Genomic DNA, 230,686 nt, shown 5'->3' on the forward strand with positions numbered 1-230,686 from the left:
ACAATGGCCGTTTTGTCGGCCCCTACCCCGCGCACTACCTCCAGCATCCGGCGGTACTTGTCCTCTGTGGCCAGCACCGAGTACGACAGATTGGGCCGGGCAAAGCTCTGTTGAAACACCCGGTAGCCCGGCCGGAAGTGCAGCTTCTCCACGATATCCTGCCGCACCTGCTCAGTAGCAGTGGCCGTGAGGGCAATAACCGGCGCATCGGGTACCAACTCACGCAGGGCGGCAATCTGGAGGTAGGGCGGCCGAAAATCGTAGCCCCACTGCGAGAGGCAGTGTGCCTCGTCGATGGCCAGCAGGCGCACGCGCATCTTCCCTACCCTGGCCCGAAACATATCCGTGAGCAGCCGCTCGGGCGACACGTACAGAAACTTCACCGGGCCGTACACGCAGTTGTCCAGCGTCTGGTCGATTTCCTGGTGGCTCATACCCGCATACACCGCCTCGGCCTTGATACCGCGTCTGCGCAGGTTTTCCACTTGGTCCTTCATCAGGGCAATAAGCGGCGACACCACTAGGCAAAGCCCATCACGCGCCAGCGCCGGCACCTGAAAGCAGATGCTTTTGCCGCCCCCCGTGGGTAGCAGGGCCAGCGTATCCTGCCCCGCCAGCACCGAGCGGATAATGTCTTCCTGCATGGGCCGGAACTGCTGGTGGCCCCAGGTTTGGCGGAGTACGTGCAGAATGTCGTCGGTGGCGGGCAGCATGGAACACAAAGGTAGGGAGGCAGGTAGGAAAGTAGTCAGATAGGTATTTCGTTCGCCTTTTTTCGAGCAGAAGTAACTTTTCCTTACACCACTTTGTCTATTTAGTAAAGTAACTTACGAAAGCTACTTACTATGTCTACTCCACCCGATACACTCCTACTTGCTACCGAACTACGCACCGTAGTTACCCGCTTGGTGAAAAAGCTACGCGCTCATTCTCCCTCTCGCGAGAAACTTTCCCTTACCGAACGGTCGGTGGTGCGCTTACTCGACCAGCACTCGCAGTTGCAACCCAGCGAGATGGCTGCGTTTGAGCAGGTTACTACCCAAGCCATGTCGCAGATTATCAACCGTCTGTCGGCCCGCGGCTACCTCACGCGCCAGCCCGACCTCTCCGATGGCCGCAAAGTGCTGATTTCTCTTTCGGAGGCTGGTCAGCAGCTACTCCACACCATCCGGCAAGAGCGCGACGAGTGGCTGCACCATGTGCTGGCCGCGCAGTGCTCAGCGGCCGAGGTAGAAGCACTACGGGAAGCGCTGCCCGTATTGAGCAAACTTGTTGACACTAAATAAGCTGCGCCGGTTAGCGCCCGTGCGCTTTCGCACAACGCATGAACTTCAGTACGTTCCGGGCTTTACGAAGCCGCAATTTTCGCCTCTATTTCATGGGGCAAGCCCTATCCTTGCTGGGCACCTGGATGCAGAAAACCGCCGTGAGCTGGGTGGTCTACTCCCTCACGCATTCTAAGCTGATGCTGGGGGTGAGTGTATTTGCTACCCTATTTCCGGCGGCCGTCTTCTCGCTGGTAGGCGGCGGCGTAGCCGACCGCTACAACCGCTACCGGGTGCTGCTTATCACCCAAGTGCTATCCATGGTGCAAGCGGCCCTGCTCACCCTCACGGTTTATTTACAGCCCAACGGCGTCTGGAGCATCATTGGCCTAAGCGTGCTGCTGGGCATCATCAACGGCTTCGATGTACCGGCACGTCAGTCGCTGGTGCACCAATTGGTGGAGGACAAGCGGGATCTACCCAACGCATTGGCGCTCAACTCGTCGATGGTTAATTTATCGAAATTACTGGGGCCGGCTGTGGCAGGCTTTGCGCTCGAACACATAGGTGCCACGGCTTGCTTCGGCGCCAACACTTTGAGTTTCATCGCCGTCATTGGTTCGTTGCTGGCGTTGCGTCTGCCGGCCTATATGGCAGTGCCCCATACGCAGCCTATTTTGCAAGAGCTACGTGCAGGTCTGCGCTACCTGCGCACTACGCCTCATATTCGTTTTGTGGTGCTGATGCTGGCGCTGGTAAGTCTGTTTGCGCTGCCTTTCACCACGCTCATGCCTGTGTACGCAAAAGACGTATTTGGCGGCACGGCCACCACTTTTGGGCTGCTTGATAGTGCCATTGGGGTAGGCGCCTTTGTAGGAGCGTTGTACTTGGCCTCGCGCCCTTTCGGTACCAACCTCAACCGCGTGCTTACGCTCAACACCTTCGTGTTTGGGATAGGGCTGATTTTGTTTTCACACGCTCCTACCTACTGGCTGGCCCTGCTGTGCATTGCAATAGGAGCCTTTGGCATGATGTCGCAGATAACGATTAGTAATACCCTACTGCAGACGACTGCTCGCCCCGATATGCGTGGGCGCGTCATTAGTTTCTATGTGCTGGCTTACACAGGTATGGTGCCGCTTGGCAGTCTGCTGGTAGGCTGGATCAGCCAGTACATTGGCGTACAAAATACGGTGCTGGTGCAGGGGCTGGCAGCTCTGGTGCTAGGCGCCATGCATTGGCGCGAGTTGCGCAAGCAGCCCCTGGCACCTACCGCACTCCCCCCACAAGCCAACGCCACGCAGGGCTTAGCTTTATCGAGCTAACAGTGACTTTTGAATTGCTTTCATCTTAACCAGATTTCTAGTCCAATTATGCGAATGACTAGAGGCTCGAACGCGCTGATTGATTGATTAGCGCGTTTTTATCTTTTTTACATAAATCAATCATTCACATCTCAGTCAGCAGAAACAGGCATAACCCTCTTTATCCATTATTTCATCATATAAATACCTATTTTATTGCACTATACCATTAAAAGTAACACTATATTTGTCTTCAAAATTAACTACACTTTTTAGCACATTATTAATCTACAACACTCCATGGAACATGAATTGATTCTTACAACTGGCAATGTAACGGCTTACTATGATCGGGTTAATAATTGGCTTTATTTAGATTGGCACGGTGAGGTAACGCTAGACTCAATTCGCTCTAACTGCTTGCAACTGGCGCGGTGCTTTTTGCTTAGGCGGTACAAGCGTATTCTGAATGATAACACCAACGTCACGAAAATTACACCGGAGGTAGCTCCGTGGCTGGCCAACGACTTTTTGCCCTACCTGCGCTTGCTAGGCATCGAGTATATAGCCTGGATATGTTCGTCCGACATGCAAATCCAGAACGATACCGAAGCGGTTTTGGAAAAGCTTACTTCTCCGGTAGTCGCGCTCTTCGATGATATGGCCACGGCGTACGAATGGCTCAGTACAGCCCGGTTTCAATCGCCCGTTATGCTGAACACCCCACGGAGCATCACACAGATTATAACTACTCTAAAGGAAAGGATATCCTCTATGAGCGGTCAGGCCTAGACGCCACATAAATGCAAAAGCCCGATTTCGAGTGAAACCGGGCTTTTTATATGCAATGCGTTCTACTACTTAAGCAGCGGCCGACTCGCCATTCTCACGGTCGTCGATGGCCTTCTTGAGCTTGGCAATGGCCTGCGTAGCACGCTCCTCATCAAGACGGTTGATATTCAAAAGCATCTTCGTCTTTTCCTGACGCGTAATCAGCGGGTGGTTCAGCAGACGGATGATCTCCTCCTTCTGCGAAGCAGAAGCGTACGTGACGGCTGGAGCAGGCTGCTCGGCAGGCACGGCCTTCATAGCAGGTGCCTCGGCGGCCACGGCCGGTGCGGGCACAGGAGCAGCCGGCTGAGCAGCTACTGGAGCCTTCACCTCAGGCGTGTTGTTGCCGTAGTCCATCTCCTCTGCAGGAGTAGGCTCGTACCCGGCAGCACGAATAATCCAAGCTAGAATATTACGGTAAGCTTTGCCAATGGCACGGGTCTGGGCCATGCTCATGATAGCAAACTCCTGGTAGAACTTCTTACCGTTCTCCTTATTCGAGCACACAGCGAAGCCAGCGCCTACCGTGTGGCCCGAACGCAGGTCAAACAGCGTCACCTTGGCCTGGTATTTCAGCTCAGTTTCAGTGCTGACGTTGATAACGTGGTCCACAATGGGCACAATGCCCAAGCGCGAGCCAGCATACTGCCAGCCTTCCACGTTCACAAACTCCTTGCCCTGCACAGTAGTCGAGAGTTTGTTGTCTTTGATAAACTTGGCCAAGTCAGTAGCCAAGTGCAACGTCTCATCCGAGCGCGCAATGTCGTAGCTTTCTACTTTGGCTTTGCGAGCGGTTTCTTTTGTAGTGTTGGTGGTCTTGGTTACTTCGCTCATGGCGTCTTCCCTTTAATACGTTATGTTGTTCTAATTACTAACGAATGCAGCGTGAAATAGGTGCAAAGAATCAAAGATTTTTCAACAAATTTTATCTTTGATTTTCAGACTATTACAAACTACATATCGCTTTGTATATCCTAACAAAATTAGCAATACTAAAATTCATTTGCAAGCACTATTTACTAAAAATATGAGATAAGCATAGTACCATACTCTGCTAGCAATTCTACCTAGTAGGTACAACCAAAAGCATACTGTAAGCACTGCTGACCACCCGCTTTAGGCCCATCACCACACAACGCAAAAAACCCGTCTCACTGTTCTAGAAACAATGAGACGGGTTACACAAACGGTCCGGGGCGGGTCGGACGCGTTGCCAGGTACAATAACAAGGCTATAGGAGAAAGGAAAGTTCCTAGCTTGGTGCGATATACGCTTTCGTTACAGTCAGGTTTACTCCGAGATGTAGCCGTCTTTCATTGTAATGGTGCGGTCGGCCATTTCGGCCAACTGGTCGTTGTGCGTCACAATCACGAACGTTTGGCCTAGCTCCTTGCGCAGCAGAAAGAAAATCTGGTGCAGTTCCTGCGCGTTCTGCGAGTCGAGGTTGCCGGAGGGCTCGTCGGCAAAAATGATTTCTGGGGAGTTGATGAGCGCACGAGCCACCGCCGTGCGCTGCTGCTCACCGCCGCTCATCTCTGAGGGCTTGTGGTCGGCGCGGCGCTCCAGGTTCAGCATGCCCAGCAACTCGCGGGCACGCACGCGCACTTCCTTCTCCGAGCGTCCGGCTAGGTAGGCGGGTAGGCACACGTTTTCGAGGGCCGTAAACTCGGGCAATAGGTTATGAAACTGAAAGATGAAGCCGATGTGCCGATTGCGAAAGCGCGCCAGGTCCGAGCGTTTCAGCGCACTCACCGATTCTCCGTCAAATAGTACCTCGCCCGTATCGGGGTTGTCGAGCGTGCCCAGGATGTGCAGCAACGTGCTCTTGCCAGCCCCCGACGAACCAACAATACTGACGATTTCGGACTTCTCGATTGTCAGGTCAATACCTTTCAGCACCTCCAGGGAACCGTATGTCTTGCGGACGTTGATGGCTTGCAGCACAGCAGATGAATATAGTCGGGGTAGGAAAACAAATCTACGGAGGAAAGCCGGAGTTTGTGGTCAGGCAAAGGTCCGTTTCCGCGAAAGGTAGGGCACATGCCAAAAACCGGCCAAAGGCCCAGGTTCCGTTTCCCCCGATTATTACCTACTTTCGCGCTTACTAATACGACCCGAATCCCATTTTCAACTGACCTCTATGAACATTCACGAGTATCAGGGTAAAGAAATACTCAAGCGCTACGGCGTGCGCGTGCAAGAAGGCATCACGGCCGATACGGCCGAAGAAGCAGTAGAAGCCGCCAAAAAGCTGAACGCAGAAACCGGTACCAGCTGGTACGTGGTGAAAGCCCAGATTCACGCCGGCGGGCGCGGCAAAGGGGGCGGGGTGAAACTCGCTAAGAACCTGGAGCAAGTGAAAGACATTGCCGACCAGATCATCGGTATGCAGCTCGTAACCAAGCAAACGGGCGCCGAAGGCCGCAAGGTGCACAAGGTGCTGATTGCCCAGGACGTGTACTACCCCGGCGAGTCGGAAACCAAGGAATACTACATGAGCGTGCTGCTGGACCGCGCGACCGGCAAAAACGTGATTATCTATACCACCGAAGGCGGAATGGATATTGAGGAGGTAGCCGAAGCGCACCCCGACAAGATCAATAAAGAGTACGTGGACCCCGCCGTAGGCCTGCGCCCCTTCCAGGCTAGCAAAATTGCCTTCAACCTGGGCCTCAGCGGCCCGGCCCAGAAGGAAATGGTGAAGTTTGTGACGGCCCTGTACAAGGCTTACGACGAAACGGATTCGGCTATGTTCGAAATCAACCCTGTGTTGAAAACTTCGGACAACAAAATCCTGGCCGTTGACGCCAAGGTTACCCTCGACGAAAACGCCCTATACCGCCACAAGGACTTTGCTGCCCTGCGCGACACCAACGAGGAAGATCCGCTGGAAGTGGAAGCGTCAGAATCGAACCTGAACTACGTGAAGCTCGACGGCAACGTGGGCTGCATGGTGAACGGTGCTGGTTTGGCCATGGCTACCATGGACATCATCAAGCTTTCGGGCGGTGAGCCTGCCAACTTCCTCGACGTAGGCGGTGGAGCTAATGCGCAAACCGTAGAAGCTGGTTTCCGCATTATCCTGAAGGACCCGAACGTGAAGGCCATCCTGATCAACATCTTCGGGGGTATCGTGCGTTGCGACCGGGTAGCAAACGGTGTGGTGGAAGCCTACAAAAACATTGGCGACATCAAAGTGCCAATTATTGTGCGCTTGCAGGGCACCAACGCCGAAGAGGGCGCCCGCATCATCGACGAGTCGGGCCTGAAAGTGTACTCAGCTGTACTCCTGAAGGATGCTGCTGAGAAGGTGAAAGAGGTACTGGCAATGCAAAACGCCTAACTCTCACCCCCAACCACAAGCAAAAGCCCGCCGGAGTATTCCGGCGGGCTTTTGCTTGTGGTTGGGGGTAGGAACCAGCTATTGCACGCCGCCTTTTTCGGCAACGCCCGCGTTTTCTTCGGCCTCTACCGGAATGGCTTCACCCTGCACGCGCAGTTCTACCTCCATGTTGCCACGGGTGCCCACCGAGTAGGGGCAAATTTTATGGGCCTGCCGCACCATATTAATGGTCTTGTCTTTGTCAAAAGCCTTCAGGTCTATATCCAGCACTGCCGAAAGGCCATAGCCTTCTCCTTCCTGAAACAGCGATACGGAGCATTTCACTTCCGTTTGCGGGTCGAGCTTGTCGCCGGCGCGCTGGGCAATTACCAACAGCGCCTGCTGAAAGCAGGAGGAATACCCGGCTGCAAACAGCTCTTCGGGGTTAGTAGCGCCTTTCTTGCCGCCCAGGCCTTCCGGCACCGACATATCCAGGTCGATAATACCGGTAGCGGAGCGTACGTGGCCGCTGCGGCCACCAATAGCCGTTGCATCGGCTGTATAGAGAGTCTTTTTTTCGGTGCTTGCCATAAAAAGAATGAGTCAAGGTAAACAGTTTTCTATGCTAACTGGACTGAGCCGCGGAAGGTTACTATAACCGAGTGTATGATTTTGCAGAAAAAGCCATTTGTGGTTTGGCAACGGCGCATTTTCTGTCTAGTTTTGCGCCTCACAAACCGGGTCGCGTAGTACAACGGATAGTATAGGAGTCTCCGAAGCTCTTGATCCAGGTTCGATTCCTGGCGCGACCACACAAAAGGCCTTTAGCAATGCGCTAAGGGCCTTTTTATTTTTCAGTGACCTAGTATGGTAAGACAGGCAACGAATAGCCTACTAGGCTACTACTCTATAGTAAAGTGTCATTGGTATTAACAAAAAGAGTATTCGTACTCGAAACAGGTTTTATTCTTGTGATAATCGCTCGTTTTTTAAGCGCTATTTTTAATCCTCTAATATCCCCCAGTATGCCGCGTATCAAGCAAGGCATTGGGGCACTCCTTGCGGTAGAGTTCGAGGGACTCGCGTATCAACCGAGACAGCAAAGGATGAGACGTCCGGTCCGGGGAATGCGCATATACTTTTTTTGGTGTTACCTGCTTACCCTGCACTGTGATAGAGAAGATTGTCCCATCTAATATGATACGATTGCGGTTCGCTTCTTTTCGCTCCAGTTGCGCTGCGCTGCTGGTAGAAACCGAATCAAATAGTTGCACCAGTGCGCGGTGACTGGCAGAAGCTATTTGCAGACTATCCCACGTATAAACTGAGTTCCGCTCATCAGCAGCCAAAACACGTTGGAATAGAGCGTCTCTCTCGGCTTCTGGTAACGTAAATAGTTTGCCGGCAGCATCCAATGCTTGCATGGCTTTCACATCTGGGTCGGCTGACATACGCGTAAGCCGCACACTGTCTAGCCGCCCATAGCGCAACTGTACCACTTTCTTGTTACGTGTAACTTCTATGCGGTAACGAGCTGGAGTATTCGCCTTGACCTCAATAGTGTAGTGTGTTGTGTTAGCTTGGCCATATACCGTTGCACTTCCTAGTAAGAAGGCAACGCAAAAGAAGTATTGGTACTTATCTATAATAAACATAGCGCTGTGTATAAACTCGATTACAACATACGTGCAACATAATAATTTGGCAGCTAACTGTATATTCCTAACCTGTATGCCTGCCAATGAAACCGCTAGCAGTTGCTCCAACAAGAATACTCTACAACAATAGCGGATTCTCGCTATTACCTGTTCAAGCATTACCCTTCGTTAGGTGTGCAACCAACTATTTCTCCCTACCCCCAACACTCCCTACCCGGATGCTGTAAAAGGCAAAGCACACCATGCTAGCGGTAAGTACAGCCTACGCAACCTACTCTCTACCTTCTCTTTTCCTCTGTCCAGCGTCCTGTGAAGCAAGTATTCTCTACTCCTTCTGTTACCATCTACCTGCATGAAGGCCTCCACCACACCATAGAAGTGCAATGGCTGGATTTCGTCAATAGCGAAACCTTACGCTCGTGCTTACTTGAGGCGTTGCGCTTAGTTCGCCAGCATAGGGTGCGCGCCTGGATAGCAGACAACCGTTTGCTGCGCGCCATCCGTACCAAGGATTTTGAGTGGATGGATAGCCACATCATGCAGCCGCTAGATCAGCTACAGGTCCATCGCCTTGCGGTTATTGACTCGCTGGATGGCATGAATCAGCTGGGCATCAAGCTTTTCTTATCCTCCATCATCCCCAACACCAACATCGTTACCCAGACCTTTACGTCTGCCGAGACAGCACGTGCCTGGGCTACCCTTCCGTACTGATTGCTCTTTCCTCTCCCCTCCCACCTATGCAAACGCTATTCTCTTTTCCTTTTCTCACAGTATACTTGCATACAGGTCCATTCCCGGCGTTAGAAACTCACTGGCGCTCATTTGCCACGAGTACCGAGTTTCGTGACAGCATAGAGCAAGCTGTACACTTAGGCATACAGCATCAGGTAAAAGGGTGGATAGCAGACGACCGGCAACTGGGCGCCGTACGTCCCCGCGATTTGGATTGGGTGTACAATGATGCGTTGCTACCCCTCGACCAGGCCGGCTTACTACGCTTTGCCTTGTTAGAATCACAGGACACTCTCAACCGGCACACCATTGCCAAGGTCTATACGCGTGCGGAGCCGGCCGTGTCCTTTGAAATCCGCACATTTCAGGATATCACCCTGGCCCGCGCCTGGGCCAAAGGAATCGACTAATACTTATAGCAATTATCCTATTTCACCCCTACTACTGGCGAGGTATTTGGAGAATAGCTCTGCGGCACTATATGGACTACGTAGCGTGCCAGCCATTGCAGAAATACTACTTCCTGATACATATGCACCGCAACGAAGCTCTACCACCTGCGCCTACCCGCCTACAAGACCGGGCTCTTGTACTGGCGTTTGTTCTTTCGCTTGCACTAGCCCTCTTCGAATTGCTGTATTTTTATCCGCAGCCTACGTCTACCCATCTGCCCCCGTTTGCCGTGCTATTTAATCCTCTTGCCACTGCGGCCCATGATACGCTCAGCGCACCTACCGAAGGCATGCGTACCGCGGTAGAACCTAGCATCTGAGTGCCTCGGGAGTGTTGCCGACCGCAATTGATTTTATTGCCGGACACCCCAGCGAAAGCTTTACATTGAAATAAGCTTGCTCCTTCTACCTTTGCCACATGAACAAACTTCTGCTCAGTGGTCTATGCTTGATTTTTGCTACCACCACCGCTACTGCCCAATCCTCGTCGATGCGCTGGCTGAACGCTCCTAAGAAAGCCACCATCAACGGCAAGAAGATAGAAGTGCAGGTAGAAGGTGGCACCGACTTCTGGCGGGTTACGCACTACGGCTTTATCCGCGACAACGGCCACTTCTACTACCAGGAGCAGACCGGCGACTTTCTGGCGAAAGTGAAAATTACCGGTCATTACCACGAGTTGTATGACCAGGCCGGGCTGATGATTCGCCTGGACGAGAAGAACTGGATCAAGACCGGTATCGAATTCGTGAAGGGCGTGCAAAACGTTAGCGCCGTAGTTACCCGCGAAGTATCGGACTGGTCGGTGGTGCCGCGCCAAGACAGCCCGCCGGCCGTGTGGCTGACGCTGCTGCGCAAAGGCGACTATGTGGAAATTCAATACTCCTTCGACAATAAGGAGTTCAAGATGCTGCGGCTGGCTTATTTCCCGCCCACGCCAGGTAAGAAAGTACAGATTGGCCTGATGTGCGCCGCCCCGGACGGAAAAGGCTTTCCCGTGGAGTTCGAAGATTTTTCGGTGACGCCCGTGACGGCAACCAGTCCGGGTAAATAGCCTGTCTCCTTCTCCATGTCGCTTCTGACAGCAACTACGTAGCAAGATTACTTCTCCCAAAGCGCTGCTTCACCTTTTGGCCGGAGTAGCGCTTTTTGTTGAGTTGCTTCCGGTATTGCAAGGAAGGCATAGGTACGCGCCGTGCTACTTTCCTTGCTAGCAGTATGAGAATGACGTAGCTCCGGAGTAGCAGCTAGTTGGGTAAGCCGACCAGCAATAGGTACCATTGAACCAGCAGAGCCCTTTACTCACCGAGTTTTCGGCCTTTTTCTTTTTGCTTGTCGTTCTTTACGCTCTTAAGTCTACCGAGCCCGTATACTAGCTCGTCCGAGACTACCCCGCAGCTTCCCTATCTACCCCCTACCTGCATTTATCCTTACAAAGGCGCTGGTTGCGCAGTATCATACCAATGGAGTTACAAAATGGGTTTGGTGAAGTATACCTTACCATTGCATTTGATGCAGCGAATAACTGGGTATATAATAATTGGATCGGCCGACAGACCTACGTAGGTATCATTGCCGGAGCCGATGCGTGCCTACATCCGTTGCGAAACCACGCCTGCGCTTACCTGCTCAACGATAATCGTCAGGTGATTGGCCCCTGGGACCACGCCGTGGACTGGCTGATAACCAGTTGGGCACCTCGGGCCATCAGTCAGGGTCTCACGCATTTTGCGCACATTATCAGCTCTGAGGAATTAGCAGCGCTTTCCGCCGAAGCGATGCACATTGGCATCAACGGGAAGCTGCAGATGCGCATGTTTGATGACAGCGACAAAGCTCAGGAATGGTTGCGAATGGCCCAGCAAGCCATTCGCACAGCCTAAAGCAGGTAGCTTGCTACCTACTTATACGATTATACGATGTAGATACTACGCAGCCAATGTACTGCCGGCTCTACCTCTGTAAAAAACTGAGCCGTGAGGGCTGCCGACGCATCGCAGTTGGCTACTTTGGCCATTTCTACTCTTGTCTGGCTGTTGTGGGCCGTGATGATGGCCCGGTGCGAATAATTAGTCTCGCGCACTACAGCGGGCGTCCATTCGTGCATAAGCCAGGCTACATCAGCCGGCGATGGAGGCAGCATTTCCCGGTGGTCGGTTAGCACCAGTGAAGCCTGCGTGATAACCAGCAGCGCCTTTATGTACCGGAACACGGCCCGAAACTCGGCACTGTTCATCGGTTGCCCGGTCCAGCGTACGTGTATATAGCTATCAGCCAGCCACTCTACTTGGGCTTGGCTGTTGTGAAAGCATAATGCGCAGGATTCAGCAGATGAGCTGAATGAATTGGCTGACGTCATACTCAAATGAGATTTAAAGGTCAGCAAGGGTGAGGGGGCAAGAGAGCGAAGAAGGGCGTGCATACAATCGTAACTTGCTGCCAAGGTTGCCACTTAAATCCCCAAAATCAAAGAACATCTTGCGTAAAATGTGACCATAATTATATCAATAAAATATATAACTTTAATCAAACACTATAACCATAAAGCATTTAATAACAGCTATTTGTATTTAGTCGCTGACAACATAAGAGGCACAATACAGCTCCTATGCTCTTTTTACACTTTTGATTATTTATACAATGAGTACAACTAATTATGTAGTTTAAGTGGAAAAGGCGCCGCACGCGCTACCTAAATTACTTACAATCAACCTCGTTTTATCCAGTTTACCTATACCTATTGCATGTTGCCTTGTCGGGCCAGATGCATTTTGAGAGCTGCCTACCCTCGAAATCCGCGCAGCCGCAACGAGTTGGTGAGCACCGAAACGGAGCTAAGCGCCATAGCTGCTGCCGCCAGCATGGGTGAAAGCAATACGCCAAAGAAAGGGTACAACACGCCCGCTGCGACAGGAATACCTAACGCGTTGTAAATGAAAGCGAAGAACAGGTTTTGACGAATAACACGCATGGTTTGCCGCGACAAATTCAGGGCCGTTACCACGCTCTGCAGGTCGGCACGCATGAGGGTGATGCCGGCTGCTTCCAAGGCTACATCGGTGCCGGTGCCCATGGCCAGCCCTACATCAGCCTGCGCCAAAGCGGGCGCGTCGTTGATGCCGTCTCCCACCATAGCCACTACTCTACCCTCTTGCTGTAGGGCCTGTACCTGAGCGGCTTTGTCCTGAGGCAGCACCTCGGCCACGTACCGCCGAATGCCTACCTGCGCCGCCACGGCCTGCGCCGTTTGCGGGTTGTCGCCGGTCATCATCACCACTTCCAAACCCAGTGCTTGTAGCTTGGCAATAGCGGCGGCGGAGGTAGGGCGCACCGTATCGGCTACGGCCAGCAAACCAGCTGCCTGCCCATCAAGGGCTATATAAAGCACGGTTTTGGCCTGATGCAACAGTGCGTCGGCGGCTTGGGCCAGCGTGGCGGATAGGATAATGCTGGCTTCCGCTAGTAGGCGTTGGTTGCCGATGACCACATGTTGCCCGTCCACCATTGCGCGGGCGCCGTGCCCGGCTACGGCTTCAAAATCAGTTACTTCCAACCCAAAATCCACCGACTGCTCGCCAGCATATGCTACTACTGCCGCCGCTAGCGGGTGCTCCGAGTGTCGCTCTACGGCGGCCGCCAGCGCTAGTAGGTGCGCTTTGGGGTAGCCGAGGGCAGCTACTATGTCGGTTACGGCGGGTTGGCCCTGGGTAATAGTACCGGTTTTGTCGAGCAGAATGGTGGTTACGGCGTGCGCTTTTTCCAGGGCTTCGGCGCTACGGACGAGCACGCCATGTTCGGCCCCCTTGCCGGTGCTGACCATAATGGCCGTGGGCGTGGCTAGCCCCAGCGCGCACGGACAAGCGATAATCAGCACGGCCACAAAGTTGATGAGCGCCAAAGGTAGGCGCATGCCAGCCGGAGCTAGCAAAAACCACACGATGAACGTGAGCACGGCAATGCCAATGACTGTGGGCACAAAGATGGAGCTGATGCGGTCGGCGAGGCGCTGAATGGGCGCCCGTGAGCCCTGGGCATCTTCTACCAGTTGCACAATGCGCGCCAGCATGGTTTGCTCGCCTATCTGCGTCACACGGAAGCGGAAAGCACCGGTTTTATTGAGCGTCGCGCCAAAGACGGCGTCACCGGCTGCTTTTTCTACGGGCAGACTCTCGCCGGTGAGCAGGCTTTCGTCGAGGGCAGAGCGGCCGTCGAGGATGACACCATCGGTGGCTACCTGCTCGCCGGGGCGCACCGTTACTATGTCGTCCACATCGAGTTGCTCTACGGGCAGGTCTACCTCCTTGCCGCCCCGTAGCACGCGGGCCGTTTTGGGTTGCAAGTGCAACAGGGCCCGCATGGCATCGGAGGTGCGGTTTTTGGCGCGGGCCTCCAGCACTTTGCCTAACAGAATGAGGGCAATAACGGTGGCTGTGGTATCGTAATAGGGCTCGGGCATCAGGCCCTGCGCCTGGAAGAAGCCGGGAGCCAGCGTCACGGCTAAGCTATACAGAAAGGCCGCGCCGGTGCCCACGGCAATCAGCGTGTCCATGTTGGCGGTGCGATGCCGCAGGCCTTTCCAGGCCGAGGCGTAGAACTCGCGGCCGCTATACAGCACCACGGGTAGCGTGAGCACTAGCAACAGGTAGTTGAGCCACTGCATGTTGATGCGAGCAGACAGCGCGGGCCACAGCATCAGCATGGAGAGCGGCATGATAACGGCCGTGAGGGCAGCCGCTACCCATAGGCGCCGCTTGAGGTGACAGTAGGCCTGAGCTTTTTGCTGATCGAGAGCAGCTTGGCGGTCGGCGGCGCTGGTATCGGGACGGCGGGCTGCCACATCGTAGCCGGCGCGGCGCACGGCTTCGCGCAGCACGCCTGGCGAGGCCATACCCGGTTCGTACTCTACGGTGGCCTTTTCGGTGGCGTAGTTCACCAGGGCCTGCGTGACGCCCGGCGTGCGGCGCAACGACCGTTCGACGGCCGACGCGCAGGCCGCACAGCTCATCCCTTCGATATCGAGGGTAGCCGACGCGGTGGGGCCAGATGCAGTGGGCTGGTCGGCGGCAGATTGCGTATCCATAGCGGGTAGGAAGTTCAGATTGAGTGGGAAGCCACGCGGAGGCTTCACATACTATCTACTAAACCAACAACCCCTACCCAATGGATGTGCGACATTCACTGGGCAACTGTACAGAATTTTGGCCTACCCTACCTTGCTATGCCAGCAAATCCTGGTACTCGGCGTGGTGGGCCTGCACAAATTTCTCCATGAACTCGCAGCTTGTGCGCACATGTAGCTTCTGCTCACGAGCGAAGTCGAGGGCCTGGCGGGCCAACGCATCGGCTACGCCCTGGCCCCGTAGGGCTTTATCTACAAAGGTGTGGGTGAAGTCGATAACGCCTTCGGTGGGGAAGCTATAGGCCAACTCGCCCTGGTGGCTGTCGATGTTGACGGTAAATTCCTGATCCTGGGCTTGGTGCTCGATAGGGAAAGACATAAGCGGAAGATGTTGAAAAAGAAAACAAAGCAAGATGCGGTGCTGGCCATGCAGGCAATTTTTGCCGTCAGAGGTAGCCACGCGTTGCCCGCTTTACGTAGTTCAGGGAGCGGGGGCGGTCATTCGCACCGTTTTTCCGCCGTTTCACTCTAAGTCTCTCTCCCATGCAAAAGCATCCCAACGACGGCAGCAACGATAATCCGGACGAGTTCAGCGAGTTTCGGAAGCCGCAAGAAAATCAGAACGTCTTCAACCTGAAAGAAGGCGAAGAAGCGTCCAAGCAGCCCATGCATCCCAATCCGCAGGCGGCGCAGCCCAATGCTGGTACGCCCGGCTATGGCGACTTTGGCAAGCAGCCAAACACCTCTACCAGCGGTACGGAGCATAAGCCGGCCGGCACCAACCCTGGCGGCTCTGCCGCGCCGGACACAGTAGACCCCTATCAGCGGGGTGGAGTGGCCCAGAACCAAGACCCGCAGGGGGTAGCCAAATCGATGCACGCCGATGCGCAGGAAGACGAAAGCCGCACTTCCTGGGCCGATGACGACCCTCGCTACGGTAGCGGTACTCGCAACTGGCCTACCAACGAGCCTGGCAACCCCACCACGGAAGGCCCCGACCCAAACAAGGATAATCTGTAATTCTGATTTTATGGCTGATTCAGCAAATAACACGCCCGACAACCAACCCATGTCGGAAGAGCAGCGCAAGCACCACGAGGAGCTGTACTCCTATAAGAAAGACGACGAAGGAACGCTCGATACTTCCGACATGCTGGACGAGGCCTCGAACGGCCTACCCGATACGCCCACCGCTGGCCCCGACCCCGATACCAGCAGCCAGACCGACGAGTTGCTGTCCCCTGGCTTCAACAACCCTATCGACGACAATAACCGCTAAGCGGCTGCTCGTACGGCGTAAGCCCGCTCTTCCACGCTGCTGGAAGGCGGGCTTTTGCATTGCTACCTAATCAGTTATATCAGTCTTATCACCCCTAAACGTAGTGCTCCATGCATCTGCTTGTACTAACCGATTTCTCGCCCGCAGCCGATCAAGCGCTGGCCTATGCCGATGCGCTGGCCGTGCAGCTACATGCCACGCTGGTGTTGCTGCACGTGCAGCGCACATCGATTCTTGATTCGGAGGCTCTTACGGGTAGCCTGTCGCCGCTGAGTGAGGGCGAAATTGCTGCGGCTTTGTTGCAGCGGCGCAACGGGTTGTCAGCACCGGTTGTGACGGAGGCCACCGTGGCCCGCGTGGCCGAAGCTGCTACCGCGGCAGTGCAGCGCTACCAGCCGGTGTTGCTGTTGCTGGGTAGGCCCGCCGCCACTGCCGACTCGCCGGAGGTGGTAGGGCACACCACAGCCCTCAAGCTGCTTGGGCACCTACCCTGCCCACTGCTGATCGTGCCCGAAAAGGCTTCTGCCCCTATGCCCCCGCAGTGCGTTGCCATTGCTGCCGACAACCAGCCTTTCACGCTTTTTCCGCAGGCCGAACCCGTAGTGGCTTGGCTGCACCGGCTACCTGCCCAGTATACTATTGTGCACGTAGCCGAGCCCGAAGACAACGACAGCGCCGTGGTAGCCTGCCGACAGGTAATGGCTAGCGGCTTACTGCCTGCCACTGCGCACCCTCGCCACCACGGCGTGCGCCACCTCTCGGTGGCCGATGGCATTGCGCAGGGCGTGCAGGAAACCGAAGCAGAGTTGCTGGTTGCGCAGGTGCACCGGCACACATGGCTGGGCGACTTGTTTCATCATAGCGTCACGGCTCGACTGGTGCAGCGGGCTACCCTGCCGGTGCTATTGCTACCCATCAATGGTTCATCGTCTATTATTGGCTGATTATCTAGAACATATGCTTCTTAATGAAATTAAAACCGCATTAAAACACAGCTAATCAAGCTAATAAGCAGAACCACGGCCAACGTAGCGCGTTCAGGGAAAGTCATTATTCCTTACATCCGAACGCATGCACGACCTAAAGCATACTACCTCACGCCGTCATTTCTTGCGCAGTGCGGGGCTGGGCACCACCGCCGCGCTGGCTGGTGCTGCCGGCCTCGCGCCCCTCACCACCGCCGCACGACCTATGCAAAACGCCGATAAGAAAAAGCTAGGCTTCGCCATCGTAGGGCTAGGCAAATTCTCGCAGGAGGAAATGATGCCGGCTTTCAAGGATTGCAAACACGCCGAGATTACGGCCCTGGTGAGCGGCTCGCCCGACAAGGCCCAGCGTCTGGCCAAAGAGTATGGCGTGGACTCCAAAAACATCTACAACTATCAGAACTTTGATAGCATTAAGGATAACCCGGCGGTGGATATTGTATACGTGGTGCTGCCGCCCAGCATGCACGCCGAGTATACCATTCGGGCGGCGCAGGCTGGCAAGCACGTGCTCTGCGAAAAGCCTATGGCACCTACCGTCGAGGAATGTCAGCGCATGATTGATGTCTGCAAAAAGGCCAACCGCAAACTGATGATTGCCTATCGGGCGCAGTTTGAGCCGTTCAACCTGGATGCCATTGAGCGTATTCGCAAGGGGGAACTGGGAAAAATTCAGGCTATTACGTCGGACCATGGCCGCATTGTAGACCCCAAGGGCGACAAGGCCGATGAGTGGCGCGTGGTACGCAAGCTGGCGGGCGGCGGCTCGCTGATGGATGTGGGCATCTACTCCCTGAATGCGACGCGCTACCTCACCGGCGAAGAACCCGTGGAGGTAACGGCCCAGGAATACAGCGACAAATCGGACCCGCGGTTTAAAGAAGTGGAGAACAACATTCACTTCACGTTGCGCTTCCCCAGCGGCATTCTAGCCACCTGCACCAGCTCCTACGACATCGAGCAGGTGAAGCGCTTCCGGGTGTTCGGCAACAAAGCCTGGCTCGACCTCGACCCCGCAACCGACTACTACGAGCACGAAATGACCATTGGCAAAAAAGACGGTCAAATGAAGCCCAGCATCAAGGAAGGCAATCAGTTTGCCGCCGAGCTGGACCACATGGCCGAGTCGGTGATGCAGAATAAAACGCCCAAAACACCCGGCGAAGAAGGCCTGCAAGACGTGAAGATCATTCTGGCTATCTACGAGGCCGCCAAAAAAGGCAAACCGGTGAAGGTGAATTGATAGCAGCCTCCGTTTTGGAAGGTACAGCTACATAGCTCAACGTCGTCTTTCTACACACGAAGGCCCTACCCCTCATCAGGGGTAGGGCCTTCGTGTGTATTCATTTTACTTTTACCAACGCCAACCAACCGTGGCGCCACCGTACCAGTTGCGGCCGTTGGCGGGCTGGAAATAGCGGCCACCAAATGCGTTCAGGTCGTTGCCGAGGCTATAGTTGCGGTCCGTAAGGTTGTTGACACCCGCAAACACGTCCAGTTCCAAGCGGTCCAGTAAGGTACGGCGCCAACCGGCGCGGCTGCCGAAAGTCCAATAACCGGCGGCGTATTCCGTATTGGCATCGTTGAGTGGTAGGCGGGCCTGGTGGTTGATGGTGGGGTAGAGATAGAGTCCCAACTGCGAGGTGGCATCTACGCCGGCCGTAAGCGTGTGCGGTGCGGTGCCCGTGAGGCGGTTGCCACTGAAATTATTGCCTCCCGACTCGTACGTGCCAAAGCGGTAGCGCTGGTAGGCATAGCTGGCCCAGGCGCGCACGCCGGTAGGTAGGGCGGTGGGTTGAGTACCAACGGCGGCACTACGCCATAGCCAGCCGCTTACGGTGGCTTCTACCCCACGTTGGCGGGTGGTGCCGGCATTGTAGAACACGCTCACGCCCTGGTCGGTGGTGCGCGTCACGATGGTTTGGCTGAGCCGGAAATCGTAGGCCGCCACATCAAACGTGAGGCGTTCTTGCAGGAAGGAGCCACGAGTCCCTACCTCGTAGTTGGTGCCGCGCTCGGCCTGCAAATCCTGGTTCAGGGAGCCATCGGAGGTGCGAATGTCGTCGGTAGTAGGGGGAGCGTAGCCAGTGCTCACACTTCCGTACACCGACCACTGCGGCGTCAGTTGCTTCAGCAGGGCCACCCGCGGTGATACCTCCGGCCGGAAGGTGCGCGTCAGTTCGTAGCCATCGGGGTTGGTGGTGGCGTCGGATACGCGTGCAATGCGGTAGCGCAGGCGGTTGTAGCTGGCCGCTACCGTTAGCAGAAAATCAGCAGGCAGCTCGTAGTCAGCCTGCGCGAAGCCGAAGCCCGTGAGTGTACGCACCTCGTCGTTGTAGCGCAGCGCCCCTACCCTACCCCTCTGGTTCTGGAAGCTGCGCCCATCTAGGAAGCCTGTTTGCAGCTCGCCGCCCGCCGTGAGGCGGAGCGTACGGCCAGCCAGTGCCGTGCGGTAGTTAAACGCCGTGCGCCCACCGCCGCCTAGCTGGGTATTGCGCTCATAGTCGGTAATAGAAGCGGTGCGAATAGCGCTGCCCGTGGTGTAGAGCGTAGTTTTGTTGGAAAAGCGCTCCGTGAAGCGGTACTCGTGGGATACACCTAGTAGCGCCGTGCGCGAAGCATAAAAAGTATTTTGCGCCACCGACCCCGCTACGGTAGCCGTGCTGGGTCGCGCCTGTCGCGGGTCTTGCGCAAACTGCGCCCGCGTGAGGCCACCAGGCAGTTCATAGTCAATATCGGTGTAGAGCACGTGCACGCCAATGGTCTGCTTGGCTGATGGCCGAAACTCGCCATCGAGGGTCACTACGTCGCGGCGCAGGCCACCTTGCTGGCGGTAGCCATCGAGGGTTTGGCGCACGTACTGGGCCCGGATGGCGCTGGTAGCCGTGCCGCTCTCGGCCACAGCCGCGTAGCGCCGCAGTCCGTAGCTGCCCGTAGTGAAACCTACCTGCGCCCGCGTAGTGCCCGCCTCGGGCTGGCGGGTGCTGAGCAGTGCCACGCCACCTGTACCGGCACCATACACACTGCCGGCCGGACCTTTTATGACCTCAATTCGCCCGATAGTGGCAGCATCGAGCAGATTGAGAGCTGTGCTGCCGGTGGCGTCAGTAAACGGAATATCGTTGTAGTACACCTTCACGTTTCGCACGCCATAGGGCGAGCGTAGCGAGCTACCGCGGATGTTGAGCCGGTAGCTGGCCGTGGCGCGCTCCTCCAGCCGCACACCAGGCAGCGTGTTCACGGCCTCGGCCAGGCTGGCCTCATTGAAGCGGCCAATAACGCGGGTATCTACTACCCCCACAGCGGCGGCCGTGCGGCGCAACGGCAGGTTTTGACCGTAGCCTACCACCGTAGCTTCGGGCAATACACGGGCGGCGGCGGTGTCGGGCGGCGCGGTCTGGGCATGTAGGGTAGCAGGCAGCAGCAAGAGCAGCAGGTAGCGGTAGGCCATCGAGAGGGAGCAAGGTGTGTTGTGCCCAACGGGAAGGGCTGGATGTTTGTTCGGGCAATTTTCTGCGTTGTGGCTCCTCACCTTCCCCACGTAGCAGATTTGTGGTAGCTTGGCTGCTCTTTGTCTGCGCTAACCCGATACCCCAGTAAGCCCCACGCCCCACTATGTCAGCAGTTCCATCATCCCCTACCCTCTCCACTACCAGGCCCCATTTAGAAGTACTGGACGGCCTCCGTGGGCTGGCGGCGGTGGCGGTGGTGGTGTTTCACTTCATGGAAATTATCATTCCTGATTCCAGCAAGAACTTCATCGGCCATGGCTATTTAGCCGTTGATTTCTTTTTCTGCTTATCGGGTTTTGTTATTGCCTACGCTTACGATAATCGAATTGCCGGAATGGGTTTCGGGCGCTTTATCGCGCTGCGTCTCATCCGTTTGCATCCCCTAATTCTTATCGGCACCGTTATCGGCTTGGTGGAATTTCTTTTTGACCCGCTGGTTGACCTACATGCCGTGTATGGATCCGGAAATGCTGTTTTACTGGTCTTATCATCCGCCCTGCTGATTCCCTACCCGCTGGTTAAGGAGCGGTACGCTAATATTTATCATTTGAATCCGCCTACCTGGTCCTTGTTGTGGGAATACGTAGCCAGCATTTTCTACGCACTGCTGCTTTTCAGACTGCGCAACAAAGTGTTATGGGCGCTGACAGTTGTTGCGGCCGTGGTACTTTTCTACGCAGCGTATCATTTTAAAAACCTGGCTGCTGGCTGGAGTGGCGAGACGTTTTGGGGCGGCGGCGCCAGGGTGTTTTTTTCGTTTCTGGCGGGCATGCTGGTGTACCGCTCGCAGTGGATCCTACCGTCGCGGCTTGGGCTGGGCGGCGTCAGCATTTTATTGCTGCTTGCCCTTCTCTCTCCGTTTTCTGATCAGTATAACTGGCTAACGGAGCCGCTTATCGCTATTTTCTACTTTCCGTTTCTGATTGCCTTGGGTGCCGGTACGCAGGTATCTGACCGGCTGGCGGCCGTATGCACGTTTTCCGGCGAGATTTCCTACCCCCTCTACATCATTCACTACCCCTTTATCTGGCTGTTTTATAGCTACTTTCAAATACAAAAGCCTGGCACCAACCAGCTGAGCGTACTTGTACCACTAGCAACCGGTGCGCTGCTACTGATGGCCTACCTAACGTTGATCTGGCTGGACATCCCTATCCGGCGACGCCTCAAACACTGGCTGGACAAAGCACGTTAAGCATTTATTTCAGAGCGATGTAGAGACGCAAGGATGCGTCTCTACGTCCGCGCCGTGTGGCCGATGTCGTTCAACGACGAGATGCAAGGATGCGTCTCGCCGTCGCTCACTGCACCGCAATTTTTTGTCTATTCCAGCCCTTTCAGCCCGTACCTGGCAAAGTTCAGCAAGTCGCGGTTGAACCGGTCTTTATCGGTTAGGAACAGGCCGTGGGGGGCGCCGTCGTACTCCACGTAGGCGGCCTGGGGCACGTATTGCCACATCCGGCGCCCGCCCGCGTCCGCGGCGGCCAGCTCGTCGTGGCCGCCATGAATGACCAGGGTAGGGATAGGCACGGCCAGACTCAAAAACGCCAAATCTGCCCGAAAATCGGTGGTGCCGAAAGCCGCAATGCACGCTTCGGTGGCCCAGGGTGCAGCACGGTTGCAAAGCTGCTGCATCCATTGCAGCGAGGCGCTGCCCACAGAAGCGTGCAGGAGGCCGCTGCTGTAAAACTGCCGGTTGTAATCGCGCAGAAATGCGAAACGGTCGGTGCGGACGCGGGTTGTTTCCGCTGTCCGGTCTTCCTCGCTCAACCCCGCCGGATTTGCCTCGTCCTGAAATAGGTAGGGCGTTACGGACGACGCAAAGACCACCTTGCTTACCCTAGCGCCCTGGTGACGACGCATGTAGCGGGCCACTTCGCCTCCACCCATCGAAAAGCCTACCAGCGTCACGTTTTGCAGGTCCAGCGTATCCAATACTGTCTTTAGGTCGTCGGCAAAGGTGTCGTAGTCGTAGCCGTGCCAGGGCTTGTCGGAATGGCCGAAGCCGCGCCGGGAAAAGGCCACTACCCGCACTCCGTAGCGCGGTAGCTCCAGTAGTTGCGGCTCCCACATTTCCAGGCTGGCGGGGTAACCATGTAGCAATACAATGGGGTCGCCCTCGCCCAAATCGACGTAGTGCAGGCGGATAGGCTGGTGCCGGTCGTCGTGACCGACGGTCAGAAAGTTCATGTAGGCAGAGCAGAAGGTGATTGGAGTTTGTGCGTACGGTCCAACGCAGGTGGCCGTTTCGTAGGCTTCGGTGGTTTTTGCGTAGTTTAGGCACTACCCTACCTTGTATATTTTATCTGTTTAGTGAAATAATTCATTCTACCTTTAATGAATTATTTTGTCATTTTTCTCAAAATCCCTGATTCTCTTACGTGCAAAAGACGCATCTAATCAGCAGAAAATCGATTAGTGGTAACACTAGTGTTATGCTAGATTCTCTGCGCATAGCAGCTGCCTTCATGGTATTAATATTCCATGGAGCAGTGCAATGGCTACCATCTTACCCTGACGCCGTGGCGCTGCTGAGCAATCTGGCGCACGCGGCTGTTGTGGTCTTTTTCGTACTCTCCGGCTATCTGATTTCTTATACTACCACTAGTAACAACCGCGGCGTCCGACAATACAGCGTCGCTCGCTTGAGTAGATTGTACTCTATTGTGTTACCGGCTTTGCTAATAACCATCGGCATTGAGTTGCTCGTTCGCTCGCTCAACCCGACCCTAGCGGCCGAATACTCCAGAGGCAACTCCCTGCCGCGTTATGTACTTTCTTTCTTCTTTTGCACCGAGGTCAACTTCTTCTCTACCTCCCCTCCCATTAACGGTCCCCTGTGGTCGTTGAGTTACGAGTTTTGGTACTATGTCCTTTTTGGCCTGTGGTTTTATCGTACCACGTATCGCAAATCGTCGCTTATCCTATGCCTAGTGGGCCTGTTTGTTGGGCCCAAGATTTTGCTGCTCATGCCCATTTGGCTACTAGGCTATCTGGCTTACCGACTACCTAAGCCCCCAATCCAGAGCGGGCTTTCATGGCTATATGTGCTGCTACTGCTAAGCACCGTTTGCCTACTCGCTATCTATTTACCCGACTTCCCCTATGCCCTCGGACACAAACCCCTCTTTTATAGTAATCGATTTGTAACAGATATAGTTATAGGTTTAGTTTTCGCAATAGCAGTATGGCTATTGCCACTGGATAGTCATACCAGTAGCAACAGATGGGTCCAAAATTTTAGGATTATATCCGATCTATCATTTCCACTATATATTCTACATTTTCCTTTATTAGTATTATGGAGAGCCTTATTCGGCTATAATGTCAATGATATAGGGCAATTATCTTTCGCTATTGTAGCAGTCACATTAATATCTTCATTGATTGGTTTTTTACTCGAAAAGCAGAGGGGCAAGTGGATACTTCTTTTTAAGTGGATATTTACTTATATAAAACCACCTGCCACACACCCATCACAACAAGTAGAACCTTTAGTACAATTAAAAAAATAAGTGTTCGTTAAGATCTAAAAATTATTTATCATAGTTGCGTACTGAACCGAGTGCGATATTATACTGTGACACTTATTTAGGGAAAATTATTCAATGTAAGCACCTCATTCCCAATTTTATTTACCCATAAGCAACACTCATTCCTAAGTACTTTCGACACTTATTACATTGATAGGAAAGAGCAAAGAGTAAAGAGTAAAGAGTAAAGAGTAAAACATTTTTTACTTAGCTAACCTGCGATGAAACAATACCTCACCCCCAAAGTGCTGGCCGCGCTACAGAGCCTGCCCACCTCCGACGCCCCTACCCCCACCTCGCTGGCCACCACGCCCGAGGAGCTGCACCAGCGCGCCATCCAGCTCGACCCTACCCTGGCCGAACAGCCGCTAGACGCTATCGAAGCCCAACTCGCCAGCATCTACGACGATGATACCTGGACGCAACAACAGCTGCCACAGGTACCCGAGGGGGTAGCACATCGGTACACGTATGTGTATGTGAACCAGGAATTATTAGGGTAAATAATGTATTTACCACGCCGCTACAGCCGTAAACTGTTTTTTCCGCCGGGTCTACTGGCGCTGGCGTTTCTGCTGTTGATGGGTTGTATGTGGGTGAGTGGAGACGCGCGGTTGCGACCAATCTTTGTAACGACAGCTTATTTTCCTACCCCCGAGTCGTCCGCTTATGATTGGACAAGGTTTTACAGAATAAAAGAGAAAAGTAATTGGAAAGAATATCATATCTCTGAACCAATAACCGATTCTACAATATGGAAATCATTATGCAATAGATTTATTTTTCTATCTAACAGTGCGGATTCTTCGCAACGTATAAAAGTATATTTCGATAGTAAAACTAAGTATGAGAGCATTGTTAGAATACTAAGCATTGCTGAATTAGCTAAATCAAAAAGTTATATCATTGATTTAGCTGATGAAACAACGAATTTTTATATCACAGAGGGAAACTTACTGGCTCCCATACATAAAGATCCATTTCCTCTTACTTGCGCCTCGGATTACTATTTTGTTCCATTGTATCCTTCAAAAAATCAATTTATAAATTTCAGTAAATATCTTCGTCTTGAAAATTTATTTATACTATCTGCATTTATATTATATACAGTTCTATTAATAATATCTTTCAGATTTCATTATATTCGTAACCCTACCCCTCCATACGCAGTTGAATAGCGCACAACCTTTTGCTATTCCGCTATGCGTTTGCTCACGCTTTCTGCCGCACTACTTGCCACGCTTTCGGCCACGGCCCAAAACGTACCACCCGAGGCGACGCCCTTCAAGATGACGGGCAATATTTACTTACCCAAGAAACTGCCCGCCACGCCCGAGCGCGTGAGCAGTCTGAAAGCCCCGCCCGGCTTCACCATCACGAAATACGCCGAGGGGCTGGATATGCCCCGCATGCTGGCCCAGGCCCCCAACGGCGACCTGTACGTGACCAACCGCGTGAAAGGCACCATAACGCTGCTGCGCGACGCCAATAAAGACGGGAAGGTGGATATGACGAAACAGGTTGCGCAGAAACCAAACCTGCACGGCCTGGCACTCAAAGGCAACAAGCTATACATCAGTGCCATTCGGGAGCTGTATGTGGCCGACGTGAAGGCTGATGGCACCTTGGGAGAGTTAAAGATGCTCTACAAAGACCTACCCGACGCTGGTCAGCACGCCAACCGCACCATGCAGTTTGGCCCCGATGGCAAGCTCTACCTATCGGTAGGTAGCACCTGCAACGCCTGCGACGAGGATAACAAAGAAAACGCAACGCTCATCCAGATTAATACCGATGGCTCGGGCCGCACAGTGTACGCGCACGGGCTACGCAATACCATCGGTTTCGACTGGCACCCTACCACGGGGCAGCTCTTTGGTATGGACCATGGCATCGACTGGCTCGGCGACGAGGACCAGCAGGAAGAGCTAAACCAGATCAAGCAGGGCGCGCACTACGGCTGGCCGTCCATCATTGCCGATGGCAAGCACTACCCCGCCAACAAGCCCAAAAGTGGCGAATCGTATGAGCAGTTTGATGCCAAAACTGTGCGGCCGCTGTTGCTCTATAAAGCCCATTCGGCACCGCTGGGACTGGTTTTCAACCGGGCCAAGCAGTTTCCGCAGGAGTATCAGAACGATGCCTTCGTGACCATGCACGGCTCCTGGAACCGCGCCGAGCCCTCAGGCTACAAAATTGTGCGCGTGCATTTCGACCAGCAGGGCAAGCCAGAGAAGTTTGAAGACTTCGTGACGGGCTGGCTGGTAGAAAACAACAAATCGGAGTTTGGCCGGCCTTGCGGTTTGATTCAGGCCAACGACGGCTCCCTACTGGTGTCAGACGACGACAACGGCGTGATTTACCGGGTGGCGTACACGAAGAAGTAAGCCCCTAGTTATCTGTCATCCTGAGCACAGCGAAGGACCTTATTATGTGAGCACGACCTATATCAGATGGTTGCTATCTAATGCAAGTTGTGCTCATGTGATAAGGTCCTTCGCTGTGCTCAGGATGATAGATAGTTTTGTTTTATCCTGTCACCCCGCTCTTTCGTAGCTTCACGCTGCATGAAAAAAATTTACCACAACCTCACATTTCAGGTTCTTACAGCCATTGCGCTGGGCATTTTGGTGGGTGCGCTCTTCCCGGAGGTAGGCGCGGCGCTGAAGCCCATTGGCGACACGTTTATCAACCTGATCAAAATGCTGATTGCCCCCATCATCTTCCTGACGGTGGTGCTAGGCATTGGCAACATGGGCGACCTGAAAAAGGTGGGGCGCGTGGGCGGCAAGGCCATCTTGTATTTCGAAATCATCACCACGTTTGCGCTGGTGATTGGGGTAGGCGCGGCCAACCTCACCCAGCCTGGCCGCGGCATCGATACCAGCAGCGTGGCTGCGCAGGCCAGCAAAACTGCCGAGTACGCCGAAAAGGGCGCCAACATGGACTGGGTGGCCTTCTTCACCCACATCGTACCCGACAGCTTTGTGGGAGCCTTTGCCGAAAGCGACGTGCTGCAAGTGCTGCTGATTGCGGTGCTATTTGGTCTAGCCCTGAGCAAAGTGAAAGCTGATATCAGCGCGCCGGTTATCAGCATGTTTGAGAAGCTGAGTCAGATCTTTTTTGCGGTGCTGGGCCTGGTGATGAAGCTGGCGCCGCTGGGTGCTTTCGGCGGCATGGCCTTCACCATCGGCAAGTATGGCCTCGACACGCTCCTACCCCTGGCCAAGCTCATGCTGACGGTGTATGGCACCATGGCCTTATTTATCTTCGGGGTGTTGGGGCTGGTGGCGTGGCGCTACAAATTCAGTGTCCTGACCCTGCTGGGCTTTATCAAGGAAGAGCTGTTGATTGTGCTGGGCACGTCGTCGTCGGAGTCGGCCCTACCCCTGCTCATCGACAAGCTTGAAACATTCGGCTGCTCGCGCTCCGTGGCCGGTCTGGTCATTCCCACGGGTTACTCGTTCAACCTCGATGGCACCACTATCTACCTGTCTATCTCGGCTATTTTCCTGGCCCAGGCCTTCGGCATCGACCTTTCTTTGACACAACAGCTCACCATCATCGGCATTCTGATGCTTACCAGCAAGGGCGCGGCGGGCGTCACGGGGTCGGGCTTTATCGTGCTGGCCTCTACCCTGGCCGCCACCAAGGTTATTCCGGTAGAGGGCATGGCCCTGCTGCTGGGCGTAGACCGATTTATGTCGGAGGCGAGGGCCATTACCAACATCATCGGCAACGCGGTGGCTACGGTGGTCATTGCCAAGAGCGAGAACGAGTTTGACGAGGAAAAGAACCGCCTTGCTTTGGCCGGTCGTATCAAACCTGAGGCGCAGGAAGTAGCAGAGGAGTAGCCGTAATATGCTGATTGATGATGGGTTGATGTGCTGATTGATGACGTTCTTTTTTGTCAATCAACTCATTATCGATCAGCACATCAACCTATCATCAATCAGCCCATCACCCTAATGCCCGCCCTACCCCCCGACCTGCGTAAAGCCCTGTTCAACCTCCCACAACGAGAAAAAGATCAACTGCTGGCCCGCCTTGTAGCCCAGGACAGCGTCCTGACGGAGCAGCTAAGCTACCGCCTGCTCGAAGGCCCCGATGCACTGGAGGAACGCCGCCACCGCCTACGCCAGCAGGTAGACGACCCCGTGCGCGGCTACCACCAAACCCCCAACGACCTGCTCGTGATTCTACGCCAGTTGCAAGCCCGCCTGGCTTACCACACCAAAATCACGGGTGATACTTACGGCGAGGTGGAGCTGAGCATTCGCTTGCTGCTGAACGTGTTTGCGCACCAGCCCGAAAGCGTAGCGCGTCTGCACGGCCCTACCCAGCCGCTGCTGCAACACCTGGCCCGCCGCACCCAAGATGTGCTCAAGCAAGCCCAAAAGCTCCACGAAGACTACCACCTAGAGCTGGCCGACAGCCTCAACCAGTTGCTGAAGCAGCTCTACCAATCGGCCGCCGCTCCGCTGGCGAGAGAGCTAGGCCTGCCGGTGGAGTGGTGAATTTGTGAAATGGTGAGTTTGTGAAGGCGCCTGTCATCCTGAGCTGGCGAAGGACCTCATGACCGCAGAACGAGTCGTTGGTACGCCTGATGTTCTCGCGTGATAAGGTCCTTCGCCAGCTCAGGATGACAGGCGCTTCTACATTCACTACTTCACTCTTCACAACTTCACTATTCTTTAATCAGTAGAAGCAAGAATGGCTGCCGATACCCGGTTCGCCTTTTTAGCTCTACCTCTATGTCGTCTGTTCCCACTCCCGAAAACGTGCGCGTGCCTCAACACCTTTCCGATGCCGACTTGCGGCAAGCCTTGGAGGAATTGGACGCCAAAATAAAAACGCTGCACAACCGTGCCCACGCCACCACCGCCGGCTCCCACGCCACCTACCACGAGCACGCGGCGGCGCTGGAAGCAAAACGGGCAAAGCTGGTGGCCCAGCTAGGCCCTACTCCCACCGGACCAGCAACGGGCGCTGCCCCCTCCGAACAGAATAAGAGCCTGTGGGAAGAAATTTCCCGCGGTATTGATAACCTGCGCAAGGACCTACGCGACATCGTTTAAACCACCACACACGCTGTATGAAATTATACGCCACGCTCGCCGCCGCGGCCCTGCTATTGGGCGCCTGCACTGCGCAGGAGAGCTACAAAAACGCCGTTAGCTGCGCCGAGGTAACGGTGGGCATGACGCAGGAACAGGTGCGCCACCTCATGGGCGAGCCCACCGGCGACGACGCCACCAGCAGCGGCCACACGTGGTCCTACCTCTTCGGCAGCGCCACCGACACGCAGCCTATTCGGGTTATGTTTGACGCCAGCGGCAAGGTAACGGGCAAGGAATGTGCCCCTGAGGCCTCGGGCAAAGAGCGCCCCACAGGCAACTAAGCAACGAGCGAAGCACACGCAAACAGGCGGGATTCTTGCACTGCGCGGGAGCTAAATGAATGCAGAAATCCGTGTTCCTTGGCAAACTCGTATGCAGTAGCTGATGGGCAGTGCTTTCTATCGTTTTCTTATCCGCTCCCGATGCTGCTACCGCTACGTGCTATTCGCTACTTTCTGTTGATTTGCTGGCTGCTACCTACCTTGCGGGTGGCAGCCCAAGGGCCCAACCCAGCTACTCCCTCGGCCCCAACCGTGCAGCCGGGCCGGTTGGTTTTTCGTCTGAAACCGGAACTCCGCCATCTGGCTACGGCCACTACCATTGCTGAGCCTACTCTGACAGCCGCGCTACAACGGCTCGGGGCCACGCAGCTGCACCAAAAATTCAGCAACACGCTTCTGCCCGACCCTGAGAAGCCTGAATCGGTCGATATCAGCCTGATTTACGAAATCCGGCTGCCTACCCCCACGGACCTCGACCGGGTACGGCACCTGCTGCAAACTACCGGCGCCGTTTTATACGCCGAGCCGCTGTACTACTACGCGCCCCTCTCCCAGCCCAACGACCCCCTGGCCGACTCTACCCGTGCCGATGGGCAGTACTACCTGCGCAACATCCGGGCGTACAGCGCCTGGAATATCACCAAGGGCGATACAACCGTTGTTATCGGCATTTCTGACACCGGCACCTATTTCGACCACGAAGACCTGGGGCAGGTGAAATACAACTATGCCGATCCGATTGATGGTATTGACAATGACAATGATGGCTACGTAGATAATTTCCGGGGCTGGGATTTGGCCGATAATGATAATAACCCGTACGTCGACGCGCAGCTTAGCCCGCAAAAGCACGGGGCATGGGTTACCGGAATAGCCGCCGGCACGCCCGATAATGCCCGGGGTATTGCTGGCGTGGGCTATAACTGTCGCTACCTACCCCTCAAAATATACCCCAGTACGGCACGGGGCGCTTTTGCCGGCTACGAGGCTATGGTATACGCCGCTGAGCACGGTTGCCGGGTGCTAAACCTGTCGTGGGGCGGGGTAGGCAATCGTTCTCAATTTGAGCAGGATGTCATCAGCTACGTTGCCGTAAACCGCGACGTAGTGATTGTGGCTGCGGCCGGCAACACGGATGCTGAGTTAGACTTTTACCCAGCCAGCTACGACCATGTGGTGTCGGTAACAGGCCTGGAGACGAACAATATAAAAGGCAGCCTGACGTATAGCCGCAACGTTGACCTATGCGCACCGGGGACAAGTATTGTGACCACAGCAGGCGACGCGCCGGGCGGATACGCAACATTGGGCGGGTCATCTTTTGCTTCGCCTATTGCAGCAGGCGTGGCGGCGCTGGTGCGTAGCCGGTTTCCTACCTATTCGGCCGCCCAGGTAGTTGCGCAGTTGCGCGCCACAGCTAACCCCGACATCTATACCCTACCCGGCAACGCAGCCTATGCGGGTAAGATGGGCACCGGCCGGCTGGACGCGTACCGGGCAGTGTTGACTACTGATGCGCGCGCCGTACGGGTAGTGCGCAGTCAATCTATACGCACCGCGGCAGGGGAGCAGGAGCTGGAAATAGAGGTGCAGAACCTTTTGCAGCCGGTGACCAACCTGCGAGTAGCCATTGCATCGCTCTCGCCCTACCTTACGACTACTGCCGATGTGTTTGGCGTGGCTGCCCTGCCTACCCTTGGCAGAGCCACCAACATCGATAAGCCTTTCCGGCTAACTGTTGCTGCCAATACACCGCCTAATACCAAAGTGCTCATCGAGTGCCGGTTGATAGCTGATAACGGCTATCAGGCAACACAGTATCTGACGGTGGTGGTGAACCCCGGCTATGTGGTGCTCGATGCCAACGACCTGCGGCTTACCCTAACCAGCCAGGGCACCTTAGGCTATGACAATCCCGCTTCCGGCATTGGCGAGGGCGTCACGTACCGCCAGGGCAGCTCGCTGCTGTACGAGGGGGGACTGGTAGTGGCTACTTCTCCCACACGGGTTTCCAACCAAGTGCGCGGCACCAAGGGTACCGACCACGATTTCTACATCCGTAGCCAGACACTGTTCAGCCGTCCTACGCGGGCTACGCAGGAAGTGCAGGGCGTTTTTCAGGACTCTCTACCCAGTGCCACGCGCACCTATACGGTGGGCGTGCGAGTGCGCCAGCACGCCTACGCTTGGGCTGCTGCCCCCGCCCGCAACTACGTATTGCTCCAGTATCGGCTTACCAATATGACCTCCGATACCTTGAAGCCGCTCTATGCGGGCTTGTTCATGGATTGGGACCTGCCACGCGATGCGGCCCGCAATGTAGCCCAGTGGGATGCTGGTCGTTCTCTGGGATACGTGTATAGCGTAGTCACGCCTGATTTGTACGCAGGGGTGCAAGTGCTTGAAGGCGGCGCACCTGCTTATTATGCCATTAATAATGCAGCTACTACCGGCTTAGTAGCCCCCGCTAGCGATGGATTCAGCCGTGCCGAGAAGTTTGCCGGCCTTAGCAACGGTACTACTCACGCCAGCGCGGGCTTACCCTATGGGGCTGATGTTTCGCAACTAATAGGCGCTAAGCTCCGTGCCCTGCCTCCCGGCGACTCTACTACCCTAACGCTGGCAGTACTTGGCGCCTCGTCTTTAGCGGAGTTGCAATCCGCTGCCGACGAGGCCCGACTGCGCTTTACTCAAGTGCTGCCTACCCGCACGCAAACGCCTGCGGTTGCCTGGCAGGCCTACCCAAATCCCACTGCTGAAAAGCTGTACGTAGAAATTCCAGCAGCCTTTGCTCCTGTCGACGTCCGTTTGTTTAACCAGACAGGTGCTATGGTGCTGCGGCAGGCCGGCGCAGCTCGTACTACCTTGGATGTGCACTCCTATCCGGCTGGGCTCTACTTGTTGCAGATACGTTCGGCTAGCGGTACTACGCTTTCTCAGAAGGTAATCATTCAGCCTTGAGCGCGTTTTTAATAGGAATTAATAACGTATTAGGTTATCGGTAAGACGTTGCAACTATCAATCAGCACAAAATGATGCACACTTAATATAGAACATTATGCAACTAATTATGTTAGCAAGTACAATAAAGTATATAGAATCATTAATTTAATTCATCACTTATAATAAGTACAATTTTTGTAATTTTAATTGGATTATTTCATCATTGAAATGGTCTTGAATTTAGAAAATTGATATACTAATTTGCTTAGTTTAGACAAAGTATTCGTATCTTTGGATATGTCGAAAGTCAAACTTCCCGTTCCGCCGCCCGTGCAGCACTTTGCCCGTTGCGTAGACGATTCGTGCCGCCCGGCTGACTACGTAGGCGAATGGCCCGAAGCGGGCCAGGTGTACCCCGTGCGCGTGCTAGCGCACGCTCGTACTGGCCAGCCACAGGTGCATATCCTGGGTTTCTATGCTGAAGCTCCATACGGGGCTTTTGCGGCCAGGCGCTTTGCGCCCGTTGCCAGCGTCTGGCTGAATTAGCCAGCCCTTTCTTCCACGCCAAAACGGCTGCCTCCGTCACGCTACACGGAAGCAGCCGTTTTTATTTGGCCCAGTGTTAGCGACTGCCTTCCACCTTACCCTCTTGTCCGATTTCTAACGCCTCAGTGCTTTTGCTACCATACAGCGTTTCTTCGCTTAGGTTATAGATATCCTGAATATCGTGCAGAATGTGCTCAAAGTCTAAGTTCAGGTCTTTCAACAGCCCCGATTTCAAATCGAACACCCAACCGTGTACGATAGGGTAGCCTTTTTTGAGGTAGGCTTGCTGCAGCACAGCCGTCTTAATTACGTTGACGCACTGCTCCTGCACGTTCAGTTCTACCAGCCGGTCGTAGCGAGCATCAGTGTCCTCGATGGCATCCAGCTCGGTGTGGTGCAGACGGTATACGTCGCGGATATTACGCAGCCAGGGATTCATAATGCCCAGATCTTTGGGTTGCATAGCTGCTTTCACGCCGCCGCAACCGTAGTGCCCACACACCACAATGTGCTTCACACCCAAGTGCAACACAGCGTACTCAATCACCGACATGACATTTAAGTCAATGTTAATTACCATGTTGGCAATGTTGCGGTGCACAAAAGCCTCACCGGGAGCCACGCCCATCAGCTCTTCGGCTGTCACGCGCGAGTCGCTGCACCCGATGTAGAGATAGTCAGGGCGCTGATCGGCAGCCAAGCGCTTCAGAAAGTCCGGAGCCGTTGCCTCATTATTGGCCACCCACTGGCGGTTGTTTTCAAAAATCTGTTCGTATGTAATCATGGTAGGTTTGGAAAAAGTGCAGACAGTTCTCGGCTATACTACGATTTTACTGGGGAATAGCTGCCTACAGCCGTGCTGCTTTTCCTGATTAGGCGGTCTTCCTACCTTTACTCAGCCTAACGCTTCGCCGCATGACTCCCCCCTCCGACCGCTTCGTGTATACTATTCCCGCGTCGTATCGGCGTATGGAAAACCTGCATATTCTTTTCTGGCTGCTGAAGGATATCGGGTGGTGCATGATCTGGAAGCCACTCGGCATCAGCATGATCCTTCCTACCCTCAGCATTGCGCTGCTCATCACCTGGCGTACCCGCAGCATCAAGGCTGAGCTAGCTCACAACCTGGCCATTGTGTTCTGGATTACGGCTAACTCCTACTGGACGATCAGCGAGTTTGTGGGGTTCGATACGGTGCAGCTGGGTTACGGCCTTACTGGCAAGCATCTGACGCTGGTACCGTTTCTGCTGGGCCTGGGCATTCTGACGTATTACTACCTCATCGAGAAGCCCCGCGAAACCCGGCTTGAGCAGGTGGCTACGCTGTAACTTTTACCGATACTGATAAAAAATACCCGAATCAAACGGTGTCCAGAGGGCGGCTTTTTGGTTCGCTACTTTCAGGCCGTCGTTTGCCCAGGTATTGCAGGTATAGAACAAGTTGTACACGCGCTTCGCCTCATAAAAGGCATCGTAGCGGCCGTAGCTGTGGCCGGCAATGTGCTGCACCCTACCCTGCGCATCGTAGCGGAAGCTGGTTTTGATGAACTGAATAAGGCGGGCGTAATCGGCGGGCGAAAGGTTGATGCGCACGCAGTCGGGGCCTTCGCTGGGGCGATGGTAGAAGGTGGTATGCATAGCCGAGGAGCTAAGCCAAAACATAGCTTCAAAGGCCGTGCTGACTTTCAAATCGGCCCAGGTAGGCGTATCGAGGTAAAAGCCCTTATCGCCCCAACCAAAGCCCACGTAATTCATGGTGGTATCGGAGGCCGGCGTATCGGTATAGGGGATTATTTCGCTCCAGTCGATTTGCGGAGTGCGCACGGGTAGCACAATGTCGGTATGCACACCGTTGGAAAGGATATAGGCGGTGATAGTATCCTGACTCGGTGGCGTGCGGCTACCCACCGGAATGCGCGACAATACAAAGGATGTACCCAGGTACAACGCTACTGCCCCTACGATACCGGCGCTTGTGTATGTAATTCCCTTTCCGATTTTTTGAAGCGTTGTCGCCATGCGTGCTGTTGAGGTTTTCTACTGATACGGCGACGGCCGAAAAGTAACCTGCTGCCCCTCCCCCATCAGCATAAAAAAAGGCCGTTTCTCTACGGGAGAGAAACGGCCTTTCTTATTTAGCAGGCAATGCTACTAGGTTGCTTACACCAAGTTACCAGCCGTATGGGTAGGCGCCTGGCCCGACTCTTGCAAGCGGATCAGGTTCAGGGCCGAGCCGGCTTTAAACCACTCAATCTGTCCCTCGTTGTAGGTGTGGTTGAGGGTGATGAGGTCGGTGTCGCCATCGGCGTGGTGCAGGCGGGCCTGCAGCGACTTACCGGGCTGGAAGTCCGTCAGACCGATGATGTCGATGGTGTCAGCCTCCTCAATCAGGTTGTAGTCGTTCTTATCGGCAAACGTGAGAGCCAGCATCCCCTGCTTTTTCAGGTTGGTTTCGTGGATGCGAGCAAACGACTTCACAATCACAGCGCGCACGCCTAGGTGGCGGGGCTCCATGGCAGCGTGCTCGCGCGAGCTGCCTTCGCCGTAGTTCTCGTCGCCTACTACCACCGTGCCGATGCCCATGCTCTTGTAGCTACGAGCAGCCTGCGGTACGGTGTTGTAGCCCTCACCTTGCACCACGAAGTCGCGCACTGAGTTGGTCTCATCGTTGAAGGCATTGGTAGCGCCGATGAGCATGTTGTTGGAGATGTTGTCCAAGTGACCACGGTATTTCAACCAGGGGCCGGCCATCGAGATGTGGTCGGTGGTGCACTTGCCTTTGGCTTTGATGAGCAAACGCAATCCTTTCAGATCGGTGCCTTCCCACGCCTTGAAGGGCTCCAGCAACTCCAGACGCTCGGACGCAGGATCTACTACTACCTGCACGCCCGAACCATCTTCGGCAGGCGCCTGGAAGCCAGCGTCTTCCACGGCAAAGCCTTGCGCAGGCAGCTCTACCCCCAGCGGCTCGTCCAGCTTCACCTGCTGGCCGTCTTTGGTGGGTAGGGTGTCGGTAAGGGGGTTGAAGGTCAAATCACCGGCAATGGCGAAAGCCGTTACGATTTCGGGCGAGGCCACAAACGCGTGCGTGTTGGGGTTGCCGTCGTTGCGCTTGGCAAAGTTGCGGTTGAACGAGGTGATGATGGAGTTCTTGCGCTTAGGGTCGTCGGTGTGACGGGCCCACTGGCCGATGCACGGACCGCAGGCGTTGGCCAGCACCACGCCGCCCATCTGGGCGAAGGTGTCGAGTAGACCGTCGCGGGCTACCGTGTAGCGCACCTGCTCCGAGCCGGGCGTTACGGTGAATTCGGCATTCACCGACAGGCCCTTTTGTACTGCCTGCTCGGCAATGCTGGCGGCGCGAGTGATGTCCTCGTACGAAGAGTTGGTGCAGGAGCCAATCAGGCCTACCTCCAGCTTTTCGGGCCAGCCGTGCTCTTTCACGGCAGCAGCAAACTGCGAAATCGGCCAGGCGGCGTCTGGTGTGAACGGACCGTTCACGTAAGGCTCCAGCTCCGACAGGTTGATTTCAATCAGCTGATCGAAGTATTTCTCCGAATCCTGGTACACTTCGTCGTCGGCGCGCAGGTGCTGACGGATGCCATTAGCCAGCTCGGCTACGTCGGCACGGTCGGTGGAGCGCAGGTAGTCGGCCATCTTATCATCGTAGCCAAACACCGAGGTAGTAGCCCCGATTTCAGCACCCATGTTGCAGATGGTCCCTTTGCCGGTGCAGCTCAGGTTGTCGGCACCCTCGCCGAAGTATTCTACGATAGCGCCGGTACCGCCTTTTACGGTCAGAATACCCGCTACTTTCAGAATCACGTCTTTAGCCGAAGCCCAGCCCGACAGCTTGCCGGTCAGCTTCACGCCAATTACTTTCGGGAACTTCAGTTCCCAAGCCATGCCGGCCATCACGTCTACCGCATCGGCACCGCCTACCCCAATGGCAATCATGCCGAGGCCGCCCGCGTTGGGCGTGTGCGAGTCCGTCCCGATCATCATGCCGCCGGGGAAAGCGTAGTTTTCCAGTACTACCTGGTGAATGATACCGGCGCCGGGCTTCCAGAAGCCGATGCCGTATTTATTGGACACCGACGCCAGGAAATCGTATACTTCCTTGTTTTCATCGTTGGCCGTAGCCAAGTCTTCCGAAGCGCCATCTTTGGCTTGGATCAGGTGGTCGCAGTGTACGGTGCTGGGCACGGCTACCTTGGGCTTACCAGCCTGCATAAACTGGAGCAGCGCCATTTGGGCGGTAGCATCCTGCATGGCCACGCGGTCGGGAGCGAAATCGACGTAGGAAACGCCCCGCTCGTAAGCCTGTTTTACGTCGCCGCCGTAGAGGTGAGCGTACAGGATTTTTTCGGTCAGTGTGAGCGGGCGGCCAACGGCGGCACGGGCGGCTTCGATGCGCTGGCCCATACCGGCGTACACGGCCTGAATCATTTCTAAGTCAAACGCCATAATGCAAAAAAGAGAAAAGGTGAACTAGGGTAAACTTCCTAATAGGTACGCAAATATAGTTGCCCGGCGTTGCGCTGCCCAAACTTTATCTTCGCCGGAAGTTAGTCTATAAACCAACCAACTAGCGTAGTAGTTTAGCTTTCACTCATTCCTTACCTTGTTTAGAATATGTCTGTATTTCAGAAGCTCCTTTTGGGGGTTGGCATTTCCCTCTCCATGACCGCCTGCAACTCTGGTTCCGGCGACCGTACACCCGCTGACACGGCTACCAGTAAGCCCACTGGTCCGCTACGGGTAGGACCGTGGCGCGGCGTGCTGACGGCCCAAGGCCAGCAAATTCCGTTTTTGTTTGAGGTAGAGCAAGACTCGGCCAACCGGCCTGTGGTGTATCTGCGCAACGGCGAGGAGCGCCTGAAGCTGGATGAAATCACGACGGCCGGCGATTCCACCACCATCCGGTTGGGCGTATTTGATGCTGCCCTAGTGGTACGCCCTGCCGGCGACGGCCAACTGACCGGCACCTGGGTGAAATACGATGGCAAAGAGCCTTACCGCGTGCCCTTCACGGCGCAGCTAGGCGGGCAACAGCTGTTTCTGAGCAAACAGCAAATAGATCCGGCTGATTTTAATGGAACCTGGAGCGTGACGTTTCGGGGGGAGAAACCCGAGGACTCCTACCCAGCGGTGGGCGTGTTCAAGCAAAAGGGCCACGATGTAACGGGTACCTTCCTGACTACCACCGGCGACTACCGCTACCTGGCCGGCCAGGCTAATGGCGACACATTGCGCCTCTCTACCTTCGATGGCAGCCACGGCTTCCTGTTCACAGCAGCCAAGCAAGCCGATGGCAAGCTGCAAGGCGACTTCTACGCCGGTAAATCTGGGCACGAAACCTGGGTAGCTAACCTCGACCCCAATGCTAAGCTACCCAACGCCGACTCGCTGGCCGGCATGAAGCCCGGGGAGAAAAAGCTGACGTTCAAGTTTCCTAGTGTGCTGGAAGGCGGTAGCATTTCGCCCTCCGATCCTAAGTACCAGGGCAAGGTAGTGGTGGTGCAGCTGCTGGGCTCGTGGTGCCCCAACTGCATGGACGAAACCAACTTCCTGGCCCCCTGGTATGAGAAAAACAAGCAGCGCGGGGTCGAAATCATCGGCTTAGGCTACGAGCGCACGCCCGACCAGAAAATTGCTGCTGAGAAGCTGCGCAAGATGAAGCAGCGCTTTAACGTAGGCTACGACGTGGCCGTGGCCGGCGTGGCCGACAAGGACGCCGCTGCTAAATCCCTACCCCAGGTAGAAAAAGTACTGGCCTTCCCAACCACTATTTTCCTGGACAAAAAGGGCGAAGTACGCAAGATTCACACGGGTTTCTCTGGCCCCGGCACCGGCAAATACTACGACCAGGAAGTGGCCGAGTTCAACAAGACCATTGACCAGCTGCTGGCCGAAAAGTAGGCGCCGGCGCAGCCAGTAGCACGCTAACGTAATACCCGCCTGAGCACAATTATTCTGCTCAGACGGGTATTTTTTTGTTGGTTGATGCAGTTGGTCTCTACCCTTGCCGTAGCCGCTCCAGCATCACAATGGTATCGCCGTGGTAGGTAGTGCGTGCAAACTCTCGAAACTCAAACTTGTGGGCAAGTCGGAGAGAGGGCACGTTTCCGGGGTCAATGATGCACGTGATGCGGTCTACAGGGATATGCGCATCGGCCCAGGCCAGGGCAGTTTCCAAGGCTTGCGAGGCGTAGCCGCGGCCGTGCGCGTGGGGCGCAATTACCCACCCGGCTTCGAGTACGCCTTTGAGCGAAGGGGTCAGGTCGCGCTGAAAATCGAAAAAGCCCACGGAGCCAAGGTAGCGCCCGGTGGCTTTTTCCTCAATGGTCCAGGAGCCATAGCCGAGCATAGCCCAATGCCCCAGTTGCCCGAGCAGCCGACGCCATACTTCTTCCTCAGAGCTTGGCTTATTGCCTAGAAAACGATAAAAAGCCGGGTCGGCGTGTATGGCAGTGGCTTCGGGCAGGTCGGTTGGCTGAGGAGCACGCAGACGCAAATCGGTCGTTTCGAGCAGCGGCACCAGCGGCGGCGTTTGTACCAGACTAAAGGGTAGTGTAGAGACAGACATAATACGCCAAAATAACAGCCAGGCAGGACTTCCACTCTATCTACATTCGCTTATCCTGTACCAACTGACCTTCCACTGGGGCAACTCAATAGGGCATTCTGCGCGTACACATAAAACACGGCTCTCAGCCACTGCCCTTTCTATACTCCAAAACCAACCCCTACTCCCATGTGGATTCAACAAAAAGCCGACGAGCGCGCTTCCCTCTCCGACCTGCAAGGCCGCGCCGTAGGTCTCAAATTTGAGTGTAACAAGTGCCACGCCGAGGTATTCACAGATCTCATTGGCGTGCCCGCTCCCGATGCCCCTACCCCCGGCCAACCCGAAACAGCCGCCGAAAACTACGAAATTGAAGAAATCCAGTGCCACAATTGCGGCATGCGCCACGAGCTGATGGTAGACAGCACCTTTGATGGCGTGCTATTCAACGTAAGCGAGGTAGCCCCCGATCAGGTAAGCTACCAAGTAGCCCAGCCTGAACAGGATCTGCGTTAAGTTGTCTGAACCACGGATTCGCTCGGATTTGTCGGATTACACGGATTTTGTGGACGACTCCGAATGTATATAAAAACAAGAAGCGCTTGCCAAATGGCAAGCGCTTTCTGTTTAAATCGTCCACAAAATCCGTATAATCCGATAAATCCGAGCGAATCCGTGGTTCAGACTACTTACTTCTCCCGCTCGATGGTGTAGTTGATCAGCTGCTCCAGCGAGGTGCGGGCCGGCGAAGCTGGGAACGTGTAAAGTAGTTGCAAGGCCTCATCGCGGTAGCGCTGCATGGTCTGGATGGCGTAGTCGAGGCCGCCGGATTTTTTCACGAAGTCGATAACGGCCTGGATGCGGTCTTTGCGGCCGTCATTGTTCTTCACGTTGTAGATCACGCGTCGTTTGGTGAGCCAGTCGGCTTGTTGTAAGGCGTAGATGAGCGGCAGCGTCATCTTTTTCTCCTTGATATCGATGCCCACCGGCTTGCCAATTTCGGCCGTACCGTAGTCGAACAGGTCGTCTTTAATTTGGAAGGCGATGCCTACCTTCTCGCCAAACAGACGCGCCTGCTCAATAGTAGTCGCATCAGCGCCGGCGGAGGACGCCCCCACGGCGCAGCAAGAGGCAATCAGCGAGGCCGTTTTCTGCCGGATAATGTCGAAATACACCTCCTCAGTGATGTCGAGGCGACGGGCTTTTTCGATTTGCAGCAGCTCGCCCTCGCTCAGCTCGCGCACGGCGTTGCTCACGATTTTGAGTAGGGCATAGTCGTCGTTTTCGAGGCTCAGTAGCAGGCCCTTGCTGAGCAGATAGTCGCCTACCAGCACGGCTATCTTGTTTTTCCAGAGGGCATTGATGGAAAAGAACCCGCGGCGGTAGTTCGACTCGTCCACCACGTCGTCGTGCACCAGAGTGGCTGTGTGCAGCAGCTCAATAAGCGCCGCCCCGCGGAAGGTGGCCTCAGGTAGTGGGTCGCCGCCGCAAATTTTAGCCGAGAAGAACACGAACATCGGCCGGATCTGCTTGCCCTTGCGCTTCACGATGTAGCCCATGATTTTGTCCAGCAGTAGGACGTTGGACTTCATGGACTGGCGGAATTTGTGTTCAAACTCCACCATTTCGCCCGCAATTGGGGCTTGTATTTCGTCCAGGGTTACTTTCATGCGGGCAAGTTGGGCGCTGCAATGATACGGTGAAAAACAATGAGATATTGCGCCTTTCTCTGCTACGCTTTCGTATGCGTGCTGCTGAGGTAGGCCACGCGCATATCTTGCTGCTATTTCACCCCTCTCTTCTTCCTGGCTTATGCGCGGTATTGCTTCTCTCGTGCTGCTCACCATCTCCAACCTGTTTATGACATTTGCGTGGTATGGCCACCTGCATTTGTTTAAGAAAATACCGTGGTTTGCCAAGCTGGGTCTGGTAGGCGTTATTCTGGTGAGCTGGGGACTGGCTTTGTTTGAATACATCTTTCAGGTGCCGGCCAACCGCCTGGGTTTTGTAGAAAACGGCGGCCCATTCAGCCTCTTTCAGCTCAAAGTGATACAGGAAGTGGTGACGCTTACAGTATTTACGCTGTGTGCGGTGTTCATTTTCAAAACCGATAAGCTTGGCTGGAATCACGTGGCGGGGTTTGCCCTGCTGGTGGCGGCTGTGTATGTCATTTTCAAAAAATGGTAGCCGGCAGCCTCGTTGACAGCTTGTAGTGTACCTTCGCTCCTATGGCTGCTTCTCCCCTGACTTCTGTCGACTTTCTACTTCGCAACCCTACCCATACACGCCCGTTTGCGGCCGATGCTTGCTACCTACCCACTGGGCAGGCCAAGCCGGTGGTGATATTTGTGCACGGCTTCAAAGGCTTCAAGGACTGGGGCCATTTCAATGCCTTAGCTGATTACTTTGCCCGGCAGGGCTTTGTGTTTATCAAGCTGAACCTGTCGCACAACGGCGTGGTGGTAGGCGGCAGCGGCGACTTAGAGGACATGGAAGCCTTCGGGCACAACAATTTCAGCCTGGAACTGGACGACCTGGGCGCCCTACTCGACGCGCTGCATACGCCCGGTACCACGCCCCTACCCCCCGCCGAGTTGGACCTGACGCGCCTGACCCTCGTCGGCCACAGTCGCGGGGGCGGCCTGGTACTGCTGAAAGCCGCCGAAGACACCCGCGTGACGTCCGTAGTCGGGTGGGCCGCCATCAACGACATCGACCAGCGCTGGAGCCCCGACCTCATGCAGCGCTGGCAGGCCGATGGCGTGCAGTACATCGATAATGCTCGCACCGGCCAGCGTATGCCGCTCTACTATCAGCTGGCCGAGGACTACCAGCGCAACAAGGCCCGCCTCGATATCCCTACCCTGGTGCGCACTCTGCGCCAGCCCTTGCTCCTGCTCCACGGCGACCAAGACGAAACCCTACCTGTGCAAATGGCCCACGACCTGCAAGCGTGGCAACCCCGTGCCAAGCTGGTGGTAGTGCCCGGTGCCAACCACGTATTCGGCGGCCGGCACCCGTGGGAGGAAACCGGCCTACCCGCCCACGCCCAGCACGTAGCCGACGAAACCATTGCCTTTCTACGGTAGGGGCGCCTCGCAGGCGCCCATCGTTGCACGATGGCGCCTACCGTTCACAACAGATGTATATTTAACAGTATAGCCACGGGACTACGGGCGCCTGCAAGGCGCCCCTACCTAAATCTATGCCTACCCTCGCCTACCTCCTACTCGGCAGTAACCTTGGTAATCGGCAGGAAACCTTGCGCACCGCCGTGGCGCAGCTGCACGCAACGGCCGGCCCCGTAGTAGCACAATCCAGCCTGTATGAAACCGCCGCCTGGGGCCTCACCGACCAACCCGCTTTTCTGAATCAAGCCGTAGCCGTAGCTACCTCTCTGCCACCCGATGCCCTACTTGCCGCCTGCCAGCGGGTAGAGCAGCAGGCCGGCCGCACCCGCGAAATCCGCTGGGGCGCCCGCACCCTGGATGTGGATATTCTACTTTACGGGCAGGAAATCATCGATACCCCTACCCTACAAGTGCCCCACCCACGCCTGTCGGAGCGCCGTTTCGCGCTGGTGCCGCTGGTGGAAATCGCGCCGGAGGTAGTGCATCCGGGGGTGGGTAGAACAGTAGCGGATTTGCTGGCGGTGTGTGAGGATGTGTTGGGGGTAGAGCGAAGAGTATCATAACAGACCTTCGTCAATATAGCTACAGTTAATTGTGTTGACGAAAATCCGTTGCAGACTAGAGACATATTGACGAAGTTTAGGCCTTTTATCAATATAGATGTTGGTTGAAATTATGCGCACTCTGATAAATTCAAAGGTTAATATTCAGATTATAGAAGTTCATGCGTATGGAGTAATCGGGCTCTATAAAAATTGTAGAATTTATGTGGATTTAGTAGAAATATCCTGGAAATCGCCAATCCCTGAAAGTATAATACCAAAAGCGGGCGAAGAAATTAGAGTTCTAATTAGCTCACGCTCTACAAGGCCTGATTCAGATTACTTAGGTTCTGTGAAGTATTTGAACCCAAAACAAAACCCATGGTATAATCCTTCAATATATAAAACAGGAGACTTCTTCATCGGCACAATAGATGAAGCTAACACTTTTGGCTGTTGGGCATTACATCCTAGTGGCGCTGATGTACGGATTATGATAAATGGAAAAAAAGAAGGTTTACGAGTTGGTGATAAAGTCAAGCTTAAAATCACAGGAGTACACCCTGATAGAAAATCAATGAATGCGGAGCTTGCCGATTAACCGCGTACAATATCAGCTTTTAAAACCAAGGTTTAGTAATATGAATCAGACAAAATATTTTTAACCAATGGAGAACAGAATTTTGTCTTCCTTAGCTTCGGAAAGCTGTCCTGCATTATGGTCAATCTTACGACACGAATATTCCTTTTAACTATATTTTTTTGCACTATCAGGTTGCAACTTTGGGAAGTTACCAGAAAAGGACTTGTCAGAGCAAAATATTTCTTATGTAGAACTTAATTTTCTAAACTCGAAGACTGAAACTGAATAGTACCCAATTCGATTAGATAATGCACAGCTATCAGCTTTTTCCAAAATAATCAGCAAAAGGAAGTTGAGTACGTCGAGCCTGAAAACTGCTATGATTTATCAATAAAATTGAAAGAAGGTGTAATCCTTAATTACCGTATCGATGGTGTAAAATTTCAAGGCTACGATGACTCCTCCAACTTATCATTCTCCTTTTCGACAGGAGAAAACATTTTAACTAAAGCTTTTAAATTGAAGGATTTAGAGCATTGTAATGAGGTAGAGCCATTAACACAAGCTTTATAAAATAGCGGCTAACGAATTATACTTAAACAACAAAACACATATTGACGACTGGAAGAAATTGAAGCAGTATCTTTTCAAATACCGCTACTTTACAAAACTTCAGTCCATTAGTAATACAAAATAGCCCGGCTCATCAGCATTACACTGGTGAGCCGGGCTGTTTCTTATAAGTAGTTATTATACCGAAGCTACTGCTACAGCCGGCGTAATCTTCTTCACCAAGCCTTGCAACACTTTACCAGGGCCGCATTCCACAAACTCAGTAGCACCATCCTGAGCCATGCGCTGCACGCTCTGGGTCCAGCGGACGGGGGCGGTGAGCTGGCGCACCAGGTTCTGGCGGATTTCGTCGGGGTTGGTGTGGGGGGCGGCGTCTACGTTTTGGTACACCGGGCAGATGCCGGGTGAGAAGGTCGTTTTCTCGATGGCTTCAGCCAGTGCCGCTTCGGCCGATTGCATCAACGGGGAATGGAAGGCTCCGCCTACTGGCAGGGGTAGGGCGCGCTTGGCGCCGGCAGCTTTCAGCTGCTCGCACGCCAACTCGATGCCGCGCACTGAGCCAGAAATCACCAGCTGGCCGGGGCAGTTGAAGTTGGCAGCTACGACCACGTTGCCGGCATCCGTGATTTCCTGGCAGATGCGCACGGTGGTATCATCGTCGAGACCGAGGATGGCGGCCATGGTGCCGGGCTGTTCCTGGCAGGCGGCCTGCATGGCCTGGGCGCGCTGGGCTACGAGGCGCAGGGCATCGGCAAACGTTAACACTTTGGCAGCCACCAAGGCCGAGAATTCGCCTAACGAGTGGCCCGCTACCATGTCGGGCTGGAGACAGGGAAGCACGGCCGCTTGCACCACAGAGTGCAGAAAGATGGCGGGCTGGGTAACATCGGTGCGGCGCAGGTCCTCATCGGAACCGGAAAACATGATGTCGGTGAGTGAGAAGCCCAGGATGTCGTTAGCCTGGGTCATGAGGGCTTTGGCCTCGTCGTGCTGCTCGTATAAGTCGCGGCCCATGCCGCTGAACTGGCTGCCTTGGCCAGGGAAAATAACTGCCTTCATCTTGGTAGAAAGGTGGGAGTAAAATGTTGAGTTGATTCTAGTTGTCAGTCTGAATCACGGATTCGCTCGAATTTTTCGGATTGGTCGGATTTTGTAGACGGTTCGTGCCAGAGGCCCTCTTCTCTGCCTGTTGTGCAGAATACCTGGAACAACAAGATGGCTCTACTTCACGGGCTGCACCGATACAACGCCGGTTTGCTTGTCCACGTTGAACGCGGCTTTGTTGGGCATGCGGCCGGCCCAGTCGGTGCGGGGTACCAGCACTTGAAACTGCGCGTCGGCATCCACTACACTTGCTGAGTCGAGTTGATACACGGCGCGGTTAGGCAGTTCCTGCACGTAGTTGCGAACAGCAATGTGGGCGTCAGCCTCGGTACTAACAGACGTATTCGGCGTGGAGGTAGTAGCGGGTGCTGCAGCCGAATCGGCAGTTATGGTGTCGGCGGTAGTGGTGGGCATATCGGTAGTCGTTTCGGTACGCTGACAACTGCCCAAAGCGCACGCAAACCCCAACAGAAGGGTCAGAAGTTTCTTCATCATACCGCAAAGAAAACTAAAAGGCGCAGACCAGTTTGGTCCGCGCCTTTTGCTATCCGATGGGTAGGCCACCCTACCGATTGATCTGCACCCAGCCTTTGTAGGTGCGCTTGGTGCGGTTGAGGTCGTTGAACTCCACCTCGGCCAGGTAGAAGTACATGCCATCCGAGAGTTGAGGACCGTTGCTGCGCTCCTCGCTACTACCGCCCCCATCCCAGTTGATGAAGGGGTCCTGGTCGCCCTCATACACCTTCACGCCCCAGCGGTTGAAGGCCGTGAAGTGCGTGCGACGCAGGCTGCTGGTTACTTTGGGCCGGAATGTGTCGTTCACGCCATCGTTGTTGGGCGTGAAGATGTTGGGTAGCAAAAACAGCTGGCATTCATCGTTGCAGGCCTCGTTGCTGAAGGCGCTCAGCTCCCCGTTGCTACCCACCGCTCGCACCTGGTAGCACCCGGATACGGTAGTAAGCCCCATGTGCACGTAGCTGGGCTCCATCGTAGTAGCCAGCAGCTGATACTCCGTAGCCTCGGGGCCGCGGTAATACACCTGGTACCCCGTTACTGCCAGATTACAATTGGGCGGCGAGTTGGCATCCAGCTGCCAGCGCAGATAGTTGGTGTAGCGCTGGTTGGGGCTGATAACCGTGGTGGGCAACGCGTACAGATTGGCCGCCAGACTGTCGCAATTTGTTGTTTGTAGCGTCAGGATGGGCCGGCACGGCACCGGCGCCACGCATATTTCCTGGCTGGCATTCAGCAGATTAGGCAGGTTGGGCGAGGCATAAGAGCCATTGGTCTGCACATAGTAGCAGTACGTTTCGCCGGCTATCAATGGGTTGGCCGCCGTGCCGCGGTCGGTGTAGGTACCGCTGGTGGCAGTGCCCGCCACGGTAGCCAGCAGCGTGAAGGTAGGGCTGCCCGGCGCCCGACGGTAGATGGTAGTAGGCTGCAGGGTATTGTCCCAGGGCACGTTGTAGGTCCAGGTCAGCACGTTGCCGGACGCGGCCTCATCGGCCCTACCCGACAGGCGCACGCTGGAGGCCGGAGCCGCCGTCTCCCGAATTTCGGCGGCGTTGGCACTGGTGTTGTCGCGGCTGAAAAACTCCAGTTTATAAGTGAAGGCGCTATCCACTGTGTTGCGGCCCGCATCCACGAAGGTTGTTTCGGTGAGAGAAGTGGTGGTGAGTACCTGCTTGAAGGTAGTGGACGCAGCTGCTACGTTCTGGCCCGGTGCCCGGTAGAGGCGGTAGCCAGCCGGCGCCGTAAAGCCCGTCTGGTTGAGAGGCGGCGTCCACTTCACGGTTACCTGGCCGTTGGTGGCGGTGCGGTCTACCGTCACGTTGGTGAGCAGGGCGCTGGTGCCATCGAGAGTCACGCAGGCTTCAGCCGAGGCAATACTCTCACCGCCTTTAGGCAGCGGAAACACCGCGTAGATGCGGTAGCAGTAGGTTTTGCCCCGCTCCAGGCCCCGCCCGTTGTTGTCATCCTGAAAGGAACTCAGCCCGGCATCAATAGCCCCAATCTGCGTGTAGCCCGCCGAGGCCGGAATGCCCGTCTGGCAGTCGACAGGCACAAATCCCGACGTATTTTCCTTCCGAAAAATCAGCATCTGACTGGCCTGCGTGCATTGATACCGGTCCCAGGTGAGCACCACCCGCGTGCTGCTACCCTGCCGCTGGGCCTGTAGGGTTTGGGGCGGCGGCCCAATCACACGCACTCGCCATATCTTCTCGTCAATCAAGGGCGGGTTGCCGCCGGTGGGTACGTCCTGGGCTTTGAAGGTGAACAGGTAGGGGTCACGGCGCACATCCTCGCAACTGGTCACCCACCGAAACGCGCCCCGCGCCGTGGGCGGCCCCGTAGCGGTTTGCTGAAACGTGATGGGCGGAAACGTGCCGTAGGCGAACAGCTGAACGGGGTTGCGGTCGGGGTCGGTGGCTGTCACGGCGCCGTTCACCGTGGTGCCTGCCACCACGCAAATGTCTTCCGGAATGGTTACCTCGGGCCGCAGGTTGGTGCTGGGCCCTACCACAATCTGCATATCCCGGATAACGGTGCCAATCAGCCGGGGCCGGGCGCCCGCCACGCGCCGCCACTCTTCTACTACAAAGGCAAAGTTGTACTCGCCGATGCTCTGGCTGCTCGGCGCATTCCACACAATCAACCCTGTGTTGATGTCCTGCCGGAAGTAAGAACGACCACTACCCGGACTACCCAAGTAGGCTACCTGCCGACCATTGGTATCATATATATCAGGATACTGAAAGCCGGGCACGGTGCTCGAATCTACTACCCCACCCCGCGTTCTAATTATCTCGGGGGAGAAGCCCGCTTACTTGGCCGCAGCTTAAAGGCCAGCGAGTCGCCATCCGCGTCGTACGCTGCTGGGCTGTGCAGGTACACCTGGTTCGCAGTGGCCTGGTCGATGGCCGGGGCTGTGAGCACGGGCGAGCGATTAATGCCCAACGCCGGATCAATGGTAATGCTGGTGCCCAAGTAGAACGCCTGCCTATCCGGAGTACTCAGATTTCGCACTTCCTTGTTGCGATACTCCCCTATAAAGCTAACTAAGTATTGTCCAGGCGCATTATAAATATGGTCGAAGTAGTACACGTTGACCTTGGTATTGGGTGCAGAAGGAATAACGGTTCCGTTTCCTACCCGTGCCACGTCTATACTAGTACCGTCGCCAAAGAAGAAAGTAGAAGTAGGCTGGTCTGCCGCCTGAGGGCCCGGTATTTTCGTGTACAACACCATCTTAAAGAAGATGCGGCGCGGGTTGCGAGCGGGCGTGGTATCGGACTTGGCCTGAATGTCGCCGGCGCGGATGTGCGAGGCATAGGTGACCAACGGTAGTAGCCACAAAATAAAAAGGGTTACCACTGTTAGTGGTAACCCTTTGCGCCAGGTAGGTAGGCTTACGCTCATGATAGGATGGCTGATAAAATTAACTAATAACCTGTTGGTTACAAGTTAATGATTTATCTGCACCCAACCCTTATAGGTTCGCTTAGTATTGTTGAAATCCAGGAACTCTACCTCGGCTTGATAGAAATACATGCCATCGGCCAGGCGGGGCGTGTTGCGGCCCTCGCCCACGTTGCTGCCTCCGCTCCAGTTGATGCGCGGGTCCTGGTCGCCTTCGTACACCTTCACACCCCAACGGTTGAAGGCCCGGAACACAATGCGCCGCACGGGGCTCGAAATCTTCGGCACGAAGGTGTCGTTTACACCGTCGCCGTTGGGCGTGAAGATGTTGGGTAGCAAGAAGAACAGGCAGTCTTCGGCGCAGGCCTGGTTGCTGAGGTTGCTGCGCTGCCCAATATTGTCTACGGCCTGCACCTGGTAGCAGCCGGCCGCCGAGGGCAGATTGCGGTGCACGTAGCTCATAGTCGTTACAGAGTCGATGAGTGCGAAGGGCGCATCGGCCGTGGGCTGGTAGAAGATGCGGTAGTACACGATGCCACTGGGGTTACAGCCCGCCGGGTTGTTGCTGTCGAGCGTCCAGGTGAGGCGATTTGTATAGGTGAAGCCCACCGGCGGGAACGCGCCATTTGAAGCCGAGCCCACTGAACTCAAACTGTCGCAGTTAAGCGAGCGAAGCGTAAGTACCGGCGTGCACGGCACCGCCCGAATGCATAACTCCTGACTCAGGTTGATAAGGTTGGTGGGTAGGCCCGCACCGCTGTACGAGCCTGTGGTCTGCACGTAGTAGCAATACGTCTGCCCCGAGGTCACGTTCCGGTCGGTGTAGGTGCCGCCGGTGGCCGTGCCCGTCACGGTAGCCAGTTGCGTGAAGGTAGGGCTGTTCTGCTCGCGTCGGAAAATGACGGTTGGTTGCAGCGCATTGTTCCAAGGCACATTGTACGTCCAACGCAATATATTCCCGGCCGCCGTCTGATCGGTGGAACCGGCCAGTAGGACGCTGCTGGCCGGCCCTACCACCTCGGGCGTAGTAGACGCCGCCGTAAAGAACTCCATCCGATAGTTGTAGCCTACCCCTACGGTATTCAAGCCAGTATCCACAAACACCGTATCGTTCAGATTAGTAGTCGTAAACACCTGTTGGGTAGGGTTGGCGCTCTGCCCCGTGGCCCGGAACAACCGGTAGCCGGCCGGCGTAGCAAAGCCTGCGCTACTGGTTGGCTTCGACCAGCGCACCGTTATTTGGCCGTTGGCATCGGTGCGGTCTACCGTCACGTTGCGCATCAGCGCCGAGCGGCCGGAGATAGTCACACAAGCTTCGGCTGAGGCAATACTCTCGCCACCTTTGGGCAGCGGAAACACGGCGTAGATGCGGTAACAGTAGGTTTTGCCACGCTCTAGGCCCCGGCCATTGTTGTCGTCCACAAACGAGCTGAGGTTGGCCCCCACTGCGCCTACCTGCACAAAACCCAGCCCGGCCGGGATGCCCGTAGTACAGGAGTCGGGATTAAAATTCGACGGTCCTTCCTTCCGGAAAATTAGGATCTGGCTGGCCTGCTGGCAGATGTACCGGTCCCAAGTAAGGGTAGTCCGCGCCCCGCCTCCATTGATAAGCTGTGCCTGCAAGTTCTGTGGCGGCGGCCCTACCACCCGCACGCTCCACACTTTCTCGTCAATCAGCGGAGTACTGCCACCTGCGGGCCGGTCTTGGGCTTTAAACGTTATGAGGTAGGGGTCACGGCGTACGTCGTTGCACTGGGTGCTCCATTGGAAGGTACCACTAGCCGTAGGTGGCCCGAGGAGCGTTTGGCGAAAGGTAGCCGGCGGGAAAATTCCTCCATAGGCAAACAAATCCACCGGGTTGCGGTCGGGGTCGGTGGCCGTCACGGTGCCGTTCACCACGGTGCCCGCCACCACGCAAATGTCGCGCGGAATGGTTATTTCGGGCCGCAGGTTGGTGCCAGGTACCACCTGAATCTGCATGTCGCGCACCACACGTCCAATCAGGCGCGGCCGCGCACCGGCCACGCGTCGCCATTCTTGTATTTCAATGGCCACGTTGTATTCGCCCAGGCCCGATGAGCTAGGGGCATTCCACACCAGCTGGCCTGTGTTGGAGTTGATTGTAAAAACAGCCCTGTCACCAACATTTGCACCCGTATACGACACCTGTACCCCCGCTGCATCCCGAACATTAGGATATTGAAAACCAGGAACATCGGTAGCCGACACTACGTTTCTGAATACATTGATCAGATCCTCTACCAGCGCCTGGGTGCGCTGGCTGGGCAACAGCCTGTACACCAAAGAGTCGCCATCGGCATCGAAGGCGGTTGGGTTGTGTAAGTACACTTGGTTAGCCGAGGCCTTGTCAATGGCCGGGGCCGTCAGCACAGGCGAGCGGTTGATACCCAGCGCCGGGTCGATGGTAATACGGGTCGTAATATAAAACGCATACGTGTCTGTGCGCCCCGCCATATTCAGAATGCCCGCGTTGCGGTACTCTCCTACGTAGCTGACATCATATTGCCCCAGCGCATTGTAGGTGTGCTCAAAATAGAATACGTTGATATCCGTATCAGCCGACACCTGCGCGAAGCCGGTCCGGGGTACATCTTTAACGCTCGTACCATCACCGAAGAAAAACGTGGCTGTTTCCGCCTTCACCGTTGACCCCCGGTTGGTGTACAGAATCATCTTGAAGAAGATGCGACGCGGGTTGCGGGCGGCCGTAGTATCGGACTTTGCCTGAATGTCGCCGGCCCGAATGTGCGACGCCTGAGCCTGCGGCCGCAGGCCCAGCAACAGCAGAAAAGTCAATATAAGCCCCAGAAATAGCCTGCGGCCCCAGCAGAGTAGCGGAAGGTTCATATAGTGAACAGCTTAGAGAGCGGGAAGAAGAGTAGGAGAATATCAGGAGAAATCTGGTAGAAAACCAACAAATGTAGGACTGCCGGTGTTCTGAACTGGTTTCACGGTTCTAACGGCAGTGGCTTCGGATAGATTCATGAACGACGAAAGCCCTATCTAGATTGTTTCCTAGTAGGTCGGGGTGTACCTTTGGCCGTTGCAATTGAATCACCTTCGCAAACCATTTCGCAGCTTCTAAATGAGTTGGATTAGTAAAACATTTTCCAGCAGCATCGGTCGCAAGATTATCGTGGCCATCACGGGCTTGTTCCTGTGCTCCTTCCTTGTTGTCCACCTGATTGGCAACCTGCAGCTATTCAAGAATGATGACGGCGTCGCCTTCAACATCTACTCCCACTTCATGGGAACCAACCCAATTATCCGCACCGTAGAGTGGGGACTGTTGCTGGGTTTTGGCTTCCATATTTATGAGTCGCTCACGCTGTGGCGCCGCAACCAGGCTGCACGCAGCGTAGGGTACGTGTCGAATCACTCGGAGCAAAACAGCAAGTGGCAGTCGCGCAACATGGCCTTTCTGGGCACCATCATCCTGTTTTTCTTGTTGGTGCACTTGTACAACTTCTTCTACCGCGCCCGCTTCGGCGAGTTGGATCCAGACATTAACAACAACGATGACTTGTATACACTGGTAGTGAGTTCGTTTCACCAGTGGTGGTACGTAGCTCTGTACGTGCTGGCTCAGGTAGCCCTATGCTACCACCTGCTGCACGGTTTCAAAAGCGCCTTCCAGACGCTGGGCCTCAATCACCGCAAGTATACTCCTGCTATTGAGGTTATTGGCTACGCCTTCTCCATTATCGTGTGCGCAGGTTTCGCCATCATGCCGCTGTATTTTTTCTTCTTCACCAACGAACAGGGTGACCCGCTTTCGGCGGTAGCACCCTTGGTTGATTCCATTAACCTAGCGCTGAAGTAATGTTTCCGGACTCGAAAATTCCCGAAGGCCCAATAGGCGAAAAGTGGGACAAGCATAAATTTGACGTTAAGCTGGTTAACCCGGCTAACAAGCGTAAATACGATATCATTGTGGTAGGTACCGGCTTGGCTGGTGCCTCGGCCGCAGCATCACTGGCAGAGCTCGGGTACAATGTGAAGGCCTTTTCCTTCCACGACTCGCCGCGCCGCGCGCACAGCATTGCTGCACAGGGTGGTATCAACGCTGCCAAAAACTACCAGAACGACGGTGACTCCGTGTTCCGTTTGTTCTATGACACAGTAAAAGGGGGCGATTACCGCTCTCGCGAAGCCAACGTGTACCGCCTGGCGCAGGTATCGGTGAACATCATCGACCAGTGCGTGGCACAGGGTGTACCGTTTGCCCGTGAGTATGGCGGCCTGCTGGCTAACCGTTCATTTGGGGGCGCGCAGGTGTCGCGCACGTTCTACGCACGTGGCCAGACCGGACAGCAGCTTCTACTTGGTGCCTACTCTGCTTTGTCGCGGCAAATTGCATACGGCAAGGTGAAGATGTATACGCGCACCGAAATGCTGGACCTAGTATTGGTAGATGGCAAGGCACGCGGTATTGTGACGCGTAACCTAATTACTGGTGAAATCGAAACTCACGCGGCACACGCTGTTATTCTGGCTACAGGTGGCTATGGTAATGTATTCTACCTGAGCACTAATGCCAAGTATTCGAATGCGACGGCAGCATGGCGAGCCCACAAGAAGGGAGCTTACTTTGCTAACCCCTGCTTCACCCAAATTCACCCTACCTGTATCCCCGTATCCGGTGACTACCAGTCGAAACTGACACTGATGTCGGAGTCGCTGCGTAATGATGGGCGCGTGTGGGTACCTAAAGAAAAGGCTACTGCTGAGCGCTTACGCAAAGGTGAAATTCGCGTGGCGGATATCAAAGAAGAAGACCGCGACTACTTCCTGGAGCGCAAATACCCTGCTTTTGGTAACCTCGTGCCTCGCGATGTAGCCTCGCGCAACGCTAAAATGATGTGCGACGAAGGTCGTGGGGTAGGCTCAACGGGCTTAGCTGTGTACCTAGACTTTGCAGACAGCATCAAGCGCAATGGCGCTGATTGGGTGGCTGCTAAGTACGGTAACCTGTTTGAGATGTATGAGAAGATTACGGGTGAGAATCCGTATGAACTACCCATGCGCATTTATCCGGCAGTGCACTACACCATGGGTGGCCTGTGGGTGGATTACAACCTGGAAACCACAGTCCCTGGCTTGTATGCAACAGGTGAGTGTAACTTCTCAGACCACGGCGCTAATCGCCTCGGCGCTTCGGCGCTGATGCAAGGCCTAGCCGATGGCTATTTTGTAATTCCTTATACCATTGGGGATTACCTGGCCAAGACGCCGCCTACCCCTGTTACCACACAAGATCCGGCTTTTGCCGAGACAGAAGCAAAGGTTCGTGCCGACATTCAGAAGCTGATGAGCATCAATGGCACGCGCACGCCTACCGAATTCCACAAGGCCCTTGGCCACATCATGTGGGAATACTGTGGAATGGCTCGTACCGCTGAGGGCCTACGTCATGCAAAGGCTGAGATTCAGAAGCTTAAGCGCGAGTTCTGGTCTGATCTGAAAGTAATCGGCGTGAACGAAGAGCTTAATCAAACGCTAGAAAGTGCCGGTCGCGTAGCCGATTTCATCGAATTGGGCGAGCTGATGGTGGATGATGCGCTACACCGCAATGAAAGCTGTGGCGGTCACTTCCGCGAAGAATATGCAACCGAAGAAGGCGAAGCTAAACGTAACGACGATGAGTATGCTTACGTGGCTGCATGGGAATATCAGGGTGAAAACCAGCCTGAGAAACTAAATAAAGAAGAGCTGCTGTTTGAAAATGTGAAACTCACGCAACGCAGCTACAAGTAAATTTCGAGTTGTTAGCCACTAGCTACTAGCTATTAGCAATATGCTGATAGTTTAACAGTCTAAGAAAGCTAACAGCCATCAGCTAACAGCTAATAGCCAACAATACAATGGCCGGAAGTAACCCCAACGCCAAGCCGATGAACCTCACGCTGAAAGTGTGGCGGCAAAAAAATCGTAATTCGGAGGGTAAGATTGTGGATTATCAGGTGAAGGATATTTCGCCGGATATGTCGTTTCTGGAGATGCTGGACGTGCTCAACGAAGACCTTCTGCACAGAGGGGAAGAGCCGGTAGCTTTCGACCACGACTGCCGCGAGGGCATTTGTGGGTCTTGCAACTTGTTCATCAACGGACGGGCGCACGGACCAGAAAAAGGCACCACTACCTGCCAGCTCCACATGCGCAAGTTCAACGATGGTGATACTATCACTATTGAACCCTGGCGCGCTAATTCTTTCCCCGTCAACAAAGACCTGAGCGTAGACCGCTCGGCCTTCGACCGCATCATTCAGGCCGGTGGCTACATCAGCATCAACACTGGTGGCACCCCTGACGCCAACGAAATTCCGATTCCGAAGGAAATTGCGGACCGGGCTTTTGAGGCTGCTACCTGCATTGGGTGTGGTGCCTGCGTGGCTGCGTGCAAAAACGCTTCGGCTATGCTGTTTGTATCAGCCAAGGTGTCGCAGCTGGCGCTGTTGCCGCAGGGCCACGTGGAGCGCAAAACCCGCGTGGAAAATATGGTGGCGCAAATGGATAAAGAAGGCTTTGGAGCCTGCACTAATATTGGCTCATGCGCAGCTGAGTGCCCAGTGGGCATTTCGCTAGAGAACATTGCCATCTTGAACCGCGAATTTTTGGCTGCAAAAGCTACTTCGAATAACCTATCGTAAGCAACGCGGTTATAGTCTACGGAAAGGCGAAGTGGAGTTCCACTTCGCCTTTTTGTTTATCCCTACCCCCTAGCGCGCATGATTACCATCATCGTAGGCACCAATCGGCCTAACTCTCGTGCCCGGTTGGTGGCTGACTTATATAGCCAGTTACTGACAGACCTCGGTGCAACTCACCAGCTACTAGATCTGGTAGAATTGCCCGCCGATTTTTTGGTAACAGCCCTGTACGGCCATACTGGCCAACACGCTGGATTCAACCGATTGGCTGAAAAAGCAGCGGCAGCCGACAAGCTGGTGTTTATCGTGCCTGAGTACAATGCCTCGTTGCCGGGGGCTCTGAAGGGCTTTATAGATGGCCTCCCCTACCCTGGTGGCATCCGCGGCAAAAAGGCGGCGGTGGTAGGCTTGGGCACCGGCGCGCAGGGTGGCGCCTTGGCTTTGTGCCACCTCACCGATATTCTGATGTATCTAGGCACATTGGTGCTGCCTACCCGCGTACGCTTACCTTTCATCGACCAGTACCTCACGCAAGACGGTACGCTCAGCCACGAGCTATACATGCAGCTGCTACGCGAGCAGGCAACGCAGCTGGTCGCGCTTTAAGGCGAAAGCGGACAGTCATTAGTGCTTTGTACATTGGTACAGGCACCGGTTTTCTTTACTTGTCCAACGACGTGCTTACCTTTACGAGCGTTTGGCCTGCTGTATCCGCTCGTATGACTCGCTGGTTTGCTGTTATTCTTACTGCCCTAGTGTTGCTCCAGACGTTCAGTCAGGAACTGCGGGTAGTGGATTATCAGCTGCATACAGAGCGGATTACGAAGCTCTTTTGCGTAAACAAAGCTCGGCCGCAACTACACTGTAATGGCAAGTGCCACTTGGCTAAGCAGCTCCGCAAAGCCGCCGATGCGGAAAGCAAAGCGCCCAATGATACTGAAGGCAAACTCGAGTTTGAGGCTTTGCCCCTGCTACGCTTCCGCGTGGCCCGGCTGGTTTCCTATCCTACTGCGCCGCGGCGCTTCATTGCTTTTCGGGCTGCACAGTACGCATTTTCGCCGGTACATGGCATTTTTCATCCACCAAGCTTCTGGGTCTAACAACTAAGTATTGCGTGCTGCCATACGGCGGACGCAGCCCGGCACGTTTCTACTAAGGAGAAATGCACCTGTACCTATCTGTTTGTTTTCCAGAAGTTTTCTTATGAAATTTTCCCTACCTACCTTTTGGGTAGCCGCTGTGGTTACCGTATTCTCTCTGGCCAGTTGCAACGATAAAGAAAAAGAAGCTCAGCCTACTGTGGGCACGCTGGATATTGAGATGGAGCACGTAGTGGGCAACAGAGCGCTGGCGCTCAACACCACTACCTACACCAATCCCGTGAGCAACGAGCAGTTTACTGTTTCCCGTTTCAACTACTACGTTTCCAACATCAGGCTGCAAAAGGCCGATGGTACGGAGTACCCTCAGCCCGAGAGCTACTACCTGGTGCAGGAGTCTGACACTGAATCGAAGCACCTGCATCTAAAGGATGTGCCTATCGGCGACTACACTGGTATATCCTTCGTGGTAGGCGTGGATAGCGCCCGCAACGTGGCCGGTGCCCAAACCGGCGCACTGGACGTGAATAATAATATGTTCTGGGACTGGAACTCAGGGTATATCTTCTTCAAGATGGAAGGTAATCTAGTGGCTTCCAGCGCCTACCCTGCCAAATCATTTTTGATGCACGTGGGTGGCTTCACCAAACCCTACAACGCCGTGCGCACCGTGAAGCTGACTTTCCCGAGCAGTAACTTGCTGGTAGGTGCCGACCACAGCCCCGAGCTGCACCTGAGAATAGACGCTTTGAAGGTACTGAACGGCCCGCAACCTATACAGCTCAGTACCTTTAGAGGAGCGCACATGCCGGGTGCTAATGCCGTGCAGGTAGCCAATAATTATGCGGCAGGCATGTTCTTAGTGGACCATATCAACGCTAATTAGCCGTGCGCGTGTTCACTTCGCGTACCCTGACGGCCCCGTTGCTGGGGTTGGCGGGGCTGCTGGTGACTAGTTGCCAGCCTGACGCGGATATACTGAAGCAGCAGGCTGTGCCGGGCGATACACTCCCCAGCAACTTCCCTACCCCTGCCTACGCGCTCGAAACCAACCCGCCCGACCGGGCCACTTTTGAGCTGGGCCGGACGCTATTTTACGACCCGCGCCTATCGCGCACGGGTGATGTCTCGTGCGGTTCGTGCCACCAGCAGTCTGTGGCCTTTGCTCATGCCGACCACCGGGTGAGCCAAGGCGTAGATGGCTTGCTGGGGCCGCGCAATACGCCGCCTTTGCAAAATCTACGCTGGCGCCGGGAGTTACTGTGGGATGGTGGGTCCAAAAACCTCGAAACCATGCCGTTGGCGCCCCTCACCAACCCGGTGGAAATGGACGAGACGCTCGGCAACGTGCTCAAAAAACTCAATGCCGACGCTGACTACCGGCGCCGGTTTGCGAAAATTTACGGCAGGTCGCCCATCGACTCGTACCAATTTCTGCGGGCGCTGGCGCAGTTTACAGCCGCGCTGACCTCGGCCAACTCGCGCTACGACCACTACGTGCGCGGCGAAGCCGGTAGGCAACTGAGCGCGCCAGAGCTGCGCGGCCGTGCCCTGCTGGCGCAAAAATGCACTCCCTGCCACAGCACCGATTTATTCACCGACGAAACCTACCGCAACAACGGTCTGGACCGGGAATTTTCGGCTGATTCGGGTAGAGCGCACATCACCAGTGTAGTGCAGGATCGGGGAAAGTTTAAGGTGCCTTCCTTGCGCAACGTGACCAAAACGGCACCTTACATGCACGACGGACGCTTTGCTACCCTAGCAGAGGTGCTAGCCCACTACGACCACGGCGTGCAGCCCTCCCCTACCCTCGACCCGCTGCTGCGCCGCCCCAATGGACAGCTAGGTATTCCGCTCACCGCTCAAGAGCAAGCCGATTTGCTGGCCTTTCTGGAAACGCTGACCGACACGGAGTTTTTGCAGGACCGCCGCCTGGCAGAGCGTCAGTAGACGCGTGTGTTCCCGCCCCACAGCGGCCTTGCATCTCTTTTTGCTTTCCCTTATGAAGAAAATAGTATTGCCTACTCTGGCTTTCTATTCCTGGCAGCGCCTGCCTAGGCCTGCGGGCCTGCGATATTTGCGGCTGCTTTATGGGCATCACGCCTTACGATAACCAGAGCAGCTTCTCGATTATGCACCGCTACCGCGTGTTCAATGGCTATCAGCTTTTGTGGCACCGGCACCGGCTATTCCCAGTGGGTGTGCAGCCGTTTTTTCCCATCGAACCCAAACTCTGACACCGGCTATAAGCACAGTCACCGGGGCGACCCAACTGATTACGAAGCCTACCGCGTGTTGGAGCTGCGCGGCAAGTATTTTCTAGCCAAGCGTCTGGAGTTGAACGCCTTTGTGCCCTATGCAATGAACACCAACCAAAGCAACGCCCAGCAGCTGAACATGGCCGGCGTGGGTGATGTAACGGTTTTTGCTGGTTACCACCTCATCCGCGCCATCGAAACGCTGGGCGTGCAGAGCCGCCTGATTGTGGGCGGCGGTGTGAAGCTACCCACCGGCGACTACCACCGTACCAATGCTGCCGGTCAGCGCTACGGTATACTCAACTAGGTAGGCACCGGCACCACCGATGGGTTTGTGTACGCCAACTACATCGGCAACCTGCACAACTTCGGGCTGAGCGTGAATGCCAGCTACCGCCGCACCACCCGCAACAGCTTCCAAAATAGTATTGCGCCCAGTGCCACCAATTTTGCTACCCTGCTTTATCGCCTACCTCTGGGACCCAACTGGCAGGTCTACCGCTCGGCGCAGTTATACTACGAGCGCACCAAAGGCGAAATGCTGTTCACCACTTCACAAATTCACTATCTCACAGCTCCCGCAGGTGCTTGCCTGTTTGCCTACCCCAGATTCCGTGTTTGCTTTCGCCTACTATCTGGGCACTGTAGATGCCCTGATGGCCTGAGAACAGGTAGCTTACCACGCAGGCCAAGCCGATATACAGTCCGCCTTCGGCCCCGAATAGCTCCAGCCCCATGAGGGTGCAAGCCAACGGCGTATTGGCCGCGCCCGCAAAAACCGCCACGAAGCCCATGCCTGCCAGCAGCGGCAACGGCAGTGGCAGCAGCAGCGCCAAGGCATTGCCAAGGGTAGCGCCTACAAAAAACAATGGCGTCACCTCGCCTCCTTTAAAGCTGGCGCCTAGGGTGAGGGCCGTGAGCAGGATTTTGAGCGCAAACGCATAGGCCGGCAACTGCACACTAAACGACTCGACGATTACCGGCACGCCCAGCCCGATGTAGCGCGTGGTACCCAAGGCCCACACCAACAATGCCACTACGGCCCCGCCTACCACCGGGCGCAGGGGCGGGTAGGCAATCAGCTTCTTATAAAAACCACTCACCAGATGAGTGGCCGAGGCAAACGCCCGGCCCGCCAGTCCGAAGGCAATACCCGCCGCCGCCGCACTCAGCAGGCCCAGCACACTGGCCGTAGGCGCTACCATATGGGGGTAGTGCGTGTGACCAAGCCCCTGTACATCGGGCAGATACAAGCCCCACCAGCGCGTCACGTAATCGGCGCTGATGGCGGCCAGGAGGCTGGGTAGGATGGCATCGTAGCGCAAACGGCCAATCAGAAGCACCTCCAGCCCGAATACCGCCCCGGCTAGTGGCGTGCCGAAAATAGAGGCAAAACCCGCGCTAATGCCCGCAATCAGCAGCAGCTTCCGCTCGCGCTGGTGCAGGCGTAGCGGGCGCATAAGCTGGTCGGCGAGGGTGCCACCCATTTGCACGGCCGTACCCTCGCGGCCCGCCGAGCCGCCAAACAAATGCGTGAGTATTGTACCCAGGAGCACCAGCGGCACCATGCGCAGCGGCAGCGTTTGCTGGGGTTGGTGGATTTCGTCGAGAATCAGGTTATTGCCCTTTTCGGCCCGACCCGCCAAGTAATGATACATTAGCCCAATGAGCAGACCGCCCGCCGGCAGCCACCAAATAATCCAGGGGTGCAGCTCGCGCCATTCTGTGGCCCAAGCCAGCGCCGCCAGAAATCCCGCCGATGCTGTGCCGGCCAGTAGCCCGATGAGGGCACTCAGCAACAACCAGCGCAACAAAAAGAATACCTGCGGCCGGTATTCGTGCAGAAAGGCAACGGGAAGGTAGCGCATATGTGCGCCCAAAATACGCAAATGCCAGGGGTAGGCGTTCTACAATCTCCACCGCATAAGTACCCCGAAACCATTTGCCCGGCGCGCAACGTTGCAGCCCTATCGTGTATCTTGCTTACTGGATGACCTTTTCTACCCCGCCCATGGCTTTTCTGCTTCGTTTCCTGCGTGCCCGCTTCTGGCTTGCTGTGCTGATACTGGCCGCGGCGTGTAGTCCGAAGGGTACCATGGACGAAGAAGAGGAAGACCCCATTGCCACGCCTACCCCCTACGCGCTTACGCTGCCGGCCACTTTTCCGCAGAACCCTACCATCCCTACCGACAACCCGCTTACCAACGAAGGCGTGCAGTTGGGCCGGATGCTATTCTACGAAACGCGTTTGTCCCGTGACAATACCTTATCGTGCGGCTCTTGCCACCAGCAAAGCAAGGCTTTCACCGATGGCCGGGCACGGTCGTTGGGCGTAGATGGGCGGCAGCACCCGCGCGGCGCTATGTCGCTCACCAACCTGCTCTGGGAAACGACGCTGAACTGGGACGGCGCTGCCACCACGCTCGAAACGCAGGCCCGCATTCCGATTGAAAACGAAGTGGAGCTGCACCAGTCGCTGGCCGTAGGCGTAGCCAAACTTCAGCAAACGGACCTCTACCCCCCTCTTTTCCTGAAAGCGTTTGGCTCGAAAACCATTACAGAAGAAAACACGCTGAAAGCACTGGCGCAGTTTGAGCGCACACTGATTTCAGCCAATTCGCGCTTCGACCGCTACTACGCAGGCGACCGGTCGGTGCTGACGCCTGACGAGGTGCAGGGGCTGCTGTTGTTCAACAACCACCCCGAGCCCAGCCACGGCATTGCGGGGGCCAACTGCTTCCACTGCCACGGCGGCACGCTGTTCACGGCCCGCGACTTTTTCAACAACGGCCTCGATCTTTCCTTTGCCGATAACGGCCGTGGCCAGGCCACCGGTCAGGCCTTCGACAACGGCAAGTTTCGGGCGCCTACTCTGCGCAACATTGCCCTCACGGCCCCCTACATGCACGATGGCCGCTTTGCTACCCTAGAGGAAGTGGTGGATCACTACAGTGACCATGTGCAGCGCCAAAGCCCCAACATCGACCCCAACATGCTGGATGCCAGCAATGTGCCGTTTGGAAGTCAGGTTAGCCTCTCGGCCACCCAAAAGCGGCAGCTTGTGGCCTTCCTGAAAACCCTAACGGACACCACGTTTGTGCATGACAAGCGCTTCGCGAATCCATTTACTCCCTGATTGGCAAGCCATAACCGTTGGCTTGCGGGCAAAATGCGTACTTTGTAAACATGAAACGCTGGTTTGCCTACGCGCTGCTCCTGCCGGGGCTTTTCCTGTTGATTAGCTGCTTTACCACGTCGAAGGAGCCGCATTCTCCGGCCGTTCGTCCGGCCCGTGCCCCCCGCACCCTTTCACCAGACCGAGAGGTAGCCGAGCCAGCGCAACCCGAAACGGAAACCCCGCGCAAGTCATAGCATGATTCGACTACCCTATCTATCTGTAGTCGCTGCCCTGGCGGCAAGTTTTCTACTTACCCAACTGCCTTCTGCCACCGAGCCTACCCTCTCTGCAATTGGCACAATGTCTACCAGACAGTCCGCTACGGCACTTCTGCCCCTTGATTCACTGAAGTTGGTATACATGGGGTCTTCTGTGCCCACTGGCGTGGGCGCCACCAACCAGCACGGCTACACGGCGCTGTACTCTGATTTGCTGGCGCAACGAGCTGCAGCTGGGGCAGGATTGCCCTGGCAAACGGCCAACATCAGCATTTCCGGCAACAACACTATTGCCGTGATGAAGCGCTTTGATGCCGACCTGCTACCCCAACGCGCTAAGTATGTAGTGTTTGCGCTGGCGCTTGGCAATGAAGGCATCAAGGAAAAAGGCCAGCCGGTTTTTGAGCAATTCAAGACCAATCTGGTGGCGCTCATCAACCGGGCGCGGGCGCACGGCATGGTGCCCATCATCACCAATGGCTACACTCGCAACGATTACGGCCCCGAGCAATACGCCTTCACCAAACAAATGAACCTGCTGATTCAGGGCTGGAATGTACCCAGTATCAATTTGCTTGGTGCCGTTGATGATGGACAGGGCCGCTGGACGACAGGCTATTGGTCTGATGCCCTACACCCCAACGACCGGGGCCACGCCGAAATGGCGCACACCATGGTTCCTTCGCTTTTTGATGCTCTGCACGTGGGTAAGCCGCTGCCCACGCGCCGCGTCAGCCAGGGTATCAGGCTCATTAATACGGCTAGCCGGCCTGCCCCTACCCTCCGTCTGGTACCCGAGGATGTGGTGCACCCGTTTACGACCATTATCCGCTTCAAAACCGGCACCGCGGGCCAGCTGCTGGCTATCCAAGACAGTGCTGGACTGATAACTGGTGCGTTGCGGGTGACACCAAGTGGCGTAGTAGCCTATACCTCAACCAAAGGACAGCGCATCACGGGCAAAGTACCTGTGGCCAACAACCGCTGGCACCAGCTGGCCCTTACGCATTACTACGCTCGCGGAACCACTCAACTTTATGTAGACAGCACCCAGGAAGGCAGCGTGGCGGAGCGCCTGCGTCCTACCCAATTCAATTTGGGCGGAGCCGCCACGCCACGCCGCGTGCAGCTACGCGACTGGTTTTTCTACCGCTCGGGCATGAACCAGGATGAAATCCTAGCCGTAGCGGCCGACTCCCTGCTCAAATCCAGCCTGGAGTTCTACGCTCCACTTCATGGTCACTCAGCCACTTCCGACTCGCTCCAAAATCTAGCTCAAAGTATGAATATGCTGCGCGTGGTGCAAGCTTCACAGAAGATGCAGAGAACGAAACGGTCCGGCACTGCTACTCGCTCGGCAACGTCGCCGCCTGCTATTACCCCCACTTCCACTAAGCGGCGCAAATAAAGCGGAAGGCAGCTATAATCAGCTATTAGATTAGGTTTAAAAGCCACCGGCCCACTGAAGATACGTCAGTGGGCCGGTGGCTTTGGGTTTATTTGTTTCCTTAATCCACGTTGTCGTGCAGGAAGCGGTTGTCGCCGAGCAGTTCGTTGTCGTCAGAAAGATTGAATCGGCTGATGTTTTGCTCGCTGGAAGGCGTTACATTTTCCAGCTTCACCTGGCGGCGCAGGTAAGCCGGTGTTTCCAGTTGGTCTTTGATGGCTTCGTTGGTGAGGCCATTGCTCAGACCTTGCAAGCGGCGGCGGCGTTCCTCGGCACGGGCGTCGTGCGCGGGCCGGGCCGATGGCTGGTAGGGCGTGGCGTGCATCGGCTGCTGCTGATACTGCTGCGGCTGGGGTTGCAACACCGGCTCCGGATTCGGCGTTGGCGACGGGTTAATGGGGGGCTCGTAGGTGTACGAAGACGTTTCCAGGTCGAAGGTCGTCACCTTAGGCGGTTCAGGAGCAACGGGGGGCGCCGGAATTGGCGCGCCAAACGTAGGCACGATTGAATTGTCTGAACGTGGCTCGGCAGGGGCAGCCGGAGCAACTGTTTCCGGTGTACTGGGCGCTTCCTTGTTCACCAGGCTATCGGTGATGGTATGCGCCTCGCGGGCAAAACCGGTAGCAATTACCGTTACTCGGATGCTTTGGCCCAGGGTAGAATCGATGCCGTGGCCGAAAATCACCTCGGCATTCTGGCCAGCTTTGTCCTGAATGCATTCCGTAATTTCAGTCAGCTCATCCATTTCTAGCTCTGCCTGGTCACCCGACATGATGCTGAGCAGGATGCGCTGGGCGCCGTGAATGTCAGTGTTGTTAAGCAGCGGCGAAGCCAAGGCCTCCTCCGCGGCACGACGGGCGCGGTTTTCACCCTCCGTGATAGAGCTACCCATTACGGCGGCACCCGAGTCCTTCATCACCGTTTTCACGTCTTCAAAGTCCACGTTCACATCGGCCGTCACCGTAATGATTTCGGCAATGGACTTTGCAGCGGTACTCAACACGTTATCAGCCTTGGCAAAGGCCGAGCGAATGGGTAGGTTGCCGTAAATCTCGCGGAGCTTGTCGTTGAGAATCACCAGCACCGTGTCGCAGTTCTCGCTCAGCTCCTTGATGCCCTGTTCGGCCTGCTGGCGCTTCTTCTTGCCCTCAAACATGAAGGGTGCCGTCACGATGCCCACCGTCAGGATGTCCAGCTCTTTGGCTACGCGGGCAATAACGGGGGCCGCACCGGTACCGGTACCGCCGCCCATGCCCGCCGTGATAAACACCATTTTGGTACCGTGGCTTAACAGCTCCCGGATTTGTTCTTTGCTTTCAATAGCAGCCTGCTTACCCCGCTCGGGGTTGGCGCCCGCACCCAGGCCTTCGGTCAGGTCCAACCCGATTTGCAGGCGGTTGGGCACCGTCGAGGAAGCCAGGGCCTGCTTGTCGGTGTTGCAGATTACAAACTCAACGTCCTTAATGCCCTGATTGAACATGTGGTTCACGGCGTTGGAGCCGCCCCCACCCACGCCAATCACCTTAATGATGGACGTGTTTTGCGCTGGTATATCGAAGGTAAAATTCATGTAGAAGGGTCTTAGGATCTTGGGGTCTTGGGGTCTTGGCTTTTAATAGAGGCGCTTGGAGTCAGGTTGATACAGTAATAGTAAAAACCAAGACCCCAAGACCCTAAGACCCCAACTACCTAATACTGCTTATCGTCGAAATCGTCGATGAGCAGGCCTTTGGTGCGGCTGATAATGTCCTGGAAGAACTTACTAGCGCCCGAGGGCTTCTTGGGTTTCTCCGGCTCTGGGGCAGGAGCAGGCTGAGGTGCTGCGGGCACTGGGGGCGTGTAACGTGGCTCGGGAGCCTGCGGCTGGTAGTACACCTGTGGCTGCTCCTCCTCGTAAACGCTCTGGTTGATTCGCTCGTCGAGGGGACGGTAGCCAGCCAGCACCAAGCCCACGGTAGTAGCATACATCGGCGACTTTACCGCCTCAATCTTACTCTTACCCAGGTGCTCGTTGGGGTAGCCGATGCGGGTGTCCATACCGGTTACATATTCCGTGAGCTGCACTAGGTTTTGCAACTGCGAGCCACCGCCCGTCAGCACAATACCGGCAGCCAGCTTGTCGGCGTAGCCAGTACGTTGAATTTCGGCATACACTAGTTCCACAATTTCCTCCATCCGGGCCTCTATGATATAGGCCAGGTTTTTCAGAGAAATTTCCTTGGGCGCCCGGTCGCGCAACCCTGGAATACTTACGATTTCGTACTCAGAAGCTTCTTCCGCAATGGCTTTACCAAACTTCACCTTCAGCTGCTCCGCTTGGTTCTGCATCACGGCGCAGCCCTGCTTGATGTCGCTGGTCAGGATGTTGCCGCCGAAGGGTAGTACCGCTGCATGGCGGATGATGCCATCTTTGAAGATAGCCAGGTCCGTGGTGCCGCCACCAATATCAATCAGCGCCACGCCCGCTTCCTTCTCTTCGTCCGACAGCACCGACATCGACGAGGACAATGGCTCCAGGATCAGGTTGTCGATTTCCAACCCGGCCTTGGTCACGCATTTGTTGATGTTGTTGATGGCCGTGCTCTGTGCTGTGATAATGTGGAAGTTCCCTTCCAAACGCACACCCGACATTCCCACAGGGTCCATAATTCCCTCCTCGTAATCCACCTTGTAGTCCTGGGGCATTACGTGGATGATTTCGGAGCCGGGTGGGGTCACCAGCCGATACATATCATTGGTCAGCCGGGTCACGTCTTCCACCGTAATTTCGCTGTCGGTAGAAGCCCGTGTGATGCTGCCGTTATGTTGCAGGCTTTTGATGTGCTGGCCGGCAATACCTACGTTCACCACGCCGATGTTGATGCCAGACTGCTCCTCCGCCTGCCGGATGGCCCGTTTGATAGCGTCTACTGTCTTGTCAATGTTCGACACGATACCCCGCACCACGCCTTCCGACACGGCTTTGCCCATGCCCAAGATTTCGAGCTTGCCGAATTCGTTTTTGCGCCCTACCAGCGCGCAGATTTTAGTGGTTCCAATGTCGAGACCGACTACAATTTTATCGTTTTGCATGAGACGGAGGCGTGAGGGTAGGGTGTTGCAGCTAGGTAAGCTAAGGAATATGACGCAAAAAACGCGTATTTCCGGCGTTTTTAAAAGAGACTATCGCTATTCGCAGATAATCTGATCTTTGAATTCCACGTTGACGCGGTGGTAGGTATTCCAACCTAGGGCTGGTGGAATCTGGCGGTAAAATACCATTAGTTTCGCAAATTTTTCCGATATATTCTTCGGAAAACCAAATTCTATGCGCTGGTCGCCTACCTGTTGGGTGAGAGCAACCTTGCCATTTGGGTCAATAAAAACTTCCGCTACCTGAGCTCGCCAAAAGGGGTGCTCATCGATGTAGCGCAGCAGCTCCAGGTAGTGCCGGCCGGTCGAATCCTGGAAGAAACCAGCCTGCAACGGAGCTCCCCCCTGCCGGGCCACGGGCACCACGCGGGCCGTAAACAGCGGCGAGAGTGGCAGTTGCCGGCCATCAGCGTCGAGGTAGGAATCCTGGCGAGTATCCGGGTGCGTGAGGCGAGCGATAGGCCGGCTCTGGCGCACATCGGCGTGCAGATTGCCCGCCAGGTCGCGGTACACCTGTGCGTCTTTCACGAAGCTATGCGCCTTCAGGCGTGCTTCCAGCGCCCGCAGGTTCAGGGCCTCAGGCGCGCTACCTTCTAGCCGGTCTCGGCCGTTTCTAGTCAGTAGCTGCGTCACTTCCCGTTCGCTGATAAAGTAGTTATTGAACTCATTACTAATCTTTACAATGACTTGGCCCACAGGCCGATGCGTTTGCCGAATACCGGCAAATATCAGTAGCCCAACCAGCAGCACCAGGCAGCCAGTGGCAAATAGTAGATTATTGGCTTTACGCTTCAGCTCCATTCCATCTAATATCTAGAATATTCCGCAAACGGGGTACTAGCTGGTCGATGTCACCGGCACCTACCGTGGCCAGCACGTCGAAGGAATCGTCGGTTTGGGCAGCGGCCAGCACCTGCTCTTTGGTCTGTAACGACTTTACGGGGGCCGTTATCAGCTCCAGGAGCAATGCCGAGGTGATACCAGGTAGGGGTAGCTCCCGCGCCGGATAGATATCGAGTAGCACCACCTCGTCGGCCAAGCTCAGGCTTTCAGCAAAGCCCGCCAAGAAGTCGCGAGTGCGGGTGAACAAATGGGGTTGAAACACTACCCGCAGCCGTTTGCCGGGGTAGAGCGCTCGTAAGGAACGCAGAAAGGCGTCGATTTCGCGTGGGTGGTGGGCATAATCGTCCACATATACCCTTGAACCGGTACCCGAAGTGGCCGTTACGATGAACTCGAACCGCCGCTTCACGCCCCGGTAGGCCGCTACTGCTGCTTGCAGCGCAGCAGCACCGATACCTTGCAACTGCGCTACGCAAGCAGCGGCCAACATGTTTTCCACATTGTGATAACCTGGCACGGCTAATTGCAGATCCGGCACGTTACCAAGCGGGCTATGTAGGTCGAAATGAAACTGATGGCCCTCTGCGGTGATGGTCGAGGAATATAATTCTGTCTCTTGCTTTTTTGTGAGCCCGTAGTGAATAACACGTACCTCCGGCCCTACCGCATCGGCCACGCTGGCATCGGCCGTATGGTTGAGCAACAGCGTGCCGCCAGGTTTGATCTGCCGCGCAAACTGCCGGAATGATTCCACTAGTGCATCCTTGTCGCCATAGATATCAAGGTGGTCGGCATCGGTGCTGGTAATAATGGCCACATCAGGATGCAGCGTCAGGAAGGACCGGTCGTACTCGTCGGCCTCTACTACGATAGGCGTCTGCTTGGCTGCTAGCTGATGGTCGTTAGCTGACATCTCTGCCTCAGCAGTTTCTGTAGCGCCTTTCTTTATTTCCTCAGGCAATAGCAGGTTAGAACCGAGGTTGACGCTGATACCACCCAGGAATGCTCCTACCGGCAGGCCGGCGTGGTGCAGCAAGTGCGCCAGCATACTACTGGTGGTGGTTTTGCCATGGGTGCCGGCTACGGCCAGGGTAGGGCGTCCTTCGGTAAGCACACCCAGCACCTGGCTGCGCTTGCGAATATCGTAGCCTTGGGCACGCAGCCACGCCCACTCCTGGTGGTCTTTCGGAATGGCCGGCGTGAGTACCACCAACGTCTGTTCGCGGTTGTCGCGCACCACTGCCGGAATACTCTCCACTGCATCGGTGTAGTGAATGGCAATACCTTCAGCCGTAAGTGCCTCTGTGAGGGGAGTAGCCGTTTTGTCGTAGCCGCTCACCTGATGGCCGTTGGCCTGAAACCACCGTGCCAGCGCCGACATCCCAATGCCACCAATACCCAAAAAATAAACGTAAGGCTTCAAGGTTTTGAATTAAGAATTGAGGGTATATGAGGCACAGAAAGACGTGTTCCGTTTAATCGATTTTTTGATTAGTAATTAATTTCTCCAGCTCGTCTACGATGGTGATTGTAGCTGCTGGGCGCGCCAGCGCTAGGGCGTTGCTTGCTACTTGTTGCCGGCGCTCGGGCTGATGCAGCAGGGCCAAGGCTTCGTCGTAGAGACGGGTGGCGGCCTGGCTATCCGTCACCAGCAGGGCGGCGTTGCGCTGCACCAGAGCCATGGCATTTTTGGTTTGGTGGTCTTCGGCCACGTTGGGCGAGGGCACCAAGATACTTGGCTTGCCCGTGAGGCACAGCTCCGACACTGACAACGCCCCGGCCCGACTCACTACTACATCAGCAACGGCGTAGGCCAAATCCATACGTTGGATGAACTCCAGGGCGTGCAAACCATTTGCCGCATAGGGCACAGCGGCTGGTGCAGCTTGGGGGTAGTAGGTTTTGCCGGTTTGCCAGAGCAACTGTATCCCTCCTTGCTGTAAGCGCGGTAGCGCGGCGGCTGTGGCCTCGTTGAGCGTACGAGCACCCAGGCTACCCCCTACTACCAAGAGCACTGGTCGGCTGGCATCGAGCCCGAAAAAGGCCAGCGCCTCGGCGCGGCTGCCGCTGGCAATTTCGGCGCGCACAGGGTTGCCTGTAAGTACCAGCTTATCAGCGGGGAAAAACTTTTCCATGCCTTCGTAGGCCACGCAAATGCGGTCGACGCGGCGGGCCAGGAGCTTGTTGACGAGGCCAGCGTACGAGTTTTGCTCCTGAATGAGGGACGGAATGCCGCGCGAGGTGGCAGCCAGCAGTACCGGTGCCGAGGCATATCCTCCTACCCCTACCACCGCATCGGGCTGGAACTCTTCGAGCAGCCGCCCCGCCTTGCGTACTGACCGGAACACGCGCACCGGAAACATCAGGTTCTGGGGTGTCAGGCGGCGCTGCAAGCCCGTCACGTCGAGGCCCACAATGCGGTAGCCCGCTTCGGGCACGCGCGTCATCTCCATGCGGCCGTTGGCGCCCACAAAAAGGATTTCCGCATCGGGGTGGCGACGGCGCAGCTCATTGGCAATAGCCACGGCCGGGAAGATGTGGCCGCCCGTACCGCCGCCGCTGATGATTACTTTCATTTGGTTTTAGATATTAACTCTAGTCTTCATGCTGAGCCAGTCGAAGCATCTCTACCGTGCGTAATCAATTACTATTGGGCGAAGCGGTAGAGATGCTTCGACTGGCTCAGCATGACAGTCTGTGCTGTTGACGTTCGGTAGGCGGACGGCTACAAGCCGCCCCTACTACCCTACCCCATGGCTACCCGCGGAATACGGGCGGTGTCGGCGGGCTCGCCCACCATCGGGCGCACCTCCCGCTCGCCCCGACTCACAGCCAGGATAATACCGATACTGATACCGGTGAAAATAAGCGAGGTACCACCCATACTCAGCAACGGTAAGGGTAGGCCCGTAATCGGCCCCAGGCCCACGGCTACACCCATATTTACCATAGCCTGCAACACCAGACTGAAGCTCAGGCCCGCTGACAGCAGCCCGCCAAAGGCGCCAGCGCTGTTCATCACGGTTTTCAGCCCTCGATACAGAAAAGCTAGGTATAGGAACAGCACGAATGTGCCGCCCACTAGGCCGTACTCCTCGATAATCACGGCATAAATGAAGTCGGAATACGGGTGCGGGAGGATGTTGCGCTCGGTGCTCTTGCCGGGGCCTTTGCCCGTGACACCGCCTGTAGCAATGGCTATGTAGCTGTGCTCCAGCTGAAACGGCACCGGCTTCGATTTATCGGTGAAACTCGACACGCGGCTCATTACCGTCTTGTAGCGCTGACCCGAAGCCAGCCCTACCCCGCCCACTACCAAGCCAATGGCCACCATCACGGCCATTTGTTTCAGCGGCACACGACCAATAAACATCAGCAACAGACACGTAATGAACAGCAACAACGCCGTAGAAGCATTACTCATGATGATGATGCCGCAGATCAGTCCTACCCACAGCATCACAGGAAGCAGCGTCGTTTTGAAATCCTGCACGTGCTGCTGGCGACGACTCAACATACTGGCTAAATGCGCAATAAGCGCCAGCTTGGCCAAATCAGAAGGCTGGAAGGTTTGGTTGATAACCGGAATGGTGAGCCAGCGGGAAGCATCATTGAGGGTAGTGCCGCCAAAAAAGAACGTGAACAGCAGCAGCGGCACCGATAACAGCAGCGCGTACAGCGACAGGCGCGAGTAGTAGCGGTAGTCGATGCGGTGGGCCAGCCACATGAAAAACAGTCCCACCAGAATTAGCCCAGTGTGCTTAATTAGAAAATACTCGGTATTGCCGCCCATCTTCTTGTAAGCCAGCGTACCCGTAGCCGAGTACACCACCGCAATACTGATCAGCGAAAACAAAATCACAATACCCCACAGGACCGGGTCGCCCTTGAGGTTGCGTTGCAGCCAGTTTTTAATGGGTTCCATGAGGTGAGATGGTGAGTTTGTCGTTTTGGCAGCGCGGATTGTGTGAGAAGTCAAGTATGTAATGAGCAGAGAGTTGATGTTCGGGTTGAACATCTCACTCACCATCTCACGATTTCACCATCTCACCAACTGCCGCTGCGAATTGTCTACCCCGGTCTTCGTAATTTTTGAACAGGTCGAAGGAGGCGCAGGCGGGCGAGAGCAGCACCACGTCGCCGGGACGAGCCAGGGCGGCGGCGCGCTCTACAGCATCGGTCATGCGCTGGGTTTCAACGAGGTAGGGTACCACGCCGGTGAAGGCGTTGCGCAGCTTATCGTTGTCGACGCCCAGGCAAATCAGCGCTTTCACGCGCTCCTGCGCTAGGGGCAACAGCGAGGTGTAATCGTTGCCTTTGTCCGTGCCGCCGGCAATCCAGATGATAGGTTTGGTGATACCGTCCAGGGCATACCAGGCAGCTTCCACGTTGGTGGCCTTGGAGTCGTTGATGAACGTAGCGCCGTTGATTTCGCCCACGGGTTGTAAGCGGTGGTCGGCGTTACGGAAAGTTGCCAGGGCACTCTCAATTTGCTCACGTTCTATCCCCGCCACGCGGGCGCAGAGCACGGCCGCCAATATGTTCTGCCGGTTATGCTGACCGATGAGCGGCGAATTGATGGTGCTGATTTCCTCAGTTTTGCTATAAAAGCCGGGCAGCAAGTCCAAACGTATTAGGCTTTCTTCTTCGTAGTAGCCTGCCAGGTGAAAATCGGAGCGATGATGCAGGCTGAAGGGCAACTGCCGCACCGGCCGAAATGCCCCTTGGAAGTAGCGCTGGATGTTCTCGTCGTCGGCGTTGTAGATGAAGTAGCCGTTGCTGTCCTGGCTGCGCATAATACGCAACTTGGACTCAGCATATTTTTCCAACGAATACTCGTAGCGGTCAAGATGGTCGGGGGTGATGTTGAGCAGCACCGATACCCAAGGCTGGAAGTCGTGCGTGTCGTCGAGCTGGAAGCTGCTCAGCTCCACCACGTAGTAGTCGTGCTGGTCTTCAATTACCTGCTCGGCCAAGGAGTAGCCCACGTTGCCGGCCAGCCCTACCTTCAGGCCAGCTTCTTTCAGCAAATGGTAGGTGAGCAGTGTGGTGGTGGTTTTGCCGTTGGTACCCGTGATGCAGATGCACTTAGCGTTGGTGTAGCGCCCGGCTAGCTCAATCTCAGAAATAATGGGGATTTGTTTTTCCCTTATCTGCTGAATAATAGGTGCTTTCTCTGGAATACCGGGACTTTTCACTACCTCGTCGGCAGCTAGAATTCGCTCTTCGGTATGCTGATTTTCCTCAAACTCAATGCCCACTGCCGTCAGCTTTTCCTTGTAGTGCGGCTGAATTGGGCTTTTATCGGATACAAATACGGTGTGTCCTTTGGCCTGCGCCAATAGCGCCGCCCCTACCCCACTTTCCGCAGCTCCTAAAATGACGATGTTCATAGTTCGTTTGATGAGTTTAGCCCGCAGAAGACGCAGACCTCAGCGCCCTCTGCGAAAACACTGCGTCCTTTGCGGGCTAAAGTCCATTACCTCAATTTTAAAGTAACCAGCGTCAGCACCGCCAACATGATACCCACAATCCAGAAACGCGACACGATTTTGGACTCGTGGTAGCCTAGCTTCTGGTAGTGGTGGTGCAGGGGCGACATGCGCAGCAAACGCCTACCCTCGCCGTACTTTTTACGGGTGTATTTGAAGTAGCTCACCTGCACAATCACCGACAGGTTCTCAATCAGAAACACCCCGCACAGCACCGGAATTAGCAATTCTTTACGGATGATAAGGGCCAGCACGGCAATGATGCCGCCAATGGCCAACGAGCCAGTGTCGCCCATAAACACCTGCGCGGGGTAGGAATTATACCACAAGAAACCCACGCACGCCCCCACAAACGCAGTACAGAACACTACCAACTCCCCGGAGTTTGGAATATACATAACATCCAGATAGTCAGCCAGTACCGAGTTACCACTCACAAAGGCGAAGATGGCAATGGTAGTCCCGATGATGGCCGAGGTGCCGGCCGCCAGCCCGTCGAGGCCGTCGGTGATGTTAGCGCCATTGCTGACGGCCGTGATAATGACGATGACGATGGGAATGTAGAGGAAGGCGTAGAGGCCGTTGAAATACGGCCCGGCGTAGCTGAACAGGTTGCCGTAGTTCAGCTCATTGTTTTTGGCGAAGGGGATGGTCGTAATCATCAGCTTCACGTCCTGGTATACGGTGCTGGCATCCACAGCCGAGAGCTGGCCGTCGGGCAGCAGGTACTGGCGCACGGTCACGTCGTTGGAAAAAAACAGCACCCACCCTACCGTGATGCCCAGCCCTACCTGGCCCAGCACCTTAAAGCGGCCGGCCAAGCCTTCTTTGTCCTTCTTCACTACCTTAATATAGTCGTCGAGAAAGCCAATCAGACCGAGCCATACCGTGCTCAGCAGCATCAGAATGGTATAGATGTTATCGAGACGGGCAAACAGCAGCACCGGTACCAGAATAGCCAGCAGGATGATCAGGCCACCCATGGTGGGGGTACCTTTTTTCTCCATTTGGCCCTGCAACCCCAGGTCGCGGATGCCCTCGCCAATCTGGCGGCGCTGCAACACGCGGATGAGACGCCCCCCAAATACCTGGGCAATCAGCAGGGAAGTGATGACGGCCATGGCCGCCCGAAATGTGGTATACTGAAACACCCCCGCGCCCGGTAGGTGGTAGGTTTTGTATAAAAACGTGAAGAGGTGGTAGAGCATGAGCGCAGGAAATCAGCGAAAAAAGACAGTCTGGACAATTCCAAACCGCAAAGGTTTGGCTTTTTGCCGAGGCGTCAGGTATTGCGTTTGTTCTGAATTTGATTAGTGCCGGTCACCGTCCACGGGCCGGGTAGGGCATCGTGGTAGGTGGTGTGCACGGTGCGCAGTTGCTGCACCAGCGCATCGGCCCGGATCAGCGTGGTAGACAGCGCCGGACTAACAGGGTGGTGCGACGTGCCATTTTTTTCGGTTTGCTGCATCCACCAAGTGGGGGTAGCAGAACTACTCGGGTTCTTCTTCATTTTTCCAACAGCTCAAACATCTCGCGCAGCACCTGCTTATCGTCGAACGGTGCGCGCACTCCCTTCATCTCTTGGTAGGTTTCGTGGCCTTTGCCGGCTACCAGCACAATATCGCCGGGCTGGGCTAGCGCCACCGCCGTTTTGATGGCCTCGCGCCGGTCGGCAATGGTCAGTACCTTGCCCATATCGGCTGGGGCCACGCCCGCCTGCATCTGATGCAGAATATCGTTGGGGTCCTCGAAACGCGGATTATCGGCGGTTAAGATTACGCGCTCAGAACCCTGGCAGGCCAGTTTCGCCATAATGGGACGCTTGGCCGCGTCGCGGTTTCCGCCGCAGCCTACCACCGTAATCACCTGCTGCCGCGGCTGGCGGATGTCGGCAATAGTATCAAGCACATTCTCGAGGGCGTCGGGTGTGTGAGCATAGTCCACGATGCCCGTCACGCGGGTGTGCGCCGATACCACCGGCTCAAACCGCCCTGGTGCCGACAGCAGGCCGGACAGGATGGTTAGCACCGCGTCGGCGTCTTCGCCCAGCAACACCGCCGCGCCATACACGGCCAGCAGGTTGTAGGCGTTGAACACGCCAATGAGGCGGAACTGCACTTCGCGGCCGTCTACTTCCAGGTGCAGACCGTGCACGGCGTTTTCGAGCAGCTTACCCCGGAACGTCCCTACCCCCCGCAGCCCGTACGATTCGCGCTGGGCCACCGTATTTTGCAGCATCACCGGGCCACGCTTGTCGTCGGCGTTGGTGAGGGCAAAGGCAGTTTTCGGGAGCTTGTCGAAGAAGCCTTTCTTGGCCTTCAGGTAGGCGTCGAAGGTGCCGTGGTAGTCGAGGTGGTCGTGAGTGAGGTTGGTGAAGATGCCTCCCGCGAAGTGCAGACCCGTAATGCGGTGCTGCACCACAGCATGCGAGCTAACCTCCATAAACACGTAGGCGCAGCCGGCCCGCACCATGCGCGCCAGCAGCTCGTTTAGCCGAATAGCGTCGGGCGTGGTATGGGTGGCCGGAATCACCTCCTCATCAATCTGATTCTGCACCGTGCTCAGCAGGCCCACATGGTAGCCCAACTCCCGGAACAGCTTGTGCAGCAAGGTAGCGCAGGTGGTTTTGCCGTTGGTACCCGTTACGCCTACCAGCTGTAGTTTCTGAGAAGGGTGGTCGTAGAACGTGGCAGCCATCAGGGCCATGGCGGCGGCACTGTCGGGCACCAGCACGTAACTCACGGCGTCAGCTCGCTCGTCGGGTAGGGTTTCGCACACCACCACAGCAGCGCCTTGCTCCACCGCTTTTGGTATGAACTGGTGACCATCAGCGGCCACTCCGCGCAGGGCGAAAAATACCGTGCCCGGCCCGACCTGACGCGAGTCGAGGGTAAGGCCCTGCACCTCTACTTCGGTAGGGCCCTGTTGGTCAAGCACCGGAATGCCGGTGAGGAGCGCAGAAAGAGAATGTGTTGTCAAGAGTAAGAAACGACGCGACGGGCGCCGGTTAAGCTTTTGGTTTGGTTTCGGTCCGGCGCGGCGCCTGTTGAGTCAGAGACGACGGTGCCGCACGTTTTTTGGCTGGCTCGGCAGGATAAGTCACGGCCGGCTTGGGTTCGGCAGCTACCGTGGGTAGTAGCACCGGCACCATCTGCCGGCCAATAGGTGCCAGCTCCAGCACCACGGTAGTACCTCTTTGTAGGGCACTACCCGCAGCCAAAGACTGACGCTGTACGCGGCCCGTGCCCACAGTTTTCACGCGCAAGCCTCGGTTTTCCAGCAAAAATAAGGCATCGCGCAGTGTCATGCCCTGCACGTTGGGCACCCGGTCGCGCGATACGGGCTGTGCCACCACCGCCAGCTTGGCCGAGTCGCGGGCCGGCGTCACGCGTACCCAGTCTTCGGCTACCGCCTGCGGCGCGTCCATTCCTATCGAGAGTTTTTCGCACACCAATTGCAGTTCATCCTGCATGCCAGCGCGCACATAAGGCACCCGCGAGCGGGGGCCACTACCCCGTGCCAGCAAGGGCCGCTGGCTGGCCGCGTCGCGGGCCATGGCCTTATCGGCCACTTCGCGGAACACTGGCGCGGCCACCGTGCCACCGTATATACGGCCGCGGCGGGGCGAGTCAATTACTACAATGCAGCTGTATTTGGGCTTATCGGCGGGGAAATAGCCGCAAAAGCTGGTGGAATACATGCGGGTGTAGCGGCCATTTTTGAACTTCCAGGCAGTGCCGGTTTTGCCGGCAATACTGTAGTCATCGGTTTTGATGCCGCGGGCCGAGCCATTCAGCACTACCCCTTTCAGCATGGATTGCAGCTTGGCAACGGTTTTATCCGAACAGATTTTTGGATTCAACACCCGCGCATCAAAGCTCTCCAGCACCTTGTCGGCCTGCTTGATTTCTTTTACGATGATGGGCTCAATCTTCACGCCGTCGTTGGCAATAGCATTGTAAAACGCCAGCGTTTGCAACGGGGCCAGCTTCAGCTCGTAGCCGATGCTCATGGTAGAGAGGGAAGTACGGCTCCAGCTCCGGTCATTGGGGTCTTTTATATAGGGCCGTGCCTCGCCGGCCATCTGAAAGCCCAGCGGCTTATCTAGCCCGAAGCTCTTGAGGTGGTCGGTGTACTTCTCGGGGTTGGCCGAAAAATGGTCGTTGATGAGCTTCGCTACCCCAATGTTCGACGACTGCTCAATGGCCTTCTGAATAGTCACGCGGCCGTTGGGGTGGGTATCAGTTTTGATGGCGCCGGCAATCTTCATGGAGCCCGAGGTACCGGTGTTCACCGTGTCGGTCAACTCGATATCGGGGTCGTCCTCAAACAAGGCCATCATCGAAGCCAGCTTGAAGGTAGAACCCGGCTCGGTGCGGCCCTGGTCGGCAATGGCGTAGTTATAATTCTCGGTATACACGCCGTCGCCAATCTTGCCCAGGTTGGCAATGGCCTTGATTTCGCCGGTTTTCACCTCCATCAGCACCACGCAGCCGTACTGTGCATCGTTGTCTACTAACGACTTATACAAGGCGTTTTCGGCTACGTCCTGTAAGTTGATGTCGAGAGTTGTTCGGATATCGTAGCCGGCCTGGGCCTTCACTTCCGAGCCATCGTAGATGGGCTTGTTACCACCGGGTAGGCGCTCAAACAAGGCCTCACCGTCTTTGCCGGCCAAGCTGCGGTTGTAAGTAAACTCCAGCCCCGCACCATTCTTGTCTTCATTCAGGAAACCAATGGTGCGCTGGGCCAGCCCGCCAAACGGCCGGAAACGCTTGTCGACCTTCTCGAAAATAACGCCGCCTTTGTTTTTACCCAGCCGAAAAATGGGCCACGTGGCCAGCTGCTTTTTCTCCTGAAAATTGATCTGCCGCGAGTTCAACCGGATATAGCGCACCACGGGCGAAGCGTTGCGAGCATTTTTGAGCTTGCGGGCATATTCCTGCGCCGACTTATCCCCGAAAAAGCGCGAGAGCAGCAGCCCCAGCGAGTCGGCCTTAAGGCGCAATAGGTCTTTATCAACCACGCTCGGGTCCCAGGCTACCCGGTAAAAGGGTAGCGAGGTAGCCATGATGCTTTTGCCGTCGCCAGCCAGAATGGTGCCCCGCGTGGCAAATACTGGCTGGTACACCACCCGGCGCTCCTGCTCTAGTGCGCGCCACTTTGCTCCTTCCTCTTCCGACTGAATGCGCGACACCTTCCACACGATGGCCGCCGAAAACAGGCATACCCCCAGAAAGGCCAGGCGTACCCGCGTAACAATAGCTTTTTTTACGTTTCCCTTCATTTCTTCGCAGGCTTAGGGGTACGCGCTTTCGGAGCTTCAATCATGCGGGGCGCGCGGGCAGGTGCGGCCACGGAGTCGGGCGGCAGTGCGCCGGCTTCTTCCTCGGCGGCTAGGCGGGCTAGCGAGTCTGCTACAATCCGCGCGGCCATCGAGTCGGCCGTGATGACGGGTAGGCGGTCCAGCTGCGCCTCGTCCAGTCGGCCGGCTGGCACCTTGATGCGGAACGGCGGCGAAGAACTTTCTACCAATCCATAAGCCGCTACTTTACGGGCTACCTCACTTTGCTTGCTAGCCTCCATATAATCAGAGGAAAGGGTAGTGAAGTCGGCGCGTAAGTCTTCGGTTTCCAGCTTCAGCTTCTGAATATTGCGATTCATGCGCGTGGCATAGTGCGTATTGCCGATGTAGAGCAGCGTCAGGAACATCACGAACAGTACGTGCGGCAGATAGCGCACCGGTAGCCCTTCGCGGAACAGTCCGTCCATCCGCATCACGCGGTCTACTACCGTGAATACGCTCCAAGTGCTGACCGACCGGCGCGGGGCGCGGTAGGGCTCTGGCTCTTCCTCGGGCTCCGGTTCGGGCACGTGGATAGGCTCGGGCACTACCTCCGGCACAGGCATGGGCGCCGCCACCTCGCGCGGCACATTGGCGCGGGGAGGTGTTTTTTGCGGTGGTCTGACGGTATTAACGGCCATGATTTTAATTACTAATTAAGAATTAGAAATTAATAATTGACGCATAGCATATAGTATCACCGACAATTCACTCGGCGCACATTTCATAATAAAAACTGATAAGTAATTCTTCATTTCTAATTATTCATTTTTAACTCGGCAACACGGAGTTTAGCGCTCCGGGCACGGCTGTTTTCGGCAATTTCGGCGGCGGTGGCTTCTATGGGTTTGCGCGTGAGCACAGTGAAAGGTTGGTGCGTGTTGCCGAACAAGTCTTTTTCAACTTCGCCGAAAAACTTGCCTTTAGCGAGGTAGTTTTTCACCAGCCGATCTTCCAACGAGTGGTAGCTCATCACCACCAAACGACCGCCTGGGCGTAATACTTGCGCCGTTTGCAGGAGCATTTCCTGGAGAGCTTCCATTTCCTCGTTCACCTCGATGCGCAGGGCCTGAAATACTTGGGCCAGGTACTTATTCTCTTTGCCGCGGGGCGTGCAGGGGGCAATAGCCTTCTTTAGCTCGGCAATGGTGGTAATGGCCCTACCCCGGCGGGCGGCCACTACGGTAGCAGCCAGCGTGCGTGCATTCGTTACCTCACCATACATCCCAAAAATGCGGTGCAGCTCGGCCTCGGAGTAGTCCTGCACGATGTCGGCAGCAGTTTGGGCGGCTTCGGGGTTCATGCGCATGTCCAGTGGCCCGTCGAAACGGGTAGAGAATCCGCGCTCCGGCGTATCAAATTGGTGCGACGACACACCCAGGTCAGCCAACAACCCATCAACGGGTAGGGCGTCGTGGCGAGCCAGCTCGGCATGCAGGTCGCGGAAGTTGGCGCGAATGAAGGTGAACTGCGGCCGGGCCAGGCGGGCGGCTTCGGCCTCCGCATCGGCATCTTGGTCGAAGCTGTAGAGGTGGCCGGTGGTGAGGTGCTCCAGAATGCGCGCCGAGTGTCCGCCGCCACCAAAGGTAACGTCCACGTAGCGGCCACCGGGGCGCAGGTCGAGAGCGTCGAGGCACTCGCGCAGCATCACGGGGCGGTGGTAGGCGGTATCGTTGGGGTAGGAAGTGCTCATGCAGCAAGCGGGTTGGTAGAGGCCGCGTCGGGAGTGGTCAGGAATTTTTGGGCCAGCTTGGAGAAGCTTTGCTGATCTTTGATGAGGAAGTTGTCGTAGCGCTCGGGGTCCCAGATTTCGCACCGGTTGCCGATGCCCACAATAATGGCTTCCTTCTCGATGCCGGCGTAGCGCAGCATGGTACGCGGCAGCATAAACCGGCCGATGCTGTCCAACTCTACCTCCGTCATGCCCCGTAAAAAGTTGCGCTGAAACTGGCGGTATTCCTCGTTGAACTCGTCCAACGCCATCACCTTCTCATGAATCACACGCCACGCCGAACGTGGGTAGAGCACCAGACACGGCTCGAAACCGCGCACCAGTATTAACTGGTTACCAGTTTCCTCCGGTAGGCTACCCTTCACCTTAGCCGGCAGCACCAGGCGCCCTTTCGGGTCCAGCTTGCATTCATATTCGCCGGAGAGAAGGTTCATGGCATTGCCTGGCGTCGTTTCAGGGATACTAGCAAAAGTACGGATTGCCTGGGAAAAGCCCACCACCATTTACCATTTTCTACCACCATAGTAAATAGGGCTTTTCAGCGCATTTAAGCAGTTTATCAACTTCCCTACCGCAAAAAGCAAAGCGGCGCTACTGATTGGTAGCGCCGCTTTGACAAAATGGCAGACGTTTATTATGCAGACTTATTTCGTGCGCCACAGGCGCCACCAGGGTAGGTAGGGCTGATCGTGGTGCTCGTAGTGGTAACCGAAGAAGTAGCAGCTTACAAAAGCCCACAAATGGTGGCGCAACTGCGTGCGCGACTTGTGTGGGTTATCGGGGGCGTGCTCGCCCCGGTGCGGCAGGTAGGTCCCAAAGAAGAACAATTGTAAGGTAGCCAGCACGGCCGGTATCATCCAGAACACAATAACGTTCTCCTGCGGAAACCACAGCTTCAGCACGTTATACGTCGCGGCCATCAGCACTACCTGCCACCAGGTCACGTAGTTCCATGCAAAGCGAACGAACCAGAACAGGAAGTCGGGATGCTCGCCGTCGTGGTAATCAGGGTCGTCGGGGGTAGCTACGTGGCGGTGGTGCTGATGGTGCTTGGGCAGCATCCTAGGAAACCAGTTGTAAGCAAACAGCAGCGCGGCGACGGTGCCAATGGCGTTGTTCAGGCGCGAGTCGGGGCTCACCACACCGTGCATGGCGTCGTGGGCCGTAATGAACAACCCGGTATAGAGGTGCATCTGCACCAGCGCCAGCAGGTAGGGCCAGGGCGTGCGCCAATCGGGTTGATAGTAGGCCAGCAGGTAGGTCAGTAAACCAGCCCACATCGCCATAATTAACAACGCAATGCTTACCCCCTTATACCCCACAGATGTAGGTTTCAGGCGCTTTTGGGTGGGTAGAGCAGCAGTTGTCGACATAAGGTTTTCGGCAGAGACACGCGAAAGTAACACCAGAGCGGCCGGCGGGCGTTCAGAAAATCACTCCTCTACTTCGTCGCTTCATCACTCGCTAGAGTCGCAGCAGCGTGTCGCGCACTTTTTCCATCAGCCACATGGGCGTGCTGGTAGCGCCGCAAATTCCAATCGACTGCCCCGGCCGGAACCACTCGGTTTGCAGTTCCTCTACTTTCGATACAAAGTGCGTGTTGGGGTTGGTTTCAAGGCACACGTGGTAGAGCACCTTGCCGTTGGAGCTTTTGGTACCCGACACAAAAATCACTTGGTCAAACTGCGCAGCAAACCGGCGCAGGTCTTTGTCGCGGTTGCTCACTTGCCGGCAAATTGTGTCGTTGGCATTCACCGTGTGGCCGCGCTGCTCCAGCTCACCCTTGATGCGGTAGAAGCTGTCGGTGCTCTTGGTGGTCTGGCTGTAGAGCGTGATGTTGTCGGGCAGCTCGTGGCGCAGTAGCTCGTCGAGGTTTTCAAACACCACCGCTTCGCCGCCGGTCTGGCCCAGCAGTCCGCGCACCTCGGCGTGGCCGTGCTTGCCGTAGATGAAGATTTTATCCTTCTTATCGAAGCTAGCCTTGATGCGGTTTTGCAGCTTCAGTACCACCGGGCACGAGGCGTCAATCAGCGTCAGGTTATTTTCCAGCGCCATCTGGTAGGTGGCGGGTGGTTCGCCATGGGCCCGGATGAGCACGGCCTCGCTACGTAGAGTAGCAAAGGTGTCGTAGTCGATGATGCGCAGGCCGCGCTGGCGCAGGCGCTCTACTTCTTCATCATTGTGCACAATGTCGCCCAGGCAATATAGATAGCCTTGCTCGTCAAGCAGGTCCTCGGCCATCTGAATGGCATAGATTACGCCGAAACAAAAGCCGGAATTGGGGTCGATACGGACGCTCAGGTGGTGCGGCATAGCTTTCGGAATAACCGCAAAAACCGACAGAAGGTTACAGTGCGGCACAGGATCCGGGAAAAGATACGCAAACTCATCCTTTCGAGCTGCAAAACCCGCGCATTTTCAGCGTTATAAGCGGCCGAACACCCGGCGCCCCTCAAAGGAGCGAATCACGCTTTCCTCCACTGGACTAGCCCGGATAATCTCGTTTTCCTGCCAGAACCGAGCATTATACGGCCGGTTTTGCAGGGTTTGCAGATCATCTGTGCTGTGCTTCACCCGGCCGTAGCTCTGGCCAGGTAGGCGTCCGGTGTATTGATACAATAGCAGGTAGGCCGATAGTGCAGACTGAACGGGCGGTTTGTTGCCGGCCTGCATCGTTACGGCCAGCTCGCCCCGGGTGCTGGTCAGGCGAGTAAGCGAATCGGCCACCGGCGCAAAGTCCGACACCAGCCGCAACGAGTCCGATAATGGCTGAAAACCCTTCGAAAACGTCAGCATAGAACCCAGGCGCAGGCGCAACTCCTGGCGGCGCAAGGCAGCCGTCTGCTGGTCGAGGTAGAGCGTGCCGGCGGGCGCGGGCTTGTCCAATCCTGGCCGCGGCTGAAAGTCGATAACGGCGGTTTCGCGTCCGTTTTCGGTCTGGATTTCGCGTAGCGCAAACGTGAACCGTTTGGCAGCATCTGCAGCCAACGGCAGGTACATGCTTCCCCGCTTAGGATGCCGAGTGAAGGTAGGTAGCCGCATCAGGGTAGAGAAGTTCTTCATGTGAAACGGCCCTGCCACCGCCGCGTAGCGCGACTCGCCCAGCTCCCACCCTACTATCTTCTGCGGCGTTAGCTCCACGTCATAAAAGGCATCCGACAGCTCATCGTAGGTGCCGTTGGTGCGGGTTTTCTGGCGGTAGAAAGCCTTGCCGTAATACGTATCGTTTTCATGGCGAGCTAGCTTGGCGTAGGCACGCTGCACCAGATCTTCGGCCACGCGCTGGGGGTTGCGCACCACTACCTCGGGCAGCTGCACGGTGCTGGGGGGTAGGGTGATGGTGAGCGGCGCGGCCGAAGCAGCCACCACCTCCGTGCGGGCGTAGCCAATGCTCAGCACTACCAGCCGCTGCGGCAGCACAGGCACGGTCAGGCTGAACTCCCCTACCTCATTGGTAGCAGTACCTGCTGCTCCATCGGGTAGGGCCACGCTGGCGTAGGGCACGGGCTGATGCTGGGCATCTTCCACCTTCCCCGTGAGGCGGATGCTCTGGCTGAAGGCAGTGTATGAAGCAAATAACAGGTAGCAGACTACAGACGCCCTACGCAGCATAGCAATAGCAAATTGAGAAGCAGATGAGAAGATTCTCGCTCTAAACAAAAGAAGCTCCAAACAGGAGCTTCCAGATACAGTACGGTGAGCGTTGAGCAGTAAACTGCGCTACAACGAGGTCAACCGCTCGGCATCGGGGCCGGATATATGGCCGCGTTCCACCATAAAGTCGCGCACCAGGGTAAACGACTCGTTATCCATGCCGGAGCTGGGGTGTTGCAGTAGGGTGCGTACCAGAAACTGCCGGTCATCGTCGACGTGCTGGCTGAGGCCGAGGAAGGCGGGCAAGTTGCTTTCCACACTCAGGCGCAAGAAGCGAATTTCGGCGTTATCGTCGTCGCGGCGCACGGCTTCGTCAAACAGCTTGGCAGCCTGCTGCACGTAGGTGAGCTTGTTGAACATAGACGCGTCGCGGGCGCGAATGGCTTCGGCAGCCGCCTTGTAGGCCAGCACTACAGCATCGTGCTGGGTGTAGGCGGCCATCAACTGATGAAACTTCTCGCCACCTTCTTTGCTAGCAGCGGCTTGCTGATACTGGCGGCGTAGGTTGGCAACGGAGTAAGGGTTAGCGTCGGACACGAGACTGGAAAGGGTAAGAAACAAAGTGAGACAGAGCGGCAGCAGAATCTTCACGTGGTGCAGAGTTGGTGACTAGATAGCCCGGAGGCGGTAGCGAAAGTACGAACCCAGCAGCAAAAGCATCTTAGTATTGTTAGGTACGCGCACTCGCTCACCCAAGATATGGGTGGCCGGCAGCTGCCTAATTTTGTAAAAAAGCTTCAGGTAGTAGACATACGCTAGGTATACGCCCAGCCGCGCCGCACGCGGCAGCTGCACAATGCCTGCGTAGCCGGCCTCGAAATCGGCCAGAATATCTTCCTCAATTTCACGCTTCACCTGGTCGTCGAACCGCTCGTATTGCACGCCGGGGAAGTACACGCGGCCCCGGTCTTCGTAGTCGGAACGAATATCACGCAGGAAGTTCACCTTCTGAAATGCCGACCCCAGCCGCCGCGCTGGTTCGCGCAGGCGCTCGAATAGCGCCTTGTCGCCCTCACAGAAAATGCGCAGGCACATCAGCCCTACTACCTCCGCCGAGCCATAGATATACTCTTGGTAGAGCGACTGGTTATAGCTCTGGTCTTCCAGGTCCATCTCCATACTGCGCAAGAACGCGTCGATAAACTCTTGGTCGATACCATAGCGGTGCACCATGAGCTGAAACGCGTGCAGAACTGGGTTCAGACTTAACCGCTCGCGCAGAGCCTCGTCGGTCTGCCGTTTAAAGTCCTGAAACAGCGCGGCTTTATCGTGCCTATGAAACGTGTCCACAATTTCATCGGCCCAGCGCACAAACCCATACACCGCGTACACAGGCAAATGGAAACGCTTGTCGAGCGTCCGGATGCCCAGCGTAAACGAGGTGCTGTAGCGCGTGGTAATCAGCTTACTACACGCCAGCGTGGTTTGATCAAAAAGGGCAACGTGGTTCACTTAAGGTACTTAAGAAGTATGAAGTAAAAAGTAGAACGTCATTTCTTTCGTTAGTCGAAATGACGTTCTGCGGAAAGAACGTTCGGCATTAAGGTCTTCCACCCTACCCGCCAAAATCCTTTTCAATCTCCCTGGCTACTACCTGGCCCGAGATGAGCGAGGGCGGCACGCCGGGGCCAGGCACGGTAAGTTGGCCTGTAAAATACAAATTGCTGACTTTCTTGCTTTTCAGAGCAGGTTTCAGAATGGCAGTCTGATCAAGTGTGTTGGCCAGACCGTAGGCGTTGCCCTTGTAGCTGTTGTAGTCCTGGATGAAGTCGCGGTGGGCGTAGCTGCGCCGGAACACTACCGCGTCGCGGATGCTTTGGCCGCAGTGCTTTTCCAGGCGCTCCATGATAAGGTGGTAGTACCGCTCGCGGGTTTCCTCGGTGTCGTCGAGGTTGGGGGCCACGGGAATCAGCAGGAACAGGTTTTCGCTACCCTCCGGTGCTACGCTGGGGTCGGTTTGGGACGGGGCCGAGGCGTAGAACAGCGGCCGGGTAGGCCATTGGGGCTGCTCGTAAATCTCGTGCGCGTGCCGGCCGAAGTCCTCATCAAAGAATAGGTTGTGGTGGCGCAGGTTGTCGAGGCGCTTGTTTACGCCCACATAAAACAGCAACGACGAGGGCGCCAGCGTGCGTTTGTTCCAGTACCGCTCGGTGTAATTGCGGTGGTCGAAGGCCAGCAGGTGCTGCTCGGCGTGGTGGTAGTCAGCGCCGGCTACTACCGCGTCGGCCGGCCGGAAATCGGTGGCGGTGCGCACGCCGGTGGCGCGGCCGTTTTCCACTACAATTTCCTCCACGGCTTGGCTGTACTCAAACTGCACGCCCAGCTCCTGCGCCAGTTGCACCATACCTTCCACAATCTTGTGCATGCCGCCCATGGGGTACCAGGTGCCCAGCGAGAGGTCGGCGTAGTTCATGAGGGAGTAGAGCGCAGGCGTATTTTGCGGGGTAGCGCCCAGAAACAACACCGGAAACTCTACCAACTCCAGCAGGCGCGGATCTTTGAAGAACTTGCGCACGTGCTTGTGCATACTTTGCAGCAAATCGAGGCGCAAGGCATCTACCAACAGGTGCGGCTTGGCAAACTCCAGCACCGAACGGCCGGGCATGTGCACAAATTTGTGCATCCCTACCTCGTATTTGTAGGCAGCCTGCCGCAAGAACTCGTCTAGCCGCGCGCCGCTACCCGGCTCAAACCGCTCAAACAACGCCCGCAACTCCTGCATAGCCGCCGGAATATCCACTGCCTCGCCCCCCCGAAACACTACCTGGTAAGAAGGGTCCAGCCGCACCAGCTCGTAGTAATCCGATACTTTTTTGCCGAAACGGCCAAAGTATTGCTCAAACACATCGGGCATCCAGTACCAACTAGGACCCATATCAAAGGTGAAGCCCGCCGACCGGAACTGGCGGGCACGGCCGCCAGGGCTTTCGTTTTTTTCCAGCACCGTGACCTGGTGGCCCTGTTGTGCCAAGGAGGTAGCAGCTGCCAGGCCAGCAAAGCCGGCTCCAATTACAAGTACATTCATTATCGCAGATTGTGCAGATTGAGCGGATTTTCGCAGATGCAGGCACGAGTCGCTCCGCTCCGTCTCGCTACTCCGATACGGAAGCCCGCCCAACTCGTTCCGCCCTACCCTGTTCAGCTTGCAACAAACATACGCCCTACCCTCCCAACTTCAGCTAAAAGCAATCCCTCCTACCCTACAACATCCCAAAGGCTGGGCTAAGAAGCGAAACAGGTATACGTAACGGCTGCAGCCGCGAAATCCTGTCCATTTGCAACAAAAAAACGGGCCGCGAACAACGTGACTTGCGTCAACACTGTTTGCGACCCGCTATACGCCCGGGGCAGTTGTACTCTCTCCCTATTCCCTACACGCCGGGAGCGTATACCTTTAATGCGTCCTTCAATTCCTTCCGGGCAATGTGAATCCGGTTTTTAACCGTGCCAATCGGAATCTGAAGCTTCTCGGCTATTTCCAAGTATTTATAGCCGATGTAATACATCATAAACGGGGTGCGGTAATCGGCAGGGAGGTTGCCGATGGCCTCGTTGATATCTGTTACTACGAAATCTGAGCTGGCGCCGTTGTGGGTAATGTAATTTTCGTCGGTGTTGAAATACTGAAAATACTCCGTGCTGTCAATATTGCTATTGCGCTTGGTAATCTTGTTGTAGTTGTTGATGAAGGTGTTGCGCATGATGGTGTACAACCATGCCTTCAGGTTGGTGCCCGCCTTGAACTTGTCCTTGTTCAGCAACGCTTTCAGCAAAGTTTCTTGCACAAGATCCTTCGCGTCGTCAGCGTCGCGGGTCAGGTTCATCGCCACGGGCTTTAGAGAGTAAGAAATCTTCTGTACTTGGTTGGTGAATTCCAAAGAGGTCATACTGTTTAGCTTTTCGTGGCAAAAAGTTAAACAAAGATACGGGAGAAATTAAAAGTTGTGCGCAATTGATCAAAAATAATTTTGATTACTTCCAAACAACGCGCCCAGCGGCATTCTAAGCGTACGAATCTGTTGATTTTCAGGCCATCATCTGAGCCCCTAAAAAGTACAGGCCCTTCTTCTGTCGCCAGAAAAAGGGCCTGTATGCGGTCAGGGGGAAGAAAAACGCCGTGTTAAAAAATTATGACTTCTGCGTAACTCGCTTAGTCAGCTTCTACTCAGCTCAGAACTTCCGTAGGCTCTGGGTGCAGACTTAAGGAATTTGCTAAGGCCAGAAAATCGGTCATGAGGCGGAGTTGTACCGCGTTGCCAGGTAGTTGCAGGCACTCGCGCTGCACCAGTGGCCCATACAAAAACAAGGGCGTGTGCGGACTGATGCGGGCCAGTTCCTCCACAAAGCTCTGCACCTGGTCGCGCTCCGGTACCGATGTGAGTACCGTGCATAAGGTATAAGGCTGGTAGGCCTCGCACACCGCTGCCAGCTCCTTCACGGGTAGGTTTTGGCCCAAGTACAATACATGATGCTGCCGCGCCCGCAAGGCGTAGCTCATAAACAATAACCCCAACTCGTGCAGCTCGCCCTGGGGCAAAAACAGCACCCAACGCCGGGCCGCTGTCGGTGCCACGTAGGGTAGGGCATCAATAGCGGCCACCATTTTTTGTCGTATCAGGTTGGCTACCAGATGCTCTTGCGCCGGATTGATGGTTCCTACCTGCCACATAATTCCTACCCGCCGCAGAAACGGATACAGTACATGCAGCATGGCCTCTTCGAAACCCAGTTGGTCGAGAGCAGCAGCTATTTGCCGTTGCAACTGGGGCTCGTCCATGGCTACGGCGGCGGCCAGCAGGGCATTCACCTGTGGTAGATAGTCCTGACCCTCCTCGCCGCACTGCATCACGGCCTGGCACAGCTCCTGCTCCGAGAGTTGGGCCACGCGCGAAATGCGGTGCCCGCGATTGCACAGCGTAGCCACATTCAACAGGCGGCGCAGGTCGCTCTCGCAATACGTCCGGATGTTGGTGGAAGTACGCACCGGTCGCAGGATACCATAGCGCTGCTCCCACATCCGAATGGTGTGTGCTTTTATACCGGAGAGATTCTCCAGGTCGCTGATTGAAAACTTCCCCACGACTGTTTCTAATTAATAATTACGAATTGATAATTATTAATTTTTATTCTATTATTTGTTCGTTCTGCAATGTATTAACCTTGTACACCAGCAAAGGTTTTAATTACTAATTATTCATTAATAATTACCTTCTTCCGTTGACGCGCCATCTCCAAGTATTTTGGCGACACCCACAATAGGCCAAATTCCACGGAGCCGTCGCGGCCGGTGGTTTTGTGATGCATTTTGTGAGCCATATTCAGCGCCCGCAAGTAGGTGTTTTGTGACTTGCGCCAAAACCGCAGGCGACCGTGAATCAGCACGTCGTGCACGAAAAAATACACGGTGCCGTAGACTGCAATGCCTACTCCTACCCAAAACCACCACCGCTGGCCGTTGTCGCCGGTGATGATGAGCGCCGCCGACAGGCCACCGTAGAGCAGAAAGAACAGGTCGTTGTGTTCAAAGGGGCGTGGGCTGGGCCGCACGTGGTGCGAGCGGTGCAAAAACCACAAGGGTCCGTGCTGCACAAATTTGTGCATGAACCACGCCCAAAACTCCATTCCCAAGAAAGTAGCTGTCGTTACGGCCACGGCTGCCAGCGTTGTCATAAGGGGGTAACTTGCTTCGTGAGCGTTTGTTTTGAGCAGTTTTGCTTACCCTGGCAAAAGTACAGTGCTTCGGCTAGTGTTCTGCTTGCTATTTTGCCTTGTCAAGAAAAAAGAGCCGCTTAGTTTTCCCAGTTTATTTTCTCCCGATTTAAAAAAGCTGCAATGCCCCGGCGGCAGTCTAGGGAGCCGCGGGCCTCGGCGTTGAGTTGCGCTACGTAGCGCAGGCTGTCCTCCAGCGGCATTTCGGGGAGGCGGGACAGCATCTCTTTGGTCATTTCCATGCTTTGCGCCGAATTCTCGACGCACAGGCGGCGAGCAAATTGCTCTACCTGCTCATCTAGCTCCTGTGCCGGGGCCAAAAAGCTGACCAGTCCTACCTCCTGCGCCCGCGCAGCAGAAATGGCATCCCCGGTCAGTAGCAGTTGCTTGGCGTGGCTCTCGCCTACCTTGCGCAATAGAAACACGCTCACAATGGCGGGCAGAAAGCCTATTTTCACCTCGGTGTAGCCAAACCGGGCTTCGGGCACGGCAAAGGCAAAGTCGCAGACGGTTACTAGGCCGCAGCCACCGGCCAGCGCGTGGCCCTGCACCTGCGCAATAACTACCTTATTAAGCGTATAGATCTGGTGAAACAGCTGCATGAGGTGGGTGCTGTCGGCTAGATTATCGGTGTAGCCGAAGCCTTGCAGCTCCTGGATGTAGGCCAAGTCGGCGCCGGCGCAAAACACGTTGCCCGCAGCCCGCAGTACAATCACTTTGCAGTTTTCGTCTTCCTCGGCGGTGTCAAACGCCAGCTTCAGCTCAGTTACCATCTCAGCACTGAGGGCGTTGCGCTTCTCCGGCCGGTTCAGGGTGATATAGCCGATGGCCTCGCGGCACTCGTACTGAATATAGCGCAAGGCTTCCAGCTCCTCGGTAAGTATAGTATCCATGGCAGGCGGGGCTAAGCTAGTGAAAGAGCGGCCGTCCACCTGACGCATTACAGGCTCGACTGCTCCGAAATTCGCAGGGCAGTAAAACCAAACGTAACGAAAAGAAGGCAACCGTGAAACTATATAGCGCAAGTCAGATAGCCTGGGTTGCGCGGTAGCTAGCCTACCCCTCTTTTCAAGGAAGCTGAACAGTATAGGCGCCCTGAGCCGTAACATCGTGTGGCCGGAAACCGGCGGCCCGCAGCACCGAGTCCTGCCGCGCTACGTACCATGACCGGCACGACGAATCGAACACCACCTGCGCTTGCCGGCCAAACACGGCGGCCAACACCTCGGGCGCTACGCGGGCATTACGGCGCAGCACCACCACGTCTACCGGTTGCGGCCGGGTAGCGCTGCTCAACTTGCCCGACACAAAAGCCAAGCGCACGCCCCGCCACACGCTCAGCACTAGATTTTTGTCGGCCGCTACGGCCGGTACTGGTGCCCCGCGCCAGCCGGGGTGGTAGGCAACCTGACGCGCCTCACGCTGGATGATGCCGGGCACGATGCGGTAGGTGCGCTCGGTTTCGGTGAGGGGCAGGGAATCAGAGGTGATGATGGTAGCCGCCGCGCCTTGCCAGAAACCTACCACCGAGCGGCGCGGAATACTGTAGATGATTAGACGCTCATCCGGGGCGAGTTCGTGAGCCGCCCACACGCGGTTGCCAGCAAATACGCCCAGCAAAGCACAGGCAATGCCCAGCCACGCCAGCCGCCGCGCGGCAAAAAAGATGAGTAACGTCAGAATCACCGCAAAAATCAGCCACGCTTGCAACGCCGTGATGTGAATGCCCGCGATGAGGGCGCCGGGTAGGGCACGGCCAATCCAGAAGATGTACTCGTTGAAGAACCAGATCATCCACTCAAACACCCACGCCACCGCGCGTGGCACCCAGTCCAGCGCCGGCGCGGCGGCGGGTAGGGCTAGTGCCAGCAAGGAAGTCAACCCCTTCACCACCAGCAGCACAATGCCCACGTACACCGCACCCGAGGAAATAGGCACCGCAATCAGGTTAGACAGCAGAAAGCTGAGCGGAAACTGATGAAAATAAAATAGCCCCAGCGGAAACGTAGCCACCTGCGCTGCCAGTGAAAGGGCCGTAGCCTGCCAGGTGGCGTCGAGTAATCGGCCTGCGCCACGCCACGCTTTTTGCTGCCACTGCGGCTGCCAGGGCCGCAGATGGCTCAGTGCCCAGTCGCGCAAATCGAACCACCCGGCAATGCGTGACTGCAAATACACAATGCTGAGCACAGCCAGAAACGACAGCTGAAAGCCTACATCCACCAGCAGGTAGGGATTGTAGCAGAGCAACACAAAGGCCGCCAACGCCAGCGTGTTATACATGCTGCTTTGCCGGTCCAATGCTCGCGCCACAATGATGAAGGAGAACATCACCGCCGCCCGCAGCACCGATGCCGATAGGCCCGTCAGGAAGGCGTAACTCCAGATAACAGCCAAGCCCAGCAGCGCCGATACCAGCCGAAAAAACGGCCCACGCCTACCCGGAACCAATGTCAGCAACCACGATACGGCCCCAAACAGCAACCCTACCTGCAACCCCGACACGGCCATGATGTGCGTGGTGCCCGTGTTGGCGTAGGCCTGTTGGGTTTGCTGATCCACGTCATCCTTGATACCCAGCACCAGCGCCGCCGCCAGGGCGTATTCGCGCTTACTGTGCACGTACTGTTTGAATACGCCTTCAATGGCGCGGGCGGCGCGCAAGCTCACAGCCACCAACGCATTAGGCGGCGCCACGTCCGTTTTCAGGTACTGATCGGTGTGCACGAACTGCTGATGATATACCTGATGGTAGGCTAGGTAGCGGCGGTAGTCAAACTCGCCAGGGTTGAGAGGAGCCTTGCTGGGCGAGGGCGCTCCGCGCACCAGCCACACGTCGCCGTAGCGCGGCAGGGCCACTTCCCTACCCTGCTCTGTGCGCGGAACCGAGACCCGAATACCGCCCGTGGCCGGCCGCCACTGCCCCGCCACCCGCACCGCCTGCACACGCACGGTAGTAGCATAGGTAGAGGGCCGCACCACAGCGGGCTCATCCACTACAGCCCGGTAAAACTCAATGTGGTTACCGAAGCGGTAGAGATGGTCAGCACGGCGCGACTCGGTGGCGTGCTGCGTGAGCGTGAGGCCGGCCACGTACAGCACCACCAGCGCTAGCAAACCCGCCGCATCGGTAGGGCCGGGGGTAGGCTGACGAGCCGCCCAAATCTGAAATACGATGTAACTGAAAACCAGCGCTAACAACAGCCACTGCAACGCCGGCAATGCGGCGCCCACATATAAGTACGTGAGAATACCAGCCGCCAACGCCAACGTTAGGCGCACGAAGGCAACAGGAGCCCAATGCAGCATATAACACGCAGGATAAAGTGAGTAGAAAATCGATTACATAATCCGATAGGACGCTAGCTATTGTATAAAAAATATGCCATTCAACAAGCAAACGAGGAATCTGAGGCAGCAATAGCCGCAACCTCAGATTCCTCGTCTTTGCCTATGCACAGCATAACGCGCGGTTATTTCCGCAATTCCATTTTGTAGTGCTCAATGTCGCATTCCGAGAACTGTTCGCCTACCTTCTCAAACCCGTGCCGCTCGTAGAAGCGTACGGCCGGCAGTTGGGAATGCAGGTACACCGTAGCGTTAGGATGAGCCGCTTGTACATCGTGCAGCACGGCGCGCAACAAGGTGGCACCGGCCTCTTGGTTGCGGTAGCTGGCCAACACGGCAAAGCGTTCCAGTTTCACGCCCTTATCTGTGGGGCGCCAGCGGGCGGCGCCGCAGGGCGTGCCGTCGGCCGATGTAGCTAGGTAGTGGGTAGCGTCGGAGCGGTCGTGCTCGTCGTACTCGGCATCGGGCGGTACGCCCTGGCCTTGCACAAACACAATTTCGCGGATGTTGAGTGCCGCGGCTATATCTTCGGGAGTAGTGACTTGTTGGGCGGTCATAGAGGGATGGGAAGGTGAAACGATAAACAGCAAATAAACGGGTTCTTGCAAAGAAAAAGCGGCCAGAACTAATCCGGCCGCTTTTCTCTGCAAAAGCATTCTTTACAACTGCTGTTCGTGGTTCACAGGTAAGTCCTGCATGCCGTCGTCCTCAGGGCGGGCGTCGGGGTGGCGGGCTGGGTCAGCGGTTTCCCGTGCGAAGCGGGGCTGGCCGTTGCGGGGCGTGTACTCGCGCGGTGGGCGGTTGGCCTGCTCGCGCTGCTGCTGCACGTCGAACTTGTCGTAGGCCTGCACGATTTCCTTCACCAGTTTGTGGCGCACTACGTCGTCGGCACTCATCTCCACAAAGCCGATGCCCTGCACACCTTTTAGGATATCCAAGGCCTGCATCAGCCCCGATTTCTGCTTGGTGGGTAGGTCAATCTGGCTCCGGTCGCCGTTCACCATTACCTTGGCCGAGGGCCCCATACGGGTCAGGAACATTTTCAGCTGCGAGGGCGTGGTGTTTTGGGCCTCGTCCAGCAGCACAAAGGCATTGTTGAGCGTACGGCCGCGCATGTAGGCCAGCGGGGCAATTTCGATGATTTTGTTTTCCTGGTAGAACTTCAGCTTTTCGGGCGCAATCATGTCCTCCAGGGCATCGTAGATCGGGCGCAGGTAGGGGTCTACCTTCTCCTTCATATCGCCGGGTAGAAAGCCCAGGCTTTCGCCGGCCTCCACCACAGGGCGCGAAATGATGATCTTCTTGACCTCTTTATTCTTGAGCGCCCGCACCGCCAGCGCCACCGATACATAAGTTTTGCCCGTACCGGCCGGCCCCAGCGCAAAGGTCAGGTCGTGCTTCATTACCGTATCCACCAGCTTCTGCTGGTTGGGCGTTTTGGCTTTGATAACACCTCCTTTAGCCCCAAACACAATCACGTCGGCAATGGGCGCCGTGGCCATGATGCGCTCCTGCTGCTCGTCGTCTACAGCCCCAATATATTCGGTCACGGTGCGGTCCGTAATCTGGCCGTATTGGTGGTAGTGCTCAATGAGTCCCGATAGGATTTCGTTGATGCGGGTAATCACGGGCGTTTGGCCCTGAATCTTAATTTCGTTGCCGCGGGAAATGATTTTACTACCCGGAAAGGCAGCCGCGAGTTGACGGATATTCTGGTTGTCGGGCCCCAAGAAATCAATCAGGGACACGTTTTCGAGCGTGATGACTTTCTCGACCAAATCAGGAATTTTTAAAGGGATGGGAATACATGAAAAGCAATATCGGCTGTCGGTTTCCACCGAAAAGGCCTACTTTTGCCGCCCCCGCAGGGGCTAAGCAATAGTACGAATAACTCAGGATTTAGGCATGGGGTTGATTACGTTTCTGTCTGACTTCGGCTACCGTGACCATTACGTGGCGGCGGTGAAGGCGCGGATGCTGCAGCTAGCCCCCACACAGGCGGTGCTCGACATCAGCCACGCCATTGAACCCTTTAACATCGCGCACGCCGTTCACGTTCTCCAATCGGTGTTTCGGGATTTCCCGACAGGCACGGTGCACCTCATCGGCGTCAACGATTTGGGTAGCGCACAGCCCGCCTGGCACGCTGCCAGCTATGAGGGACACTACTTTGTGGTAGCCGACAACGGCATTCTATCGCTGCTCACCGAAGGCCGCCCCGAGGAAGTGGTGCGCCTGCAAGCCATAACTCCTACCCCCTCCCCTACCCGCGACATCCTAGCGCCAGCGGCCGTGCACCTGGCACAGGGCGGGCAACTCGCCGACCTCGGGCAGGAAACCGCCACGTTCCGCTCGTTGGTAAACCGGCAGCTGCGCCTGCAAGATCACCGCATTACGGGGCACGTGGTACACGTCGACCACTACGGCAACCTGATTACCGACATCACACGCACAGCTGTGGAGGCCGTAGGACACGGCCGCGTGGGCACCGTCCGCTTTGCCCGCGAGAGCGTGCAAGAGTTGCACCTACATTACCAAGCAGCTCCGCCCGGCGATGTAGCGTGCATATTCAACAGTCAGGATCAGCTTTGCATTGGTATCAATCAGGGCAATGCGGCCGAGTTGCTAGGTCTGTATTTCGACTCACAAATAGAGGTTCACTTCCCATCGGAAGTTTCTATCCCGGAGCTAAAAGTCTAATTTCTGACTAGAAATGATCTTTTTTATTTATTTTTATATTATGTTAACTAGGAATGATTGACAAAAGGTTGACGCTCTAGCTTAAGAAATGAGACTATACCCTACCCCGTCGAAACCCGCAGCAGGTAGGCTTGTTACTTGTCTTCACCCTAATAACAGCTGCTGGCTTCCTTTTTTATGACCACAGACTATTTCGAGTTTTATCATCTCCCCGAGAGCTTCCTGCCTAGTGAAGCCGATATCAAGCGCCAGTATTACGCGCTCAGCCGCGAGTATCACCCCGATTTCCACGCCACCGCACCACCCGAGCGCCAACAGGAAATCCTGCGTCTGGCTACACTTAACACCAATGCCTACCGTACCCTCTCCGACCCTGACGCGCGCATGGCTTATATTTTAGGTCGTCACGGACTCTTAGAAGAGGGTAAACAGGAGCTACCACCAGATTTTTTGATGGAAGTGATGGAGCTAAATGAGCAGCTAATGGAGCTGGAATTTGACCCTGACCAAGCAGTGGTAGAGCGCGTAGAAAACGAGGTTAATAACTTGAATGACACGCTGGAAGCAGGTATTGAGCCCGTGCTGATTGGGTACGCTCAACTACCCGCCGATACCCGCCCGCAAGCCCTGCAGCAAATCCGCACGTATTATCTGAAACGACGCTACCTCTTGCGTATTCGAGAAAGTCTCGCTAAGTTTGCCACCCGTTCGTGAGTTACCGACCCGAACGGTTGTTCAGAAGCCCAGATGGCGGAATCGGTAGACGCGTTGGTCTCAAACACCAATACCGCAAGGTGTGCCGGTTCGACCCCGGCTCTGGGTACTTTTAGCTGTTAAATCAGCGCCTATTGGCCAGAAAGCGGCCTTTCCAGCTCATTGGAAGGGTCTCTTTCTGGCCTTTTCTGTTTTCGTCGCTTAGCAAATGAAATATTCGATAAAAGTGAAGAGTCTTTGGCCAACTCATCTTGATTAGGACTTACGCACTTGTCGGTACCTTGAGAGTTGCCTGGCAAACTCAGCAAACTACTTACCAGGCTCAGCAGCAATGGCGTCCTACCTGCGGCAAATTTTAGCCAAACACACTCATTCCTAACTTATTGCCCCCGATTTTGCGTATCGCCCTCCTAATTAATTTGGTGGTGGTTTAGAGAGTGGTCTTTATAGCATGTGGAATGATGCAGACGACTCTGTGTTGCGGCTAGTGCGGCAGCACGGCCATCCGTAAAAACGGGCACAGCAAGGGTAAAGCTAAATACTTATGCACGGCTTGTCGTCATCAGGCCGTGTCCGAGCCGGCCGCCCCCCCCCCGCAAAGCCGCGCAACACGCTTGAGGTGGAAAAACTACTTGTCGAGCGGGTCTCGCAACGCGCCATCATGCGCGCCACGGGCGTGAAGCGCATGACCGTGGCCAAGCTGGCAAAAAAAGCGCAGGCCCATCCCCACTAGCTGTCCGCTGCCGCCGCGGCTGAAGGAGTTAGAACTGGATGAGTTATGGACATTTGTGGGGCGCAAGCAGCGCAAAAAGTGGTTCTTACTGGCCGTCGAGCGCCTTCGCGGTGCATCGTAGCCTGGGTGCTGGGTGGGCGTGAGATAGCCACAGCCCGACGTCTGTAGCGGGCGCTACCAACTCCTTACCGCCGCGGCACCTAGTATCACACCAATGCGTGGGAAGCGTACGGGTGGGTGCTGCCGAAGGCGGCGCATCGGGCCCACCCGAAGGGGAGCGGGCAGAACAGCATCGTCGAGGCTATCAACCGTTCACTACGCCAGCGCTGGTGCGCAAGTCCTGCTCGTTCAGCCGCTCGCTGGCCATGCATGAGGCCCGCATTAAATGCTGCATTGATGAGCATAATCAACGCATCACCCTACTTTAGACCACCGCCATTTCTAATACATACATCATCGTTACTGTTGATAGTACATTTTTTTGGTGTTAGTAACGCCCCAATAATGTAACATCTCTGCAATTAGCTTAGAGTTGTTAGGGTTTGTTGTTGGCTCCCAACTTAAGACATTACAAGAGACATAAATATGAGGAATAGAATCTGCTGATTGCGATATTTGCTCCAGAGCCCACCGCTCACAATCATTGTTGACCGGCATCTGGAAAACAGCATCTGAGTAGAGGTAAAATACGCTAACTAGAGCTATTAGAACCAAATAACCTCTACGAATATGGCTACGCAGCTGAATAATTAAATAATAGGAGGATACTCCATAGGCAAAAAATAACCCAATGGTAACAGGAAGAATAGAATCGTTTCTTATAAGATAAGGGCGATAATTACGGTATCCACCAAATGGAATTAAAATGATAAATATTATAGCAAAAAAACCTATCCCACGTATAATATACAGCACACGTGTACGATCAAAAGAGGCTGGAACAACCCAGCGAACAAGCTGATAATTTAATACTATCAATCCGACAAGAAGAGGCAAGCCTAATTGTCCGCTAGTTTGCACATATAAGCCAAGCGGCAGCAATTGGTATAATTCCCAAAGTGTGTGCTGTGTATGAACTGTAGCCTCTGCTTCATTACGCCCAATGTATAAGGAATACAAACAGAGCAAGCATAACACCAACAGTAGTCCAATAGCTTGCCCTGATAGCCAACCAGCTGCCAGCGTACGCGAAGCCTCTGCGTTGAGCTTCAGATGCCACTGATACTGCAGCCAATAAACGCCAATACCTAAGAGCAGCACTGCAGTAGCTGCTACAGCAATAGGACCATTGAATGCTATAACAACCATCAGTAACACTAATAGTAGCGCTTGCCACGGCTGCACCCGAAATGGTTGCTGTTGGTAGGCTGCTTTGTAAAAGGGCCAAAATAATACAAGCAGTAGCATAATAGGGAAGGCGTAAAAGAAAGTATAAGTATTTGCATGATTTATAATAGCTATCTGTAAGTAATAACCGACCATTTGAAACAATGGCATAAGTATAGCGGCGGCGAACCATATTCCCCACCGATACCGGCCTCTACCTACTCCCAATTGTACATAAGAGGCTAACAAGAATAAAATTGCCGTTTGAGTAACTGTGTTAAATAACGCGTTAGAAATATAAAGGCTGTTTATCGGATTTGTGAAAGTCTGCAGAAAGTGGGGCACCTTTTTCCAATACAAACCCATAGTAGCATGCGCAAAAAAACGGTTGGGAGCTGTATACACCTCATTTTTAGTAATTACAGCCCAACCGAAAGGATCATGTAACACAGGCACACACCGATCTACAGGCAATACAATAGGAACAATGTCGCCATCTAGAGGCAACTGGTAGTTTTGCCAGAAAGTAAGAGCAACTTTCAAACTGATAAGGATTATCAAAAAACCAAGCCAGTAGCGCTTACTGATAGATTTGAACATCACTAAAACACAAGATTGAAAACAAGTACTACGACGAAAAAGATTTCGCTCGGTAGAAAGACGATGAACAGTTATCCGATAAGGCTATCAGCCATGAATCCTATCAACTGTGCTATCAAGAGGGTCATCTTCTACGTAATTTTCTTTCCTCAAAACTATATTTTTGAAAAGTCTTACCCGTTTGTTAAGAAGCAGCCGTTTCGGCAGCAGGGTGTGCGATGAGTAATTACTTATTCGACCCGTAATACCTTATTGTGATAATTACTCTTTAATACTCAGCTTCACATCGTCCACTAAGACTTGATCAATGGCATCAGCACGCCAAAGCGACAAACGAATGTGTTGTTCAGACGTAATATTGGCTGGCAAATCATAGTCTGCTTCAACTTTTTCCCATTTGCTATGCGATTTCACTTTTTCGGCAAGCCGAATACCTCTACTGTATACCTGCGTGTTGGTAGCAGGGTCCATTATTTGAAGACCGAGTATGCCAGTTGATTTATCACTAGGCAAAAAAGCCCAAGCTTCTAAGTGAACTGTTTTGATTCTTGTGGGTGATACGATACCCATCTTGGTATCAAACGTTAGACTAAATTCGTGGTCCTTGTCGACCTTAATAGCATAGTGACCAGAGTGCGCATTACCATGATATAAAATATCAGGATCAATGTTCCAGCCTGCAGCTGATTCGAAATCATTCTGTGTAATAATTTTATCGTCTGGGATCCTGCTAACCTTATCTTCCGAAGAACAAGCAGCAAGGAAGAGCAAGCTTACTAGTACGGTGATTATTCTCATCAACATGGAACAGAAAGGATGTATCTAGCAGTAAAGGTAAGGCTTCGACCTGATGAACTCATCAACAAAACGCACTTCTGGTTTAATACGCCTAACACAGCTGGTGTTCATATGAGGTTGCTATAGCAATACAACTGGTTACCGAAGAGATACCAGCAATGTTTGCATGTTGCTAGTGCATTTGGGTGATAAGTGGCTGAATCTGTAGAATTAGGCGTTATTAAAGATATTCTGCTCACATCACAAGTAAACTCTATAATCAATGTTGTCGCTACCAGTAAGATGATCTACTATTACCATTGTTGACGAAACTTACGCAACTGGGTGGTTAAATTAGGACGATTCGCCTAACATGGCCTCTAATGCAGTATTTGAGGCGCACCTCTGGCTGAATTAGCAGGTATTGTGCATCAGTACGCTGCAACAAGCAATTGATTGATTTAATGATGCTGGTCTGCCCTATGCTTTCTGAGCTCGACTAATGCGCATGATGGGCCAACAGTGGAGTACCATGTGCCGGTACTGTAGCAGACCAGTAAAGCCTAGGCGCTAGGATGTCGCCTTTCTTCTATCCAATATATACCTAAGCCGCAAGAAGCCGGCTCACATGCACCACGCCTGTGACCCGCACGATGGCGCGTTGCGAGACACTAAGAGCAACTTTTCTACTTGGACATATCAATTGACCTGTTTCAAAGCAGCAGGCTGGAAATAGCCTTGGTAATAAATCTCGTGCGTTAGTATTTCGCACGGCCATCACTATTACCATTTTTTTACAAACCTGAATACTGACACATTTGCTGCACAAACGTTGGGTTATAATCATGGGTTCTCAATGATATCACTATAATTTAGACTACCAACCTCAAATGAAAATCGGGGGCATAGCAATCTGCTACGCCCCCGATTTTGCGTATCGCCCTCCTAATTAATTTGGTGGTGGTTTAGAGAGTGGTCTTTATAGCATGTGGAATGATGCAGACGACTCTGTGTTGCGGCTAGTGCGGCAGCACGGCCATCCGTAAAAACGGGCACAGCAAGGGTAAAGCTAAATACTTATGCACGGCTTGTCGTCATCAGGCCGTGTCCGAGCCGGCCGCCCCCCCCCGCAAAGCCGCGCAACACGCTTGAGGTGGAAAAACTACTTGTCGAGCGGGTCTCGCAACGCGCCATCATGCGCGCCACGGGCGTGAAGCGCATGACCGTGGCCAAGCTGGCAAAAAAAGCGCAGGCCCATCCCCACTAGCTGTCCGCTGCCGCCGCGGCTGAAGGAGTTAGAACTGGATGAGTTATGGACATTTGTGGGGCGCAAGCAGCGCAAAAAGTGGTTCTTACTGGCCGTCGAGCGCCTTCGCGGTGCATCGTAGCCTGGGTGCTGGGTGGGCGTGTGGTACCTAGGTACCACACGCCCGCCTGGGAGGCCTACCGGGGCGTGTTACCACGTGCCGCGCACCGGGCCCACGCCAAAGGCAGCGGGCAGACCAGCATCGTCGAATCTATCAATTGCTGCTTGCTTACGTCAGCGCTGCGTCGTGCTCGTGCGTAAGTCCTGCTCGTTCAGCCACTCGCTGGCCATGCACCACATGCGCATCCAACTCGTCATTGACGAGCACAACCGACGATGCACTACCTAATAGACCACCGCCATTAATTTTATTCATTTCTAAGCGGTGGTTCAAAGCAAGGTAATGGTGTCTTCTTAGTCAAAGAGGAAGTGTCTCACTGCACCATTGGAGAGATGCTTTTTTAAAATAAAGCGAGGTTTAGCATCATCTCGCTTTAGACCACTGCTCATTTCTACTTAGCCATAGTATCCTTATCTAGAACAGACAGCACATATAGTTTAAGCTACTTCCGTGGGTTCAGGATGAAGGACTTCATCATTTCCAGCAGGAGCGAATCGGCAGCGTTTAGACCGGGAGCTTTCAAGTCTAATGCGTCTGGCTCTACGTAGCCTTGCAACTGGGCAAATTCTTCCGATGATACTGTTTTGAAGGCCATCGACCATTGGCTGAAGTTACGCTGCATGATTTCCTTATCAGCAAGCTTTACTACATTTTTATGCCGGGGGTCGTTCAGCAGCTTTGCATACAGCAGCACCAAATCATTTTCAGCCCCTTCGATGATCTGCATAAACTGATCGTCGCCATAAATTAGGGCACCTGTGATGCCCTTTGCTTCATTGGCGGCGCGGGCTTGCAGCAGCAGTTCCCGCAGTTGCTCCTCGCTCATGGGTTCTACGCCCCGGCTCATATATATTATCTGATGCATGCAGATGGTGTGTTTGGTATACGTCGAAAGATAAAGCCCTTTCCCGATACCGGCCCATCTGCTGCGCTATAAGCATTCTGCTAAGTACGTCTGTGCTGCTCTCAGGCTACTGAAGGTAGGCAGTATCTGAGCGCTAGGCGCTATCTCTTCCAGGAGCAACTTCACCGCTGTATCACCCCCCGATAAGTAAGCCGTGGAAAGCTGATTAGGGCGTGTTACATTATTTGGGTACCACTGCTCCCGCACCCAACGCTGCTCGTCCGAAGTCAGTGCCTGCATATGGCGTGCGTCGCAAAGAATACGCTGCCAGCCTTGGTCTATCAGGAAGCTGCCTAAGTACTCCAGCAGGTTTTGCAGGTCGTTGGAACGACGTGTAAGTGCATGATAGCGTACCAGAGCATACCCATCGGCATGTGCGGCAATAATGCCAGCTGTATTTTCAAAAACGATGGGCAAGGCAGCAATAGACATGGATAAATTCAAAAAACAAGTACAAAATATGGCAATGCAAATACATAGCCATTCTATTGTATTATATCTATAGTACTCTTATCAAAGTTTACAAAATCATATTATACATAGCATATTTTTTTTAAATAACTCAACAACAGCTAGCAACAAACATGAGCTATTTTCCTCAACAAAAGACAAATTATTCGTTCGTCTCTACTTATTATAGAAGTATGTCCATCTGCTCTTCAGTGTCTTCTTTTATGAAAACCCGTACAGCTGAGGCAGGTTTTTCTTGATAACATAGGCGAGATGGCCAAGACAAGCAACAACTCTTGTCGCCACGAGCAGCAGGAGTTTGTGTAGAAGATGCGCAGGTGCACCGGGTGGCTGCTATTACGGAAGCTTCCTAGCACGGCTCGGTCTGACGACTCGACAGAGCTAGGGCTCATTAGAAAGCTATTGTTGGCGGACGTGCGGGCCGATTGAGCGATGATGAACGCAAGCGCGTGCCCAGCACTATCAGAGGCGGTGAGGACGCCGGCGCACTTGGAAGCCTCTATGGAGGGCAGGAGCGTGCTCCGCGCCGGAAAATAGAAAAGCACGTCTAACAAGTCGAAGAATAGCGACTTTACACCCTAGCGGAGTTGCTCTTTGTTGGATTTAGCTTTTCGCAGATTTTACGCCGAAGCGCCAGAAACTGCACTTTCAGACGCGCAACGTGGCTACTAGGGCAGTAGAGCCCCCGGCATCATCATCAGTTACCAGCAGTAGCTCGTAGTGTCCGCGCCCAAGGCGCCGCCGCACTGCCACACCTTCCACTTTGCGCAGATAGGGCTGGCCGTTGGGCTGCACCAACGGCACCCAGCGTGGGTCTTTGCCCGCCTCGGCCATGCCTACCAGGCTACCCAGCACGGCACCATCGGCCACGGGGTCGAGCGTGTCTTCTGCCGAAGCCGTCACGAATAAGCGACCATCGTACCAAGTAGCGCCGGATAATCCGGCTGCGTGCCCAGCTACCGTGGGCAGCTGTAGCACCTGCTGATGGATGGCAGGCGGCTGCGCGGTGCGCAGGCGAATGAAATCTAGCGCCGGCCCCAATGGCAGTCGAAAGACCACGTTTTGTGCCCCTACCCCAATTCCCCGCTGAAACAGCCACAATTCGGCGGCGGTGGCAGCGGCAGCTTCTAGGTTCAGACTAGTATCTGCCGGCAGCCGGGCCCGTAGCAACTTATACAGCGGCCCCAACGCCAGGGGGTACACCGTGGCTGAGCCATGTAGCAACGGCACCCAGAAGCCGATTTCGCGGGTAGATGCGCTGCCTGACCCAAAGGCCAGCAAGCCGGATTCGCCGGTGGGTAGGGTTAGTGTGGTTAGGCACTCCAGGTCGGGTTTCTCGGCTTTGGGAATGCGGCCGGTGCTGAAGTGCGCCGTTTCGAACAGGGTGGTAGGCTGCCCCGCCACCAGCGACGTAGCGTTCAACTGATACAGCAACGGACTGTCATCGCCTATAATGTAGGCCTGCTCTCCTACCAGCTCTACCCCCGACGCCGAGGGTAGTGGCAATTCAAGTTCGCGCAGGATGGTGGCTTGCATAGGGTTACTAGGTCAGTGGGCAGTACAGTATTCCAGAACGTCCTGCTGAGCGGAGTCGAAGCATCTTTACTAATAGCAATCAGCCAACATAGCAACGAAGGGGTAGAGATGTTTCGACTCCGCTCAGCAGGACAACCCGCCCTCACTCCCCTACCCTCTCACAGGCGTTAATCCTTGGTAATGGTGAACTCTACGCGGCGGTTGAGGCGGCGGGTTTCTTCGCGGGCGTTGCTGGCGCGGGGCTTGGCGCCGCCGTAGCCCACGGTGGTGATGCGGTTGGCCGCCACGCCGCGGCTCACGAGGTAGCGCTTCACCTCCTGCACGCGTTCCAGGGAAAGCTGCACGTTTAGCTGCGGGTTGCCCACGTTGTCAGTATGGCCTTCCAGCTGAATGCTCACGGCGGGGTTGTCGGCCAGGGTACGGGCCAGGCGGTTTAATTCTTCGTAGGAAGCAGGCAGCAGGTCGAATTTACCCTGCGAGAAAATCAGGGTAGGTAGCTCTAGCTTGGAGCCCACGGCGGCGGGCACCAGCAGCAGGTCGCGGCGCATGGAGCCGGCCACCGTTACGGTGTCGGAGGCCGTGAGAAAGCCGGTGCTGGTGGCCGTGAGGCGGTACTGGCCGGGCGGCAGTGAAAACTGGTAGAAGCCAGTGCCCGCATCGGTACGGCCGGTAGCGTTGAACACAATATCAGAGCCCAGGCGCACAGCCCTCACCTCCGCCGATACGGCCTGACTGGTTTTGGTGTTCAGCACTTTGCCCGTGAGCATGGTGCGCGCCAGTACAGGTTTGGCGGTGGTATCGGGTGCGGGCGGCTCCTGCGTCACCCCGGTGATAGTCCGGAACAGGTCGGCGGGGGCATCGGGCTTGGGTGCGGAGGCAAAGTACGCTTGCTTGCCATCGCCCGAAAGCGACAGGTAGGCATCGAACCCTGCTCCGTTAATGGATCCGCCCAAGTTGCGCGGCACGCTCCACGAGCTCCAACCCAGCGTATCTAGGCGGGTACTGGCAAAGATATCGGCCCCACCAAAGCCAGCGTGGCCGTAGGAGGAGAAGTACAGCGTTTTTCCATCGGGCGACAGCCAGGGCGCAAAGTCGTAGCCCGGCGAGTTGATGACGTTGCCCAGCGTTTGCGGCTCGCTCCAAGTGCCATCGGCCAGAGAGTAGCTCACGTACAGGTCGTTGCTTCCCTGCGAGTCGCTACGCTCAATAGAGAGCAGCAGCACCTTCTCGTCGGGCGTCATGAAAAAGGTATTCGCCGGACTCAAGGAGTAGTAGTTGCGGATGGGTAGCGGCTCGGGTAGGCCGTTCTTTCCCTTAGCGCCGGGCACCACCCGCGACACCCCTTCGTCGCGGAAATTGTCACGGCTATAGGTGCCGCGCACCAACAGAGCTTTGCCATCGTTTAGTATCGACATCACGCCGTTGTTTTGGGCGGTGTTTAACCCTTCGAAGCGCGAGGCCGGCCCCCATGTTTCGCCGTTGTTGGTGGAGGTGCTCACCCAAATATCACCCGATTCGGTGTTGCCTTCTGTGTTGCCGGCATACTTAGTGCGGGCAAAATAGAGGCGCTTGCCATCGGGGGTAGGCACGGGTTGCAGTTCGTTGGCGGGTGTGTTTACAGCCGCGATGGGTCGCACAGGGCCAAAACCCGGCGCAGTGACATCAATGTTCAGCTGCAGCTTAAACAGGCGCCATTGCTGAGTAGCACGGTTTTGGGGCGCCTGTCCTACCACAGGCGTTGCGTTGAAGCGGTCGGCACCGGCCAGGGCCGCGCACTTGTCGTTGCCGCGGTTGACGAGCTGCAAGGTGCCTATCGGGCCAATGGGTACCAGCGCCCACTGCTGGTAGAAGCTACCCGTCCAGGGGCGCTGCACAATGGGCGCGCCCTCCTCGGGACGCTCCAGGGTAAGGCATAGGCTGCTGTTGCGCGACTCGATGCGGTAGTACTGGCTGCCGGCCATCACGGGCACAAAGCGCCACTGCTGGCTGCGAGCCTGATTGAACTCCCACTGCACGGCGGCAGCCCCAGCTTCGGCCGAGGAGTTGGCAATATCGAGGCTGCGGCCGCTACTGCGGGCAATAATACCATACCAGGCGCCTTCTTCGGGTACAATACCCGGCGCTTGCGCCCAGCCGGATTGACCTACTCCTACTACCAACAACAGCAGCCACAGGCTGCGAACTAGCAATGAATTCATGCGTGCACAACAGATGAAACAGTCTGCAAGTTAGCCCAAATCTGCAGCCAGTTGTTCATCAAATCTTCAATAGCCAATAAGCAAAGCCCTATTTGCTCTTGCTTAAATGCCGAAACGCCGCCTGCTACCTATGGGCAGCAAACGGCGTTTCAACTTGGTTAGCAACTCGCGCGCGGGCAGCGAGTCACTCTAGTAGGCGGTGTTTAGTTGGCGTTGTTGATGTACTTGAACCGAACAAACCGGTCGTTCTCGTAAATGGCCGTGAAGTGGCCGCCAGAGGTGTTCTGCACCTCTTTCTTAGGCTCAATCACCCGGCTGGGCGCGGTAATGGTAGGTACCGCGGGATAAGAGCCGGGAGCCAAGGTAGGAACATGGCAGATAAAGGAGAGGATTTTTGATGCCATACGCGTGTGCTATTAAATGATAAATGGATGTCTAGAGCAATTGTTGATTCAAATGTAATTATCTTCTTATTTTCTAGAATGATATAAAGGACAAATTTTTCTTAGCTAAGTTAAAAATACCTAGTAGCCCGTAGACGCTTCTCCGTACTGGCACGGAGGAAAATCGGGTTACCTCAACCCTAGCACAACCTCTACCAAACTATGCTTTTGCTTCCTGCTTGCTCTTCTAAGACAAGTCTTACGGGCGTTTCAGCGAGTACGCCGCTCCAACTGCACTGACGTCTAATGGGCATCTACGATTTTGCACACGCTTTGTTGCTTGCTCTCAGAAAAAGCCTAGCCCGGCCTTCTATGGTTGAGCTTTTGGTTACTTAATAAGTACAAATACTGACCGTATTTCACTTGCAGTAGCGTACCAGACTACATCTACTAATTTGGGTTAGGGAATCAACTTGTGCCGCAAGGCATATTGTATCAGCCCTACTACCGATTTGGAGTTGGTTTTCACCAGAATATTTTTGCGGTGCGTCTCCACCGTCCGCTCGCTGATAAAGAGCGTTTCGGCAATCAGGTTGTTGGAGTACTCGCGGGCAATGAGGCGCAAAATCTCGTGTTCCCGCGCTGTTAGGTTTACGGGTGTGGTACCCACCGCGGCAGAGTGCTGCAAGAGCGTATTGCCGATCTCCTGGCTGAAAAACGTGCGGCCTGCCGCAATAGTGCGAATGGCCGTGCTCAGTTCTTCACGTGTAGTGTTCTTCAGCAGGTAGCCCATACCGCCGGCATCCAGTACCTCACGTATCTGGGTGTACTCGTCGTCCATGCTCAGCACCAGCACGCGTATTTGAGGGTAGTGCGTGCGGAGCATGCGCGTCAGCTCCACCCCCGACATCAGGGGCATGTTCATGTCAATAATGGCTACCTGCACCTCTGGGTGCGCGGGAAGTTGCGCCAGCGCCTCGGGGCCACTGTTTGCCTGGCCCACCACGCAAATGTCAGCCTCTGGGTGTAACAGCGTTTTCACGCCCTCCAACACCAGCGGATGATCATCTACCAGATATACAGAAATCTGCGATTCACTCATTCCAATCTGACGCAATGCCGTGCGCGGCCTGATTCTACTATATCTTAGCTTCTACGAGAACGGCACGGGCAAAGGTAACATGAAATTCTATATAGGAATTCGTTACTTCTTGCGCAAGACTATGCACGCCAAAAGTGCTGAATACCAGCCCGTTTCAGCATCAAAAAACAGCCGCTCCCAAAAACCAGGGAGCGGCTGTTTAAACGAAGCAGTGGGGGCGCTACTGTACCCCGTACTTGGTTGTAAATTTATTTCCCAGGTAGGTTTGCTTGTTGTCGCGGTTGAACTCGCGGCCGTCGATGTAGGCGTGGGTCAGGTTGTTGGTGCGCATATCGAGCAGGTCGCCGCGGCTCACCACCAAGGTAGCGCTCTTACCGGCTTCCAAAGAGCCGTAATCTTTGTCGAGACCCATGATCTGGGCAGGACTGAGCGTCACGGCCGTGAGGGCCTGCTCCTTGGTGAGGCCAAAGCCAGCGGCCGTGCCCGCTACAAAGGCTAGATTGCGCGAGCCGGCGGTTTCCATGCTACCCTCGTAGTCGAGGCAGTAGCGGATGCCGGCTTTTTGCAGGGTAGCGGGCAGCTTGTAGGCCTGGTCATAGTCGTCGCCGTCGCGCAGGGGTAGGGCGTGGATGCGGGAGAGTACTACGGCTACATCGTTCTGCTTCAGGAAGTCGAGCATCATCCAAGCGTCGCGGGCGCCTACCACCGTCACCTTCTGCACCCCCAGGCGCTTGGCAAAGCGCACGGCTTCCAGGATTTCCTTGCCGTTGTCGGCGTGGATGTAAAGCGTTTTGGAACCGTCAAACAAGCCCGTGAGCGAAGCTAGGCGCAGGTTGGTGGCGTGAGCGGTAGACAGGTAGCGGTAGGCCGAGGCTTCCGAGAACAGCTGCTCCAACTCGTTGAGGCGCTGCTGCCGGGCCTGCTCCCGACGCTCGGCGGCGCGGGGGTCATTGGTGGCCCCTCCAAAGAAGCGGGGCGGCGCTGAGGTAGGCCATACTAGGTGTTGGCCTTCGTCGGGGCGCACGGCGGCATCCTCCCAGTTCCAGGCGTCGAGCTGCACCACGCTGCTTTGGCCGGAGAGCAGGCCGCCACGGGGTGTAATCTGGGCCAATAGCACGCCGTTGGTGCGCACGGTGGGTAGGATGTCGGAATCGGTGTTGTAGGCAATCAGGGACCGAACATTAGGGTTCAGCTCGCCTACCTCCCGCTCATCTACGGTAGCCCGCACAGATTCGGTTTCCGTCAGGCCCAAGGTGGTGTTCGGCAGAATCAGACCAGGGTAGATTTCCTGGCCTTTCACGTCTACTATTTCGGCATTTTCTGTAGAAAGTAAGCCGGTGCGAGGACCGGCATACAGAATACGTCCTGCGCCAAAGACTACAGCAGCATCGGGAATTACCGTACCATTACCAACATGTAGGGTGCCACCCATCAGCGCAATGGGCTTGCTTTGCGCTGGCGCTGGCATAGGCACCTGGGCGTGGGCGGCAGTAGCGCCGAGAAAAAGTAGGGAGAAAAGTAAGCTATGTTTCATGATGATGGTGCGTGTATGAATGAGAAGCTAAGGCTAGCTCCCCTCCTTTCGTAAGGAGGAATTGGGGGTGGTTCCAGCTAGAGTTAAAAATTAATTCTAGCATTGTTCTATCAACTTTTACCACCCCCTACCCCTCCTTAAAAAAGGAGGGGAGCTAGCTATAACGATAGTTTTAGCTTCTTTCTGTTTACTGATCCTCCTCCTTCTCCTCACCCAGCGTGTCGCAGGTGTAGTGGCTATTGGTGCGAGCGGCTACCTCCTGCGCCGGGGCGCCAGACTTGCGAGCACTAACCATCTTCTGGATGATGCGCAAACGCTCCCGCTGCATTTGGTCGCGCAGCTGCTGGTCTTCTTCCAGGCTGAACATCTGGCGGCCATCCACGAAGGTGCGCTCGGCTTTGGCATACACGCTCAGCGGGTGCTCGTTCCAGAGCACCACGTCGGCGTCTTTGCCTTCCTTGATGCTGCCCATGTGCGAATCAAGATGCAGCATCTTGGCCGGATTGATAGTAATGAGGCGTAGCGCCTGCTCTTCGCTCAGCTCGCCGTACTTCACGGTTTTGGCAGCTTCCTGGTTGAGGCGGCGGCTCATTTCGGCGTCGTCGGAGTTGATGGCCACGTTCACGCCTACCTTGGTCATGATGGCGGCGTTGTAGGGAATCGCGTCGCGCACCTCGTTTTTGTAGGCCCACCAATCGGAGAAGGTGCCGGCATTGATGCCGCGGGCCTTCATCTTATCGGCTACTTTATACCCTTCCAGAATGTGCGTAAAGGTGTTCACCTTGAAGCCCATGCGGTCGGCCACGTTCATCATCATATTGATTTCTGACTGCACGTAGCTGTGGCAGGTGATGTGGCGGTCGTCGCGCAGGATTTCCACCAGCGCTTCCAACTCTAGGTCACGGCGCGGGGGCTCAGTCTTGGCTTTCTTCGACTTTGAAAGGTTGTTGTACGAGGCCCATTCCTTCTCATACTCCTTGGCGCGAGTGAAAGCATCCACGAACACCTGCTCTACGCCCATACGCGACTGCGGGAAGCGCAGCACGTTCCGCTCGCCGGCGTTGCTCTGCTTCACGTTTTCGCCTAGGGCAAACTTGATGAAGCCCGGCGCATCCTTGATTTTCAATTCGTTGGCATCCATGCCCCAACGCATCTTGATAATGGCCGACTGCCCACCGATGGGGTTTGCCGAGCCGTGCAGCAGTTGCGAGGCCACCACGCCACCGGCCAGGTCGCGGTAGAGGCCCACGTCCTCGGGGTCGATAACGTCGCCTACCCGCACTTCACTGGTCACGGCCTGGGTGCCCTCATTCACGCCCTGCGAAATGCCGATGTGCGAGTGCTCGTCGATGATGCCGGGGGTGAGGTGCTTGCCAGTGCCATCTACGGTACGGGCGCCGCTAGGGGCCGTCAGGTTCTTACCTACCTTGGCAATTTTGCCGTTTTGCAGCAGCACATCGGTGTTTTCGAGCTTGCCAGCGGCTTCGCTGGTCCACACGGTGGCGTTCTTAATCAGCACGGCTTCCTGCTTCGGAATCTCGGTGCGGCCATAGGAAGCAAACGGAAACGTCAGTTGCCCGATTTCCACCGGCCGGGGCGTGCGAGCCGAGTCGCGGCGGGCAGCCTGAGTGGCGCCTTCCTGACGGCGGGCAGTCCACTTCAAATCCGTTCCTCCTAGCGATTGGCCGCTGATCTGCCCATCACCTTGAAATACTTTGCCTTCTTGCGTGTAATAGCCACTTAGTCGGGCTACTTCTGCTTGTTTACCTTTGCCTTTGTTAAAAACAAGTGTAGCCAAGTCGCCACTTACGCTGATGGTACCTTTGACTGTATCACCGGGCGCAGACACTACTTTCAGTTGCGGTGCTTCTGGCTTTCCTTGAATCAGCATGGTCATGTCAGCCCCAATCTTGAACTGATTGTCCTTCACCTTTTCAGCCGTCGTCAAGTTTAATTTATACACGCCACGGTAGTCGGCGGGTACTTGGGTGAGCTGGTACCGCTCGCCCTGCACCCAATTGTCGAGCATCACGTTGTCGTCGGCAAAAATGCGGTTGGAGCACACCAGGAAGTTGGCTACCATACCCGGCTTCAGACTACCTACTTGGTCCTGCGCTTTCAGCAAAGCCGCGGGCGTGGCGGTAAGAGCCTGAAGCGCCTGTTCCTCCGTTAGGCCGTATTGAATGGCCTTTTTGAGGTTGGGCATGAATTTCTTTTTGTCGCGCAGGTCGCTGGCCGATAGGGCGAAGGTCACGCCGGCCTTGGCAAGCATGGCGGCGTTGGCGGGCGCCATTTCCCAGTGCTTAAGGTCTTCCAGAGGCACGCGGGAGGCATCATACACATCGTCTACCTTATAGGCATCGGGGTAGTTGAGGGTGAGGACCAGCGGCGCTTTCGTGGCCTTCACCTCGGGTAGGCGCTGGTATTCGTCGCCGGCGCCTTTAATGATGTATTGCACCCCAAACTCGTCGCCTACCCGGTCGGCGCGCAGGGTGTTCAGCTTGTTGCTAGCCTCGAAGATGGCAGGCAGCCCGCGCTGGCCGTTAAAGGCTTGGAGCGACAGGTTTTCCTCGCGGCGCGGGTTGCGCTGGTTCCAGCTGGCATCGAGGTAGGTTTGGCGCAGTAGGGCAATGCTACCCATCAGAGAGCCGGGGTAGTCCTGGGTGGAGCTGCCTTTGTCGAAGGAGAAGCCGGTAGCGGCGCGGTCCACAAGAATCACTTCGTTTTCGCGGCGGTTGGTGTTCAGGGTCACCAGAGAGCCGGTGCCGCGGGCAATGCCGTCGGGTTGCAAGGTCATTACTGCCCCAAAGCCCAGCTTGCGGTAGGCGTCGGCCTGCTCGGCGTTGACCTTAAACATCTCGGCGGCGTTGGTTTCGGGCCGGATGGCTTGGTTCCAGTTGTAGGGGCCCTCCTTCTGGCTCTCAAACTGCGGCCCCGAGTCGCGCCTACCCCGGCGCTCGGGCATCTTTACGTCGGGCACGCCATAGCTCGTAAACATGTCCACGAAGCCAGGGTAGATGTACTTACCCTTCAGGTCTTTCACCACGGCGCCCTGCGGAATGGCCACCTTGTTGCCCACGGCCACTACCCTACCATCGCGAATGACGAGTGTAGCGTCGTCGAGCTTGGTTTTGTAATCAGTGTAGATGGTGGCGTGGGTAAAGGCGTAGAGCCCCGTGCGCTGGTCGTACACGCCGTTGCGCGGGTAGGTAAGGGGTTGCTGAGCCCAGGCAGGCAAACTGCCGGCCAATAGTCCCAGCAAGCCCAGCATGCGTAGTTTTTGGTGCATAGAAACGTGAAAGCGTGTGGTTTGGAAGAAGTGAGAATGGTAGTAAAAAGCACAGAGCAGTGCAGTGGTAAGCTACCCAAAGAAACCGGCTCCTCCAATGGGGTTGCGTCAGAAGCACGAATTCCGGAAGTCTGGCTGTCGAAGAAGAACCCTACCCCTGCTTTTGCGGTACAGCTTCTTAGTTGATTGTTCCACCCTATCCCCTACCCTCATGTTTCGCAAAGGCAGCAAAGTCAGCTGGAAATACGGCACCGGCACGGCCACCGGCAAAATTGAAGAAGTACACAAGGATTCTATTACCCGCAAAATCAAGGGCAGCGACATCACCCGCAACGGCACCGCCGATAATCCTGCCTACCTCATCACCCAAGAAAACGGTGACCAAGTGCTCAAGCTGAAAAGTGAGGTAGAGGCCGCAAAATGAGTTGTTGGTTTAGTAGCCATACAAAAGGCCCCGCGAACCAAGGTTCGCGGGGCCTTTTCGTAGAGTCCCTACCCTACTTTCCGGCGGCTTCTTCGGCACGCTCGCGGTTGAGCTTGCTGTTGTGGCGACCGTACAGGAAGTAGATAACCACCCCAATAGCCATCCAGATGATCAGACGCAGCCAGGTGTCCCAGGGCAGGTTGAACATCATGTAGCCGCAAATCAGGATGCCCATGCCAGGCACAAACGGCACCCACGGCGTGCGGAACGGCCGGTGCAGGTTAGGGTCGCGACGGCGCAGGGCAATAATGCCCCCACACACAATCACGAAGGCCAGCAACGTACCAATGCTTACCAACTCGCCCAGCAAGCCCACGGGTAGGATACCGGCTACAATGGCGCACACAACGCCCGTGAAGATAGTGGTGATATAAGGTGTCTGAAACTTGGGGTGCACCTTGCCAAAGATGGGCGGCAGCAGGCCGTCGCGGCTCATAGCAAAGAAGATGCGGGGCTGTCCCATCAGCATCACCAGTACCACCGAAGCCAAGCCAGCAATAGCGCCCAGACCAGTGAAATAATACAGCCAGCCAAGCGAAGGACCTGCAGCTTGCAGCGCTACCAGCACCGGATCAGGCACATTCAGGTTTTTGTACGAGGTAAGACCAGTAAGTACCAACGACATCAATACGTAGAGCAGCGTGCAGATACCCAACGATAGTAGCATGCCAACGGGCATGTCGCGCTGCGGATTTTTAGCTTCCTGCGCTGCCGTACTCACCGCATCGAACCCAATGTAGGAGAAAAATACGACGGCCGCGCCGCGCACAATGCCTTCCCAACCGTAGCGCGAGCCGCCGCCAGGCAAACTCTCTACGGGCGGAATGAATGGGCTCCAGTTGGCCGCATTCACATATTTGAAACCGAAGGCAATAACCAGCAGTACGATGGCCACCTTCACAAACACAATGATATTGTTGAAGCGGGCCGACTCCTGAATACCAACGACCAGCAGCACCGTCATGGCCCCAATCAGGAGCACAGCCGGTAGGTTAATAATGGCACCAGTAGTGGTAAAATGTGCGCCGTCGTAGGCAATAGGAGCCTGCGAAATAGCGGCAGGCACGTGCACCCCGGCTTTTTCCAGGATACTCACCAGGTTACCGCTCCAGCCCACAGCCACCGTGGCCGCGCCAAAGAGGTATTCCAGGATCAGGTCCCAGCCGATAATCCAGGCAATGAACTCGCCCAGGGTAGCGTAGCCGTAGGTGTAAGCCGAGCCGGCAATCGGAATCATGGAGGCAAACTCGGCATAGCATAAGCCCGCAAACAAGCAGCCCAGACCCGCAATAATAAACGAGATGACAATAGCCGGACCGGCGGCGTTGGCGGCCGCCGTACCCGTGAGCACGAAAATGCCGGCACCAATGATAGCGCCAATGCCCAGCATGGTGAGGTTGGTAGCCGTCAGGGTCCGCTTAAGGCCGCCGCCCTCGCCCTCGTCGGCTTCGTGCATCAGCTTATCGAGGGACTTTTTGGCGAAAATATCTGCCATAGAAGAGAAGGGAGAAAAAGGAAATGAAAAGTGTAAAAGGTGCGCCTATGCAGCGCTGAAAATGGTTCAGGTGGCCCGAATATAGCTTTTATCTGCTTAATGTGAGTGCAGCGGCAGCGCGCTAAAACATTTCTTTGACCTCATTAAACTTTGTTTTTGGGCCGCTGTCCAACGGCCAGTAATCACCCAAAAACAACGTAACAGTTGCTTTCAACCATGAAAAAATCACTCATTTTGTTTGCTGCTTTCATCCTTTCCGTTGGTGCGGCTTCGGCTCAGACTGCCCAAAACGAAACGGGACGAATGCAGCGCCCTATGCGCGGCCAGGGTATGCGCAACATGACGCCCGAGCAGCGCGCCGACCAGCAGGCCCAACGCCTCACCAAGCAGCTCGGTCTCTCGGCCGACCAGACGGCCAAAGTGAAAGCCCTGGCCTTGGCGCAGCAGCAAGAGCGACAGGAAATGCGTGGCCAGGCCAGCGCTTCTACCGACCGCCAGGCTATGATGCAGAACATGAAAGCCTCCCACGCCAAGTACGAAGAGCAGCTGAAAGGCGTTCTGACCAGCGACCAGTACACGAAGTACACCCAGATGCGCGACGAGCGCATGGATAAGATGCAAAGCAAATTGCAAGACCGCAAAGGCCACAAAGGCAAAATGAAAGCAAGCACAAACAGCTAATTGCAACCGCTTGCCTATCCCAAACGGCCCGCTTGTTTAGACAGGCGGGCCGTTTTCGTTCACAAGAACGGATAGCACCTACTATCCTACCCTACCACCCTGCTCTAGGGTAGGAAACCAAAACTAACTACACAGGCCTTAATTTTTATACGCTTGACGCCCAGCATATTGTAACGACATTTTTCACCCTTCTCTTTTTCCAACCTCCCGGCGCACGTTGCGTTTGCTTATATTTGAGAATATGCGTTGGCGGGCCAGACCCAGCCAATGTCGCGTCTGGCCCAGCTTGCCGCGCGGCGGCGCATTCACTATATGCTTCCACCATGAGTCCCCTGCCTAGTAGTCAATCTGTTCAGATTCAGCAGTTTTATGATAAAGGCCTGGCCCATGCCAGCTACGCTATCCGGTGCGGCCGCCACGTGGCGCTCATCGACCCTAGCCGCGACCCACAGCCCTACTATGATTTCGCCGATGAGCACGACGCCACCATCGAGGTCGTCATCGAAACCCACCCTCACGCCGATTTTGTTAGCTCCCACCTGGAAATAGCCGAGGAAACTGGCGCTGCTATTTATTGCAGCAAGCTCACGAAGGCAGCCTACCCCCATCAGCATTTTGATGATGGCGACCGGCTGACCTTGGGCACCGTTGAGCTGCATGCCCTGAGCACCCCCGGCCATTCTCCTGACAGCATTTCGGTGCTGCTGATTGATGAATTGGGCCAGACCCGCGCCGTGTTCACCGGCGACACGCTGTTTGTGGGCGACGTAGGCCGGCCCGATTTGCGCGAGAATGAGGCAGTGGGCGGCCACCAGCGCGAGCAGCTGGCGGCGCAGCTCTACCGCAGCCTCCACGAAAAGCTGCTAACCCTACCGCCGGCTACCAAAGTATACCCCGCCCACGGCCCTGGCTCGCTGTGCGGCAAAACCACCAGCACGGAGCTGGATAGCACCATTGGCAAGGAGGCGCGCTCCAATTACGCCTTGCAGCCTATGGAAGAAACAGAGTTTGTGCGGGTATTATTGGAAGATCAGCCATTTGTGCCGAAATACTTTGGGCATGATGTTCTTCTGAACAAGCAGGGCGCTTCGCCCTTCGAAAACAATGTGCGGTGCGTGCCACGCCTGCAGGCTGATGAGCCCCTGGAACCTGGCGTGCTCCTAATTGATACGCGACCAGCAGCACAGTTTAAAGCGGGCCACCTGCCTTCGGCCATCAACTTGCAGGATGGCGGTAAGTTTGAGACCTGGTTGGGCTCAGTGGTTGGCCCCGACGAGCCGTTCTATCTTATTGCCGACTCGCGCATTGCGCTGGATACTGTTATCCGCAAGACCGCTAAGATTGGCTACGAAACCAATATCAAGGGGGCCCTGCTTACCCCGCCTATCTTACCTGCTGTGAGCTTGCTGGCTAACGTGGAGGAAGTGCGGCAGCACCCCGAGAATTTCACGATAGTAGACATTCGCAACCGCTCCGAAGCCAAGCAGTCTCTGTTTCCGGGGGCGCTGCTGATCCCCCTACCCGAGCTGCGCGAGCGCGCAGGCGAGATTCCGCGCGACAAGCCCGTGCTGGTGCACTGCGCCGGCGGTTACCGCTCGGCAGCCGGAGCCAGCATTCTGGTGCCGCTACTCCCTGGCACTGCCGTATACGACTTGGGCGAAGCTGTGCAGGAGTTTCAGTAACTACGTGGCACGCGCTTGTTGCTTCTGCTGTTACCATAGGTAGGCAACCTTATTTTCTTTCCGTTGACGCTTGCGTGCTGCGCCGACGGATGCAGCACATTTCTTCTGTGAGAGTTCTACATACTGCCGACTGGCACCTGGGTCAGCGCTTTGTGGGTGGCCACGAGCGTACGGAGGAGCACCGCCATTTTCTGGAGTGGCTGGTGCAGACCGTGCGCGCGCAGCAGATAGAAGTGCTGGTAATGGCCGGCGACGTATTCGACACCGGCTCGCCTTCTAACCAGGCGCTGGAGTTGTACTACTCCTTCCTGCTGCAAATGCGTGATACGGACTGCCGAGACGTAGTGATGGTGGGTGGCAACCACGACTCGCCAGCTACTCTGAATGCGCCGGCCCGCTTACTGCGCCACTTACGCGTGCACGTGGTGGGCTGCGTGCCCGACTGCTTCGACGACCAGGTGTTGGTGCTCGACGATGCCCAGGGCCGCCCCGGCCTGGTGGTGTGCGCCGTGCCCTTCCTCCGCGACCGAGACGTGCGCCTCTCCGTACCTGGCGAAAGCGCCGAGGAGCGCGAGGCCCGTATCAAGCAGGGCATTGCCGACCACTACGCCCGCCTGGCCGAGTTGGAAACGGTGTGGCAGCTGAAAGCCGCCGGTCTACCTGTGCTGGCTACGGGCCACCTCTATGCCGCCGGTGGCGCTCCTTCCGATTCCGAGCGCACCATTCATGTGGGCAACCTGGGGCAGGTAACAGCCGAGCATTTTCCACCGGTCTTCGACTATGTAGCCTTGGGGCACCTGCACCGTCCGCAACGCGTGGGGGGGCACGAGCACATCCGATATTCAGGTGCCCCCATTGCGCTGTCGTTTTCCGAAATCGACTACCCTAAGGAAGTAGTAGTGCTGGATTTCACACCGACCGGTCTCACCATCGCCTCTCTACCCGTGCCGGGCGTGCGCCGGTTGGTACGCTTCCACGGGTCGTTGGATGAAGTGCTTACGCAGCTCAGCGCTTACGACAACGCCGATTATCCCCTACCTGCCTGGGCCGATGTGGAAATTCGCTCAGAGCTAAGCCAGCTGGAAGTGGCTGAGCAGTTGCTACATGCACTGGAAGCCCTGGACCGGCGACAACTGCAGGTGCTAAACCGACGCCATTTCCGCGTGGCGGCTCAGCGTCTGCTGGGGCAGGAGGAAGAGCCCCTCACCCGCAGCCTCCACGATTTCACGGAGCGGGAGGTATTTGTACAGCGCCTGGAAACGGAGCCGCTAGAAGACCGGCCAGAGCTGCTCCGCACGTTCGACGAGTTGCTAGAACGTATGTTATAAGTATACAATACTGACTTTCTACACGGTCTGAAAAGTCAGCTTTTGCGTTATTTCTTCTCATAGCTTCGACAAATGCGGGAGCATGAGCATTTGACGAAGTACAGCTACGCAGCCGTTAACATACTATAGATAACCGCCTTGCAACGATAATACACCTGTCTCTACAATCTACCTTTAGAGTAGGTTGAACGTTAGTCACAATGCTTGTAAATAGAGGCGAACAATGAACGACTGCGAGGCACAGACGACAGGTAATCAATTTGTTAGTTAATCAGTGCTATTCGCCAGCATCGTAAAGTCTTCGCGTCGAGTTACAGCGGTATAAACGTACTGGCATAAGCTGCCGAAGGCCATTTTTAAGACAAGCGAGCAGAGCACCGAACCGATGAGGTATGCTGCATTGCACCAAGATTGTGTCCTTTTGGTGCGCAGGTGCTGTGCTATCTCAGCGCGCACAACTACATATCATGGTAAGCATACTATCAATGTGCATAACCAAACTTCATTTCTCAGTTAGCAATACAACAAAATGCAATTCAGTAAAGGTACCTGATCTATTAAGTCGGATAGCTTGTTTTGAATTGTGATATTTCTATCACACACTCCATTTATCTGTTATCTTCAATCATGGGGGCTACACAATCTATTAAAAAGCCATTAAAACAGCTATTAAAGTATAAAAATACTTTGTTATGTCATTTAACAATGTTTACTTGTCTCTCTAAGGTCATCAGAAAAAAATCTAGTTCTTACCTTTTTTTCTTTTAAATGAAAAAAACTTTACTCATGAGTATCTTATTGATACTCTCATCCCTTCAGTTTGTCGCTGCACAGAGCCGAACCATCTCTGGACAAGTAGTTGACAGGCAGTCTAATGAAGGACTACCAGGGGTTACGGTGGTTGTTAAAGGCACTACCAATGGAATTTCCACTAACTCCAATGGCACTTATTCTCTAACGGTACCTGGTGATGGTGGCACGCTTGTGTTCAGCTCTATAGGCTACATTACAGTAGAAAAAGCCATAGGAGCCGAGAATACCGTTAATGTTAGCTTATCTGCTGATACCAAGCAACTAAATGAGGTTGTAGTAACAGCACTAGGTGTAGAGCAGCAACGCAAAAGCCTCGGTTACTCTGTTTCGGAGGTAAAAAACGAGGAGCTAACGCAAGCTCGGCAGACCAACGTTGTTAACTCTCTTACAGGTAAAGTAGCCGGTGTGCGGGTGCAGGGTTCGAATGGCATGGTAGGCTCATCAGCAGGTATATTCATTCGTGGCCAGACGACTTTCACAGGCAGCAACCAGCCCCTTTTCGTAGTTGACGGCATTCCGATTGATAACGGAGGAGGCGCTAATGCATTGCAAGGCGGAGTATCAAACTCCAACCGCGCCATTGATATCAATCAGGATGATATCGAATCAGTATCTATTCTAAAGGGCCCTGCTGCAGCTGTACTATATGGTTCACGCGCAGCAGCAGGTGCTGTAGTTATTACTACTAAAAAAGGTGCTGCTCTTGGTTCTAAAAAACAGACAGTTAATGTCCTGTCGAATTACAATATTGTAAAAGTAGGTCGCCTACCCGACTATCAGAATATCTACGGTCAGGGGGCCGGTGGCGCGTTCAGCACGACCAGCAACCTCTCCTGGGGCCCAGTTGTCACGGGACAAAACGTTACGAACTTCCGCGGCGAACAGGAAGCGTTATCAATTAATCCTGATAACGTGAAAGACTTATTTAAGACAGGTTCCAACTTCCAGAATAACGTATCACTCTCGGGGGCTACGGATAAGTCGCGCTATTATGTTTCGTATGGCAACCTACATGAAGTAGGTATTCTGGATAACAACGACTTGAAGCGCAACACCCTTACGTTTAATGGTAGCTCTAACCTGACAAACAAGCTACGCACTGGTATCAATATTACCTTCACAAACAGCGCATCTAAACGCACGCAGCAAGGCAACCAGTTGGCAAACCCGTTCTTCCGTACGTGGTTCCTACCCCGCTCGTACGATGTTAACCGGTATCCATTTGAGTTGCCCAATGGTGGTCAGCAGCTACCCGCTGAAATAACCGCTACCAATGGCTTATTACCTGCCAACAATACGTGGTATAGCACGGATGATAATCCACTTTGGACAATTAAGAACAACCGCTACAATGATGAGTTAAACCGCATCATTGGTAGTGTGAGCGTAGGATACGATTTCACAGATTGGCTCTCGCTTGACTACCGCATTGGTACCGACACCTATTCGCAAACCTTTAAGCGCATCAACGCTCGTGACAGCCGCGGAGGTTCAGCTGCCAACCAACTCGGTGCTATCGAAGACGAAACCTACGTTCGGCGTGAGTTGAGTTCGTATTTGACCATGACTGCCACACGGAAAATAGGAGAGAATTTTGGTGTGAGAGCCTTCATCGGTAACGAGATTAACCAGCGCCGCGATACTGATAATGGTGTTATAGGTACGAACATTCAGATTCGCAACTATGATAATATTACCAATACGCTGGTATACAATCCATATGGCAACCGTACAGAACGTCGTTTGGTTGGCTTATTTGGAGAGGTAGGGTTTGACTTCCGTAAGGCTGTTTTCCTTAACCTACGTGGTCGTAACGACTGGTCATCTACATTTGGTCGCGACAATCGCTCTTATTTCTATCCTAGCGCCTCTACTAGCATTGTTCTAACAGAGATTATTCCTGGCCTAAAAGACAACCGTTATTTGTCGGCAGCCTCTATCCGCGGTGCTGCTGCTCAGGTTGGCCGTGAGGCTGGCACATATCTCACCGATACATATTATGCTACGACTGGTCCTAGCGACGGCTCCGGTCCCGTTGTCAACTTCCCGTTCCGCGGACAGTTAGGGCAATCACTAAACAATACAGGTGGCAATCCTAATCTAGGTCCAGAATTTACAACAACATACGAAGCTGGTTTGGATCTGAGCTTCTTTAATGGACGCATTGGTTTTGAGGGTTCTGTATTTAAACAACGTAGCACCGATATCATTTTTGGGGTGCCTGTAGCAGGGGCGTCTGGCTTTACAAACATCAACCAGAACATCGGTAAATCGGAATCACGAGGTATTGAGCTAGCACTGAATTCCGTACCTGTGAAGGTAGGTAGCTTCACATACAGCAACTCTATCAACTGGACGCACATCAAGAATACGGTAATTTCGCTTGCACCTGGTGTTGAGCAAATTACCCTTGGCGGTTTCGTAACTCCTAGCACCCGCTTAATTGCCGGCCAGCCTTATGGCGTTATTTTCGGTAGCGTTTTTCAGAAAGCTCCTACCGGCGAAGTTCTTATCAATGCCAATGGCCGCACGAGTGTACAAGCAAACAATCAAGTCGTAGGCAATCCTAATCCACAATGGACGGGGGGTATGACTAACACGTTTGCCTGGAAGGGTCTAACTTTAAACACTCTCTTAGATTTCCGCTACGGTGGCGACATCTATGGGCGTAACATTACAGACTTGCGACGCTCGGGTGCTGTCGCTGAAACGAAGGACCGGAATCGTACCTATGTACATAACGGGGTAGTAGCCAACGGTGATGGCACGTACTCGCCCAATACTACTCAGATTACTGCCGAGCAGTATTTTACTGACCTGTATGGTTCCGGTGTAGCAGAGTATATCATTTTCGATGCTTCCTGGTTGCGTTTGCGTGAGGTTTCACTTACATATTCTCTACCTAAAGAACTGACCAACCGCACGTTTTTAGGAGCAGTAGAACTTGGCCTCAATGCACGCAACGTGTTTTTGTATGCACCCAACGTACCGCACATCGACCCAGAGGTTAACGCACAAGGCGTGAGCAACTCACAAGGTTTGGAATTCAATGCCCTACCCCAAGCTCGTACGTATGGCGCGTCTATCCGCCTGACTTTCTAACTCACAGCATTTCGTGCTCTACTTATATGCAATTTCTTCGTTTTACTAAATACATCGCATTCGCTGCAACGTTGGGTTTCTTTAGCTCTTGCAACGAGTTCTTGGATGTAAATGACAGCCCCAACGCAGTTCTAAACGCTCCTGCTACTACTGTGCTGGTATCAGCACAGACGCAATTGGGTTTCCTAATGGGGTCTGACCTGCACCGATTCACTTCGATTCTGGTGCAACAAAACGCAGGCCAGGGGGGACCTTCTATTCAAACCGTTTTGTATGACCGTTATGTCATTACAGAAACGGATATAAACAATGTGTGGCGCTTCAGTATTTACGGCGGTGCGCTAGCTGACATGCAAAGTCTGATTGCTCAGACAGCAGAGACCAGCCCTAAATATGCGGGCATTAGCCAGCTCATGCAGGCTTATCTTTTTTCTGTCACCACAGATGCATTTGGCGACATTCCCTACACTCAGGCCTTGCAGTTCGCTGGCAATGTGCAGCCGGCCTATGATCCGTCACAGCAGGTATACGAAAACCTTATCACGCTAATTAACACTGGCCTAGAAAACATAGACAAGCAATCGGTTTTAACCCCTGGAGCCGATGATCTTATCTATGCTGGTGATATGGCCAAATGGCGCCGCTTTGCAAATACGCTTAAGCTACGCCTTTACATTCACTATTTTCCAAAGCTTTCATCTAACGCTACTACTGCATTTGCTTCATTACTTCAGGCTGGTCCTAGTGCCTTTATGACGGGTACGGCAGACAACTTCCAGCTTGCATTTGAAGCACTGTCGCAACGTACTAATCCTATTCACCAATTCGAGACCAACCGAATAGGAAACTTCTTCCCAAGCTCTACCCTCGTGGATTTGATGAATGGTAAAGCTGACCCGCGCCGTGCATCTTATTTTACCCAGTATCCAACAGGCAGTGGTCAGTATTTAGGCGCGGGTAATGGTACCGGGGTAGGAGCGCCTAATACCAATTTCTCGCGCATTGGAACTTTTCTACGAGGTGCATCAACTGGTACGGGAGTGCAGGAATACGCGGGAGATGCGCCTATTCGGATGCTAACATTCGCGGAATACAATTTCATTCTAGCAGAATATTATGCTCGGACTGGTAATGTAGCAGCTGCACAAACCAGTTTCACGGCTGGCATCAACGCCTCTATGTCTATGGCAGGTGTGAGTACTGCTAATTCAACTGCATACATAGCTGCTCGTCCTGCACTAGCGACTTTAAGTGCTGCTGATCAGATACGAGTGATTATTGAGGAAAAGTTTGTAGCCAGCTATGGCGTAGCAGTAGAGCCCTGGACAGACTGGCGCCGCACAAAATTCCCAGCGTTGACACCACCGTCCAACGCGCAGGAAACTGTTATTCCGCGTATTCTGCCTTACTCTGATGTTGAGCGGGTATCCAATCCAGCTAATACCCCAGCTCGTCCTACCATTACGGCACCTAGTGTTTTCTGGGACCCAGGCGCTTAAATGTTGCTACCCATCATTTACATGGTGGCTTACATTCACCTCACAAAGACAGTACTCACTCATGAAACAACCGTTTTATACTATATTTTTCCTTCTTTTTGCAGCACTTACAATGCTCACCAGCTGCGAAAAAGATGACGTTTTGGATAACATGGTCATCCCACAGACGACTATCACATTTGATGACAACATCGATAAGATAACGGCTGACTACAAAGTGAATAGCACACTCACTTTAAAAATAAGCGGGTTGAATACTGCTACCAGCGTACAGGTCACGTCACGCTACACAGCAAGCGGCGCCACTAAGACCAAAGAAGTAGCAACACTTATTCCTACTAATGGGGTAGCAACGTTGAGTGTGCCAGTTAGCGCTCTTCGTAATACCGCGGATGGTGCCATAACGGGTGCCACTACTACAACTGCTTCTCGCACCAGCAATACATATAGTTTGATTGTGAAAGCAACACTACCAAATAATATAACAGAACAACGCATCTTTTCTGCGATTATCGTGCAGTAAAGTTCGTAACTGATATATAAACGAGGCCTCTACAAATACGTAGAGGCCTCTTTCGTTTTAAATAAGTCAGGTTACAAACCAGAAGAGTCATAATATACTTTCTTTCTATAAGGCGATATCTAAATCGCTATGTAGGATAATCACAAAAATGACAGTTGGCCACTATGTGTTCATTGAAACTTTGTGCCTACTATTTTATGAGCTCTCGTTTCGTAGAAAAACCAAAGACAATCATTGTTAATTCTACCTGGGAGTATTTGCACTTCATGATCTTTCGATACAACCTTCGGAGAAGGTAGGTGGTACTACCCTCATTGGTTGGAGCTGGTTCTTGAGGTACCAATCATCTACATTCCACTTTCCTCTGTGATGCCTACTAATCTGCAAGCCAATTCTACTGTCCCTTCCGCTACTATCGTGCTGGCTGGCGCTACCGGTGCTCTGGGTCTTCTTATTGCTCATCAGCTTCGCCAGCGAGGCGCTAATGTGCGAGCTTTAGTACGCTCTAGTAGTAATTTGTCGGCCGAGGCCGAGTCGCTGCGCTTGCAGGGAGCCGAGGTGCTGGAGGTTGATTACAACGACTCTACTGTCCTCATACAAGCCTGCCAGGGGGCCGATTGCGTAGTATCAGCGCTGTCGGGACTGCGAGCGGTGATTGTAGATGCTCAAACGCAATTGCTCAACGCGGCTGTGGCAGCTGGTGTACCGCGTTTTATCCCTTCTGATTATTCAGCCGATTTCACCCGCCTACCCGAAGGCTCAAACCGCAATTTCGACCTGCGTTGGGAGTTTCAGCACCGGCTCGATCAGGCACCTATCCAAGCTACCTCCATTCTCAGTGGCATGTTCATGGACCTGCTGACCGGACAGGCACCGCTCATTCAGCCCGGTATTCACCGCATCATCTATTGGGGCGACGCCGACCAGCCCCTGGACTTCACGACCATGCGTAACACGGCGGCCTACACGGCTGCTACCGCCCTTGACCCTACCACACCCCGCTACCTGCGCATTGCCGGCGAGGTAGCCACCCCGCGCGATTTGCAAATCATTGCCACTGCGGCTACCGGCCACCCCTATAAGTTGCTGCGGGTAGGCGGCCTAGGTGTGCTCGAAACCATGAGCAGGGTAACAAAAACACTCTTACCGGCTAAAAACGAGGTGTTTCCGCCATGGCAGGGCATGCAATATCTGCACAACATGCTCAGTGGCCAAGCCAAACTCTCAACGCTGGACAACAACCGTTATCCTGGCATTCGCTGGACGAAGGTGCAAGAGGTGCTGCAAAAGCCATAGTAGCTTTGCGGTGCCTATCAATCGGCATGCAATACGACGCTTATAACGTTACCCAACGTCCTGCACCCATGGTATTAATTTACAAATTGGGTAGTGTAGGCGCAGCGTGGCCGCTCCCACTAATTATTAGGCAAACCTGTGTACGTAGGCCATTACGACCTGCAGCGTAATCTGCTACTTGCCAGTACCCTGTATCATATAGTCCTACTCCTGTCTATGGATATACGCCCGCAGAACAACCCAATGCATTGGAAGCAACGTGCGTACCGTATCATCTTCGAGTCGGATACGCCAGCCGGGCAGGCCTTCGACACGGTGCTGCTCGTGGCCATTGTACTGAGCGTACTTACAGTAATGCTGGAAAGCGTGGCGCACATTGCAGCGCAACACGGCCAGTTTTTACGAGCAGTGGAGTGGGTATTCACCGGATTGTTTCTGGTAGAGTACATTATTCGGCTAGTGGTGGTACGCCGGCCCCTGGCCTACGCGCTGAGTTTGCTAGGCATTATTGACCTACTAGCGGTGTTACCCACGCTGGCCTCTTTAGCAATGATTGGCAGCCATTACTTAGTTGTCATTCGCACGTTGCGGCTGCTGCGCGTGTTTCGTATTTTCAAGCTGGGGCGCTTTGTGGGCGAAGGCGAGTTTATTGTGGATGCACTGAAAGCCAGTCGCTTCAAGATTCTAGTGTTTCTAACGGCCGTTTTGACGATTGTGATTGTCATTGGAACGTTCATGTACGTCGTAGAAGGCGGCAAGAACGGTTTTACCAGCATTCCTCAGAGTATCTACTGGGCCATCGTAACGTTGACGACCGTGGGTTACGGCGACATCTCACCGGTCACGGTGCTGGGCCGAACTATGGCCTCTATTCTGATGATTCTGGGCTATGCCATCATTGCTGTGCCCACAGGGATTGTATCAGCCCAAATGGCACGCCCTACCACCGATGCGCCTACCTTCAAGCAGGCAACTTGCCACATATGCCAAGCCAATGGCCACCGCGATGACGCCGAATTCTGTTGGAATTGCGGGGAGAAACTGTAGAAGCCGTTACATCCTGCGCTGTGCCGGATACAGCACTGGGTTTAGGCTGCCGCTAACCATGGCTGCATCATTCTTTTCAATTCCTCTCCGCTAAAGCTAAACTTGACACTGCTGGTGCCTACTAGAATACGAGTTGTGTAAGTAGTAGACCAAAGAAACTTTTGCTCCTCAAGCCGTTCGATACACGACCACGGAATGAGTAATGGAGGATGGCCCACACGAAAAAGAAATACGACGGACAACGATAAACCAGATGCCGACGCAGCTGCTTTGATTACGCCGTTGTACCTAGCGAAGCCCAGTTTCGCCTGGTGCAGCTGGAACTGCGAGTCCGCTATCTCCTCCTCTGCAACTTGAAATTGTGTGGACAGTTGATACCAACCAAAAAAGGAGATGAGTTTGCACACCACACACCAGAAACCTATGAACACAGTTATGAACGCCGGAATAACTAGAAGTAACGACGAATTATTCATGCAATAAATAACTACAATTCGTTGCTTATATCACGTACTCACATTCATTTCTACATTAAAAGATAAATCTGCCCCCTCGTTCTATACAGTTTCTTTCGGCGCAGTAACTTCGTGGTCCGCCCTGCTTCTTACGCCCCATGAAAATTCTCCGCGTCCGCTTTTTTAATCTCAACTCCCTGCGCGGGGAGCATTTCGTTGATTTCAGCACTGCGCCCCTAGCTGACGCGGGTTTGTTTGCCATTACTGGCCCCACTGGTGCCGGCAAAACCACCATTCTCGATGCCGTTACGCTGGCGCTCTATGGCCAAGTGCCCCGCCACGAGGGTAGCGGCCCGGAGCAGGTGATGAGCCACGGCACTGGCGAGAGTTGGGCCGAGGTAGAGTTTCAGGTGAACGGCAAAACCTACCGTTCGAAGTGGGGGCAGTACCGTGCCAGGCGCAAGCCCGGTGGCAACCTCCAAGACCCAAAAATGGAGCTGAGCGAGCAGCCCGAAACGCCCAATCCTGAAGCACCAGAGAAATGGCCGATTCTGGAAAGCTACAAGTCGCGGGTGCCCGTGCGCGTAGCCGAGCTAAGCGGGCTGGAATACCGACAGTTTCTGCGTTCGGTGCTACTGGCCCAGGGCGATTTTACGCGGTTTCTGAAATCGAGCCCCGGCGAGCGGGCGCAGTTGTTGGAGAAGATTACTGATACGCGTAAGTACTCCGATATTTCAGTGGCAGCGTTCCAACGGGCTAAGGAAGAAGCCCAGCGGGTAGAGCAACTGCAAACAGGCCTAGCCGGTGTAGCGCTGCTGTCGGCCGAGGAGGTAGGGGCGCTGGAAGCCGAAGCTCAGGAATTGACCATCCAGCTCGAAGCTACTACCGCCACCCAAGAACAGTTGCGTGAAGCTCGCCAGTGGCACCAGAAGCTGCATGACCTGCGCCAGCGCCAGCACACCACCCAGCAGCGCCAGCAGCAACTCATTGCCCAAGCCGCCTCGCTGGAACCACTACGGCAGCGTTTGACGCTGCATCAGCAAGCCGCGCCTTTTGCCACCGACTATGCTTTGCTTCGACAAGCCGAGCAGCAGCTAGGCCAGCTGCGCGGCGAGGTAGGCCAATTGCAAGAGCAGCTACCGCAGCTACAAGAGCGACGCGCTACCGCCGAAGACGCGTTGCATGCTGCCCGCGAGGCCCATACGCAGGCCACTGCCGCCCAAGCAGAGCAGGAACCCAAGCTGCGCGCCGCCGAATTGCTTGATCACCAACTACAGGAGAGTCAACAGCAGCTTGACAAAGGCAAAACAGAATACGAGGAAAAAAACGAGCAGTGCAAGCGCATAAAGACCACGGCTGAGCAGGCCACCAAGCAAGCAAACGCCCTCCGGGAGCAGGTGAAGGATGCTGAGAAGTGGCTTTTGATCAATAAGGTAGTGAGCGAGCTAGGGTCGGAGCTGCCAGAGTTAGCGGCCAATTTGCAGCAGTGGACCAGCCTGCGTACGGCACTTGGACAGCTAGAGCAGCGCCTACACGAAGCCCAACAGCGCCAGCGAAAAGCCGCTACCGAAGCCGCCACGCAACAGCACGCCACTGATACCGCCCGGCAGCAGCACGCCAGCCTGAGCAGCCGCTACGAAGCCGCTGGGGAGGCCCGCGCTACCTGGCTGCACCGCCTGCGCCACCACGTAAGAGGGTTGCAGCAGGAGCAAGAGCGCGAACAGCAGCACTGGGACGACTTGCGGCGCAGTCTGCAATTGCAACAGCTTGTCCTGTCGCATACCGATACGCGCTTGTTGCTGGAAGCTGGTCTACCGTGCCCGGTATGCGGCGCTACCGAGCATCCGTATGTAGCTGGTGTGCTAGGAGTAAGCGAAGACTCCTTCCAGCGTGACCGGCAACGAGAGGAAACGCTTAGCCAGCGGGTGCGGGCGCTGGGCACCCGCTTCAACCGCCTGAACACCTATGTAACAGTATTGGAGCAAGCCGGTCCGGAGCCGACTGCTGCCGAAGCTCCTACCCTGCAGTTGCTGCCCGAAACAGCCGAGAAGAGCGCCATCGAAGAAGTGAAAGCCTTGGTGGCCTCGCTTCAAGAGCTGCGCAATCAGCTGGTGACTGCCGACCAACGGGTGCATCAGGCATCTACCCAGTATACTGCGACCACTCGTCAGCAACAGGAATACGCCGATATAGCCAGCAGCCTGGCGCAGGAGCTGGCCGATGCAAAGGACCAGATAGGCCCCGTGCAGGCCATCATTCAGAGTCAGGCGGCATACTTCGGCTTGTCATTCGCCGCCCAGAATGGACCTACTCTGATGGAGCAGGCTCGTGGGCGCTTAGTGGAGTTTGACCAGAAGACGAAACAGCTCAACACAGCCAAGCAGGAACTTGGGGCCGTGGATGTGGCCGCCACCCGCGCCGCCGCCGACCAGCAGGAGCTACAAGCTTGGCTGAAAGCGCGCAAGCAAAGCCTGGTTGACCTACACGACGCCATCCAGCAACAGCGGCGGCAGCGCCACGAGCTGCTGCCCGAGCCTAATATAGCCCACGCCCGCCAGCAGCTCGAAACGGCCCTCCGCACCGCCGACCAGCATCGCCAGCAGGCCGAGCAACAGCTGCAACAGCACGCCACCACACTCACCTTGGCGACAGATAAGCTGCGCCAGCGCGAGCAAGATGTTGCGAAACAGCAGCAATTGCAAGTCGAGCGTCACGCTACCCTATCGGCGGCGCTGGGTGCGGCCGGCCTCGCGCCCGACCCGGGCATCCTCCCTACCCTGCTCCTACCTGATGCGGAGGCAGGCAACCTGCAAAGCCAGTTGCGCCGCCACGAGCAGGATGTGCACCTAGCTGAGCAAACCCTACAAGAAACCGCCGAGCAACTGCAGCAGGAGGAAACCCGCGCCCTTAGTATAGAGTCGCCGGAAACGATCAGCCAACAGCTCACCACCAACACCCAGCAACTGGCTACTCTCAATCAGCAGTTGGGCCAACGCCAGCAGCGCCTCGCCGACCACCGCGCGGGGGTAGCTAAGCACGCTTCGCTGGTGGTAGAAATTGAAAAGCAGCAGCAGGAAGCCCGGCGCTGGCGCCAGCTCACTGACCTCATCGGCTCAGCCGACGGCAAGAAGTTCAGCGAGTTTGCCCAGGGCCTGACGCTGGCCCGGCTGGTGGATCTGGCGAACCGCCACCTGCACCGCTTCACGGACCGCTACCGCATCAGCCGCAACCCGCAGGAGCACCTCGATCTACTCATCACCGACCACTACCAGGCCGACAACGTGCGCTCCATGAACTCGCTATCGGGTGGAGAAAGCTTCTTGGTGAGCTTGGCGCTGGCCCTGGGCCTCTCGGAACTGGCCGGCCGCAAAACGCAAATCGACACGCTCTTTATCGACGAAGGCTTCGGCACCCTCGACCCCGATACGCTCGACGTGGCCCTATCGGCGCTGGAGACGTTGCAGGGCACGGGCAAAACCATTGGCATCATCTCCCACGTGGAGGCCCTAAAGGAACGCGTGAGCACGCAAATCAACGTGCGCAAGGGCGCAGGCGGCGTAAGCTCGTTGCGGGTGGTAGGATTTGGGGAGGAAGTGTAGCGCAGACTCTCAAGCTTAAATCTACTGCGCGGCCGCCCGTATCTCCGTCCACGTCCAATAGCGGCGCGAGTTAATGCTGGCATAGCTCCGCCGAAAAAACGCTACGACTTCATTTTCTATTACCTCGGCGGGGATGGAAGATGCATACAGCGGGCGTTGGTCGGGGTCGGCGTAGCGCTGAGCTTTGGTGAGACCCTTGCCGGAAAGGCGCAGTAGCGGACCTGTATCTGTAACGCCATCGTGGGTCCAGCGACGGGTAGTTTGCTCCAACTTGTTCAAACGGTCAGCCAACGTATCAAGCGGTAGACGCGGTAAGGTAGGACGTGATTCGAGGTCAATCCACGTGGTGTATTTGTACTCGAATTCATAGCGCTGGCCGTCGTACAGGCTCAGCACCATATCGAAACCTGCTGTGGGGCCATACAGCGCGTAGTAAGGTAGCGGCTCCGGCGTGCGTACTACCATCAGCCCGATTTCAGGATAAGGCGCGTGTGTGGTAGCTGCGCTCTGCATGATAGCCGCGGCCTGCTTTATTCGCTCGTACTCAGGCAGCCACACAGCACACTCGCCCGCTGGGTTTTCCAGCACCGCCGCGAAGCGCGGTAGAAACCATTCAAACTTTTCGGCCGAAGCCTCGTCCTCACGCCGACGACGGGCAGGTGCGCCAAACGGCTCGTAAAATCGCGCCTTTTCCTCGGCGTTCAGCCAGCATACCAATTGCAAGGCGTGGTCGGCTTGCGGGTCGTGCCAGTCGATTTCGCGGAAGTCGCCGAGGGTAGCCACCAGGCGCAGCAGGTGCTCGTGGCGCAGCGCCAGCGCCGGATTCAGCAGACTCCACACGCCTACAAATCCATCTACATCAAAGTGGTTGGCTGATACGGCTTGTGCTTCCAGTCCCGGCGTGGCGGGCTGGTGCAAGGCGCGCAGCACCGAGCCAGCACTGGTATCGTCGCGCAGAGGCTCGGGTGTGGCCGCACCACGCCAGTGCGCTAGCGTGAGGGCAGCACCCAGGCCAGTGCTATCTACCAGAATGGTAGGCTGCCGCCGCAACTGCGCAAATGGGACAAAAAAGCGGGAGGAAATCATACAGGTAAAAGTAGTAGCCTACTGGTTATCGGTATGGAGGCAACAATTACAAATGTCTCTTTCACTCTTTATAATCCTATACAATATTTACACCCAACATAAATTTATTTATACTTTCCCCGCCTATTAGAAATTCGCTCTACCCGATTGTTCCGAATCCAGCCCAGGTACTTTTGCAACTCCTCGGCTTCCCGTAGAGCTTCGATGGTGCCATACTGCTGAGCCAAGGTTTTGTTGGGTAGCAACAGGTGCACGGTGCTGTGGCACGGCTGGCACAAATCGGCCACTGGCCCATACTTACCACCTTCTTCTCGCGGCACCAGGTGGTGGCGCGTCACCTGCCCTACCCGCCGCAAGCAAAGTGCGCACTGTGGCTCTTCCGGCACAGATTTAGCAATTATTCCTTTCCGACGACGTGCCATACTCTACAAATCTACCTTACTGGCATTATTCAAAGCCACCACATAAACATTTATATTTATTGTAAAATTCATAAATTTTACCGCTGCCATATTCTATTATATTTTATATTCGACTTCATTTTTTAAAATATTTTAATCTAGTCGCCTCATCAACACTCGTCACAAGCAGCGGCGAGGCGCGGGTTGGCTAATGAAAACAACACGAGCTAATTTTTCACTCCTTCTGTTCCTTTCATCTTTTTGCGTATGCCCACTTCTACTCCTTTTTCATTTAGTTTGACAACGCTGCTGCGGGCGGCTGGTTTTGCGCTGGCGCTGCTGTTATTTACTTCTACCGCTTCCCAAGCGCAAACCTGGCTAGTATCAACGGACACATATGTGAAGCTAGGCGTGGTAGACAAGTTTGGCCAGTTGGGGGCGTACACCGCCAAGTTTGTTGTCACCAATCAAGCGACCGGCAAAACCTACATGCTCGAAAAGCAGATACCTGCTGGCCAAAAAGGCGTAGATGTTGTTTTCCCCTCGGAACCCTCCGAAGCTGACTACTTCAAATCGGACCGCAACGAAGCGGGCACGGCGGCGCCCGGCCGCTACGTGTGGGAGTGCCAAGTGAGCGGCAAAAAAGTAGTAGGCGGCTTCTTTGAGTTTGAAAAAGCCGGCAACGACGTGACGGTTATCGAACGGCGGAAGTAGAAGCCTTTTTGCCGGCGTCTGCGTATGCGGAGTAGTATATTTTTCTCCCACTCCGCAACCGCTTTTCCTATGCCCAAAAAGTCTTTTTCCGAGTTGATCAACAGCCCTGGTATGCCGGTGCTGGTTGATTTTTACGCCGATTGGTGCGGTCCGTGCAAAACCATGGCGCCCATTCTGCAACAGATAGCCCAGCAACACCAAGGCAAGCTGCGTGTCATCAAGATTGACGTGGACCGCAACCAGGCGGTGGCCCAGCAGTTTCGGGTGCAGAGCATTCCTACCCTCATCCTGTTTCAGAATGGGCAGCCCGTATGGCGACAGGCCGGGGTGGTACCTGCCCCGCAGCTCAACCAAACGTTGCAGAGTTTTGTGAATCGTTGAGGTAGCTTTCGTAGTGCGCATAGCCGGCCCGACAAACTATCCGGCAGGGTTCGACGTTGGAGTATGCGCCCCTCCTGCTTTTCTCTCCTATTCGTCCCAAAACCCCTTGCCTGTTGTTTGTACGCTATACCCTTGTAGTAGCTAGTCTGCTAATGCCCTTGTTTGCGCTGGCGCAAACGCAGTATACGCTTAGTGGTGTGGTGCGCGCCGCCGATACGCACGAAGTGCTACCCGGCGCGTCGGTGGCCGTACTGGCCTCGGCTACCGGCACAGCCACCAACGAAAACGGCGCCTACTCCCTACCCCTGCCCGCGGGCACGCACGAGGTAGTAATATCTTTTTTGGGCTATCAGCCGGTCACGCGCACCATCACGTTGCGCCGCGATCAGCGCCTGTTAGTGGAGCTGCCCACGGCGGCCAACGAGCTGGGTGAGGTGGTGGTGCGCGGCTCGGGCACGCTGGAGCAGAAGCTCCAGACCACGCAAATGAGCGTAGAGCGCCTCACCACCCGCGAGGCCAAGCTCTTGCCCGCGTTGTTTGGTGAGGTAGACCTGCTGAAAACCCTACAGCTGAAGCCCGGCGTGCAAAACGGCGGCGAGGGCACCTCCGGCCTGTTTGTGCGCGGTGGCTCTTCCGACCAGAACCTGGTGCTGTTGGATGATGCGGTGGTGTACAATCCGGCGCACTTGTTCGGGCTATTTTCGGTGTTCAATCCCGATGCTGTGCAGAGCGTAGACCTGTACAAGGGCGGTTTTCCGGCGCAGTATGGCGGGCGCCTTTCTTCTATTATTGATGTGCGCTTGCGCGAGGGCAGCCACGAGAAGGTAGGCGTGAGCGGCGGCATCGGTCTGATTTCTTCACGCTTGGCGATAGAAGGGCCGCTGAACAAGGGCAAAGGCTCGTTTCTGGTTTCTGGTCGGCGCACGTATTTCGATGTATTCACGCGTGCTATCAACCGGGTGAACCAGGATGACCCTGACTATAGCCCCATTCCCGACTACTATTTTCAGGACCTCAACCTGAAAGCCAATTACCAGCTGGGTAGCAAAGATCAAGTGTTCCTGACGGGTTATTACGGCAGCGACGTGTTCGGCTTCAACAGCGACGGTGGCTTTAACATCAACTTCGAGTGGGGTAATATGCTGGGGTCGCTGCGCTGGCAGCACACGTTTGCGCCACGCTTGTACCTGAATACCACGGCGTCCGTCACCCGCTACCGCTACAACATCGGCAATGCGTTGGATGAGTTCAGCTTTGGCCTAGCCTCTACCATCCGCGACCTAAGCCTGCGCTCCGACCTGGAATACCGCTCCGCCGACAACCGGCACGTGCTAAAGGCCGGCGCCACCATCACTTCGCACGACTTTGGAGTAGGCCGTTTGCAAGCCGAAAGCGTGAGCAACTTGGTCAACTTCGGCTCCGACGTGAACTACGCCGGCGTGGAAGGCGGCGTATACGCGTCCGATAACTTCACCATCAACGACAAATGGCAGCTCGACTACGGCCTGCGCTTGTCGGGTTTCCATAGCGGCTCCGATACCTACGGTGGCATCGAGCCCCGCGTGGCAGCGCGTTATTCATTGTCGCCTACCCTCAGCCTGAAGGCCAACTACGCGCTGATGTACCAGTACATTCACCTGGTGACGAACTCGGGCGCTTCCCTCCCCACCGATATCTGGTACCCTTCGCGTTTATCCGTAAAGCCGCAACGCTCGCAGCAGGTGGCCACGGGCGTGAGTTGGCTACTGGGCGGCGGTAAGTACTTGCTCACCAACGAGGTATATTATAAGTGGGCTGCAAATCAGATTGACTTCCGCGACGGTGCCCAACTGTTTGCCAACGCCGATCTGGACCAGGAGTTCTTGTTTGGCAAGGGCTGGGCCTACGGAAACGAAATCTATCTGGAAAAAAAAGAAGGCAAAACCACCGGCTGGATTGGTTACACCCTGGCCTGGACCAAGCGGCGGTTTCCGCCTCAACGCGGCACCACGGGCATCAACAACGGAGCCGTCTACTACCCTACCTACGACCGGCGCCACAACCTGACGGTGGTGGTACTGCACCAGCTTTCGCCGCGCATCAACCTCACGGGCTCGTTTGTGTTTACCTCGGGGGCTGCTACTACGTTGCCGCAGGGACGCTTTGCGTTTCAGGATGCCCTGGGCAGCGGCGGCGACCCAGTGGCGGTGCCGCTCTACCCCGAGCGCAACACCTACCGCCTGGCACCCTACAACCGCCTCGACCTGGGTTTAGTGTACAAGCTGCGGCCCCGCCACGGCGAGTCGGACCTGACGCTGAGCATCTACAACGCCTACAATCGGCGCAATCCCTACTTCATCTACTTCGACCGGATAGAGGACCCCGAAACCGAACGCACCACGGGCTACCGGGCCCGGCAGGTGTCGCTGTTCCCTACTATTCCGTCGATTACGTACAACTTCAAATTCTAACCCGATGCGCTGTTTCCGCCGCCAACCTGTGGCCTGGCTGTTGCTGAGCCTCTTTGCCCCTACCCTGCTGGCCGGCTGCGGCAGCTTGCAGAAAGACGTTGACGTGGTCTTGCCCTTTGGGCCGTCGCAGTTGGTAGTGGAGGCTTATCTAGAGCCAAATGTGGTGCCGCGCCTAGCCGTGACCGAAACGCAGCCCTACCTAGCCGAGGTTGCTATACCATTGGTACCCGATGTTACGGCCATCATTATCCGCCCCAACGGCACCCGCGATACGCTGATGTACGCGCCCACCATCGACCGCGCTACGCGCAAGGGCTACACGCACATTGGCCGACGCCGGCTGAATGCCCGCCCCGGCGACACCTTCCAGTTAGAAGTGTATGATAAGCAAGGTAGGCGCCTGACTGGTACAGCTACCATGCCGACTACCGTACCGATTCAGAATGTGGAGTGGCGCTTCAATAATGAAACCGGCAACCAGCGCCGGGCCTACGTCCTCAACACTTTCCAGGACCCTGCTGGCCTGGGCGACGCCTACCGCTTCATGGTACACCGCCGCTCGCTGCTCAACGACCCGGAAGTAGAGTACACCGTGCAAGACCGCCTCACCGATGGCCAGAGTATCACGCTGGGCACCTCCTACGAGTTTCGCCCCAACGATACGCTCATTGTCAGCCTTTTCCACCTCGACACGCCCTATTACAACTTCCTGCAATCGGTGCAAGATGCGCGCAGTGCCAACAACAACCCCTTCGCGCAGCCATCCGGCGTGAAATCAACCGTAACAGGCGGTGTGGGCGTGTTCACGGTACTGAGCGTGCAGCGGCAGAATATTATTCTGCGGGAGTAATGGTAAAATTGTGAGTTTGTAGATAGCCTAAACGGCTGTCATCCTGAGCAGAGCGAAGGACCTTCTCACAGCAAAACGACGGACGTAACAACGACTCGTTCTGCTGTGAGAAGGTCCTTCGCTGCGCTCAGGATGACAGGCTTTTTTCATTCAACAATTGCACCTCTTCAACACTGCTCTACCACGGCTTTCAGCAACGCAGTAAGTCGAGGCTCGGCGTCGGCGGCTACGCGCAGGATGTCGGCGAGCTGCACGCGCTTGAGCTTGCCGGGGGCGCATAGGTCGGTGATGACGGATATGGCCAGCACGGGCAGCTGCATGTGCACAGCGGCAATAACTTCGGGCACGGTGCTCATCCCTACCCCATCGGCCCCGATGGTGCGCAGGTAGCGGTACTCGGCGGGCGTTTCGAGCATGGGGCCGGGTAGGGAGGCGTACACGCCGCGTCGCACTTTGTCGGCAAAGCCTAACTTCTGGGCGGCTTTCTCGGCCAGGGCCAGCAGGCTGTGGTCGTAGGGCTCCAGCATATCGGGGAAGCGTGGCCCTAGCTCGTCCAGGTTTTTGCCGATGAGCGGGTTGGTGGGTTGCAGGTTGATGTGGTCCTCAATGAGCATGAGGTCGGCGTAGTTGTAGTCGGGGTTGAGGCCACCGCCGGCATTGCTCACAAACAGCTTCTGAATGCCTAACAGCTTCAGCACGCGCACCGGAAACACCACCTGTTCCATGGAGTAGCCCTCATAGAAGTGAAAGCGCCCTTGCATCACCAGCACCCTCCTACCCGCCAGCGTACCCGCCAGCAGCTTGCCCGAGTGGCTCTCCACCGTCGATACCGGAAAATGCGGAATATCGGCGTAGGAGAAGGTGTGCTGCACCTCAATTTCGTGGACCAACCCACCCAAGCCGGTGCCGAGGATGATGCCGAACTCGGGTTGAAAATCTTGCAGGTGGGTCTGGAGGTAGGCAGTGGCTTCGCGGAGATGTTGCATGGGGTGGGTTAAACTATAAAATCCTCTGTCATCCTTCGCAAGCGAAGGATGACAGACGCAGTAAGTCGTTATTCAATTGTCATTTCAAACGGCATACGGGCCTGCACTCCCTTCATCTGCAGGAGCTTCTGGTACTGCTCATACATTGGGTAGAGGGCACCCATTTCCTGCTTCACCATACGCAGGCGCACTTCCTCGTTCAGGCTGCTGAACATGCTCTCGACAAACGTCTTCTGACGGGGTAGGCGCTGCAAGGAGTAGTCGCCTTCTTTCAAGTTGGCGCGGCGGGCGGCAATGCGCAGGGCATCGTCCATAGAGCCCAGCACGTCTACGAGGCCGCGGGCCTTGGCCTCCGAGCCTGACCATACCCTACCCGACGCCAGGCGACGCAGACGCTCCACCGGCATACGGCGGCCCTGGGCGGCTTTGGTGGTAAAATCGGCGTAGATGCGGTCTACCTCCTGTTGCAGCTGCTGCTTCTCGTAGGCCGTGAGCGGGCGCGTAATGGTCGGGATGTCCGAGAACTCGCCCGTATTTACGCGGTCCGTCGTCACCCCGATTTTCTCACTCAGAAACGGGCCGATGTTCGGCAGCACGCCAAATACGCCGATGCTGCCCGTAATGGTATTGGGGTGGGCCACAATGGTGTCGCAGGCCATGGCAATGAAGTAGCCACCCGACGCCGCCACATCCGACATGGAGCAGATAATAGGCTTCACCTTTTTAGTAAGCACCACTTCGCGGTAGATGATATCCGACGCCAGCGACGAGCCGCCCGGCGAATTCACGCGCAACACCACGGCTTTCACGTTGTCGTCGAGGCGGGCTTTGCGAATGGCTTCGGCAAAGCGCGTGCTGCCAATGCTGCTGCTGCTACCCTTGCCCGTCACGATGTCGCCCTCGGCATAGATTACGGCAATGCGGTTGCTGTTCAGCGTTTCTGTCTCGCTGTTTTTGGAGTAGTCGCTCAGGTCAATCGTGCTCAGCTTTTTATCCTTGGCTATGCCTACCTTCCCTTTGATGTAGTCGGTGGCCTGGTCGTAGTAGCCTAGGTGCGTCACCAGACCGAGGCGCTTAGCGTCGTCGGCGTTGTGCACCAGCATCGAGTCGCTGATGACCTTGAGGCGCGGCCCCGGAATGCGGCGCGCCGTGGCCACGTGGCCTAGCATGTAGTCGTTAAGGGAGTTCAGGAAGGACGACGTTTGCAAACGCGCCGAGTCCGACATGCTGGTGCGGAAGTACGGCTCCACAGCGCTCTTAAACGACCCTACCCGAAAGATGTAGGGCTCCACACCCAGCTTATCGAACAGGTTTTTGTAATAGTACGTCTCCGAGCTGAGGCCGTTGAACTCCAGCGTACCCTGCGGATTGAGGTAGATGCGGTTGGCCACCGAGGCCAGATAGTAGCTCTTTTCCGACTGCGCATCGGCGTACGACACGATGAATTTGCCCGACTTCTTGAAGTCCAGCAGCGCGTCGCGGATTTCCTCCAGCGAGGCCATGCCGCCCTGCACCAGCTCCACGTTCAGCAAAATGCCTTTGATGTCGCCGTCGTTTTTGGCCCGACCAATGGCTTCTTTCACCTGTTCCAGCCCAATATCATCGGCCTGGGAACTGATCAGCGAGGCCAGCGAGCTATGACTCTCGCGCTCGGCCAGCGGCTTATCTAGCTTGATTTCCAGCACCGAGTTGCTGGCTACCGTCACTTCCTTATCAGCAGAGCTGGCCAGGGCAAACAGCGCCCCCAGCAGCAGCACAACGCTTAGTATACCAAACAGCACCAGCCCCGTGAGCGTAGCCAGCACGTATTTAAAAAATTGTTTCATGAAGAGAATAAACAGGGAGGGGAGAAAGATACGAGAACGTAAAAATTATCTGTCATCCTGAGCGGAGCGAAGGACCTTTTCACAGCAGAACTAGTCGTTATTACGGTAGTCGTTCTGCTGTGAAAAGGTCCTTCGCTCCGCTCAGGATGACAAACATTGTTTACGCCGACAGCGCCTCAATGCTGCCCGTGTCTTGCAACGCTTGGCGCAAGGCGGTGAGGCGCGTAAGCAGGCCTTCCAGCTGATCTAGCGGCAGCATGTTGGCACCGTCCGATTTGGCAGTGGCGGGGGTAGGGTGCGTTTCGATGAATAGCCCATCGGCGCCTACGGCAATGGCGGCTTTGGCAATAGTTTCGATGAGGGCCGGCTGTCCGCCTGTCACGCCGCTGCTTTGGTTGGGCTTTTGGAGGGAATGGGTTACGTCCATCACCACGGGCACGCCAAACTGCTGCATAGCCGGCAGGTTGCGGAAGTCCACTACCAAATCGGAGTAGCCGAATGAGTTGCCGCGCTCGGTCAAAATCACGTGCTCGTTGCCGGACTGCCGCACCTTGTCCACGGCAAATTGCATGGCGTCGCCGCTCAGAAACTGACCTTTCTTCACGTTCACGACCTTGCCGGTTTTAGCAGCGGCAATCAGTAAATCGGTCTGGCGACATAGGAACGCCGGAATTTGCAGCACGTCTACGTACTCGGCGGCAAAGGCGGCCTCGGTGGTTTCGTGGATGTCAGTCACGGTAGGCACCCCGATTTCGCGCCCTACCTTTTGCAGGATGCGCAGGGCCGTTTCGTCGCCGATACCCGTGAAGGAATCTAGGCGGCTACGGTTGGCCTTGCGGTAAGACCCCTTGAAGATGTACGGAATCTGGAGCTTGTCGGTGATGTGCTTGATGCGCTCGGCAATACGCAAAGCCATGTCTTCCCCCTCGATGACGCAGGGGCCAGCCATCAGAAAAAACTGGCCGGAATTGGTATTGCGGAAGTGTGGAAGGGCGTTGGCGAGTTGGGCAAACATAGGAAAGCAAGGTAAGAGCTAGCGGCCTGGGCCGACAGCCGGTAAGACAACAGATGAGGATAGAAAGTGGGGAAGTGCAAGCTACAGCTTAACCTCCGTTTTCCGACGTAGGCACATAAACAACTCCCTACCCTGCCGGGGCTGCAAGGAATTGTAGGCCGGCGCGAAGTGCACGAAGTCGAAGTACGGCTCAAAGTAGGTACGGTATTCTGCCGCGCTACCCCCAAAGGGCGGGCCAGGCTGCGAAAATTCGGTATCGAAGAGTAGGCCCACGAGTATGCCGCTGGGGCGCAGCAGTGCGGCGCACTGCCGGGCGTAGGCAGGGCGCTGATCGGGGTCGAGGGCGCAGAAGAAGGTTTGCTCTACCAGCAAATCGAACGGCTCGGCGGGCGACAGCGTGAAAAAATCCTGCAACAGCAAGTGCTCCACTGGGAAGTCGGGCACACGGGCTTGCAGCGCCGCTAGCGCGTCGGGCGCCACATCGGCCACCCACACGTTGGGGTAGCCGTGGCGGTACAAATACTCGGCCTCGTAGCCGCGTCCAGCGCCCGGAATGAGGATGCGGCGGGCATCGGGGCCGGGTAGCTGCGTGAAATATTCCCGCAGAGGTGGCGTTATTTCACCCGTGTCCCAGCCAGTTTGCCCGGCCTCGTAGCGGCCTTGCCAGTAGGCTGCGTCGAGCGTTGAAGTAGGTTGCATCACCTTGTCTGATTTCGTCTGAGACTTGCGCACGTGCACAATCCCTTTATTTTTGTGCACAAAGGTACTGGTCCCACCCGCATCTGCCGGGTATCACTTAACCCTCCCTTACATGGAACCAACTCAAAATTCTGAACCTAAAAACAACAACCGGGTCTGGCTGTTCGTGGCCCTCTTTCTGGTGCTACTGGGCATCAACGGCTTCCTGTTCTACCTGAATCAGCAGAAAGGCAAGCAAAACGAACAGCTCACAGCCACCGTCAAGGAGAAAGACGACAAGCTGGAAGCACAAATCAAAGAGTACGAAACCCTGAAGGCCGATTTTGAGCGCCAGAGCCAGGAAGTACAGAGCATGGGGCAATCCAACGACTCACTGCTGGCCCGAATTTCGGCTATCAACGCCGACCTATTGAAGCTGCGCTCCTTCCGCAAAGGCAGCTTTTCCATTGCCGAGCAGCGCCGCTTCAAGGAGCGCGCCGCCAACTTTGAAGCCCAACTGCGCAAAAAAGATGAGGAAATTGCTCAGCTAAAGGCTGACAATGAGGCTCTCTACACTGAAACCACTACCCTGAAAGAGCGCCAAAACAAGCTCACCGATACCATCTCGACGGTAGTGCGCTCCAATCAGGACCTATCGGAAAAGGTTGCGGTGGCCTCGCGTCTGCAAGCCGATAACATCCGGGTAGGCATTATTAACGGTCGCAACAAAGAGAAGGACGACGACGATAACGAGTTCAAAGCCAAGCGGGTAGAGAAAGTAAAAGTTACCTTCAACCTGGCTCGCAACGATGTGGCTCCCAAAGAGACTAAGCAAATCATGATGCGCCTGATTGAGCCCGACGGCTCGGCCCTCTACAACCTGAGCACCGGCGGCGGCACGTTCATGGTCGATGGCTCGGAGGCATTCTACACGGCCAAGCAGGATATCGTATTCGACAACACTCGCCAGCCTGTGCAATTCCTGTATGCCAAGGGCGCGTCCTACAAAACGGGCCTGCACACCGTAGAGCTATACTCGGGCGGCGTGATGATCGGCAAAACCACGTTCACGCTGAAATAAGTCTGAACTACGGATTCGCTCGGATTTTTCGGATGACGCGGATTCTGTAGTAGACTTTCAAAAGAACCACAAAACAAAAAGAGCTTGCCACTTGGCAAGCTCTTTTTGTTTTAAAGCGTCTACAAAATCCGTGGAATCCGAAAAATCCGAGCGAATCCGTGGTTCAGACAGGCTGATAGTTTTCCAGCTTCTTGATGGCGCCACCGATGTTCTCGGTGAGAATGCACACTACGGAGCCTGGACGGGCCGTGTGCAGAGCGTGGTCGATGGCGTCCAGCTCATCTTCGATGTAGGTGATAGGAATTTCCAGTTTGTCGAGTTGCAGGCCGCGAGTCATCAGGTCGCGCAGTTCCTCAGCGGTTTTGCCACGCAAGTCACGGTCCTGGCGCAGGATTACCTCATCGAAAATCTGGCCGGCTATGCGCGCAAAGCCCAGCGTATCCTCCTCGCGCCGGTCGCCCAGCCCCGACACGATGCCTACCTTGTGCGTGGCCTCGGTGGCATTCAGGAATTCCGCAAATTTTGTGATACCCGCCGTGTTGTGGGCGTAGTCGACAATCACCTCAAACTGCGGGTATTTGAATATATTCATGCGGCCCGGCGTTTTGCTGGCCGAGGGTATGAACGTGCGCAACGCCGTCTTGATATCATCCTTACTAAAGCCAGCCAAGTAGCCGGCCAGGGCCGCCGCCAAGATATTCTCGATGTTGAAACCGGCCCTACCCCCAAACGTTATCGGAAACTCCGCGGCCCGGTCGATGCGTAGCTTGTAGCTGTTTTTGTAGATGGTGATATAACCTTCTTCGTACACCGCGGCCACGCCGCCGTCTTCCACGTGCTCCAAAATGCGTGGGTTGTTCTCATCCATGCTGAAGTAGGCCACGCGGCAGTCGAGCTTGTGGCCCATCTGGTACACCAAGTCATCGTCGGCGTTGAGCACTGCCCAGCCGTTTTTACGCACCGTGCGGGGTAGCACGCCCTTCACGGCGGCCATTTCCTCTACCGTGTAAATATCGCGCAGGCCCAAGTGGTCGGCCGCTACGTTGGTCACCACGGCAATATCGCAGGAGTGAAAGCCCAGGCCCGAGCGCAGCATTCCGCCGCGGGCGGTTTCTAGCACCGCGTAGTTCACGGTAGGGTCGCGCAGCACAAACTCGGCGCTCTGGCCGCCGGTGCAGTCACCTTTCTGGAGCTGCACCCCCTGGATGTAGATGCCATCCGTCGTCGTGAATCCTACCTTATAGCCCTTGGATGCCACCATGTGCGCAATCAGGCGCGTGGTGGTGGTTTTGCCGTTGGTACCCGTCACGGCGATGATAGGGATGCGAGACGGCACACTGGGCGGAAACAACATGTCTACCACGGGCGCGGCCACGTTGCGTGGTAGCCCATCAGTAGGCGAAATATGCATCCGGAAGCCAGGCGCAGCATTCACCTCAATTACGGCACCGCGAGTTTCGTTGAGCGGCACCGCAATATCATTGGTTAATAGGTCGATGCCGCAGATATCGAGGCCGATAATACCGGCCACGCGCTCAGCCAGCAGCACATTGTAAGGGTCTACCAGGTCAGTCACATCAGTGGCCGTGCCCCCAGTGCTAATGTTGGCCGTGCTTTTGAGGTAAACTGTCTGGCCCGTGGGCAACACCGAGTCCAGCGTGAGTTGCTGAGCCGCCAGAATATCCAGCGTGTGCTTGTCAGCTTTGATAGCCGTGAGCACTTTTTCGTGCCCAATGCCGCGGCGAGGGTCGGTGTTTACTTCGTCAATCAACTGCTGAATGGTGTGCGTTCCGTCGCCCGTCACGGCAGCGGGCGTGCGCTTGGCCGCAGCCACCAGCTTGCCATTTACCACCAATAATCGGAAGTCAGCGCCTTCGATAAATTGCTCCACAATCACGGCGCGCGAGTATTCCTGTGCTGCTTTTAGACCCGCCACGGCATCTTCCCAGTTCTGAATCTTGATGGTAGCGCCCTTGCCGTGGTTGCCATCTAGCGGCTTGGTCACAATGGGAAAGCCTAATTCCTCGATGGCGTCGCGCAGACCGTCTTCGGAGTACACGGTAGTACCGCGGGGCACGGGCACGCCTGCGTTCTTGAGCATGGCTTTCGTGCGGTTCTTATTGCCCGCAATTTCCACCCCCGCGTTGCAGGTATAGGTAGTAGTAGTGGCCCAGATACGCTTTTGGTTTACTCCGTAGCCTAGCTGAATGATATTGCTACTTTCCAATTGGATGTATGGAATATTGCGCGAGGCCGCTTCCGATACAATGCTTTGCGTGCTGGGGCCGAAATACTCTTCTTCACGAATGTGGTGCAACTCTGCCAGTATCGGCTTCAAGTCCACCGGTTTGCCGTTGCACAGCGCATCCAGGGTTTCCACCGCGTATTCGGCGGCTTGGCGGCCGGCCCGCTCCTCTCGATAGGAAAATACTATCATATCCATGCCCTCTTCGTGCGCAGGGTAGGATTTGCCCCAGTACACTGGCATACCAGCTTGCCGCTGCAAGGCCAGCGCCATGTGTTGCAGCACGTAGGCTAGTGGTTCGCCGTCGGCTAATTGCTCGCGCGTGAGAGGCGGGTGCTTGGCAGCCTCAGCAGAGTGGTGCGGATTGGCCATGCCCAGGTTCGGGAACAGTTCTGCCAGTTGCTCTGGTAACTCAGCTACGCTATTCGACCAAGTGCCGGCCCACTCCCCAAAGTCCACCTTCATCACAATCAGGCGGGTGTGTTTAACAGACCAATAGCTAGGGCCGCGCATGGTGCGCAGGTCGACAATCTTCATACAATAAGCGTGGGTGAAAAACGGAGTATGCCCGCCCTATACGCAGGATGGGCTCAAAGGATAAGCATACTGGTAGGCGTACAGAATGGTTTTGCTGGAATACTAGCTGGCTTTCTGACTACCTACTCCCCTACACGCAAAAAGCCCCGGTCGGGGCTAATCGACCGGGGCAAGCAAGCAAAACAGGAAGAGGTGACGGGCGGATTCGAACCGCCGTAGGAGGTTTTGCAGACCTCTACCTAGCCACTCGGTCACGTCACCGGATTGGGAGCGCAAACATACGTCAATAATCGACTTTTGCCAAACCAATCCACTCCTTTTCTTGGCTTTATTCACTAAACTTCTGTATCATAGTAAGTTTATTATACACAAAAAAGCCCCGGATTGCTCCGGGGCTTCTCGTTTCCAGCTAGAAGGTCAGCTTACGCTTTGTCTTCTTTGTTGGTGTCGTCGTCCGAGTCGAGCAGGTGCTTGGCACGGTCAACTACGTCTTCGGCAGCGTGCGTCACGGTGTCGATGGCGTCGGAAGCGGCTTTGGTTACGCGGGCAACCAGGCCCTCTTCTTCGGCAGCGGGAGCAGCTTTCTTGCTGGCTTGCGCCTGCAGCTTCTGCTCACCAGCCTCACGCTCCGAGCCCATCATCCGGTCACGCAGGGCGCTCAAGGCGTCCAGGTCACCCAGCGTCGACTTTTCAGCCGGCTGCGAGGTAGCCTTCTTCACGTCGGCTGCGCTAGTAGTAGCAACACCACCAGCGGTAGCAGTTGGCGTCTTCTTCTTGAACTTAGAAGCACGGCTTTCTTCTTCTTGCGACTGGTTGTATACAGCCGTGTGCGAGAGTACGATGCGACGGTCGTCCTTCGAGAATTCTACCACGCGGAAGTCCAGCGATTCGCCGTTTTCAGCCTGCGAGCCGTCTTCTTTCTGCAGCGACTTAGGATAAGCGAAGCCTTCGATGCCATAGGGCAGCTCCAGCACGGCACCACGGTCGTTTTTCTCCGTGATGGTAGCGCGGTGCACCGAGCCAGGAGTGAATACCGTCTGGAACGTATCCCAGGGGTTTTCTTCCAGCTGCTTGTGGCCCAGGGCTAGGCGGCGGTTAGCTACATCCAGCTCCAGTACCAGCACGTCCAGACGGTCGCCTACTTTCACGACTTCTGAAGGATGCTTGATCTTCTTGGTCCACGACAGGTCCGACACGTGCACGAGGCCGTCTACACCTTCTTCCAGTTCTACGAACAGGCCGAAGTTGGTCAGGTTGCGCACCAGGCCGTTGTGCTTGGTACCCACAGCATACTTCTCAGCGAAATCACCACGAGTCCATGGATCTTCGCTCAGTTGCTTGATACCCAGGCTCATCTTGCGGTCTTCGCGGTCTAGCGTCAGAATCTGCGCTTCTACCACGTCGCCCTGCTTGATGAAGTCCTGCGGGTTGCGCAGGTGCTGGCTCCACGACATTTCTGATACGTGGATGAGACCTTCTACGCCAGGGATAATTTCCATGAATGCGCCGTAGTCGGCTACGTTCACAATGCGGCCTTTCACTTTTGAGCCTACGCCCATGTCCTCGGGCAGCGAATCCCATGGGTGCGGGGTCAGCTGCTTCAGGCCCAATGAAATACGCTTCTTGGCTTCGTCGAAGTCCAGTACTACCACGTTCAACTTCTGGTCGAGTTGCAGCACTTCCGAAGGATGTGCAATGCGGCCCCACGAGATGTCGGTGATGTGCAGCAGACCATCTACGCCACCGAGGTCGATGAACACACCGAAGTTGGTCATGTTCTTGATAACGCCCTCCAGGATCTGGCCTTTCTCCAGGTTGTTGAGGATGGCTTCGCGCTGCTTCTCGAGGTCTTTCTCGATCAGGACTTTGTGCGAAACTACCACGTTGTCGAAAGCAGCGTTGATTTTCACCACTTTCACTTCCATGCGACGACCTACATAAATGTCGAAGTCACGGATAGGCTTCACGTCGATTTGCGAGCCGGGTAGGAAGGCTTCTACGCCGTCCAGGTCCATAATCAGACCACCTTTGGTGCGACGCTTTACTACGCCTTCCAGAATGGTGTCATTCTCCAGAGCGTCGTAAATAGCTTTCCAAGCCTGCTTGATCTTCGCCTTCTTGCGCGACAGGATCAGCTGGCCGTTTGCGTTTTCCTGCTCCTCGATGAATACTTCCACCTCGTCGCCGGGCTTCAGATCGGGCAGGTCACGGAATTCAGACACTGGTACCAGTCCGTCGGACTTGAAACCAATGTTCAGGATAACGTCGCGGTCGGTGATGCCTACCACTACGCCACGTACTACTTCTTCTTCCTGGACGGTCGTCAGCGTGTCGCTGTACATTTCCTCCATCCGGGCGCGCTCCTCTGCGGAATAATTACCGCCGAAGCTGTTGGCTCCGACGTTGTCCCAGTCGAAGTTGTCTACTACTTCTGCCATATTAGCTAGTGGCCCTCGTGTACACGTTCGGCGCAGGGCCCGCCTCCGAATCGCGTTTTTGCTTGATACACAGCACTAAAGCGCCGGCCCGCCACCCTGGCGGGGGCGCAAAGATACTAAAATTTGTTATCAAGTCATTCGTATTCTGTCAGATAGACTCTATATCAAAAACGCTGTGTGCGTCGCTTAATACATCACAGAAAAAGGCCGCTCTTTGCAGAGCGGCCTTTTCATTATACACTACTTACTACTGTACTCTACCGCCTACCCAACTCGCGCAAATGTGCCACGTGCGAGGCTACTGCGTAGCGCATCTTCGGGTACTCGTTGTACTCAATGCCAAACTCCTCGCACACTTGCCGAATAATCTTGTTGATAGCTGGGTAGTGCACGTGGGAGATGGTAGGAAACAAATGGTGCTCTACCTGAAAGTTGAGCCCACCAACCAGCCAGCTTAGAATCTTGTTGTCCGTGGCAAAGTTGGCCGTAGTCTTAATCTGGTGAATGGCCCACTCGTCTTCCAGCTTATTGGTAGTGGCATGCGGCACCGGAAACTCGGCGTGCTCTACAGTGTGCGCCAGTTGGAACACGATGCTGAGGGTGAAACCGGCCACTGCCATAAAGAGCAGGAACCCTACCAACCAGCTCACGAATCCTACCATATAAATTGGCAAGGCCACAAACAGTCCCAGGTGAAGCGCCTTAAAGCCCCAAAAAACGCCTTGGTCCGATGCGTTCATTTTCTTGATGGGCATCTCCCCGATCTTACCCCGGAAATACTTCTGGTAATCCATGTAGAAAATCCAGGCGATAAACAGCAAGGCATAGAAAAACCAGAAGTACAGGTGCTGGAAGCGGTGCAGGCGACGACGCGGCTGGCCGGGGCTGAGGCGTAGCCAGGGCTGCGCGTCTAGGTCGTCGTCTATCCCGTCGATGTTGGTGTACATGTGGTGGATGAGGTTGTGCTTCATGTTCCACATAAAGCTGTTGCCGCCCATCACATTCAGCGTAAACGCCGCAAACTGATTCACCCAGCGCTTTTTGCTGAACGAACCGTGGGCGCCATCGTGCATCACGTTGAAGCCGATAGCAGCGCCCACGCCGCCCAGCAACAGGCATTCGAGCACGGCCAACCAGGTAGGCGGCGTCAGGAATACCAAGTGCACGTAGAGGGCAACGAAGGTGATGGTTAGAATCAGGGCTTTGATAAACAAGGACTTGCCGCCCGTAGTAGCTTTACCAGCTTCGGCAAAGTAGGCGTTGGTGCGGCGCTTCAGCTCCTGATGAAAAGAGCGGGAAGCCGCGAATTTGGGTGCATGCATGTAAAAGAGGGGATAAACAGGGCGGCAAAGGTACCGTTTTCCTGCTGGGGTAGCAGCGTATTTCTACAACTGAAACGCGCAGAGGCACGCCGTATCCGCCCAACCGGTGCGGTAGGCCGATAGTTCCTCTCCCCTACCCACCGTATCTTTGTCGGGTGCTGACGACTACCCCACTGGCGCCCGAAATCCGCAAGATCATCCACCTCGACATGGACGCTTTCTATGCTTCCGTGGAGCAGCGCGATAATCCCGAGCTGCGCGGTCGGCCGCTGGCGGTAGGCGGCGCGCGGGAGCGGGGCGTAGTGGCCGCCGCCAGCTACGAGGCCCGGCAGTTTGGCGTACGCTCGGCTATGCCGGCCACCACGGCGCGGCGCCTGTGCCCGGAGCTGCTATTTGTGCCACCGCGCTTTGAAGTGTATAAGAGTGTATCGCGGCAGATTCACGCCATCTTCGCCGATTACACAGAACTAATTGAGCCGCTTTCACTGGACGAGGCCTACCTCGACGTGACCCAGAACCGGCCCAATATTCCCTCGGCTACGCGCATTGCCGAAGAGATACGGGCGAGGATTCTAGCCCAAACACAACTCACGGCCTCAGCGGGAATTTCCTACAACAAGTTTTTGGCAAAGCTGGCCTCCGATTACCGCAAGCCCAACGGACAGTTTGTGATTCGGCCGCACGAGGGGCTGGCGTTTGTGGAGCAGCTAGCAGTAGGGCAGTTTCATGGAATCGGGCGCGTGACGGCGGCGCGCATGGAGCAGCTGGGAATTCGCACGGGCTGGGACCTTCGGCAGCAGTCGGAGGCGTTTCTGCGGCAGCACTTCGGCAAGGCCGGCTCGCACTACTTCGCCATTGCGCGAGCCCAGGACCACCGCCCCGTGGTGGCTGATAGGGTGCGCAAATCCATTGGCGCCGAAACCACATTTCCTCGCGACCTTACTACCCTGCCCGACCTCACCGAGCACTTGCAACCGTGTCTGGAAAAGGTCTGGGCGCACTGCGAGCGAACCGGTTTGCGCGGCCGCACCGTTACGCTGAAAGTGAAATACGCCGATTTCCAACAAATTACCCGCTCCCGCAGCTTCCCTACCCCTCTGGCCGACACGGCCACGGTGACCCGCATCAGCCACGAGTTGCTCGCGGCGCTCCTACCTTTGCCCAAAGGCGTGCGCCTGCTAGGCGTGTCGTTGTCGGGGCTGGAAACGGAGGCTGATATGGTAGGGCGGCAGTTGGGGCTAGGATTGTAGCCTGTTCTGTTTACTCTTTCGTAGGGTCCCAGCCGCGCAGCACGGTAGTGAGAGTATATTGCTGGGCCTCCTGGGGCGTGAGCAGGTGCGCCCACGGCACGCGCTGCTTGGGCGCGGCACCGGGGCCGGTACTATTATACTCGGCGTAGTAGGCGGTGCGCTTGTTTTCCTCCTTGTCCCACGGGTCCCAGCCCTCGGGCCGGATGAAATTGCCCAGCTCGCAGTGCAGATACACGGTTTTGGCGTAAGAGCGCCACGGACGGCCCAGCGCGTAGCTGTTGGCCGGCGCATTGCCAGTCAGGCGGCAGTGATTGAGCACGTAGCCGTAGCGGGTGGTATCGGGGGTAGAAGCGGCCGTGACGAAGGAACCACCCTTCTTGCAGAAAATCTCGCACCGCTCGAACCACGCCGTGCTAGACCCAAAAATGAAGTCCGTGGTGCCTTCGATATAGCAATCCTGGTAATACTGCCGGCTCCCGTAACCGTAGGTGTAGAGCGTATCCTGAAAGCCCAGAAACCGGCAGTTCTTAAACCGGGCTTTATCGCCGGCTACCCACACGGCCACGGCCTGCCCCACTGGTCCCGATGAGTTTTGAAACGTTAGGTTCTCAGCCGAAAAATCAGTACCGAAGATGTAGATACTAGCAGAGCCGGACGTGCCCTTGTCCTCGCCAAAGCGGTTCTTTTTCTGGTTGTAGTCGTCGTAGGTGAGGATGGTCGTGCGGGCCTCTTCGCCGATGAAATGCACCAGGTTTTTGGTACCCGCCAGCACCAACTTTTCTTTATAGATGCCCTTTTTGATGAAGATGGTAGTGACTTTCTTCCGAAAGTCCGGCACGGCATCAATGGCGGCCTGCACCGTGCGAAACTGCCCGCTGCCGTCCTGCGCCACTACGAAATCGTAGCCAAAAGCCCGTTGGGACAGCAATACATTGAACAGGCAGCAGAAGAAAATTAGGTACTTCATGGGGTAGTGGGCTGGGCATCGGGGCCCTTGGTAGGCGGTACGGCGTTTTTGGGTAGGGGCCGGGCAAGGTGGTCGGCCAGCGGCGAGTGTTGTGCTTTCAACTCGCTCACAACCAGTTGCGCCATTTTGCGAGCGCCCAGTTCCGAGAAGTGCGTATTGTCTTGGCGGCCGTAGGGGTAGTTAGGGTGCTCACCGGGCGCGAGCTGCAGGAAAAGCAGCTTGCTGTTTTGCTCCCCGAACTGCTGCAACAGGTCCCGGCTCATTTTGTCCAGATCAATCAGCGGTACTTTTTGCGCCTTTGCTACTTCCATTGTGGCGGCCGAGTAGGCCACATGCGTTTCCTGCTGCTTGCCGCCCACAAATTTGAGGCGCGTGACGGGCGTAATCAGCACCGGGAAGGCCTGCTTGCGGCGCGCTTCGGTCACAAATTTCAGAAGGTTCTTGCGGTAGTCGGCCACGGGAGTGTACCGGTCGGGGTAGTTCTCAGCCTCGTCATTGTGCCCGAACTGAATGAATACGTAGTCGCCCGGCTGCAGGGCTTCTATGATGGGTTGCCAGCGGTTTTCGGCCAGAAACGTGCGCGTGCTACGGCCATTCTTGGCATGATTGGCTACCACAATGGTGGAGTCGAAGAAGGTAGGAAAGGGCATGCCCCAGCCGGTTTCCGGAAACGTCTGCGGTATTTTCTGGGCAATGGTGGAATCACCAATCAGGTAGATGGTCGTTTTGCGGGCAGGCGGCAGCTGGAAGGCCAGCAGCGCCAATAGGAACAGAAGCCCAATGCTTTTTATGTATGACATACTCTGGTCTTTGTACAAGAGATTTGGCTCTCAATAAGAAATTCACCTCAACTCGTCCTGCGGAGCGAAGTCGAAGCATCTCTACCGTGAGTAATTAATTTACTATCAGTAGAGATGCTTCGGCTGCGCTCAGCATGACGTTCATTTTTACTTGTTCAGGAACAACGCTATAATACGCCCTACCCTACCGCGCCTGCGCATCCACGGTCTTCTTGGATTCGCGCTGCACAATGCGGTCGGCCAGTTCCAGCTTCAGCGCACGAATATCAGCCAAGACCAGCTCGGCCATTTTGCGGGCGCCCAGCTCCGAGAAGTGCGTGTTATCTTCACGACCATCAGGGTAGTTGGGGTGCTCGCCAGGCGCCAGGTGGTTGAACAGCAACTTGCTGTTCTCTACCCCAAACTGCTGCAACAACGCCTGACTTTCGCGGTCCAGATCAATGAGCGGCACTTTTTGCTCCTGCGCAATGGTCCGCACCAAGGCAGAGTACACATCGTGCGTGCCTTCCATCTTGCCGACGTCGTTGAACTTGCGGCGCGCTACCGGCGTGAGCAACACGGGCGTGGCCTTGCGGGCGCGGGTTTCCTGGATGAAACGTACCAGGTTGGCGCGGTAGTCGGCCTCAGGCGTGTAGCTCTTTTTCGTGGGCACCTCATCGTTGTGGCCGAATTGGATGAACACGTAGTCACCTTCCTTGAGCGCGGCTGCTACAGGTTGCCAGCGGTTTTCAGCCAGGAAAGTTTTGGTGCTACGCCCGTTCTGCGCGCGGTTGTCTACGGTCACGGTTTCGTCGAAAAACACCGTAAAGGGCATTCCCCAGCCCGTCTCGGGGTAGGCTTTGCGCTCCTTGATTGACATGGTAGAGTCGCCGACCAAGTACACGGTGATGTTCTTTTTGGGTGGCCCGAAGGCCAGCAGCGCCAGCAGCAACATGGCTCCCGCGAGCCGAAAGAAGGGATGATGCATAGGTGGGAGATGGGTAGGACGAAGCACATACTACTGGTTTACCCTACCTTTCCCAAGTGGCACGCCGCCTTTTTCTACGGGAACGTTGCCAAACGCAGTATTTTAGCGCACCCTGCCTCTACCCTCGTATAGTCACGCTCCTACTCCGCACTTTATGCCCGATTCCAGATACGATGCCGTGGTAGTTGGCTCCGGCCCCAACGGCCTGGCGGCCGCCATTACGCTCCAACAAGCCGGCTTGTCGGTACTGCTGATTGAAGGCAAGGACCAGCTGGGCGGTGGCCTGCGCACAGCCGAGCTGACGCTCCCCGGCTTCCGCCACGACATTTGTTCGGCCATTCACCCGCTGGCCGTTGGCTCGCCTTTCTTCCAAACCCTACCCCTCGCGCAATACGGTTTGGAGTACCTCACGTCCCCCGTAGCCGCAGCCCACCCCTTCGATGGCGGCACGGCCGCTGCGGTTTACGACTCTCTAGATGATACAGCCCGTAGCCTGGGCCAGGACGAGCAGCGCTACCGTCAGCTCCTGGAACCGCTGATAGCCAGTTGGCCTGCTATTGCCAACGACGTGCTAGCACCCTTGCACCTTCCCAAACACCCCATCCAGATGGCGCAGTTTGGGGCGCCGGCCATGCTGCCGGCTTCCGTACTCACTAGTTATTTTCGGCAAAAAGAAGCGCGGGGTTTATTTGCCGGCATGGCGGCCCATGCTATTCAGCCGCTCAGCAACCTCACCACGTCGGCCATTGGGTTGGTCTTGTTGATTGCGGCCCACCGCGGCGGCTGGCCCCTACCCCAGGGCGGCTCCCAATCCATTGCCGATGCGCTGGTGGCGCATTTCCGGGCGCTGGGCGGCACCGTAGAAACCGGCACGTTCGTCCGCTCGCTCGACCAGCTGCCCCGCGCCCGCACCGTGCTCCTCGACGTGACGCCCAAGCAACTGTTGCAGATTGCTGGCCACAGCCTTTCTGAGGTGTACCAATGGCAACTGCGGCGCTACCGCTACGGCATGGGCGTGTTTAAAATCGATTGGGCCCTGGATGCGCCCATTCCTTTCACTGCCTCCGAATGCCGACAAGCCGGTACCATACACCTCGGAGGCACCCGCGAGGAAATTATTGCCGGCGAGCGGGCCACGGCCCAAGGTCACCACGTTACGCGGCCGTTTGTGCTGCTGGCCCAGCAAAGCCTCTTCGACCCTACCCGCGCCCCGGCTGGCAAGCATACGGCTTGGGCCTACTGCCACGTGCCCAACGGCTCTCGCATCGACATGACGGCCGCCATCGAGCAGCAGGTAGAGCGCTTCGCGCCCGGCTTCCGCGACCGGATCATCGGCCGCCACACCTTCGACACGGCCCAGATGGAAACCTATAACCCCAACTACGTGGGCGGTGACATCAACGGCGGCGTTCTAGATATCGGCCAGCTCTTCACGCGACCGGCCCTGCGCGCCTCGCCCTACCGTACGTCTACCAAAGGGCTTTACCTATGCTCCTCTGCTACCCCTCCCGGCGGCGGCGTGCACGGCATGTGCGGCTACCACGCCGCCAAGCAAGCGCTGCACGATGTGTTTCAGCTGCCGGCTGCGCCGTTGTATGAGGAGCTATTATCATGATTAGTTATAAAATCATTACGAAACACGTTTCGAATTTACCAATTCCTGTATGGTACTTTTGACTGCACTATCTTCGTATTTCCCTCCCTTCCGTCTATTCTCATATTCAACATCGTTTTACAAGCTTGCTCATTTAGTTCTTTCTGTGGCCCTGGACCTATTACAAGTTCAGGTATTTTAATATGTGTTTTAATTTTATTATTATATTCATCGAGTACCGTTTCACCCTTCTCATTATACTTCAAAAACGGTATTTGCAAATATGGTATAATAGTATTTTTACCATATCTAAATTTAATATCAATTCTTTTTTCAACTATATCTAGTTCTAATGCAGGATTTTGATCCATTAAAATTCTTTCACTGAAATCTTTATTATAATCTTTAATTATTCTCCATTCTCTTTCTTCTTTAAACTTATAGTGTTTGAACAATGGTGCGTATCTTGATGCTCTTGCATACATATACTTCATTGAATCCAATGCTGGAGGTAAACCGAAAGGTGTTTGATCAGTGAAGGCTAGTACATAATTTTCTGGAGTAACACCTATTACTTCATCTCTTATAAATTTTCTTTGTTCTGTATCATCGTACAAACATTTCTTAATTTCCAATCGATATTCTCTCATCATATCATTAAGCTGTTCGCTATCGAAACTAAATGAGTAACCACCATCTGGACAATACCCTCTCCATTGGCTTAAAATATCCTTCTTTTCAGTCAAAGAGAAACTGAAGACAGGAAGTATCATGTTGATGTTAGTCCAGTAATCTGTATCTGTCTCGTAAAGCCAAGCAGGCTCATCATAATTATTTCTAGTTCTTTCTTTTTCTTTTATCACAGAAAGATATTTTTGGGGCACTATAGCATGATATCCTTCTTCTAAAACACGTTTTAGAAGATCAAAAATATAATAATACTCTCTTGAATCATTTAAGTAATGTATATTAGAAAACCATAAGCATTTACTCTCCAACATCCCCAACAAACCTGGAGGTGTTGAATAATGAAACAACTTCTTGCCATCGGGAATTTTTGATACCTGTTCCATTCAATATATGGTTATATTACGAAATTTAGCTAAGCAACCCTACAAGTTTAGATAAAGCTTTTTCTTCATTATCTGTTTAGCCCTGTTGCTTCACCAAATACTTTGAGAACGTGTAATATAAAGTATTATCCTAGCCTTAGGATGAATACTATCCTTTTATTTTACATAAGCCAGAACAGCCGCAGTAAACAAAAAAGCCTGACCATCCGGCCAGGCTTTTTACATAAATTAATTCAGCTTACGAACTAGCCTTCGTCAGTACTTCTACCATTTCCTCCGAGATGCCGGTGGTGCTGAAGCCGCCGTCGTGCATGAGGTTTTGCATGGTCACGTAGCGCGTGAGGTCCGAGAACAGCGAGATGCAGTAGTCGGCGCAGGCTTCGGCGGGGGCGTTGCCGAGGGGCGAGAGTTTGTCGGCATAGTCGTAGAACGCGTCGAAACCGCTGATGCCGGCGCCGGCCGTGGTCTTGGTAGGCGACTGCGACACGGTGTTCACGCGTACTTTCTTCTGCTTACCCAAGCGCTGGCCATAGCTGCGGGCAATACTTTCGAGCACGGCCTTGGCCTGCGACATATCGGTGTAATCGAGGAAAGCGCGCTGGGCGGCGATGTACGACAAGGCCACCACCGAGCCCCATTCATTGAGGGCATCCTGCTTCTCGGCCACGTGCAGCATCTTGTGCAGCGACAGCGCCGAGATGTCCAGCGTTTTCTGGAACCAGTCATAGTTCAGCTCGCCGTAGTGCTTACCCTTACGGATGTTCGGCGACATGCCAATGGAGTGCAGCACGAAGTCAATCTTGCCACCCAGCTGCTCCTGCGCGCCCGAGAACAGCTTTTCCAGGTCCTCCACTGAGGTAGCATCAGCCGCGATGATGGGGGCGTTGCACTCCTCGGCCAGGGCGTTGATTTCGCCCATGCGCATCGCCAGCGGGGCGTTGGTCAGCACGAAGCGGGCGCCCTCGGCGTGGGCTTTCTGGGCCACTTTCCAGGCAATTGATTTTTCGTTGAGGGCGCCGGATATGATTCCGACTTTGCCAGCGAGTAGATTAGGCATGAGGTGAAGTTGTGAAGTTGTGAAGTTGTGAAGGTTGGTCTGATACGAACCCTACCCCTCCCCAAGTGGGTTTTACAATACGAGCTGCCAAGTTAGCCATTCACCCCTTCACAATCTCACAACTTCACAATTTCACTGCCTACCCTACCAGTTCCTCGCCGCGCATAGCCAGTAGCTCGCGGGCGCTTTGGAAAGCGTATTCGCTGGGGTTGGCGCCGGAAATCATCTGCGCAATTTCGCGGATGCGCTCCTGCAACGTCAGCTCCCTGATGCGACTGATGGTGCGGTCGGCGCGGTCTTCCTTGTATACGAAGTAGTGCGCGTCGCCGGCAGCGGCCATCTGCGGCAGATGCGAAATGGCGATAAGCTGGTGTTTCTTGGCCATCTGCTGCATCATGCGCCCTACCTTCACCGCAATTTCCCCGCTAATACCCGTATCGATTTCGTCGAACACTATTGTGGGTAGGGCCGTCTTATCAGCCAACATATACTTGATGCACAGCATCAACCGCGAGAACTCACCGCCTGACGCGGCTTTACTCAAGGTTTGGGGCTGGGCGCCTTTGTTGGCCGTAAACAGGATACTAACAACGTCGATGCCGCTGGTGGTAGGCTGGCCCACGCTGTGCTGCACCACAATGCGCGAGTTGGGCATGCCCAGGTCGGAAAGCAAGGCTGCTAGCTCCTTCTGGAACTTCGGGAAGCTACGCTGCCGCTGCTCCGAGAGCTGGGCCGCCCGGCGCGTCACGGTGGCTAGTGCGCCTTCCGTATCCTTGCGTAGACGACTGATCTCTTTGTCCAGATTCAGCACCGAGCCTACCTTCTCGCGTAATTCTTCGCGCACCTCTAATAGTCCTGGCAGGTCGCGCACCTGGTGCTTGCGCTGCAGATTGTAAAGGGTAGTGAGGCGGCCTTGCAACTCGTCGATACGGGCCGGGTCGCCCTCAGTGCGACGCTCGGCGGTTTCCACCTCGTCGGCAATGTCGTGCAATTCAATCAGGCAGCTGTCGAGGCGCACCTTTAGGTCTTTGAATGTGTCGGCGTAGGCCGATACCTGCCCGAGTAGGCTGGCCGCTTCCTTCATGCTGCCGGTAGCACAGTACTCACTTTCGGTGAGAGCCTGCAAGGCTTGCGTCAACTTAAACTTGATTTCCTCGGCATGCTCTAGCTGCTTTATTTCTTGCTCCATCGCCTCCTGGTCTTCCGTATCGAGGCGAGCTTCTTCTAGTTCATTCAGCAGAAAGCTATTGTAATCCAACTCTTTATTGGCTTGCGCTACCTGGCTTTCCACGCTTTTCAGATCGGCTTCCAGCTTACGGTATTGGCGGTAGGCGGTGCCGTACTGGGCGCGGGTAGGCACCAGGCCGGCATACAGGTCGAGCAGGTTGAGCTGAAATACTGCGTCACCGAGCAGCAGCGTGTCGTGCTGGGAGTGGATGTCCATCAGGTTTGCCCCGATTTTGCGCAAGGCGTCCAGCGTTACCGGCGTATCGTTCACAAAGGCCCGCGACTTACCGGCCGGACTAATCTCACGGCGCAGGATGCACTGCGCGTCATAATCCAGGTCTTCGGCCTCGAAAATATCCTGCAACTGGTAGCCACTGATGTCAAACTGGCCTTCAATCACGCACTTCTTCTCCGTGTCGAAGAGCATTTTAGAGTCGGCGCGGTTGCCGAGTAGCAGGCCAATAGCCCCCAGCATGATGGATTTGCCGGCGCCGGTTTCGCCGGTAATAATATTCAGCAGAGCCGAAGGCCGTAGCTGCAATTGCTCAATCAGAGCGTAATTCTTGATGCGCAAATCAACTAGCATGGGAGTAGATAGAAGCTGGAAAGGTAGACCAGTCGGGCTATCAGCAGCTCAACCAGCAGAGTTCAACAGGACTTTCTCAAACGCAAAAGCCCGCAATCAGCTAATAAAATTAGCTGATTGCGGGCAACTTACAAGAGGCAACCAATTTTTTTAGTAGAAAATACGGATTTTATCTCCCATTCCCTACTTTTCTATTATCTTAAGTACAAACGACCCTATAGGTTAATATACAAGGTAGGAAGGTATATTCCCTTACTTCAGAATAGCTTGGTACTTAGCCGTATTCGTCGGGTCGATTTCGCCGAGCATGTTCACCACTTGCTGTTTCTGCTGCGGGTCTTGGCTGGTACGGAAGATATTGGCAATTTCGTCGGATTTCGTATCGAAAAAGGAACGAGCTACCAACGTGCCCGGTCGCCGCAACACGGCGGCCTGAATGTTGGTCAGCGCCGTGAGAATACTGGCGCGGGCATCTTGGGGCTTCTCAATAAAGAGGTCCATACCCTGCCGGTAGTAGGCATATGAACCCGTACGGAAAGCCTCAAGCTGAGGGTCTTGCAGATTGGTGAGCAGCCAATAGCGGTTACGTGGTTCCCCGTCCTTCCACCCGCCATCCGACTCGTTGGTGACCGTCTGCGACGAGGCGGCTAGCAGGATATTACGGGCCCGGTCGTAGTAGGGCGTGCCGCCCAGGCGGGCAAAGCTATCCTGGTCCATGCCGATGATGATGTAGGCGTAGAAGCTCAAGAGCGACGACAAGTTACCCACGAAGGTATTTTCGGAGAAGTCCAGCGGGTTCTGCGGCGAGTAGTTGAACAACCACCCCCGGTCGGAAATCGACATGACGTTGGTTTCGTAGCCGGTGCCGTACACGGGGCGCGTAGTGATGATGCGCACGGTGGCCGTGTACGTACCCGTTTGCGGAATCCCGGTCAGCCCCACAAAAAACTTACACCGGATTTTTTCCTCAGGTCGGTAAGTCTGGTTGGTCCAGGCCCGGGTGTTGAGGAAGTTTTGGATGTCGTTCTGCATTTGCAGCACAATCTGCTGATCCGACACCGTCACGTTTTCCGTCGTCACGCGCACATCAGCCAGTATTTCCTGCGCCCGCGCCGTTGAGGTACACAGGCAAGCAGCCAACAACAAACACACTGATAGTAGTTTACGCATATTGGGCATATCGGGCAAGCACAAACTGAACAATATCCTGCGCCACGGCAGATTTAGGAAGTAAGTCCGATGTCGTGACCACGCCATCGGCCGTGAGCAGGGTTACCTTATTAGTATCGTGGCCGAAACCAGCCCCGGCATCGCGTAGGGAGTTGAGCACTACCACATCGAAATTCTTGCGGCGAAGCTTATCCAGCGCGTGCGCCTGCTCGTTGTTGGTTTCCAACGCAAAACCCACCGAAAATTGTTCAGCACGCTTCGTTTCTCCCAGCGTAGCGGCAATATCCACGTTTTTAACCAGCGTAAGCGTGAGCGTATCGCCGGCTTTCTTGATTTTTTCGGGGCTTACTTCGGCGGGTCGATAATCGGCTACCGCCGCCGCAAATACCCAAATCTGCGCCGTAGGCGCGGCCTCGGCAGCGGCGGCATACATCTGCGCAGCCGTTTCCACATGCACTGTCTGAATGGCCGGGTGGGTAGGCACGGCCAAAGCAGTGGGCCCACTCACCAGCGTGACGGTATGGCCGGCCGCCGCGAAGGCTTCGGCAAGCGCGTACCCCATCTTGCCCGTCGAGCGGTTGCCAATGAACCGCACGGGGTCCAGCGGTTCATAGGTAGGGCCGGCAGTGAGCAGGATTTTCAATTAGAAATTATGAATTAAAAATTATGAATTCATCTGTCATCCTGAGCGGAGCGAAGGACCTTATCACAGTAAAACGGCGTCGTTCGGTAGTAATTCCAACGTGATAAGGTCCTTCGCTCCGCTCAGGATGACAGGCCTCTTACCCTACACCTCCGACCCAAAAAAACGCTCTAACTCCGTCATAATCTCCTCGGGCTCCAGCATGCGGCCGGGGCCGGAGAGGCCGCTCGCTAGTTCGCCGCTGGGCGAGTCGAGCACGTGGTTGCCGTAGCTACGCAGGGCAGTTAGGTTGGCCGTCACGGCTGGGTGCTGGTACATATCCAGATCCATAGCTGGGGCCAGGAATACAGGACAACGGGCCGAAAGGTAGGCGGCATCCAGCAGCGAGTCGCAGAGGCCGTGGGCGAAGTGGGCAATGGTGTTGGCCGAGGCTGGGGCCACTAACAATACATCGGCCCACAAGCCTAGGTGCACGTGGTTGTGCCACTCGCCGGCTCGCTCGTCTTTCAGAAAGCCCTGCAACACCGGCTTTTTGGAGAGCGTGCCCAAGGTGAGCGGCGTAACAAAAGCCGAGGCCGAAGCGGTCAGGATTACCTGCACTTCGGCCCCGGCTTTCACAAGCAGCCGCACCAGCGCGGCCGATTTATAGGCGGCAATACTCCCACACACGCCCAGCAGAATCTTACGGTTGTGCAGTGCCATGCGCGGGGAGGCAATTACTCGTTGGCGAGCAGGTTGCCGTTGTTATCGACTTCCGGCGTGCGGAAATACACTTTGCCTTCCAGAAACTCCTCAATGGCGAGGTTAGTGGGCTTGGGTAGGCGCTCGTAGTGCTTGGAAATCTCGATCTGCTCGCGGTTTTCAAACACTTCTTCAAGATTATCAACCGTGGTAGCAAACTCAGCCAGCTTGCCGTTCAACTCTTCTTTCAGCTTCACCGACAATTGGTTGGCGCGCTTCGAGATGATGGCAATAGACTCGTACACGTTGCCGGTGTCTTGCGCGAAATCCGACATGTTGCGCGTCACGATAGAGGGGGAAACGTTATTCGGAACTTTCATAAAGGGTATCTTCAGAGTCAGAGAATTGTCTTTGGGGGGTAGGGCTACCTAGTTGGCAGCGGCCGATGCATCCGTCTTCTCGCTGGTCTTCAAACGGTCCAGCTCTTTGCGCGAGAAGTCATACATGTTCTCGGCGCCTTTAAGGCTACGGCTATTAGGGTAGGCGTCGATGAACTGCTGGTAGAAAGCCACTGCTTCCAAGTACCGCTCGCGCTGCTTCTCGGCCACGCTTTCCTTAGCTAGGTTGAACTGCGACTCCAGCTTCAGGTAGGCCGCATCTTCGCTGTACACTGAGGCAGGATACTGCTGCTGAAAGTTGCCCAGCGCCACCACTGCCGATTGGTAGTAGCGAAGCTGCTGGTACAGCTTGGCGCCCTGAAAGGCTTTGTTCTCCAGCTTCTTCTGCAGCTCCTGCGACATATTCTCCACTTCGGGGCGGAACGTGCTTTCAGGGTAGCGGTTCAAAAACTCTTGGATGCTTTCGTTGGCCGACAGCGTGTTGGTCTGGTCTAGCTCATACTCCGGCGAGTCGCGAAACAGCGACTTGGCGTGCAGAAACATGGCCTCCTCGGCATACTGCGAGTTGGGGTAAGTTTCGTAGAATGCCTTGAAATAGTAAGCGCTCAGCACGTAGTTGCGCTGCTTGAAGTTGGTGTTAGCAAAAAAGAACTGGGCTTTTTCGGCCTCGGGACGCCCTTTCAGTAGGGGTTGCAGCTCCTCTAGCAGCGTACCGGCTTTGAAATAGTCGCCCTCCTCGTAATACTTGATGGCGGCTTCATATTTTTTGTTCACATCGTTGCTCTTGAGCAGCTTTTGGTAGCCGCTGCACGAGCCAAGCAGCAACGCGCTCAGAAGCAGAACAAAGAAGGCGGTAGGGCGAAACACAGACATGGGTAGCATGAAGAACGCAAAGATAACGGATTAGCCGCCCGAATCAAAGACAGCACAGAACGAGGTACTTACCGGGAAGCGGGTTTGCCGGTGGCTACCGGCGCCTTGCGGCTGGGGGCTACTGGCCGGGCTTTGGGGGCCGTTTTTGTTTTTTTAGACTTGGGCTTCGCTTTAGCTTTCGGCTTGGCAGGCGTCCCAAACTGCTGCCCTAACACTTGCTGGCGGGTAGGCCGTTCCGTGATGCGCCACTGAAAGCCTTTCAGCTTGCGGTCCTCATCCTTTAGCTCGTGGGGCGGAATGAAGCTGGCATCGGGATTAGTATAATAAGTGACTTTGGGAGCTTTTTTGCCCTCTGTGAAGCGCAACGCCATCGAGGCGCCCACAGCCTTGTTCATGCCCGTGAGGGCAGTATCACCATCAAGAGCAAAGTAGAGGCTCTCGGCGTTGCCAAGCACCGTAATTTTTTTCAGTTTGCTGTCTGCGAAGTAGGCCACCATGTTGCGGCCCTTCACCTGGTTGTAGTTGAGCAGCGTATCCTCGGCAATGCTAAATGCGTTGGCGTACAGGCGCATCTGGTCAATCTTGCCGTTGCGCAGCCGGATTTCCATGCTGTCAGATGTGAGCTGATTTTGCTCCTGCCACAGAATAGGCTTCCTGTTGAGGTAGATAACCGAATCCTGCCGGTCGTAGGTTAGCGAGTCGCAGGCACCTTGCAGGTCGCTGCGATAGATGCGGGCCCTAGGGTAGGCATACAGCACGCTGGCGTTAAGCTGCTTTTGGGTAGGCGGCAACGGGGCGGTAGTTTGAAAACGCACACCCGGCTTGGGGCGCGGCGGTGGCGGCGGTGCCGGCCTACCCTCCACACTCATCAGGGTATCGCCGGCTAGATACAGCGTGTCGTTGCCGGAGATGTTGCGCATCACGGGTGAGCCGTACACTTTGGCTTTGCCTAGCGCCCGCCAGTACCGCCCCACGTCGCCCCGAATGACAAGGTTGTCTTTCTTGGACGTCATGGACACATGGCCGGTAGCAATGCCATAGCTGGTGTTTTCATCGTATACCAGCTTGTCGCCGCCCAGCAGGTAGTCAGGCGTTTCTATTTTGGCATTCTTTTGAAAGTCAGCCACTTTTGTGATGGTATTATACGTGCCGTTTTCGGCGTAGAGCGTGCGGTTCAGCTTGTCGACGATACGAGTAGGCCCGAAGAAATACACCACCTTCGACATGGTATTGTACTGCAAGGTGTCGCTGCGTATCTCGTTGCTTTTCGTGACCACGTGCACGTTGCGTCGGAAGCTGAATACTTTGCTTTCGGTATTGTAGTAGCCAAACTGACTATCGAGCGTGTTTTCGGGGTCCTGCAGGTGGCCGCCGGTGCTGTAGTAGGCCAGGTTGCGGGTCAGGTCGTAGTCGAGTAAGCTGGTGGTGAGCGTCATGCGCGGGTCGCGCATCACCACGTTGCCGGTCATGCGGGCCGTTCGGGCGTTGCCGTCGTAGAAACCCTTCTCGCCGGTGATGGTCACGGTGTCGTTCTGCACGATGCGCACGTTGCTGAACGCATCCACCGTATTACGTTCCATATACTGGTAGGCCGAGTCGCAGAAAAGCAGCGTAGTGCCTTGCTTGAAGCGCACGTTGCCTAGCAGTTTGCGGATTTTCACGCCGTTGAACTCGCCCCCCACAAACTGGTCGGTACCCAATAGCTCCACAGGCGGGTTCTTACTGCTTGCAGCCGGCCGGCCGGCCGGCGTAGCCGGGCGCTGCGCCCAGCTAAAAAAGGGCGCCAAGAGCAGAAAAAAGAGAAAAACGGATTTCGGGAACGACATTTCGGCGCAAAGGTACGGAAGGTCGGTTGCTAACGGTCATCTTTGTAGAATAGTGCTTTTTTGTTGCTTCTACAGAACATCATTGTCATCCTGAGCGGAGCGAAGGACCTTATCACGCATGAGCGATAATCGTTATTATGACTCGTTCAACGTGAAAAGGTCCTTCGCAAGCTCAGGATGACGGATAGGACTGCTCTAAAGCTCCGGTTCCCTACCCCACTCCCCATGCTCGACCAGATTCGTCAGTTCATCCTCGATAATAATCTTTTCTCCCCTACTACCGATACCGTGCTTGTGGCCGTGAGCGGTGGGCAGGACTCGGTAGTCCTACTCGACGTGCTGCACCGCCTGGGTGTACAAATAGCGGTAGCGCACTGCCACTTCGGCCTACGTGGCGACGAGGCTGACGCCGACGAGCAGTTTGTGCGCAAGCTGGCTAAGCAGTACGAAGCGCCCTACTTCGCGGAGTTCTTTCAGACCAAAGCATTTGCCCAGCAGGAAGGCATTTCGACGCAGATGGCCGCCCGCGCTTTGCGCTACACGTGGTTTGAGCAGGTGCGCCAACGTGAGGGCTACACCTGCATCGCTACGGCCCACCACCAGCGCGATGCCGCCGAAACCATGCTGCTCAACCTCACGCACGGTACCGGCTTGGCGGGTTTGCACGGCATTCCGGCCAAAAGCGGCCACGTGGTGCGCCCCCTCCTACCCATCGACAAACCCGCCTTGTTTGATTATCTGGTGGAAAACCGCTTGATCTGGCGCGAAGATGCCAGCAACGACTCGCCTGTGTACCAACGCAACCGCCTGCGCCAGGAGGTGCTGCCGGTGCTGCGCGACATCAACCCCAACCTCGACCAGACTCTGCAAATCACCGCCGAGCGGGTAGGCGGGGCCGAGGAAATTGTGCGCCGCTACGTGCAGGACACGGCTGCCGAAGCCCAACGCACCGAAAATGAAGTAACCTACCTGCGTATTGACACGCTGCAACGCACGGCGGCCACGGCACTGGTGCTGCACGAACTGCTGCGGCCGTTTGGGTTTTCCTACCTCGTGGTGAAGGATATTGTGGCGGCGTTCGGCGCTGAGCCGGGCCGGCAGTTCGACTCGCCTACCCACCGCTTGGTGAAGGACCGCGACCAGCTGGTGATTACGCGCCGCAACCTCGGCAACTTCGGCACGCACCAGATAGCCGCCGGGCAGGAGACGCTGAAAATCGACGGGCTGCACCTGCGGCTGGCGCTGCACGAGGCCGAGGATTTTGCCCTACCCCGCGCCAAAAACCAAGCGGCCCTAGATGCCGATAAGCTGAAGTTTCCGCTGGTGGTGCGGCGCTGGCAGGAGGGCGACTGGTTTATGCCCATCGGTATGAAAGGCAAAAAGAAGCTCTCGGATTTCCTCATCGACCAGAAAATCCCACTGAACCTGAAGGACGACGTGCGCGTGCTGGTATCCGGCGACGGTAAGATTGCCTGGGTGATTGGCTTGCGGCCGGATGACCGGTTTAAGGTGACGGAGGAGACGCAGAGCGTGCTGGCCGTGCAGCGAATGTAGAGGCGCGTTGCACGCGCCCATCGTTGCCGAATCTGACGAAACGCAATACGATTTCGGCCAATACCTATCGTTACTGTGCAGCGTTCGGGGTTTTCGGTTACATTTACGCGTATCGCATTTCCTACCCACTCAACGTATTCACTGATGAAAGTTACCGTAGTTGGGGCTGGCAACGTGGGCGCAACCTGCGCCGATGTACTTGCCACCCGCGAAATTGCCAATGAAGTAGTACTGGTTGATATCAAGGAAGGCTTCGCCGAAGGCAAGGCGCTTGATATCTGGCAGAAAGCCCCCATTATTGGCTACGATACCCGTACCGTGGGCGTAACGGGCGACTACTCGCGCACCGCCGACTCCGATGTGGTGGTGATTACCTCTGGCCTACCCCGCAAGCCCGGCATGAGCCGCGACGACCTGATTTCGACCAACGCCGGCATCGTAAAATCGGTGACAGAGCAAGTGGTGAAGTATTCGCCCAACGCCATCATCATCATCGTGAGTAACCCGCTCGACGTGATGACCTACCAAGCCCACCTCACTTCCGGCAAAGACCGCACGAAGGTGTTTGGCATGGCCGGTATCCTGGACACAGCCCGTTACCGCGCCTTCTTGGCTGAGGCCCTGAACGTTAGCCCCAAAGACATTCAGGCGGTGCTGATGGGCGGCCACGGCGACACCATGGTGCCCCTACCCCGCTACACCACTGTGGGCGGCATACCTGTTACAGAACTGATTGGCAAAGAGGAACTAGACGCCATTGTGCAGCGCACGGCCCAAGGCGGCGGCGAGCTGGTGAAGCTCATGGGTACCTCGGCTTGGTATGCACCCGGCGCAGCGGCGGCTCAGATGGTAGAAGCCATTGTGCGCGACCAGCGCCGCGTATTCCCCGTGTGCATCAAGCTGGAAGGCGAGTATGGCATCGATGGTGTGTACTTGGGTGCGCCGGTCATTCTCGGCAAAAACGGCATCGAGAAAGTGATTGAGTTGCAACTCAACGACGAGGAAAAAGCGCTACTGGAAACCTCTCGCGGCCACGTGAAAGAAGTGATGGACGCGCTGGATAAAATGAGTCAAACTAACGCGTAAGGATAGTTAGTAACCTACCCCAAAACGGGCCGCCCTGCAGATGCAGGGCGGCCCGTTTGTGATTAATCAGGCTGTCATGCTGAGCTTGTCGAAGCATCTCTACAGATAGTAAATCAATTACTTAAAGTGGAGACGCTTCGACAAGCTCAGCATAACAGCCTATAGTCATTGTTCCATCAGTACCATCATCAAAACTTCGGCCTGGCCGGTTGGTTGTTCTGCACAATAGGCTACCCAAGTGGCAGCCGCTACACACGGTATTTCTCACCCTAAATTCTTGCATACGTATGGAACATCGTCAGCTAGGAGCTTCGGGCCTGCGCATTCCGGTACTGAGCTTTGGCACAGCTACTTTCGGCGGAAGCACCGAATTCTTCAAACCCTGGGGTACTACGCAGGTAGAAGAAGCTCGGAAGCTTGTTGACATTTGCCTGGAAGCCGGCGCCAATTTGTTCGACACGGCCAACGTGTACTCGCTAGGTGCGGCGGAAGAAATTCTGGGCAAGGTGCTGGAGGGCCGTCGCCACGAAACGCTGATATCTACCAAGGCTACCTTCCCGATGGGCGAAGGTCCGCAGGAGTATGGCTCATCGCGCCAGCACCTGGTGCGCGCCTGCGAAGATTCGCTACGCCGCCTGCGCACCGACTACATCGATATTTACCACATGCACGGCTTTGACGCACATACGCCGGTAGACGAAACGCTGCGCACGCTCGATACGCTGGTGCAAAGCGGCAAGGTGCGCTACATTGCCTGCTCCAATTTTTCGGGCTGGCATTTGATGAAGTCCATGTCTGTATCGGAGCGGCACGGGTGGGCACGCTATGTGGGGCACCAAGTATACTACTCGCTGCTCCACCGCGAGTTTGAGTGGGAGCTGATGCCGCTGGGCCTCGACCAGGGGGTAGGAACCCTGGTATGGAGTCCGTTGTCGGCGGGGCTGCTGAGCGGTAAAATCCGCCGTGGCCAGCCCCTACCCGAGGGTAGCCGACTGGCACAGGGCGGCGGCCAAGGTCCGCAGGTGCCCGATGAGCGCCTGTTTGCCATTGTGGATGTGCTAGACGAGGTAGCGGCAGAAACCGAGAAAACCGTGGCCCAGGTTGCACTCAACTGGCTGTTGCAGCGCCCTACCGTTGTGAACCTAGTCGTGGGGGCTCGCAACGAGGAGCAGCTGCGTCAGAACCTGGACGCCACCGACTGGAACCTCACGCCAGAGCAAGTAGCCCGCCTCGACGCCGTGAGCGACACCACACCTACCTACCCCTACTGGCACCAGCGCCAGTTTCCTATGCTCGGAGCGTCGGCGCTCTAAGCCTGAGACCTGTTATTCAAATAGTTGGGCCGGCTGGAGCACGTGCAAAAACGTGTTCCAGCCGGCCCGACTGCTGTATTGCTATTTCCTTATTGCTGACTTGCCCGGAACAGCTTTTGCTTTTCCTCTTTCGACAGGCTCTCGTAGCCGGAGCGCGAAATCTTATCCAGAATGGAGTCGATGTCGTCGGCGTCGGGTTGGGTGGTGCCGGTGCGGGCCTTGGTGGTAGGCGGCACGGTAGCGCGGTTGCGGTGCGACACGCGCAGGTTGGGCCGCCCCGTAAACAAGCCCCCTACCCAGTCGCCGATGGCAAGGATGGGTCGTCCCATGTCACGCCCGGCTTGCAACTGCTTGATGAAGACGAAGCCTAAGATAGCGCCGCCAAGGTGGGCCATCTGGCCACCAGTATTTCCTCCATCAAGACCGATTAAAAAAATTATTACTAGAGCTAACGCAATGTATTTAATTCGTACTGGACCGATAAGAATTAAGTTAAACTCATAATTAGGCAACAAAGTAGCAGCTCCTACAATGATAGCAACTACTGCTCCAGAAGCTCCTTCTAAAAGCGGCCTAGAAGTTTGTAAGCTTGGAATAAAATTGTAACCGATTAAAAAGAGAGCAGCACCTGCTAAAGCCCCTAAAATATATAGACTCACTACTTTACGCTCGCCTAAATACTCTCGTATTAGCGCTCCAAACCAATACAAGTTCAACAAATTGAAAAGAATATGAAAAAAGTCTTCATGTAAGAAAGCATAAGTTAATAATGTCCATGGGCGATACATTAATAAATCGGTATTAGCTGGCAGCGCTAATTGTTCAATAATATCACCGTAATAAGGTTGTTTACTAAATGATAATATTATTTTGACAATCTTAATTATCAAAAATACCAATCCATTAATCAGCAACAGCTGATTCAGCGAGTTGTCGCGACGGTTGAAAGCAGTCCGAATATCGTTAAAGATGCTCATAGAAGAGGAGTTGCGAATTGATACATTGCGAGTTGCGGGTTGCGCTGTTTCGATACCGGCAACTCACAACCGGTAACTTGCAACTCAATAAAACTGGCCGCGGCTTCGCTCCCAAATTTTCAACACAATGAAGCCAATCAACATTCCACCCAAATGAGCGAAGTGTGCCACTGTGTCGCCCGGCACGCGGTGCACGCCCTGGAACAGCTCGAAGGCCGCGTAGCCAAATACCATGTACTTGGCCTTCACCGGAAACGGAATAAACAAGAGCATTAACTCTGTGTTCGGGAACAGGTAGGCAAACGCCATCAGAATCCCGAAAATTGCGCCCGACGCGCCGAGCATGGGCACGTTGAAGCTCTGGTTGAAAACATCGTCCAGGTTTTGAGTGGCTTGGGCAATATTGGCGGGAGTAGGGCTCTGCTTTAAGATTTGCGCATTCTGCTGATAAGGAGCTTCGGGAAGGTAGGCCCGGAAGAAATCGGCATAGTTGCCGGGGCTAGGGTCTTGGCGAAACTCTATCCGCGCTTGGTTCATCTTATCTAGCTCATAATAGCGCACCCCCGAATACAGCACGCCGGCCCCTACCCCACAAATCAACCAGAAAGTCAGGAAGCGGTTGGCGCCCCACTGCATTTCCAGCAAAGGCCCGAAGCTGATAAGCGCGAACATGTTAAACAGGATGTGCATCACACCACCGTGCATAAACATGTATGTCAGAAACTGCCACGGCTGGTAGTTGGGCGAACCCACTGGGAACAGCGCCAGCATAATAGTTTGGTCGCCGAGCACTTGCTGCGCTACGAACATAAGCACGTTGAGCAGCAGGATATTCCGGACGGCCGGGGTGAGGTTGAACATCGAAAGAAGGTAGGGAAGTGATGTAGGTTAGATAGAATTCTGGCATCTCACTCCGACTGGTCGTCCTGAGCTTGCGAAGGACCTTATATCCGCAGAACGACTTGCGTAATAACAACTTGTTCTTGCTTGATAAGGTCCTTCGCAAGCTCAGGACGACCAGTCGGAGTGAGATGGCGACAGACGAATTTCATTCATGACCTACGGCTTACGAAAAAAGTCCTGAATCTGGTTGAGTTCCAGCAACACCAGGGTACGGCGGCCGTCGGGGGTGTAGCCGGGTACCTGACAAGCAAAGAGTCGGTCGGCTAGGGCGTTCATTTCCAGATCGGAAAGGCGGGCAGTGGCAGCGCTGCTGGCCACGCGGCGTGCCAGGGCGCGGGCTACCTGCTCACGCCGGTCGAGCTTCACAGGGCCGGCGTGGGTCCGAAACTGCTCGATGAGACCCTCTAGCAGCGCTTGCTCGTCGCGGGCGGGCACATCGGCTGGAATGCCTTCCACAGCCACCGTAAACTTGCCGAACTCCGTGAAACGAAAGCCCAACGCGTGTAGAGCATCGGTCACCTCCCGCAACACCGCAAAATCTTGGGGCGAAAACGTGACGGTGCGTGGAAACAGTAGCGTTTGCGAGGCGCCGCCCTCGCGCTCCAACGCTTGGGCATACTGCTCAAACAGGATTCGCTCGCGGGCCGCTACCTGGTCAATCAGCATCACCCCCGATTTCACGGGCACCAGCAAATACTGCTGATGCACTTGCAGCACCCGGTTGCCGGGGCCGTTGGCCGTTTCGCGCAGAGGTAGCTCGGGATTGGCTTCCACTGGCGGCTGGGCCGGTGCTTTGGGCGGCATGGCGGCGAGAAAATCCGCCATATCGGTAGCAGCAGCACTGCCCCTGGGTTTGGGTGCGGCCGGGGCCTCACCTTCCAAGTCGGCCGCCGACAGTTTCCCCAGCGACTTATAAAAGTCCTCCAGGTCGCGCTTGGCCTGCTCGGTGGGGCGTGGGGGTAGGGGCCGCTCGTAGTCGGTTGGCTTATCCGTTTTGGAAGTTGGCTGGCGCACCTGACTGGCAGCTCCACTGGCGGCAGCAGCCAGCGCGTCGGGGCGACGGGCGTCGTCGAAGCGGTTGGGTGTGCTGGGGGTAGCCGGCGACACGCGCAACGGCTGGATAGGGGCAAAATTCACATCGCCCTCAAAATCCAGTGAGGGCGCCATGTTATGAATACCCAACGACTGCTTCACGGCCGAGCGCACAATGGCGTAGACGGTCTTCTCGTCCTCGAACTTGATTTCCGTCTTGGTGGGGTGCACGTTGATGTCGATGGTCTTAGGGTCCAGCTCCAGAAACAGTACATAAAAGGGATGCGTGTCGCGGGGGAGCAAGCCTTCGTAGGCAGCCAGCACGGCGTGATTGAGGTAGGCCGAACGGATGAAGCGGTTGTTGACGAAGAAAAACTGGTCGCCCCTACTTTTCTTGGCCGAAGCCGGCTTACCGATATAGCCGCGCACGGCCAGAAACGGCGTAACTTCCTCCACCTGCGCCAACTGTTCCTTGTAGCCGTTGCCTAGCAGGGCCACAATACGCTGGCTGAGCTTGCCAGCCGGCAGGTTGAACACCTCTAGCTCATTTTGATGCAGAGAAAACCCAATTTGTGGGTTAGCCAGCGCCACGTGCTGAAACTCGTCCAGAATGTGGCGCATCTCCACCGCATTGCTTTTGAGGAAGTTGCGTCGCGCTGGCACATTGAAGAACAGGTTCTTCACGCTGATGCTGGTACCGTCGGGGCAGGCCACGGGCTGCTGACTGCTGATACTAGAGCCCTCTACCAGCAAGAGCGTACCGGTTTCCTGCTGGCGCGGCTTAGTACGCAGTTCCAGCTGCGACACGGCTGCTATGCTGGCCAGCGCCTCGCCCCGGAAACCCAGCGTCCGAATTTTGAACAAGTCCTCCGTCGAGCGAATCTTGCTGGTAGCGTGACGCTCCAGGCTCATGCGCGCATCGGTGGGCGACATGCCCAGGCCGTTGTCGACTACCTGCACCAGCTGTTTGCCGGCGTCTTTGATGATGAGCTGTACTTGCGTGGCACCGGCGTCCACGGCGTTTTCGAGCAGTTCCTTCACCACTGAGGCCGGACGCTGTACCACCTCGCCGGCGGCAATCTGGTTGGCCAAGTATTCGGGAAGCAACTGAATGATATCTGCCATTCCTCAGAAACCGCGGGGCGGGAAGAAGAGTTTGCGAGTTAAAAAGAAGAAAGGCACGGTCTTGGCCACAACCGGCAAGGCAAAATTATCCGTAAGTTTGTGGTTAGCTTTTGCTACCCTAGCGGGTTGCCGCAGCTTTTTGCAGCAGCTTGAGCACCATAGCACTGGTGCGCAAAAGGCCTATTTGGTCGGTCCGTGCGGTTAACAAAAGTAGGGCTATTTCCGCTCGGTTTCAACTTTACGCCTGTTTCAGACGCACCCCACGGCGCCCATGCTCAAGGATTTTCGCATTCAACTTCTGCTGGTTTTCGTGGCGTTTATTGGGCTGATGATTTCGGCGGCCGCCCCGCGTACGGCCCGCGAAGCAGCCCCTACCTCCCTAGCTGAGCAGAATTGGGTGGATAGCGTGTTCAACTCGCTCACGCCCGATCAGCGCATGGGCCAACTGTTTATGGTGGCCGCCTATTCCAACAAGGACCGCCGCCACGTGCAGGGCATTGATGCGTTGGTGAAGAACTACAATGTGGGTGGGCTAATGTTTTTGCAGGGCGGCCCGCGCCGGCAGGCCATCCTTACCAACCGCTACCAGGCCGAAGCCAAAGTACCTCTGCTCATTGCCCTCGATGCCGAATGGGGCCTCGACATGCGCCTCGACTCGACCATGCACTTCGCCAAGGAAATGACCCTGGGCGCCATGGACGACGACCGGTACGTATACCAGATGGGCCGCGAAATTGCCCTAATGCTCAAGACCCTAGGCGTACAGGTAAGCTTCTCGCCGGTGATTGATGTGAATTCCAATCCCTCGAACCCGGTAATCGGCAACCGCTCGTTTGGGGAAGACAAGGACCGCGTAGCCAAAGCCGGGCTGGCCTACATCAGCGGCTTGCAGGACCACGGCGTGGTGGCCGTAGCCAAGCATTTTCCCGGCCACGGCGACACCGATACCGATTCGCACGTAGCTCTACCCGTTATCAACACCGACATGGCGCGGCTCACCAGCGTCGACCTCTACCCTTTTCAGAAGGCCTTCGAGAAGGGGGTGATGGGCGTGATGGTCGGGCACTTGTATATGCCGCTGTTTGATACCGTGCGCACGCTCTCGGCTACCCTCTCGCCTAATCTGGTGACGGGCCTGCTGAAGCAAAAGATGAACTACAAGGGCTTGGTCTTCACGGATGCGCTCAACATGAAGGGCGTGACCAGCTACTACAAACCCGGAGAGGTAGACGCCATGGCCCTGGTGGCCGGCAACGACGTGCTGCTGTTCTCCGAGGATGTGCCCATGGCCCTGCAAAAGATCAAGGAAGCCGTGGCGGCGGGTAAGATTCAGCAGGAAGACATCGACCAACGGGTGCGCAAGATTCTGCGGGCCAAGTTCTGGGCCGGCCTCAACCGCTACCAGCCCGTGGATGTGCCCAACCTGATGCAAAACCTGGACCGCCCCGCGGCCCGCACCGTGCAGCAGCAGATCTACGAGCACGCCACCACCGTAGCCAAAAACCAGGATGACCTCCTACCCTTACAGCGCCTGGATACGTTGCGCATTGCCACCATCACAGTGGGCGCGCCGGCCGGCAGTGTGTTTGGCGCTACTATGAATAAGTACCAAGCTGGGCCGGTGTACGCCATCAGCAACCGCTACGCGCCCGACTCTACCTTCGAGCGGGTGCTTACCCGCCTCACACCCTACAACACGGTGGTGGTGAGCCTGCACAACATGAATAACACGCCTACCCACAACTACGGGCTAGGCGACGGCACCCTGAAATTCATCAAGCGCTTGCAAGCCAATCCGCGCCTGAAAGTGGTGGTGGTAGCCATGGGTAATGCTTATTCGCTGAAATATTTGGAAGACGCTCGCACGCTGGTATGCGGTTACGAAGACAACTACGCTTCGCAGCTAGTAGTACCGCAAGTGCTATTTGGGGCGTTGCCGGCCAAAGGCCAGTTGCCCGTAACGGTGTCGCCTACCCTAAAGGCAGGTGTGGGGCTGCCTACCCCCGACCTGCGCCGCTTGCGCTACACTACCCCCGAAAGCGAAGGCCTAGACTCGAAGGTACTGGCCCAAATCGACAATATTGCGCTTGAAACGGTAGCCTACGCGGCCGCCCCTGGTTGCCAGGTATTGGTAGCCAAAAACGGCGCCGTGGTATTCGATAAAAGCTACGGCTATTACACCTACAATAAGGAGCAGGCCGTGAGCAATAGCACGCTCTACGACTTGGCCTCCGTGACCAAAGTAGCTGGCACTCTACAGGCTGTGATGTATCTGAAGGATCAGGGCAAGCTCGACCTAGATGCCAAGCTCTCTACCTACCTGCCTGAGCTACGCAACAGCAACAAGCGCGACATGCTGGTGCGCGACGTGCTGCTGCACCAGGCCGGCCTGAAACCGGGCATTGCCACTTGGGAGAAAACCGTGACCAGCGCCGGACCCAAGCCTGCCTACTACGCTACCACTAGCACCGCGCAGTATCCTAATGAAGTCACGCCCGCGCTGTACAGCGTGAAAACCGCCGACGACTCGGTGTGGACCTGGACCATCAACTCGGCGCTACTGCCCAAGGTGAAGGGCAAATATCCGGTGGAATACAGCGACTTGAGCTTCATTATCATGAAGCACCTGTGCGAGCGTATTTTGAAGCAGCCCATTGAGGACTTCCTGGACGCTACCTTTTATAAACCGCTGGGGCTGGGGTCGATGACGTACAATCCGCTCAACCGCTTCCCCAAATCCTGCATTGCGCCCACTGAGAATGACAACTACTACCGCCACGCGCAGTTGCAGGGCAATGTGCACGATCAGTCGGCGGCGCTGGTGGGCGGCATTGCAGGGCATGCGGGTTTGTTTTCGAATGCCAACGACCTGGCTATTCTGATGCAGATGGACTTGCAGAACGGCAACTACGGTGGTGCCCGCTACTTCCGCACACCCGTGGTGACGGACTTTGTGCGTACCAGTGGCGTGGCCGGCAACCGTCGGGCCCTGGGCTGGGACAAAGGCACACCTGAGAAGGAATCGGGGCCGACATCCAACCTGTCGCCGGCCAGCACGTTTGGGCACACAGGCTTCACAGGCACTTGCGTGTGGCTCGACCCCGAAAACAAAATCGTATATATCTTTCTTTCTAATCGCGTGTACCCCGACGCCAGCAACCGCAAACTGGTGCAATACAACATTCGCACGCGCATTCACGACGTTATCTATAAAGCACTGCAAAAGACATGAGCTGTTGGCTGATTGCATTTTCTTCTGAGTAGCTCCGCATCCGGCGGCCCGGCACCTGTTTTAGGTGGTAGGCCGCCGGTTTTGCTTGCGACATCTGCAACCAGCCGGCCTTATCCGGTTCTTATTTTACTGACTCCCCTTCCACCATCCGCGCAGTTCCTTGCGCCTCTGCCCGCCCTACCCTATGAACATCGGCATTGTTTGTTACCCCACTTTTGGCGGCTCCGGCGTGGTAGCCACCGAGCTAGGCAAGGCCCTGGCGCTAAAGGGCCACCGGGTGCACTTCATCACCTACAGCCAGCCCGTACGCCTCGATTTTTTCAACGAAAATCTATTCTACCACGAGGTATATATTCCGCCCTACCCCCTGTTTCAGTTTCCGCCCTATGAACTGGCACTGGCCAGTAAGATGGTAGACATTGTGCAGAATGAAAAGCTGGATGTACTACACGTGCACTACGCCATTCCGCACGCCTCGGCGGCGTATATGGCCAAGCAGATTTTGCTCACGCGCGGCATCCGGGTGCCCGTAGTCACTACCCTGCACGGCACTGATATCACGCTGGTAGGCAAAGATGCCAGCTACGAGCCGGTGGTCACGTTCAGCATCAACCAGAGCGACGGCGTGACGGCCGTATCGGCTGATTTGCGCCGGGAGACGTACGAGTATTTTGCCATCGAGAAGGACATTGAGGTGATTCCGAACTTCATCAACTTGGAGCGCTTCAAGAAGCAGAACAAGGAGCATTTCCGGGCGGCCATTGCGCCCAATGGCGAGAAGCTACTAACGCATACATCCAACTTCCGCTCGGTGAAGCGCGTGGAGGACGTGGTGCGCATCTTTGCCGGTGTGCGCGAGCAGATACCCGCCAAGCTGCTATTGGTAGGCGACGGCCCCGACCGCCCCCGCATCGAGAAAATTGTGCGGGAGTTGGAGCACCATCAGGACGTGCGCTTCTTGGGCAAGCTGGAAGCCGTGGAAGAGGTTCTGAGCGTGACGGACTTATTCCTGATGCCTTCCGAAAAAGAAAGCTTCGGCTTAGCGGCGCTGGAGGCTATGGCCTGCGAAGTGCCTGTGCTGAGCACCAATGCCGGCGGCATTCCCGAACTGAATATTCACGGCGTGACCGGCACCGTGAGCGAAATTGGCGACGTGCCGGACATGGTGAAGCAGGCCTTGTTCATTCTGCAAGACGAAAACCTACCCCGCTTCAAGGCTGCCGCCCTAGCCCGTGCCGAGGAGTTTGAGGTAGGCAAGATTGTGCCGATGTATGAGGATTGCTACCGCCGCGCTATTCAGGCACAATTGGCTTCGGTGTAGGGCAGGAAATCAGAAAAAACAGAACGTCATGCTGAGCTTGTCGAAGCATCTCGCGTGCTCCCACTAATCCAATCGTCAGGAAATTAATGGGAACACGCGAGATGCTTCGACAAGCTCAGCATGACGTTCTTCTTTTACCTCTTACCTTCTCCTACCCTACTCTCACAGCAACAGCTCCCCTACCTCCTGCCAGCTGTGCACGCGGCGGTAGCCGGTTTCGTGGATGTTGTGCGGGGCGTTGAACAGGATACCCTCGCCCCGAAAACGCTCGAAATTAAAGGCGTTGTCGTCGATGAGGTAGTCGGCGTTGAGGATGCTTTTATCGCCACAGAAGACGTAGTTGGACCACGGGATGAACGGGAAGTGCTGTTGCAGCCAGTCGTATTTATCGCGGAAGCAGTTGGGAAACTCCATGGCCGCTGTGGCAATAAATAGCTCGTAGCGCTCCGATAAGGCACGCAATACCTGCTGGCTGTCTTTGATAACGGGCAGGTCGCGGAAGAAGCCCTCTTGGTTCACGTAGTCGCGGATGATGGGCTGGTGCTCGAGTGCCACGGCTTGGTAGGCGCTTTTGCCTTGCAGCTGATCGAGGGTTAGCTCCAGCTGATAATCCCGAAGGTACCACTCTTGGAAGCGGGCGATGGAGTCGGCAATTACCTCGTCCATATCCACGGCAATGCGTTGCTTGGTCATGCTTTCTTGCTGCTTGTCGATTAGTAGTTATAAATAGCTGACCAGACACTTTGTTTATTTACTCCAGCTCCGTGGCGGGGTCCCAAAACAGCTCCCGAAAGTTTTGCACCTGGTCTTCTACCACCCGCACACCTTCAGCCTCTAGTGCCTCTTGCATAGCCGTGGGGGTAGCGAAGTGCTGCCGGCCCGTGAGTAGCCCCAGCCGGTTGATGACGCGGTGCGCGGGCACTGGCTGCCGGGCCGTGTGGGCGGCCATCATGGCCCAGCCCACCATGCGTGCGCCGTGGCGCGCGCCCAGGTAGTTGGCAATGGCGCCGTAGGTAGTCACGCGGCCGGGTGGCACCAAGCGCACTACTTCGTGCACATCCTGAAAAAAATTGCGCTGTGCTTCGGTTGGATTCTTGGGACCGGTCATAGGGTATAAAGGTACGGCGCAGCACCACTTGTAGAACGCGAGCCAACTTGATGCTCTATACTACTTTGCACTGCAATGACTCGTCTGCCTGCATAAAGTAGTAATAACAAATCAGCTGAACAGTTGACAAAATTGCTTCTCAAAAAGCAACGCAAACTGTTCTCATTCCTCGAAAAGCCTGCAACTCGCGGGCTTTTCTTGTGTCTTAACAACAGTAGGTAGCGCAGAGAAACAGTTTCCTAGTAAACTCTAATGCCCTACCTGTCGTTGTGATGGATTGCTAGCCAGCACTATTCACGCTTACGTATTAGTAATCACGCCTTTATTACATGCAAACGCAGGAGCGAGAGGAAGTAGAAACCACCCCGACGACCAGCCCCGGTCGGCGAATCTTAGGTATTGTCATCGCTCTGGCCGTGATAGGCGCGCTGGTTTTTGTGAAGTATCGCTATTTCCCGGCGCCTGATGCGGGCGGCAAGGGGGGCAAAGGCGGCGGAAAAGCAGCGGGTAGCAAAGCTGGTGGCCGCACCCCCGTACAAGTATATCCAGTGGCAGCCACCAGTCTTTCCAACGTGGTAGCCACCACAGGCTCGGTGCTGGCCGATGAGTCGGTGGTTATTCAGAGTGAGATTTCGGGTAAGATTACCAGCCTCAACATCAAGGAAGGCCAGCCGGTGAAGAAAGGCCAATTGCTGTTCACCATCAACGCCGACGAGATTCAGGCCAATCTGAAGCGGCAGGCTTTCAACCTGAAACTGTACCAGGACCAAGAACAGCGCCAGCGCACGCTGTTGGAGAAAGAATACATCAGCGCCCAGGAGTATGAGCAGACCAACAATCTGCTGCTCACGGCCCGTGCCGACGAGCAGGCGCTACGCGCTGCCTTGGCCAAAGCCTACGTGCGGGCACCCTTCAGCGGCGTATTGGGGCTGACGACTGCCACGGTAGGCACTTACGTGAGCCCCGGCACGCAGATTACCACGCTTTCCCGCATCCGTCCTGTGAAGGTTGATTTTGCCGTACCCAGCCGTTTTTCCAACGCTGTGAAGGTAGGCGACCCGGTGACCGTGACCGATGAAGCAACGACCAAGAAATACCAGGCGAAAGTATACGCTATCAACCCTCAGATTGATCCTGTTTCGCGCACGTTGCAGGTGCGGGCGCTCTACTCCAACGCGAAAGATGAGTTGCGTCCCGGCGCCTTCGTGAAGGTGAATTTGCAACTGGGCGCCACCACCGAGGCCCTGCAAATCCCCACCGAAGCCGTCATTCCGGATGCGAGTGGTTACACAGTATATGTGGTGAAAAACGGTAAAGCGGAGTCGCGCAAAGTGAAGATTGGTAATCGCTCCGATAAGCTTATCGAAATCACCGACGGCTTGGCTGTGGGCGACTCGCTAATCCGAACTGGCATTTTACAAGTGAAGGCCGGCGATAAAGTGGCCGTGCAAAAATAGAACGACAACTCCCCTCCTCAGCTGAGGGGACGCTTTGGCTTCAGCCAAAGCTGGGGTGGTTGGCTCGTTGCTGATGTTGCTTATTCGGCACGAACACCACCAAACAGATAATCATATAGTTAGTACTGCTCTATAAACAACATCAGCAACGAACCAACCACCCCAGCCGCCGCTAAAGCGGCGGCATCCCCTCCTCAGCTGAGGAGGGGAGTGTCGTTCTTTTTGTCCCCTACCACCCATGAGTTTATCTTCCACCAGTATCAACCGTCCGGTTCTGGCCATCGTGATGAGCTTGCTCATCGTGATTTTTGGCGTTATCGGATTTCGCTACCTCAGCATCCGGGAATACCCGAGCGTTGACCCGCCGTTTATTTCGGTGTCGACGACGTACACTGGTGCGTCGGCCGACGTGATTCAGTCGCAGATTACGGAGCCCCTGGAGGAGGGCATCAACGGTATTGCGGGTATCCGCAACCTGACCTCTACCTCCCGCGATGGCCGCTCGCAGATCAGCGTAGAGTTTGACCTGGACGCCAACTTGGAAGCCGCCGCCAACGACGTGCGCGACAAGGTCTCAGCGGCCCAACGGCGCCTACCCGACGACGTGGACCCGCCCACCGTGAGCAAGGCCAATGCCGACTCGCAACCCATTGTATTGGTGTACCTTAGCAGCAGCAAGCGCAGCCTACTGGAGCTGACTGACTACGCCAACAACGTGCTGCGCGAACGACTGCAAACCATCCCGGGCGTGAGTGAGGTGAGAGTGTGGGGCGAGCGTAAATACTCCATGCGCCTGTGGTTAGACCCCGTGAAAATGGCCGCACTAGGCGTTTCGCCGGTGGACGTGCAAACGGCTCTGCGCCGCGAAAACGTGGAGCTGCCTGGCGGTGCCGTGCAGGGTGAAGCCACCCAGCTCACGTTGCGCACTATGGGCCGACTCTACTCGGTAGAGGACTTCAACAACCTGATTCTGCGCAACGACCCCACCGCGCTGGTGCGGCTGTCCGATGTGGGTACGGCCGAGCTATACCCCGAAAACGACCAGTCGTCGCTGGCGCGCAACGGCTTTCCGATGGTAGGCATCAACGCGGTACCGCAGCCGGGCTCCAACCAGATTGAAATTGCGAACGAGTTTAACCGGCGCATTGAGCAATACAAAAAGGACTTACCCGAAGACCTGAAGCTGAGCACTGGTTTCGACAACTCCATCTTCATCCGGGCTTCTATTGGCGAAGTAGAACACACGATTATCGAGGCCTTCGTGCTGGTAGTAGTCGTGATTTTCCTGTTCCTGCGCGACTTCCGCTCCACTATTATTCCGGTGGTGGCCATTCCGGTGTCCCTGGTAGGGATTTTCTTTATCATGTACCTGCTGGATTTTTCCATCAATGTACTCACCCTGCTAGCTATTGTACTGGCTATCAGCCTGGTAGTAGACGACGCCATTGTGGTATTGGAAAACATCTACTCCCGCATAGAGGCAGGCGACGACCCGCGGGAAGCGGCCATCAAGGGTTCGGAGGAGATTCTGATGGCCGTGGTATCCACCACGGTGGTGCTGGCGGCGGTATTCCTACCCGTTATTTTCCTGGAGGGTATCACGGGGCGCTTGTTCCGTGAGTTTGGGATTGTGCTGGCGGGCTCGGTATTGATTTCGGCATTTGTGTCGCTGACGCTCACGCCTATGATGTGCTCGCAGATTTTGAAGCGTCAGGAAAGCCACAACTGGTTTTACCGTAAGACAGAGCCCTTCTTCGAGCGCCTGACCAACGGCTACCGCCACAGCCTGGAGGCTTTTCTACGCAACCGCTATCTGGCCTGGCTGATGGTAGTAGGTACGGGGGTAGGTATTTGGTTTTTCATGGGTGCCCTACCCTCCGAGCTGGCGCCGATAGAAGACCGAAACCGCATCAACGTGAATGCCACCGGCCCGGAGGGTGCGTCGTTTGAGTACATGACCACCTACATGAATCAGCTCACGAAAATGATTATCGACTCGGTGGGCAACGAAAACCTAGACAATGTGCTGACCGTGACGGCTCCGAGCGGTGGCGGTGGCGCGGGCGTGGTGAATACCGGTATTGCCCGCATCCTGCTGGTGGACGCCGAAAACCGCCCCATGAGTCAGCAACAATTGGCCGACAAGCTGACCCTCAGCGTGAAGCAGCTCACCAATGGCCGCACTTCCGTGTCGCAGGACCAGAGTATTGGTAATAGCGGCGGGGGCTTGCCGGTACAGTTTGTGTTGCAAACCCAGAACTTCGAGAAGCTGCGCGAAGCGGTACCAAAGTTTCTGGATGCGGCCCGCCAAGACCCTACCTTCAGCTTCGTGGACGTGAACCTGAAGTTCAGTAAGCCCGAGTTGCGCGTGATTATCGACCGCGAGAAGGCGCAGAGCCTGGGCGTGTCGGTGCAGGATATTTCGCAGACGCTGCAAGCCGGCCTTAGCGGAGCGCGCTATGGTTACTTCATCAAAGACAGCAAACAGTACCAGATTATTGGGCAGGTAGCGCGCGAAGACCGCAACCAGCCCCTGGACGTGCGCACGCTCTATGTGAAAAACCGCGAGGGTAAGCTAGTGCAGCTCGACAACGTGATTCGGCTAGAAGAGCAGAGCACGCCGCCCCAGCTCTACCGCTACAACCGCTACAATGCGGCTACCATATCGGCGGCGCTCAGCCCCAACAAGACCCTGGGCGACGGCATTGCTGCCATGCGTCGCATTGCCGACAAAACGCTGGACGACTCGTTCAGCACGGCCCTGTCGGGCGCTTCCCGCGACTTTGAGGAAAGCTCTTCGTCGCTGCTCTTTGCCTTCGGGCTGGCGCTGGTACTGATCTACCTGATTCTGGCCGCGCAGTTTGAGAGTTTCCGTGACCCTGGCATTATTATGATTACGGTACCGCTGGCGTTGGCGGGTGCGTTGCTGAGCTTGTGGTACTTCAACCAGACACTCAACCTATTCTCGCAGATCGGCATTATCATGCTGGTAGGGCTGGTGACGAAGAACGGTATCCTGATTGTGGAGTTTGCCAACCAGCGCGTAGAGCACGGCCTTGATTATATGACGGGCCTTGTGGAAGGGGCCACGGCTCGCTTCCGTCCTATCCTGATGACTTCGCTGTGCGCCGTGCTAGGCATTCTGCCTATTGCCGTGGCCACGGGCGCAGGCGCGTTCAGCCGCCGGGCCATGGGTATTGGGGTAGTAGGCGGTTTGCTGTTCGCCACCATCCTCACGCTGTATGTGGTGCCGGTGATGTACTCCTACTTTGCCACGGCCCGCAAGCACAAGCCTACCTCTGGTGCCGATACCTCGGAGGAGCAGCCCCTACCCTCCGAGCAGCAGCGTGAGCTACAACCGGCATAGATTTCCGTTAGCAGGCCTCCGCCTATTCTTACCCATTCGTTCTCCTCTCCTACCCTGCATGTTGTCCGCTGCCCGTTTCCATTTTCTTTTCACTTCTTTTCTGTTGCTGACCAGCGTGGCGGTGGCCCAGCAACTTCCCAAACCCGAAGCCAAGCCGCAAACCGAAAAGCCTGCTACCGTAGTGCCCGCACCGCCGCTTTCTCTGGAAGACGCACTACGGCTAGGCCTGCAAAGCAACTACGGCATCTTGCTGGCTCAGCGCGACGAAGAAATAGCCAGCAACAACGTGACTCGCGGCAATGCTGGTCAATTACCAGTAGTTAATGGCAACGCCCTGCGCACGTTCAACATCAACAACTCCCGCCAGCAACTCAACGAAAACGATCCGCGCGTGGTGCGCGGAGGGCGTGCTAACGCCTTGGCCGCTACGGCTAATCTGAACTGGACGATTTTCGATGGCTTGGGCATGTTTGTCGCCCTGGACAGGCTGCGTACGCTGGAGCAGTTTCAGCGGGAAGTGACGCGCACAACAGTGGAGCAAACTGTTGCTGATATTACTGACGCCTACTACGCTGTGGTGCGCGAGTCAGGCAAGATTAAGTCGCTGGAAGAGGCCTTGAACATTGGGCAAGCACGTATCGATCTGACGCAGGCGCAAGTGGATGTGGGGCTTACGGCCAAAGTAAATCTGCTCACGGCCCAGGTGGATTTCAACGCCGACCGATCCTTGCTTATTCAGCAGCAGGAACTGTTGGCTACAGCTAAAATCAATTTAAACAACCTGCTCAGCCGGGCACCTAGCGTTGATTTTCAGCCTATCGATTCGATTGTAGTAACCCGTGGCCTCAACCACGATGCCATTGTGCAGGCCGTGCGTCAACGCAATCCGCGCTTGCAACAGGCCCGTTTGAACACCGACGTAGCCACCTACGAGCGTCGCTTGATTCGGGCCAGCCGCTACCCTACCCTGGCGCTTACGGGTAGCTATGGCCTCACGCGCAACATCAACAACGCCATCTTTATCAACACGCCCGATGGTAGCTTTCTGGGTTCCAACATCAACCGCGTGTATGGGCCGGGCTACGGCGTTACGGCCTCTATCCCAATTTTCGATGGGTTCAACCGCACGCGCTTAGAGCAAAACGCTCGGGTAGCGGAGGTGCAAACCCGGCTGGAGCTAGATCAGACTCAGCTTCAGCTAGACACCGAACTGGAGCAGGCCTACGTGCGCTACCAAAACCGCTTGCAACTCTTGCAGCTGGAGGAAGACAACATCAAGCTGGCTCGCCAAAACGTGGCCATTGCCCTGGAACGTTACCGCCTGGGCCTGCTCACGCCCCTGGATCTGCGCGTAGCCCAACGCACCCAGCTCGACGCTGAAGTGCGCCTCCTCGATATCCGCTACGACGCCAAGCAAGCCGAAACCGCGTTGCGCCGCCTGAGTAGTGGTTTGGTGCAGGAGCAGTAGGCAAGGGTAGAAGGGTGTGAGAGTAAGAGGGGTAGGAGGAGTATAAAAAGCGTGTCATCCTGAGCGCAGCGAAGGACTTTATAACAGCAGAACGAGTCGTTGGTACGTTCGTCGTTCATGCGTGAGAAGGTCCTTCGCTGCGCTCAGGATGACACGCTTTTTACCTTCACCCTCTCCTATCGTCCTACCCTTTACTTCATCGCCCGCAAATCAGCCAAGGCGGCTTTGGTTTTTTCGATCTTCTCCTTTTCGTCTTCGTCGGCGGGAGGTTGGGGCGGCGTGTTGGAGAAGAACGCCAGGATGCTTTGGCGCAACTCGGGCGTCATGCCTTCAAACTTTTTATCGTGCAGCTTGCGGATCAGCTCGCCGTACGTTTCATCGGCCAGCGGGTACTCGCCCAACTTGGTGGCGTGGCCCGTATCGAAATCATAGTTGGGCAGGTCGGGAGTTTTGCTGACAGCCATGTTTTGCGTAGTAGCCAGCACCTTGCAGTAATCCTCCATCACCTCCTGAAAGCTCTCCTTGAAAAACTTCTGCGCCTCGGGGGTAGGCAGCTTGAAGGCAAAGGGCCGCAACGGACCAATTTTAGGCAGTATCTGCACTGCTTTCGACAGGATTTTGGCCCCGAAACCCGGCTTGTCGAAATCGGTGGTACCAAACTCGCGGCGGTATGCCCGCTGATTCACGTGGTACACATAGTCGCGGCGGCGGGCGCGCTTGTCCAGCTTCTTGATATTCTTACGCTCGGCATGCCAGGCCGCCCGTGAGGCCGTCGGAATCAGCTGCATCACCGAGAAGCGGTAAGCACTGATGCTCAGGTCTACGTTGAACACGATCTGGCCCAACTCCAGGCCGTAGGTTTTCTGGAAAGCGCGCTCTAATAGGTCTTTATCTACCTGAAAGCCGATAAAGTCGTGGTATTTATCGGAGCGGTAGCGGCCGGCGGCCAGCTGCACCACATCAAAGGCAAACTCCAGCTGCGTATGCTGAATGGGCGCCTGCTCGTAAGTGATGTAGTTGCCAAACTTAGCTGCCAGATCGGGATATACAGAGGGCATGGCGCGGTTGGTGCCTTCAGAGTGCCCTTTGATGTCGGCCACGTAGTGGGCCAGCGCCCCCAGGGCAAAAGCGTATTCATCCCGGTCGTGCGCTTCGTTGAGCATATTCTGCACAAAGTCGCCGCTGCGGACGTAATGCGTCAGGTTGGTAAACAACTCGGAGCCGAACGGGTAGTAGCCCATGTCCTGAATAATAGATCCACCGTAAGCATAAGCCTTGGCCGATTTCCACTCCTCGGGGTAGCACCGGGGTAGCGCTTGGCCAGCAGCGGCACCAGGCAGCGCCGCCACGCCGAGTCGACGTTGGCCTGGTGCGTGAGCACCGAATACGCAGTAGCCGATGACGGCCACCATACGAGTAATAGCAGCAGGCTGCCCAGGAAAAGGGATTTTTGCATAGTAGCAGTTTCCCAAGAACCATGAGCCTTGGGACAGAGTGAACCTACGCAAAAGTTGCACTGAAGTTGGACTGCCGCCAGCTTTCATAGTGCAGCTAGATGACCGACAACCAGCTCAGTTACGCCCTTCGGCATTGCGTGCCAGTGCATAATCCGGATAACCGCCTCACAAACGGGCTTTCTGCCGTACCTTTGCCCGCATGAAATCCGTGCTGGCTTTCTTCCTGGCGTTGCTGATGCTACTGGGCAGCCTGATTCCGCAGAACGATTTGTCGGAACTGACCAAGCTGCCCGAGCTGCTGGACCACTACCAGTACCACCACACCGTGGCGGGTGGCAGCTTGTCGCTCAGCGAGTTTCTGGTGCTGCACTATAGCCCCAACACGACGCACTACCTGCACGCGCACTCGGCCCAGCACAACATAGAGCACCAGAAGCTGCCCCTACACAGCCACCACGACTGCGTGATGGCCGCCTACGTGCTGCCTACCCGGCCCATAGTTGTACCCCTACGCGTGCACTGGCCCACACCTGCGCTGCGCGCCTCAGAAGGGCCGATGTACGCGTTCAGTTTCAGCCGGGCGCTGTTGCAACCACCGCGGGCCTAAATCAGGTAGGCCGCCCGCAGGAATACGCTGCATATAGCCAAGCAAATCCGGACTCGTTTGCACGTACCACTGGCTGATACGTTGTGTATGAGCCGCTTGCCCCTACCCTGCCAGCAGGTGGCTGCACGCTGACCCTACCCCAGCCGGCTGCTGTAGCCGGCCCGCTTCCTCCCTATTTCCTTAAAGCTAACCTGGCTACCCGTGGCCGCGCCTGCCTATGCGGTGGGCCCGCTGGGGCGAGGCCTGTTTTTCGGCGAAGCGCAGCTTTGCCCACCTGCTCATGCTCTCTCGAATTATTGCTCTGAGTATCCGCAACAAGCTACTTGTGTCCCTGATGCTCCTCGCCCTGGTGGCATGGGGTGGCTATGCGGCCACTACCCTACCACTGGACGCCATCCCCGACGTCACCAACAACCAGGTACAGGTCATCACCCAGTCGCCGGCGCTGGCGGCGCAGGAGGTGGAGCAGCTGCTCACCATTCCCTTAGAATTGCAGCTGCGCACCATTCCCAACGTGCGCGAAATCCGCTCTATCTCGCGCTTTGGATTATCGGTTATTACGGTGGTGTTTGAGGAAGACGTGGATACCTACCTCACCCGCCAATTGGTAGCCGAGAAGCTCACCACTGCTCAGGCCGACCTAGGCGCGGGACTGGGCACGCCTACTATGGCGCCCATCACTACCGGCCTGGGCGAGATTTTCCAGTATTCCCTGCAAGTCGACCCCAAGTACAAAGACCAGTACTCCCTCTCAGCCCTGCGCGACATGCAGGACTGGATTGTGAAGCGCCAGCTTGCCGGCGTGCCGGGCGTGGTGGATGTGAGCAGCTTTGGTGGCTACGTGCGCCAATACGAGGTGAGCGTAAACCCCGAGCGACTGGCCTCGGCCGGCGTGAGCCTGCCCGAACTGATGCAGGCTCTGCAAACCGGCAACGGCAACACCGGCGGCAGCTACCTGGAGCGCGGGCCCAACGCCTACTTCATCCGGGGCGAGGGTAGAGTAGAATCTCTGGACGACATCCGGCAGATTGTAGTGAAGCAGGTAGGGAGCGTGCCGCTGCTGGTGGGCGACGTAACGACCGTGCAGTTTGGCCATGCCGTGCGCTACGGCGCCATGACGCGCAACGGCCAGGGCGAGGCCGTGGGCGGTATTGTGCTGATGCTGAAGGGCGCCAGCTCCGAGGCCACCATTAAAAGTGTGAAGGAGCGGGTGGCACAGATTGAGAAATCCCTACCCCCTGGTGTGCGCGTGCTCCCCTTCCTCGACCGTACCAAGCTCATCGACAAGGCCATTCACACGGTCAGCAAAAACCTGCTAGAGGGCGGCGTCATCGTCATCATTGTGCTGCTGGTACTGCTGGGCAACCTGCGCGCCGGGCTGGTGGTGGCAGCCATGATTCCGCTGTGCATGCTGTTTGCGCTGGCCATGATGAAAGTCTTCGGGGTGTCGGCCAACCTGATGAGCCTGGGCGCGCTGGACTTCGGGCTGATTGTGGACGGGGCTGTGATTATCGTAGAGGCTATGATTTTCCACCTGGTGCACGAGCGCCAGCGGGCCGAAAACGAAACGATGGACCAGGTGGCACAATCGGCGGCCACGCGCCTTATGCGCTCGGCCTTGTTCGGTCAACTCATCATCCTGATTGTGTATTTTCCCATCCTGTCGCTGACTGGGGTAGAGGGCAAGATGTTCCGCCCCATGGCTCTCACGGTGAGCTTCGCCATCATCGGGGCCATGATTCTGTGTCTCACCTACGTGCCAGCCGTGGCGGCCTGGGCTTTGCGCAAGGATATCAAGGAGGAAGGCACCCTGGCCGACCGCATCATGCGGACCCTGCACCGTGGCTACGACCCCATCATTCGGGGGGCACTGCGTATCCGGCCCATTGTGGTAGGGGCAGCAGTGGCGTTGCTGGTAGGGGCGGTGTTCATCTTCTTGCGTATGGGCGGCGAATTCATTCCGCAGCTCGACGAGGGAGATTTTGCTGTGAACGTGACGCTGGCGCCCGGCTCGTCGCTGGACCAGAGCATCAAGACCACCACCAAAGTACAGAAAACCCTGCTGCGCGAGTTTCCGGAAATCCAGCAGATTGTGGGCAAAATCGGTACCTCCGAAATTCCGACCGACCCTATGTCACTGGAAGACTCCGACCAGATAGTGATTCTAAAAGCGCAGGATGAATGGACCTCGGCTCACTCACGCGAGGAGCTGGCCGGTAAGATGCAAGAGGCACTGGCCGGCATTCCGGGTATCAACCTGGAGTTTCAGCAGCCCATTCAGATGCGCTTCAACGAGCTGATTTCGGGCGTGAAGTCGGATATCAGCATCAAGATTTACGGCGACGATCTGGAAGTGCTCTATGAAAAGGCCAACCAGGCTGCTGCCCTCATCCGGCCACTGGCAGGGGTAGGCGACCTGAAGGTAGAGCAGATTGTGGGCCTGCCGCAGATGCGCGTGACCTACGACCGCGCCAAGCTGGCCCGCTACGGCCTGCGCGTGGAAGACCTGAACACACTGCTGCGCGCCTCCTTCGCGGGCGACGTGGCCGGTCAGGTCTACGAAAGGGAGCGCCGCTACGACCTAGTGGTGCGCCTCGACTCGGCCCGCCGCACCAGCCTCGCCGATTTGCGCCGCCTCTACGTGGATTTGCCCAACGGCCAGAAGATTCCGCTGGAAGAGGTAGCCCAGGTGCAGTACCGCAACGCCCCTACCCAAATCTCCCGCGACGATGCCCGGCGTCGCATCAACATCGGCGTGAACGTGCGCAACCGCGACATTCAGAGCCTGGTAGAGGAAATCCAGCAAAAACTAACGCAGGGCGTGAAGCTGCCCACCGGCTACTCGGTGGTGTACGGGGGCGAGTTTGAGAATTTGCAGCGCGCCAAGGCCCGCCTCGCCATTGCAGTGCCCGTGTCGCTGCTCCTGATTTTTACGCTGCTCTACCTCTCGTTTCACTCCGCAAAGCAGGCGGCCCTCATTTTCACGGGCATTCCGCTGGCAGCCATTGGCGGTGTGCTGGCGCTGTGGCTCCGCGACATGCCATTCAGTATTTCGGCGGGGGTAGGATTTATTGCCTTGTTTGGAGTAGCTGTTTTGAACGGCATTGTGTTGGTAGCTAGCCTCAACGAGTTGGCCGCTGAGGGCGTGCGCGACGTGCGCGAACGGGCCTTGCGTGCTACCGCCGAGCGTTTCCGGCCGGTGCTGCTTACGGCGGCGGTAGCCTCATTGGGCTTCCTACCCATGGCCCTGTCTACCTCGGCAGGCGCGGAGGTACAAAAGCCCTTGGCCACGGTGGTAATTGGCGGTTTGATTTCGGCGACGCTGCTCACGCTGGTAGTGCTGCCCGTGCTTTACACCTATTTCACCAAGGATGGTGAGCCTAGCCCTACAGCCGAGGCCGAAGCGGCGGCTGATCGTCAAGAGGAGGAGGCACGACGGGCCGAAGAAGAGTTGAAACACCATAAACCGGTTCCAGAAACGCCACGCACCGGACCAGCCACCACCTTACTGGTGATGCTGGCCGCACTATCAGGCTTGCTCCTGCCCCGTGCGGCCACAGCCCAGAATACGCTGGGCAGCACGGCCGGACAAGCCACTGTGGCGCCACCCACTGGGCCGTTGTCGGTGGGGCAGGCGTTGCAGGCGGGGTTGGGTCAGAGCTTGTTGGTGCAATCGGCAGCGCTGGATGTGCGCCGGCAGCAGGCCCTGAACCGCTCGGGCTACGACGTGCCGCGCACGGTGCTGGACTACCAGCGCGGGCAGATTTCGGATGCCGCCACCGACCAGAGCTTCAATATCATTCAGCAAACGGCCTTCCCTACCCTCTACGCAGCCCAAAAGCGCCTGCTAGAAAACCAGACGGGGGCCGCCGAGCAGCGCGCCCGCACCCAACTCCGCGAGCTAACCCGCGTGATTCGCACCGACTACTACGACCTGCTGATTGCCTACCGCCGCGTGCAGTTGCTTCGTCGCCAAGACAGCCTCTACCGCCGCGCCGCTCATGCCGCCCGCATCCGCTACCAAGTGGGTGAAACCAACCGCCTGGAACAGGTAGCCGCCGAGACCCGCATGCTGGAACTGCAAAACCAGCTCCTCACCCTGCTCACCGATGTACAGGTGCAGCGCCAGCAACTGGGTGTACTCCTGGGCTACCCTACCCCCATAGATATTGACACCGCCGCCAGCGTGGTCGCCATCCTCAACCCCGCCGATACAACGGCTCTTTCGCCCGAGGCCAACCCTACCCTGGGACTGCTGCGGCAGGAGGTAACGATCAGCGCACAGCAAACCAAGGTGGAGAAACTGCGCCGCCTGCCTGATTTGCGCGTGGGCTACTTCAACCAAAGTATCAGTCGGGTAGGCGGCTACCAGGTGGCGCAGGCGGGTGTGGCGGTGCCCTTTTTGGGTGGCGTGCAAAAAGCGCGTATTGCCGCCGCCCGCCTGGGCGAGCAGTACGCCACCAACCAGCTCAACTACTACACCATGCAGCTCAACAGCCAGCTGCGCACGCTACGGCAACAACTGGCCCGCGCCCGCGCCTCCTTGCGCTACTACGAAACCGTGGCCCTACCCCAAGCCCGCCTGGTATTGAGCACGGCCGAAAAAAGCTTCCGCGCCGGCGACGTGGAGTACGTGACCTACGTGGTGAATACCGAGCCTGCCTGGCAGATTCAGCAAGCTTACCTCGACCAAGTGGGCCGCTACAACCAACTGCTGTTCCAGCTCCAGGCTCTCACGGGCACGGAGGAATAAGTTTTCTTTTTGATTTCTACGTTTTCTACATATGCTTTTCTCGCTGTTTTCTGCAACACCTGTGACCTCACCTACCGGCCCCCTCTCCCCAAGAACAGGGAGCTGGGGGGTGAGGTCCGCCTACCCGCTCCTCCTGCTATGTGCCTGGCTCATCACGGCCTGCAATTCTACCCCCACAGATTCTGAAACCAAGGAAACCCCCGCCGCGGCTGGCGTAGAAAAGCCTACCTCTCCCGATCAGCTGACCCTTACCCCTACCCAAACGCAGGCCGCAGGCATTGAAATCGGGGCGTTTGACCACCAGGAAATGACCACCGACGTGCCCGCCAATGGCCTTATCGACGTGCCACCTCAGAATATGGCGTCTATTTCGGCGGTGATGGGCGGCTACGTGCAAAAGGTGAATGTGCTGCCGGGCCAGTTCATCAAGCGCGGCGGCACCGTGGCCGTGCTACGCCACCCCGACTACCTCCAGTTGCAACAGAACTACCTGCAAAGCCGCGCCCGCCTGCGTTTCCTGCAACAGGAGCTAGACCGCCAGCAGGTGCTCGACGCCGAGGACGTAGGCGCCAAGCGCAAGCTCCAGCAGGCCCAAGCCGACTACCAGACCGAGCAGGCTGCCCTGCGCGCCCTGGCTGCCCAGGTGCGAATGTTGGGCCTATCAGTAGCCCGGCTGGACGGCGGCTACATTGCGCCTACCGTACCGCTCACGGCCCCAGTGGGTGGGTTTGTGCGCGCCGTCAATATCAATCCTGGCCAGTACGTGGGGCCGCAAGATGTGCTAGTAGAAGTGGTAGACCGCTCCGATTTGCACCTGGAGCTGAAGGTGTTTGAGAAGGACATTGCCCGCGTGAAGGTAGGCCAGCGCATCCTGTTCAGCATTCCCAACAGCAGTTCGCCCGACAACATGGCGGCCCGTATCTTTTTGGTAGGCAAGGCCTTCGACGACAACGACCGCACCGTGAGCGTGCATGCCCACCTGGAGCCCGAGCGCGACGACCTGCTGCCCGGCCAGTACGTGTCGGCGCGCATCCAGACGGGCGGGCGCCGCCAACGCACCCTCCCCGAAGACGCCATTATTCAGGACGGCGAAATGAGCTACGCCTTTGTGCGCACCGCCACCGACAGCGCGGGTAGCTCCTTCCGGCGGGTACGGGTGCGCACGGGCCAGCCCCAGCACGGCGCGGTGGCCGTCACGCTGCTAGACCCTGTGCGCGACACCACCCAGCTTGTGCGAAGTGGCGCCTACTTCCTGCAAGCCGAGCTAACCAAAGGCCAGGGCGGCGACGAGTAACAGCCAGCTGTGGCGCCGGACCGACGAATGCAGGTCGCCAGATGGACTTCAGCCTACCCCCGTAGTTCTTCACCACGGGCACGTTGCGGGGGCGGAAAAGTATTCTTCACTGAAATAGCGGCCGGTGGGTCCATCTGGACCCAGCAACGCATACTTCACAATACGATGCCCCGCTTCTGCAACCGTGCTGGTGCCCTGGTGGCCTGTGAAGTCAGTTTGGGTGTAGCCCGGGCATACTGCATTGACTTTGAAAGGCGTGTCGCGCAGTTCGTAGGCTAGGTTTAGGGTGTACATATTCAGGGCCGTTTTTGAAGCCTGGTACACCGGAAACCGGTAGGCAAAATTCTCGTTGTCGAAGTCAGCATACAGCGTCAGCGATGCCATGGCAGTGCTTACGTTGACAATGCGCGGCTCCGGCGAGGCCGACAGCAGATCGAGGAATGCCTGCGTGACCCCAGCCACGCCGAACACGTTGGTTTCAAATACGTCCCGAAACTGCGTCAGCGTGGCATGCCGGGCCGACTGCGACATGCCACCAGAAATACCTGCGTTGTTGACTAATACATCTAGAACGGACGTTTTTTCGCCAATTGCGGCCCGGACCGCCTGGATGGAATCGGGATTGGTGACATCTAGCTGCACAGCTGCGAGGTTTGTGAGACCTAGCGCGTTGAGCTGCTGCACGGCCGCTGTCCCGTTGGCGGCATCGCGGCTACCGAGATACACAAAAAATCCGTGTTGGGCGAGCAGCTTGGCTACTTCCAGGCCAATGCCTTTATTGGCGCCTGTTACTAAGGCTGATTTCATGGGGTGAAACAGGTGAGGGTGAATAAGAAAAAATGAACAGACGGAATCCTTCCGTCCGGATACTTTAGGCAAGGGCATAGCCTTGCTTGTCAGGACGTTTACAAGACCTGCTACCGTGTTTGGAATGAATAAAGCGAGACCACACAGCCTGTCTCTTGCAGTGCCATGTTAGTAGTTGCCTCAACCAACTACCAGCTGTTGGCCGCTACCTGATGAGAGCCGTTGGGGAATAGCCAAACTGCTTTTTGAAAGCGTAGGAGAAATGCGCCAGATTCTCGAAGCCTACCTCTAGGTACAGCTCCACGGGCTTTTTCTTCTTTTCCGCCAGCTGATAATGAGCCAGTGCTAGTCTTTTCTGCGTCAGCCAGCGCTGCGGACTCACCTGAAAGGCCTTTTTAAAATCTCGCTTAAAGGTAGTAAGACTGCGGCCCGTTAGGTAGCTAAACTTGGCTAAGGGCATATTGAACATATAGTGCGCCTCCATAAACTCAACCAGATTCAGCTTGCCGGGCTCGCGGAAGTCGGCTAGCACCTCATCACTTCGTATATCGAGGCTGCGCAGAACCTCCACCACTTCGGCTATTTTCGCGGCAAGCAGCTTTTCTGGTAAGCGCTGCTCCAACTCTAAGTAGGGCATTAGAGAAGCGAAGACGCTCTGCAACAGCGGACTCCGTGGAAAAAGCAGCAAGTTGGCGGCCGCAGGCCGGGTAGGTTTTGGGGTATGGTGCTCGTAATACGCCTGTACCAGGGGGGTAGGCAGTTTCAGAACGATGGCCCGATAGGCGGCCCCGTCTTTCGGGTATTTGAGTAGGGTAGCTGGCTGGTTCCGGGGTAATAATACCGTATCACCCGCTACACAGTGGAGCGTGCGAGCAGCCTGCACCACCTTCAACTTACCTGCCACCACACCAACTAGCACGTTTTCCTCGAAGGTTTTCTCTCCCCCGTAGCGTTGGTCGCCGTTGCAGACCATTAACAGATCGACATAGTGATTTATCTGCTTCTCGTTCATACTAGATAGAAAAAAACTACGGTTGCCTACCTGTCAAACAGCTTGCGTTGGGTTGGAGAGCTAATCGACAATGCAAAAGTAGGTTCTATCGAACGGCAGCACTTTGTTCAAAAGGCCAAATTTGCTTTGCTTAGAAGACCACGCATAACCACGACTGCCTTTCACATCTAAGTCATAGAAACAAGCTGGACGCCTTCTTCCACTCGTTTGCAACCTCTTAAAAACGGGAAAAGAGAAGTCATTTCTGCCATGGACTCCCACGCTAATTTGCGGCCTTCCGCAACCTGAATCGTTTCTGGCAGTAACGGTAGACATTCGACCAGCCCAAACCCAACCGTTTGGCTGGCGCCACGAGCTTTCTCCTGCATGACGCCCGAACAACAACGCCTGGCTGAGTCTGCCACCATTCCGTGGAAGAAATTCGGCCCCTACCTTACTGAGCGCCAATGGGGTACAGTACGCGAAGATTATAGCCCCGATGGCAATGCCTGGGACTACATCACCCACGACATGGCCCGTAGCTACGCCTACCGCTGGGGCGAAGAAGGCCTCGGCGGCATCAGCGACGACAAGCAGCATCTGTGCTTTGCTGTGGGCCTATGGAACGGCCAAGATGAGATTCTGAAGGAACGCCTGTTCGGCCTCACCAACGGCGAGGGCAACCACGGCGAGGACGTGAAGGAGCTGTACTACTACCTCGACAGCACTCCTACCCACTCCTACATGCGGATGCTTTACAAGTATCCGCAGCGGACGTTTCCATACCAGAAACTGCTGCGCAAAAACAAGCGCCGCACGCGCAAGCAGCCCGAATACGAGCTGCTCGACACGGGTATTTTTGACGACAGTCGCTACTTCGACGTGTTCATGGAATACGCCAAGGCCGGTCCGGATGATCTACTGATACAGCTGACCATCCACAACCGTGGGCCGCGCAAAGCGCGCTTGCACGTGCTGCCACAGTTGTGGTTTCGCAATACCTGGGCCTGGGGTGAGGGCACTCCTACCCGCCCCCAGATGCGTACTCCCGCCCCCGGCACCGTGCAAGCCGACCACGAGGCGCTGGGCCGCTACCACTTCTACTGCGACCAGCAGCCCGACCTGCTCTTCTGCGACAACGACACCAACTACATCCGCCTGCAAGAGCCGCCCCGCGCGACGCGTTACTTCAAAGACGGCATCAACGAATACGTGGTGGATGGCGACCCTAGCGCTGTCAATCCGGCCAAGGTAGGCACCAAAGCGGCGGCCCACTATCGCCTTAGCCTCGATGCCGGCGCTTCCCAAACCGTACGTGTGCGCCTGAGTCAGCCGGTCCATGAGGCGCCATTTGCGGAGTTCGACGACGTGTTTGCCCAGCGCCGACAGGAAGCCGATGAGTTTTACGATTGCGTGCAGGAGAGCGTAACGGACCCTGATGCGCGCAATATTCAGCGGCAGGCGTTTGCCGGTATGTTGTGGAGCAAGCAGTTTTATTACTACGATGTCACGACGTGGCTCGACGGGGAGCCGAACGGCCCGAAGTCGTCTATCCGCCGCCGCAAGGGCCGCAACGCCAACTGGCGCCACCTCTACAACGCCGACATCATCTCCATGCCCGACAAGTGGGAATACCCCTGGTATGCGGCCTGGGACTCGGCTTTCCACTGCATTCCGCTGGCGATGGTCGACGCCGACTTTGCCAAACAGCAGTTGCGCCTGTTCACCAAAGACTGGTACATGCACCCCAACGGCCAATTGCCCGCCTACGAGTGGAACCTCGCCGATGTGAACCCACCCGTGCACGCCTGGGCCACGTGGCGCGTGTATCAGATGGACAAGAAGCTGCGCGGCCACGGCGACCTGCAATTCCTGGAAGCTGTCTTTCACAAGCTCACGCTCAACTTCACGTGGTGGGTGAACCGCAAGGACAAAAGCGAACGGAACATCTTTGAGGGTGGCTTCTTGGGGCTGGATAATATTGGGGTGTTCGACCGCTCGGCTCCCCTACCCACCGGCGGCCACATCGAGCAATCAGACGGCACCAGCTGGATGGCCATGTTTGCCCTCAACCTGATGCGCATGGCCCTGGAGCTGGCCGGTACCAACGCTGTGTATCAAGAAATTGCCGGCAAGTTCTTTGAGCACTTCCTCTACATTGCGGACGCCATGACCCGCGGTGGCGACGGCCGCTTCGACCTCTGGGACGACGACGACCAGTTCTATTACGACGTGCTGCGCACCCCCGACGACGAGCGTACCATCCTGAAGGTGCGTTCCATTGTGGGCCTGATTCCGTTGTTTGCCGTGGAAGTTATCGATCAGGAGTTGCTGGATACGGTGCCCGAGTTTACGGCCCGCGCCACGTGGCTGCTCGAAAACCGCCCTCACCTGGCCAAACTGGTTTCTCATTGGCAGGAGCCGGGTAGGGCGGCGCGGCACAAACTGTCGTTGTTGCGGCGCGAGCGGCTGAGCCACGTGCTGCGCCGCATGCTCGACGAAACGGAGTTCTTGGCGCCTCACGGCATCCGGGCGTTGTCGCGCTACCACTTAGAGCACCCGTACGTGTTCAGCACCGACGAAGACGACTTTGAGGTGAGCTATATCCCCGGCGAGGCCGAATCCAGCATGTTTGGGGGAAATAGCAACTGGCGCGGCCCCATCTGGTTCCCCATCAACTTCTTGATCATCGAGTCGTTGCAGCGGTTCTATGCGTACTACGGCGACTCGTTCACCATTGAGTATCCTACCGGCTCGGGACAGGAGTGCACATTGCGCGAAGTAGCCCTGGCTCTCTCCGACCGCCTCACGAGCCTGCTCCGCAAAGATGAGCAGGGTAGGCGCCCGGCCTTCGGCAACGACGAGCTGCTGCAAACCGACCCGCATTTTAAAGACTACCTACTCTTTCACGAGTATTTCCACGGCGACGACGGCCATGGCCTGGGCACCAGCCACCAAACCGGCTGGACTGGCCTAATAGCCAAGCTACTGAGCCTACCCAGCGGAGGCGCTGCGTTTTAGCAGCTCATCCTCACGCACAGGCCCCGTTTCTCACCAGAGAGGCGGGGCTTTGTGTTATTTCCTACCCCCGGTGCGCGCTCAGCAAGAGCAGTAGCAGCCATACGCCATCTTTCCACGTCAGCCTCAGATGCTGCAACGCCGCGGTAATTTGGTTTTCGACGGTCCGTTTGGAAATACTCAGCCGGGTGGCAATTTCATGGTTGGAAAGCTGCTGCAACCGACTGAGCACAAATATCTCGCGGCAGCGAGCGGGTAGCTGACTCAGGTACGTGAGTAAGCTCGCTTCTATGTCGTGGTGCGAAAACTGCTCGTCGGCACTATTGCGGCTGGTGGCAGTGGCCAGCGTTTCGCACTGCTCGCTGTAGTGTAGCGGAATAGCGCGAGCGGCGCGCACGTGCCGAAACACTTGGTAACGCGTGGCGGCCGTGAGGTAGGGTAAGAAGGCGTCAATCTGTAGTTTGTCGCGCTTCTGCCACAGGGTCAGAAAAATATCGTGCACTATCTCTGTGCACGCCTCCCGGTCTTTCACTGTGGCAAACGCCAGCGCAAACAGCCGTGCCCAGTACCGATCAAACAGGGCCACAAAAGCCTGTTCGTCGTCGCGACGAATGGCTTCCCACAGCGCAAAATCAGTTGGTTGGTTCGACGCCATCCCTTGTTTTTACTAACGTGTACCAGTACTCAAATTATCGATTTATTATTAAAACAAAAAATTATTGATTTTTTTCATCGGTTTATGTGTGTCCTGTTGCGGAATTGACACTATACTCTTAGAAAGCATTCCGTGGTTATGTCAGACGAGGAATTCAACATCCTGTACGAAAAACACGTGGCTGGCACCTGCACCGCCGCCGAGCAGCAGCGTCTGGATGCCTACCTGGCTACCCTGGAAACATCTACCGAATTGCCGTGGGACGAGGCCACTATGGGCAACCAGACCGCAACCCGACGCGCCCTTCTCGACCAGTTGACGGCCAGCCGGCAACCCGTGCGGGCCATCACGCCACGGTGGCAATGGTGGTCGATGGCGGCCGTGGTGGCGCTGTTGCTACTCGCAACCGGCCTGTACCGCTGGCAGCAACGCCCGGTCAATCCAGTAGCAACCGCGTCACCTACCACACCACGCCCCGCACCCGACTTCGCGCCCGGCCGCAACCAAGCCACACTCATGCTAGCCGACGGCTCCACCATTCGCCTCGACGACGCCCAAAACGGCATAGTGGCCCAACAAGGCGGCACCACTGTGCAAAAAACGCAGGCCGGCGCGTTGCGCTACGATGCAAACAGCCAACGCGCTGCCGCCCAATTTAATACCGTAACAACGCCACGTGGTGGCCAGTACCAACTGGTGCTCCCCGATGGCAGCCGCGTCTGGTTGAATGCTGCTTCGTCACTGCGGTTTCCTACTGCCTTTGCGGGTCAGGAACGCCGGGTAGAGCTAACCGGCGAAGCGTATTTTGAAGTGGCCAAGAATGCCAAGCAGCCCTTCAAGGTAGGGGTAGGCGCCACCGAGGTAACTGTATTGGGCACCCACTTCAACGTGATGGCCTACCCCGACGAGCCCGCCTTGACCACTACCCTGCTGGAAGGCGCCGTGCGCGTGAGCAACGGCCCGCACCAAGCCGTGCTGCACCCCGGCCAGCAAGCCCGGCAACAGGCCAGCGGGGCCTTGGCCGTGGCTGCTGTCGATCCACAGCACGCCGTGGCCTGGAAAAACGGCTACTTCGTGTTCAACGATGAGTCCATTGAAAGCATCATGCGCCAGGTTTCCCGCTGGTATGATGTGGACGTTGAGTATCAAGGAAAAATGGCGGGCAAGGACTTCAACGGTACCGTTTCCCGCTTCCAGAGTGCCTCCCAAGTGCTTCAATTGCTGGAGCTAACAGGAGCCGTGCATTTCAAAACGCAGAACAACCGCATCACCGTGCTACCCTAGCCTGTTGGCCCCGGCAGCACCTGGTTTGCTACGGCTACCCGCTCTTGCCGGGAGCGGCCTGCTGCGCAGCATTGTTTTCGAATTTTTACCGCCGCCTTCTACCCTTCACACCTACTCCAAAACCGCATGACAAAACTCTTTACTCCACTGCCGGGCACCCTACGCTTGCCCCTAAAGCCCACCGTGGCGGCGCTGCTGGCCCTGTCGTTGCAGGTGCACGCGGCCGGCTTTGCGCAGACGATTACGCTGACGGAGAAAAACGCGCCCTTGGACCGTGTGCTCCGGGATATTCAGCGACAAAGCAGCTACACGTTTCTCTACAACACCCAGATGGTGCGCGCCGCCCGACCCGTGACCCTGAGCGTGCGCAACGCCCCCTTGGAACAAGTGTTGGCGCAGGTGATGGCCGAGCAAGCACTGACGTACACCATTAGCGGCAACTCCATTATTATCAAGCCAAAAGAAGCCACGACGACGCGTCGCCCGACCCCACCCGCCACTGTTATAGGCATCGTAACAGATGCCGACGGCAACCCACTGCCGGGCGTGACCATCCGGGTGAAGAATACGCAGCTGGGCACAGCTACCGACGTGAATGGCCACTACCAGATTCGGGTAGACGATGCCGATGAGGCCGTGCTGGTTTTCAGCTTTATCGGCTACGAGCCGCAGGAAATTCGGGTGGCGGGGCAAAGTAGCATTGCGGTGCGGCTGCTGCCGGCGCAGAATAACCTGAACGATGTGGTAGTAGTGGGCTACGGTACCACCACCCAGCGCAACAACACGGGCGCCGTGAGCACCATCACCAGCGAAACCATTGCCGAGCAACCCGTATCGAACCCCTTGCAGGCCTTGCAGGGGCGGCTGGCGGGGGTGCAGGTAACGCCCGCTACGGGCTTCGGGGGGGCAGCCATGAACGTGCGCATCCGCGGCAACAACTCTTTGCTGGCCGGCAACGACCCGCTGTACGTGGTGGACGGCGTGCCCTACCCTGCCAACGGCCTCAACAACTTCTCGGCCTTCGGGGCCTTTGCCCAAAATGGTAGCTACGACAGCCCCCTCAATAGCATCAATCCTGCTGATATCCTGCGCATTGATATTCTGAAAGATGCCGATGCCACGGCCATTTACGGCTCGCGCGGCGCCAACGGCGTAGTGCTGATTACGACCCGCAAGGGGAGCACCGGCAAGGGCAAGCTCGATGTGAACGTGTACTCCGGGGCCGGCAAGGCTACCCGCCTGCTCGACATGATGAACACCGAGCAGTACCTAGCTATGCGGCGCGAGGGTTTTGCCAACGACAACATTACCCCTACCCCCAGCAACGCCCCCGACCTCACCACCTTCGACCAAACAGCCTACACCGACTGGCAGAAAAAGCTGCTGGGCGGCACGGCCTCGGTAACGGACGCGGAAGCCAGCTTCTCGGCGGGCACAGCCCAAACCAAGTTTGCCCTGAGCGGTGGCTACCGCCACGAAGGCACCATCTACCCCGGCAACTACGGGGTAGACCGCGCCAATGGCCGTCTCACCGTGAGCCATTCTTCTCTGAACAACCGGGTAGGAGTTGATGCCACGGTAGGCTATGTGAATACGGTGAATAAGCTGGCTACCACCGATTTCACTACCCTTATCACACTGCCGCCCAACTACAACCCCTATAATGCCGACGGCACGTTGTATTGGGTATCTGGCATTGATAACCCCTACGCTTACCTGCAACGCGGTATTCGCAACACCAGCCGCAACCTGCTCAGCAACGTGGCTTTCCGGTTGCAGATTCTAGACGGGCTGAGCTTTAAGACCAGCGTAGGCCTCAACCGCCTGACCATGGACCAGTTCAGCCCACGGCCGGCTTCATCGGTGAGTACGCTGTCGAGCGCGCGGGTGGCTAGTGCGGAGTTCGGAACGGGCTCTACCACTACTTACCTGGCCGAGCCGCAGCTGGACTATGTGCGCCAGCTGGGCGGCGGCAGCTTGCAGGCCCTGGTAGGCGGCACGTTTCAGCAAACTGCCGACGTGCGCCAGTACATCTACGCCACCGATTATGTGTCGGACGCGGCGCTGTCAAATATCACCCTGGCTAACACCAAAACCTACTACAACGACGACGCCTACAAGTACCGCTACGGTTCCCTGTTTGGGCGCGTGACCTACAACTGGAAAGGCAAGTATATCCTGAACGGCACCTTCCGTCGCGACGGCTCCTCGAAATTTGGACCCAACAACCGCTTCGGCAACTTTGGGGCGGGCGGCGCGGCCTGGGTATTCTCGGAGGAGTCGTTTGTGAAAGACGGGTTGCCGTTCCTGAGCTTCGGCAAGCTGCGCGGCAGCTACGGCGTGACCGGCAACGACCAGAGCGCCGGCTACTACGACTACCTCTCTACCTTCCGCTCCACGGGGCGCCTCACCTATGGCTCGTTGGTAGGCCTGGTGCCCAGTCGCCTGGGCAACCCAGACTACCGCTGGGAAACCGTGCGCAAGCTGGATGTGGCTCTGGAACTGGGCTTCTTGGATAACCGCTTGCTGCTCACGGCTGACTACTACCGTAGCATCTCCACTGATCAGCTGGTGGGCTTCATCACCCCTACCCAAACGGGCTTCTCATCCATTACGGCCAACCTGCCAGCCAAGGTGCTGAACCAGGGCCTGGAGCTGACACTGAACACGACGAACGTGCAAGGCAAGGATTTCACCTGGTCTTCGGCCCTGAACCTAACTGTACCAGAAAACAAGCTGCTGGAGTATCCCAACTTGGAGGGCTCCAGCTACGCTCGCCAGTTCATTGTTGGGCAGCCTACCACCATCACCAAGGGCTTCGATTATGAAGGCGTAAACCCTGAAACTGGCCTGGCCACCGGCGGCTATGTGAGCCCCGCCGGCGTGTTTACGGGCAGCTACAATACCACCACTGTAGTCTTAAACCAGGGCTACCCCAAGTTCTATGGCGGCCTGAACAATAGCCTGCAATACAAAGGGTTCACGCTGGATTTCTTCCTGCAATTCACCAAGCAAACGGCTCGCAACTACGTACCCTATGCGCCGCCCGGTCAGGGCCTCAGCAACGCCCCTACCTGGCTGCTCGACCGGTGGCGGCAACCCGGCGACGTGGCTGGATATCCGCGCGCCACGGCTACGTTCGGCACGGCCTACAACACCTTTTTCAACTACACTAACTCGAAAGAGGCTTATGGTGACGCGTCGTTTCTGCGTCTGAAAACGCTGGCTCTCAGCTACCGCGTGCCCCAGCCGGTGGCGCAAAAGCTGCACTTGCAAAACCTACGGGTATATGCGCAGGGTCAAAACCTGCTGACCATTACCAACTACCGCGGCTTCGACCCCGAAGTGCCCGGCTTGGTGCTGCCCCCCATGCGCCTGCTCACTGGCGGTATTCAGTTCGCTTTGTAACCCTTTGCTTGACTTGCCACGATGAAATTCTATACCCGCTTTTCTGCTCGCCTGCTGCCCGCTGCCATCGTTTTACTGCTTGCCACTACTAGTTGCGAGAGTTTTCTGGACGTGGGGCCGCCGCCTACTCAGGTAGACGCCGCTACTGTCTTCACCACCGATGCCTCGGCCACCGGTGCTATGCTGGGCGTGTATTCGGGGCTGAACAGCACCGGCACTTCCGGCATCACTAACAACGCTGGCCTTTCTACCTTTCTGGGACTGGCTGCCGACGAGCTAACCTACGCCAATGCCCAGTACGACCAGTACCGCCTGAATAACGTCAGCCCGGTGAATGGCACCGTAGACTTCTTCTGGGGCCAGACCTACACGTCTATCTACCAGCTGAATACCATTGTAGACGGCTTGCAGAATAACACTACCGTGACGCCGGCCCTACGCAACCAGCTGCTAGGTGAGGCGCGGTTTCTCCGGGCGTTTCTGTACTTCCACCTCGCCAATCTGTTCGGCGACGTACCCCTGGTGCTCACCACCGATTATCGGGTGGCCGGCCAGTTGGGCCGCACGCCCAAAACCGAAGTATACGCCCAGGTGCTTGCTGACTTGCTGGAAGCGCAGAAGCTGCTGGTGCCCGCCTACCCTGTTGCCAACGAGCGGACGCGGGTAAACCAGGCTGCCGCCACGGCCTTGCTGGCACGCGTGTACCTCTACCAGCAAAATTGGGCTGCCGCCGAAGCGCAGGCCACGGCCGTTATCAACCAAACTTCTGTGTATCAGTTGGTAGCGCCGGCTACTACATTTTTAGCGGGCAGTCAGGAAGCTATCTGGCAATTGCGCCGAGGCGGTTCTATCTCGGCCAACACCTACGAGGGACAGTATTTTATTCCGGCTAGTCTCACGGTAGCCCCCACGGCCACCTACCTGCTCACCAACCAAGTGTACGCTGCCTTCGTCGAAAACGATGTGCGCCGCAGCACCTGGACCAACTCCTACACTCTGGCCGGTACCACCTACCGCTACCCCTTCAAGTACAAGCAGCGCGTAGCCACGACGGGCGGCGCCGCCGCCACCGAGCACAGCCAGGTGCTGCGCCTAGCCGAGCAATACCTGATTCGGGCTGAGGCGCGGGCGCGGCAGGGAAAAAGCGCCGACGCCGTGGCCGACCTAAACGCTGTGCGGGCGCGGGCATCGGCTACACCGCTGGCCGCTACTCTCAGCAGTAACGACCTGTTGTTGGCAGTGGAAAACGAGCGTCTGCGTGAGCTGTTCGCCGAGTGGGGTCACCGTTGGTTTGACCTGATTCGGACGGGTAGGGCCGCCGCGGTGCTACCCGCCGTGAAAGGCCAGCCCTGGGACCCCAACGATGCCGTGTGGCCCATCCCGAACCCACAACTGCTTGCCAACCCTAATCTGACACAAAATGCTGGTTATTAACAGCTAAACCTCGTCGCATTTCGTGCTCGAATGGCTACCTGGGCTGCTTTCCTTTTCAACTACTCTCTAACTTCTTTCTGTATGTATTCTCTGAAAACTCCAGTCCTGCTACTTAGCGCCACCTTGCTAACTGCCAGCGCCGCCTTGGCGCAGAAGAAAGCGGCTCCGGCTGCGCGCCCCGCTACTGCTCCTAGCGGTTTCGTGCTGCAAGGTGATCTGACGGCGCCCGACGCCACCAAAATTTACCTCACCCGCTACGGTGCCACCACCACCAAAGACTCGACAGTGGTGAAAAACAACCACTTCACGTTTAAGGGTCAGGTAGGCGAGCCTACCTGGAGTGGCCTTCAGGTGCCTGCACTGAAGCGCTACGTGGGCATGTTCATCGAAAACAAACCCATGACGGTGCAGTTACCCGCCGACGCCAAAGCCGACATTGTGGTAACGGGTTCGGCCACGCAGCAGGACTACGACATCTACAACAAGCAGTGGAAGCAGATTACGCAAAAGGCCGGCACCGTGTATGAGATGTTGGCCAAGGCTACCCCTGCCGGTGCCAAGGAAGCTGACCCTGCCACCCGCAAAGAAGCCGATGCCCGCTTTGCGGAGCTGAGCAACGAAACCAAGCAAATCACGGAGGCCTTTGTGCAGGCGCACCCCAACTCGGCGGCGGCGGCGGCCGTGGTACAGTGGCGCTTCGTGGATTTCCCGGACGTAACGGAGGCTGAGAAGCTGTACAAGCAGCTCGGCCCCGCAGCCAAAGCCTCGCTGGCAGGCAAAAGCATCCAGAAATACATAATGGTAGACGCCAAATCGGCCGTGGGTAGCATGCCTACCTTCACCCAAGCCGACCCCAACGGTAAGATGGTGAAATTGAGTGATTTCCGCGGCAAGTATGTGTTAGTGGATTTCTGGGCCAGCTGGTGCGGCCCCTGCCGCAAGGAGAATCCTAACGTGGTAGCGCTCTACAACCAATATCGCGACAAAGGCTTTGATGTGCTGGGTGTGTCGCTGGACAGCAAGAAGGAGGCGTGGCAAAAAGCCATTCAGGCCGACGGCCTCACCTGGACGCACGTATCGGACCTGCAAGGCTGGAAAAACCAGGTTGCCGTCGACTACGGTATCAGCGCCGTGCCGCAAAATTTCCTGATTGATCCGCAGGGAAAAGTTATTGCGAAGAACCTGCGCGGCGAAGAGTTGCAAGCCAAGCTTGCAACGCTGTTTGCCAATAAGTAGTCCATTAGCAATCAGCCTTTGGTCCTACCCCCTTTCACCTATCCACCCTTCGCATGATTTCACCCTCTCCCGCCGAGCCTGCCTGTTTGTTGTCTGACGAGCTGCGCGAAAAGTTTGCCCACCTCTGGCATTTAGTCGGCAATACGCCCATGCTGGCGCTGCACTACCGTTACCGGGGTCAGACGGGGCAGATTTTCGTGAAGTGCGAGCACTATAACCTGACGGGCAGCCTCAAGGACCGCATGGCGCTGTATATCCTGCAACAGGCTTATATCCAAGGCAAAATACGGCCCGGCGACACCATTGTGGAGGCCACTTCCGGCAACACTGGTATTGCGTTTGCCGCCATCGGGAAAGCTCTGGGGCATCCCGTTCGTATTCTGATGCCTAACTGGCTAAGTCGGGAGCGGGTAGATATTATCCGTAGTCTAGGGGCCGAGGTAACGCTGGTAAGCAAGGAGCAGGGAGGCTTTCTGGGTAGCATTCGACTGGCCGAAGAAATGGCTGCTGCCGACCACACCGTGTTCCTTACCCGTCAGTTCGAAAACCAGTACAACTGCGAAGCTCACGCCCGCACCACCGGCCCCGAAATTGCGGCGCAACTGGCCAGCATCGGTCGGCAGCCTACGGCGTTTGTGGCAGGTGTAGGCACGGGTGGCACCGTAATGGGGGTAGGGCATTACTTACGGCGGCAGTTTCCTGCGGTGCGCATTCATCCATTGGAGCCGGCCGAGTCGCCTACCCTCACCACGGGCTACAAAGTAGGAGCCCACCGCATCCAGGGCATCAGCGACGAATTCATTCCCGCCATTGTTCGGCTCGATCAGCTCGACGCTGTGGTGCAGGCCTCCGACGGCGACGCTATTCTACTGGCCCAAAAGCTGGCCCAGCAACTCGGGCTGGCCGTGGGCATCTCATCGGGTGCCAACGTGAGTGGAGCCATCCGCTTGGCCGCTGAGCTGGGTCCAGACGCTACGGTGGTTACTCTACTCTGCGACAGCAACAAGAAGTACCTGAGCACCGATCTGCTGCGCGAAGAACCCGTGCGCGCCAGCTATTTAGCGCCGGAAGTTGAGTTCGTGAACTACCGCCCCATCAGCCGCCTAACGGCGCCTTACGTGCACGCCGAGTAGCAAGCGCCTACCCTGTTTCTATCAACAAGCCCCGCTTCTCAACCGGAAGCGGGGCTTGCTTATGTATATGACCCCTAATGCAGTAGCTATACCGCGCCGTTTCCAGTATATTCGGCTCCTACCCTACGTTGTGCTTTTACGCAATGCTTACCCCCGATTCGATACCCAACGACTGCCCCCTACCCCTTGCCTTACCGACCGGCACCGAGCATGAGCTAGGTGTGCCCACATCCCCACGTCGGCTGGACCGGGCAATAACAGCTACCGCCACTAGGTTGGTACCGTTGGTAACGCTGCTACAGGCCATTCAGCCACAAGTAGCCCAGGAATCGGTGTTTCATACGCGCCGCCTGAAAATTCAGGCCCACATGACCATAGCATTTGCAGAGCTGAAGGCAGAACGCCCGCGCCGGCGCGTGCTCACACACTCCTTCCAGACCATCACCGACTTGGTGCGCGAAGAGACCCGCGACATCAGCAAAGACGAACTAAAGCAAGCCACCAAAGAACTGGTGCTGGCTACCCTCAAAAATGCGCCTAAGCTGATCAGCATTGCCCACCAAGCACGGCTGCTATCTTGATGCAAAGCCTTCGTTTATTTCCCACAATAAGTCCATTTTGTAGCCTAAAAAAGCTTTGTACAAAGAGTTTTTAGAAGCTGCCCTATCGATGTTCGTTGTGTGATGCAACGATTACTGACCCAGGAGAATCGTAGTGGTATGAAAAAGACTCTACTACTACTCTCTGCCACAGCCCTACTATCCTCTGCTACCTGCAGCCAAAAGGATACGGATCCAGAACCCAAACCCGAAGTGGTTATTGAACCTACTCCTCTCTGTCTACTCGTGCCAGATGCGGGCATTTGCAACGCCGCTTTCGTGCGCTACTATTTCGACCAGCGGGAGAAAAAGTGTAAGCCATTCACGTGGGGTGGCTGCGGTGGGATAGTCCCCTTCAATACGCTAGAAGAGTGCAAGGCTTGCGGTTGCAAGTAGCGCGTGCTTTTGCTGTAAGTATATATGCAAGCATATAGATCCATATAAAATCCCCAATGAAACGGCTGAACCAGAACTTATTCCAGCGTAAGTAAAAGGCCCGCATCAGCTGATGCAGGCCTTCTGTTTATCAGTAGTGCTGTAACAACGACATCCTAAAAGCAAAAGCCCCGTCTCCAACTCGGAAACGGGGCTTTTATGCAGAGGAGGAGGGATTCGAACCCCCGGAGGTTTAACCCTCAACGGTTTTCAAGACCGCCGCAATCGACCACTCTGCCACTCCTCTAACTAGTTGCTGCCAGCAAAAAAGGATTCCTTCAGCAGCAATGAAGGGCCTTTGCAGAGAGGGGGGGATTCGAACCCCCGATACCGTTGCCGGTATAACGGATTTCGAATCCGTCGCATTCGACCACTCTGCCACCTCTCTAAGGTCCAAACGAGTGGGTTTGGGACGACAAAAGTAGTAGGCCAGGGTAGCGTACGCAAGACTACCACACGTTTTTTTCGCTTTTTTTTTACGCCGTTGGCCTACCGATGCAAATTATTTATTGATGCTGAATTAGTTAGCTCGATACCGCCACTTTGCTGGTCCGGCCGGGTAGGTGCAGGCGGCGGGGCGCGGTGGCTTCTTTGCCATTGCGCAAGCGACCCGTTACAGCGTCGATGCTCACGTTCACCTCAAAGCCCAGAATTAGGGTCATGCACACAAAATCCAGCCACACCATGAGGCCGATGAGCGTGCCAATGGAGCCGTAGAAATGGTTGTAGCTATCGAAAATCTTGACGTAGAGAATGAACAGAAACGACACGAGAAAGATCAGCACCGTGGCCACCACCGCCCCCGCCGACACAAACGGCCACTTGTTGTGCACAGGTGGCACATAGTAGTAAATTAGGCAGGTAATCATCAGCGAAAGACCCGTAACGGAGCCGTACTTCACAATGGTAATTAGCTGCCCAGTAAAGGTTTCGGATACTATCTCGTTGAAAACCAACCAATCGATGATGTAGGTACCGAAGAAGATACTTGTGATGGCCACCAGTAGCAGCACCGACAGCACCACCGTCAGCAAGGTGGCAATCACACGTTTGCGCACGTAGGTACGTCGCTTAAACGACGGATATTTTTTCTCGAACGCGTCGAGCAGGGCCATAATGCCGTTGGAGCTGAGCACCAGCGCCGTGGCAAAACCAAACGACAGCAAGCCCCCATGCTGAATCGTCACGATGTCGTTGATGGTGCTAGCGGTAGCGGCGTACATCTCCCTGGGCATCAGGTCGCCGATGAACTGCAGAATGTCCACGTTCAGGTTGGGCACCGGAATGTACGGTATCAGCGTGAACAGGAAGATGATGGTGGGGAAGATGGCAATGGTCAGGTTGAACGCCATGTAACTGGCGCGCTTGGTGATGCTATCCATCCTCGACTCCTGAATCATGCGGTCCATCACGTCGTACACCGACGCCCTACCCCCCGCGAAGCGCAGGCGCTTCAGCCACACCATCAGGCGGCGGTAGCTGCGGCGCTGACGGATGTCGGAGAGGTGGTATCGACGGACGGGTAGACGCATGCGGTGAGTGGTAAGCTGGTGAGTAATGAGTTGGTGCATAACCCGGCCCAGACCGAACAGATTCCGTTCCCGACCTTGGCCCCTACCCTTCTTCTACTCTTTTTTCAGGAAAGCGGCTGGGGCAGGTGCCTCCGAGGCAGGTGCTTTGGGTGGTGTGAGGGGACCGGCCGTTTCGTCGTCGGTGAAGTAGGGCAGCAGTTTTTGCTGAATAGCCGCCGGGATGGGCACGGGTCGGCCGGTGCTCATATTCACGAACACCATGAGCGTATGGCCTTCGGTAAGCAGCTCTTGCGCCTCGTTGTAGATTTCGTACTCAAACAGAATGCGCGTACCCTCGGCGGGCTGGCGCAGCAGCATGCGTACGGTTAGCAGGTCGTCGTAGCGGGCGGGACGGCGGAAGCGGGTGCGTAGCTCGCCCACGGGCATCCCTACCCCCTCAGCCTCCATGGTCTTGTAGCTAATGCCTAGCTGCCGGAATGCCTCGGTGCGCGCCACCTCAAAATAGGCCGCATAGTTGCCGTGGTAGACGTACCCCATTTGGTCCGTCTCGGCGTAGCGCACGCGAATGTAGGTATCGTGAGAGTACATGGGTTGGTGTGCTGATGATTGATGTGATAATGTGTTGATTGAAAAAGATGCTATATGTTACTATCTATTGGCACATTGACACATCAATCATCAACACATCAACTCATTTCATAATCCCTGACCTCGTCAACGCAGCCTGATAGCGGCGGGCGTTTACTAGGTGCGCGGCCTCGTTGGTAGCAAAGGCATGGTAGCCGCTGAAGTCTTCCTTGGCGCAGAAATAGAGATAGTTGTGGTCCTCAGGGTTCAGCACGGCATCAATGCTGGCGATGCTGGGCAGGTTGATGGGACCGGGGGGTAGGCCGTTGTACTTGTAGGTGTTGTAGGGCGAATCTTTCTGCAAATGCACGTTCAGCACGCGCTTGATGCCGAAGTCGCCATTGGCGTACACCACGGTGGGGTCGGCTTGCAGCTTCATGCCGCGCTGGAGGCGGTTGAGGTACACTCCCGCCACGCGAGGGCGCTCATCGGCGTGCTGCTGCTGCTCGGCCTCCACAATGCTGGCTAGCGTGCTCACCTGGGCGCGCGTGAGGCCCAGCTTCTGACGCTTGGCGTCGCGGGCGGGCGTCCAGAACTTCTCGTATTCCTTCTTCATGCGCTGCATGAGGTTGTCGGCCGAGGAGTTCCAGTACAGCTCGTACGTGTTCGGGATGAACATCGTTAGAATCGTCGTGGTGTCAAACCCTAGGCTCTTGGTGTAGCTAGGGCTACTCAGCAGCGAATCGAATTGTCCCGGTCGCGCGTCGATGCTGTGGCTGAGCTTGCGGGCCAGGTCCTCCCGCAGCCGGATATTCTGGAACGTGAGCTTGAGAGGTGACTGCCGCCCAGCGCGCAAGTCCGATACCAGCTGGCGGTTGGTGTAGCCGTCTTTCAGCTCGTAGCGGCCGGGTTTCACTAGATCAGGATACTTCATCAGCTTGGCCACGAAGGCAAACGAAAGCTTATCCACAATGGCGCCGGTGGCGTAGATGCTATCGAGCACGGCCTTATATGGCTCGCCGCGGCGGATGAGCACGTAGGTAGGCCGACCTTTGGTTTCTACGTTGGCGGTGTAGAAAATCTGGTAGAAATAGTACGAGAAGCTCACAAACAGCACGCCCGCCAGCGCCACCAAGGTACCAATGCGTTTGCGACGTTTGAGGGCCTTATCGCGGCGCTCCAGGATGCTAGGGGGAGGAGTATTAGATGGGGTAGCCATGCGGCGGGCAACAGGTTGAGAAGGAAGATACTGTCCGACCATCCTCTTCGGCGCCACTCAGAAGGGCACACCAAGAATAGCCACCCCAAAAGTACGAGTTCTGCCGCGCTAACATCCGGCGGGGGTTCGTTACCCGTAAAACTTTCGGGCCAGCTAGGATGTATTAGGAAGATATGTCCGGCTCATTACAGCTGGCATCTCAAGCAAACAAGCGCCCTATTGCTTTGTCTGCTACCTTGCTTCTACCCCATTGCGTGGGGTAGCATTCATTTCAACTCAATTCTTCTGCTTTCCTATGGCTGCTACGTTGCTTCGCATTCATCCTGATAATCCACCCCAAAACCGCCTGCTGCAAGCTGTGGAAGTGCTGCGCAAAGGTGGGGTCATTATTTATCCTACGGATACCATCTACGGTCTGGGCTGCGACATTCACAACGCCAAAGCCGTGGAAAAGCTCTGCCGCATTAAAGGCATTCACCCCGAGAAGGCCAATCTGTCGTTTATATGTGCCGATTTGTCACATATTACCGATTATGCCCACGGCATCACCACGCCCATGTATAAGGTGCTGAAAAAAGCCCTACCCGGTCCGTTCACCTTTATTTTTGAGGCTAGCCCACAGGCCCCGCGCTATGGCGGCGTAAAGCGCAAAACCGTGGGCATTCGTGTGCCCGACAACCAGATTTGCACCAGCCTGGTGCGCGAGTTGGGCAACCCCATCGTCTCTACCTCTATCCGTGACGACGATGAGCTTCTCGAATACACCACCGACCCCGATCTACTGTATGAGAAATACCGCTCTTTGGTAGACCTCGTGATTGACGGCGGCTTCGGCAACAACGTAGCCAGTACCGTCGTCGACTGCACCAATGAGGATTTCGACATCATCCGCCAGGGCGCCGGCGACATTGAACAGTATTTGTAAGCTGATGAGTTAGAAAAAAGGCGTGTCATCCTTCGCTGCGAAGGATGACACGCCTTTTTTCTAACTCATCAGCTTACCGCTTATGTTTCCAACGGCGGTGTGACCATAGATACTGTGCAGGCGCGGCCTGAATATCGCGCTCCAGCAAACGGGCAAAAGCCTCGGCAATGGGGTATGAACCCTTTTCGATGGGCGCGTAGCCGTCGTAGAGTAGCGTAATGGTGATGTTGTAGTAACCGCGCCGCACGCGCTGGATGCTGACGTAGAATACGGGCGCTTGCAGCTGCGGAGCTAAGCGGTCGGCGCTGGTGTAGAAGCTGGTATCCTGGTGCAGGAAAGTGGTCCAGTAGGGGCTGTCGCGGGGACCAGCGGCCTGGTCAGTAAGCAGGCTGAGCGAGCGACCTTCGCCGCGGGTGCTTAGCAAGTAACGCAGCGTGTTGCGCATGGGCACCAGTACTGCCCCACTGCGGGTGCGCAGCTCATACATGAAGCTCTCAAAAAACGGGCTGCTTAGGGGTTTATACACCCCATCGGCCCTACCCGGAAACCGCACTGCCGCTCCTGACAAAATCCACTCCCAGTTGCCTGCGTGCGAGCCCAATGTGAGGACAGTGCGGCCAGCTGCAAACAACGGTTCAATCAGCTCAGGATTGGTGAAGCGCACCCGCCTACCCAGCTCCGCCGCCGAGATGGTGCGCAGCTTTAGAATCTCCACAATCACCTGCGCAAAGTGTCGGTAAAACGCACGGCCCGTAGCGGCTACCTCAGCCTCCGTTTTCTCCGGAAACGAATTTCGAATGTTCTCTGTGATAACGCGCCAACGATAGCGAATCCCGTAGGCTAGTAATAGGTAGATACCGTCGGCGAAAAAATACAGCACCGGTAAGGGCAGCCGGGACAACCCAATCAGCAGCCAATTGACGGGACGCAGGTACCAAGGGTAGGGTTTGGCGGGGGTAGAGGGAGGCATGTGTTAGTTGGTGGCGCCAGCGGGCGCGTACTCTTCCATATCGCGGGTCAGCACGGTGCTTTGCGTGGTAAGCAACTGATTTTTCGCGTCGCGGATTTCAATGGTGAAAACGTATTGGCCGCTGGGAAGCGGGCCAAGCGGCAGCTCGCCTACAATGGTGGTAGGCTTGCCTTGCGCCGCCTGCTCAAGCGTGGTTTCAGCTTCGGCGGCGCCGCCCTCGTCGGAGGCAATACGGTAGCGCACCTTTAGCGGCTGCCCAGCAGGTGCTTGGTACAACTCAGCATAGAAGAAAATCTGGGCAGTGCCGCGTCCATAATAGCCTCCCGGCGCCCGCGACAACCGCAAGCCGCCTCGTGCAAAATTATCCTGCGCCCCCGACTTTGCCGCGGGCCGCGCCAGTAGCACAATATCGCTCAGATAAGCCGCTTTGCCGTCTGATTTCAGTGTGAGCGATTGGTCTACCGTGGTTGCATTGCTTGCTTTGTACTGGTCGCGCAGGCGGGCACGCACTGTGTACTGGCCATCGGGTAGGGCCACGCGCTTCTGAAAGCTGATGGGATTTTTGATGGCGGCGGTGGTGTCGCTGAGCACAGGTGGTTTCAGCGTTACGGTTTCCTGGTAAGCGGGCTTTCCGTCGGCTTTCAGGATTTCCAGTGTGAGCACGGCCGCCGCCTGAAACGTTTTGGGCGCCCGCCGCAGGTACGTGAGGCCAGTACCCGGCACGGTGGCGTACAACTCTACTACGGAGCCTTTCACTACGCGGTCCTCGTTGCGAAACTGAGCTACGTCGAGCAGCAATTGTGGGGCGGCGGCTTGCACGGTAGCCGTCAAAAGCACCAGAAAGAAGCTAAGGAGAAGTCGCATCGTGTCAGATTGGCGGGTAAAGGTAGCGGGTTCAAGGCTGGTTGAATTGTTGAACAAGAAAACCTGAAGGCTTCGTGCCCTACCTTACTCAACAAGTTAGCCAGTTCGCCCGTGGTCATTTTCGAGTCGCAGTACAATCCGCCCGTTGCTTTCTTTGCCGAGCTAGTTGGGCAGGACACCTTGCTGCTCGAAGCCCACGACCACTACCGCAAACAAACCTACCGCAACCGCTGCCTGATCCTGACGGCTCAAGGCGTGAAGCCGCTTACCGTGCCGGTAGTAGACGGCAACAGGAGTGAGAAAATAGCCACCTCATCCATTGAAATAGACTACCGGCAGAACTGGGTACACCAACACTGGCGCACCCTGCAAACCGCCTATGGTGGCACGCCGTATTTTGAATACTACGCCGACTATCTGCACGACATTTACTATCAACGCCCTACCCTACTTTTTGACCTAAACACACAGCTGCTGCGTTTGTACTTGCGATGCCTGCGCCTACGGCCTCACGTAGAATTCACACAGTCGTACGTTTCTTCCTACCCTTCTCAAAGGGGAAATTCACCCAGCCAACCACTGCTTGACCGCCGGGACTGGCTTACGCCAAAAGCCGCTGTGGCAGACCAACCTGACAGGACGTCGGGCCGTGCCTACCCCCAGACCTTTGGCGTACAATTTGTACCCAATCTAAGTATCCTGGACCTGTTGTTTATGCAAGGTCCGGCCGCCGGCGCCTTTCTTACGTAAGGCCAATTACGGCTAGTAGAACCTTCGCCCGAGCTTATCTGTTTTCAGGTACAATCGGCCTAATCCGTGCCCTGATCTTACTCGTGGGCTTGCGGGGTTCCGTTTTTCTTTATTACTTATCTGCATGGAAGCTAAATTCTCAAACCGAGTCAAGGAAGTGATTTCCCTGAGCCGGGAAGAAGCCATCCGGCTCGGTCACGATTATATCGGTACCGAACACTTATTGCTGGGCATGATTCGCGAAGGGGAAGGCACCGCCATTGGGCTGCTCAAGAAATTGGGTGTCTCGGTGGAGGAGCTAAAGTATGCCCTGGAACAAGCTACCCGTAATACGGCTACGCAGGGCACGAGCATTACCGGCTCTATCCCGCTGACGAAACAGACTGAAAAAGTCCTTAAAATCACCTATCTGGAGGCGAAAATCTTCAAAAGTGAGATTATCGGCACCGAGCACCTGCTCCTGTCGATCTTGCGCGATGAGGACAACATCTCTTCTCAGATTCTCAGCAAATTCAACGTGAACTACGAATCTGTACGTGACTCGCTGGACTACCACGGTGCCGCGAGCAACAACCCCACCAACGGCCCTGAGGCCGACGACGACGACAACGACCGGCTGTTTGGCGGTGGCCAGGGCCGCGGCGGCTCCGGTGCTACCCCCAAGAAAGGCAACGAGAAGTCGCGCACGCCTGTGCTCGACAACTTCGGCCGCGACCTGACCAAACTCGCCGAAGAAGACAAACTCGACCCAATTGTAGGTCGCGAGAAAGAGATTGAGCGCGTTGCTCAAATTCTGTCGCGCCGCAAGAAGAACAACCCGATCCTGATTGGTGAGCCTGGTGTTGGTAAAACTGCCATTGCTGAAGGCCTGGCCCTACGCATCATCCAGAAAAAAGTGTCGCGCGTGCTGTTCAACAAGCGCGTGGTGACGCTGGATCTGGCTTCGCTGGTAGCTGGTACCAAATACCGTGGTCAGTTTGAGGAGCGCATGAAGGCCGTGATGAACGAGCTGGAGAAGTCGCCCGACGTAATTCTGTTCATTGACGAGCTGCACACGATTGTAGGTGCCGGTGGAGCTTCGGGCTCGCTGGATGCCAGCAACATGTTCAAGCCGGCCTTGGCCCGTGGCGAAATTCAATGCATTGGTGCCACTACCCTCGACGAGTACCGTCAGTACATCGAGAAGGATGGTGCCTTGGCCCGTCGTTTCCAGATGGTAATGGTAGATCCTACCACGCCCGAGGAAACCATCGAAATCCTGCACAACATCAAGGACAAGTATCAGGACCACCACCACGTGGTGTACACTGATAAGGCCATTGAGCAGTGTGTGAAGTTGTCGGACCGCTACATGTCGGACCGTTTCCTACCCGACAAGGCCATCGACATTCTGGACGAAGCTGGTGCCCGCGTGCACATCAACAACATCGTGGTGCCCGAGGATATTCTCAAGCTCGAAGAGCAGATTGAGAATATCAAAGTCGAGAAAAACCGCGTGGTGAAGTCGCAGAAATACGAGGAAGCCGCTAAGCTCCGCGACACGGAGAAGAAGCTGATTGATCAACTCGAGCAGGCCAAAAAGGACTGGGAAGAGGAGACCAAGAAGAAGCGCTACACCGTGAAAGAGGAGAACGTGGCCGAGGTTATTGCTATGATGACCGGCATCCCCGTTTCGCGCGTGGCCCAGAACGAAAGCGCTAAGCTGCTCAACATGGGTGAGGAGCTAAAAGGCAAGGTAATCGGCCAAGACAAGGCTATTGCCCAGCTTGTGAAAGCTATTCAGCGTACCCGTGTAGGCTTGAAAGATCCGAAAAAGCCAATTGGCTCGTTCGTGTTCCTTGGCCCAACTGGTGTAGGTAAGACCGAACTGGCGAAAGTGCTGGCGAACTACCTCTTCGACAAGGAAGAGTCGCTGGTGCGCATCGACATGTCGGAATACATGGAGAAATTCAGCGTATCGCGCCTGGTGGGCGCGCCTCCCGGCTACGTGGGGTACGAAGAGGGCGGTCAGCTGACGGAGAAAATCCGCCGCAAGCCATACTCGGTCGTACTGCTCGACGAGATTGAGAAAGCGCACCCCGACGTATACAACCTGCTGTTGCAGGTACTGGACGACGGTATCCTGACCGACGGGTTGGGCCGCAAGGTAGACTTCCGGAACACCATCATCATTATGACCTCGAACATCGGGGCACGTGATTTGGCTGACTTCGGGGTCGGTATTGGCTTCGGCACAAAAGCCCGCACCGAGAACCTGGACGAGATTACGAAGGGTACTATCACCAACGCCCTGCGTAAGACGTTCTCGCCGGAGTTCCTCAACCGTTTGGACGACGTGATTGTCTTCAACTCTTTGGAGAAAAAAGACATCCACCAGATCATCGACATTTCGCTGTCGAAGTTGCTGTCGCGTATTCAGTCGTTGGGCTACCGCGTGGAGCTAACCGAAGCCGCTAAGGATTTTGTGGCTGAAAAAGGCTACGATCCGAAGTTTGGCGCTCGTCCGCTGAACCGGGCTATTCAGAAGTATATCGAAGATCCGATTGCAGAGGAAATCCTGAAGGCACAAATCGCCCACGGCGACGTTATCACGGCTGATTACACGGAAGGCGCTGAAGAGTTGACTTTCGCTGTTAGCAAGAGTGATGAAGCCCCCGATTTGGCCAGCGACGAACGCCCGGAAGAAACTCCGGCCCCGGACGACGCTTCGGATAAGAAGGATAAGTAAGTAAATCCTATCGTGAAAGGCAGCCAGTTTCCATTAGGAGGCTGGCTGCCTTTTATTTTATCCTATGTCCGTTAACTAGTTGCGCAGTATTTATCACTGCCATGAAGCCACCCCAAATTCTGGTGCGGCTTTTTTTGTTTCCTACCTTACCTTTGAAGTTCACCCTCACCCCACCCCACCCCACATGGCTGATCCGCACGCAAACGTTCATCTTACGAAGTTGGAAATTCTGGCCGCCAAAAACGCTGAGGCGTTGCTCGGTGGTGGTCAGGCTCGCATTGATGCCCAACACAAAAAAGGCAAGCTGACGGCCCGCGAACGGCTGGATTTGTTGCTCGACGAAGGCTCTTTCGAGGAAATCGGGAAGTTTGTGATGCACCGCGCCAAGGACTTCGGGCTGGATAAGGAGTACTATCTCGGCGACGGCGTGGTGACGGGTTACGGCACCGTGCATGGCCGCCTGGTGTACGTTTTTTCTCAGGACTTCACAGTGTTTGGTGGCTCGTTGAGTGAGACTCATGCCGAGAAAATTGTGAAGATTATGGACTTGGCCATGAAGAACGGTGCGCCCGTTATTGGACTGAACGACTCGGGCGGGGCGCGCATTCAGGAGGGGGTAGTGAGCTTGGGCGGCTACGCCGATATCTTCTACAAAAATACGCTGGCCTCGGGGGTAGTGCCCCAATTGTCGGCAGTGATGGGGCCGTGCGCGGGTGGCGCGGTGTATTCGCCAGCCATTACGGATTTTATCCTGATGGTGGAGGACACGAGCTACATGTTTGTGACTGGCCCCAACGTGGTGAAAACCGTGACCCACGAAACCGTGACCAGCGAGGAGTTGGGCGGCGCCAGCACGCACTCCACCAAAAGCGGCGTGACGCATTTCACGGCTCCCAATGAGGTAGCCTGCATTCAACAGCTCAAACAGTTGTTGAGCTACATGCCGCAAAACTGCGAGGAAACCGCGCCAGCCCTACCCTACACCCCAGCCGACGAGCAGCGCCCTACTCTGGACACAATTATCCCCGACAACCCCAATCAGCCCTACGACATTCGGGAGGTGATTGAGGGTATCGTAGACACGGATTCCTTCTTGGAGGTGCACCAGAATTTTGCTGAGAATATTGTGGTAGGCTTCGCCCGGTTGGCAGGCCGCAGTATTGGTATTGTGGGCAACCAGCCAGCCGTGCTGGCAGGCGTACTCGACATCAATGCCTCTACCAAAGCCGCCCGCTTCGTGCGGTTCTGCGACGCGTTTAATATTCCGCTGCTGGTGCTGGAAGACGTGCCCGGTTTCCTACCCGGCACTGATCAGGAATGGCGTGGCATCATTACCAACGGCGCCAAGTTGCTATACGCTTTCTGCGAAGCCACCGTGCCCCGCGTGACGGTAATTACGCGTAAAGCCTACGGCGGTGCCTACGATGTGATGAACAGCAAGCACATCGGCGCCGACCTAAATTACGCTTGGCCTACCGCCGAAATTGCGGTGATGGGCGCCAAGGGAGCTGCCGAAATTATCTTTCGCCGCGAAATTGCTGAGGCTGAAAACCCCGAAGCCAAGCTGCAGGAGAAGGTAGACGATTACCAGCAGAAGTTTGCCACCCCCTACCGCGCCGCGCATCGGGGCTTTGTGGATGAAGTAATCCTACCCTCCCAAACCCGTCAGAAACTGATACGAGCGTTTAAGATGCTCGAAAACAAAGTAGACCAGTTACCACGTAAGAAGCACGGCAATATTCCACTCTGATATTCTCGCACGATTGTAGGAAGTAAAGGACGTCGCACAGTGTCTTCTACCTTCTACCCTTGTGCTGTTTCTTTCCTCTCTACGTATACACTGTGCGGAACATATCATCCTTTATGCGTCCCGAATCTTTCGATTTTCTTCAGAAATACCTCAACAACGCTTCTCCTACTGGCTTCGAAAAGGAAGGCCAGAAACTGTGGCTTGATTACGTGCGGCCTTATGTAGATGACTACCTGATTGACACTTACGGTACGGTGGTCGGCATCATCAACCCCGAAGCCAAATACAAAGTGGTCATTGAGGCCCACGCCGACGAAATCAGCTACTTCGTTAATTTCATCACCGAATCAGGCTATCTGTACTTGCGCAAAAACGGTGGTTCCGACCCGCTGGTGGCACCCAGCAAGCGCGTGAATATCCATACGGCCAAGGGCATTGTGAAGGCTGTGTTCGGCTGGCCGGCCATCCACGTGCGCAAGGTAGAGCAGGACAAAGCGCCTACCATGGAAACCGTGTACCTCGACTGCGGTGCGTCGAGTAAGGAAGAAGTGGAGGCCATGGGCATTCATGTGGGTTCGGTCGTCACGTTTGAGGACGAGTTCATGGTGATGAACGACAAGTACTACGTGGGCCGGGCACTCGACAACCGCGTGGGCGGCTTCATGATTGCCGAAGTGGCTCGCCGCCTGAAAGAAGAAGGCAAAACCCTACCCTTTGGCTTGTACATTGTAAACTCGGTGCAAGAGGAAATTGGGCTGCGTGGGGCCGAGATGATTGCCCACCGCCTGCAACCCGATGTGGCTATCATCACCGATGTAACGCACGACACGCAGTCGCCGATGTACGAGAAGAAAACGTCTGGCGACCTGTTCTGCGGCCGCGGGCCAGTGGTTATTTATGGCCCAGCTGTGCAAAACAACCTGCGTGACTTGATTATCGAAACGGCACAAAAAGCTGAAATCCCATTTCAGCGAGCCGCTGCTACCCGCGCCACGGGTACCGACACCGATGCCTTTGCTTACGCGGGTATGGGTGTAGCTTCGGCGCTTATCTCTCTACCCCTCAAGTATATGCACACCACGGTGGAGACCGTGCACAAAGACGACGTGGAGAACGTCATCAAGCTGATCTACGAAACCGTGTTACGCATCGAAGACGGCCACGATTTCCGGTATTTCAAATAACCTCCACCGTTCTCTTTCATACAATGGGCTGCCATTCTACCTAAACGTAGAACGGCAGCCCGTCTTGCTTATGCAGCTTCCCACTATACATTCCCTACCCCTCACAGTTACCGATCAGCTAGGTCGGCGCGTGGTGGTACCGTTTCCGCCGCAACGCATTGTATCGCTGGTGCCTTCGCAGACGGAGTTGTTATTTGATTTAGGCCTAAGTGAGCGAGTGGTCGGCGTTACGAAGTTTTGCATTCACCCACCCGAAGCGCGGCAATCGGCCGTGGTTATCGGGGGCACCAAAAATTTCGATTTTGAGAAGATTGCAGCTTTGCAGCCTGACCTGATTCTTGGGAATAAGGAAGAGAACTATCGGGAAGGCATAGAGGAACTGGCTGCATCCTACCCTGTCTGGATCAGTGATATTGCTACGCTGTTCGACGCACTTACCATGATTCGACAGGTGGGGCTGCTCACGGGCACCGCTGCCCGCGCCACTGCGCTGGCTACTGAGATTGAGAATTCCTTTGCTTCATTATCAGCTACGCAGCCACCGCTGCCTACCGCCTACTTCATCTGGCGCAAGCCCTATATGGTGGCCGCTGCCAATACGTTTATTGATGATATACTGCGTCGAGCTGGATTCGTGAACATATTTGCTGGGCAGCAGCGCTACCCCAAAATTACCCCTGCCCAACTAGCCGCCGCGCAGCCCCAGCAGATTCTGCTTTCCTCGGAGCCCTACCCCTTCCGGGAAAAGCACCTGGAAGAGTTTCGCATTCTGTGCCCCACTGCTACTGTACGGCTGGTTGATGGGGAGTTGTTTAGCTGGTACGGTAGCCGGCTACGGTACTCAGCAGCGTATTTACGACAACTAGCTATAGGCAGCTAATACTCGATGACCTGTATAAGAAAAACGTCATGCTTCATCTGGCGTCCGCTTGTCGAAACATGACGTTTTTCCCTTCTTGCTCTAAAACAGCCCTATCGCCTCGTGTTTTACCACGTTCAGCGCCTGGGTGGTGGGGTCTACCTCGTCGGCAATGACGGTTTCGAGCACGCGCTTGGCCAACTCCGTGCCGCGCGCTTGCTGGGGTTGGGGCAACCCGTGGTAGGCCTTGTTAATCATGGTGAGCACGTTTTCCTTAGCCTGCTTTACCTGCTGCCATGCATCGGGGCTCATATAGAGCTGCTGGGAAAGATTGTGCTCGTACTCAGCGCGGATTTCCTGGAGCAGCAACCGGTGGTAGTCGGGGGCCGACTGGCCGGCGCTGCTCAGGCGTACCAGCAGGTTGCTGGGCGTGATGCGCTCCAAAAACAGCACTATTCGCTCGTAGGCTTGCAAGCGCACAGGCAGCACTTCCTTACCGCTTTGCAAGCGCAGCTCTATCAAGCGGCGCTGTTGCTCTTTTTCGAAGTATTGCTGCACCAGATAAAAGATAGAGCCTGCTACCAGTAGGGCAGGTAGAATAATCTTTAGTAGGTCAAAAATGTAAGCGGTAGTATCCATACAAGAGGTAGGCGCCGGCCGGCACCCATGCGTGAGAGGGAAAGGAAGATGGAAAAGGAGCGTGCCCGTAAGGGGCCGCAAAGATATACGGTGAACCGTAGGGGATAGTAACGTGTTATACTATAACTTGATGCACTACGCGCAAATAGGACTCTGCGCGGCAGTGTGTATCTTTGCCTTCTACTCCGATTTATCTCTGTCTTATGGCTACTGCTGTTTCGACCAAGCTTGCTCCCATCAGCCTCACTCCTCGCGCCCTGGAAGAGGTTCGTACTATTCTCCGCGATAAAAATGTGCCGACTGAGTATGGCCTGCGCGTGGGCGTGCAGGGCGGCGGCTGCTCGGGCTTAAGCTACCTGCTGGGCTTCGACAAAGCCAAGGATGCCGACGAAACCTTCGATCTGGATGGCGTGCTGCTCATCATGGATAAAAAGCATGCCATGTATGTGATGGGTATGGAAGTCGACTTTCAGGACGGTTTGAACGCCCGCGGCTTTGTGTTTAACAACCCTCAGGCCAAGAGCACTTGTGGCTGCGGCTCGTCGTTCTCGGCGTAACCGGTTGCCTTTTTATACTGCGGCCCCTCGTTACTACGTGTAACGAGGGGCTTTGCTTTTTCTACCTAAGCCGGCAGCTTCGATAGTATTATGTACCGCATAGCTTCTTTGCTACTTGCTCAATACGTCTTTGTCATATCAGTGGGCACTACTACCACGTAGTCGGCTTTTTGGCGGTTGTCTTTGTCGAGCTTTTGCAACTGCTCCTGCGATACGGTGGAGATAGTCAGAATTTTTAGCTGCGGCTCTGCTTGGCGCAGGTACCACACAATGCCATCGTGGTTATCGGAGTGGTAGCTGCCGTTGAAGTGCAACACTGTTTGGCCCGGCTGCCGGCTCTGCCGAATGAAATAAGCCATGGTAGCATCTTTGAGGGCCTGGGCCTGAATGATGTTCTGCACGCCCGCGCTGTGGGCCGCATCGCCTCCAAACATGGCCTGCATGTTCTTGTAGCCTGGCAGCTCAAAATCGACGGTGATGGGTAGGGGCGCCAGCCAGGCTTTTTCGGCGGAGGGTAGAGCATCGAGGGCGGAAAGGCTACCTTTAGCCACCTGCGAGGCATAGCGGCGGGGCACATTGGTACCCACGATGCGCAACTTTTGCTGGCGAGCCAGTTGTAGTAGGGGCTTATAGTCGGTAGCGTAGTTAGGCCATGGGCGGCTGTCGGCCTCGAAGGCTTGGTCAGTTAGCTCGCCAGTGTTGTATTGTTGCACTAGCGGCTCTACGTCGCGCTCAAACATCTCGAAGCCCAGCACTAGCTGGCCTTGCTTGCGCTGGGCCAGGTCGCGGGCTACTTGCAACTCCAGCCAGTGCGCAATGGGGTCGTTGTGCTGTTCGCCAAACAGTACCACATCGGCTGTAGCCAGCTGTGCTAGCATTTTATCATAGTTGGCGGGCTTGCCGGCAGCCGTAAACAGACGGTAGGCGGGCTTGTCCTGGGCATGTACAGCCGGTGCAACGAGTAGCAATAAGAAGAGTAAGAAGCGCATAACTCAAAGATACGCCCTCCTCTGTATCCTCCACGAAAACACTGCGTCCTCTGCGGGCTAAACCATAACAACGATTTAGCCCGCAGAGGACGCGGAGAGAAACGCAGGAAGCGCAGTGTTTCCTACCCTTTATAGAACATCCACTTCGACAACTCGCGGTAGGTTATTTTCTTGCCGTACATCAGCACGCCTACCCGGTAGATGCGCGCCCCTACCCATACTGTACCAACGAAGCCCACCACCAGTAACAGCAGCGACAGGGCCAGCTGCCACGCCGGCACCCCAAAGGGTAGGCGAATGACCATGGCAATAGGCGAGGTAAACGGAATCATGGACATCCAGAAAGCTACTGGTCCATCGGGATTGCGCAGAATCACGGATACGCCGATGATGTAGCTCAAAATCAAGGGCATGGTGATAGGAAACATGAACTGCTGGGTGTCCGTCTGGTCGTCTACAGCCGCGCCGATGGCCCCAAACAGCGCTCCATATAATAGGTAGCCGCCCAGGAAATACGCCACAAACCCAAACAGAATGGTACCAAGAGGCAGATCGGCCAGCACCTTGAAAACGCCCAGGCGCCCCGTTGTAGCCTGCTGCATGGCGGCTTGGCTATCGTCGGATGGTGCGGCTGCCGGGGTAGCAGTAGTGGCAGTGCTACCTGCGGTGGCCTGTGTGCTGGTGGCCGCTACCTCCGTTTTGGGCGGCGCAAACTTGTCCAGCACTATCGACCCTACCCCTACTGAGATACCCCACGAGAGCACGCCCCACAACAAGAACTGCGTGAGACCCACGGCCGCAATGCCCACAATCTTGCCCATCATCAGCTGAAACGGCTTCACCGACGACAGCATTACCTCCATTATCCGGCTCGACTTTTCCTCTCCTACCCCACGCATGATCTGCACGCCGTAGATGAAGATGAACATGTAGATCAGCAGGGCTAGGGCGTAGGAAATACCCGAAGTGGCTAGCGCGTTGCTACTTTTCTCCTTGCCTTCTTCATCCAGATTGATGCTGGCTACATCTACTGAAGATCGGAGCGCATCCAGCTTTTCCTGCGACAAACCAGCCCCGCGCAGCTTTTCCTCGGCCAGTATTTTATCCAGCGCATCTTCCACGGCCTTTTGCTTGCGCAGGCTCACGTTCCCTTTGGCGTAGAGCTGAATGCCCGTGTTTTGCTCCGGCGTGATGGTAGCCGGCAGGTAGAGCAGCCCACCATCGTCCGATTTGCGGTATGCGCTCTTAGCTTGCTCCAGCGGCCCCTGCACCGGGATAAACTGTAGCCGCGCCGTTGATTTCAGGCGGCTACCCAACTGGGCTGGGCTTTGGTCCAGTACCCGTACCACGTCAATTTCGTCGTTATCCGCCATAGCTACCTTGGCTATCAGAAAGCCAAAACCCGCAAACAACACCGGCACCAGCAGCGTCAGGATCAGAAAGCTCTTTTTACGGACGCGCGTTAGGTACTCGCGTTGCGCAACCAACCAAAATTTCGATTCCATTCTATTGACAGTAAATTAGTTGCTACTTTCTTCCAGTTCCACCAGCGTTTCGGGCATTGTTTCGCGCACCCGCCGGATAAAGATTTCGTTGATGCTCGGAATCTGCTCCCGGAAGGCGTGCACCTCCACGTTGCCGATGAGGTAGCGCAGCAAGTCGTTGGGGGTTGTGCCGGCGTGTAGTCGGATGCGGTCCTGGAAAAAGCCGTTTTCGCGCTCTTTGTGCTCCAGCACCTCAAAGTCGGGGTGCAGTACCATCAGGCGGCCCTTACCTTCCACCACGTAGGTCTGGGTTTTGAACGCGTCGCGGATGTCCGTCACGGTACCGTCCAGCACCTTGCGCGAGCGGTTGATCAGGGCAATGCTATCACACATTTCTTCTACCGACTCCATGCGGTGGGTAGAGAAAATAATAGTGGCTCCACGCTGGCGCAGCTCTAAAATCTCGTCTTTAATTAGGTTAGCGTTGATAGGATCGAAGCCGGAGAAGGGCTCATCGAGGATGATTAGGCTGGGCTCGTGCAGCACCGTGGCAATGAACTGCACCTTTTGCTGCATGCCTTTGCTGAGGTCTTCCACGTTTTTCTCGGCCCAGGGCTTGATGTCGAAGCGTGTGAGCCAGTTCTTGATACGCTGCGTAGCATCTGCCCGGCTCAGACCGCGCAGGCGGGCCAGGTACAGCAGCTGCTCGCCTACCTTCATCTTCTTGTAGAGGCCGCGCTCCTCGGGTAGGTAGCCGATCTGGGCAATGTGCTCAGGGTTCAGCTTTTGACCGCGAAACCGTATTTCGCCCTCATCAGCGGCCGTAATCTGGGTGATGATGCGGATGAGCGAGGTTTTGCCGGCACCGTTGGGACCCAGCAATCCAAAGATGCTGCCTTCCGGAATGGCTAGGCTCACCCCGTCCAGTGCAGTATGCTGGGCGTAGGCCTTGCGTACGTTCAGCGCTTCGAGTATAGGTTGCACAAATAGAAAGAGGAAAGGTTAACGCCGTAATATAGGAGGTTTGCTATTCAATCTGTTCTCTTTCAAGCATTCAACTCTCGCAAAGTAGCTTCTAAGTGGTCGAGGTGGCGGCCGTAGAGGTCCTGCAATACCTGGCGGACCACGCGGCGCACGAAATAGCCAACCACCACGGCTATTATACAGCTTATTCCTACCCCCACGAGTTGGATCAGTAATAATCGACCAGAATACTGGGTCAGCGCTTTGTATAACGCAAAGGAGAGTACAATACCGAAAGTGATACACAGCACCCACACGCTAGAGCGGTAGGAAGCTTGCAGTAGTTGCCGAAGACCTGCTACCCGCTGTGTTATGTGCGTGTGTATGGTGGCCCCTACCCCGCTTAGCTCTTGAATACCACTAAGCATGTGGCGGTGATATGACACCAGACTTACCAGACCGATCAGGATAAGCCACAGTAGCATGGTTCGTGTCTCGAGGCTCTTCACGTAGAAGAATCCGACGGTGCTACCCACTAGCAGCACCAAGGTGAACCCCAGCTCCCACCGGGCATTGCGCCGCATCCGGCCAATCGAGTTTTGCTTCGTTTTCATGAGCAGTTGTTCTAAGGTTTGTGCGTTATAAGAAGTGGAAATATCAGTGGCGGACTGTTGCCAGCGCCGGCGTAGCTCATCGAGTTCCATCAGGCGGGTTGCGTTAAGAGTTGACGAAGTTTTTCCTGCACGCGGTGCATTTTCACGCGCACGTTGTTTTGCGTGATACCCAGAATATCAGCCATTTCCTCGTAGGTGCGTTCTTCTAGATAGAGCAGCACAAACGCTTTGTCTACATCGGAAAGGCAGTTGATGGCCCGGTACAGCTGGTGCAGATCATCGGTATCGGGGCCATCGGCGGGGGGTAGGGGCACATTGGGTAGTTGGGCCGCGTCGAGGTGAGTGGAGGTAGGGCGGCGGGTGCGCTGGCGCAAGTCGCTGATGGCTACATTGAGTGCCACCCGGTACAGCCACGTGCTGAGCTTCACATCGGGCCGGGGCTGGTAGCGCGGCCACGCTTGCCACAATTGCGTCACTATTTCCTGGTACAAATCCTGCCGGTCGTCGGCATCGACGCAGTACAAGCGGCATACCCGCCGCAGGAGTGGCTGGTACTCGTTCAACAAAACCAGAAAGTCGGGCGGTGCGGCGAGCATAACAGACGATTTACAGCATTTATCGTCAGGCTCTAGCAATCATTACAGGTGTGTGTAAAAATATTTTGTAGATAAAGCCAACCAAGCGTCCCAGGGCTTCAGCCCTGAGACACAGAATGTATTAAACACAAAAAAGCCTGCTTCCCTCGAAAGGAAAGCAGGCTTTGCAATCGTCCACAAAATCCGTGTAATCCGCAAAATCCGGCTTAATCCGTGATTTTACTGGAAGTACTCCTTCACTTTCTCGAAGAAGCCTTTCTCGTTTTTACCAGGATTGGGCGTGAAATTTTGCGCGTTGCGCAGCTTTTCGAGCAGCTCGCGCTCCTCGCCGTTCACGTTCTTAGGCGTCCACACATTCAGATGAATCAGCTGGTCACCGCGGCCATAGCCGTTGATGTCCTTGATGCCTTTGCCGCGCAGGCGCAAGATTTTGCCCGGCTGTGTGCCTGGCTCTACCTTGATTTTCACCTTGCCTTCAATGGTCGGCACTTCCAGGTTAGCACCCAGAGCAGCATCCACGAAGGAAATGTACTGCTCAAACATGATGTTGTTGCCATCGCGCTTCAGCAGCTCGTGCGGCTCCTCCTCAATCTGAATCAGCAGGTCGCCGGGCACGCCCCCGCGCTCGGGGAAGTTGCCTTTGCCGCCCATGGAGAGCTGCATGCCCTCGGCCACACCTGCCGGAATGTTGATCGGAATAATTTCCTCCTGCAACTGGCGGCCTTCGCCGTGGCACACGTCGCACTTGCTGGTTACCACCTTGCCCTCGCCGTGGCAGGTAGGGCAGGTAGAGGCACTTACCATCTGACCCAGCATAGTATTTACTACCCGCTTCACTTGGCCTTCGCCGTGACAGGTAGAGCACTCACGCAGGTCGGTGCCGTTTTTGGCGCCGGTGCCCGAGCAGGTGTTGCAGGCCGTGTAGCGCTTCACCTTAATTTTCTTCTCGACGCCATTGGCCACTTCTTCTAGGTCCAGTTTCAGCTTAATGCGCAGGTTGGAGCCTTTCTTCACGCGCCGGCCGCCGCCGCGCTGGCCGCCCCCGAAGAAACCCTCGAAGCCACCACCGCCGAAAATATCGCCGAACTGGGAGAAGATATCCTCCATGTTGGGGCCACCACCGCTGGCGCCGCCTACCCCCTGGTGCCCAAACCGGTCGTAGCGGGCACGCTTGTCTTGGTCCGACAGCACCTCGTAGGCCTCGGCCGCTTCCTTAAACTTGTCCTCGGCCGATGGGTCATCGGGGTTTTTATCGGGGTGATACTTGATGGCTACCTTGCGGTAGGCCTTCTTAATCTCGTCCCCCGACGCCGTTTTTGCGACGCCCAGTATTTCGTAAAAATCTCGCTTGGTTGCCATAGTTCGTTCACTGACCGGGGCGGACTACGCGCCGGTTTGTTGCCGCAACAGCCACGGACCGCCCGAAAGTTCTCCGGTGCCCGTGGCCGCCTGCAGATGCTCTGCAATTATTGACCCAGTACTACTTTGGCGTGGCGCAATACCTTGTCGCCCAAGTAGTAACCTTTCTCTACCTCGTCCACTACCTTGCCTTTCAGCTCCTCGCTGGGGGCCGGAATTTGCGTGATGGCCTCATGCAAATCGGGGTCGAACGCACCGCCTTTGGTTTCCATTGGTGTCAGGCCCTTCTGTTGCAGGGTTTTCACCAGCTTGTTGTAGATGATGTCGATGCTCTCGCGCACGGCGTTTACATCGTCAGAATCTTTGGTATAGCTGCTGGCCCGCTCAAAGTCGTCGATTACGGGCAACAGCGCCACCATTAGTTCTTGGCTGGCCGTTTTGAACAGTTCTTGGCGCTCTTTAGCCGTGCGGCGCTTGTAGTTATCAAACTCGGCGGCCAAGCGCAGGTACTTATCTTTCAGTTCTGCCAGTTCCGTATCAGTTTTTGGTGCCTCATCAACGGGAGCCGTTTCTGCCGTTTCGCCAGCTGTGGTGGCTTGATCAGCCGTCAAGTTGTCGTCTTGGGGTTGTTGCTTATCGTCAGCCATAGAATGGAATAGTCTTCGGAAGGGGTTTTTCACTCAGTTTTAGCCAGTTGGCAAGCACTCGGGCGCAAGGAGTTTGCCAAAGCGGATTTGGCTGTCAGTTTGGCACAGATTGTTACTGATATTGATTACGGAAGTAATTTGTCTACTCAAAATACACCTCATTAAAATCTTATCGAATGATACTCCCAACTGCTACCCCTTTAAGTGTTGTTTATGTTTTAACTAATCCTGCAATGCCAGGCATCGTCAAAATTGGCCGAACTAGTCAGGATGATGCTAAAACTCGTATTGATCAGCTTTATAGCACCGGAGTTCCAGTTCCTTTTACAATCGAATTTGTATGCAAAGTTTCAAATTCAGAAGAGGTGGAAAAAGCACTACACTTAGCTTTTGCCCCGCACCGTGTCAATCCTAAACGAGAATTTTTTAGCATAGATCCGGCACAAGCAATTGCTATATTGAAGCTTTTGCATGTGCCAGACGCTACAAAAGAAATAGAAGATCAACCTTCTATACTTGATAAATCAGAAGTCGAGGCCGGAATTCAATTCAATATAAAGAGACCTAATCTCAATTTTGTAGAGATGCAAATTCCTATTGGCTCTTATTTAACATCTAAATCAGGCAATGCTACAGTATTAGTAATCAATGATCGTAAGGTCAGTTACGATGGAGAAGAAATGTCATTAACAGCTGCAACTAGGAAAGCATTAGATATATCATATAGCGTAGCTCCATGTCCTCATTGGTATTTTGAAGGCCAGTGCTTGAGTATTTTATATGACAAAGCTTATGCTGATGGCGTTGAATAGATGACTACCAACACGCATGGGCTAAACCCTACCCCTTAGCATGCAGCGCCTGCCAAATCATATCCTTCAGCTTCTGAATATTCTTATTCGTTAGGCTGGAAATAAACACTGTAGGCAAATCTGTGGGTAGGGTCTGGCGGATTTCCTCTTCCAGCTCGTCATCCAGCATATCGGACTTGGTGATGGCCAGCAGGCGCTTTTTGTCTAGCAATTCGGGGTTGAACTGCTCCAACTCGCCCAGCAACACCTGGTATTCGGCGGCAATGTCGGGGCTGTCGCAGCTGATCATGAACAGCAGGGTAGCGTTGCGCTCAATGTGGCGCAGAAAGCGCGTGCCCAGGCCTTTGCCCTCGGCGGCGCCCTCAATGATGCCCGGAATATCGGCCATCACGAAGGACTGGTAGTCGCGGTAGGCCACTACACCCAAGTTGGGCACAAGGGTCGTAAAGGCGTAATCAGCAATTTTGGGGCGCGCGGCTGACACTACGGAGAGCAAAGTGCTCTTACCGGCGTTGGGTAGACCTACCAGGCCCACATCGGCCAGCAGTTTCAGCTCCAGAATAATCCACTCGTCGATGCCTGGCTCGCCGGGTTGGGCGTAGGTAGGCGCCTGGTTGGTGGCCGATTTGAAGTGGTCGTTGCCGAGGCCGCCGCGGCCGCCAGGCGTCAGGATCAGGCGCTGGCCGTGCTCGGTGATTTCCAGGCGTTTCTCGCCAGTTTCGGCGTCGCGGGCCACCGTACCCAGGGGCACTTGAATCACAATATCCTCGCCCTGGGCGCCGGTGCGCAGGTTTTCGCCGCCGTTTTCGCCGGGTTTGGCAATCAGGTGCTTCTGGTACTGCAAGTGCAGCAGCGTCCAGAGTTGGGAGCTGCCCTCTAAGATGATGTGGCCGCCCCGGCCACCATCGCCACCATCGGGGCCGCCGTTGGGTAGGCCCTTGGCCCGGAAGAAGTGGTGGGAGCCGGCCCCTCCCCTACCCGAGCGGCAGTTGATTTTGACGTAGTCGATGAAGTTATTGGAAGCCACAGGTTTTTAATTAAAAATTAAGAATTAGGAATTAAAAATTGATTTCACTTTTCCTTCCTGACTCTTAGTAGGTGTAAAAAGACTGTCATCCTGAGCGCAGCGAAGGACCTTCTCACGGTTGAACGACAAGCGTAATAACGGCTCGTCTTAACGTGAGAAGGTCCTTCGCGCTGCTCAGGATGACAGGGTGATGCGAATTAGAATCGCAAAGTTACGCTTTTACTTCGTCGGTGGCTTGCTGGCTGTCCTCGGAGGTAGGCTGGTGCTGATCGACTACAGCGCAGATCTGCTGGAAAATATCCTCGATAGCGCCAATCCCGTTGAGGGCGTGAAACTTGTGCTGATTGGCGTAGTAGCCCGCTACCTGCGCGGTTTCGGTGTTATACACCTGCACGCGCTTACGGATTTTCTCTTCGTTCTGGTCGTCGGGGCGGCCGGAGGTTTTGCCGCGCTCCAGCAGGCGCTTCACCAGCTCTTGCTCCTCTACTTCCAAGGCTACCATGCATGATACCTGGGTGTTGTGCTGGGCCAGCAAGGTGTCAAGACTTTCGGCCTGCGGTACGGTGCGCGGGAAGCCATCGAAAATGAAGCCATCGGCCTGCACATTCTCCTTCAGAGCGCTGTCGATCATGCCAATTACCACTTCATCGGGCACTAGCAAGCCTTCGTCCATCAGCTTTTTGGCCTGCAGCCCCAGCACTGTACCCTGGGCAATCTGGGCCCGGAGCAGGTCGCCGGTGGAGAGATGTACCAAGTTGTAATGGGCAATCAGTTTTTGGCTTTGCGTTCCTTTGCCGGCGCCGGGCGGGCCGAAGAGCACGAGATTGAGCATGGGTAATGGTTT

The 230,686-nt window shown here is 55.8% G+C and carries 196 protein-coding genes and 5 tRNA genes (1 of these 201 cut by a window edge); 92 read left to right on the forward strand and 109 right to left on the reverse strand.

Features of this window, described 5'->3' with window-relative positions; all coding sequences use genetic code 11:
- Positions 1 to 713 carry the 5' portion of a RecQ family ATP-dependent DNA helicase gene (locus MUN82_RS12365; protein ID WP_245090805.1) on the reverse strand. Its footprint begins 1,225 nt before the window's first position, so only the first 713 of its 1,938 coding nucleotides appear in the window; it begins with the start codon at positions 711 to 713; its stop codon lies beyond the left edge, outside the window.
- Positions 714 to 845: 132 nt separating this feature from the next.
- On the opposite strand from MUN82_RS12365, the gene MUN82_RS12370 reads away from it, so the two are divergent.
- From MUN82_RS12370 to MUN82_RS12380, 3 genes are all read left to right on the forward strand, one after another.
- Complete coding sequence (locus MUN82_RS12370; RefSeq protein ID WP_245090807.1) at positions 846 to 1,286, forward strand: MarR family winged helix-turn-helix transcriptional regulator; 441 nt, start codon at positions 846 to 848, stop codon at positions 1,284 to 1,286.
- A gap of 38 nt (positions 1,287 to 1,324) precedes the next feature.
- Positions 1,325 to 2,590, forward strand: a complete 1,266-nt coding sequence (locus tag MUN82_RS12375; RefSeq protein ID WP_262922818.1) for an MFS transporter — start codon at positions 1,325 to 1,327, stop codon at positions 2,588 to 2,590.
- Between the two features lie 420 nt (positions 2,591 to 3,010).
- Positions 3,011 to 3,361 (forward strand): hypothetical protein, encoded by a 351-nt coding sequence (locus MUN82_RS12380; RefSeq protein WP_245090813.1) that lies wholly within the window; start codon positions 3,011 to 3,013, stop codon positions 3,359 to 3,361.
- 69 nt (positions 3,362 to 3,430) lie between these two features.
- On the opposite strand, the gene MUN82_RS12385 is transcribed toward MUN82_RS12380, so the two are convergent.
- Complete coding sequence (locus MUN82_RS12385) at positions 3,431 to 4,234, reverse strand: hypothetical protein (RefSeq protein WP_245090816.1); 804 nt, start codon at positions 4,232 to 4,234, stop codon at positions 3,431 to 3,433.
- 456 nt (positions 4,235 to 4,690) lie between these two features.
- Positions 4,691 to 5,344, reverse strand: a complete 654-nt coding sequence (locus MUN82_RS12390; protein WP_185282911.1) for an ABC transporter ATP-binding protein — start codon at positions 5,342 to 5,344, stop codon at positions 4,691 to 4,693.
- A 196-nt stretch (positions 5,345 to 5,540) separates the two neighbouring features.
- Between MUN82_RS12390 and sucC the strand changes: the two genes are divergently transcribed.
- Positions 5,541 to 6,743, forward strand: a complete 1,203-nt coding sequence (gene sucC, locus MUN82_RS12395) for an ADP-forming succinate--CoA ligase subunit beta (RefSeq protein WP_245090819.1) — start codon at positions 5,541 to 5,543, stop codon at positions 6,741 to 6,743.
- 78 nt (positions 6,744 to 6,821) lie between these two features.
- On the opposite strand, the gene MUN82_RS12400 is transcribed toward sucC, so the two are convergent.
- Positions 6,822 to 7,313: an Ohr family peroxiredoxin gene (locus MUN82_RS12400; RefSeq protein ID WP_245090821.1), complete on the reverse strand. Its 492-nt coding sequence runs from the start codon at positions 7,311 to 7,313 to the stop codon at positions 6,822 to 6,824.
- A 149-nt stretch (positions 7,314 to 7,462) separates the two neighbouring features.
- On the opposite strand from MUN82_RS12400, the gene MUN82_RS12405 reads away from it, so the two are divergent.
- Positions 7,463 to 7,534 (forward strand) — tRNA-Arg (locus MUN82_RS12405).
- A 198-nt stretch (positions 7,535 to 7,732) separates the two neighbouring features.
- Here the strand turns inward: MUN82_RS12405 and MUN82_RS12410 are convergent.
- Positions 7,733 to 8,377 (reverse strand): hypothetical protein, encoded by a 645-nt coding sequence (locus tag MUN82_RS12410; protein WP_245090823.1) that lies wholly within the window; start codon positions 8,375 to 8,377, stop codon positions 7,733 to 7,735.
- A 312-nt stretch (positions 8,378 to 8,689) separates the two neighbouring features.
- Between MUN82_RS12410 and MUN82_RS12415 the strand changes: the two genes are divergently transcribed.
- The 5 genes from MUN82_RS12415 (at position 8,690) to MUN82_RS12435 (ending at position 11,450) form a co-directional block, all read left to right on the forward strand.
- On the forward strand, positions 8,690 to 9,094 hold the full coding sequence (locus tag MUN82_RS12415; RefSeq protein ID WP_245090825.1) for a hypothetical protein: 405 nt from the start codon (positions 8,690 to 8,692) through the stop codon (positions 9,092 to 9,094).
- Between the two features lie 26 nt (positions 9,095 to 9,120).
- Positions 9,121 to 9,525, forward strand: a complete 405-nt coding sequence (locus tag MUN82_RS12420; RefSeq protein ID WP_245090827.1) for a hypothetical protein — start codon at positions 9,121 to 9,123, stop codon at positions 9,523 to 9,525.
- A 71-nt stretch (positions 9,526 to 9,596) separates the two neighbouring features.
- A complete protein-coding gene (locus tag MUN82_RS12425; RefSeq protein ID WP_245090829.1) occupies positions 9,597 to 9,887 on the forward strand; it encodes a hypothetical protein in 291 nt (96 codons plus the stop codon).
- Positions 9,888 to 9,985: 98 nt separating this feature from the next.
- Positions 9,986 to 10,621 (forward strand): DUF1349 domain-containing protein, encoded by a 636-nt coding sequence (locus MUN82_RS12430; protein ID WP_245090830.1) that lies wholly within the window; start codon positions 9,986 to 9,988, stop codon positions 10,619 to 10,621.
- A gap of 409 nt (positions 10,622 to 11,030) precedes the next feature.
- A complete protein-coding gene (locus MUN82_RS12435; protein WP_245090831.1) occupies positions 11,031 to 11,450 on the forward strand; it encodes an STAS/SEC14 domain-containing protein in 420 nt (139 codons plus the stop codon).
- A gap of 29 nt (positions 11,451 to 11,479) precedes the next feature.
- Here the strand turns inward: MUN82_RS12435 and MUN82_RS12440 are convergent, their stop codons facing one another.
- From MUN82_RS12440 to MUN82_RS12450, 3 genes are all read right to left on the reverse strand, one after another.
- Entirely contained in the window at positions 11,480 to 11,803 is a 324-nt protein-coding gene (locus tag MUN82_RS12440; RefSeq protein WP_245090832.1) for a hypothetical protein, read from the reverse strand.
- Between the two features lie 546 nt (positions 11,804 to 12,349).
- Complete coding sequence (locus MUN82_RS12445) at positions 12,350 to 14,647, reverse strand: heavy metal translocating P-type ATPase (protein ID WP_245090834.1); 2,298 nt, start codon at positions 14,645 to 14,647, stop codon at positions 12,350 to 12,352.
- Positions 14,648 to 14,783: 136 nt separating this feature from the next.
- Positions 14,784 to 15,065, reverse strand: a complete 282-nt coding sequence (locus MUN82_RS12450) for a GNAT family N-acetyltransferase (RefSeq protein WP_245090836.1) — start codon at positions 15,063 to 15,065, stop codon at positions 14,784 to 14,786.
- A gap of 164 nt (positions 15,066 to 15,229) precedes the next feature.
- Here MUN82_RS12450 and MUN82_RS12455 point away from each other — a divergent pair, with 164 nt between their 5' ends.
- The 4 genes from MUN82_RS12455 to MUN82_RS12470 all read left to right on the forward strand — a co-directional run bounded on the left by MUN82_RS12455 (position 15,230) and on the right by MUN82_RS12470 (position 18,194).
- Positions 15,230 to 15,706 (forward strand): hypothetical protein, encoded by a 477-nt coding sequence (locus MUN82_RS12455; RefSeq protein ID WP_245090838.1) that lies wholly within the window; start codon positions 15,230 to 15,232, stop codon positions 15,704 to 15,706.
- A gap of 10 nt (positions 15,707 to 15,716) precedes the next feature.
- Positions 15,717 to 15,965 carry a hypothetical protein gene (locus tag MUN82_RS12460; RefSeq protein ID WP_245090842.1) on the forward strand — a complete coding sequence of 83 codons (249 nt, stop codon included), beginning with the start codon at positions 15,717 to 15,719 and terminating at the stop codon, positions 15,963 to 15,965.
- Positions 15,966 to 16,075: 110 nt separating this feature from the next.
- On the forward strand, positions 16,076 to 16,909 hold the full coding sequence (locus tag MUN82_RS12465; protein WP_245090846.1) for a universal stress protein: 834 nt from the start codon (positions 16,076 to 16,078) through the stop codon (positions 16,907 to 16,909).
- Positions 16,910 to 17,036: 127 nt separating this feature from the next.
- Positions 17,037 to 18,194 carry a Gfo/Idh/MocA family protein gene (locus MUN82_RS12470; protein ID WP_245090849.1) on the forward strand — a complete coding sequence of 386 codons (1,158 nt, stop codon included), beginning with the start codon at positions 17,037 to 17,039 and terminating at the stop codon, positions 18,192 to 18,194.
- A gap of 111 nt (positions 18,195 to 18,305) precedes the next feature.
- Here the strand turns inward: MUN82_RS12470 and MUN82_RS12475 are convergent, their stop codons facing one another.
- On the reverse strand, positions 18,306 to 20,402 hold the full coding sequence (locus MUN82_RS12475) for a TonB-dependent receptor family protein (RefSeq protein WP_245090852.1): 2,097 nt from the start codon (positions 20,400 to 20,402) through the stop codon (positions 18,306 to 18,308).
- 164 nt (positions 20,403 to 20,566) lie between these two features.
- Between MUN82_RS12475 and MUN82_RS12480 the strand changes: the two genes are divergently transcribed.
- Positions 20,567 to 21,658: an acyltransferase family protein gene (locus MUN82_RS12480; RefSeq protein ID WP_245090854.1), complete on the forward strand. Its 1,092-nt coding sequence runs from the start codon at positions 20,567 to 20,569 to the stop codon at positions 21,656 to 21,658.
- Between the two features lie 128 nt (positions 21,659 to 21,786).
- Here MUN82_RS12480 and MUN82_RS12485 read toward each other — a convergent pair whose 3' ends face one another.
- Positions 21,787 to 22,653 (reverse strand): alpha/beta fold hydrolase, encoded by an 867-nt coding sequence (locus tag MUN82_RS12485; RefSeq protein ID WP_245090856.1) that lies wholly within the window; start codon positions 22,651 to 22,653, stop codon positions 21,787 to 21,789.
- 245 nt (positions 22,654 to 22,898) lie between these two features.
- On the opposite strand from MUN82_RS12485, the gene MUN82_RS22470 reads away from it, so the two are divergent.
- From MUN82_RS22470 to MUN82_RS12530, 10 genes are all read left to right on the forward strand, one after another.
- On the forward strand, positions 22,899 to 23,978 hold the full coding sequence (locus MUN82_RS22470; protein ID WP_375374073.1) for an acyltransferase family protein: 1,080 nt from the start codon (positions 22,899 to 22,901) through the stop codon (positions 23,976 to 23,978).
- A gap of 239 nt (positions 23,979 to 24,217) precedes the next feature.
- Complete coding sequence (locus MUN82_RS12490; RefSeq protein ID WP_245090858.1) at positions 24,218 to 24,499, forward strand: hypothetical protein; 282 nt, start codon at positions 24,218 to 24,220, stop codon at positions 24,497 to 24,499.
- Positions 24,500 to 24,502: 3 nt separating this feature from the next.
- A complete protein-coding gene (locus MUN82_RS12495) occupies positions 24,503 to 25,174 on the forward strand; it encodes a hypothetical protein (RefSeq protein ID WP_245090860.1) in 672 nt (223 codons plus the stop codon).
- 24 nt (positions 25,175 to 25,198) lie between these two features.
- Entirely contained in the window at positions 25,199 to 26,383 is a 1,185-nt protein-coding gene (locus MUN82_RS12500) for a PQQ-dependent sugar dehydrogenase (protein ID WP_245090862.1), read from the forward strand.
- 180 nt (positions 26,384 to 26,563) lie between these two features.
- Entirely contained in the window at positions 26,564 to 27,850 is a 1,287-nt protein-coding gene (locus MUN82_RS12505; RefSeq protein ID WP_245090865.1) for a dicarboxylate/amino acid:cation symporter, read from the forward strand.
- A gap of 114 nt (positions 27,851 to 27,964) precedes the next feature.
- Positions 27,965 to 28,513 (forward strand): hypothetical protein, encoded by a 549-nt coding sequence (locus MUN82_RS12510; RefSeq protein ID WP_245090868.1) that lies wholly within the window; start codon positions 27,965 to 27,967, stop codon positions 28,511 to 28,513.
- Positions 28,514 to 28,750: 237 nt separating this feature from the next.
- Positions 28,751 to 29,074 carry a hypothetical protein gene (locus MUN82_RS12515; RefSeq protein ID WP_245090870.1) on the forward strand — a complete coding sequence of 108 codons (324 nt, stop codon included), beginning with the start codon at positions 28,751 to 28,753 and terminating at the stop codon, positions 29,072 to 29,074.
- Positions 29,075 to 29,091: 17 nt separating this feature from the next.
- Entirely contained in the window at positions 29,092 to 29,397 is a 306-nt protein-coding gene (locus MUN82_RS12520) for an outer membrane protein assembly factor BamE (RefSeq protein ID WP_245090872.1), read from the forward strand.
- A 141-nt stretch (positions 29,398 to 29,538) separates the two neighbouring features.
- Positions 29,539 to 32,358, forward strand: coding sequence for a S8 family peptidase (locus MUN82_RS12525; RefSeq protein WP_245090873.1), 2,820 nt, complete (start codon positions 29,539 to 29,541; stop codon positions 32,356 to 32,358).
- A gap of 279 nt (positions 32,359 to 32,637) precedes the next feature.
- Complete coding sequence (locus MUN82_RS12530; RefSeq protein WP_245090874.1) at positions 32,638 to 32,886, forward strand: hypothetical protein; 249 nt, start codon at positions 32,638 to 32,640, stop codon at positions 32,884 to 32,886.
- Positions 32,887 to 32,962: 76 nt separating this feature from the next.
- Here MUN82_RS12530 and MUN82_RS12535 read toward each other — a convergent pair whose 3' ends face one another.
- Positions 32,963 to 33,670 (reverse strand): carbonic anhydrase, encoded by a 708-nt coding sequence (locus MUN82_RS12535; protein ID WP_245090877.1) that lies wholly within the window; start codon positions 33,668 to 33,670, stop codon positions 32,963 to 32,965.
- A 131-nt stretch (positions 33,671 to 33,801) separates the two neighbouring features.
- Here MUN82_RS12535 and MUN82_RS12540 point away from each other — a divergent pair, with 131 nt between their 5' ends.
- The gene (locus MUN82_RS12540) at positions 33,802 to 34,215 is read left to right on the forward strand and encodes a hypothetical protein (RefSeq protein WP_245090880.1); all 414 of its coding nucleotides are present in this window, start codon (positions 33,802 to 33,804) and stop codon (positions 34,213 to 34,215) included.
- A 3-nt stretch (positions 34,216 to 34,218) separates the two neighbouring features.
- Here MUN82_RS12540 and MUN82_RS12545 read toward each other — a convergent pair whose 3' ends face one another.
- On the reverse strand, positions 34,219 to 34,905 hold the full coding sequence (locus tag MUN82_RS12545; protein ID WP_245090882.1) for a TIGR02117 family protein: 687 nt from the start codon (positions 34,903 to 34,905) through the stop codon (positions 34,219 to 34,221).
- 141 nt (positions 34,906 to 35,046) lie between these two features.
- A complete protein-coding gene (locus MUN82_RS12550) occupies positions 35,047 to 37,353 on the reverse strand; it encodes an aconitate hydratase (protein WP_245090884.1) in 2,307 nt (768 codons plus the stop codon).
- A gap of 168 nt (positions 37,354 to 37,521) precedes the next feature.
- Between MUN82_RS12550 and MUN82_RS12555 the strand changes: the two genes are divergently transcribed.
- Positions 37,522 to 38,808 (forward strand): TlpA disulfide reductase family protein, encoded by a 1,287-nt coding sequence (locus tag MUN82_RS12555; RefSeq protein WP_245090887.1) that lies wholly within the window; start codon positions 37,522 to 37,524, stop codon positions 38,806 to 38,808.
- A 97-nt stretch (positions 38,809 to 38,905) separates the two neighbouring features.
- On the opposite strand, the gene MUN82_RS12560 is transcribed toward MUN82_RS12555, so the two are convergent.
- Complete coding sequence (locus tag MUN82_RS12560; RefSeq protein WP_245090889.1) at positions 38,906 to 39,475, reverse strand: GNAT family N-acetyltransferase; 570 nt, start codon at positions 39,473 to 39,475, stop codon at positions 38,906 to 38,908.
- Positions 39,476 to 39,643: 168 nt separating this feature from the next.
- Between MUN82_RS12560 and MUN82_RS12565 the strand changes: the two genes are divergently transcribed.
- Positions 39,644 to 39,970: a hypothetical protein gene (locus MUN82_RS12565; protein WP_245090892.1), complete on the forward strand. Its 327-nt coding sequence runs from the start codon at positions 39,644 to 39,646 to the stop codon at positions 39,968 to 39,970.
- Between the two features lie 173 nt (positions 39,971 to 40,143).
- Here the strand turns inward: MUN82_RS12565 and MUN82_RS12570 are convergent, their stop codons facing one another.
- On the reverse strand, positions 40,144 to 41,124 hold the full coding sequence (locus MUN82_RS12570; RefSeq protein ID WP_245090895.1) for a polyprenyl synthetase family protein: 981 nt from the start codon (positions 41,122 to 41,124) through the stop codon (positions 40,144 to 40,146).
- Between the two features lie 142 nt (positions 41,125 to 41,266).
- Here MUN82_RS12570 and MUN82_RS12575 point away from each other — a divergent pair, with 142 nt between their 5' ends.
- The 4 genes from MUN82_RS12575 (at position 41,267) to MUN82_RS12590 (ending at position 43,728) form a co-directional block, all read left to right on the forward strand.
- Entirely contained in the window at positions 41,267 to 41,641 is a 375-nt protein-coding gene (locus tag MUN82_RS12575) for a DMT family protein (RefSeq protein ID WP_245090897.1), read from the forward strand.
- A 41-nt stretch (positions 41,642 to 41,682) separates the two neighbouring features.
- Positions 41,683 to 42,543 (forward strand): alpha/beta hydrolase family protein, encoded by an 861-nt coding sequence (locus tag MUN82_RS12580; RefSeq protein ID WP_245090900.1) that lies wholly within the window; start codon positions 41,683 to 41,685, stop codon positions 42,541 to 42,543.
- Positions 42,544 to 42,659: 116 nt separating this feature from the next.
- Positions 42,660 to 43,148, forward strand: coding sequence for a 2-amino-4-hydroxy-6-hydroxymethyldihydropteridine diphosphokinase (folK, locus tag MUN82_RS12585; RefSeq protein WP_245090903.1), 489 nt, complete (start codon positions 42,660 to 42,662; stop codon positions 43,146 to 43,148).
- Between the two features lie 97 nt (positions 43,149 to 43,245).
- The gene (locus tag MUN82_RS12590) at positions 43,246 to 43,728 is read left to right on the forward strand and encodes a hypothetical protein (protein WP_245090905.1); all 483 of its coding nucleotides are present in this window, start codon (positions 43,246 to 43,248) and stop codon (positions 43,726 to 43,728) included.
- 732 nt (positions 43,729 to 44,460) lie between these two features.
- On the opposite strand, the gene fabD is transcribed toward MUN82_RS12590, so the two are convergent.
- The 5 genes from fabD to MUN82_RS12615 all read right to left on the reverse strand — a co-directional run bounded on the left by fabD (position 44,461) and on the right by MUN82_RS12615 (position 51,675).
- Positions 44,461 to 45,342 (reverse strand): ACP S-malonyltransferase, encoded by an 882-nt coding sequence (gene fabD, locus MUN82_RS12595; RefSeq protein ID WP_245090907.1) that lies wholly within the window; start codon positions 45,340 to 45,342, stop codon positions 44,461 to 44,463.
- Positions 45,343 to 45,504: 162 nt separating this feature from the next.
- Positions 45,505 to 45,882, reverse strand: coding sequence for a hypothetical protein (locus MUN82_RS12600; RefSeq protein WP_245090910.1), 378 nt, complete (start codon positions 45,880 to 45,882; stop codon positions 45,505 to 45,507).
- Positions 45,883 to 45,952: 70 nt separating this feature from the next.
- Positions 45,953 to 48,154, reverse strand: coding sequence for a T9SS type B sorting domain-containing protein (locus tag MUN82_RS12605; protein ID WP_245090912.1), 2,202 nt, complete (start codon positions 48,152 to 48,154; stop codon positions 45,953 to 45,955).
- Between the two features lie 35 nt (positions 48,155 to 48,189).
- Positions 48,190 to 48,744, reverse strand: coding sequence for a hypothetical protein (locus tag MUN82_RS12610; protein WP_245090914.1), 555 nt, complete (start codon positions 48,742 to 48,744; stop codon positions 48,190 to 48,192).
- A 108-nt stretch (positions 48,745 to 48,852) separates the two neighbouring features.
- Positions 48,853 to 51,675, reverse strand: coding sequence for a T9SS type B sorting domain-containing protein (locus MUN82_RS12615; RefSeq protein ID WP_245090916.1), 2,823 nt, complete (start codon positions 51,673 to 51,675; stop codon positions 48,853 to 48,855).
- A 238-nt stretch (positions 51,676 to 51,913) separates the two neighbouring features.
- Here MUN82_RS12615 and MUN82_RS12620 point away from each other — a divergent pair, with 238 nt between their 5' ends.
- The 8 genes from MUN82_RS12620 to MUN82_RS12655 all read left to right on the forward strand — a co-directional run bounded on the left by MUN82_RS12620 (position 51,914) and on the right by MUN82_RS12655 (position 59,146).
- The gene (locus MUN82_RS12620) at positions 51,914 to 52,651 is read left to right on the forward strand and encodes a succinate dehydrogenase cytochrome b subunit (RefSeq protein WP_245090918.1); all 738 of its coding nucleotides are present in this window, start codon (positions 51,914 to 51,916) and stop codon (positions 52,649 to 52,651) included.
- A complete protein-coding gene (locus MUN82_RS12625; RefSeq protein WP_245090920.1) occupies positions 52,651 to 54,585 on the forward strand; it encodes a fumarate reductase/succinate dehydrogenase flavoprotein subunit in 1,935 nt (644 codons plus the stop codon). The genes MUN82_RS12620 and MUN82_RS12625 overlap by 1 nt, the downstream gene beginning before the upstream one ends.
- 137 nt (positions 54,586 to 54,722) lie before the next feature.
- Positions 54,723 to 55,478: a succinate dehydrogenase/fumarate reductase iron-sulfur subunit gene (locus MUN82_RS12630; RefSeq protein ID WP_245097565.1), complete on the forward strand. Its 756-nt coding sequence runs from the start codon at positions 54,723 to 54,725 to the stop codon at positions 55,476 to 55,478.
- 78 nt (positions 55,479 to 55,556) lie between these two features.
- Complete coding sequence (locus MUN82_RS12635; RefSeq protein WP_245090922.1) at positions 55,557 to 56,084, forward strand: NADPH-dependent FMN reductase; 528 nt, start codon at positions 55,557 to 55,559, stop codon at positions 56,082 to 56,084.
- A gap of 113 nt (positions 56,085 to 56,197) precedes the next feature.
- Positions 56,198 to 56,578, forward strand: coding sequence for a hypothetical protein (locus MUN82_RS12640; RefSeq protein ID WP_245090925.1), 381 nt, complete (start codon positions 56,198 to 56,200; stop codon positions 56,576 to 56,578).
- 103 nt (positions 56,579 to 56,681) lie between these two features.
- The gene (locus tag MUN82_RS12645; protein ID WP_245090928.1) at positions 56,682 to 57,464 is read left to right on the forward strand and encodes an MbnP family protein; all 783 of its coding nucleotides are present in this window, start codon (positions 56,682 to 56,684) and stop codon (positions 57,462 to 57,464) included.
- A gap of 2 nt (positions 57,465 to 57,466) precedes the next feature.
- On the forward strand, positions 57,467 to 58,531 hold the full coding sequence (locus MUN82_RS12650; protein WP_245090931.1) for a cytochrome-c peroxidase: 1,065 nt from the start codon (positions 57,467 to 57,469) through the stop codon (positions 58,529 to 58,531).
- 204 nt (positions 58,532 to 58,735) lie between these two features.
- Positions 58,736 to 59,146 carry a transporter gene (locus MUN82_RS12655; protein WP_245090935.1) on the forward strand — a complete coding sequence of 137 codons (411 nt, stop codon included), beginning with the start codon at positions 58,736 to 58,738 and terminating at the stop codon, positions 59,144 to 59,146.
- Positions 59,147 to 59,408: 262 nt separating this feature from the next.
- Here MUN82_RS12655 and MUN82_RS12660 read toward each other — a convergent pair whose 3' ends face one another.
- Complete coding sequence (locus MUN82_RS12660; RefSeq protein ID WP_245090938.1) at positions 59,409 to 60,707, reverse strand: voltage-gated chloride channel family protein; 1,299 nt, start codon at positions 60,705 to 60,707, stop codon at positions 59,409 to 59,411.
- Positions 60,708 to 60,829: 122 nt separating this feature from the next.
- Between MUN82_RS12660 and MUN82_RS12665 the strand changes: the two genes are divergently transcribed.
- From MUN82_RS12665 to MUN82_RS12675, 3 genes are all read left to right on the forward strand, one after another.
- On the forward strand, positions 60,830 to 61,975 hold the full coding sequence (locus MUN82_RS12665; protein ID WP_245090941.1) for a cytochrome-c peroxidase: 1,146 nt from the start codon (positions 60,830 to 60,832) through the stop codon (positions 61,973 to 61,975).
- Between the two features lie 50 nt (positions 61,976 to 62,025).
- Positions 62,026 to 62,211 (forward strand): hypothetical protein, encoded by a 186-nt coding sequence (locus MUN82_RS12670; protein WP_245090944.1) that lies wholly within the window; start codon positions 62,026 to 62,028, stop codon positions 62,209 to 62,211.
- 106 nt (positions 62,212 to 62,317) lie between these two features.
- Entirely contained in the window at positions 62,318 to 63,643 is a 1,326-nt protein-coding gene (locus tag MUN82_RS12675) for an SGNH/GDSL hydrolase family protein (protein ID WP_245090947.1), read from the forward strand.
- Between the two features lie 100 nt (positions 63,644 to 63,743).
- Here the strand turns inward: MUN82_RS12675 and ftsZ are convergent, their stop codons facing one another.
- The 27 genes from ftsZ to MUN82_RS12810 all read right to left on the reverse strand — a co-directional run bounded on the left by ftsZ (position 63,744) and on the right by MUN82_RS12810 (position 94,711).
- A complete protein-coding gene (ftsZ, locus tag MUN82_RS12680; RefSeq protein WP_245090949.1) occupies positions 63,744 to 65,252 on the reverse strand; it encodes a cell division protein FtsZ in 1,509 nt (502 codons plus the stop codon).
- A 119-nt stretch (positions 65,253 to 65,371) separates the two neighbouring features.
- On the reverse strand, positions 65,372 to 66,754 hold the full coding sequence (gene ftsA, locus MUN82_RS12685) for a cell division protein FtsA (protein ID WP_245090951.1): 1,383 nt from the start codon (positions 66,752 to 66,754) through the stop codon (positions 65,372 to 65,374).
- A 96-nt stretch (positions 66,755 to 66,850) separates the two neighbouring features.
- A complete protein-coding gene (locus tag MUN82_RS12690; RefSeq protein ID WP_245090953.1) occupies positions 66,851 to 67,615 on the reverse strand; it encodes a cell division protein FtsQ/DivIB in 765 nt (254 codons plus the stop codon).
- On the reverse strand, positions 67,599 to 69,080 hold the full coding sequence (locus tag MUN82_RS12695; RefSeq protein WP_245090955.1) for a UDP-N-acetylmuramate--L-alanine ligase: 1,482 nt from the start codon (positions 69,078 to 69,080) through the stop codon (positions 67,599 to 67,601). The genes MUN82_RS12690 and MUN82_RS12695 overlap by 17 nt, the downstream gene beginning before the upstream one ends.
- A gap of 52 nt (positions 69,081 to 69,132) precedes the next feature.
- A complete protein-coding gene (murG, locus tag MUN82_RS12700) occupies positions 69,133 to 70,233 on the reverse strand; it encodes an undecaprenyldiphospho-muramoylpentapeptide beta-N-acetylglucosaminyltransferase (RefSeq protein ID WP_245090957.1) in 1,101 nt (366 codons plus the stop codon).
- A 170-nt stretch (positions 70,234 to 70,403) separates the two neighbouring features.
- Complete coding sequence (locus MUN82_RS12705; RefSeq protein WP_245090959.1) at positions 70,404 to 71,582, reverse strand: FtsW/RodA/SpoVE family cell cycle protein; 1,179 nt, start codon at positions 71,580 to 71,582, stop codon at positions 70,404 to 70,406.
- 106 nt (positions 71,583 to 71,688) lie between these two features.
- Positions 71,689 to 73,050: a UDP-N-acetylmuramoyl-L-alanine--D-glutamate ligase gene (gene murD, locus MUN82_RS12710; RefSeq protein WP_245090961.1), complete on the reverse strand. Its 1,362-nt coding sequence runs from the start codon at positions 73,048 to 73,050 to the stop codon at positions 71,689 to 71,691.
- Positions 73,051 to 73,136: 86 nt separating this feature from the next.
- Positions 73,137 to 74,357 carry a phospho-N-acetylmuramoyl-pentapeptide-transferase gene (mraY, locus tag MUN82_RS12715; protein ID WP_245090963.1) on the reverse strand — a complete coding sequence of 407 codons (1,221 nt, stop codon included), beginning with the start codon at positions 74,355 to 74,357 and terminating at the stop codon, positions 73,137 to 73,139.
- A gap of 74 nt (positions 74,358 to 74,431) precedes the next feature.
- Positions 74,432 to 74,659, reverse strand: coding sequence for a hypothetical protein (locus tag MUN82_RS12720; RefSeq protein ID WP_245090966.1), 228 nt, complete (start codon positions 74,657 to 74,659; stop codon positions 74,432 to 74,434).
- Positions 74,656 to 76,128 carry a UDP-N-acetylmuramoyl-L-alanyl-D-glutamate--2,6-diaminopimelate ligase gene (locus MUN82_RS12725; protein WP_245090968.1) on the reverse strand — a complete coding sequence of 491 codons (1,473 nt, stop codon included), beginning with the start codon at positions 76,126 to 76,128 and terminating at the stop codon, positions 74,656 to 74,658. Before MUN82_RS12725 ends, MUN82_RS12720 begins: the two co-directional genes overlap by 4 nt.
- 28 nt (positions 76,129 to 76,156) lie before the next feature.
- A complete protein-coding gene (locus MUN82_RS12730) occupies positions 76,157 to 78,436 on the reverse strand; it encodes a PASTA domain-containing penicillin-binding protein (protein ID WP_245090970.1) in 2,280 nt (759 codons plus the stop codon).
- Positions 78,433 to 79,134 carry an FtsL-like putative cell division protein gene (locus MUN82_RS12735; protein WP_245090973.1) on the reverse strand — a complete coding sequence of 234 codons (702 nt, stop codon included), beginning with the start codon at positions 79,132 to 79,134 and terminating at the stop codon, positions 78,433 to 78,435. The genes MUN82_RS12730 and MUN82_RS12735 overlap by 4 nt, the downstream gene beginning before the upstream one ends.
- Positions 79,135 to 79,250: 116 nt before the next feature.
- Positions 79,251 to 80,186 carry a 16S rRNA (cytosine(1402)-N(4))-methyltransferase RsmH gene (rsmH, locus tag MUN82_RS12740; protein ID WP_245090975.1) on the reverse strand — a complete coding sequence of 312 codons (936 nt, stop codon included), beginning with the start codon at positions 80,184 to 80,186 and terminating at the stop codon, positions 79,251 to 79,253.
- Complete coding sequence (gene mraZ, locus MUN82_RS12745) at positions 80,183 to 80,659, reverse strand: division/cell wall cluster transcriptional repressor MraZ (RefSeq protein ID WP_245090977.1); 477 nt, start codon at positions 80,657 to 80,659, stop codon at positions 80,183 to 80,185. Before mraZ ends, rsmH begins: the two co-directional genes overlap by 4 nt.
- Positions 80,660 to 80,869: 210 nt before the next feature.
- Complete coding sequence (locus MUN82_RS12750) at positions 80,870 to 81,598, reverse strand: fatty acid desaturase (RefSeq protein ID WP_245090979.1); 729 nt, start codon at positions 81,596 to 81,598, stop codon at positions 80,870 to 80,872.
- Between the two features lie 91 nt (positions 81,599 to 81,689).
- A complete protein-coding gene (locus MUN82_RS12755; protein ID WP_185284199.1) occupies positions 81,690 to 82,538 on the reverse strand; it encodes a 4-hydroxy-3-methylbut-2-enyl diphosphate reductase in 849 nt (282 codons plus the stop codon).
- Between the two features lie 111 nt (positions 82,539 to 82,649).
- On the reverse strand, positions 82,650 to 83,837 hold the full coding sequence (locus tag MUN82_RS12760) for a carboxypeptidase-like regulatory domain-containing protein (RefSeq protein WP_245090983.1): 1,188 nt from the start codon (positions 83,835 to 83,837) through the stop codon (positions 82,650 to 82,652).
- Positions 83,838 to 83,945: 108 nt separating this feature from the next.
- Positions 83,946 to 84,416: a hypothetical protein gene (locus MUN82_RS12765; RefSeq protein WP_245090985.1), complete on the reverse strand. Its 471-nt coding sequence runs from the start codon at positions 84,414 to 84,416 to the stop codon at positions 83,946 to 83,948.
- Between the two features lie 72 nt (positions 84,417 to 84,488).
- Positions 84,489 to 85,331, reverse strand: coding sequence for a phytoene/squalene synthase family protein (locus tag MUN82_RS12770; RefSeq protein ID WP_245090987.1), 843 nt, complete (start codon positions 85,329 to 85,331; stop codon positions 84,489 to 84,491).
- 103 nt (positions 85,332 to 85,434) lie between these two features.
- Positions 85,435 to 86,904, reverse strand: coding sequence for a bifunctional phytoene desaturase/3,4-desaturase (gene crtID / locus MUN82_RS12775; RefSeq protein WP_245090989.1), 1,470 nt, complete (start codon positions 86,902 to 86,904; stop codon positions 85,435 to 85,437).
- Positions 86,905 to 87,250: 346 nt separating this feature from the next.
- Positions 87,251 to 87,766: a sigma-70 family RNA polymerase sigma factor gene (locus MUN82_RS12780; RefSeq protein WP_185282819.1), complete on the reverse strand. Its 516-nt coding sequence runs from the start codon at positions 87,764 to 87,766 to the stop codon at positions 87,251 to 87,253.
- Positions 87,767 to 88,044: 278 nt separating this feature from the next.
- Positions 88,045 to 88,959 (reverse strand): MerR family transcriptional regulator, encoded by a 915-nt coding sequence (locus MUN82_RS12785; protein ID WP_245090991.1) that lies wholly within the window; start codon positions 88,957 to 88,959, stop codon positions 88,045 to 88,047.
- Between the two features lie 110 nt (positions 88,960 to 89,069).
- Positions 89,070 to 89,549 carry a sterol desaturase family protein gene (locus MUN82_RS12790; RefSeq protein ID WP_245090993.1) on the reverse strand — a complete coding sequence of 160 codons (480 nt, stop codon included), beginning with the start codon at positions 89,547 to 89,549 and terminating at the stop codon, positions 89,070 to 89,072.
- Positions 89,550 to 89,668: 119 nt separating this feature from the next.
- Positions 89,669 to 90,481 carry an enoyl-CoA hydratase/isomerase family protein gene (locus MUN82_RS12795; RefSeq protein ID WP_245090995.1) on the reverse strand — a complete coding sequence of 271 codons (813 nt, stop codon included), beginning with the start codon at positions 90,479 to 90,481 and terminating at the stop codon, positions 89,669 to 89,671.
- 175 nt (positions 90,482 to 90,656) lie between these two features.
- The gene (locus MUN82_RS12800; RefSeq protein ID WP_245090997.1) at positions 90,657 to 92,894 is read right to left on the reverse strand and encodes a ComEC/Rec2 family competence protein; all 2,238 of its coding nucleotides are present in this window, start codon (positions 92,892 to 92,894) and stop codon (positions 90,657 to 90,659) included.
- Between the two features lie 164 nt (positions 92,895 to 93,058).
- Positions 93,059 to 93,490 carry a GNAT family N-acetyltransferase gene (locus MUN82_RS12805; protein ID WP_245090999.1) on the reverse strand — a complete coding sequence of 144 codons (432 nt, stop codon included), beginning with the start codon at positions 93,488 to 93,490 and terminating at the stop codon, positions 93,059 to 93,061.
- Positions 93,491 to 93,592: 102 nt separating this feature from the next.
- Positions 93,593 to 94,711, reverse strand: a complete 1,119-nt coding sequence (locus tag MUN82_RS12810) for a PhoH family protein (protein ID WP_245091001.1) — start codon at positions 94,709 to 94,711, stop codon at positions 93,593 to 93,595.
- A 127-nt stretch (positions 94,712 to 94,838) separates the two neighbouring features.
- Here MUN82_RS12810 and MUN82_RS12815 point away from each other — a divergent pair, with 127 nt between their 5' ends.
- The 4 genes from MUN82_RS12815 (at position 94,839) to MUN82_RS12830 (ending at position 97,508) form a co-directional block, all read left to right on the forward strand.
- Positions 94,839 to 95,633, forward strand: a complete 795-nt coding sequence (locus MUN82_RS12815; RefSeq protein ID WP_245091002.1) for an SAM hydrolase/SAM-dependent halogenase family protein — start codon at positions 94,839 to 94,841, stop codon at positions 95,631 to 95,633.
- A 177-nt stretch (positions 95,634 to 95,810) separates the two neighbouring features.
- The gene (locus MUN82_RS12820; protein WP_245091003.1) at positions 95,811 to 96,347 is read left to right on the forward strand and encodes an iron-sulfur cluster co-chaperone HscB C-terminal domain-containing protein; all 537 of its coding nucleotides are present in this window, start codon (positions 95,811 to 95,813) and stop codon (positions 96,345 to 96,347) included.
- A gap of 27 nt (positions 96,348 to 96,374) precedes the next feature.
- Positions 96,375 to 96,456 (forward strand) — tRNA-Leu (locus tag MUN82_RS12825).
- Between the two features lie 842 nt (positions 96,457 to 97,298).
- Positions 97,299 to 97,508 (forward strand): hypothetical protein, encoded by a 210-nt coding sequence (locus tag MUN82_RS12830; RefSeq protein WP_245091004.1) that lies wholly within the window; start codon positions 97,299 to 97,301, stop codon positions 97,506 to 97,508.
- Between the two features lie 31 nt (positions 97,509 to 97,539).
- Here MUN82_RS12830 and MUN82_RS12835 read toward each other — a convergent pair whose 3' ends face one another.
- The gene (locus MUN82_RS12835) at positions 97,540 to 98,949 is read right to left on the reverse strand and encodes a hypothetical protein (RefSeq protein WP_245091005.1); all 1,410 of its coding nucleotides are present in this window, start codon (positions 98,947 to 98,949) and stop codon (positions 97,540 to 97,542) included.
- 318 nt (positions 98,950 to 99,267) lie between these two features.
- On the reverse strand, positions 99,268 to 99,804 hold the full coding sequence (locus MUN82_RS12840; RefSeq protein WP_245091006.1) for a hypothetical protein: 537 nt from the start codon (positions 99,802 to 99,804) through the stop codon (positions 99,268 to 99,270).
- A 1,017-nt stretch (positions 99,805 to 100,821) separates the two neighbouring features.
- Between MUN82_RS12840 and MUN82_RS22550 the strand changes: the two genes are divergently transcribed.
- Positions 100,822 to 100,935, forward strand: a complete 114-nt coding sequence (locus MUN82_RS22550; protein ID WP_445991682.1) for an IS1/IS1595 family N-terminal zinc-binding domain-containing protein — start codon at positions 100,822 to 100,824, stop codon at positions 100,933 to 100,935.
- 383 nt (positions 100,936 to 101,318) lie between these two features.
- Here the strand turns inward: MUN82_RS22550 and MUN82_RS12845 are convergent, their stop codons facing one another.
- The 9 genes from MUN82_RS12845 to MUN82_RS12885 form a co-directional block, all read right to left on the reverse strand.
- The gene (locus tag MUN82_RS12845; protein ID WP_245091007.1) at positions 101,319 to 101,465 is read right to left on the reverse strand and encodes a hypothetical protein; all 147 of its coding nucleotides are present in this window, start codon (positions 101,463 to 101,465) and stop codon (positions 101,319 to 101,321) included.
- A 187-nt stretch (positions 101,466 to 101,652) separates the two neighbouring features.
- Positions 101,653 to 102,075, reverse strand: coding sequence for a BLUF domain-containing protein (locus MUN82_RS12850; protein WP_245091009.1), 423 nt, complete (start codon positions 102,073 to 102,075; stop codon positions 101,653 to 101,655).
- Positions 102,076 to 102,141: 66 nt separating this feature from the next.
- Positions 102,142 to 102,546 (reverse strand): hypothetical protein, encoded by a 405-nt coding sequence (locus tag MUN82_RS12855; RefSeq protein WP_245091011.1) that lies wholly within the window; start codon positions 102,544 to 102,546, stop codon positions 102,142 to 102,144.
- Between the two features lie 687 nt (positions 102,547 to 103,233).
- Complete coding sequence (locus MUN82_RS12860; RefSeq protein WP_245091013.1) at positions 103,234 to 104,121, reverse strand: DUF6929 family protein; 888 nt, start codon at positions 104,119 to 104,121, stop codon at positions 103,234 to 103,236.
- Positions 104,122 to 104,288: 167 nt separating this feature from the next.
- Positions 104,289 to 106,319, reverse strand: a complete 2,031-nt coding sequence (locus MUN82_RS12865) for an RICIN domain-containing protein (protein ID WP_245091015.1) — start codon at positions 106,317 to 106,319, stop codon at positions 104,289 to 104,291.
- Positions 106,320 to 106,522: 203 nt separating this feature from the next.
- Entirely contained in the window at positions 106,523 to 106,723 is a 201-nt protein-coding gene (locus tag MUN82_RS12870; RefSeq protein WP_245091017.1) for a hypothetical protein, read from the reverse strand.
- 439 nt (positions 106,724 to 107,162) lie between these two features.
- The gene (locus MUN82_RS12875; RefSeq protein WP_245091019.1) at positions 107,163 to 107,804 is read right to left on the reverse strand and encodes a response regulator; all 642 of its coding nucleotides are present in this window, start codon (positions 107,802 to 107,804) and stop codon (positions 107,163 to 107,165) included.
- Between the two features lie 220 nt (positions 107,805 to 108,024).
- Positions 108,025 to 109,338, reverse strand: a complete 1,314-nt coding sequence (locus tag MUN82_RS12880; RefSeq protein ID WP_245091021.1) for an amidohydrolase family protein — start codon at positions 109,336 to 109,338, stop codon at positions 108,025 to 108,027.
- Between the two features lie 187 nt (positions 109,339 to 109,525).
- Positions 109,526 to 112,627, reverse strand: coding sequence for an amidohydrolase family protein (locus MUN82_RS12885; protein ID WP_245091023.1), 3,102 nt, complete (start codon positions 112,625 to 112,627; stop codon positions 109,526 to 109,528).
- A gap of 211 nt (positions 112,628 to 112,838) precedes the next feature.
- Here MUN82_RS12885 and MUN82_RS12890 point away from each other — a divergent pair, with 211 nt between their 5' ends.
- The gene (locus MUN82_RS12890; RefSeq protein ID WP_245091025.1) at positions 112,839 to 113,051 is read left to right on the forward strand and encodes a hypervirulence associated TUDOR domain-containing protein; all 213 of its coding nucleotides are present in this window, start codon (positions 112,839 to 112,841) and stop codon (positions 113,049 to 113,051) included.
- A 73-nt stretch (positions 113,052 to 113,124) separates the two neighbouring features.
- Here MUN82_RS12890 and MUN82_RS12895 read toward each other — a convergent pair whose 3' ends face one another.
- Positions 113,125 to 114,606 (reverse strand): amino acid permease, encoded by a 1,482-nt coding sequence (locus MUN82_RS12895; protein WP_245091027.1) that lies wholly within the window; start codon positions 114,604 to 114,606, stop codon positions 113,125 to 113,127.
- A 216-nt stretch (positions 114,607 to 114,822) separates the two neighbouring features.
- Here MUN82_RS12895 and MUN82_RS12900 point away from each other — a divergent pair, with 216 nt between their 5' ends.
- The 8 genes from MUN82_RS12900 (at position 114,823) to MUN82_RS12935 (ending at position 126,577) form a co-directional block, all read left to right on the forward strand.
- Positions 114,823 to 115,287 carry a DUF4890 domain-containing protein gene (locus MUN82_RS12900; protein ID WP_245091029.1) on the forward strand — a complete coding sequence of 155 codons (465 nt, stop codon included), beginning with the start codon at positions 114,823 to 114,825 and terminating at the stop codon, positions 115,285 to 115,287.
- Positions 115,288 to 115,610: 323 nt separating this feature from the next.
- On the forward strand, positions 115,611 to 116,969 hold the full coding sequence (locus tag MUN82_RS12905) for an MBL fold metallo-hydrolase (RefSeq protein ID WP_245091031.1): 1,359 nt from the start codon (positions 115,611 to 115,613) through the stop codon (positions 116,967 to 116,969).
- A gap of 107 nt (positions 116,970 to 117,076) precedes the next feature.
- Positions 117,077 to 118,297 (forward strand): exonuclease SbcCD subunit D C-terminal domain-containing protein, encoded by a 1,221-nt coding sequence (locus MUN82_RS12910; protein WP_245091033.1) that lies wholly within the window; start codon positions 117,077 to 117,079, stop codon positions 118,295 to 118,297.
- Between the two features lie 768 nt (positions 118,298 to 119,065).
- The gene (locus MUN82_RS12915; protein ID WP_245091034.1) at positions 119,066 to 122,212 is read left to right on the forward strand and encodes a SusC/RagA family TonB-linked outer membrane protein; all 3,147 of its coding nucleotides are present in this window, start codon (positions 119,066 to 119,068) and stop codon (positions 122,210 to 122,212) included.
- A 26-nt stretch (positions 122,213 to 122,238) separates the two neighbouring features.
- Positions 122,239 to 123,711 (forward strand): SusD/RagB family nutrient-binding outer membrane lipoprotein, encoded by a 1,473-nt coding sequence (locus tag MUN82_RS12920; RefSeq protein ID WP_245091035.1) that lies wholly within the window; start codon positions 122,239 to 122,241, stop codon positions 123,709 to 123,711.
- 61 nt (positions 123,712 to 123,772) lie between these two features.
- Complete coding sequence (locus MUN82_RS12925) at positions 123,773 to 124,234, forward strand: hypothetical protein (RefSeq protein WP_245091036.1); 462 nt, start codon at positions 123,773 to 123,775, stop codon at positions 124,232 to 124,234.
- Between the two features lie 369 nt (positions 124,235 to 124,603).
- The gene (locus MUN82_RS12930; RefSeq protein WP_245091037.1) at positions 124,604 to 125,530 is read left to right on the forward strand and encodes an NmrA family NAD(P)-binding protein; all 927 of its coding nucleotides are present in this window, start codon (positions 124,604 to 124,606) and stop codon (positions 125,528 to 125,530) included.
- Between the two features lie 216 nt (positions 125,531 to 125,746).
- Complete coding sequence (locus tag MUN82_RS12935; RefSeq protein ID WP_245091038.1) at positions 125,747 to 126,577, forward strand: ion transporter; 831 nt, start codon at positions 125,747 to 125,749, stop codon at positions 126,575 to 126,577.
- 41 nt (positions 126,578 to 126,618) lie between these two features.
- Here the strand turns inward: MUN82_RS12935 and MUN82_RS12940 are convergent, their stop codons facing one another.
- Positions 126,619 to 127,053, reverse strand: a complete 435-nt coding sequence (locus MUN82_RS12940; protein ID WP_245091039.1) for a hypothetical protein — start codon at positions 127,051 to 127,053, stop codon at positions 126,619 to 126,621.
- Between the two features lie 137 nt (positions 127,054 to 127,190).
- On the opposite strand from MUN82_RS12940, the gene MUN82_RS12945 reads away from it, so the two are divergent.
- Positions 127,191 to 130,631 (forward strand): SbcC/MukB-like Walker B domain-containing protein, encoded by a 3,441-nt coding sequence (locus MUN82_RS12945; protein WP_245091040.1) that lies wholly within the window; start codon positions 127,191 to 127,193, stop codon positions 130,629 to 130,631.
- Positions 130,632 to 130,652: 21 nt separating this feature from the next.
- Here MUN82_RS12945 and MUN82_RS12950 read toward each other — a convergent pair whose 3' ends face one another.
- The gene (locus MUN82_RS12950; protein WP_245091043.1) at positions 130,653 to 131,717 is read right to left on the reverse strand and encodes a DUF6687 family protein; all 1,065 of its coding nucleotides are present in this window, start codon (positions 131,715 to 131,717) and stop codon (positions 130,653 to 130,655) included.
- Between the two features lie 104 nt (positions 131,718 to 131,821).
- Positions 131,822 to 132,139, reverse strand: a complete 318-nt coding sequence (locus tag MUN82_RS12955; RefSeq protein ID WP_245091044.1) for a helix-hairpin-helix domain-containing protein — start codon at positions 132,137 to 132,139, stop codon at positions 131,822 to 131,824.
- Between the two features lie 246 nt (positions 132,140 to 132,385).
- Between MUN82_RS12955 and MUN82_RS12960 the strand changes: the two genes are divergently transcribed.
- From MUN82_RS12960 to MUN82_RS12975, 4 genes are all read left to right on the forward strand, one after another.
- Positions 132,386 to 132,832: a hypothetical protein gene (locus MUN82_RS12960; protein WP_245091045.1), complete on the forward strand. Its 447-nt coding sequence runs from the start codon at positions 132,386 to 132,388 to the stop codon at positions 132,830 to 132,832.
- A gap of 69 nt (positions 132,833 to 132,901) precedes the next feature.
- On the forward strand, positions 132,902 to 133,213 hold the full coding sequence (gene trxA / locus MUN82_RS12965) for a thioredoxin (RefSeq protein WP_245091046.1): 312 nt from the start codon (positions 132,902 to 132,904) through the stop codon (positions 133,211 to 133,213).
- Positions 133,214 to 133,326: 113 nt separating this feature from the next.
- Positions 133,327 to 135,663 carry a TonB-dependent receptor gene (locus MUN82_RS12970; RefSeq protein WP_245091047.1) on the forward strand — a complete coding sequence of 779 codons (2,337 nt, stop codon included), beginning with the start codon at positions 133,327 to 133,329 and terminating at the stop codon, positions 135,661 to 135,663.
- Positions 135,664 to 135,667: 4 nt separating this feature from the next.
- Entirely contained in the window at positions 135,668 to 136,513 is an 846-nt protein-coding gene (locus MUN82_RS12975) for a DUF4249 domain-containing protein (RefSeq protein WP_245091048.1), read from the forward strand.
- Positions 136,514 to 136,680: 167 nt separating this feature from the next.
- Here the strand turns inward: MUN82_RS12975 and MUN82_RS12980 are convergent, their stop codons facing one another.
- From MUN82_RS12980 to MUN82_RS12995, 4 genes are all read right to left on the reverse strand, one after another.
- Positions 136,681 to 137,499 (reverse strand): purine-nucleoside phosphorylase, encoded by an 819-nt coding sequence (locus tag MUN82_RS12980; protein WP_245091049.1) that lies wholly within the window; start codon positions 137,497 to 137,499, stop codon positions 136,681 to 136,683.
- A 68-nt stretch (positions 137,500 to 137,567) separates the two neighbouring features.
- Entirely contained in the window at positions 137,568 to 139,325 is a 1,758-nt protein-coding gene (sppA, locus tag MUN82_RS12985) for a signal peptide peptidase SppA (RefSeq protein WP_245091050.1), read from the reverse strand.
- A gap of 160 nt (positions 139,326 to 139,485) precedes the next feature.
- Positions 139,486 to 140,340, reverse strand: a complete 855-nt coding sequence (kdsA, locus tag MUN82_RS12990) for a 3-deoxy-8-phosphooctulonate synthase (protein WP_245091057.1) — start codon at positions 140,338 to 140,340, stop codon at positions 139,486 to 139,488.
- 81 nt (positions 140,341 to 140,421) lie between these two features.
- Positions 140,422 to 141,099: a methyltransferase domain-containing protein gene (locus MUN82_RS12995; RefSeq protein WP_245091059.1), complete on the reverse strand. Its 678-nt coding sequence runs from the start codon at positions 141,097 to 141,099 to the stop codon at positions 140,422 to 140,424.
- A gap of 52 nt (positions 141,100 to 141,151) precedes the next feature.
- Between MUN82_RS12995 and MUN82_RS13000 the strand changes: the two genes are divergently transcribed.
- On the forward strand, positions 141,152 to 142,099 hold the full coding sequence (locus MUN82_RS13000; RefSeq protein ID WP_245091061.1) for a DUF8428 domain-containing protein: 948 nt from the start codon (positions 141,152 to 141,154) through the stop codon (positions 142,097 to 142,099).
- 163 nt (positions 142,100 to 142,262) lie between these two features.
- Here MUN82_RS13000 and cphA read toward each other — a convergent pair whose 3' ends face one another.
- The 4 genes from cphA to MUN82_RS13020 all read right to left on the reverse strand — a co-directional run bounded on the left by cphA (position 142,263) and on the right by MUN82_RS13020 (position 148,641).
- Positions 142,263 to 144,881 carry a cyanophycin synthetase gene (cphA, locus tag MUN82_RS13005; RefSeq protein ID WP_245091063.1) on the reverse strand — a complete coding sequence of 873 codons (2,619 nt, stop codon included), beginning with the start codon at positions 144,879 to 144,881 and terminating at the stop codon, positions 142,263 to 142,265.
- A gap of 190 nt (positions 144,882 to 145,071) precedes the next feature.
- Positions 145,072 to 145,142 (reverse strand) — tRNA-Cys (locus MUN82_RS13010).
- A gap of 161 nt (positions 145,143 to 145,303) precedes the next feature.
- Positions 145,304 to 147,319, reverse strand: coding sequence for a 30S ribosomal protein S1 (gene rpsA, locus MUN82_RS13015; RefSeq protein ID WP_245091064.1), 2,016 nt, complete (start codon positions 147,317 to 147,319; stop codon positions 145,304 to 145,306).
- Positions 147,320 to 147,576: 257 nt separating this feature from the next.
- Entirely contained in the window at positions 147,577 to 148,641 is a 1,065-nt protein-coding gene (locus MUN82_RS13020; protein WP_245091065.1) for a fatty acid desaturase family protein, read from the reverse strand.
- 155 nt (positions 148,642 to 148,796) lie between these two features.
- On the opposite strand from MUN82_RS13020, the gene dinB reads away from it, so the two are divergent.
- Positions 148,797 to 149,891 carry a DNA polymerase IV gene (gene dinB, locus MUN82_RS13025; RefSeq protein WP_262922819.1) on the forward strand — a complete coding sequence of 365 codons (1,095 nt, stop codon included), beginning with the start codon at positions 148,797 to 148,799 and terminating at the stop codon, positions 149,889 to 149,891.
- A gap of 10 nt (positions 149,892 to 149,901) precedes the next feature.
- On the opposite strand, the gene MUN82_RS13030 is transcribed toward dinB, so the two are convergent.
- From MUN82_RS13030 to MUN82_RS13040, 3 genes are all read right to left on the reverse strand, one after another.
- Positions 149,902 to 150,858: a pectinesterase family protein gene (locus MUN82_RS13030; RefSeq protein WP_245091066.1), complete on the reverse strand. Its 957-nt coding sequence runs from the start codon at positions 150,856 to 150,858 to the stop codon at positions 149,902 to 149,904.
- On the reverse strand, positions 150,855 to 151,658 hold the full coding sequence (locus tag MUN82_RS13035) for a rhamnogalacturonan acetylesterase (RefSeq protein WP_245091067.1): 804 nt from the start codon (positions 151,656 to 151,658) through the stop codon (positions 150,855 to 150,857). The genes MUN82_RS13030 and MUN82_RS13035 overlap by 4 nt, the downstream gene beginning before the upstream one ends.
- A gap of 184 nt (positions 151,659 to 151,842) precedes the next feature.
- Positions 151,843 to 152,625 (reverse strand): rhamnogalacturonan acetylesterase, encoded by a 783-nt coding sequence (locus MUN82_RS13040; protein ID WP_245091068.1) that lies wholly within the window; start codon positions 152,623 to 152,625, stop codon positions 151,843 to 151,845.
- A gap of 154 nt (positions 152,626 to 152,779) precedes the next feature.
- Between MUN82_RS13040 and MUN82_RS13045 the strand changes: the two genes are divergently transcribed.
- The gene (locus MUN82_RS13045; RefSeq protein ID WP_245091069.1) at positions 152,780 to 154,240 is read left to right on the forward strand and encodes a phytoene desaturase family protein; all 1,461 of its coding nucleotides are present in this window, start codon (positions 152,780 to 152,782) and stop codon (positions 154,238 to 154,240) included.
- Positions 154,241 to 154,275: 35 nt separating this feature from the next.
- Here the strand turns inward: MUN82_RS13045 and MUN82_RS13050 are convergent, their stop codons facing one another.
- The 9 genes from MUN82_RS13050 to MUN82_RS13090 all read right to left on the reverse strand — a co-directional run bounded on the left by MUN82_RS13050 (position 154,276) and on the right by MUN82_RS13090 (position 163,753).
- Positions 154,276 to 155,292, reverse strand: a complete 1,017-nt coding sequence (locus MUN82_RS13050; RefSeq protein ID WP_245091071.1) for a DUF2971 domain-containing protein — start codon at positions 155,290 to 155,292, stop codon at positions 154,276 to 154,278.
- 238 nt (positions 155,293 to 155,530) lie between these two features.
- On the reverse strand, positions 155,531 to 156,349 hold the full coding sequence (locus tag MUN82_RS13055; protein ID WP_208307982.1) for an enoyl-ACP reductase FabI: 819 nt from the start codon (positions 156,347 to 156,349) through the stop codon (positions 155,531 to 155,533).
- A gap of 139 nt (positions 156,350 to 156,488) precedes the next feature.
- Complete coding sequence (gene recN / locus MUN82_RS13060; RefSeq protein WP_245091073.1) at positions 156,489 to 158,162, reverse strand: DNA repair protein RecN; 1,674 nt, start codon at positions 158,160 to 158,162, stop codon at positions 156,489 to 156,491.
- A 252-nt stretch (positions 158,163 to 158,414) separates the two neighbouring features.
- Positions 158,415 to 159,332 carry a type IX secretion system protein PorD gene (gene porD, locus MUN82_RS13065; RefSeq protein ID WP_245091075.1) on the reverse strand — a complete coding sequence of 306 codons (918 nt, stop codon included), beginning with the start codon at positions 159,330 to 159,332 and terminating at the stop codon, positions 158,415 to 158,417.
- Positions 159,325 to 159,975 (reverse strand): phosphopantothenoylcysteine decarboxylase domain-containing protein, encoded by a 651-nt coding sequence (locus MUN82_RS22475; RefSeq protein WP_245091077.1) that lies wholly within the window; start codon positions 159,973 to 159,975, stop codon positions 159,325 to 159,327. Before MUN82_RS22475 ends, porD begins: the two co-directional genes overlap by 8 nt.
- 144 nt (positions 159,976 to 160,119) lie before the next feature.
- On the reverse strand, positions 160,120 to 160,677 hold the full coding sequence (locus MUN82_RS22480) for a flavoprotein (RefSeq protein WP_375374074.1): 558 nt from the start codon (positions 160,675 to 160,677) through the stop codon (positions 160,120 to 160,122).
- Between the two features lie 14 nt (positions 160,678 to 160,691).
- Positions 160,692 to 161,036, reverse strand: a complete 345-nt coding sequence (locus tag MUN82_RS13080) for a DNA-directed RNA polymerase subunit omega (RefSeq protein ID WP_245091079.1) — start codon at positions 161,034 to 161,036, stop codon at positions 160,692 to 160,694.
- 48 nt (positions 161,037 to 161,084) lie between these two features.
- On the reverse strand, positions 161,085 to 161,936 hold the full coding sequence (locus MUN82_RS13085; RefSeq protein ID WP_245091081.1) for an outer membrane protein assembly factor BamD: 852 nt from the start codon (positions 161,934 to 161,936) through the stop codon (positions 161,085 to 161,087).
- Between the two features lie 59 nt (positions 161,937 to 161,995).
- Complete coding sequence (locus MUN82_RS13090) at positions 161,996 to 163,753, reverse strand: OstA-like protein (protein WP_245091083.1); 1,758 nt, start codon at positions 163,751 to 163,753, stop codon at positions 161,996 to 161,998.
- A 225-nt stretch (positions 163,754 to 163,978) separates the two neighbouring features.
- Here MUN82_RS13090 and tilS point away from each other — a divergent pair, with 225 nt between their 5' ends.
- The 3 genes from tilS to MUN82_RS13105 all read left to right on the forward strand — a co-directional run bounded on the left by tilS (position 163,979) and on the right by MUN82_RS13105 (position 167,706).
- Entirely contained in the window at positions 163,979 to 165,307 is a 1,329-nt protein-coding gene (gene tilS / locus MUN82_RS13095) for a tRNA lysidine(34) synthetase TilS (protein WP_245091085.1), read from the forward strand.
- 144 nt (positions 165,308 to 165,451) lie between these two features.
- Positions 165,452 to 166,393, forward strand: a complete 942-nt coding sequence (gene mdh / locus MUN82_RS13100) for a malate dehydrogenase (protein ID WP_245091087.1) — start codon at positions 165,452 to 165,454, stop codon at positions 166,391 to 166,393.
- Between the two features lie 287 nt (positions 166,394 to 166,680).
- Positions 166,681 to 167,706, forward strand: coding sequence for an aldo/keto reductase (locus MUN82_RS13105; RefSeq protein ID WP_245091089.1), 1,026 nt, complete (start codon positions 166,681 to 166,683; stop codon positions 167,704 to 167,706).
- An 89-nt stretch (positions 167,707 to 167,795) separates the two neighbouring features.
- On the opposite strand, the gene MUN82_RS13110 is transcribed toward MUN82_RS13105, so the two are convergent.
- From MUN82_RS13110 to mutL, 3 genes are all read right to left on the reverse strand, one after another.
- Positions 167,796 to 168,683 carry a rhomboid family protein gene (locus MUN82_RS13110; RefSeq protein ID WP_245091091.1) on the reverse strand — a complete coding sequence of 296 codons (888 nt, stop codon included), beginning with the start codon at positions 168,681 to 168,683 and terminating at the stop codon, positions 167,796 to 167,798.
- 84 nt (positions 168,684 to 168,767) lie between these two features.
- The gene (locus tag MUN82_RS13115) at positions 168,768 to 169,544 is read right to left on the reverse strand and encodes a rhomboid family intramembrane serine protease (protein ID WP_245091092.1); all 777 of its coding nucleotides are present in this window, start codon (positions 169,542 to 169,544) and stop codon (positions 168,768 to 168,770) included.
- Positions 169,545 to 169,742: 198 nt separating this feature from the next.
- Entirely contained in the window at positions 169,743 to 171,743 is a 2,001-nt protein-coding gene (gene mutL, locus MUN82_RS13120; protein WP_245091093.1) for a DNA mismatch repair endonuclease MutL, read from the reverse strand.
- A gap of 271 nt (positions 171,744 to 172,014) precedes the next feature.
- On the opposite strand from mutL, the gene MUN82_RS13125 reads away from it, so the two are divergent.
- Both MUN82_RS13125 and bshA read left to right on the forward strand, forming a co-directional pair.
- Positions 172,015 to 174,975, forward strand: coding sequence for a serine hydrolase domain-containing protein (locus MUN82_RS13125; protein WP_245091094.1), 2,961 nt, complete (start codon positions 172,015 to 172,017; stop codon positions 174,973 to 174,975).
- Positions 174,976 to 175,159: 184 nt separating this feature from the next.
- Positions 175,160 to 176,296, forward strand: a complete 1,137-nt coding sequence (bshA, locus tag MUN82_RS13130) for an N-acetyl-alpha-D-glucosaminyl L-malate synthase BshA (RefSeq protein ID WP_245091095.1) — start codon at positions 175,160 to 175,162, stop codon at positions 176,294 to 176,296.
- 162 nt (positions 176,297 to 176,458) lie between these two features.
- On the opposite strand, the gene MUN82_RS13135 is transcribed toward bshA, so the two are convergent.
- Positions 176,459 to 176,989, reverse strand: a complete 531-nt coding sequence (locus tag MUN82_RS13135) for a 5' nucleotidase, NT5C type (protein WP_245091096.1) — start codon at positions 176,987 to 176,989, stop codon at positions 176,459 to 176,461.
- A gap of 58 nt (positions 176,990 to 177,047) precedes the next feature.
- Positions 177,048 to 177,404, reverse strand: coding sequence for an MGMT family protein (locus MUN82_RS13140; protein WP_245091097.1), 357 nt, complete (start codon positions 177,402 to 177,404; stop codon positions 177,048 to 177,050).
- A 329-nt stretch (positions 177,405 to 177,733) separates the two neighbouring features.
- On the opposite strand from MUN82_RS13140, the gene MUN82_RS13145 reads away from it, so the two are divergent.
- The 3 genes from MUN82_RS13145 to MUN82_RS13155 all read left to right on the forward strand — a co-directional run bounded on the left by MUN82_RS13145 (position 177,734) and on the right by MUN82_RS13155 (position 183,696).
- Entirely contained in the window at positions 177,734 to 178,861 is a 1,128-nt protein-coding gene (locus MUN82_RS13145) for an efflux RND transporter periplasmic adaptor subunit (RefSeq protein WP_245091098.1), read from the forward strand.
- Positions 178,862 to 179,099: 238 nt separating this feature from the next.
- A complete protein-coding gene (locus tag MUN82_RS13150; protein ID WP_245091099.1) occupies positions 179,100 to 182,228 on the forward strand; it encodes an efflux RND transporter permease subunit in 3,129 nt (1,042 codons plus the stop codon).
- A 58-nt stretch (positions 182,229 to 182,286) separates the two neighbouring features.
- Positions 182,287 to 183,696, forward strand: a complete 1,410-nt coding sequence (locus tag MUN82_RS13155) for a TolC family protein (protein WP_245091100.1) — start codon at positions 182,287 to 182,289, stop codon at positions 183,694 to 183,696.
- A gap of 191 nt (positions 183,697 to 183,887) precedes the next feature.
- Here MUN82_RS13155 and MUN82_RS13160 read toward each other — a convergent pair whose 3' ends face one another.
- The gene (locus tag MUN82_RS13160) at positions 183,888 to 185,108 is read right to left on the reverse strand and encodes a zinc dependent phospholipase C family protein (protein WP_245091101.1); all 1,221 of its coding nucleotides are present in this window, start codon (positions 185,106 to 185,108) and stop codon (positions 183,888 to 183,890) included.
- A 244-nt stretch (positions 185,109 to 185,352) separates the two neighbouring features.
- Here MUN82_RS13160 and MUN82_RS13165 point away from each other — a divergent pair, with 244 nt between their 5' ends.
- The 3 genes from MUN82_RS13165 to MUN82_RS13175 all read left to right on the forward strand — a co-directional run bounded on the left by MUN82_RS13165 (position 185,353) and on the right by MUN82_RS13175 (position 191,807).
- Positions 185,353 to 185,760 (forward strand): hypothetical protein, encoded by a 408-nt coding sequence (locus tag MUN82_RS13165; RefSeq protein ID WP_245091102.1) that lies wholly within the window; start codon positions 185,353 to 185,355, stop codon positions 185,758 to 185,760.
- A gap of 280 nt (positions 185,761 to 186,040) precedes the next feature.
- Positions 186,041 to 190,513 (forward strand): CusA/CzcA family heavy metal efflux RND transporter, encoded by a 4,473-nt coding sequence (locus MUN82_RS13170; protein ID WP_245091103.1) that lies wholly within the window; start codon positions 186,041 to 186,043, stop codon positions 190,511 to 190,513.
- Between the two features lie 61 nt (positions 190,514 to 190,574).
- Positions 190,575 to 191,807 carry an efflux RND transporter periplasmic adaptor subunit gene (locus tag MUN82_RS13175; protein WP_245091104.1) on the forward strand — a complete coding sequence of 411 codons (1,233 nt, stop codon included), beginning with the start codon at positions 190,575 to 190,577 and terminating at the stop codon, positions 191,805 to 191,807.
- Between the two features lie 69 nt (positions 191,808 to 191,876).
- On the opposite strand, the gene MUN82_RS13180 is transcribed toward MUN82_RS13175, so the two are convergent.
- Both MUN82_RS13180 and MUN82_RS13185 read right to left on the reverse strand, forming a co-directional pair.
- Positions 191,877 to 192,614 carry an SDR family oxidoreductase gene (locus tag MUN82_RS13180; protein WP_245091105.1) on the reverse strand — a complete coding sequence of 246 codons (738 nt, stop codon included), beginning with the start codon at positions 192,612 to 192,614 and terminating at the stop codon, positions 191,877 to 191,879.
- 205 nt (positions 192,615 to 192,819) lie between these two features.
- Entirely contained in the window at positions 192,820 to 193,626 is an 807-nt protein-coding gene (locus tag MUN82_RS13185) for a helix-turn-helix domain-containing protein (protein ID WP_245091109.1), read from the reverse strand.
- Between the two features lie 366 nt (positions 193,627 to 193,992).
- Here MUN82_RS13185 and MUN82_RS13190 point away from each other — a divergent pair, with 366 nt between their 5' ends.
- Positions 193,993 to 196,626 (forward strand): MGH1-like glycoside hydrolase domain-containing protein, encoded by a 2,634-nt coding sequence (locus MUN82_RS13190; protein ID WP_245091110.1) that lies wholly within the window; start codon positions 193,993 to 193,995, stop codon positions 196,624 to 196,626.
- A gap of 61 nt (positions 196,627 to 196,687) precedes the next feature.
- On the opposite strand, the gene MUN82_RS13195 is transcribed toward MUN82_RS13190, so the two are convergent.
- The gene (locus tag MUN82_RS13195; RefSeq protein WP_245091111.1) at positions 196,688 to 197,278 is read right to left on the reverse strand and encodes an RNA polymerase sigma-70 factor; all 591 of its coding nucleotides are present in this window, start codon (positions 197,276 to 197,278) and stop codon (positions 196,688 to 196,690) included.
- 138 nt (positions 197,279 to 197,416) lie between these two features.
- On the opposite strand from MUN82_RS13195, the gene MUN82_RS13200 reads away from it, so the two are divergent.
- The 7 genes from MUN82_RS13200 to MUN82_RS13230 all read left to right on the forward strand — a co-directional run bounded on the left by MUN82_RS13200 (position 197,417) and on the right by MUN82_RS13230 (position 206,768).
- Positions 197,417 to 198,562 carry a FecR family protein gene (locus MUN82_RS13200; RefSeq protein ID WP_245091112.1) on the forward strand — a complete coding sequence of 382 codons (1,146 nt, stop codon included), beginning with the start codon at positions 197,417 to 197,419 and terminating at the stop codon, positions 198,560 to 198,562.
- 126 nt (positions 198,563 to 198,688) lie between these two features.
- Complete coding sequence (locus MUN82_RS13205) at positions 198,689 to 201,970, forward strand: TonB-dependent receptor (protein WP_245091113.1); 3,282 nt, start codon at positions 198,689 to 198,691, stop codon at positions 201,968 to 201,970.
- Between the two features lie 21 nt (positions 201,971 to 201,991).
- Positions 201,992 to 203,404 carry a RagB/SusD family nutrient uptake outer membrane protein gene (locus MUN82_RS13210; RefSeq protein WP_245091115.1) on the forward strand — a complete coding sequence of 471 codons (1,413 nt, stop codon included), beginning with the start codon at positions 201,992 to 201,994 and terminating at the stop codon, positions 203,402 to 203,404.
- An 81-nt stretch (positions 203,405 to 203,485) separates the two neighbouring features.
- Positions 203,486 to 204,640, forward strand: coding sequence for a TlpA disulfide reductase family protein (locus MUN82_RS13215; protein WP_245091117.1), 1,155 nt, complete (start codon positions 203,486 to 203,488; stop codon positions 204,638 to 204,640).
- Between the two features lie 53 nt (positions 204,641 to 204,693).
- Entirely contained in the window at positions 204,694 to 205,773 is a 1,080-nt protein-coding gene (locus tag MUN82_RS13220; protein ID WP_245091119.1) for a PLP-dependent cysteine synthase family protein, read from the forward strand.
- A gap of 143 nt (positions 205,774 to 205,916) precedes the next feature.
- Positions 205,917 to 206,354 carry a hypothetical protein gene (locus MUN82_RS13225; protein ID WP_245091121.1) on the forward strand — a complete coding sequence of 146 codons (438 nt, stop codon included), beginning with the start codon at positions 205,917 to 205,919 and terminating at the stop codon, positions 206,352 to 206,354.
- Positions 206,355 to 206,492: 138 nt separating this feature from the next.
- The gene (locus MUN82_RS13230; RefSeq protein ID WP_245091123.1) at positions 206,493 to 206,768 is read left to right on the forward strand and encodes a BPTI/Kunitz domain-containing protein; all 276 of its coding nucleotides are present in this window, start codon (positions 206,493 to 206,495) and stop codon (positions 206,766 to 206,768) included.
- Between the two features lie 201 nt (positions 206,769 to 206,969).
- Here the strand turns inward: MUN82_RS13230 and MUN82_RS13235 are convergent.
- From MUN82_RS13235 to mltG, 5 genes are all read right to left on the reverse strand, one after another.
- Positions 206,970 to 207,054 (reverse strand) — tRNA-Ser (locus MUN82_RS13235).
- 54 nt (positions 207,055 to 207,108) lie between these two features.
- Positions 207,109 to 207,195, reverse strand: a tRNA-Ser gene (locus MUN82_RS13240).
- 136 nt (positions 207,196 to 207,331) lie between these two features.
- Positions 207,332 to 208,339, reverse strand: coding sequence for a YihY/virulence factor BrkB family protein (locus tag MUN82_RS13245; RefSeq protein ID WP_245091125.1), 1,008 nt, complete (start codon positions 208,337 to 208,339; stop codon positions 207,332 to 207,334).
- A 93-nt stretch (positions 208,340 to 208,432) separates the two neighbouring features.
- Positions 208,433 to 208,927 (reverse strand): acyl-CoA thioesterase, encoded by a 495-nt coding sequence (locus MUN82_RS13250; RefSeq protein ID WP_245091127.1) that lies wholly within the window; start codon positions 208,925 to 208,927, stop codon positions 208,433 to 208,435.
- Positions 208,928 to 209,030: 103 nt separating this feature from the next.
- Positions 209,031 to 210,125, reverse strand: a complete 1,095-nt coding sequence (gene mltG / locus MUN82_RS13255) for an endolytic transglycosylase MltG (protein WP_245091129.1) — start codon at positions 210,123 to 210,125, stop codon at positions 209,031 to 209,033.
- A 295-nt stretch (positions 210,126 to 210,420) separates the two neighbouring features.
- On the opposite strand from mltG, the gene MUN82_RS13260 reads away from it, so the two are divergent.
- Complete coding sequence (locus MUN82_RS13260) at positions 210,421 to 211,050, forward strand: L-threonylcarbamoyladenylate synthase (protein WP_245091131.1); 630 nt, start codon at positions 210,421 to 210,423, stop codon at positions 211,048 to 211,050.
- 73 nt (positions 211,051 to 211,123) lie between these two features.
- Here MUN82_RS13260 and MUN82_RS13265 read toward each other — a convergent pair whose 3' ends face one another.
- Positions 211,124 to 212,020, reverse strand: a complete 897-nt coding sequence (locus MUN82_RS13265; RefSeq protein WP_245091133.1) for a lysophospholipid acyltransferase family protein — start codon at positions 212,018 to 212,020, stop codon at positions 211,124 to 211,126.
- Between the two features lie 3 nt (positions 212,021 to 212,023).
- Positions 212,024 to 212,884: a hypothetical protein gene (locus MUN82_RS13270; protein WP_245091135.1), complete on the reverse strand. Its 861-nt coding sequence runs from the start codon at positions 212,882 to 212,884 to the stop codon at positions 212,024 to 212,026.
- Positions 212,885 to 212,995: 111 nt separating this feature from the next.
- Between MUN82_RS13270 and MUN82_RS13275 the strand changes: the two genes are divergently transcribed.
- The 5 genes from MUN82_RS13275 (at position 212,996) to MUN82_RS13295 (ending at position 220,176) form a co-directional block, all read left to right on the forward strand.
- The gene (locus tag MUN82_RS13275; protein ID WP_245091137.1) at positions 212,996 to 213,634 is read left to right on the forward strand and encodes a WbqC family protein; all 639 of its coding nucleotides are present in this window, start codon (positions 212,996 to 212,998) and stop codon (positions 213,632 to 213,634) included.
- A 124-nt stretch (positions 213,635 to 213,758) separates the two neighbouring features.
- A complete protein-coding gene (locus MUN82_RS13280; protein WP_245091139.1) occupies positions 213,759 to 216,362 on the forward strand; it encodes an ATP-dependent Clp protease ATP-binding subunit in 2,604 nt (867 codons plus the stop codon).
- A gap of 184 nt (positions 216,363 to 216,546) precedes the next feature.
- The gene (locus tag MUN82_RS13285) at positions 216,547 to 218,112 is read left to right on the forward strand and encodes an acyl-CoA carboxylase subunit beta (RefSeq protein WP_245091141.1); all 1,566 of its coding nucleotides are present in this window, start codon (positions 216,547 to 216,549) and stop codon (positions 218,110 to 218,112) included.
- A gap of 113 nt (positions 218,113 to 218,225) precedes the next feature.
- Complete coding sequence (locus MUN82_RS13290) at positions 218,226 to 219,296, forward strand: M42 family metallopeptidase (protein WP_245091143.1); 1,071 nt, start codon at positions 218,226 to 218,228, stop codon at positions 219,294 to 219,296.
- Positions 219,297 to 219,366: 70 nt separating this feature from the next.
- Complete coding sequence (locus tag MUN82_RS13295) at positions 219,367 to 220,176, forward strand: helical backbone metal receptor (protein WP_245091145.1); 810 nt, start codon at positions 219,367 to 219,369, stop codon at positions 220,174 to 220,176.
- 81 nt (positions 220,177 to 220,257) lie between these two features.
- Here the strand turns inward: MUN82_RS13295 and MUN82_RS13300 are convergent, their stop codons facing one another.
- On the reverse strand, positions 220,258 to 220,794 hold the full coding sequence (locus tag MUN82_RS13300; RefSeq protein WP_245091147.1) for a DUF7935 family protein: 537 nt from the start codon (positions 220,792 to 220,794) through the stop codon (positions 220,258 to 220,260).
- 203 nt (positions 220,795 to 220,997) lie between these two features.
- Between MUN82_RS13300 and MUN82_RS13305 the strand changes: the two genes are divergently transcribed.
- Complete coding sequence (locus MUN82_RS13305) at positions 220,998 to 221,351, forward strand: HesB/IscA family protein (protein WP_187319956.1); 354 nt, start codon at positions 220,998 to 221,000, stop codon at positions 221,349 to 221,351.
- Positions 221,352 to 221,470: 119 nt separating this feature from the next.
- On the opposite strand, the gene MUN82_RS13310 is transcribed toward MUN82_RS13305, so the two are convergent.
- From MUN82_RS13310 to MUN82_RS13340, 7 genes are all read right to left on the reverse strand, one after another.
- Positions 221,471 to 222,340 carry a ChaN family lipoprotein gene (locus MUN82_RS13310; protein ID WP_245091148.1) on the reverse strand — a complete coding sequence of 290 codons (870 nt, stop codon included), beginning with the start codon at positions 222,338 to 222,340 and terminating at the stop codon, positions 221,471 to 221,473.
- Positions 222,341 to 222,462: 122 nt separating this feature from the next.
- Complete coding sequence (locus MUN82_RS13315) at positions 222,463 to 223,845, reverse strand: ABC transporter permease (protein WP_245091149.1); 1,383 nt, start codon at positions 223,843 to 223,845, stop codon at positions 222,463 to 222,465.
- Positions 223,846 to 223,860: 15 nt separating this feature from the next.
- Entirely contained in the window at positions 223,861 to 224,808 is a 948-nt protein-coding gene (locus MUN82_RS13320; protein ID WP_245091150.1) for an ABC transporter ATP-binding protein, read from the reverse strand.
- A 62-nt stretch (positions 224,809 to 224,870) separates the two neighbouring features.
- The gene (locus tag MUN82_RS13325; RefSeq protein ID WP_245091151.1) at positions 224,871 to 225,401 is read right to left on the reverse strand and encodes a hypothetical protein; all 531 of its coding nucleotides are present in this window, start codon (positions 225,399 to 225,401) and stop codon (positions 224,871 to 224,873) included.
- An 89-nt stretch (positions 225,402 to 225,490) separates the two neighbouring features.
- Entirely contained in the window at positions 225,491 to 225,997 is a 507-nt protein-coding gene (locus tag MUN82_RS13330) for an RNA polymerase sigma factor (protein ID WP_245091152.1), read from the reverse strand.
- Positions 225,998 to 226,216: 219 nt separating this feature from the next.
- Positions 226,217 to 227,356 carry a molecular chaperone DnaJ gene (gene dnaJ / locus MUN82_RS13335; RefSeq protein WP_245091153.1) on the reverse strand — a complete coding sequence of 380 codons (1,140 nt, stop codon included), beginning with the start codon at positions 227,354 to 227,356 and terminating at the stop codon, positions 226,217 to 226,219.
- Between the two features lie 107 nt (positions 227,357 to 227,463).
- Positions 227,464 to 228,003, reverse strand: coding sequence for a nucleotide exchange factor GrpE (locus tag MUN82_RS13340; RefSeq protein ID WP_245091155.1), 540 nt, complete (start codon positions 228,001 to 228,003; stop codon positions 227,464 to 227,466).
- Between the two features lie 176 nt (positions 228,004 to 228,179).
- On the opposite strand from MUN82_RS13340, the gene MUN82_RS13345 reads away from it, so the two are divergent.
- Positions 228,180 to 228,815 carry a GIY-YIG nuclease family protein gene (locus MUN82_RS13345; RefSeq protein ID WP_245091157.1) on the forward strand — a complete coding sequence of 212 codons (636 nt, stop codon included), beginning with the start codon at positions 228,180 to 228,182 and terminating at the stop codon, positions 228,813 to 228,815.
- 28 nt (positions 228,816 to 228,843) lie between these two features.
- On the opposite strand, the gene obgE is transcribed toward MUN82_RS13345, so the two are convergent.
- Both obgE and MUN82_RS13355 read right to left on the reverse strand, forming a co-directional pair.
- Positions 228,844 to 229,842: a GTPase ObgE gene (gene obgE / locus MUN82_RS13350; protein WP_245091159.1), complete on the reverse strand. Its 999-nt coding sequence runs from the start codon at positions 229,840 to 229,842 to the stop codon at positions 228,844 to 228,846.
- A gap of 211 nt (positions 229,843 to 230,053) precedes the next feature.
- Positions 230,054 to 230,674, reverse strand: coding sequence for an adenylate kinase (locus MUN82_RS13355; RefSeq protein ID WP_245091161.1), 621 nt, complete (start codon positions 230,672 to 230,674; stop codon positions 230,054 to 230,056).
- Between the last annotated feature and the right edge of the window lie 12 nt (positions 230,675 to 230,686).

Source organism: Hymenobacter aerilatus (assembly GCF_022921095.1).
Lineage (GTDB): Bacteria > Bacteroidota > Bacteroidia > Cytophagales > Hymenobacteraceae > Hymenobacter > Hymenobacter aerilatus.

Bases quoted from the DNA above. Each gene is read 5' to 3' on its own strand.
- MUN82_RS12370 (WP_245090807.1), top strand. From the start codon at position 846: ATGTCTACTCCACCCGATACACTCCTACTTGCTACCGAACTACGCACC.
- MUN82_RS12375 (WP_262922818.1), top strand. From the start codon at position 1,325: ATGAACTTCAGTACGTTCCGGGCTTTACGAAGCCGCAATTTTCGCCTC.
- MUN82_RS12385 (WP_245090816.1), bottom strand. From the start codon at position 4,234: ATGAGCGAAGTAACCAAGACCACCAACACTACAAAAGAAACCGCTCGC.
- sucC (WP_245090819.1), top strand. From the start codon at position 5,541: ATGAACATTCACGAGTATCAGGGTAAAGAAATACTCAAGCGCTACGGC.
- MUN82_RS12400 (WP_245090821.1), bottom strand. From the start codon at position 7,313: ATGGCAAGCACCGAAAAAAAGACTCTCTATACAGCCGATGCAACGGCT.
- MUN82_RS12410 (WP_245090823.1), bottom strand. From the start codon at position 8,377: ATGTTTATTATAGATAAGTACCAATACTTCTTTTGCGTTGCCTTCTTA.
- MUN82_RS12420 (WP_245090827.1), top strand. From the start codon at position 9,121: ATGCAAACGCTATTCTCTTTTCCTTTTCTCACAGTATACTTGCATACA.
- MUN82_RS12425 (WP_245090829.1), top strand. From the start codon at position 9,597: ATGGACTACGTAGCGTGCCAGCCATTGCAGAAATACTACTTCCTGATA.
- MUN82_RS12430 (WP_245090830.1), top strand. From the start codon at position 9,986: ATGAACAAACTTCTGCTCAGTGGTCTATGCTTGATTTTTGCTACCACC.
- MUN82_RS12435 (WP_245090831.1), top strand. From the start codon at position 11,031: ATGGAGTTACAAAATGGGTTTGGTGAAGTATACCTTACCATTGCATTT.
- MUN82_RS12440 (WP_245090832.1), bottom strand. From the start codon at position 11,803: ATGAACAGTGCCGAGTTTCGGGCCGTGTTCCGGTACATAAAGGCGCTG.
- MUN82_RS12445 (WP_245090834.1), bottom strand. From the start codon at position 14,647: ATGGATACGCAATCTGCCGCCGACCAGCCCACTGCATCTGGCCCCACC.
- MUN82_RS12450 (WP_245090836.1), bottom strand. From the start codon at position 15,065: ATGTCTTTCCCTATCGAGCACCAAGCCCAGGATCAGGAATTTACCGTC.
- MUN82_RS12455 (WP_245090838.1), top strand. From the start codon at position 15,230: ATGCAAAAGCATCCCAACGACGGCAGCAACGATAATCCGGACGAGTTC.
- MUN82_RS12460 (WP_245090842.1), top strand. From the start codon at position 15,717: ATGGCTGATTCAGCAAATAACACGCCCGACAACCAACCCATGTCGGAA.
- MUN82_RS12465 (WP_245090846.1), top strand. From the start codon at position 16,076: ATGCATCTGCTTGTACTAACCGATTTCTCGCCCGCAGCCGATCAAGCG.
- MUN82_RS12470 (WP_245090849.1), top strand. From the start codon at position 17,037: ATGCACGACCTAAAGCATACTACCTCACGCCGTCATTTCTTGCGCAGT.
- MUN82_RS12475 (WP_245090852.1), bottom strand. From the start codon at position 20,402: ATGGCCTACCGCTACCTGCTGCTCTTGCTGCTGCCTGCTACCCTACAT.
- MUN82_RS12480 (WP_245090854.1), top strand. From the start codon at position 20,567: ATGTCAGCAGTTCCATCATCCCCTACCCTCTCCACTACCAGGCCCCAT.
- MUN82_RS12485 (WP_245090856.1), bottom strand. From the start codon at position 22,653: ATGAACTTTCTGACCGTCGGTCACGACGACCGGCACCAGCCTATCCGC.
- MUN82_RS22470 (WP_375374073.1), top strand. From the start codon at position 22,899: ATGCTAGATTCTCTGCGCATAGCAGCTGCCTTCATGGTATTAATATTC.
- MUN82_RS12490 (WP_245090858.1), top strand. From the start codon at position 24,218: ATGAAACAATACCTCACCCCCAAAGTGCTGGCCGCGCTACAGAGCCTG.
- MUN82_RS12495 (WP_245090860.1), top strand. From the start codon at position 24,503: ATGTATTTACCACGCCGCTACAGCCGTAAACTGTTTTTTCCGCCGGGT.
- MUN82_RS12500 (WP_245090862.1), top strand. From the start codon at position 25,199: ATGCGTTTGCTCACGCTTTCTGCCGCACTACTTGCCACGCTTTCGGCC.
- MUN82_RS12505 (WP_245090865.1), top strand. From the start codon at position 26,564: ATGAAAAAAATTTACCACAACCTCACATTTCAGGTTCTTACAGCCATT.
- MUN82_RS12510 (WP_245090868.1), top strand. From the start codon at position 27,965: ATGCCCGCCCTACCCCCCGACCTGCGTAAAGCCCTGTTCAACCTCCCA.
- MUN82_RS12515 (WP_245090870.1), top strand. From the start codon at position 28,751: ATGTCGTCTGTTCCCACTCCCGAAAACGTGCGCGTGCCTCAACACCTT.
- MUN82_RS12520 (WP_245090872.1), top strand. From the start codon at position 29,092: ATGAAATTATACGCCACGCTCGCCGCCGCGGCCCTGCTATTGGGCGCC.
- MUN82_RS12525 (WP_245090873.1), top strand. From the start codon at position 29,539: ATGCTGCTACCGCTACGTGCTATTCGCTACTTTCTGTTGATTTGCTGG.
- MUN82_RS12530 (WP_245090874.1), top strand. From the start codon at position 32,638: ATGTCGAAAGTCAAACTTCCCGTTCCGCCGCCCGTGCAGCACTTTGCC.
- MUN82_RS12535 (WP_245090877.1), bottom strand. From the start codon at position 33,670: ATGATTACATACGAACAGATTTTTGAAAACAACCGCCAGTGGGTGGCC.
- MUN82_RS12540 (WP_245090880.1), top strand. From the start codon at position 33,802: ATGACTCCCCCCTCCGACCGCTTCGTGTATACTATTCCCGCGTCGTAT.
- MUN82_RS12545 (WP_245090882.1), bottom strand. From the start codon at position 34,905: ATGGCGACAACGCTTCAAAAAATCGGAAAGGGAATTACATACACAAGC.
- MUN82_RS12550 (WP_245090884.1), bottom strand. From the start codon at position 37,353: ATGGCGTTTGACTTAGAAATGATTCAGGCCGTGTACGCCGGTATGGGC.
- MUN82_RS12555 (WP_245090887.1), top strand. From the start codon at position 37,522: ATGTCTGTATTTCAGAAGCTCCTTTTGGGGGTTGGCATTTCCCTCTCC.
- MUN82_RS12560 (WP_245090889.1), bottom strand. From the start codon at position 39,475: ATGTCTGTCTCTACACTACCCTTTAGTCTGGTACAAACGCCGCCGCTG.
- MUN82_RS12565 (WP_245090892.1), top strand. From the start codon at position 39,644: ATGTGGATTCAACAAAAAGCCGACGAGCGCGCTTCCCTCTCCGACCTG.
- MUN82_RS12570 (WP_245090895.1), bottom strand. From the start codon at position 41,124: ATGAAAGTAACCCTGGACGAAATACAAGCCCCAATTGCGGGCGAAATG.
- MUN82_RS12575 (WP_245090897.1), top strand. From the start codon at position 41,267: ATGCGCGGTATTGCTTCTCTCGTGCTGCTCACCATCTCCAACCTGTTT.
- MUN82_RS12580 (WP_245090900.1), top strand. From the start codon at position 41,683: ATGGCTGCTTCTCCCCTGACTTCTGTCGACTTTCTACTTCGCAACCCT.
- folK (WP_245090903.1), top strand. From the start codon at position 42,660: ATGCCTACCCTCGCCTACCTCCTACTCGGCAGTAACCTTGGTAATCGG.
- MUN82_RS12590 (WP_245090905.1), top strand. From the start codon at position 43,246: ATGTTGGTTGAAATTATGCGCACTCTGATAAATTCAAAGGTTAATATT.
- fabD (WP_245090907.1), bottom strand. From the start codon at position 45,342: ATGAAGGCAGTTATTTTCCCTGGCCAAGGCAGCCAGTTCAGCGGCATG.
- MUN82_RS12600 (WP_245090910.1), bottom strand. From the start codon at position 45,882: ATGATGAAGAAACTTCTGACCCTTCTGTTGGGGTTTGCGTGCGCTTTG.
- MUN82_RS12615 (WP_245090916.1), bottom strand. From the start codon at position 51,675: ATGAACCTTCCGCTACTCTGCTGGGGCCGCAGGCTATTTCTGGGGCTT.
- MUN82_RS12620 (WP_245090918.1), top strand. From the start codon at position 51,914: ATGAGTTGGATTAGTAAAACATTTTCCAGCAGCATCGGTCGCAAGATT.
- MUN82_RS12625 (WP_245090920.1), top strand. From the start codon at position 52,651: ATGTTTCCGGACTCGAAAATTCCCGAAGGCCCAATAGGCGAAAAGTGG.
- MUN82_RS12630 (WP_245097565.1), top strand. From the start codon at position 54,723: ATGAACCTCACGCTGAAAGTGTGGCGGCAAAAAAATCGTAATTCGGAG.
- MUN82_RS12635 (WP_245090922.1), top strand. From the start codon at position 55,557: ATGATTACCATCATCGTAGGCACCAATCGGCCTAACTCTCGTGCCCGG.
- MUN82_RS12640 (WP_245090925.1), top strand. From the start codon at position 56,198: ATGACTCGCTGGTTTGCTGTTATTCTTACTGCCCTAGTGTTGCTCCAG.
- MUN82_RS12645 (WP_245090928.1), top strand. From the start codon at position 56,682: ATGAAATTTTCCCTACCTACCTTTTGGGTAGCCGCTGTGGTTACCGTA.
- MUN82_RS12655 (WP_245090935.1), top strand. From the start codon at position 58,736: ATGGCTATCAGCTTTTGTGGCACCGGCACCGGCTATTCCCAGTGGGTG.
- MUN82_RS12660 (WP_245090938.1), bottom strand. From the start codon at position 60,707: ATGCGCTACCTTCCCGTTGCCTTTCTGCACGAATACCGGCCGCAGGTA.
- MUN82_RS12665 (WP_245090941.1), top strand. From the start codon at position 60,830: ATGACCTTTTCTACCCCGCCCATGGCTTTTCTGCTTCGTTTCCTGCGT.
- MUN82_RS12670 (WP_245090944.1), top strand. From the start codon at position 62,026: ATGAAACGCTGGTTTGCCTACGCGCTGCTCCTGCCGGGGCTTTTCCTG.
- MUN82_RS12675 (WP_245090947.1), top strand. From the start codon at position 62,318: ATGTCTACCAGACAGTCCGCTACGGCACTTCTGCCCCTTGATTCACTG.
- ftsZ (WP_245090949.1), bottom strand. From the start codon at position 65,252: ATGAATTTTACCTTCGATATACCAGCGCAAAACACGTCCATCATTAAG.
- ftsA (WP_245090951.1), bottom strand. From the start codon at position 66,754: ATGCAAAACGATAAAATTGTAGTCGGTCTCGACATTGGAACCACTAAA.
- MUN82_RS12690 (WP_245090953.1), bottom strand. From the start codon at position 67,615: ATGGAGCTGAAGCGTAAAGCCAATAATCTACTATTTGCCACTGGCTGC.
- murG (WP_245090957.1), bottom strand. From the start codon at position 70,233: ATGAAAGTAATCATCAGCGGCGGCGGTACGGGCGGCCACATCTTCCCG.
- MUN82_RS12705 (WP_245090959.1), bottom strand. From the start codon at position 71,582: ATGGAACCCATTAAAAACTGGCTGCAACGCAACCTCAAGGGCGACCCG.
- murD (WP_245090961.1), bottom strand. From the start codon at position 73,050: ATGAACATCGTCATTTTAGGAGCTGCGGAAAGTGGGGTAGGGGCGGCG.
- mraY (WP_245090963.1), bottom strand. From the start codon at position 74,357: ATGCTCTACCACCTCTTCACGTTTTTATACAAAACCTACCACCTACCG.
- MUN82_RS12720 (WP_245090966.1), bottom strand. From the start codon at position 74,659: ATGAAGAAGAACCCGAGTAGTTCTGCTACCCCCACTTGGTGGATGCAG.
- MUN82_RS12730 (WP_245090970.1), bottom strand. From the start codon at position 78,436: ATGAAGGGAAACGTAAAAAAAGCTATTGTTACGCGGGTACGCCTGGCC.
- MUN82_RS12735 (WP_245090973.1), bottom strand. From the start codon at position 79,134: ATGGCCGTTAATACCGTCAGACCACCGCAAAAAACACCTCCCCGCGCC.
- rsmH (WP_245090975.1), bottom strand. From the start codon at position 80,186: ATGAGCACTTCCTACCCCAACGATACCGCCTACCACCGCCCCGTGATG.
- mraZ (WP_245090977.1), bottom strand. From the start codon at position 80,659: ATGAACCTTCTCTCCGGCGAATATGAATGCAAGCTGGACCCGAAAGGG.
- MUN82_RS12750 (WP_245090979.1), bottom strand. From the start codon at position 81,598: ATGTCGACAACTGCTGCTCTACCCACCCAAAAGCGCCTGAAACCTACA.
- MUN82_RS12755 (WP_185284199.1), bottom strand. From the start codon at position 82,538: ATGCCGCACCACCTGAGCGTCCGTATCGACCCCAATTCCGGCTTTTGT.
- MUN82_RS12760 (WP_245090983.1), bottom strand. From the start codon at position 83,837: ATGCTGCGTAGGGCGTCTGTAGTCTGCTACCTGTTATTTGCTTCATAC.
- crtID (WP_245090989.1), bottom strand. From the start codon at position 86,904: ATGAATGTACTTGTAATTGGAGCCGGCTTTGCTGGCCTGGCAGCTGCT.
- MUN82_RS12780 (WP_185282819.1), bottom strand. From the start codon at position 87,766: ATGACCTCTTTGGAATTCACCAACCAAGTACAGAAGATTTCTTACTCT.
- MUN82_RS12790 (WP_245090993.1), bottom strand. From the start codon at position 89,549: ATGACAACGCTGGCAGCCGTGGCCGTAACGACAGCTACTTTCTTGGGA.
- MUN82_RS12795 (WP_245090995.1), bottom strand. From the start codon at position 90,481: ATGGATACTATACTTACCGAGGAGCTGGAAGCCTTGCGCTATATTCAG.
- MUN82_RS12800 (WP_245090997.1), bottom strand. From the start codon at position 92,894: ATGCTGCATTGGGCTCCTGTTGCCTTCGTGCGCCTAACGTTGGCGTTG.
- MUN82_RS12805 (WP_245090999.1), bottom strand. From the start codon at position 93,490: ATGACCGCCCAACAAGTCACTACTCCCGAAGATATAGCCGCGGCACTC.
- MUN82_RS12815 (WP_245091002.1), top strand. From the start codon at position 94,839: ATGGGGTTGATTACGTTTCTGTCTGACTTCGGCTACCGTGACCATTAC.
- MUN82_RS12820 (WP_245091003.1), top strand. From the start codon at position 95,811: ATGACCACAGACTATTTCGAGTTTTATCATCTCCCCGAGAGCTTCCTG.
- MUN82_RS12840 (WP_245091006.1), bottom strand. From the start codon at position 99,804: ATGAGAATAATCACCGTACTAGTAAGCTTGCTCTTCCTTGCTGCTTGT.
- MUN82_RS12845 (WP_245091007.1), bottom strand. From the start codon at position 101,465: ATGAATAAAATTAATGGCGGTGGTCTATTAGGTAGTGCATCGTCGGTT.
- MUN82_RS12850 (WP_245091009.1), bottom strand. From the start codon at position 102,075: ATGCATCAGATAATATATATGAGCCGGGGCGTAGAACCCATGAGCGAG.
- MUN82_RS12855 (WP_245091011.1), bottom strand. From the start codon at position 102,546: ATGTCTATTGCTGCCTTGCCCATCGTTTTTGAAAATACAGCTGGCATT.
- MUN82_RS12860 (WP_245091013.1), bottom strand. From the start codon at position 104,121: ATGCAAGCCACCATCCTGCGCGAACTTGAATTGCCACTACCCTCGGCG.
- MUN82_RS12865 (WP_245091015.1), bottom strand. From the start codon at position 106,319: ATGAATTCATTGCTAGTTCGCAGCCTGTGGCTGCTGTTGTTGGTAGTA.
- MUN82_RS12870 (WP_245091017.1), bottom strand. From the start codon at position 106,723: ATGGCATCAAAAATCCTCTCCTTTATCTGCCATGTTCCTACCTTGGCT.
- MUN82_RS12875 (WP_245091019.1), bottom strand. From the start codon at position 107,804: ATGAGTGAATCGCAGATTTCTGTATATCTGGTAGATGATCATCCGCTG.
- MUN82_RS12880 (WP_245091021.1), bottom strand. From the start codon at position 109,338: ATGAAACATAGCTTACTTTTCTCCCTACTTTTTCTCGGCGCTACTGCC.
- MUN82_RS12885 (WP_245091023.1), bottom strand. From the start codon at position 112,627: ATGCACCAAAAACTACGCATGCTGGGCTTGCTGGGACTATTGGCCGGC.
- MUN82_RS12890 (WP_245091025.1), top strand. From the start codon at position 112,839: ATGTTTCGCAAAGGCAGCAAAGTCAGCTGGAAATACGGCACCGGCACG.
- MUN82_RS12895 (WP_245091027.1), bottom strand. From the start codon at position 114,606: ATGGCAGATATTTTCGCCAAAAAGTCCCTCGATAAGCTGATGCACGAA.
- MUN82_RS12900 (WP_245091029.1), top strand. From the start codon at position 114,823: ATGAAAAAATCACTCATTTTGTTTGCTGCTTTCATCCTTTCCGTTGGT.
- MUN82_RS12905 (WP_245091031.1), top strand. From the start codon at position 115,611: ATGAGTCCCCTGCCTAGTAGTCAATCTGTTCAGATTCAGCAGTTTTAT.
- MUN82_RS12915 (WP_245091034.1), top strand. From the start codon at position 119,066: ATGAAAAAAACTTTACTCATGAGTATCTTATTGATACTCTCATCCCTT.
- MUN82_RS12920 (WP_245091035.1), top strand. From the start codon at position 122,239: ATGCAATTTCTTCGTTTTACTAAATACATCGCATTCGCTGCAACGTTG.
- MUN82_RS12925 (WP_245091036.1), top strand. From the start codon at position 123,773: ATGAAACAACCGTTTTATACTATATTTTTCCTTCTTTTTGCAGCACTT.
- MUN82_RS12930 (WP_245091037.1), top strand. From the start codon at position 124,604: ATGCCTACTAATCTGCAAGCCAATTCTACTGTCCCTTCCGCTACTATC.
- MUN82_RS12935 (WP_245091038.1), top strand. From the start codon at position 125,747: ATGGATATACGCCCGCAGAACAACCCAATGCATTGGAAGCAACGTGCG.
- MUN82_RS12940 (WP_245091039.1), bottom strand. From the start codon at position 127,053: ATGAATAATTCGTCGTTACTTCTAGTTATTCCGGCGTTCATAACTGTG.
- MUN82_RS12945 (WP_245091040.1), top strand. From the start codon at position 127,191: ATGAAAATTCTCCGCGTCCGCTTTTTTAATCTCAACTCCCTGCGCGGG.
- MUN82_RS12950 (WP_245091043.1), bottom strand. From the start codon at position 131,717: ATGATTTCCTCCCGCTTTTTTGTCCCATTTGCGCAGTTGCGGCGGCAG.
- MUN82_RS12955 (WP_245091044.1), bottom strand. From the start codon at position 132,139: ATGGCACGTCGTCGGAAAGGAATAATTGCTAAATCTGTGCCGGAAGAG.
- MUN82_RS12960 (WP_245091045.1), top strand. From the start codon at position 132,386: ATGCCCACTTCTACTCCTTTTTCATTTAGTTTGACAACGCTGCTGCGG.
- trxA (WP_245091046.1), top strand. From the start codon at position 132,902: ATGCCCAAAAAGTCTTTTTCCGAGTTGATCAACAGCCCTGGTATGCCG.
- MUN82_RS12975 (WP_245091048.1), top strand. From the start codon at position 135,668: ATGCGCTGTTTCCGCCGCCAACCTGTGGCCTGGCTGTTGCTGAGCCTC.
- MUN82_RS12980 (WP_245091049.1), bottom strand. From the start codon at position 137,499: ATGCAACATCTCCGCGAAGCCACTGCCTACCTCCAGACCCACCTGCAA.
- sppA (WP_245091050.1), bottom strand. From the start codon at position 139,325: ATGAAACAATTTTTTAAATACGTGCTGGCTACGCTCACGGGGCTGGTG.
- kdsA (WP_245091057.1), bottom strand. From the start codon at position 140,340: ATGTTTGCCCAACTCGCCAACGCCCTTCCACACTTCCGCAATACCAAT.
- MUN82_RS13000 (WP_245091061.1), top strand. From the start codon at position 141,152: ATGGAACCAACTCAAAATTCTGAACCTAAAAACAACAACCGGGTCTGG.
- cphA (WP_245091063.1), bottom strand. From the start codon at position 144,881: ATGAAGATTGTCGACCTGCGCACCATGCGCGGCCCTAGCTATTGGTCT.
- rpsA (WP_245091064.1), bottom strand. From the start codon at position 147,319: ATGGCAGAAGTAGTAGACAACTTCGACTGGGACAACGTCGGAGCCAAC.
- MUN82_RS13020 (WP_245091065.1), bottom strand. From the start codon at position 148,641: ATGCATGCACCCAAATTCGCGGCTTCCCGCTCTTTTCATCAGGAGCTG.
- MUN82_RS13030 (WP_245091066.1), bottom strand. From the start codon at position 150,858: ATGAAGTACCTAATTTTCTTCTGCTGCCTGTTCAATGTATTGCTGTCC.
- MUN82_RS13035 (WP_245091067.1), bottom strand. From the start codon at position 151,658: ATGTCATACATAAAAAGCATTGGGCTTCTGTTCCTATTGGCGCTGCTG.
- MUN82_RS13040 (WP_245091068.1), bottom strand. From the start codon at position 152,625: ATGCATCATCCCTTCTTTCGGCTCGCGGGAGCCATGTTGCTGCTGGCG.
- MUN82_RS13045 (WP_245091069.1), top strand. From the start codon at position 152,780: ATGCCCGATTCCAGATACGATGCCGTGGTAGTTGGCTCCGGCCCCAAC.
- MUN82_RS13050 (WP_245091071.1), bottom strand. From the start codon at position 155,292: ATGGAACAGGTATCAAAAATTCCCGATGGCAAGAAGTTGTTTCATTAT.
- MUN82_RS13055 (WP_208307982.1), bottom strand. From the start codon at position 156,349: ATGCCTAATCTACTCGCTGGCAAAGTCGGAATCATATCCGGCGCCCTC.
- recN (WP_245091073.1), bottom strand. From the start codon at position 158,162: ATGCTAGTTGATTTGCGCATCAAGAATTACGCTCTGATTGAGCAATTG.
- porD (WP_245091075.1), bottom strand. From the start codon at position 159,332: ATGCGTAAACTACTATCAGTGTGTTTGTTGTTGGCTGCTTGCCTGTGT.
- MUN82_RS22480 (WP_375374074.1), bottom strand. From the start codon at position 160,677: ATGGCACTGCACAACCGTAAGATTCTGCTGGGCGTGTGTGGGAGTATT.
- MUN82_RS13080 (WP_245091079.1), bottom strand. From the start codon at position 161,036: ATGAAAGTTCCGAATAACGTTTCCCCCTCTATCGTGACGCGCAACATG.
- MUN82_RS13085 (WP_245091081.1), bottom strand. From the start codon at position 161,936: ATGCTACCCATGTCTGTGTTTCGCCCTACCGCCTTCTTTGTTCTGCTT.
- MUN82_RS13090 (WP_245091083.1), bottom strand. From the start codon at position 163,753: ATGTCGTTCCCGAAATCCGTTTTTCTCTTTTTTCTGCTCTTGGCGCCC.
- tilS (WP_245091085.1), top strand. From the start codon at position 163,979: ATGCTCGACCAGATTCGTCAGTTCATCCTCGATAATAATCTTTTCTCC.
- mdh (WP_245091087.1), top strand. From the start codon at position 165,452: ATGAAAGTTACCGTAGTTGGGGCTGGCAACGTGGGCGCAACCTGCGCC.
- MUN82_RS13105 (WP_245091089.1), top strand. From the start codon at position 166,681: ATGGAACATCGTCAGCTAGGAGCTTCGGGCCTGCGCATTCCGGTACTG.
- MUN82_RS13110 (WP_245091091.1), bottom strand. From the start codon at position 168,683: ATGAGCATCTTTAACGATATTCGGACTGCTTTCAACCGTCGCGACAAC.
- MUN82_RS13115 (WP_245091092.1), bottom strand. From the start codon at position 169,544: ATGTTCAACCTCACCCCGGCCGTCCGGAATATCCTGCTGCTCAACGTG.
- mutL (WP_245091093.1), bottom strand. From the start codon at position 171,743: ATGGCAGATATCATTCAGTTGCTTCCCGAATACTTGGCCAACCAGATT.
- MUN82_RS13125 (WP_245091094.1), top strand. From the start codon at position 172,015: ATGCTCAAGGATTTTCGCATTCAACTTCTGCTGGTTTTCGTGGCGTTT.
- bshA (WP_245091095.1), top strand. From the start codon at position 175,160: ATGAACATCGGCATTGTTTGTTACCCCACTTTTGGCGGCTCCGGCGTG.
- MUN82_RS13135 (WP_245091096.1), bottom strand. From the start codon at position 176,989: ATGACCAAGCAACGCATTGCCGTGGATATGGACGAGGTAATTGCCGAC.
- MUN82_RS13140 (WP_245091097.1), bottom strand. From the start codon at position 177,404: ATGACCGGTCCCAAGAATCCAACCGAAGCACAGCGCAATTTTTTTCAG.
- MUN82_RS13145 (WP_245091098.1), top strand. From the start codon at position 177,734: ATGCAAACGCAGGAGCGAGAGGAAGTAGAAACCACCCCGACGACCAGC.
- MUN82_RS13150 (WP_245091099.1), top strand. From the start codon at position 179,100: ATGAGTTTATCTTCCACCAGTATCAACCGTCCGGTTCTGGCCATCGTG.
- MUN82_RS13155 (WP_245091100.1), top strand. From the start codon at position 182,287: ATGTTGTCCGCTGCCCGTTTCCATTTTCTTTTCACTTCTTTTCTGTTG.
- MUN82_RS13160 (WP_245091101.1), bottom strand. From the start codon at position 185,108: ATGGTGGCCGTCATCGGCTACTGCGTATTCGGTGCTCACGCACCAGGC.
- MUN82_RS13165 (WP_245091102.1), top strand. From the start codon at position 185,353: ATGAAATCCGTGCTGGCTTTCTTCCTGGCGTTGCTGATGCTACTGGGC.
- MUN82_RS13170 (WP_245091103.1), top strand. From the start codon at position 186,041: ATGCTCTCTCGAATTATTGCTCTGAGTATCCGCAACAAGCTACTTGTG.
- MUN82_RS13180 (WP_245091105.1), bottom strand. From the start codon at position 192,614: ATGAAATCAGCCTTAGTAACAGGCGCCAATAAAGGCATTGGCCTGGAA.
- MUN82_RS13185 (WP_245091109.1), bottom strand. From the start codon at position 193,626: ATGAACGAGAAGCAGATAAATCACTATGTCGATCTGTTAATGGTCTGC.
- MUN82_RS13190 (WP_245091110.1), top strand. From the start codon at position 193,993: ATGACGCCCGAACAACAACGCCTGGCTGAGTCTGCCACCATTCCGTGG.
- MUN82_RS13195 (WP_245091111.1), bottom strand. From the start codon at position 197,278: ATGGCGTCGAACCAACCAACTGATTTTGCGCTGTGGGAAGCCATTCGT.
- MUN82_RS13200 (WP_245091112.1), top strand. From the start codon at position 197,417: ATGTCAGACGAGGAATTCAACATCCTGTACGAAAAACACGTGGCTGGC.
- MUN82_RS13205 (WP_245091113.1), top strand. From the start codon at position 198,689: ATGACAAAACTCTTTACTCCACTGCCGGGCACCCTACGCTTGCCCCTA.
- MUN82_RS13210 (WP_245091115.1), top strand. From the start codon at position 201,992: ATGAAATTCTATACCCGCTTTTCTGCTCGCCTGCTGCCCGCTGCCATC.
- MUN82_RS13215 (WP_245091117.1), top strand. From the start codon at position 203,486: ATGTATTCTCTGAAAACTCCAGTCCTGCTACTTAGCGCCACCTTGCTA.
- MUN82_RS13220 (WP_245091119.1), top strand. From the start codon at position 204,694: ATGATTTCACCCTCTCCCGCCGAGCCTGCCTGTTTGTTGTCTGACGAG.
- MUN82_RS13225 (WP_245091121.1), top strand. From the start codon at position 205,917: ATGCTTACCCCCGATTCGATACCCAACGACTGCCCCCTACCCCTTGCC.
- MUN82_RS13230 (WP_245091123.1), top strand. From the start codon at position 206,493: ATGAAAAAGACTCTACTACTACTCTCTGCCACAGCCCTACTATCCTCT.
- MUN82_RS13245 (WP_245091125.1), bottom strand. From the start codon at position 208,339: ATGCGTCTACCCGTCCGTCGATACCACCTCTCCGACATCCGTCAGCGC.
- MUN82_RS13250 (WP_245091127.1), bottom strand. From the start codon at position 208,927: ATGTACTCTCACGATACCTACATTCGCGTGCGCTACGCCGAGACGGAC.
- mltG (WP_245091129.1), bottom strand. From the start codon at position 210,125: ATGGCTACCCCATCTAATACTCCTCCCCCTAGCATCCTGGAGCGCCGC.
- MUN82_RS13260 (WP_245091131.1), top strand. From the start codon at position 210,421: ATGGCTGCTACGTTGCTTCGCATTCATCCTGATAATCCACCCCAAAAC.
- MUN82_RS13265 (WP_245091133.1), bottom strand. From the start codon at position 212,020: ATGCCTCCCTCTACCCCCGCCAAACCCTACCCTTGGTACCTGCGTCCC.
- MUN82_RS13270 (WP_245091135.1), bottom strand. From the start codon at position 212,884: ATGCGACTTCTCCTTAGCTTCTTTCTGGTGCTTTTGACGGCTACCGTG.
- MUN82_RS13280 (WP_245091139.1), top strand. From the start codon at position 213,759: ATGGAAGCTAAATTCTCAAACCGAGTCAAGGAAGTGATTTCCCTGAGC.
- MUN82_RS13285 (WP_245091141.1), top strand. From the start codon at position 216,547: ATGGCTGATCCGCACGCAAACGTTCATCTTACGAAGTTGGAAATTCTG.
- MUN82_RS13290 (WP_245091143.1), top strand. From the start codon at position 218,226: ATGCGTCCCGAATCTTTCGATTTTCTTCAGAAATACCTCAACAACGCT.
- MUN82_RS13295 (WP_245091145.1), top strand. From the start codon at position 219,367: ATGCAGCTTCCCACTATACATTCCCTACCCCTCACAGTTACCGATCAG.
- MUN82_RS13300 (WP_245091147.1), bottom strand. From the start codon at position 220,794: ATGGATACTACCGCTTACATTTTTGACCTACTAAAGATTATTCTACCT.
- MUN82_RS13305 (WP_187319956.1), top strand. From the start codon at position 220,998: ATGGCTACTGCTGTTTCGACCAAGCTTGCTCCCATCAGCCTCACTCCT.
- MUN82_RS13310 (WP_245091148.1), bottom strand. From the start codon at position 222,340: ATGCGCTTCTTACTCTTCTTATTGCTACTCGTTGCACCGGCTGTACAT.
- MUN82_RS13315 (WP_245091149.1), bottom strand. From the start codon at position 223,845: ATGGAATCGAAATTTTGGTTGGTTGCGCAACGCGAGTACCTAACGCGC.
- MUN82_RS13325 (WP_245091151.1), bottom strand. From the start codon at position 225,401: ATGAAAACGAAGCAAAACTCGATTGGCCGGATGCGGCGCAATGCCCGG.
- MUN82_RS13330 (WP_245091152.1), bottom strand. From the start codon at position 225,997: ATGCTCGCCGCACCGCCCGACTTTCTGGTTTTGTTGAACGAGTACCAG.
- dnaJ (WP_245091153.1), bottom strand. From the start codon at position 227,356: ATGGCAACCAAGCGAGATTTTTACGAAATACTGGGCGTCGCAAAAACG.
- MUN82_RS13340 (WP_245091155.1), bottom strand. From the start codon at position 228,003: ATGGCTGACGATAAGCAACAACCCCAAGACGACAACTTGACGGCTGAT.
- MUN82_RS13345 (WP_245091157.1), top strand. From the start codon at position 228,180: ATGATACTCCCAACTGCTACCCCTTTAAGTGTTGTTTATGTTTTAACT.
- MUN82_RS13355 (WP_245091161.1), bottom strand. From the start codon at position 230,674: ATGCTCAATCTCGTGCTCTTCGGCCCGCCCGGCGCCGGCAAAGGAACG.